At 61.0% G+C, this 224880-nt stretch carries 217 protein-coding genes, 5 tRNA genes, 1 other RNA gene and 2 riboswitches (1 of these 225 cut by a window edge); of the genes, 90 read left to right on the top strand and 133 right to left on the bottom strand.

Features of this window, described 5'->3' with window-relative positions; genetic code table 11:
- Nucleotides 1-43: 43 nt before the first annotated feature.
- Complete coding sequence (locus QNI81_RS04295) at nt 44-535, top strand: GNAT family N-acetyltransferase (RefSeq protein WP_283967477.1); 492 nt, start codon at nt 44-46, stop codon at nt 533-535.
- Between the two features lie 159 nt (nt 536-694).
- On the opposite strand, the gene QNI81_RS04290 is transcribed toward QNI81_RS04295, so the two are convergent.
- The 7 genes from QNI81_RS04290 to gatC form a co-directional block, all read right to left on the bottom strand.
- A complete protein-coding gene (locus tag QNI81_RS04290) occupies nt 695-820 on the bottom strand; it encodes a hypothetical protein (RefSeq protein WP_283967476.1) in 126 nt (41 codons plus the stop codon).
- A 241-nt stretch (nt 821-1061) separates the two neighbouring features.
- The gene (gene rpmG, locus QNI81_RS04285; RefSeq protein WP_005630270.1) at nt 1062-1229 is read right to left on the bottom strand and encodes a 50S ribosomal protein L33; all 168 of its coding nucleotides are present in this window, start codon (nt 1227-1229) and stop codon (nt 1062-1064) included.
- Nucleotides 1230-1411: 182 nt separating this feature from the next.
- Nucleotides 1412-1839: RNase P RNA component class A (rnpB, locus tag QNI81_RS04280), an RNA gene on the bottom strand.
- A 117-nt stretch (nt 1840-1956) separates the two neighbouring features.
- Nucleotides 1957-2616, bottom strand: coding sequence for an N-acetylmuramoyl-L-alanine amidase (locus tag QNI81_RS04275; RefSeq protein WP_283967475.1), 660 nt, complete (start codon nt 2614-2616; stop codon nt 1957-1959).
- Between the two features lie 9 nt (nt 2617-2625).
- Entirely contained in the window at nt 2626-3390 is a 765-nt protein-coding gene (locus QNI81_RS04270; RefSeq protein ID WP_283967474.1) for a hypothetical protein, read from the bottom strand.
- Between the two features lie 52 nt (nt 3391-3442).
- Nucleotides 3443-4930 carry an Asp-tRNA(Asn)/Glu-tRNA(Gln) amidotransferase subunit GatA gene (gatA, locus tag QNI81_RS04265; protein WP_283967473.1) on the bottom strand — a complete coding sequence of 496 codons (1488 nt, stop codon included), beginning with the start codon at nt 4928-4930 and terminating at the stop codon, nt 3443-3445.
- 3 nt (nt 4931-4933) lie between these two features.
- Nucleotides 4934-5221 (bottom strand): Asp-tRNA(Asn)/Glu-tRNA(Gln) amidotransferase subunit GatC, encoded by a 288-nt coding sequence (gene gatC, locus QNI81_RS04260; protein WP_110364075.1) that lies wholly within the window; start codon nt 5219-5221, stop codon nt 4934-4936.
- A 344-nt stretch (nt 5222-5565) separates the two neighbouring features.
- Between gatC and QNI81_RS04255 the strand changes: the two genes are divergently transcribed.
- On the top strand, nt 5566-6258 hold the full coding sequence (locus QNI81_RS04255; RefSeq protein WP_283967472.1) for a metal-dependent hydrolase: 693 nt from the start codon (nt 5566-5568) through the stop codon (nt 6256-6258).
- On the top strand, nt 6258-7427 hold the full coding sequence (locus QNI81_RS04250) for a M24 family metallopeptidase (RefSeq protein ID WP_283967471.1): 1170 nt from the start codon (nt 6258-6260) through the stop codon (nt 7425-7427). The genes QNI81_RS04255 and QNI81_RS04250 overlap by 1 nt, the downstream gene beginning before the upstream one ends.
- Nucleotides 7428-7684: 257 nt before the next feature.
- Here QNI81_RS04250 and QNI81_RS04245 read toward each other — a convergent pair whose 3' ends face one another.
- The 5 genes from QNI81_RS04245 to QNI81_RS04225 all read right to left on the bottom strand — a co-directional run bounded on the left by QNI81_RS04245 (nt 7685) and on the right by QNI81_RS04225 (nt 10537).
- Complete coding sequence (locus QNI81_RS04245; RefSeq protein WP_283967470.1) at nt 7685-8287, bottom strand: DNA-3-methyladenine glycosylase I; 603 nt, start codon at nt 8285-8287, stop codon at nt 7685-7687.
- Nucleotides 8284-8571, bottom strand: coding sequence for a YciI family protein (locus tag QNI81_RS04240; RefSeq protein WP_283967860.1), 288 nt, complete (start codon nt 8569-8571; stop codon nt 8284-8286). The genes QNI81_RS04245 and QNI81_RS04240 overlap by 4 nt, the downstream gene beginning before the upstream one ends.
- Nucleotides 8568-9176 (bottom strand): TetR/AcrR family transcriptional regulator, encoded by a 609-nt coding sequence (locus tag QNI81_RS04235; protein WP_283967469.1) that lies wholly within the window; start codon nt 9174-9176, stop codon nt 8568-8570. The genes QNI81_RS04240 and QNI81_RS04235 overlap by 4 nt, the downstream gene beginning before the upstream one ends.
- 87 nt (nt 9177-9263) lie before the next feature.
- Nucleotides 9264-10088, bottom strand: a complete 825-nt coding sequence (locus QNI81_RS04230) for an aminoglycoside phosphotransferase family protein (RefSeq protein WP_283967468.1) — start codon at nt 10086-10088, stop codon at nt 9264-9266.
- Nucleotides 10085-10537 carry a nucleoside deaminase gene (locus QNI81_RS04225; protein ID WP_283967467.1) on the bottom strand — a complete coding sequence of 151 codons (453 nt, stop codon included), beginning with the start codon at nt 10535-10537 and terminating at the stop codon, nt 10085-10087. Before QNI81_RS04225 ends, QNI81_RS04230 begins: the two co-directional genes overlap by 4 nt.
- Before the next feature lie 101 nt (nt 10538-10638).
- Here QNI81_RS04225 and QNI81_RS04220 point away from each other — a divergent pair, with 101 nt between their 5' ends.
- From QNI81_RS04220 to QNI81_RS04205, 4 genes are all read left to right on the top strand, one after another.
- On the top strand, nt 10639-11847 hold the full coding sequence (locus tag QNI81_RS04220; protein ID WP_283967466.1) for a pseudouridine synthase: 1209 nt from the start codon (nt 10639-10641) through the stop codon (nt 11845-11847).
- A gap of 164 nt (nt 11848-12011) precedes the next feature.
- Nucleotides 12012-12920 (top strand): 5-bromo-4-chloroindolyl phosphate hydrolysis family protein, encoded by a 909-nt coding sequence (locus tag QNI81_RS04215; protein WP_065322633.1) that lies wholly within the window; start codon nt 12012-12014, stop codon nt 12918-12920.
- 22 nt (nt 12921-12942) lie between these two features.
- Entirely contained in the window at nt 12943-14133 is a 1191-nt protein-coding gene (locus QNI81_RS04210; protein WP_005652065.1) for a toxic anion resistance protein, read from the top strand.
- Nucleotides 14108-15097, top strand: a complete 990-nt coding sequence (locus QNI81_RS04205; RefSeq protein ID WP_283967465.1) for a DUF2927 domain-containing protein — start codon at nt 14108-14110, stop codon at nt 15095-15097. Before QNI81_RS04210 ends, QNI81_RS04205 begins: the two co-directional genes overlap by 26 nt.
- Nucleotides 15098-15125: 28 nt before the next feature.
- On the opposite strand, the gene QNI81_RS04200 is transcribed toward QNI81_RS04205, so the two are convergent.
- The 9 genes from QNI81_RS04200 to QNI81_RS04160 all read right to left on the bottom strand — a co-directional run bounded on the left by QNI81_RS04200 (nt 15126) and on the right by QNI81_RS04160 (nt 27554).
- On the bottom strand, nt 15126-15749 hold the full coding sequence (locus QNI81_RS04200; protein ID WP_283967464.1) for a glutathione S-transferase family protein: 624 nt from the start codon (nt 15747-15749) through the stop codon (nt 15126-15128).
- A gap of 110 nt (nt 15750-15859) precedes the next feature.
- Nucleotides 15860-17572 carry a thiamine pyrophosphate-binding protein gene (locus QNI81_RS04195; protein WP_283967463.1) on the bottom strand — a complete coding sequence of 571 codons (1713 nt, stop codon included), beginning with the start codon at nt 17570-17572 and terminating at the stop codon, nt 15860-15862.
- 526 nt (nt 17573-18098) lie between these two features.
- Nucleotides 18099-20339, bottom strand: coding sequence for a phosphoenolpyruvate--protein phosphotransferase (gene ptsP, locus QNI81_RS04190; RefSeq protein WP_065322636.1), 2241 nt, complete (start codon nt 20337-20339; stop codon nt 18099-18101).
- A 347-nt stretch (nt 20340-20686) separates the two neighbouring features.
- A complete protein-coding gene (locus tag QNI81_RS04185; RefSeq protein ID WP_046002465.1) occupies nt 20687-21925 on the bottom strand; it encodes an aspartate kinase in 1239 nt (412 codons plus the stop codon).
- Between the two features lie 135 nt (nt 21926-22060).
- On the bottom strand, nt 22061-23509 hold the full coding sequence (locus tag QNI81_RS04180; RefSeq protein WP_283967462.1) for a TrkH family potassium uptake protein: 1449 nt from the start codon (nt 23507-23509) through the stop codon (nt 22061-22063).
- Nucleotides 23510-23556: 47 nt separating this feature from the next.
- Nucleotides 23557-24183, bottom strand: coding sequence for a hypothetical protein (locus QNI81_RS04175; protein WP_283967461.1), 627 nt, complete (start codon nt 24181-24183; stop codon nt 23557-23559).
- 230 nt (nt 24184-24413) lie between these two features.
- The gene (gene folE2, locus QNI81_RS04170; protein WP_009177222.1) at nt 24414-25517 is read right to left on the bottom strand and encodes a GTP cyclohydrolase FolE2; all 1104 of its coding nucleotides are present in this window, start codon (nt 25515-25517) and stop codon (nt 24414-24416) included.
- A 193-nt stretch (nt 25518-25710) separates the two neighbouring features.
- The gene (gene metZ, locus QNI81_RS04165; RefSeq protein ID WP_283967460.1) at nt 25711-26898 is read right to left on the bottom strand and encodes an O-succinylhomoserine sulfhydrylase; all 1188 of its coding nucleotides are present in this window, start codon (nt 26896-26898) and stop codon (nt 25711-25713) included.
- Nucleotides 26899-26975: 77 nt separating this feature from the next.
- Nucleotides 26976-27053, bottom strand: a riboswitch (SAM riboswitch).
- 99 nt (nt 27054-27152) lie between these two features.
- Nucleotides 27153-27554, bottom strand: coding sequence for a hypothetical protein (locus tag QNI81_RS04160; RefSeq protein WP_283967459.1), 402 nt, complete (start codon nt 27552-27554; stop codon nt 27153-27155).
- A 286-nt stretch (nt 27555-27840) separates the two neighbouring features.
- Here QNI81_RS04160 and QNI81_RS04155 point away from each other — a divergent pair, with 286 nt between their 5' ends.
- Nucleotides 27841-28773, top strand: a complete 933-nt coding sequence (locus QNI81_RS04155) for an alpha/beta hydrolase (RefSeq protein WP_283967458.1) — start codon at nt 27841-27843, stop codon at nt 28771-28773.
- 206 nt (nt 28774-28979) lie between these two features.
- Here QNI81_RS04155 and QNI81_RS04150 read toward each other — a convergent pair whose 3' ends face one another.
- The gene (locus QNI81_RS04150; RefSeq protein WP_283967457.1) at nt 28980-29618 is read right to left on the bottom strand and encodes an inner membrane-spanning protein YciB; all 639 of its coding nucleotides are present in this window, start codon (nt 29616-29618) and stop codon (nt 28980-28982) included.
- 44 nt (nt 29619-29662) lie between these two features.
- Nucleotides 29663-30568: an EamA family transporter gene (locus QNI81_RS04145; protein WP_283967859.1), complete on the bottom strand. Its 906-nt coding sequence runs from the start codon at nt 30566-30568 to the stop codon at nt 29663-29665.
- Nucleotides 30569-30675: 107 nt separating this feature from the next.
- Between QNI81_RS04145 and QNI81_RS04140 the strand changes: the two genes are divergently transcribed.
- On the top strand, nt 30676-31167 hold the full coding sequence (locus QNI81_RS04140) for an MgtC/SapB family protein (RefSeq protein ID WP_239361638.1): 492 nt from the start codon (nt 30676-30678) through the stop codon (nt 31165-31167).
- Between the two features lie 36 nt (nt 31168-31203).
- On the opposite strand, the gene ftsY is transcribed toward QNI81_RS04140, so the two are convergent.
- Both ftsY and QNI81_RS04130 read right to left on the bottom strand, forming a co-directional pair.
- Complete coding sequence (ftsY, locus tag QNI81_RS04135; protein ID WP_283967456.1) at nt 31204-32370, bottom strand: signal recognition particle-docking protein FtsY; 1167 nt, start codon at nt 32368-32370, stop codon at nt 31204-31206.
- A 73-nt stretch (nt 32371-32443) separates the two neighbouring features.
- The gene (locus QNI81_RS04130) at nt 32444-33079 is read right to left on the bottom strand and encodes a lysoplasmalogenase family protein (RefSeq protein WP_283967455.1); all 636 of its coding nucleotides are present in this window, start codon (nt 33077-33079) and stop codon (nt 32444-32446) included.
- Between the two features lie 127 nt (nt 33080-33206).
- Between QNI81_RS04130 and QNI81_RS04125 the strand changes: the two genes are divergently transcribed.
- Nucleotides 33207-33620 (top strand): hypothetical protein, encoded by a 414-nt coding sequence (locus QNI81_RS04125; RefSeq protein ID WP_065322809.1) that lies wholly within the window; start codon nt 33207-33209, stop codon nt 33618-33620.
- A gap of 65 nt (nt 33621-33685) precedes the next feature.
- Here the strand turns inward: QNI81_RS04125 and xseA are convergent, their stop codons facing one another.
- Nucleotides 33686-35194, bottom strand: a complete 1509-nt coding sequence (xseA, locus tag QNI81_RS04120) for an exodeoxyribonuclease VII large subunit (protein WP_283967454.1) — start codon at nt 35192-35194, stop codon at nt 33686-33688.
- A gap of 153 nt (nt 35195-35347) precedes the next feature.
- On the opposite strand from xseA, the gene purD reads away from it, so the two are divergent.
- A complete protein-coding gene (purD, locus tag QNI81_RS04115; protein ID WP_283967453.1) occupies nt 35348-36610 on the top strand; it encodes a phosphoribosylamine--glycine ligase in 1263 nt (420 codons plus the stop codon).
- A gap of 6 nt (nt 36611-36616) precedes the next feature.
- The gene (locus QNI81_RS04110) at nt 36617-37087 is read left to right on the top strand and encodes a GNAT family N-acetyltransferase (RefSeq protein ID WP_283967452.1); all 471 of its coding nucleotides are present in this window, start codon (nt 36617-36619) and stop codon (nt 37085-37087) included.
- On the opposite strand, the gene QNI81_RS04105 is transcribed toward QNI81_RS04110, so the two are convergent.
- Complete coding sequence (locus QNI81_RS04105) at nt 37084-37905, bottom strand: FG-GAP repeat domain-containing protein (protein ID WP_283967451.1); 822 nt, start codon at nt 37903-37905, stop codon at nt 37084-37086. The two genes, QNI81_RS04110 and QNI81_RS04105, sit on opposite strands and share 4 nt — an antisense overlap.
- Entirely contained in the window at nt 37905-38228 is a 324-nt protein-coding gene (locus QNI81_RS04100) for a 2Fe-2S iron-sulfur cluster-binding protein (protein WP_005680878.1), read from the bottom strand. Before QNI81_RS04100 ends, QNI81_RS04105 begins: the two co-directional genes overlap by 1 nt.
- A 390-nt stretch (nt 38229-38618) precedes the next feature.
- On the opposite strand from QNI81_RS04100, the gene QNI81_RS04095 reads away from it, so the two are divergent.
- Both QNI81_RS04095 and QNI81_RS04090 read left to right on the top strand, forming a co-directional pair.
- Nucleotides 38619-39065, top strand: coding sequence for a peptidoglycan-binding domain-containing protein (locus QNI81_RS04095; RefSeq protein ID WP_065329926.1), 447 nt, complete (start codon nt 38619-38621; stop codon nt 39063-39065).
- 103 nt (nt 39066-39168) lie between these two features.
- The gene (locus QNI81_RS04090) at nt 39169-39837 is read left to right on the top strand and encodes a Crp/Fnr family transcriptional regulator (RefSeq protein WP_009176175.1); all 669 of its coding nucleotides are present in this window, start codon (nt 39169-39171) and stop codon (nt 39835-39837) included.
- A 129-nt stretch (nt 39838-39966) separates the two neighbouring features.
- On the opposite strand, the gene QNI81_RS04085 is transcribed toward QNI81_RS04090, so the two are convergent.
- The 7 genes from QNI81_RS04085 to QNI81_RS04055 all read right to left on the bottom strand — a co-directional run bounded on the left by QNI81_RS04085 (nt 39967) and on the right by QNI81_RS04055 (nt 47819).
- A complete protein-coding gene (locus QNI81_RS04085; RefSeq protein WP_283967449.1) occupies nt 39967-40365 on the bottom strand; it encodes an Imm10 family immunity protein in 399 nt (132 codons plus the stop codon).
- A gap of 376 nt (nt 40366-40741) precedes the next feature.
- Nucleotides 40742-42247: a Do family serine endopeptidase gene (locus QNI81_RS04080; protein ID WP_005619967.1), complete on the bottom strand. Its 1506-nt coding sequence runs from the start codon at nt 42245-42247 to the stop codon at nt 40742-40744.
- A gap of 478 nt (nt 42248-42725) precedes the next feature.
- A complete protein-coding gene (locus tag QNI81_RS04075) occupies nt 42726-43352 on the bottom strand; it encodes a 2-phosphosulfolactate phosphatase (protein ID WP_283967448.1) in 627 nt (208 codons plus the stop codon).
- 240 nt (nt 43353-43592) lie between these two features.
- Nucleotides 43593-44477, bottom strand: a complete 885-nt coding sequence (hflC, locus tag QNI81_RS04070; protein ID WP_065325717.1) for a protease modulator HflC — start codon at nt 44475-44477, stop codon at nt 43593-43595.
- A complete protein-coding gene (gene hflK, locus QNI81_RS04065; RefSeq protein ID WP_283967447.1) occupies nt 44477-45637 on the bottom strand; it encodes an FtsH protease activity modulator HflK in 1161 nt (386 codons plus the stop codon). The genes hflC and hflK overlap by 1 nt, the downstream gene beginning before the upstream one ends.
- A 108-nt stretch (nt 45638-45745) precedes the next feature.
- Complete coding sequence (gor, locus tag QNI81_RS04060) at nt 45746-47101, bottom strand: glutathione-disulfide reductase (protein ID WP_283967446.1); 1356 nt, start codon at nt 47099-47101, stop codon at nt 45746-45748.
- Nucleotides 47102-47249: 148 nt separating this feature from the next.
- Complete coding sequence (locus QNI81_RS04055) at nt 47250-47819, bottom strand: hypothetical protein (RefSeq protein WP_283967445.1); 570 nt, start codon at nt 47817-47819, stop codon at nt 47250-47252.
- A gap of 234 nt (nt 47820-48053) precedes the next feature.
- Here QNI81_RS04055 and QNI81_RS04050 point away from each other — a divergent pair, with 234 nt between their 5' ends.
- Nucleotides 48054-48491, top strand: coding sequence for a PACE efflux transporter (locus QNI81_RS04050; RefSeq protein WP_283967444.1), 438 nt, complete (start codon nt 48054-48056; stop codon nt 48489-48491).
- 147 nt (nt 48492-48638) lie between these two features.
- On the opposite strand, the gene QNI81_RS04045 is transcribed toward QNI81_RS04050, so the two are convergent.
- Both QNI81_RS04045 and rpiA read right to left on the bottom strand, forming a co-directional pair.
- Nucleotides 48639-49325 (bottom strand): class I SAM-dependent methyltransferase, encoded by a 687-nt coding sequence (locus QNI81_RS04045; RefSeq protein WP_283967443.1) that lies wholly within the window; start codon nt 49323-49325, stop codon nt 48639-48641.
- Between the two features lie 153 nt (nt 49326-49478).
- Nucleotides 49479-50267 carry a ribose-5-phosphate isomerase RpiA gene (rpiA, locus tag QNI81_RS04040; protein WP_005619953.1) on the bottom strand — a complete coding sequence of 263 codons (789 nt, stop codon included), beginning with the start codon at nt 50265-50267 and terminating at the stop codon, nt 49479-49481.
- A gap of 327 nt (nt 50268-50594) precedes the next feature.
- Between rpiA and QNI81_RS04035 the strand changes: the two genes are divergently transcribed.
- A complete protein-coding gene (locus QNI81_RS04035) occupies nt 50595-51302 on the top strand; it encodes a glutathione S-transferase family protein (RefSeq protein ID WP_283967442.1) in 708 nt (235 codons plus the stop codon).
- Complete coding sequence (locus QNI81_RS04030; protein ID WP_283967441.1) at nt 51303-52676, top strand: L-serine ammonia-lyase; 1374 nt, start codon at nt 51303-51305, stop codon at nt 52674-52676.
- 60 nt (nt 52677-52736) lie between these two features.
- Here QNI81_RS04030 and QNI81_RS04025 read toward each other — a convergent pair whose 3' ends face one another.
- Entirely contained in the window at nt 52737-53291 is a 555-nt protein-coding gene (locus QNI81_RS04025; RefSeq protein WP_168594109.1) for a TetR/AcrR family transcriptional regulator, read from the bottom strand.
- A 99-nt stretch (nt 53292-53390) separates the two neighbouring features.
- Between QNI81_RS04025 and QNI81_RS04020 the strand changes: the two genes are divergently transcribed.
- Both QNI81_RS04020 and QNI81_RS04015 read left to right on the top strand, forming a co-directional pair.
- Nucleotides 53391-54302: an alpha/beta hydrolase family protein gene (locus QNI81_RS04020; RefSeq protein WP_283967440.1), complete on the top strand. Its 912-nt coding sequence runs from the start codon at nt 53391-53393 to the stop codon at nt 54300-54302.
- 71 nt (nt 54303-54373) lie between these two features.
- On the top strand, nt 54374-55351 hold the full coding sequence (locus QNI81_RS04015; protein WP_283967439.1) for a DMT family transporter: 978 nt from the start codon (nt 54374-54376) through the stop codon (nt 55349-55351).
- Here QNI81_RS04015 and QNI81_RS04010 read toward each other — a convergent pair.
- The gene (locus QNI81_RS04010; RefSeq protein ID WP_009176773.1) at nt 55317-55988 is read right to left on the bottom strand and encodes a thiamine diphosphokinase; all 672 of its coding nucleotides are present in this window, start codon (nt 55986-55988) and stop codon (nt 55317-55319) included. The genes QNI81_RS04015 and QNI81_RS04010 overlap by 35 nt on opposite strands.
- 137 nt (nt 55989-56125) lie before the next feature.
- On the opposite strand from QNI81_RS04010, the gene QNI81_RS04005 reads away from it, so the two are divergent.
- Nucleotides 56126-58453 carry a chemotaxis protein CheA gene (locus QNI81_RS04005; protein ID WP_283967438.1) on the top strand — a complete coding sequence of 776 codons (2328 nt, stop codon included), beginning with the start codon at nt 56126-56128 and terminating at the stop codon, nt 58451-58453.
- A 268-nt stretch (nt 58454-58721) separates the two neighbouring features.
- Here the strand turns inward: QNI81_RS04005 and QNI81_RS04000 are convergent, their stop codons facing one another.
- The 5 genes from QNI81_RS04000 to nthA form a co-directional block, all read right to left on the bottom strand.
- Nucleotides 58722-58967: a DUF2842 domain-containing protein gene (locus QNI81_RS04000; protein WP_283967437.1), complete on the bottom strand. Its 246-nt coding sequence runs from the start codon at nt 58965-58967 to the stop codon at nt 58722-58724.
- Nucleotides 58967-60280, bottom strand: coding sequence for an adenylosuccinate synthase (locus tag QNI81_RS03995; RefSeq protein ID WP_009176440.1), 1314 nt, complete (start codon nt 60278-60280; stop codon nt 58967-58969). The genes QNI81_RS04000 and QNI81_RS03995 overlap by 1 nt, the downstream gene beginning before the upstream one ends.
- A gap of 175 nt (nt 60281-60455) precedes the next feature.
- Nucleotides 60456-60791 carry a nitrile hydratase accessory protein gene (locus QNI81_RS03990; protein ID WP_283967436.1) on the bottom strand — a complete coding sequence of 112 codons (336 nt, stop codon included), beginning with the start codon at nt 60789-60791 and terminating at the stop codon, nt 60456-60458.
- Complete coding sequence (nthB, locus tag QNI81_RS03985) at nt 60788-61474, bottom strand: nitrile hydratase subunit beta (protein ID WP_283967435.1); 687 nt, start codon at nt 61472-61474, stop codon at nt 60788-60790. Before nthB ends, QNI81_RS03990 begins: the two co-directional genes overlap by 4 nt.
- Nucleotides 61471-62097: a nitrile hydratase subunit alpha gene (gene nthA / locus QNI81_RS03980; RefSeq protein ID WP_283967858.1), complete on the bottom strand. Its 627-nt coding sequence runs from the start codon at nt 62095-62097 to the stop codon at nt 61471-61473. Before nthA ends, nthB begins: the two co-directional genes overlap by 4 nt.
- Nucleotides 62098-62279: 182 nt before the next feature.
- Here nthA and secG point away from each other — a divergent pair, with 182 nt between their 5' ends.
- The 5 genes from secG to QNI81_RS03955 all read left to right on the top strand — a co-directional run bounded on the left by secG (nt 62280) and on the right by QNI81_RS03955 (nt 66627).
- Complete coding sequence (gene secG, locus QNI81_RS03975) at nt 62280-62645, top strand: preprotein translocase subunit SecG (RefSeq protein WP_009176593.1); 366 nt, start codon at nt 62280-62282, stop codon at nt 62643-62645.
- A 224-nt stretch (nt 62646-62869) separates the two neighbouring features.
- On the top strand, nt 62870-64513 hold the full coding sequence (gene pyrG, locus QNI81_RS03970; RefSeq protein ID WP_009177176.1) for a CTP synthase: 1644 nt from the start codon (nt 62870-62872) through the stop codon (nt 64511-64513).
- A 136-nt stretch (nt 64514-64649) separates the two neighbouring features.
- Entirely contained in the window at nt 64650-65018 is a 369-nt protein-coding gene (locus QNI81_RS03965; protein WP_283967434.1) for a VOC family protein, read from the top strand.
- 143 nt (nt 65019-65161) lie between these two features.
- Entirely contained in the window at nt 65162-65542 is a 381-nt protein-coding gene (locus QNI81_RS03960; RefSeq protein WP_283967433.1) for a hypothetical protein, read from the top strand.
- Nucleotides 65543-65724: 182 nt separating this feature from the next.
- Nucleotides 65725-66627, top strand: a complete 903-nt coding sequence (locus QNI81_RS03955; protein ID WP_283967432.1) for a fructose bisphosphate aldolase — start codon at nt 65725-65727, stop codon at nt 66625-66627.
- Nucleotides 66628-66712: 85 nt separating this feature from the next.
- Here QNI81_RS03955 and QNI81_RS03950 read toward each other — a convergent pair whose 3' ends face one another.
- The 3 genes from QNI81_RS03950 to QNI81_RS03940 all read right to left on the bottom strand — a co-directional run bounded on the left by QNI81_RS03950 (nt 66713) and on the right by QNI81_RS03940 (nt 70186).
- Nucleotides 66713-68179: a globin-coupled sensor protein gene (locus QNI81_RS03950; RefSeq protein WP_065325704.1), complete on the bottom strand. Its 1467-nt coding sequence runs from the start codon at nt 68177-68179 to the stop codon at nt 66713-66715.
- Between the two features lie 437 nt (nt 68180-68616).
- A complete protein-coding gene (locus tag QNI81_RS03945; RefSeq protein WP_283967431.1) occupies nt 68617-69342 on the bottom strand; it encodes a sterol desaturase family protein in 726 nt (241 codons plus the stop codon).
- A 46-nt stretch (nt 69343-69388) separates the two neighbouring features.
- Nucleotides 69389-70186 carry a crotonase/enoyl-CoA hydratase family protein gene (locus QNI81_RS03940; RefSeq protein ID WP_283967430.1) on the bottom strand — a complete coding sequence of 266 codons (798 nt, stop codon included), beginning with the start codon at nt 70184-70186 and terminating at the stop codon, nt 69389-69391.
- 162 nt (nt 70187-70348) lie between these two features.
- Between QNI81_RS03940 and QNI81_RS03935 the strand changes: the two genes are divergently transcribed.
- Complete coding sequence (locus QNI81_RS03935) at nt 70349-71464, top strand: pyridoxal phosphate-dependent aminotransferase (RefSeq protein ID WP_283967429.1); 1116 nt, start codon at nt 70349-70351, stop codon at nt 71462-71464.
- A 126-nt stretch (nt 71465-71590) separates the two neighbouring features.
- The gene (locus tag QNI81_RS03930) at nt 71591-71827 is read left to right on the top strand and encodes a hypothetical protein (RefSeq protein WP_065332597.1); all 237 of its coding nucleotides are present in this window, start codon (nt 71591-71593) and stop codon (nt 71825-71827) included.
- A 44-nt stretch (nt 71828-71871) separates the two neighbouring features.
- Here QNI81_RS03930 and QNI81_RS03925 read toward each other — a convergent pair whose 3' ends face one another.
- The gene (locus tag QNI81_RS03925; protein ID WP_283967428.1) at nt 71872-73089 is read right to left on the bottom strand and encodes a pyridoxal-phosphate-dependent aminotransferase family protein; all 1218 of its coding nucleotides are present in this window, start codon (nt 73087-73089) and stop codon (nt 71872-71874) included.
- Between the two features lie 232 nt (nt 73090-73321).
- Between QNI81_RS03925 and QNI81_RS03920 the strand changes: the two genes are divergently transcribed.
- From QNI81_RS03920 to QNI81_RS03910, 3 genes are all read left to right on the top strand, one after another.
- Nucleotides 73322-75181: an ABC transporter ATP-binding protein gene (locus QNI81_RS03920; RefSeq protein WP_283967427.1), complete on the top strand. Its 1860-nt coding sequence runs from the start codon at nt 73322-73324 to the stop codon at nt 75179-75181.
- 88 nt (nt 75182-75269) lie between these two features.
- A complete protein-coding gene (gene ygfZ, locus QNI81_RS03915) occupies nt 75270-76016 on the top strand; it encodes a CAF17-like 4Fe-4S cluster assembly/insertion protein YgfZ (RefSeq protein ID WP_283967426.1) in 747 nt (248 codons plus the stop codon).
- Between the two features lie 81 nt (nt 76017-76097).
- The gene (locus QNI81_RS03910) at nt 76098-76664 is read left to right on the top strand and encodes an invasion associated locus B family protein (RefSeq protein ID WP_283967425.1); all 567 of its coding nucleotides are present in this window, start codon (nt 76098-76100) and stop codon (nt 76662-76664) included.
- 166 nt (nt 76665-76830) lie between these two features.
- On the opposite strand, the gene efp is transcribed toward QNI81_RS03910, so the two are convergent.
- Nucleotides 76831-77394 carry an elongation factor P gene (efp, locus tag QNI81_RS03905; RefSeq protein WP_039982969.1) on the bottom strand — a complete coding sequence of 188 codons (564 nt, stop codon included), beginning with the start codon at nt 77392-77394 and terminating at the stop codon, nt 76831-76833.
- Between the two features lie 226 nt (nt 77395-77620).
- On the opposite strand from efp, the gene QNI81_RS03900 reads away from it, so the two are divergent.
- A complete protein-coding gene (locus QNI81_RS03900) occupies nt 77621-77938 on the top strand; it encodes a DUF6280 family protein (RefSeq protein ID WP_005613937.1) in 318 nt (105 codons plus the stop codon).
- Between the two features lie 190 nt (nt 77939-78128).
- Nucleotides 78129-79595: a cobyric acid synthase gene (locus tag QNI81_RS03895; RefSeq protein WP_283967424.1), complete on the top strand. Its 1467-nt coding sequence runs from the start codon at nt 78129-78131 to the stop codon at nt 79593-79595.
- Nucleotides 79596-79791: 196 nt separating this feature from the next.
- Here QNI81_RS03895 and QNI81_RS03890 read toward each other — a convergent pair whose 3' ends face one another.
- The 4 genes from QNI81_RS03890 to QNI81_RS03875 form a co-directional block, all read right to left on the bottom strand.
- The gene (locus tag QNI81_RS03890) at nt 79792-81144 is read right to left on the bottom strand and encodes a hypothetical protein (protein WP_283967423.1); all 1353 of its coding nucleotides are present in this window, start codon (nt 81142-81144) and stop codon (nt 79792-79794) included.
- Between the two features lie 75 nt (nt 81145-81219).
- Nucleotides 81220-82641, bottom strand: coding sequence for a TolC family outer membrane protein (locus tag QNI81_RS03885; RefSeq protein WP_283967422.1), 1422 nt, complete (start codon nt 82639-82641; stop codon nt 81220-81222).
- Nucleotides 82642-82785: 144 nt separating this feature from the next.
- Nucleotides 82786-83439 carry a protein-L-isoaspartate O-methyltransferase family protein gene (locus QNI81_RS03880; RefSeq protein ID WP_065322674.1) on the bottom strand — a complete coding sequence of 218 codons (654 nt, stop codon included), beginning with the start codon at nt 83437-83439 and terminating at the stop codon, nt 82786-82788.
- A 308-nt stretch (nt 83440-83747) separates the two neighbouring features.
- Nucleotides 83748-84041, bottom strand: coding sequence for a TraR/DksA family transcriptional regulator (locus QNI81_RS03875; protein ID WP_009176533.1), 294 nt, complete (start codon nt 84039-84041; stop codon nt 83748-83750).
- Between the two features lie 316 nt (nt 84042-84357).
- Between QNI81_RS03875 and QNI81_RS03870 the strand changes: the two genes are divergently transcribed.
- Nucleotides 84358-84495, top strand: a complete 138-nt coding sequence (locus tag QNI81_RS03870) for an entericidin A/B family lipoprotein (protein ID WP_009176605.1) — start codon at nt 84358-84360, stop codon at nt 84493-84495.
- A gap of 34 nt (nt 84496-84529) precedes the next feature.
- Here the strand turns inward: QNI81_RS03870 and QNI81_RS03865 are convergent, their stop codons facing one another.
- Nucleotides 84530-84712: a hypothetical protein gene (locus tag QNI81_RS03865; protein ID WP_005650801.1), complete on the bottom strand. Its 183-nt coding sequence runs from the start codon at nt 84710-84712 to the stop codon at nt 84530-84532.
- Nucleotides 84713-84910: 198 nt separating this feature from the next.
- Between QNI81_RS03865 and QNI81_RS03860 the strand changes: the two genes are divergently transcribed.
- Both QNI81_RS03860 and QNI81_RS03855 read left to right on the top strand, forming a co-directional pair.
- On the top strand, nt 84911-85189 hold the full coding sequence (locus QNI81_RS03860; protein WP_283967421.1) for a hypothetical protein: 279 nt from the start codon (nt 84911-84913) through the stop codon (nt 85187-85189).
- Between the two features lie 9 nt (nt 85190-85198).
- Entirely contained in the window at nt 85199-85741 is a 543-nt protein-coding gene (locus tag QNI81_RS03855) for a GNAT family N-acetyltransferase (protein WP_283967420.1), read from the top strand.
- 138 nt (nt 85742-85879) lie between these two features.
- On the opposite strand, the gene QNI81_RS03850 is transcribed toward QNI81_RS03855, so the two are convergent.
- The gene (locus QNI81_RS03850) at nt 85880-86368 is read right to left on the bottom strand and encodes a hypothetical protein (protein ID WP_283967419.1); all 489 of its coding nucleotides are present in this window, start codon (nt 86366-86368) and stop codon (nt 85880-85882) included.
- 924 nt (nt 86369-87292) lie between these two features.
- Between QNI81_RS03850 and mraZ the strand changes: the two genes are divergently transcribed.
- The 7 genes from mraZ to mraY are packed head-to-tail and all read left to right on the top strand — an operon-like array spanning nt 87293 to nt 94925.
- The gene (mraZ, locus tag QNI81_RS03845) at nt 87293-87796 is read left to right on the top strand and encodes a division/cell wall cluster transcriptional repressor MraZ (RefSeq protein WP_074712538.1); all 504 of its coding nucleotides are present in this window, start codon (nt 87293-87295) and stop codon (nt 87794-87796) included.
- 3 nt (nt 87797-87799) lie between these two features.
- On the top strand, nt 87800-88789 hold the full coding sequence (rsmH, locus tag QNI81_RS03840; protein WP_283967418.1) for a 16S rRNA (cytosine(1402)-N(4))-methyltransferase RsmH: 990 nt from the start codon (nt 87800-87802) through the stop codon (nt 88787-88789).
- The gene (ftsL, locus tag QNI81_RS03835) at nt 88789-89136 is read left to right on the top strand and encodes a cell division protein FtsL (protein ID WP_046002861.1); all 348 of its coding nucleotides are present in this window, start codon (nt 88789-88791) and stop codon (nt 89134-89136) included. Before rsmH ends, ftsL begins: the two co-directional genes overlap by 1 nt.
- Nucleotides 89133-90914: a peptidoglycan D,D-transpeptidase FtsI family protein gene (locus QNI81_RS03830; RefSeq protein ID WP_065322715.1), complete on the top strand. Its 1782-nt coding sequence runs from the start codon at nt 89133-89135 to the stop codon at nt 90912-90914. The genes ftsL and QNI81_RS03830 overlap by 4 nt, the downstream gene beginning before the upstream one ends.
- Before the next feature lie 14 nt (nt 90915-90928).
- The gene (locus tag QNI81_RS03825) at nt 90929-92413 is read left to right on the top strand and encodes a UDP-N-acetylmuramoyl-L-alanyl-D-glutamate--2,6-diaminopimelate ligase (RefSeq protein WP_283967417.1); all 1485 of its coding nucleotides are present in this window, start codon (nt 90929-90931) and stop codon (nt 92411-92413) included.
- Nucleotides 92410-93801 (top strand): UDP-N-acetylmuramoyl-tripeptide--D-alanyl-D-alanine ligase, encoded by a 1392-nt coding sequence (locus tag QNI81_RS03820; RefSeq protein WP_283967416.1) that lies wholly within the window; start codon nt 92410-92412, stop codon nt 93799-93801. Before QNI81_RS03825 ends, QNI81_RS03820 begins: the two co-directional genes overlap by 4 nt.
- A 41-nt stretch (nt 93802-93842) precedes the next feature.
- The gene (mraY, locus tag QNI81_RS03815) at nt 93843-94925 is read left to right on the top strand and encodes a phospho-N-acetylmuramoyl-pentapeptide-transferase (RefSeq protein ID WP_005639991.1); all 1083 of its coding nucleotides are present in this window, start codon (nt 93843-93845) and stop codon (nt 94923-94925) included.
- Between the two features lie 313 nt (nt 94926-95238).
- On the opposite strand, the gene QNI81_RS03810 is transcribed toward mraY, so the two are convergent.
- Both QNI81_RS03810 and QNI81_RS03805 read right to left on the bottom strand, forming a co-directional pair.
- Complete coding sequence (locus QNI81_RS03810) at nt 95239-96129, bottom strand: hypothetical protein (protein ID WP_283967415.1); 891 nt, start codon at nt 96127-96129, stop codon at nt 95239-95241.
- Nucleotides 96130-96332: 203 nt separating this feature from the next.
- Nucleotides 96333-97403 (bottom strand): Mrp/NBP35 family ATP-binding protein, encoded by a 1071-nt coding sequence (locus QNI81_RS03805; protein ID WP_126136577.1) that lies wholly within the window; start codon nt 97401-97403, stop codon nt 96333-96335.
- A gap of 320 nt (nt 97404-97723) precedes the next feature.
- On the opposite strand from QNI81_RS03805, the gene QNI81_RS03800 reads away from it, so the two are divergent.
- The gene (locus QNI81_RS03800; protein WP_005653679.1) at nt 97724-97945 is read left to right on the top strand and encodes a DUF1127 domain-containing protein; all 222 of its coding nucleotides are present in this window, start codon (nt 97724-97726) and stop codon (nt 97943-97945) included.
- 518 nt (nt 97946-98463) lie between these two features.
- Here QNI81_RS03800 and QNI81_RS03795 read toward each other — a convergent pair.
- On the bottom strand, nt 98464-98931 hold the full coding sequence (locus QNI81_RS03795; RefSeq protein WP_219231167.1) for a VOC family protein: 468 nt from the start codon (nt 98929-98931) through the stop codon (nt 98464-98466).
- Between the two features lie 48 nt (nt 98932-98979).
- On the opposite strand from QNI81_RS03795, the gene QNI81_RS14765 reads away from it, so the two are divergent.
- Nucleotides 98980-99348: a winged helix-turn-helix transcriptional regulator gene (locus QNI81_RS14765; protein WP_503010641.1), complete on the top strand. Its 369-nt coding sequence runs from the start codon at nt 98980-98982 to the stop codon at nt 99346-99348.
- A gap of 272 nt (nt 99349-99620) precedes the next feature.
- On the opposite strand, the gene QNI81_RS03790 is transcribed toward QNI81_RS14765, so the two are convergent.
- On the bottom strand, nt 99621-102056 hold the full coding sequence (locus QNI81_RS03790; protein WP_283967414.1) for an ATP-dependent helicase: 2436 nt from the start codon (nt 102054-102056) through the stop codon (nt 99621-99623).
- A 338-nt stretch (nt 102057-102394) separates the two neighbouring features.
- Between QNI81_RS03790 and QNI81_RS03785 the strand changes: the two genes are divergently transcribed.
- Both QNI81_RS03785 and QNI81_RS03780 read left to right on the top strand, forming a co-directional pair.
- Nucleotides 102395-102751 (top strand): BLUF domain-containing protein, encoded by a 357-nt coding sequence (locus QNI81_RS03785; RefSeq protein WP_283967413.1) that lies wholly within the window; start codon nt 102395-102397, stop codon nt 102749-102751.
- A 126-nt stretch (nt 102752-102877) separates the two neighbouring features.
- Nucleotides 102878-104038 (top strand): alpha-hydroxy acid oxidase, encoded by a 1161-nt coding sequence (locus QNI81_RS03780; protein ID WP_283967412.1) that lies wholly within the window; start codon nt 102878-102880, stop codon nt 104036-104038.
- 106 nt (nt 104039-104144) lie between these two features.
- On the opposite strand, the gene QNI81_RS03775 is transcribed toward QNI81_RS03780, so the two are convergent.
- Nucleotides 104145-104579 carry a BLUF domain-containing protein gene (locus QNI81_RS03775; RefSeq protein WP_005652383.1) on the bottom strand — a complete coding sequence of 145 codons (435 nt, stop codon included), beginning with the start codon at nt 104577-104579 and terminating at the stop codon, nt 104145-104147.
- Between the two features lie 428 nt (nt 104580-105007).
- Here QNI81_RS03775 and QNI81_RS03770 point away from each other — a divergent pair, with 428 nt between their 5' ends.
- Complete coding sequence (locus tag QNI81_RS03770) at nt 105008-108448, top strand: pyruvate carboxylase (protein ID WP_283967411.1); 3441 nt, start codon at nt 105008-105010, stop codon at nt 108446-108448.
- A 94-nt stretch (nt 108449-108542) separates the two neighbouring features.
- Here the strand turns inward: QNI81_RS03770 and QNI81_RS03765 are convergent, their stop codons facing one another.
- Nucleotides 108543-109139, bottom strand: coding sequence for an outer membrane protein (locus QNI81_RS03765; protein WP_009176361.1), 597 nt, complete (start codon nt 109137-109139; stop codon nt 108543-108545).
- 319 nt (nt 109140-109458) lie between these two features.
- Between QNI81_RS03765 and QNI81_RS03760 the strand changes: the two genes are divergently transcribed.
- From QNI81_RS03760 to QNI81_RS03745, 4 genes are all read left to right on the top strand, one after another.
- Nucleotides 109459-109533: transfer RNA gene (locus tag QNI81_RS03760), tRNA-Gly, on the top strand.
- A gap of 169 nt (nt 109534-109702) precedes the next feature.
- A tRNA-Gly gene (locus QNI81_RS03755) sits at nt 109703-109777 on the top strand.
- A 168-nt stretch (nt 109778-109945) separates the two neighbouring features.
- Nucleotides 109946-110020 (top strand) — tRNA-Gly (locus QNI81_RS03750).
- A gap of 144 nt (nt 110021-110164) precedes the next feature.
- Nucleotides 110165-111517 (top strand): aminotransferase, encoded by a 1353-nt coding sequence (locus QNI81_RS03745; RefSeq protein ID WP_283967410.1) that lies wholly within the window; start codon nt 110165-110167, stop codon nt 111515-111517.
- Nucleotides 111518-111665: 148 nt separating this feature from the next.
- Here the strand turns inward: QNI81_RS03745 and QNI81_RS03740 are convergent, their stop codons facing one another.
- A complete protein-coding gene (locus QNI81_RS03740; protein WP_005652398.1) occupies nt 111666-111905 on the bottom strand; it encodes an Lrp/AsnC family transcriptional regulator in 240 nt (79 codons plus the stop codon).
- A 191-nt stretch (nt 111906-112096) separates the two neighbouring features.
- Between QNI81_RS03740 and hisB the strand changes: the two genes are divergently transcribed.
- Both hisB and hisH read left to right on the top strand, forming a co-directional pair.
- Nucleotides 112097-112684, top strand: a complete 588-nt coding sequence (gene hisB / locus QNI81_RS03735; RefSeq protein WP_283967409.1) for an imidazoleglycerol-phosphate dehydratase HisB — start codon at nt 112097-112099, stop codon at nt 112682-112684.
- Nucleotides 112685-112787: 103 nt separating this feature from the next.
- Complete coding sequence (gene hisH, locus QNI81_RS03730) at nt 112788-113426, top strand: imidazole glycerol phosphate synthase subunit HisH (protein WP_283967408.1); 639 nt, start codon at nt 112788-112790, stop codon at nt 113424-113426.
- A 209-nt stretch (nt 113427-113635) separates the two neighbouring features.
- Here hisH and QNI81_RS03725 read toward each other — a convergent pair whose 3' ends face one another.
- On the bottom strand, nt 113636-114370 hold the full coding sequence (locus tag QNI81_RS03725) for a helix-turn-helix transcriptional regulator (protein WP_283967407.1): 735 nt from the start codon (nt 114368-114370) through the stop codon (nt 113636-113638).
- A gap of 141 nt (nt 114371-114511) precedes the next feature.
- On the opposite strand from QNI81_RS03725, the gene QNI81_RS03720 reads away from it, so the two are divergent.
- Both QNI81_RS03720 and QNI81_RS03715 read left to right on the top strand, forming a co-directional pair.
- Nucleotides 114512-115048: a peroxiredoxin-like family protein gene (locus QNI81_RS03720; protein ID WP_065322731.1), complete on the top strand. Its 537-nt coding sequence runs from the start codon at nt 114512-114514 to the stop codon at nt 115046-115048.
- A 116-nt stretch (nt 115049-115164) separates the two neighbouring features.
- On the top strand, nt 115165-115416 hold the full coding sequence (locus QNI81_RS03715) for a WGR domain-containing protein (RefSeq protein ID WP_005675380.1): 252 nt from the start codon (nt 115165-115167) through the stop codon (nt 115414-115416).
- 28 nt (nt 115417-115444) lie between these two features.
- Here the strand turns inward: QNI81_RS03715 and QNI81_RS03710 are convergent, their stop codons facing one another.
- Nucleotides 115445-115834, bottom strand: coding sequence for a DUF2147 domain-containing protein (locus tag QNI81_RS03710; protein ID WP_283967857.1), 390 nt, complete (start codon nt 115832-115834; stop codon nt 115445-115447).
- Between the two features lie 185 nt (nt 115835-116019).
- On the opposite strand from QNI81_RS03710, the gene hisA reads away from it, so the two are divergent.
- Nucleotides 116020-116742, top strand: coding sequence for a 1-(5-phosphoribosyl)-5-[(5-phosphoribosylamino)methylideneamino]imidazole-4-carboxamide isomerase (gene hisA, locus QNI81_RS03705; protein WP_009176662.1), 723 nt, complete (start codon nt 116020-116022; stop codon nt 116740-116742).
- A gap of 280 nt (nt 116743-117022) precedes the next feature.
- A complete protein-coding gene (locus tag QNI81_RS03700) occupies nt 117023-117505 on the top strand; it encodes a DUF2867 domain-containing protein (RefSeq protein WP_283967406.1) in 483 nt (160 codons plus the stop codon).
- A gap of 41 nt (nt 117506-117546) precedes the next feature.
- Here QNI81_RS03700 and QNI81_RS03695 read toward each other — a convergent pair whose 3' ends face one another.
- Complete coding sequence (locus QNI81_RS03695; protein ID WP_009176477.1) at nt 117547-117990, bottom strand: DUF302 domain-containing protein; 444 nt, start codon at nt 117988-117990, stop codon at nt 117547-117549.
- A 208-nt stretch (nt 117991-118198) separates the two neighbouring features.
- Between QNI81_RS03695 and hisF the strand changes: the two genes are divergently transcribed.
- Nucleotides 118199-118960, top strand: coding sequence for an imidazole glycerol phosphate synthase subunit HisF (gene hisF / locus QNI81_RS03690; RefSeq protein ID WP_219231182.1), 762 nt, complete (start codon nt 118199-118201; stop codon nt 118958-118960).
- Complete coding sequence (locus tag QNI81_RS03685; RefSeq protein WP_065326127.1) at nt 118957-119274, top strand: phosphoribosyl-ATP diphosphatase; 318 nt, start codon at nt 118957-118959, stop codon at nt 119272-119274. Before hisF ends, QNI81_RS03685 begins: the two co-directional genes overlap by 4 nt.
- Nucleotides 119275-119603: 329 nt before the next feature.
- Here the strand turns inward: QNI81_RS03685 and QNI81_RS03680 are convergent.
- Nucleotides 119604-119687, bottom strand: a tRNA-Tyr gene (locus tag QNI81_RS03680).
- A gap of 119 nt (nt 119688-119806) precedes the next feature.
- On the opposite strand from QNI81_RS03680, the gene rlmB reads away from it, so the two are divergent.
- The 4 genes from rlmB to QNI81_RS03660 all read left to right on the top strand — a co-directional run bounded on the left by rlmB (nt 119807) and on the right by QNI81_RS03660 (nt 122382).
- A complete protein-coding gene (rlmB, locus tag QNI81_RS03675) occupies nt 119807-120595 on the top strand; it encodes a 23S rRNA (guanosine(2251)-2'-O)-methyltransferase RlmB (RefSeq protein ID WP_283967405.1) in 789 nt (262 codons plus the stop codon).
- 186 nt (nt 120596-120781) lie between these two features.
- Nucleotides 120782-120955 (top strand): hypothetical protein, encoded by a 174-nt coding sequence (locus QNI81_RS03670; protein WP_228711283.1) that lies wholly within the window; start codon nt 120782-120784, stop codon nt 120953-120955.
- Between the two features lie 172 nt (nt 120956-121127).
- The gene (locus tag QNI81_RS03665) at nt 121128-121610 is read left to right on the top strand and encodes a YHS domain-containing (seleno)protein (protein ID WP_283967404.1); all 483 of its coding nucleotides are present in this window, start codon (nt 121128-121130) and stop codon (nt 121608-121610) included.
- A gap of 307 nt (nt 121611-121917) precedes the next feature.
- Nucleotides 121918-122382 carry a CoA-binding protein gene (locus QNI81_RS03660; RefSeq protein ID WP_283967403.1) on the top strand — a complete coding sequence of 155 codons (465 nt, stop codon included), beginning with the start codon at nt 121918-121920 and terminating at the stop codon, nt 122380-122382.
- Between the two features lie 60 nt (nt 122383-122442).
- Here QNI81_RS03660 and QNI81_RS03655 read toward each other — a convergent pair whose 3' ends face one another.
- Both QNI81_RS03655 and bioB read right to left on the bottom strand, forming a co-directional pair.
- Nucleotides 122443-122961 carry a DUF2478 domain-containing protein gene (locus QNI81_RS03655; protein ID WP_283967402.1) on the bottom strand — a complete coding sequence of 173 codons (519 nt, stop codon included), beginning with the start codon at nt 122959-122961 and terminating at the stop codon, nt 122443-122445.
- A gap of 76 nt (nt 122962-123037) precedes the next feature.
- Nucleotides 123038-124015 (bottom strand): biotin synthase BioB, encoded by a 978-nt coding sequence (gene bioB / locus QNI81_RS03650; protein WP_283967401.1) that lies wholly within the window; start codon nt 124013-124015, stop codon nt 123038-123040.
- A 216-nt stretch (nt 124016-124231) separates the two neighbouring features.
- A riboswitch (TPP riboswitch) is annotated at nt 124232-124352 on the top strand.
- A gap of 120 nt (nt 124353-124472) precedes the next feature.
- Between bioB and thiC the strand changes: the two genes are divergently transcribed.
- A complete protein-coding gene (thiC, locus tag QNI81_RS03645; protein ID WP_283967400.1) occupies nt 124473-126287 on the top strand; it encodes a phosphomethylpyrimidine synthase ThiC in 1815 nt (604 codons plus the stop codon).
- Nucleotides 126288-126453: 166 nt separating this feature from the next.
- Here the strand turns inward: thiC and QNI81_RS03640 are convergent, their stop codons facing one another.
- The 3 genes from QNI81_RS03640 to QNI81_RS03630 are packed head-to-tail and all read right to left on the bottom strand — an operon-like array spanning nt 126454 to nt 129047.
- Nucleotides 126454-127227, bottom strand: a complete 774-nt coding sequence (locus QNI81_RS03640; protein ID WP_283967399.1) for a LamB/YcsF family protein — start codon at nt 127225-127227, stop codon at nt 126454-126456.
- 27 nt (nt 127228-127254) lie between these two features.
- The gene (locus QNI81_RS03635; RefSeq protein WP_283967398.1) at nt 127255-128280 is read right to left on the bottom strand and encodes a 5-oxoprolinase subunit C family protein; all 1026 of its coding nucleotides are present in this window, start codon (nt 128278-128280) and stop codon (nt 127255-127257) included.
- Nucleotides 128277-129047: a 5-oxoprolinase subunit B family protein gene (locus tag QNI81_RS03630; protein ID WP_283967397.1), complete on the bottom strand. Its 771-nt coding sequence runs from the start codon at nt 129045-129047 to the stop codon at nt 128277-128279. Before QNI81_RS03630 ends, QNI81_RS03635 begins: the two co-directional genes overlap by 4 nt.
- 136 nt (nt 129048-129183) lie before the next feature.
- Between QNI81_RS03630 and QNI81_RS03625 the strand changes: the two genes are divergently transcribed.
- The 6 genes from QNI81_RS03625 (at nt 129184) to QNI81_RS03600 (ending at nt 139004) form a co-directional block, all read left to right on the top strand.
- Nucleotides 129184-130098 (top strand): LysR substrate-binding domain-containing protein, encoded by a 915-nt coding sequence (locus tag QNI81_RS03625; RefSeq protein WP_283967396.1) that lies wholly within the window; start codon nt 129184-129186, stop codon nt 130096-130098.
- A gap of 93 nt (nt 130099-130191) precedes the next feature.
- Nucleotides 130192-131346: an aromatic ring-hydroxylating oxygenase subunit alpha gene (locus tag QNI81_RS03620; RefSeq protein WP_283967395.1), complete on the top strand. Its 1155-nt coding sequence runs from the start codon at nt 130192-130194 to the stop codon at nt 131344-131346.
- The gene (locus QNI81_RS03615; RefSeq protein WP_009176724.1) at nt 131343-131612 is read left to right on the top strand and encodes a hypothetical protein; all 270 of its coding nucleotides are present in this window, start codon (nt 131343-131345) and stop codon (nt 131610-131612) included. The genes QNI81_RS03620 and QNI81_RS03615 overlap by 4 nt, the downstream gene beginning before the upstream one ends.
- Nucleotides 131613-131710: 98 nt before the next feature.
- Nucleotides 131711-132946 (top strand): metallophosphoesterase family protein, encoded by a 1236-nt coding sequence (locus QNI81_RS03610; protein WP_283967394.1) that lies wholly within the window; start codon nt 131711-131713, stop codon nt 132944-132946.
- Complete coding sequence (locus QNI81_RS03605; RefSeq protein ID WP_283967393.1) at nt 132946-136383, top strand: ATP-binding protein; 3438 nt, start codon at nt 132946-132948, stop codon at nt 136381-136383. The genes QNI81_RS03610 and QNI81_RS03605 overlap by 1 nt, the downstream gene beginning before the upstream one ends.
- A 200-nt stretch (nt 136384-136583) precedes the next feature.
- Complete coding sequence (locus QNI81_RS03600) at nt 136584-139004, top strand: GcvT family protein (RefSeq protein ID WP_283967392.1); 2421 nt, start codon at nt 136584-136586, stop codon at nt 139002-139004.
- Between the two features lie 27 nt (nt 139005-139031).
- Here the strand turns inward: QNI81_RS03600 and QNI81_RS03595 are convergent, their stop codons facing one another.
- The 6 genes from QNI81_RS03595 to dctP all read right to left on the bottom strand — a co-directional run bounded on the left by QNI81_RS03595 (nt 139032) and on the right by dctP (nt 144740).
- Nucleotides 139032-140276, bottom strand: coding sequence for an NAD(P)/FAD-dependent oxidoreductase (locus QNI81_RS03595; RefSeq protein ID WP_283967391.1), 1245 nt, complete (start codon nt 140274-140276; stop codon nt 139032-139034).
- A 100-nt stretch (nt 140277-140376) separates the two neighbouring features.
- Complete coding sequence (locus QNI81_RS03590) at nt 140377-140727, bottom strand: RidA family protein (protein ID WP_283967390.1); 351 nt, start codon at nt 140725-140727, stop codon at nt 140377-140379.
- A 38-nt stretch (nt 140728-140765) separates the two neighbouring features.
- Entirely contained in the window at nt 140766-141794 is a 1029-nt protein-coding gene (locus QNI81_RS03585) for a histone deacetylase family protein (RefSeq protein WP_283967389.1), read from the bottom strand.
- 17 nt (nt 141795-141811) lie between these two features.
- Nucleotides 141812-143098 (bottom strand): TRAP transporter large permease, encoded by a 1287-nt coding sequence (locus tag QNI81_RS03580; protein ID WP_283967388.1) that lies wholly within the window; start codon nt 143096-143098, stop codon nt 141812-141814.
- A 4-nt stretch (nt 143099-143102) separates the two neighbouring features.
- A complete protein-coding gene (locus tag QNI81_RS03575; RefSeq protein WP_283967387.1) occupies nt 143103-143666 on the bottom strand; it encodes a TRAP transporter small permease in 564 nt (187 codons plus the stop codon).
- A 72-nt stretch (nt 143667-143738) separates the two neighbouring features.
- Nucleotides 143739-144740 carry a TRAP transporter substrate-binding protein DctP gene (gene dctP / locus QNI81_RS03570; protein ID WP_065322751.1) on the bottom strand — a complete coding sequence of 334 codons (1002 nt, stop codon included), beginning with the start codon at nt 144738-144740 and terminating at the stop codon, nt 143739-143741.
- A gap of 250 nt (nt 144741-144990) precedes the next feature.
- On the opposite strand from dctP, the gene QNI81_RS03565 reads away from it, so the two are divergent.
- The 3 genes from QNI81_RS03565 to QNI81_RS03555 all read left to right on the top strand — a co-directional run bounded on the left by QNI81_RS03565 (nt 144991) and on the right by QNI81_RS03555 (nt 147510).
- Nucleotides 144991-145968, top strand: coding sequence for a LysR family transcriptional regulator (locus tag QNI81_RS03565; protein WP_283967386.1), 978 nt, complete (start codon nt 144991-144993; stop codon nt 145966-145968).
- 128 nt (nt 145969-146096) lie between these two features.
- Nucleotides 146097-147029, top strand: a complete 933-nt coding sequence (locus tag QNI81_RS03560) for a bifunctional riboflavin kinase/FAD synthetase (protein WP_283967385.1) — start codon at nt 146097-146099, stop codon at nt 147027-147029.
- Nucleotides 147030-147039: 10 nt separating this feature from the next.
- Entirely contained in the window at nt 147040-147510 is a 471-nt protein-coding gene (locus QNI81_RS03555; RefSeq protein WP_065332545.1) for a YcgN family cysteine cluster protein, read from the top strand.
- 36 nt (nt 147511-147546) lie between these two features.
- On the opposite strand, the gene QNI81_RS03550 is transcribed toward QNI81_RS03555, so the two are convergent.
- A complete protein-coding gene (locus QNI81_RS03550) occupies nt 147547-148371 on the bottom strand; it encodes an alpha/beta fold hydrolase (RefSeq protein WP_283967384.1) in 825 nt (274 codons plus the stop codon).
- Nucleotides 148372-148379: 8 nt separating this feature from the next.
- The gene (locus tag QNI81_RS03545; RefSeq protein WP_114961496.1) at nt 148380-148994 is read right to left on the bottom strand and encodes a 2-hydroxychromene-2-carboxylate isomerase; all 615 of its coding nucleotides are present in this window, start codon (nt 148992-148994) and stop codon (nt 148380-148382) included.
- A 104-nt stretch (nt 148995-149098) separates the two neighbouring features.
- Here QNI81_RS03545 and QNI81_RS03540 point away from each other — a divergent pair, with 104 nt between their 5' ends.
- Nucleotides 149099-150121, top strand: a complete 1023-nt coding sequence (locus QNI81_RS03540) for a ribose-phosphate pyrophosphokinase (protein ID WP_110365708.1) — start codon at nt 149099-149101, stop codon at nt 150119-150121.
- 141 nt (nt 150122-150262) lie between these two features.
- Here the strand turns inward: QNI81_RS03540 and QNI81_RS03535 are convergent, their stop codons facing one another.
- A complete protein-coding gene (locus QNI81_RS03535) occupies nt 150263-150829 on the bottom strand; it encodes a hypothetical protein (RefSeq protein WP_283967383.1) in 567 nt (188 codons plus the stop codon).
- 343 nt (nt 150830-151172) lie between these two features.
- On the opposite strand from QNI81_RS03535, the gene QNI81_RS03530 reads away from it, so the two are divergent.
- On the top strand, nt 151173-152051 hold the full coding sequence (locus QNI81_RS03530; RefSeq protein WP_283967382.1) for a DMT family transporter: 879 nt from the start codon (nt 151173-151175) through the stop codon (nt 152049-152051).
- 88 nt (nt 152052-152139) lie between these two features.
- Here the strand turns inward: QNI81_RS03530 and QNI81_RS03525 are convergent, their stop codons facing one another.
- The gene (locus QNI81_RS03525; RefSeq protein ID WP_283967381.1) at nt 152140-153651 is read right to left on the bottom strand and encodes a hypothetical protein; all 1512 of its coding nucleotides are present in this window, start codon (nt 153649-153651) and stop codon (nt 152140-152142) included.
- A gap of 131 nt (nt 153652-153782) precedes the next feature.
- Entirely contained in the window at nt 153783-156227 is a 2445-nt protein-coding gene (locus QNI81_RS03520) for a heavy metal translocating P-type ATPase (protein ID WP_283967380.1), read from the bottom strand.
- Nucleotides 156228-156499: 272 nt separating this feature from the next.
- Here QNI81_RS03520 and QNI81_RS03515 point away from each other — a divergent pair, with 272 nt between their 5' ends.
- Nucleotides 156500-157204 carry a DUF2306 domain-containing protein gene (locus QNI81_RS03515; protein WP_283967379.1) on the top strand — a complete coding sequence of 235 codons (705 nt, stop codon included), beginning with the start codon at nt 156500-156502 and terminating at the stop codon, nt 157202-157204.
- A gap of 90 nt (nt 157205-157294) precedes the next feature.
- On the opposite strand, the gene QNI81_RS03510 is transcribed toward QNI81_RS03515, so the two are convergent.
- The 7 genes from QNI81_RS03510 to QNI81_RS03480 all read right to left on the bottom strand — a co-directional run bounded on the left by QNI81_RS03510 (nt 157295) and on the right by QNI81_RS03480 (nt 163782).
- Nucleotides 157295-157651: an H-type lectin domain-containing protein gene (locus QNI81_RS03510; RefSeq protein ID WP_283967378.1), complete on the bottom strand. Its 357-nt coding sequence runs from the start codon at nt 157649-157651 to the stop codon at nt 157295-157297.
- Between the two features lie 118 nt (nt 157652-157769).
- Complete coding sequence (locus QNI81_RS03505) at nt 157770-158183, bottom strand: F0F1 ATP synthase subunit epsilon (protein WP_005620550.1); 414 nt, start codon at nt 158181-158183, stop codon at nt 157770-157772.
- A gap of 11 nt (nt 158184-158194) precedes the next feature.
- Nucleotides 158195-159619 carry a F0F1 ATP synthase subunit beta gene (gene atpD, locus QNI81_RS03500; protein WP_005620552.1) on the bottom strand — a complete coding sequence of 475 codons (1425 nt, stop codon included), beginning with the start codon at nt 159617-159619 and terminating at the stop codon, nt 158195-158197.
- Nucleotides 159620-159639: 20 nt separating this feature from the next.
- A complete protein-coding gene (locus tag QNI81_RS03495) occupies nt 159640-160515 on the bottom strand; it encodes a F0F1 ATP synthase subunit gamma (RefSeq protein WP_009176844.1) in 876 nt (291 codons plus the stop codon).
- A gap of 15 nt (nt 160516-160530) precedes the next feature.
- On the bottom strand, nt 160531-162072 hold the full coding sequence (atpA, locus tag QNI81_RS03490) for a F0F1 ATP synthase subunit alpha (protein WP_009176178.1): 1542 nt from the start codon (nt 162070-162072) through the stop codon (nt 160531-160533).
- Entirely contained in the window at nt 162073-162633 is a 561-nt protein-coding gene (locus tag QNI81_RS03485; RefSeq protein ID WP_065322763.1) for a F0F1 ATP synthase subunit delta, read from the bottom strand.
- Between the two features lie 402 nt (nt 162634-163035).
- Entirely contained in the window at nt 163036-163782 is a 747-nt protein-coding gene (locus QNI81_RS03480) for a methyltransferase domain-containing protein (RefSeq protein WP_114961502.1), read from the bottom strand.
- 55 nt (nt 163783-163837) lie between these two features.
- Here QNI81_RS03480 and gloB point away from each other — a divergent pair, with 55 nt between their 5' ends.
- Nucleotides 163838-164653 (top strand): hydroxyacylglutathione hydrolase, encoded by an 816-nt coding sequence (gene gloB / locus QNI81_RS03475; protein ID WP_283967377.1) that lies wholly within the window; start codon nt 163838-163840, stop codon nt 164651-164653.
- 201 nt (nt 164654-164854) lie between these two features.
- Nucleotides 164855-167191, top strand: a complete 2337-nt coding sequence (clpA, locus tag QNI81_RS03470) for an ATP-dependent Clp protease ATP-binding subunit ClpA (protein ID WP_065329790.1) — start codon at nt 164855-164857, stop codon at nt 167189-167191.
- Nucleotides 167192-167381: 190 nt separating this feature from the next.
- Here clpA and QNI81_RS03465 read toward each other — a convergent pair whose 3' ends face one another.
- From QNI81_RS03465 to QNI81_RS03445, 5 genes are all read right to left on the bottom strand, one after another.
- Nucleotides 167382-167978 (bottom strand): hypothetical protein, encoded by a 597-nt coding sequence (locus QNI81_RS03465; protein WP_283967376.1) that lies wholly within the window; start codon nt 167976-167978, stop codon nt 167382-167384.
- Between the two features lie 113 nt (nt 167979-168091).
- Nucleotides 168092-168394: a hypothetical protein gene (locus QNI81_RS03460; protein ID WP_009176671.1), complete on the bottom strand. Its 303-nt coding sequence runs from the start codon at nt 168392-168394 to the stop codon at nt 168092-168094.
- A 269-nt stretch (nt 168395-168663) separates the two neighbouring features.
- A complete protein-coding gene (locus QNI81_RS03455; RefSeq protein WP_283967375.1) occupies nt 168664-171018 on the bottom strand; it encodes a peptidoglycan -binding protein in 2355 nt (784 codons plus the stop codon).
- Between the two features lie 3 nt (nt 171019-171021).
- On the bottom strand, nt 171022-172212 hold the full coding sequence (locus tag QNI81_RS03450) for a biopolymer transporter ExbB (protein WP_283967374.1): 1191 nt from the start codon (nt 172210-172212) through the stop codon (nt 171022-171024).
- Between the two features lie 78 nt (nt 172213-172290).
- Complete coding sequence (locus QNI81_RS03445) at nt 172291-172818, bottom strand: gamma-glutamylcyclotransferase (protein WP_009176251.1); 528 nt, start codon at nt 172816-172818, stop codon at nt 172291-172293.
- Between the two features lie 68 nt (nt 172819-172886).
- Between QNI81_RS03445 and QNI81_RS03440 the strand changes: the two genes are divergently transcribed.
- Nucleotides 172887-173900, top strand: coding sequence for a DUF2125 domain-containing protein (locus tag QNI81_RS03440; RefSeq protein WP_283967373.1), 1014 nt, complete (start codon nt 172887-172889; stop codon nt 173898-173900).
- Nucleotides 173901-174169: 269 nt separating this feature from the next.
- Here the strand turns inward: QNI81_RS03440 and QNI81_RS03435 are convergent, their stop codons facing one another.
- From QNI81_RS03435 to QNI81_RS03420, 4 genes are all read right to left on the bottom strand, one after another.
- Nucleotides 174170-174997 carry an extensin-like domain-containing protein gene (locus QNI81_RS03435; RefSeq protein WP_283967856.1) on the bottom strand — a complete coding sequence of 276 codons (828 nt, stop codon included), beginning with the start codon at nt 174995-174997 and terminating at the stop codon, nt 174170-174172.
- 35 nt (nt 174998-175032) lie between these two features.
- Entirely contained in the window at nt 175033-175965 is a 933-nt protein-coding gene (locus tag QNI81_RS03430; RefSeq protein ID WP_502999237.1) for a prephenate/arogenate dehydrogenase family protein, read from the bottom strand.
- Nucleotides 175962-177050 carry a histidinol-phosphate transaminase gene (gene hisC / locus QNI81_RS03425; protein ID WP_283967372.1) on the bottom strand — a complete coding sequence of 363 codons (1089 nt, stop codon included), beginning with the start codon at nt 177048-177050 and terminating at the stop codon, nt 175962-175964. Before hisC ends, QNI81_RS03430 begins: the two co-directional genes overlap by 4 nt.
- Before the next feature lie 363 nt (nt 177051-177413).
- Nucleotides 177414-178838, bottom strand: coding sequence for an aminotransferase class V-fold PLP-dependent enzyme (locus QNI81_RS03420; protein ID WP_283967371.1), 1425 nt, complete (start codon nt 178836-178838; stop codon nt 177414-177416).
- Nucleotides 178839-178944: 106 nt separating this feature from the next.
- Between QNI81_RS03420 and QNI81_RS03415 the strand changes: the two genes are divergently transcribed.
- Nucleotides 178945-179406, top strand: a complete 462-nt coding sequence (locus QNI81_RS03415; protein WP_005641088.1) for an Lrp/AsnC family transcriptional regulator — start codon at nt 178945-178947, stop codon at nt 179404-179406.
- 59 nt (nt 179407-179465) lie between these two features.
- Here QNI81_RS03415 and QNI81_RS03410 read toward each other — a convergent pair whose 3' ends face one another.
- From QNI81_RS03410 to QNI81_RS03385, 6 genes are all read right to left on the bottom strand, one after another.
- Nucleotides 179466-179933, bottom strand: a complete 468-nt coding sequence (locus tag QNI81_RS03410) for a GNAT family N-acetyltransferase (protein ID WP_283967370.1) — start codon at nt 179931-179933, stop codon at nt 179466-179468.
- 72 nt (nt 179934-180005) lie between these two features.
- Nucleotides 180006-180593: a PA14 domain-containing protein gene (locus tag QNI81_RS03405; protein ID WP_283967369.1), complete on the bottom strand. Its 588-nt coding sequence runs from the start codon at nt 180591-180593 to the stop codon at nt 180006-180008.
- A 201-nt stretch (nt 180594-180794) separates the two neighbouring features.
- Nucleotides 180795-181415, bottom strand: a complete 621-nt coding sequence (rpsD, locus tag QNI81_RS03400) for a 30S ribosomal protein S4 (protein ID WP_005641099.1) — start codon at nt 181413-181415, stop codon at nt 180795-180797.
- Between the two features lie 434 nt (nt 181416-181849).
- Nucleotides 181850-182911, bottom strand: a complete 1062-nt coding sequence (locus QNI81_RS03395) for a Hint domain-containing protein (RefSeq protein WP_283967368.1) — start codon at nt 182909-182911, stop codon at nt 181850-181852.
- A gap of 132 nt (nt 182912-183043) precedes the next feature.
- Nucleotides 183044-183985 (bottom strand): lipid A-modifier LpxR family protein, encoded by a 942-nt coding sequence (locus QNI81_RS03390; RefSeq protein WP_283967367.1) that lies wholly within the window; start codon nt 183983-183985, stop codon nt 183044-183046.
- A 176-nt stretch (nt 183986-184161) separates the two neighbouring features.
- Nucleotides 184162-184563 carry a rhodanese-like domain-containing protein gene (locus QNI81_RS03385; RefSeq protein ID WP_283967366.1) on the bottom strand — a complete coding sequence of 134 codons (402 nt, stop codon included), beginning with the start codon at nt 184561-184563 and terminating at the stop codon, nt 184162-184164.
- Nucleotides 184564-184756: 193 nt separating this feature from the next.
- Here QNI81_RS03385 and QNI81_RS03380 point away from each other — a divergent pair, with 193 nt between their 5' ends.
- Nucleotides 184757-186067: an NAD(P)/FAD-dependent oxidoreductase gene (locus QNI81_RS03380; RefSeq protein ID WP_283967365.1), complete on the top strand. Its 1311-nt coding sequence runs from the start codon at nt 184757-184759 to the stop codon at nt 186065-186067.
- Between the two features lie 17 nt (nt 186068-186084).
- Here QNI81_RS03380 and QNI81_RS03375 read toward each other — a convergent pair whose 3' ends face one another.
- A complete protein-coding gene (locus QNI81_RS03375; protein WP_065332526.1) occupies nt 186085-186891 on the bottom strand; it encodes an IclR family transcriptional regulator in 807 nt (268 codons plus the stop codon).
- A 98-nt stretch (nt 186892-186989) separates the two neighbouring features.
- On the opposite strand from QNI81_RS03375, the gene QNI81_RS03370 reads away from it, so the two are divergent.
- Complete coding sequence (locus tag QNI81_RS03370; RefSeq protein WP_283967364.1) at nt 186990-188618, top strand: sulfatase-like hydrolase/transferase; 1629 nt, start codon at nt 186990-186992, stop codon at nt 188616-188618.
- A 40-nt stretch (nt 188619-188658) separates the two neighbouring features.
- Here QNI81_RS03370 and QNI81_RS03365 read toward each other — a convergent pair whose 3' ends face one another.
- Nucleotides 188659-189384 (bottom strand): hypothetical protein, encoded by a 726-nt coding sequence (locus QNI81_RS03365; RefSeq protein WP_283967363.1) that lies wholly within the window; start codon nt 189382-189384, stop codon nt 188659-188661.
- 218 nt (nt 189385-189602) lie between these two features.
- On the bottom strand, nt 189603-190640 hold the full coding sequence (locus tag QNI81_RS03360; RefSeq protein ID WP_283967362.1) for an RluA family pseudouridine synthase: 1038 nt from the start codon (nt 190638-190640) through the stop codon (nt 189603-189605).
- On the opposite strand from QNI81_RS03360, the gene QNI81_RS03355 reads away from it, so the two are divergent.
- Nucleotides 190639-190947, top strand: coding sequence for a DUF6476 family protein (locus QNI81_RS03355; protein WP_283967361.1), 309 nt, complete (start codon nt 190639-190641; stop codon nt 190945-190947). The two genes, QNI81_RS03360 and QNI81_RS03355, sit on opposite strands and share 2 nt — an antisense overlap.
- A gap of 108 nt (nt 190948-191055) precedes the next feature.
- On the opposite strand, the gene QNI81_RS03350 is transcribed toward QNI81_RS03355, so the two are convergent.
- Nucleotides 191056-191132 (bottom strand) — tRNA-His (locus tag QNI81_RS03350).
- A gap of 291 nt (nt 191133-191423) precedes the next feature.
- Between QNI81_RS03350 and QNI81_RS03345 the strand changes: the two genes are divergently transcribed.
- Nucleotides 191424-191612, top strand: coding sequence for a DUF6324 family protein (locus tag QNI81_RS03345; RefSeq protein ID WP_005642687.1), 189 nt, complete (start codon nt 191424-191426; stop codon nt 191610-191612).
- Nucleotides 191613-191868: 256 nt separating this feature from the next.
- Nucleotides 191869-192948, top strand: coding sequence for a chemotaxis protein CheA (locus QNI81_RS03340; RefSeq protein ID WP_283967360.1), 1080 nt, complete (start codon nt 191869-191871; stop codon nt 192946-192948).
- Between the two features lie 39 nt (nt 192949-192987).
- Here QNI81_RS03340 and QNI81_RS03335 read toward each other — a convergent pair whose 3' ends face one another.
- The 9 genes from QNI81_RS03335 to QNI81_RS03295 form a co-directional block, all read right to left on the bottom strand.
- Complete coding sequence (locus tag QNI81_RS03335; protein WP_283967359.1) at nt 192988-193536, bottom strand: MmcB family DNA repair protein; 549 nt, start codon at nt 193534-193536, stop codon at nt 192988-192990.
- Nucleotides 193537-193874: 338 nt separating this feature from the next.
- Nucleotides 193875-194195: a hypothetical protein gene (locus QNI81_RS03330; RefSeq protein WP_009176897.1), complete on the bottom strand. Its 321-nt coding sequence runs from the start codon at nt 194193-194195 to the stop codon at nt 193875-193877.
- 186 nt (nt 194196-194381) lie between these two features.
- On the bottom strand, nt 194382-196031 hold the full coding sequence (locus tag QNI81_RS03325) for a BCCT family transporter (RefSeq protein WP_009177294.1): 1650 nt from the start codon (nt 196029-196031) through the stop codon (nt 194382-194384).
- A gap of 40 nt (nt 196032-196071) precedes the next feature.
- On the bottom strand, nt 196072-196488 hold the full coding sequence (locus QNI81_RS03320; protein WP_009176756.1) for a universal stress protein: 417 nt from the start codon (nt 196486-196488) through the stop codon (nt 196072-196074).
- A 277-nt stretch (nt 196489-196765) separates the two neighbouring features.
- Nucleotides 196766-197260, bottom strand: a complete 495-nt coding sequence (nusB, locus tag QNI81_RS03315) for a transcription antitermination factor NusB (protein WP_005649465.1) — start codon at nt 197258-197260, stop codon at nt 196766-196768.
- Nucleotides 197261-197283: 23 nt separating this feature from the next.
- On the bottom strand, nt 197284-197808 hold the full coding sequence (locus QNI81_RS03310; protein ID WP_168611271.1) for a 6,7-dimethyl-8-ribityllumazine synthase: 525 nt from the start codon (nt 197806-197808) through the stop codon (nt 197284-197286).
- Nucleotides 197809-197822: 14 nt separating this feature from the next.
- A complete protein-coding gene (ribB, locus tag QNI81_RS03305) occupies nt 197823-198947 on the bottom strand; it encodes a 3,4-dihydroxy-2-butanone-4-phosphate synthase (protein ID WP_168611272.1) in 1125 nt (374 codons plus the stop codon).
- Between the two features lie 552 nt (nt 198948-199499).
- Nucleotides 199500-200129 (bottom strand): hypothetical protein, encoded by a 630-nt coding sequence (locus QNI81_RS03300; RefSeq protein ID WP_283967358.1) that lies wholly within the window; start codon nt 200127-200129, stop codon nt 199500-199502.
- Nucleotides 200129-200734, bottom strand: a complete 606-nt coding sequence (locus QNI81_RS03295; RefSeq protein WP_283967357.1) for a riboflavin synthase — start codon at nt 200732-200734, stop codon at nt 200129-200131. Before QNI81_RS03295 ends, QNI81_RS03300 begins: the two co-directional genes overlap by 1 nt.
- A 296-nt stretch (nt 200735-201030) precedes the next feature.
- On the opposite strand from QNI81_RS03295, the gene QNI81_RS03290 reads away from it, so the two are divergent.
- The 3 genes from QNI81_RS03290 to QNI81_RS03280 all read left to right on the top strand — a co-directional run bounded on the left by QNI81_RS03290 (nt 201031) and on the right by QNI81_RS03280 (nt 205614).
- A complete protein-coding gene (locus QNI81_RS03290) occupies nt 201031-202335 on the top strand; it encodes a capsule polysaccharide biogenesis protein (RefSeq protein WP_283967356.1) in 1305 nt (434 codons plus the stop codon).
- A 105-nt stretch (nt 202336-202440) separates the two neighbouring features.
- Nucleotides 202441-203568 carry a polysaccharide biosynthesis/export family protein gene (locus tag QNI81_RS03285; RefSeq protein ID WP_283967355.1) on the top strand — a complete coding sequence of 376 codons (1128 nt, stop codon included), beginning with the start codon at nt 202441-202443 and terminating at the stop codon, nt 203566-203568.
- 6 nt (nt 203569-203574) lie between these two features.
- Nucleotides 203575-205614, top strand: a complete 2040-nt coding sequence (locus QNI81_RS03280) for a capsule polysaccharide biogenesis protein (protein WP_283967354.1) — start codon at nt 203575-203577, stop codon at nt 205612-205614.
- A 65-nt stretch (nt 205615-205679) separates the two neighbouring features.
- On the opposite strand, the gene ribD is transcribed toward QNI81_RS03280, so the two are convergent.
- From ribD to QNI81_RS03210, 14 genes are all read right to left on the bottom strand, one after another.
- Nucleotides 205680-206756: a bifunctional diaminohydroxyphosphoribosylaminopyrimidine deaminase/5-amino-6-(5-phosphoribosylamino)uracil reductase RibD gene (gene ribD, locus QNI81_RS03275; protein WP_283967854.1), complete on the bottom strand. Its 1077-nt coding sequence runs from the start codon at nt 206754-206756 to the stop codon at nt 205680-205682.
- A 71-nt stretch (nt 206757-206827) separates the two neighbouring features.
- Nucleotides 206828-207295, bottom strand: coding sequence for a transcriptional regulator NrdR (gene nrdR / locus QNI81_RS03270; RefSeq protein WP_005627306.1), 468 nt, complete (start codon nt 207293-207295; stop codon nt 206828-206830).
- Between the two features lie 143 nt (nt 207296-207438).
- Entirely contained in the window at nt 207439-207870 is a 432-nt protein-coding gene (locus QNI81_RS03265) for a secondary thiamine-phosphate synthase enzyme YjbQ (RefSeq protein WP_283967353.1), read from the bottom strand.
- Between the two features lie 4 nt (nt 207871-207874).
- Complete coding sequence (locus QNI81_RS03260) at nt 207875-208333, bottom strand: hypothetical protein (RefSeq protein ID WP_065322791.1); 459 nt, start codon at nt 208331-208333, stop codon at nt 207875-207877.
- Between the two features lie 121 nt (nt 208334-208454).
- Nucleotides 208455-208748, bottom strand: coding sequence for a hypothetical protein (locus tag QNI81_RS03255; RefSeq protein WP_225264604.1), 294 nt, complete (start codon nt 208746-208748; stop codon nt 208455-208457).
- 217 nt (nt 208749-208965) lie between these two features.
- Entirely contained in the window at nt 208966-209424 is a 459-nt protein-coding gene (locus QNI81_RS03250) for a hypothetical protein (RefSeq protein WP_283967352.1), read from the bottom strand.
- 279 nt (nt 209425-209703) lie between these two features.
- Nucleotides 209704-211698, bottom strand: a complete 1995-nt coding sequence (gene rpoD, locus QNI81_RS03245; protein ID WP_110365742.1) for an RNA polymerase sigma factor RpoD — start codon at nt 211696-211698, stop codon at nt 209704-209706.
- Between the two features lie 165 nt (nt 211699-211863).
- Nucleotides 211864-213873, bottom strand: coding sequence for a DNA primase (gene dnaG, locus QNI81_RS03240; RefSeq protein WP_283967351.1), 2010 nt, complete (start codon nt 213871-213873; stop codon nt 211864-211866).
- A 67-nt stretch (nt 213874-213940) separates the two neighbouring features.
- Complete coding sequence (locus tag QNI81_RS03235) at nt 213941-214300, bottom strand: hypothetical protein (protein ID WP_005654777.1); 360 nt, start codon at nt 214298-214300, stop codon at nt 213941-213943.
- A gap of 38 nt (nt 214301-214338) precedes the next feature.
- Nucleotides 214339-214881, bottom strand: a complete 543-nt coding sequence (locus tag QNI81_RS03230; protein ID WP_283967853.1) for a sarcosine oxidase subunit gamma — start codon at nt 214879-214881, stop codon at nt 214339-214341.
- Nucleotides 214882-214888: 7 nt separating this feature from the next.
- Entirely contained in the window at nt 214889-217834 is a 2946-nt protein-coding gene (locus QNI81_RS03225) for a sarcosine oxidase subunit alpha family protein (protein ID WP_283967350.1), read from the bottom strand.
- Complete coding sequence (locus QNI81_RS03220; RefSeq protein WP_283967349.1) at nt 217831-218109, bottom strand: sarcosine oxidase subunit delta; 279 nt, start codon at nt 218107-218109, stop codon at nt 217831-217833. The genes QNI81_RS03225 and QNI81_RS03220 overlap by 4 nt, the downstream gene beginning before the upstream one ends.
- Nucleotides 218110-218175: 66 nt before the next feature.
- A complete protein-coding gene (locus QNI81_RS03215) occupies nt 218176-219441 on the bottom strand; it encodes a sarcosine oxidase subunit beta family protein (RefSeq protein ID WP_065322798.1) in 1266 nt (421 codons plus the stop codon).
- Between the two features lie 526 nt (nt 219442-219967).
- Entirely contained in the window at nt 219968-221014 is a 1047-nt protein-coding gene (locus QNI81_RS03210) for an alcohol dehydrogenase family protein (protein WP_065322799.1), read from the bottom strand.
- A 74-nt stretch (nt 221015-221088) separates the two neighbouring features.
- Between QNI81_RS03210 and QNI81_RS03205 the strand changes: the two genes are divergently transcribed.
- Nucleotides 221089-221604, top strand: coding sequence for a TetR/AcrR family transcriptional regulator (locus QNI81_RS03205; RefSeq protein WP_283967348.1), 516 nt, complete (start codon nt 221089-221091; stop codon nt 221602-221604).
- Nucleotides 221605-221718: 114 nt separating this feature from the next.
- Here QNI81_RS03205 and QNI81_RS03200 read toward each other — a convergent pair whose 3' ends face one another.
- Together QNI81_RS03200 and QNI81_RS03195 are read right to left on the bottom strand one after the other, a co-directional pair.
- Nucleotides 221719-222030 (bottom strand): VOC family protein, encoded by a 312-nt coding sequence (locus QNI81_RS03200; RefSeq protein WP_283967347.1) that lies wholly within the window; start codon nt 222028-222030, stop codon nt 221719-221721.
- Nucleotides 222031-222107: 77 nt separating this feature from the next.
- Nucleotides 222108-223538, bottom strand: a complete 1431-nt coding sequence (locus QNI81_RS03195; RefSeq protein WP_114961533.1) for a Glu/Leu/Phe/Val family dehydrogenase — start codon at nt 223536-223538, stop codon at nt 222108-222110.
- A 378-nt stretch (nt 223539-223916) separates the two neighbouring features.
- Between QNI81_RS03195 and QNI81_RS03190 the strand changes: the two genes are divergently transcribed.
- Nucleotides 223917-224880: the 5' portion of a TadE/TadG family type IV pilus assembly protein gene (locus QNI81_RS03190; protein ID WP_283967346.1), read on the top strand. The gene runs 788 nt beyond the window's last position; only the first 964 of its 1752 coding nucleotides appear in the window; its start codon is at nt 223917-223919; its stop codon lies off the right edge, out of view.

Here is a 224880-nt window from a genome sequence, read left to right as displayed (position 1 = left end):
TCAGACCCCTGATTTGATTTCGACACGACCCAAGGATTGACCGATGAAGATTGAACCCATTGGCCCAGAGCGGGCCACGCTCTTGGTGCCACTGCTGCAGGACTTGCACGCGCTCCATGTCGAGCACCAGCCTGAACGCCACACACCTGACCCCGAGGACGCTGATCTGTGTGCGTGGTTGCAGGAGTGGCTGGAGAAACCAGAGATTTGCGCCCTCGCCGCCATCAGCCCTCAGGACGCCGTTATGGGGTATCTGATCTATGGGATAGAGGATCGCCCCGCCCTGCCCGTACGCCCGGCAGAGCGGCGCGCAATGGTGCACCACATAGCCGTCACCCCCGCACTGCGTCAGATCGGGGTGGGCAAGGCGCTGATGACGCGAATGAAACAGGACGCACTTGAGAAAGGGGCCGATGTTATCGGCGTGACCTACGCGCCCTTCAATGCGGCCTCAGTCGCGCTGATGCGTCATTTTGGGCTGGAGCCGGTTCTCACCATGGCAGAGTGGCGCAAGGACCGCGAAACCAAGTCCTGATGGCACGCCCCTGCCGGAGGCGCATTTGGCGCCCCGGTGCATCACCGGTGGGCCTGCTTCAATCCGGTTGAGCCTTGGCATGGTTCCCTTCAACGGCGCTCGTCAGGGGGGTAACTTCCGTTAAATCAATCGACGCGCGAGGCAATCCGTCTGCCCAGATCAGAGCGCTTTGACATCAACAACTGTCGGGGCTTTCAGCACTGCGACGGTTTCTTGCTGTTCGGTCAGTGCCACAACTGCAGGCAACAACAACATCAGCGCAGACAATCCAATCAGGCTTTTCATAAGATCACCCTCTCCACTCTCTAACTCTCACACCACGCCTAGAGGTCTGACCGCGAAATAGGGCAGGAATGTGCAGATCCCACGGCCAAGGCCCGGCACACATTCTGCATTTTAGATAAGCGCGACACCGTTTCCTGCGGGTAAACCCTGCGCTGCGCATATGGTCAGTGCTGCACAACAAAAAAGGCCGCGCCCGATGCGCGACCTTTTTTAGACTGAGATCCAGTGGACCCCGAAAGGCTTACTTGATTTTGCCTTCTTTGTACTCGACGTGCTTGCGCGCGACCGGGTCGTATTTACGAACGGTCATTTTCTCGGTCATGGTGCGCGCGTTTTTCTTGGTCACGTAGAAGTGGCCCGTGCCCGCGGTCGAGTTCAGGCGGATTTTGATGGTCGTCGGCTTCGCCATTGTGCTTCTCCTGCGTCCGAAAAGGCAGGGGGCCTCTCGGGTCTAATTCCTATATGAGCGTGCGCTTTTACCTTTGTGGTGGCGAGTGTCAATAGGATTCGCCCGGCTAAATTGCAGCTCTCACTAAAATCCCGCTTTAGGGGCGGATTACGATGCTGTCGCGCCTGGAAAGGCTACGTATTTTGCGCAGAGAGCCTATAAGCCGGATCTTGTTCCCCCTGCCCCGAAAGGCAGGGTTTGATGACCATTCTTCTGGGACGCCCGTTGCCGGACGCCTCTAGCTGCCAACCCGGCCTCTCTCGGGTGAAACATCCCTAGCGGCGGTCTCGGTTGCCCGACCCGGCCCGCGCGGAGGCCCTATTTGGCATTGCTCCCGGTGGGGCTTGCCGTGCCACCCCTGTTGCCAGCGGTGCGGTGGGCTCTTACCCCACCGTTTCATCCTTACCCCGTCGCATCCTTTGGCGAACCTCCAGAGCGGCGAGGCGGTCTCATTTCTGTGGCGCTTTCCGTCAGGTTGCCCTGCCCGGGCGTTACCCGGCACCGTTGTTTCAGGGAGTCCGGACTTTCCTCGCGGGGGCGTGTGCCCCAACGCGGCCATCCGGCTCTCTGCGCGCGGTCTGCCTACGCCTGCATCGGCGCTGCGTCAAGGTGGAGCGGGTGGGAGGGGCGTTGCCCCTCTGCGCGGACGCGCATTCACCCCAGGATATTTGACGTTAGAAGATGAAGGTCAGTCCATGAGGGGCGTAAGGTCTGCGTCACAGAGCGGTCCCTGCCCCCATGGACGGTAGCGCAGGCGCACTGCTTCGAGGAGCGTGGCGTCATCTGCTTTGGCCGTAAAGCCGCAAGCCATGGCGGCGTCGCGAAAGCCCTGCGGTGTCGCGGCGGTTGCGGCATGTGACCGGCTGGCAGGCCGCGCATATCCAAGGGTCGCTAGCCGCTGCCAGTCGAAGCGCGGCCCCGGATCCCATTTGCGCCCGGGCGCAAGGTCTGAATGGCCAATCACCCCCTCGGGCGCAATGTTCCAGCGAGTCATGATGTGTGGCAGAAGGGTTTCCAGCCTGCGCATTTGCGGCTCCGAGAACGGATGATCGCCGCGATTGTCCAATTCAATCCCGATAGAGCGTGAATTGATGTCCTGCTGCCCCGCCCATTCGCCTGCGCCTGCGTGCCAGGCGCGCTGGTCCTCTTCGACCAGTTGCCAAAGTCTGCCATCACCGCCGATCAGATAATGAGCCGAGACCTCATATGCGGGATCACATAGCCGCGTGAGTGCTGCATCGGCGCTCTGCATTGCGGTGTAATGCAGCACGATCAGATGGGGGCGCAGGCCCTCACGCCGTGGCCCGTAGTTGGGACTCGGATGCCAGATCGGGGAGACATCAGACATGTGTTCGGCTTAGTCGCCCTGCGCGCGCACAGCGGCGCGGAACGGGGCAGGATCCCAGCCGCAGGCGTAGCCATCCCCATCCGGGTCCAGCGCCTTGCGGTCCCGTTTTGGCCCGCCCATCTCAAGAAATGCGGTCTGCGCGAGATCGGCAGAGGCATATTCTGCGCAGTGGCGCTGCGAACGGGCCTGCAGGTTGATCCCGGTGCGGCTATAGATCCGCTGACCGCGTGGATTGGAGGTCGACAGCGCGTAGCGCACGATATTGGGCGCCAGATCCTGCGGGCGGTCTGGCACAGCCGTGGGGGTGATCACCTGATATTGCGCACGCTGACGTGCGATGCGCTCAGCGTCACTCTCGATGGTTTGACGGGCAGCGACGGCCTCGAAATTATTCTCGTCCGACAGGTTGGGATTGCCGACCAGCGCGGGTGCCGGGTTCGAGGGGCTTGCCTCCAGCGGGGCCTGACCTGAGTTCTGACCAGCGGCTGAAATCGCTGCTGCGGCCTCTCTGGCGATGTCGTCATTTGCAGTTGCGGCAGCCCCGGCGGAGGGGCGGGGCTGCTGCCAGTTGGCGTTTGTTCCAGACGTTTCAGTCGACAGGCGCGACGCGGGCACCAGAGGTGCGCCGTTCAGGGTGCGGCCTGCTTCGACCTCAGGCGGAGCGTTAAAGGGACTTGTTGCGTCCCCTACCCCTGCCGCGCTGTCGGGGACCTGCGGGCTGCAGGCCACCAGTGCCATCGCGCTGACCGCGATCATAAATCCCGAAACTCGCATCTGTGTCACCTGTCTGCTCAGCCTAGCTTTTCACTCTTCTTAGCGATGTGTTTTACCACCACTGCGCAGGCTTGGCTACAAATCCGGCGGATTGCTCCAGCGCATAGGCGGTATTCAGAAGGTCTCCTTCTTCCCACGGCCGCCCGATCAGCTGCAGCCCCAGCGGCAGACCTTGGGTGTCGACACCGGTTGGCACCGAAATACCGGGCAAACCTGCAAGGTTCACGGTGACGGTAAAGACATCGTTCAGGTACATCTTGACCGGATCTTCGTCATTCATCTCGCCAAGGCCAAAGGCCGCAGAGGGCGTCGCCGGGGTCAGGATCGCGTCCACACCGGCGGCAAAGGCATCCTCGAAGTCCTTTTTGATCAGGGTGCGAACCTTGCGGGCGCGGTTGTAATAGGCGTCGTAGAACCCCGCCGACAGCACATAGGTGCCGACCATCACGCGGCGCTGCACCTCGTGGCCAAACCCTTCGGCGCGGGTTTTCTCGTACATCTCGGTGATGCCGTCACCCTGCGCGAGCGTCGCGCGGTGGCCGTAGCGCACACCGTCGTAACGCGCGAGGTTCGAAGAGGCCTCAGCCGGGGCAATCACGTAATAGGCGGGCAGTGCGTATTTTGTGTGCGGCAGCGAGATCTCGACGATCTCGGCCCCCGCTGCCTTGAGCATCGCTGCGCCCTCATCCCAGAGCTTGGCAATCTCGGCAGGCATGCCGTCCATGCGATATTCGCGCGGGATGCCGATTTTCTTACCTTTGATGTCGCCGGTCAGCATTGCCTCGAAGTTCGGCACTGCGAGGTCCGCAGAGGTCGAATCCTTGTCGTCATGGCCGCACATGGCCTCCAGCATGATGGCCGCGTCGCGCACGTTCTTGGTCATCGGCCCGGCCTGATCGAGCGAGGACGCAAAGGCCACGATGCCCCAGCGCGAGCAGCGCCCATAGGTGGGCTTGATGCCAACGGTGCCGGTAAAGGCCGCAGGCTGGCGGATCGAGCCGCCCGTATCGGTGCCGGTTGCCGCAAGGCACAAGTCTGCCGCCACAGCCGCCGCCGAGCCACCCGAAGACCCACCGGGGGTCAGCGGGGTCACTTCGGCGCCGCGCCGCCATGGGCTGATGGCATTGCCATAGGCGGAGGTCTCGTTCGAGGAGCCCATGGCAAATTCGTCCATGTTCAGCTTGCCGAGCATGACCGCGCCTGCGTCCTGCAGTTTCTGCGAGACGGTGGATTCATATTCAGGCTTGAACCCCTTGAGGATGTTCGACGCCGCCTGACTGTCGACACCTTTGGTGCAAAACAGATCCTTGATCCCGATGGGCAGGCCGCACATAGCGGGCGCGTCGCCTTCAGCAATACGCACATCCGCCGCCTTGGCACGCTCCAGCGCGATCTCGGGGGTTTTATGCACAAACGCATTGAGCGCATCTGCCCCGTCGATGGCCTTGAGGCAGGCCTCGGTGAGTTCCACAGAGGTGGTGTCACCCTTGCGCAGCAGATCGCGGGCCTCTGCAAGGCCCAGTTTGTTCAGGTCAGACATATCTTACTCCACAACCTTAGGCACAGCAAAGAAGCCTTCGCGGGCATCCGGGGCATTGGCCAGCACTTTCTCCTGCTGGTTGCCGTCGGTGACCACGTCCTCGCGGCGCTTAAGGCGCTGCGGGGTGACGGAGGTCATCGGCTCGACGCCCTCGACATCCACTTCGTTCAGTTGCTCGATGAACCCGAGGATCGTGTTGAACTCCTCTGCCAGCGCAGGCAGAGCGTCCTCTTCGACCTTGATCCGGGCCAGTTTGGCCACTTTCGCGGCTGTGCTTTGGTCAATCGACATCAATAACCCTCATCTCGTCTTGCCCACGCGTTTACCGCTCGTGCCTGCGCGCCGCAAGCCTGCCTTGGGAATTCTCCGCCCGCCAGATCCAAATCTCACCGCCAACTGAGGTGTTTCGCATCGGGCAAAGCCCGATGCGACCCGCGCGCGGACAGCACAGCTGTCCGCGCGCGCTCGGCCCAACGGATCGCAAGGCCCCAACGGGGCATGAGAGCGGGCGGGAGCGCTGCCCCTGCTCTATCGTCTTTCATGACTTCATCACAGCCATGGATTTTTCCCAAACCCCTGATAGGGTCACGTAAAAGACATTCCACACACGTCTTGGACAACGCGGAGAACGGCGCATGAAACTGATCTGGCTAGGTCACGGCGGCTTTCGTCTGGAAACGGGCGAGACCACCCTCCTCATCGACCCTTGGCTTACCGGCAACCCGATGCTGGACGACAGCCAGCATGATGCCGCCACCAAGGGGGCCACGCATATCCTGTTGACCCACGCGCATTTTGATCACGTGGCAGATGTGCTTGGTCTTGCCAAACACCTCTCGATCCCGATCATCGGCCAATATGATCTGATGGGCTATTGGGGTGAAACCGAAGGCGTGGAAACCCTGGGCTTTAACAAAGGGGGCACGGTCGATGTGGGCGAGACCCGCGTGTCGATGGTGCCCGCCTCCCATTCAAATACGTTTTCCACCCGCGACGGGCTGCGCACCGCCGGCAGCGAAGTGGGCTATATGATCCGCGCCGAGGGACAGGTGATCTATGTCTCTGGGGACACCGACATCATGGCCGACATGGACTGGATGGGCGACTACTACAGGCCCGACATCGGCATCCTGTCGGCAGGGGGCCATTTCACCATGGACATGAAGGCCGCCGCCTATGCCGCCAAGCGCTATTTTGCCTTCAAAACGGTCATTCCCTGCCACTATCGCACATTTCCATTGCTGGAACAGAGCGCACAGGACTTGATTGACGGGCTTCCCGGCGTCAACGTCATCGAGCCACAGGTAATGAAAGAAATCGAGTTCTAATGCCCGCCAACGATTTTACCACCACCGAATACGCCCGCAGATTGGAAAAGACCCGCCGCGCCATGGCAGCACAGGGCCTTAAAACACTGGTGATCTGCGATCCTTCCAACATGGCATGGCTTACCGGCTACGACGGCTGGAGCTTTTATGTCCCGCAGGCGGTGATTCTGCATGAAAACGGCATGCCGATGTGGTGGGGCCGCACTCAGGACAAGCCCGGCGCCGCGCTGACCACCTGGCTGGAGGCCGACCATCTCTTTGACTGGCCCGAAGAACACGTCCAGCACCCGGACCACCATCCGTTCGACTCACTGGTGGAGCTGCTGCGCGACTTCGGCTGGACAGAGGCCATCGGGGTGGAAATGGACAACTATTATTACTCCGCCCGCAGCCATGAGATTCTGGAGACCGCCTTTGGTCGCGATGCTTTTGCGGATGCCACGGGCCTTGTGAACTGGCAACGCGCGGTCAAAAGCGAACAGGAACTGCAGTTGATGCAGGCGGCAGGCAAGCTCTCGGCGCATATGCACGGGGTATTGCGCGCGGAATTCAATGAAGGCATTCCCAAAAACGCGCTGGTGGCACGGGTGCAGGCCGCAGGCATCGAGGGTCTACCGCTTCTGGCCGGGGATTATCCGGCAATCTCACCCATCGCACCCTCGGGCATTGAGGCCTCCGCGTCGCATATCACCTGGAATGACCGCCCACTGGCCCCCGGTGAGGCGACCTATTTCGAGATCTCGGGCTGCGTGCGCCGCTATCATTGCCCGATCAGCCGCACGCTGTTCCTCGGCAGCCCGCCCGAGGACATCCGCCGCGGGGAAAAGGCAATCCTGCAAGCGATCGAAGACACATTCGCCGTCGCCAAGCCCGGTGTCACCTGCGAAGAGGTCGCCGCCTGCGTCTATGAGAGCTTTGGCCGCGCGGGCTACATCAAGGGCAACCGCACCGGCTATCCGGTCGGCCTCAGCTACCCGCCGGATTGGGGCGAGCGCACGATGTCGCTGCGTCCAGGTGATACCACCAAGCTGGAAGAAAACATGACGTTCCACCTGATGCCGGGTCTGTGGACCCCGGACTGGGGGATGGCGATCACAGAGACATTTGTGGTGACCCCAAACGGCGGCGAAGCTCTGGTCGATGTGCCGCGCGAAATTGTGGTGAAGTAACTCGGCCTCTCGACCGGTCGGCTTCACTGGCAGGCGGTTGGCCTCCCGCCCGTCAGCGCGGTTTATAAAAAAACCACGCTTCCCGTTGGGCCAAGCGCCGCGCGCCCGAAGGGCGCGCGGCGCGGGTCGCTTTGGGCAAAGCCCAAAGCGAAATCTCTCAAACCCGACAGTCGCATGGTAATCCCCCGTTTTTGCGGGGGCTGTCGTAAATTTACGCGGCCACCTGCAGTTTCAGGCAAATGATCACAGGCCAATCGTCAGAGAGGAGCCGAAAACGCCCGGCGCGCCTCAGCCGCCAGCGGGCGACAATAGCAGCCCTCTGCGTGATCGTTGACCAGCCCCATCGCCTGCATAAAGGCAAAACAGGTGGTTGGCCCGACAAATTTCCAGCCCCGTTTTTTCAAGTCCTTCGACAGCGCGACTGACTCTGGGCAGGTGGAAACGGTCTGCGGCTCTGGGGGTGTCTTGACCTCGTAGCGCCAGAAGAATGCGGCCAGAGATCCCTCGCTGGCCTCCATCTCGACCGCGCGCGCGGCATTATTGATGACCGCCTCGATCTTGCCGCGATGACGGATGATGCCCGCGTCCTGCAACAATGCGGCGACTTTCTCCGGGCCATACCCCGCCATCCTGTGATAGTCGAAGCCGTCGAAGGCCGCGCGAAAGTTCTCGCGTTTCGACAGGATGGTGCGCCAACTGAGGCCGGACTGGAAACTCTCCAGACAGATCTTCTCAAACAGCCGCCGGTCGTCCCCCACCGGGAAGCCCCACTCCGCATCGTGGTAGGCATCAAACTCCGGTGCCGTGGCCGACCATGCACAGCGCTGCCGGCCATCCGTGCTCGTGACAACACGGCTCATCCGGCCACCTTCAGGAACCCGAGCCGCGCATCGGTGCGCGCGGGCGTAAATCCGGTGATCTCAGCCGTGACAATGCCCTCCCGCACAAAAGGGTCTGCCGCCACCCGCGCCTCTAGGGCGTCGCGATCTTCGTCGTAAGCAAGGATCGCGCCCCCTGCGCCATCGTCCAAAGAGCCCGCCGCAAGGAAAACCCCATCGGAAAACCCCTGTGCCAGCCATGCTTTATGCGCCTCCATGGCCTCTCCGGCGCGGGTCTTCTCTTTGGTGAATTTTAAAAAGATCACAAACAAAGCGACCCTCCCTCTTGTTCTGAATAATCTGTGGGTTGCGCCGCGATTTGCTGTGCCACCCAATCCGTCATCTGCGCAACCTCCGCCTCGATCAGCGCCTCGTCGCCAAAGGCCTGCGCCAGCGCCGCGACGCCCTGACTGCGGCCCATCAGATGCGTGGCGAGCGCCTTGGCGTCGCGCTCTACACCGGCGCTGCGAAATTGCACCGCGAGCCAATCTATGAAGAGCGTGAACAGCTCCGCCGCGCGTGCTTGTGCGATGTGTTCAAGCTTTGAAAGCTCGCTTACCAAGGTGCCCACCGGGCAGCCCCATGACATGATCTTGGCGCGGTTGCGGATCAGGATGCGGATGAAACAGGTGATGCGCGCCAGCGGCGTGTCGCCCTCGGCCTCCCACGCGGCCAGCATCGCGGCTGTACGCGACAGGCGCAGGTCGATCACCGCATTCAGGATCTCGTCCTTGGTCTTGAAATGATAGTAGAAATTGCCGCGCGACAGCCCGAGGGGCGCGGCAATATCGGCCAGCGAGGTGGCCTCATACCCACGCTCATAAAACAGCACATCGGCCTGTTCGACGATCCGCTCTCTCGTACTGGCCATCGCCACTTCAACCTCGACTGAGACATAACACAGGAGCGAATATGACGATTAGGTCATCTGTCCTAATGCCTAGTTAGGACAATCGACCTAATCCGGCAAGCCCTTTTCAGCCACCCTCAGCATTTGACGTAACAAGGCACGCTCTTTTGGGGCCTCCTGCCCGGACCAGAGCATTGAGAGCAACAGCTTGGCGATGGCCCATCTTAGCTGCTCCTGCGCGCCACATCCCGCCACACGCCCCCAAGTGATCGCGCGGTGCCGGATCACCTGCGCATCCGCTGCAAACGCGCGACACCCGCGCGGATGGCGAAACGCATTGGCCAGTTCATACGCCCGCGGCCCCGCCAATCCCTTGGCATCAAAAGCCCGCAGCCCCTGCGCAGTGTGAATGATGTTATCGTGATGCAGATCACCGTGCAGGGCGACACTCTCAACCGCGCCGCGCTGCATCTTATCCAGACAGGCCCACGCGATGCTTTGCGCCTCACGCGCCTCAGGGGCGGTAAAACAGGCATCCCGCAACGGCGCCATGATTTCGGCCACCGACAGCAGCCCGTCTGCGCAAACCTCTGCTGCAAACAAATGTGCTGCCACGTCGGTCAACCCGCGATCTGCGGTCTCCGGGGCCTGTCTGCGCGCCAGTTCCCCAAGCGATGGCCCCTGAAGCCACTCCATCACCACTGCATCTGTTGACCGCGCAAACACCCGCACGGCCCCGGCGCGCTCGACACGCTCCAGATAGGCTAGGCCGCTGGTTTCATTTCCCATATGCCCGGCGGGATAGTATTTCAGCGCCGCTTGCGTGTCAGTTTTCTGCCTCACCCGCCAGACCTTGGCGCGCGTGGTTTCAGTGACCAGTTCCGGTGCACTCAGTCCAAAGCGGCGCAACAGGTCTGTGGGGGGCAGGCTCATCCGCGCCGTTTCGCAAAGAAATCCCTCAATAGCGCCTCTGACTGTAATGCGGAAAACCCGTCATAAACCTCAGGCACATGGTGCGCTTGCGGATGGTCGAACACGCAGGCCCCGTGGGCCACGCCGCCGGATTTCGGATCAGACGCGCCGTAGTACACCCGCGCGACACGGGCGGCGGCAATGGCAGCGGCACACATGGCGCAGGGCTCCAGCGACACATAGAGATCATGCCCCGTCAGCCGCTCACTGCCCAGTGCCGCGCAGCCCGCGCGGATCACCAGCACCTCGGCATGGGCGGTGGGATCGTTGAGTTCACGCGTTCGATTGCCTGCCCGCGCCACCACCTCGCCTGAGGGGTTGACCAGCACCGCACCCACCGGCACCTCACCGCGCCCAGCGGCGGCCTGCGCCTCTTCCAGCGCCTCTGCCATGAAGGATCGAAACTCCATGTGTGCATGCCCCTTTCCGTCGTCGTACCGTCCGCACTAACAGCCGCGCACCCCGGCAATGGATGCTTTCGCCGCCCTCGCGAATAGGCTATGGCAGCGCCATGAGCAAGAAAACCCCATCCTCCCCCTCCGCGCATCGCGCAGCCAAAGGCGCCCGGCCACAGGCGAAACCCTCAGCGAAGCCGCGCGGTTCCAAAGCCCCGCAGGCAAGCGCAACAGGGGACGCGCGGCCCTCTGCGGAGGGCGACCGCATTGCCAAGGTGCTCTCGCGCGCCGGTGTGGCCTCGCGCCGTGAGGCGGAGCGGATGATTGCCGAGGGCCGCGTTGCGGTCAACGGCGCAGTGATCGACAGCCCGGCGCTAAATGTGACCGGCAGTGATCGCATCGTGGTGGATGGCAATCCCCTGCCCGAGGCCGAGGCCCCGCGCCTGTGGCTCTATTACAAACCCACCGGTCTGGTGACGACCAATTCGGACGAAAAAGGCCGCAGGACGATCTTTGACGAATTGCCCGAGGATCTGCCGCGGGTGATGACGGTCGGGCGGCTCGACCTCAATTCCGAAGGTCTGCTGCTGTTGACCAACGATGGCGGCGTCAAACGCCAGTTGGAGCTGCCCTCCACCGGCTGGCTGCGCCGCTACCGGGTGCGCATCAATGGCCGACCGCAGGACCATGAATTCGACGTGCTGCGCAAAGGCGTGGTGATCGACGGCGAACGCTTCCAGCCGATGACCGTGAACCTTGATCGTCAGCAGGGTGCCAATGCATGGCTCACCATCGGGCTGCGCGAAGGCAAGAACCGCGAAATTCGCCGCGCCATGGAAGAGGTCGGCTACCCGGTGAACCGCTTGCTGCGGATCTCTTACGGGCCTTTCCAGCTTGGCACGCTGAAGGAAGGCGAGGTCGAAGAGCTGCGCCCCCGCGTGGTGCGCGACCAGCTGGGTCTGGCCGCGCCCGAAGGCGACGGCGAAGCCAAGAAAAAGCCCACCCGCCCCGGACGTGGGCCGCGCAATCCCGGTGGAGCCCCCGGCGCAAAACCGGCTGGCAAAGGCGGCAGCGCGCCAAAGGGCCGCCCCATCGGCAAAGGAGCTGGCAAGGGATCGGGAAAGCCGTTTGAGGGCAAAACCTTCTCTGGCAAAGCTTCTGCGGGTAAATCCAGCGCTGGCAAACCGTCTGGTGGCAAACCCTCCGGCACCAAGAGCTTTGGCTCAAAACCCGCAAGCGGCGCGGGCGCGCGCAAAACCGGTGGGCCTTCTGGCGGCAAATCAGCCCCCGGAGCACGGCGTTTTGGCAAAAAACCGCAAGACTGAGCCCCCCGGAGCGGACTTCCCCCTAGCAGGAGCGCCTGCAATCCCCTAGGTTTCAATATGTTGGGGAAATGTTGGGGGCCAAAACGGTGCAAACCATCGCCTATGTTGCGTTGCTGATCCTGATGCTGGGCATCGGGACCGGTTGGATCGTCGGGGTCTGACGTATGGCACAACGGTTTGGCGGCAAGTTCAGCCCTTCAGCTCAGCAATCCACCCGCCCCGATGGGCGCCCCACAGGCAATTCCCGCATGATGGCCAGCGCACGGGTCAATCCCGTCGGCCTACGTGCGAACCTGATGTTCGTGCCTGCGGCGATACTCATGCTGTTTTCACTGGGTGCTGGCGCCTCTGGTCTGGTCCTCGGACTGATTGGCGCAGGCCTATGGGCCGCAGCCGCTGTGATGCTGCGCGAAGGGCTTAAGGCGCAAGCTGCCTATGAGGCGCGTAAAGTCGCGCGCCGCCCCGCCTTGCCCCGCAAGATCCTTGCCGGTCTATTGTGCGGCCTCGGCGGCGCGGTGGGCGCATGGTCCAGCGAGCCGGGCGTGATTACCGCCGCGCTTTATGGTGTGGCTTGCCTTGGGCTGCATCTGGCCGCCTTCGGCATCGATCCCCTCAGCGACAAGGGTGTCGAAGGCATTGACGAATTTCAAAGCTCCCGCGTGGCGCGTGTGGTGGATGAGGCCGAAACCCATCTGGCGGCGATGAAAGACGCGGTGTTGCGCGCCAAGGATCGTCAGGTGGAGCTGCGCGTGGACCAGTTTCAGGCGGTGGCGCGCGATCTTTGCCGCACCGTCGAAGAAGACCCGCGCGATCTGACCGCCGCGCGCAAATATCTGACCGTCTATCTGCTTGGTGCGCGGGACGCGACGGTCAAGTTTGCCGATATCTTTGCCCGCAGTGGCAATGTTGAGGCGCGCGCGGACTACCTCGCGCTGCTCGACGATCTGGAACAGAATTTCGCCGCCCGGAATGAAAAACTCCTGCTGGAGGACCGGGGCGATCTGAATATTGAAATTGATGTGTTGCGCGCCCGATTGGAGCGCGAAGGCGTCCAACTGGACCGCCCCTCTTAACCTGACAGGAAAGGCCTGGCCCATGTCTGAGACCATTCAGAAAAAAGCAGTGGAAGCTGAAACTCTGGTGAAGGAAGTGACGGATGTCACCCTGCCCGAGCCCAAAGGCGAGCTTGCCACGCTTGAGGCTGCAGACCCCGAGACCTCTACCGCGATCCGTCGCCGCATCGACGAGATCGACATGGGCGACACCAATTCGATCATCTCCTTCGGCTCTGCCGCGCAGGGCGAATTGCAACAGATCTCTCAGGCAATGCTCACGGATGTGCGCAACAAGGATGTGGGCCCTGCCGGTGATTCCTTGCGCGATATCGTCACCACCATCCGCGGCTTTTCGGTGTCGGAACTGGACGTGCGCCGCAAGCCGACCTTCTGGGAGCGCCTCTTGGGTCGCGCCGCGCCCTTTGCAAAGTTCACCGCCAAATATGAGACCGTGCAGGGCCAGATCGACAAGATCACCGACAGCCTCCTGGCGCATGAGCACACGCTGCTGAAAGACATCAAATCGCTTGATGTTCTCTATGAGAAGACGCTGGATTTCTACGACGAGCTTGCCCTCTATATCGCGGCCGGTGAAGCCAAGCTTGCCGAGTTGGACGCCACCGAGATCCCCGCGCTGGAGGCCGCAGTTCAGGCTGCACCAGAGGATGATCAGGTCATCAAAGCGCAAGAGCTGCGCGATCTGCGCGCAGCCCGTGACGATCTGGAACGCCGCGTACATGACCTGAAACTCACCCGTCAGGTGACCATGCAGTCCCTGCCCTCCATTCGTCTGGTGCAGGAAAACGACAAATCGCTGGTCACCAAGATCAACTCCACACTCGTCAACACCGTGCCGCTCTGGGAAACCCAGCTGGCGCAGGCGGTGACCATCCAACGCTCTGCCGAAGCCGCAAATGCGGTACGCGATGCCAACAACCTCACCAATGAGTTGCTGACCGCCAATGCCGCCAACCTGCGCGAGAGCAACAAGGTCATCCGCGAGGAAATGGAGCGCGGCGTCTTTGATATCGAGGCGGTCAAAAAGGCCAATGCCGACCTGATCGGCACCATCGAGGAAAGCCTGCAAATCGCCGACGAGGGCAAACGCAAGCGCGCCGAAGCAGAAACCGAGCTGAAAAAGATGGAAACCGAGCTGCGCGACACATTGGCGGCAGCCAAGGCCCGCAAGGACGGGGTCGGCGACAATGCTGGCACCGCCGTGCCCAAGTGAGCCTGACCGCGTGAACTCTCGCGACAATAACCGAAACGGAGCGCGGCCACTGGGCGCGCTCCTTGCCTTGAGCGCCGCTCTGGCGCTTGGCGGCTGTCTTGCGCTTGCGCCCGGTCCCAAGGATACGCCACGCCCGACCCCGCGCCCGGTCAAGCCGGTCTATACCCCATCGGTGGAGGCGCAGACGCTCACCAAATACTATGCCGATCTGGAACAGGACCTGCTCACGCGCGGGCTCTTGCGTACGGATGGCGGCGGGCCTGAAACGCCCTATGATGCCGAAGATCTGGCGGAACGCTTTGAAACCCTTGCCTTTTACGATGAATACGCCAGCGCCACCGATGGCGGTGCCGGGGGCATGGGACGCTGGGAACAGCCCGTACGGCTGGTGCCGATCTTTGGGCCCTCGGTGACCAAAGCGCAGGCCGAGAAGGACCGCGCCACCCTCACCGCCTATGCCGCACGACTGGCCCGGATCACCGGGCATCCGGTCACGGTCGGCACCAGCGGCAACTTCACCGTGCTCTTTGCCGGGGTGGATGATGCGGATTTTGTCGAGGATAAAGTCCGCCGCCTGCTGCCCAATCTCTCAGATAGCGATGTGGCGCTTTTTGCGACACCACCACGCAAGTTCTATTGCCTCGTTTTTGCAGGCGGGCCTCAGCGCGATCCGCTCAACTACAGTCGCGGCGTGGCCCTGATCCGCGCGGAACAGCCGGATCTGATGCGCGAGAGCTGTATCCATGAGGAAATCGCCCAAGGCCTTGGCCTGCGCAACGACAGCCCCAAGGCGCGGCCTTCGATCTTTAACGACGATGATGAATTTGCCCGCCTCACCAGCCATGATGAGAAGCTCTTGCAGATCCTCTATGATCGCCGTCTGCGCGTTGGTATGAGCGCGCCCGAAGCAAAACCCATCGTTGAACGTATCGCCCAAGAGGTGATGGGAGATCTGTCCCTCTGACTGCCAATCCGCGTTCGAGCGCGCGGCCTCATCCTTGTGGTATCTCGTTCACATGATCAGGCACGTGATAGCCGCGTTGGACAGCGGGCCGCGCCGCAATGCGCTGGTACCATTTACGCACATGCGGGTAGTCGCGCAGATCAATCTCTTGCCACTCATATCGTGACACCCACGGCCAACAGGCAATGTCGGCGATAGTGTATTCGCCGATGATATAGTCGCGCCCCTCTAGGCGACGATCCAGCACCCCGTAAAGGCGGCGCGCCTCTTCGCCATATCGCTCTTCGGCGTAGGCGGAGACACCGCGATTGTATTTCAGAAAATGATGCGCCTGCCCCAGCATCGGGCCAAACCCCGCCATCTGCCACATCAACCATTCATAAATCTCGATGCGGTTTTCGCGCGGCAGAAACTGGCCGTATTTTTCCGCCAGATAAATCAGGATCGCCCCGGATTCCATCAAGGTCACGCCCGTTTCATTGTCGCGAATTGCCGGGACCTTGTTGTTGGGGCTGATGGTGAGAAACTCCGCCTCCAGCTGCTCCCCCTTGGTAATATCCACCGCGTGCACATTATAAGGAACATTGAGCTCCTCCAGCAGGATCGAAACCTTGCGCCCATTGGGCGTATTCCAAGTGTAGAGGTCGATCATCGGATTCTCCGCTCTGGTCCTTCTGCGACGCAGAATGACGCGGGACAACGGCCCGCGTCAATCAAGTCTTTGGAAAATATTGGAATATTCAACTTTGAAGCGCGTAGGCTTCAGCTTTTTCCCTTGCTCTCACCCTCGGCCCGCACCGCCGAGAGCGACTGGTTCGGGGTCAATGCTTCGGGGTCGACCACGATTTCGATCATATAGCCGCCCTTGGCGCTGCGCGCACGTTCCAGTGCGGCCGGGAAGTCATCGGTTTTCAACACCCGCTCGCCCGTGATCCCAAATGAGGCCGCGTAGGCCACAAAATCCGGGTTCACCAGTTTGGTGGCCATGACCTTGCCGGGATGGTGGCGTTCCTGATGCATACGGATGGTGCCATACATGCCGTTGTTCACCACCACATAGATGACCTCCGCCCCGTGCTGAACAGCCGTCGCCAGCTCTTGCGAGGTCATCATGAAACAGCCATCCCCGGCCATCGCCACCACGGTGCAGTCCGGGTGCTCCAGCTTGGCCGCGACCGCCGCAGGAACCCCGTAACCCATCGAGCCGCTGGTGGGCGCAAGCTGGGTGCGATAGGCGCGGTGCTGGTGGAAACGGTGCAGCCAGACCGTGTAGTTCCCGGCCCCATTGGTGTAGATCGTATCCTCCGGCAGGGTCTCGCTCATGTGGCGCACCACATGGCCCATGTTCACGTCTCCCGGCACCTCGGTCGGGGTCTGGAATGCAAGGTAGTCGGCGCGCTGTGCCTGCACCCAATCGGACCAGACATATGGTCCATCCGGCACGGTGATTGCATCGGCGGCATCAAAGAACAGCTCTGGGTCGGACTGGATCGCCAGATCGGGCTGATAGACCTGCCCCAGCTCTTCTGCTCCGGGATGAACATGCACGAATGTCATCTGTGGATGCGGGATGTCGATCAGCTCATACCCTTGGGTTGTCATCTCGCCAAGGCGCGGGCCAACCGTGATCAACAGATCAACCTCTTCGCGCAACCGCTTGCGAAGATTGGGAATTGGCGCAATGCCTACGGGGCCGACGTAGTTGTCATGCCCATTGTTCACATAGTCCTGACTGCGAAAAGACGTGGTCACCGGCAGACCCAGCCGTTCTGCAAAAGCCAGTGCTTTTTGCGCACAGCTCTCACTCCAGCTGGGACCGCCCACCATCAGCATCGGGCGTTCGGCGCGGGCAATCATCGCCTGCAGCGTCTCGATATCCTGTGCCGCCGGTGCAGGGCGTGCAGGCGGTGTCACCCTGAGGTCAGCCACCGCGACCTCATCGGTCAGCATGTCCTCAGGCAGCGCCAAGACCACCGGACCGGGGCGACCTGACAGCGCCGCTTTCCACGCGCGCGCCATATATTCGGGGATACGGGCAGCATCGTCGATCTGCGCCACCCATTTGGCCATCTGGCCAAACATGCGGCGATAATCAATCTCCTGAAAGGCCTCGCGATCCACCATCTCGCGCCCGACCTGCCCGATTAGAAGGATCATCGGGGTAGAATCCTGAAATGCGGTATGCACGCCGTTCGATGCATTGGTGGCCCCCGGTCCGCGCGTCACGGCGCAAATCCCGGGCTTGCCGGTCATCTTACCGTAGGCATCGGCCATGTTCGAGGCACCGGATTCGTGGCGGCACGTCACCACTTTGATGGTCTCTTGGTGGGCATGGAGCCCGTCCAGCAACTCCAGATAACTCTCTCCGGGGACGCAATAAATCGTATCAGCCCCGAGGATCTGCAGCTGGTCTGCAAGAATTCTGCCACCGCTGCGAAGCGGGGCTGCGTTGGGCTGTGCTTTGTCGCTGGACATCTGTTCGTTTTCCTCTCCTGAACGCCGCGATCATAACTATTTAATAAGTTAATCCCAGACCTCTCGCCGGTGATTTCGCCACATTTACGGCGTCCCTGTCATTTTGACGAAATCTCTAATTTATGATCGTCAAAGCTGGGTTTTTGTTCTGTGGAAAACGGACTGATGTGTTGTGGATAACCTCGCATTTTCGCTATTTTGGCAGAGCGTTATGCCGATCACCCTCTGTGGAGAACAGCTTTCGTCACTTCGCCATCGCGACCGTCTCTTGTTTGGATGGGGGTGCACGGAGCCAACAGGTGACCTGACGCAGAAAACACGCCAGATCCGAGAAACGTTTCGGTTCTGGCTAAAAGATCAAATTTATCTAAAATTTGAAACTAATTTAATGATGATAGGGCGCGCAGCCTAAATAATGTCCGAATAGGAAAACCAGTTATTACGCTTCAGCGACCGAATTCGCAGCATAAAATGCAGAGCGACCGCCCTCAATGAAGGCGACCGCACGATCAGACGTCATGAAAGCTCAGAGTTCGCGCAGGTACTGCATGACCGCTGGCCGCACCGTCTGATCACCGCGATGGCGCGCATCAGAGATGATCTTGCGCAGCTCGCCCAGATCCACCCGCATCAGCAGCGATTTAACCGGACCGATGGATGCCGGGCGCATCGACAGGGTACGGATGCCCATGGCTGCAAGACACACCGCTTCAATCGGACGCCCCGCATCCTCGCCGCAGAAACTGAGCGGGGTGCCAGAGATATCGCAGCGCTCCACGATGCGCTCGATAAAGCTCAGGAAGCTCACATTCAGCGTATCGTAGCGTTTGCGCACGCGCTCGTTTTCACGATCCGCCGCAAAGAAGAATTGCTTAAGATCGTTGCCCCCGATTGACAGAAAATCCACCTCTTCAAAGAACTTGAGCGGCGCAAAGCCAAGCGAGGGTGTTTCCAGCATCGCGCCAATTTCCAGCGACGAGGGCAGAACATGGCCCAACCGACGTTCTCGTTCGATGGTCTTGGCAACCTCTTCGCGCGCAAGGCGGTATTCCTCGAATTGCGCCACAAATGGGAACATGACCGTCAAAGGCCCGCCATTCGCCGCCCGGATCAACGCCTGCAACTGCATGCGCATCACACCAGGCTTATCCAGACCCACCCGGATCGCGCGCCAGCCGAGTGCCGGGTTCGGCTCATCGGTGGGCTTCATGTAGGGCAGAACTTTATCAGAGCCGATATCAAGCGTGCGGAAGATCACCCGCTTACCGCCTGCGGCCTCGAGAACGCGCTGATAGAGGCTCACCAGTTCTGAGCGTTTCGGCATCTGGTTGCGCACGAGGAATTGCAGCTCGGTGCGAAACAGGCCCACGCCTTCAGCGCCAGAGTTATTCAGCGATGGCAAATCGGCCATCAGACCTGCGTTCATCAGCAGGTTAATTCTTTGTCCGTCGGTGGTTATGGCAGGCTTCTCACGTATGGAGGTATAGCGCTCCTGCGCTTGTGCCTGCATGGCGATCTTGTCGCGAAAGGCGCTGACGACGGGATCATCGGGGCGCAAATGCACCACGCCATTGTCCCCATCGACCAGCACATGATCGCCGTTCAGACCCTCTGTCGTGATGCGCGCCGCGCGCACCACCAGCGGAATCGCCAGCGCCCGTGCCACAATCGCCGCATGAGAGCCTACAGAGCCTTCCTCAAGGACGATCCCCTTGAGCTTGCGGCCATATTCCAGCAATTCCGCCGGGCCGATATTGCGGGCCACCAGAATGGGGTTTTCCGGCAACTCGGCGCCAGTGTCCTTGCCCTGCCCTGTCAGAATGCGCAGCAAGCGGTTCGAGAGATCATCCAGATCGCTCAGGCGTTCGCGCAAATAGGCGTCCTGTACCTGCGCCATACGGCCACGGGCGAGGGATTGCTCTTTTTCCACCGCAGCCTCAGCGCTGAGGCCACGCGCAATGTCTTCTTCCATGCGCCGCATCCAGCCCTTGGAATTGGCAAACATCCGATAGGTTTCAAGAACCTGCGCCTGCTCCTTATCTCCGCTGGAGGACACCTGTAGCATCTTGTCGACGCCGACACGCAGCTCATCCACCGCCTCTTGCAGGCGCTCCAGCTCGCGGTGGGGATCATCGGCAATCGGGTTGGTGACCACCACGCGGGGTTCATGCAGCCAGATGTTGCCCTCAGCCGCCCCTTCCTGCGCGGTAATCCCCTTCAATAGTACGGACTGCTGGTGCAGCGGCGACATCGCCGAGCCCTCACCCACAAACGCACCAAGTTCGGTCATCTCGGCAATGACCATGGCCACCACCTCAAGCGCGTAGACCGCATCTGCAGAATATTCCCGGCTCTCCTTGGACTGCACCACCAGAACGCCCATCATCTCGCCCAGACGCTGGACCGGGATACCAAGGAAGGAGGAGAACCGCTCCTCTCCGGTCTCGGGCATATAGCGAAAGCCGCGCGCGCTGGGGGCGTCGGGGGTGTTGATGACCTTGCCGGTGCGCGCCACGCGCCCCACCAGCCCCTCGCCCACACGCATACGGGTCTGGTGAACGGATTCGCGGTTCAGACCTTCAGTGGCGCAGAGTTCCAGTGTTTCTTCGTCGCGAAACAGATAGATGGAGCACACTTCAGTGCCCATGCTGTCGGCAATCAGCTGAGTGATCTTATCAAGGCGGGCCTGCCCTGCATCATCTCCTGCCATGGCCTCGCGCAGACGACCCAGAAGCTTTCTGCTTTCGGATTCCGTGTTCTCAACCATGTTGGCCCTTTCTCGGGTTATTCATTTGACGCCACGGATGCCCTGTTACCCACCCGTCCGAGTCCGGCGTTCTGAATAGCAGATGACGCTTATGCGCATCAACTCTCTTCACACCAAACACGGCGTCACAGGCAATGTGTCGGCTGGCCGGGGCGCTGGCAAGAGGTTTTCCAGCAAATACCGCTGCGTGCAGAGCCGGTGCCCGTCGTATTTGCATCTCTCAAACGCTGCGGCCTCTCTAGCTGCAGTGCAGCAAATAGAGACAATGAACTCAATGAATTAGACTGTTTAAACAAAAACGCGCCGGAGGAGCCCCCGGCGCGCAAAAAGATCAGCTGCAACGCATATCAGCTTGCCTTGTCGAGCTCGAATGCGTCGTGCAGCGCCTGCACCGCGAGCTCCATATATTTGCGATCCACCAGCACCGAGATCTTGATCTCAGAGGTGGTGATGACCTTGATGTTGATGCCCTCATCCGACAGCACCTTGAACATCTTGGCGGCAACGCCGGACTGCGACCGCATGCCGATCCCAACGACGGAAATCTTGGCCACGCCGGTATCCGCCACCAGCTCACCGTAGTTCAGCTCGCCCTTCTCTTTGTAGGCGCTGAGCGCAACCTCGGCGCGCTGCACCTGATCTGTGGGGCAAGAGAAGGTCATATCGGTGCGGCCATCTTCAGAGATGTTCTGCACGATCATATCGACGTTCACGCCCGCATCAGAGAGGCAGCCAAAGATGGTCGCCGCAATGCCGGGACGATCCGCAACCGAAAGACAGGTCAGCTTGGCCTCATCACGAGAGTAGGCAACGCCGTTTACAACATTGGATTCCATGATTTCCTCCTCGTCGCAGACCAGCGTGCCGGCCTCGTCGGATTGTTCTTCAAAGCTGGAGAGCACGCGCAATTTGACCTTGTAGCGCATGGCCAGTTCCACAGAGCGGGTTTGCAGCACTTTTGCACCCAAGGATGCCAGTTCCAGCATTTCCTCAAAGGCGATCTTGTCGAGCTTGCGCGCCTTTTCACAGATGCGCGGATCGGTGGTGTAGACGCCGTCCACGTCGGTATAGATGTCGCAGCGCTCAGCCCCAAAGGCCGCCGCAAAGGCCACCGCCGTGGTATCAGACCCGCCACGCCCCAATGTGGTGATGCGGCCCTCGGGCGAAATCCCCTGAAAACCTGCAACCACGGCCACCTTCATACCCTCGCCGAACTTGGCGTTGATATTGTCGGTGCCGATGTCCTCAATCCGGGCCTGACTATGGGCGGAGTTGGTCTTGAGCGGCACTTGCCAGCCCTGCCAGCTGCGCGCGGGCACGTCCATTTCCTGAAGCGTCAGCGCCATCAGCCCGGCGGTCACGTTCTCACCAGAGGACACGACCGCATCATATTCACGCGCATCATAAAGCGGCGAGGTCTCGCCCACCCAGCCGACCAACTCGTTGGTCTTGCCGGACATGGCGGAGACGATGACGATCACGTCATAGCCCTTGGCAACTTCGACGCCAACACGTTTGGCGGCGCGGCGAATGCGATCCAGATTGGCGACGGATGTGCCGCCGAATTTCATCACAAGTAGGGGCATGAGGTGTGGTTTCCCTCCGCTTGCGGGGTTAAAGGTTCGCGCGTTCTTAGGCGAGCGACCGGCCAAGAGCAAGATGGCCCAGCCCTTTATTTCAAGGCCAAGGGCGTTTTGCGCAACCTTCAGCCCCAGATAGGCTTAGCTGCGCCAGAAACGAACCGTCAGGATGGCATAGACCGCCATCAGTTCCAGCCGCCCGATCAGCATGGCAATCGCCAGAATCCACTTGGCGGTATCATTCAGCGGCGCAAAGTTGCCCGCAGGCCCAATGATATCGCCCAGACCCGGGCCGATATTGGCCACTGCGGTTGCGGCACCCGAAATCGCGGTGATGAAATCCAGCCCCGTCAGCGCCAATGCCCAAGCCACAATGCCCAGCGTGATGACAAAGAACATAAAGAAGGAGATCACCGAGCTCAGCACATCCGGCGTCACAGGACGTCCCTGATAGCGCGGCACAAACACCCCATTGGGCGAGCGGATCCGCTGTACCTGCACCCGAATGGAGGCAAAGAGCAGCTGATAGCGGAAGATCTTCACCGAACAGGCCGTCGAGCCCGCACACCCCCCGATCAGCCCGACAAAGAAGAAGATCATGATCAAAAACGGTCCCCAGCCCATATAGTCGACACTGGCAAAACCGGTGCCCGACATGATGGAGACGATATTGAACAGCGCTTCTCGGATTGCCTGTTCGGGGTGATGCGGAAACACCGTTATCAACACGCCCGCCGTCACCCCGACGAGCACAAAGATGGTCCAGAGAAACGCGCGGATCTGGCTGTCATGCAGCAGCGGTGTCATCTGCCCGTTCACCAATTGCACGTAGCGCACATAGGGCAGCGCCGAAGCAATCATAAAGAGCGACGCCGCATATTCCGCCGGGCCAGAGAAGGTCCCGAAAGAGGCATCATAGTTTGAAAACCCGCCCGTCGACATGGTGGTCATTGCATGCACCAGCGCATCAAAAGGCCCCATGCCCAAGACGGTGTAAACCAGCGCGCACACCATGGTGAGAACCAGATAGATCACCGAGATCTGCTTGGCGATCTCCTGCGCGCGTGGCAGGATTTTCCCCATGGTATCAAAGGCTTCAGATTTAAAGATCTGCATGCCGCCCACCCGCAGTTCGGGCAGGAACACCATGGCCACCACAATAATGCCGATGCCCCCCAACCATTGCAGAATGCCCCGCCACAGCAACAGCCCACGCGGCAGATCATCCAAGCCCGAAATCACGGTTGAGCCCGTCGTGGTCAGCCCAGACATCGCCTCAAAAAACGCATCGGTAAAGCTCAGCTCGGTCGCGCCCAGCATCAGGGGCAACGCCCCGAATAGGGGCAGCACCACCCAAACAGATGTCGTCAGCAAAAAGGTCTGGCGGATCGACAGGCCGCGCCCCACGCCATTGGCGCAGGTCAGGGCCAGAATGCCCCCGACCAGCAGGCAAAACAGGGAGCTTTCCAAAAACACCGGCCACTCCCCCTTGCCATCATAGAGGTCAAGGAGAAGTGGAAAGACCATGGTGCCGCCCAAAATGGCGACAAGCAGGCCGATGACATATCCGACGGGGCGCAGATCCAACATGAGGCGCAGCGTTGGCAACCCCCACTCAGACTGTCAAGCCAAAGCGATCACGACTTGTCTTTTGTGCCCTCTTTGCCGGCTTCCTTGGCGGGCATTGCAGGCGGCGTCGCTGGGGCACGGGCGCGCCTGCGCGGGGCTGGCTGGCTGGCCTTGGACGCTGCGACTGGGCCTGCGGCGCCGGGCGCAGGTGCCGCAGGCTCTGGCTTGGCAATGGGCGCGCGCGCAACAGAATCTGTAGGGCGTGCAGTTTTTTCCGCAGCAGCTTTTGCATCCACAGCCTGCGCGGGTGGTGCCGCTTTGGGTGCCGGGGTCTTCTCAGACGTTGCTTTCTTCACCGGAGTCTTCTTGGCCGCAGCTTTAACCGGGGTCGCTTTTGTCGCCACCTTTCGGGCGGCGGGCTTACGCGCTGCAGGTTTGCGTGGCTGAGCGGGCTTTTTGGCAGGCGCGGCTGCCGCAGGGGTCACCGCCTCAGCAACAACAGAGCCACTGGGCAAACCGCTGATCCACTCCTGCTGTGCTTTCAGCAGCGCTTGCGCCAGATGCAACTGGCGCTGCGGGGCTTCTGCCACCAGCGCCGACACAGCGCGCATCATCTTCATTTGCTGACCCAAGGCATAACCTGCCCAAGCCTGCGGGGTTGTGGGGATGTCTTTGAAACCTTCAAACCGGATCATGTGATCTCCTCGGCGTCGATGATTGTCGCACATAAACGGGCAAGGCGCCCTGTCGACTGACGCAAGCGCCCCCTCACGACTCAGGCTAACATGAATTTCCTTCGCAACAGCAGAAAAATGCCGCGATGCGGCAAAAACCAGCACCCGACCTCCGATGAAGGGGCCTTGTCTTCATCTTCTTATAAATATCTCGGGGAGCGCGAGGGGCAGCGCCCCTCGCATCGATCGCCTCAACCGCGATGGATCAGAGTTGAGAACAGCTGCGGATCAAGGCTCGGGGCGGCGAACATCACCCCTTGTGTCAGCACCGAGACCGCATCATGGCTGTGCAGGCTTTCCTGATGGCTCGCCACAACCCGGAAATCGCCGACGCGCGCGTCGCTTTGCAGCGCCTCGCAGAACAGCCGCGCCGCATCCTCCACAAAGATCGGATTGGCCGCATTCAACTCCGCAAAGGCCTGCTCGTCCTCGCGTTTGACCATCACCTGCGTCTCGGTCGGCACTGCGCGGCGACAATGGTCGATCAGGTCCTCAAACCAGAGACAGCCGCTATCCTGCTCCATTTGCACGGAAATCCGCGCAACGGAGCGCTGCGAATGTGGCGTCGCCAACTGCCCGCGTGCCTGACGCGCATGCTCTGAGAGTTCGAGCGAACAGGGACAAGTGGAGGAGTAAACGTAATCCAGATGCACGATGCGATGACGTTGCCCGCCCATCTGCACCAGTTCCAGCGCTACGTCGTAATACTGATAGCCCGACAGGCCCGAACGCAGGCTCTCCACCTTCACCGGAAAGGAAAACCGCATCTGAAGCCGCGCATCGCCGCTCTCAAGATCACTGAGGTAGTCCTCAAGTGCCGCTTCCATCACATCAAAGGAGAACACTTTTTCCGCATGTTTGTAGAAGCTGCGCATGATGCGGGACATGTTGATGCCCTTTTTCTCGGCATCAAGGCTCACGGTGCCAGTCACGCTGGTTTCCAGCGTCAGATCGCCGTTGTCGCGGGTATGAAAGCGGATCGGCAGGCGGAAATTGGAAATACCGACATGCTGGATCTGCTCTTTTGCGCCCCGGATCAGGCTGGACGGGCCGTTTTGCAGATCCGGCAGCGTGGCGCGGTAGGTCTCGGATGCGTCAAATTCTTCCGGGTACTGGCGCTTCAGATCCGGATAGTTTTGCACTTCCCGGCCCGGCAACAGCCGCGCGATGGCAGGGTCCAGCTGCGCCACTTCCGTCTCGCTCGCCTCATCCGCCCAACGGCGCAACACAGCCAGCGCCTCTTCGGCGTCTGAGCGATCTGGCGTATCGTTCACATCACGAGAATGGATATTCATGAACCCGTACTCCTGTCCCAGCAGCAAAGCGTCTGCTCGCAATTATCTAGGGTAGTACGGCAGGAAACACAAAACAGATCACCTAAAAACGCCACTAAAGGTCTCTGATCTGACCTTTTGAACCACCTCACCTGACCCATGGGTGAGGCCGCAGCAGAGCCAATGGCCCCTGCTGCGGCAGCTTTTTGCTGCTTTAACGCACTGCCTGAAGGGCTTGTTTCACATCCGCAATCAGATCGTCGGTATCTTCAAGCCCGACGGAGAACCGCACCAGCCCGTCGGTGATCCCAAGTTCCGTGCGCTGTTCTTCGGACAGGCGCTGGTGGGTGGTGGTCGCCGGATGAGTGGCGATGGATTTCGCATCGCCCAGATTGTTGGAAATCACCGGGATCGTCAGCGCATTGAGGAAGGCAAAGGCCGCTTCCTTGCCGCCCTTGATATCCAGTGACAGCACCGTGCCGCCCTTGCCGCCCAATTGCCGCTGCACCAGATCATTCTGCGCATGGGTCTTCAGACCCGGATAGATGGTGCGCGCCAAGGCCGGATGACCGTCCAGCGCCTCTGCGATCTGCAGCGCGCTTGCGGCCTGTGCGTTGACGCGCAGATCAATGGTTTCCAGTCCTTTGACGAACATCCACGCATGAAACGGGCTGAGCGAGCCGCCAGTGTGTTTCATGTAAGGCTCCAGCGTGCCACGGATGTAATCCTTGCTGCCCAGCACAACGCCCCCCAGCGCACGCCCCTGCCCGTCGATATGTTTGGTGGCCGAATAAACCACCACATCCGCGCCCTGTTCGATGGCGTTGGAAAACACTGGCGTAGAGAACACATTGTCCACCACGACAGTTGCGCCGACCGCATGGGCGATCTCGGCGACGCCTTTGATGTCGATCACCTCAAGCGTCGGGTTCGACATGCTCTCAAAGAACACCGCCTTGGTATCCGCACGCACGGCCGCACGCCATGCGTCCAGATCAGTGCCATCAACAAAGGTCACCTCAACCCCATAGCGGGTCAGGATGCTCTCGAGAATATAAAGACAGGACCCAAAGAGCGCCTTGGCTGACACCACATGATCGCCGGCCTTCAGGATCGAGGTCAGCGCGCCATTGACCGCGGCCATGCCGGATGCGGTGGCAAAAGCGTCCTCCGCTCCTTCGAGCAGCGCGATACGTTCTTCAAACATCGCGACGGTGGGGTTGCCATAGCGGGCATAGATAAATTCATCCGGGCCGGTTTCGATAAACCGCGCCTCTGCCTGCTCTGCACTGTCGTAGACAAACCCCTGGGTCAGGAAAATCGCCTCGCTGACCTCGTTATACTGGCTGCGCCGGGTGCCGCCGTGAACCAGTTTGGTGCGTTTGTTCCAGGTCTCAGTCATCGTATCGCCTCCGCCGGTCACCGCCACTCTCTTGCGGGCCGCGCATAAAAAAACTCCCGTTCGGCCAAGCGAAAGGGAGTCCCGTCGTCCTGACCTCTTTAGCGGTTTTTTAACGTGGCCCGCAATCCGGTAAACAAATCGCCACGATGCAACATTACGCAGATCCAGCGCAGTGTTGCGGCATGTCGTACTCTCGCGCGTTCTTTGCGTCAAGAGGGGACGCAGCCGACTGCGCCCCGTCACGCCCTCTGGTGTCAATCCACAAACGGCGTGGAGCCATCCCAGGTGCCTGCTGTCTTTGCCGGGCGTGGCGTCGGACCTGGCGTTGCTGGCACAATAGTCGGAGTCACAACCTGTCCCTGCCCTGCGACAGGTGCCTGCCCGCTTGCACAGCGCCCGGAAAAGGTCAGATGGCCCGGCCCGGACGGCAGCACGCTGGTGCGGAAATCAACAATGGGACCGTCGCCGCAAATCATCGCGGAGGCGTTGTCTCTGATTTCCTGCTCGGTGAATGCAACACCGGCGATGCCGCTGAATCGGCCATCGCCATCACTGTCGATGTTCATCTGATTGCTTGCAGGCACGCCACCACCACATGCAGCCACAATGGCGCAAACCGAAATTGCGGCGAGAGGTTTGAAAATGGTTTTGAACATGGGAAGGGTCCTTTCCGATTGGGTCTTGGCAAACAGTCCCGGCAAAAAATCGCGGGGATGTCATCTCGTTACATCATGTAGGTAAAGACAAAATTTGCGAACATCGCCCGATCGCGTGCCAAAGCGGGGCACCCCATGCGCAACAAAGGCCGCGCGTGCGGCCCGCCTTTGATGTGACATCCCTGCCGCACACCGGGTCGCGTCACCTCTCCGTTACCCAGTCGTCACCTTCCCGTCACTGTAGGCCGCTACCGGATAGGAAAAATCATGGCTTTGGGGGCCTGTGATGGCAGTTATTCGTATCAATGCAGTGGGTGAGACGCCGGTGCTTCATGCGCGGCTCAGGTCGTTTGACGATGGTATCGCGCGACTGGCGCATGTGCCGGGGCCGGTGGTGATTATGGTGCATGGCTATAAATACCAGCCCGGCAATCCAAACCACTGCCCGCACCGCCACATCCTGTCGCTTGATCCACAGCATATGCCGTGGCGTGCGCCATCATGGCCGCGCCAACTCGGCTTTGGCCTTGGACGGAGGGACGAAGGGCTCGCAGTGGCATTTGGCTGGGACGCCCGAGGCACGCTGGCCTCGGCGCAGGCACGCGCCTTGGCGGCAGGACGGGCCTTGGCACAAGTGGTACGCAGCCTGCACGCACAGGCCCCCGCCCGCGACATCCATATCATCGGGCATTCTCTGGGGTCCGAGGTGGCACTTGAGGCCCTTCATTGGCTGCCTGCCGGTGCCGTGGGACGGGTGATCTCTTTGACCGGCGCCAGCTATCAGAGCCGAGCGGCAGCCGCGCTGGCGACACCCGCCGGACGCCGGGCAGAGTTTTTCAACGTCACCAGCCGTGAAAACGATGCGTTTGATTTTATGTTCGAGACCCTGACCCGGTCACCCGAACGTGGCGATCGCGCCATTGGTCAGGGGTTTGAGGCGACAAATGCGGTAACCCTGCAGCTTGATTGCCTCGATACGCTGGAGCATTTGGCGCAGATGGGCCATTCCATCGGCCTGCCCGAGCGGCGGGTGTGTCACTGGTCGTCCTACATGCGCCCGGGCGCGCTGCGTCTGTACAAGCGCCTCTTGCGTCAGCCGGAGCGCACCCCCCTGCCCTTGATGCAGAAACTCCTGCCAGAGGTGCCCGCGCGGCGCTGGTCACGTCTGCTGAGCCTGCGCCCGCAACCAAGCCCTATGCCGATCTGGCAGCGGATCTGACCCTCCCCGAGATGGCTCCTGTTCCTTCAAAGACGGGGGTCCTCCCGCCCCTTTCCGCGACAGCCAAAGGCTGCACCAAAAGCGTTGGGCCGGGCGTGAGCCGCGCCTGAAAGGCGCGGCTCACGCCCCCCCGGCGATGCGCGAAGCGCAGCGCAAACCCTCAAACCGGGTCGCTTTTCAGCTGAAACGAGGCCCGGTGTCCGCGCTCACTCAGCCTCACCCTCTTCTTCGATACCGTAGGTCTGAAACAGCTTCGCCTGCGTCATGAAGAACAGGAACATCGCAGCCGTGAGGCCAAAGGTCTTGAAATAAACCCAGGTTTCGGTGCTCATCATCCGCCAGATGACCTCATTGGCCACGGCCAGCCCAAAGAAGAACGCACAGAGGCGACGTGTGAGGATCATCCACCCCTCGTCCTGAAGCGGCATCATTTCTTCCATCACCACCCGAAGGTAGCTTTGCCCCCGCAATAGCCCGATGCCCAAGATGCCACCAAACAGCAGGTAGATCATCGTCGGCTTCATCTTGAAGAACCGCTCGTCGTTGAACCAGACCGACAGTCCCCCGAAGACCACAATCACCACCAGCGTCATCACCTGCATCTTCGACAGCTTGCCGGTCAGCTTCCACAGGATCAGCGTCGACAGCACCATCAGCGGCACAAAGCCAGCGGTGACGATGATGAACCCCTCATAAGAGGTGCCGCCGATCTCAAACATCTGATCCTTGAGCTTGAGATAGGCGATGAAGAACAACACAACCGGGCCGAACTCCAGCAGGTTCTTTACCAAGGGGCTGATCTTGCGCGCCTCACCAGTGGATGCATCGCTTGTCTGTTCGCTCATAGGTGACCTCTCATGTCCCAAATCGTCTCTCTCAGATGGCACCCTTAGCCCCCCATTTCAACAATGACTGCCCCAACGGCGATCAGCGCCATCAGGGCGATGCGGCGTGGGCCGACGGTTTCTTTCAGCACCAGCCAGCCGATGAGTGCTGCAAATACTGTTGATGTTTCGCGCAAGACTGCGGCCTCACCGACCTTATCGAGACGGGTGGCCAGCATGATCGACCCGAAAGAGGCAAAGGCCACCAGCCCGCCGAAAAATCCGCGCAGCATCAAAGGCCCCACTGTCGGCTGATCGGCCCCCATCCGCCGCCAACGCCAATAGGCATAAATCGGCATGGTGATCCCATCGATCATAAAGAACCACGCCAGAAAGGTGAAAGGATCGGCGGTGGCCCGAATACCATAGGCGTCATAGGTCGTATAAAGCGCCACAAACGACCCCGTCGCCACCGCAAGCAGCAGCGCAATCCCAAGGGTTTCGCGCGCGGTGACAAGGAAGATAAAGTTATAAACCGCAAGACCAAAGATCCCCGCCAGCAGCACGCCAACCCCCAGCCATTGCACCAGCGTGAAGGTCTCACCAAAGAGCCAGTAGGCCCCGATGACCGCAAACAATGGCCCCGTACCTCGCACAACCGGGTAGACGACGGTGTAGGCGCCCTTGGTATAGGCCATCGCCTGCAGCAGTTTATAGATCACATGGATCACCCAAACGCCGAGGAAAATCAGCCACATATGCGGCTCTGGCCATGGCACCACAAACAGTGCAAACGGCGCTGCCATCAAGGCATATGAGGCATCAATCGCACCGCGCGAGAGCCATGGATCATGCCGCCCTTTTTGCAGCGCGCCAAAGACCGCGTGCAAGAACGCGGCGGAAACTGCCAAGGTCAACGCCAGTTGGCGTCCTGCCTCGGTGCCCTCTAGGGAAATCAGCCAGTCGCTCAGCATGTGCTGTCCTCTTCAATGCGAAATCTCAAACGATGAAAACCAAAAACTCGGGAACCATGTCCCGTTGCGCAGGTTGAATACGCGACACGATACCTTGGGGCAGCATGTTCGACACCGCCATCCAGCAGATCACCAGTGAATTCACCAGCACCTTTTCCGTGGTGCCCGCGCCGGTTGCGCTGGCCCGGCTGCTCGCGGCCAGTGCATTGGCGGCGCTGGTGGGGTTGGAGCGGGAGATGCTCGACAAACCCGCAGGGCTCAGAACCCATATTCTGGTCGCCGTCGCGGCCTGCCTCTTTGTGGTGCTCGGGCGCGAGATTGCCGCGCTTGATTTTGGCGCGGAGGCCCAGCGCAACGACCCTCTGCGCATGATCGAGGCGGTCACGGCCGGTGTGGCTTTTCTTGCAGCGGGTCTGATCTTCACTGCCGGGGACCGGGTGCGCAATGTCACCACCGGGGCCTCGCTCTGGCTTGCAGGCGCGATCGGTTTGGGCTGCGGCGCGGGTCAGATGCCGCTGGCGGCGATGGCCACGGCCATTGTCCTCACGGTGCTGTTTGCGCTGCGCCATGTGGAGAGATGGATGACCCGGCATTGAGCTCCGATCCTCAGGTCCCGTTTTCAAGCCCCGTCTTCAAACCCCGTCTTCGAGCCCGGTGAGCGCGGCGGCGAACTCCTCGGGGTCAAAGGGCGCAAGGTCGTCAATTTGCTCGCCCACGCCAATGGCATGGATCGGCAGGCCGAATTTGTCCGCAAGCGCCACCAGAACGCCGCCCTTGGCGGTGCCGTCTAGCTTGGTCATCACCAGCCCCGAAACATCCGCAAGCTGGCGGAAGGTTTCCACCTGCGAGAGCGCGTTTTGCCCGGTGGTGGCATCCAGCACCAAAAGCGTGTTGTGCGGGGCTTCGGGATCTTTTTTGCGAATGACACGCACGATCTTTGCCAGCTCTTCCATCAGGTCGGCGCGGTTTTGCAGACGTCCGGCGGTGTCGATCATCAAGAGATCCGCACCATCGGCCTCAGCCTTGGTCATCGCATCAAAAGCAAGACTCGCGGGATCTGATCCTTCGGGCGCGGTCAGCACTGGCACACCGGCGCGGTCTCCCCAGACTTGCAGTTGCTCGACTGCGGCGGCGCGGAATGTATCGCCTGCGGCAATCACCACGGATTTCCCTGCCGCGCGGAACTGGCTGGCGAGCTTGCCGATGGTGGTGGTCTTGCCAGAACCATTGACGCCAACCACCAGCACCACCTGCGGTTTGGACGGATAAAGCGGCATCGGGCGTGCCACAGGCTCCATCACGCGGGCGATTTCCTGCGCCAGAAGCTCTCGGATCTCGCGACCCGACACCCGGCGCCCCATGCGACCTTCGGCAATATTGGCGGTCACCCGTAGCGCTGTATCGACCCCCATATCGGAGGCAATCAGCATCTCCTCAAGGCTTTCCAGCATATCGTCATCCAGCACCCGACGCGGCTCGGACGCTTTTCCGCGCCCCATGAGCCGACCCAATAGGCCCGGTCTGGATGCCTCCGCCTGCGGTGCAGGGGCGGGCGGAACAATGGGGTCAGGTGCAACGGTAGACGCCCCTGCCGCCGGTGTGTCGGCGGGGGCTGCATCGGCCGGAGCTGGTGTGGTCTCTGCCGGAGGCTGCGTCTCTTGAACAGGCGCGGGGTCCGGGGTGGTCTCCGGCACGGGGTCCGGGGTCACGGCCCCCTCTTCCACAATCGCATCCACCTCCTTGCCGAGGCGGGATGAGGATTTCAGCAACCGTTCCTTGAGCTTTGAAAAAAGCGCCATCTGGGTCTCCGCAGGGTCGTTTGGCCTTCACCTAATGCGCTTTGACGCGGGATGCAAAGCGCAATGAGATGTTTCACAAGAGAAGCACCGCGAAAAACAGCGCCTGCGCCCCCCAGTAGAGCACCCAGACCGTTGGTGCGGTCAGGCGGCGTGCGCGGTGCGCAGATGGCAGCACAAAGGTCTCCACCGCCAGAACCATATCAGACAGCATGAACATCACTGCCGCGCCCCAAATCAGCGGCTGGGGCAAGGTGAACCCCGCCAGCGCCATCGCGACAATCACCGGCACATACAAAAGCACCGCCACCCGCATCTCGCCCGCATGACGCGCCAGCATCCGCGCCATCCCGATGGCGATCAGAAACAGCAACAATACGGCCCAGAGCATAGGCGCAGTTGCCAGCTGCTCAGGGTCCGACCCCGGCAGCGACAAAAACAGCCAGACATAGGCCAGATGCCCAGCGGCGAAACTGGCAACACCTGCCAGAAACGCACGCTCTCCCGGGCGCGACAAGGCCAGATCGCCCAAGGCACAGAGCCCCAGCGCCACGGCGAGGGGCGGCATCTTGAGGGCAGCCATCAGCGCCAAAATCAAAACCGCACCGGTTTTTAATGCAGATCGCCCCCAGCTTTCTCGGGCATGTACCAGGCAGAGATACCCCAGTGCCAAGACCCCTGCCCCCCAAAGCCCAATCATGTCTGCCGTCATATACTGCCTCCCCTGCAACCTGACGGCAGGTTGCGCCGGGCGTTGTAGAAGGTCAAAACTGACCTTGCGCCACCTTGCCGCGCAGTGCCCTCTTGGCGCAGCCGCCAACATACGCCATGGTGCGTTTATGTTTGCATCACCTTCACAAATTGTACCGGCCTTGGCGCTGGGATTATCCCTTGGGTTTTCCGGAGCTGTAAAAGCCGCTGATACCGAGCGTTTTGACAGCTACACACAAGGCCGCACCATTCATTTTGACTGGGAAGGTCAACCCTATGGGGCGGAACGCTACCTGCCGGGGCAGCGCGTGATCTGGTCCTTTCTCGATGGGCGCTGCATCGAGGGCGAATGGTATATGCAGGCGGGCGATATCTGCTTTATCTATGAGGATCGCCCCGATGCGCAGTGCTGGAGCTATCAGATCGACGACACCGGCCTGAGCGTCACCATTGAACGCGACGCTGGTCCGGCGCTGACGCTGACCGAACAAAAACGCCCCCGTGACGAGATGGTCTGCCTCGGCCCGGAGGTCGGTGTCTGAGGCCCTGAGGGATGCGAGGCTCTGCCTCGCGCTCCGGGATATTTTGAGTTAGAAGAGATGGGGCGTCAGAAGAGCGAGCCTTGCTCTCCCGGTGTTTTGGGCGGCTTGGGCGCGGCTGGCTTGGACGCGGTTTTCTTTGGTGCAGCTGCGCTGGCGCCGATCTCCACCGTGCCATCCGCAAATTCGATCGAGAGCGCAGCAGCCGTGCGCGCGTCGGCCGTATTGGTGACCAGCGTATCCCCATCGCGCACCACCGCATAGCCACGGCTGAGGGTTGCCTTGTAGCTGAGGATTTCAAGCTGGCGCGCAGTTGCCGACAGGCGATCCGCGTGGCGCTCAATCCGGCTGGTTTGCGCGGCATTGAGGCGCTTGCTGATCCGGTCGAGCGCGTCGCGTTTGCGCGCCGTGTCCTGCTGGATCGGGCGAAGCGTGAGGCGTGACGACAGGTTCTTCAGACGGTCCTTGCGTGCCTCAACAAGGCTGCGCAGGGTGGCGGGCCGCAGAGAGGCTGCGCGCTCGCTAAGCGTAAGTTTGCGCCGCTGCACGCCCGAAATCAGCGCATTGGGCAGACGGTCGGACACCCGGTCCAGCCGCTGGCGCGGGGTTTCCAGCAGCGTATCCGGGCGCGGCAATGCGCGAGCCACATCGCCCAGCCGCTGGCGGCGCAGCTGCACCGCACGGCTGGTGGCATTGGCCATACGCGCGCCCTGGTTTTCGACCCATCCCAAGAGCTCAAGCCGCACCGGAACCGCATGTTCCGCCGCCGCCGTTGGCGTCGGCGCACGCAGGTCGGAGACATAGTCAATCAGCGTCGTGTCCGTCTCGTGCCCGACGGCAGAGATCAGCGCGATCTGACTGGCGGCAACCGCACGGGCGACGATTTCCTCGTTAAAGCCCCACAAATCCTCGATCGAGCCGCCCCCACGGGCCACGATAATCAAGTCAGGCCGGGGCAAGGCACCGCCGGGGCTGAGGCTGTTGAATCCTTCGATGGCGCGGGCCACCTCGGGCGCGCAATTGCTGCCCTGCACCGCCACGGGCCAAACCAGAACCTTGCGCGGAAACCGATCCCGCAGCCGATGCAGAATATCGCGGATCACCGCCCCCGAAGGCGAGGTCACCACCCCGATGATCTGCGGCAGATACGGCAGCGGTTTTTTGCGCTCCGGTGCAAACAGCCCCTCGGAGGCCAGCTGCGCCTTGCGTTTTTCCAAGAGCGCCATCAGCGCGCCCTGCCCCGCAACCGCGACCTCGTCGACGTTCATATTGTATTTGGATTGCCCGCCAAAGGCCGTCAGGCGCCCGGTGACAACCACCTCCAGCCCCTCTTCTGGCACCACGGAAAGGCCCGAAATCTGACCTTTCCACGTGGTGCAGGCCAGCACCGAGCGGTCGTCCTTGATGTCGTAATAAAGATGCCCGGAGCGTGCCTTGAACACCCGCCCGACCTCGCCGCGCACCCGGACGCGGCCAAAGCTGCCTTCGAGTGTTTTCTTAATCTCGCCGGAGATCTCGGAGACAGAAAACTCTGGCGCGTTCTGGCCCGGAGAGGGATCATCAAGGAGGTCGGACATGGGAATTTCAGGCTCCGGTTTGATCTGCGATTGGATCTGGCTGCTCTGACACCTGCCACCGGAGGGAAACCCCGGCAAGGGCGTTCTTGTTTATACGTCGCACACAGCATAGAACGCGCATCAACCAAGGCCAAGCAGATCGGAGAATGGCTCATGAATATCCTCATCCTCGGCAGCGGCGGGCGGGAACATGCACTTGCCTGGGCGGTGATGCAGAACCCGAAATGCGACCGGCTTATCGTGGCGCCGGGCAATGCGGGCATCGCCAAGATCGCGGAGTGTGCCAGCCTCAATGCCGAGGACGGCGGCGCGGTTGTGACCTTTGCCGAGGAAAACGCCATTGATTTTGTGATCGTCGGCCCTGAGGCCCCGCTGGCCGCTGGTGTGGCGGACCGCCTGCGCGATGCGGGTATTCTGGTCTTTGGCCCCTCTGAGGCCGCCGCCCGGCTGGAGGCTTCCAAGAGCTTTACCAAAGAGATTTGCGACGCAGCGAATGCTCCTACGGCGGGGTATGGCCATTTCACCGATGCCGAGGCCGCCAAGGCGCATGTCCGCGCAAATGGCGCGCCGATTGTGGTCAAGGCCGATGGTCTGGCCGCAGGCAAGGGCGTGATCGTGGCGATGGACGAGCAGACCGCGCTGGATGCCATCGACGATATGTTCGGCGGTGCCTTTGGCGGGGCGGGCGCAGAGGTCGTCATCGAGGAATTCATGGAAGGCGAAGAGGCGTCGCTCTTTGTGCTCTGTGATGGCGAGGAGATCCTATCCATCGGCACCGCACAGGACCACAAGCGCGTCGGCGAAGGCGACACCGGCCTCAATACCGGCGGCATGGGGGCCTATTCACCCGCCCCAATCCTGAGCGCCGAGGTTGAGGCCAAAGCCATGGACGAGATCGTCAAACCCACCATGCGGGTGATGGCCGAGCGCGGCATGCCCTACCAGGGCGTGCTGTATGCCGGTCTGATGATCAAGGACGGCCAGCCGCGTCTGGTGGAATATAACGTCCGCTTTGGTGATCCCGAATGTCAGGTGCTGATGATGCGCCTTGGCGCGCAGGCGCTGGACCTGATGCAGGCCGCCGCCGAGGGCCGCCTTGCGGACGCTCGCGTCAACTGGGCGGAGGACCACGCGATTACCGTGGTGATGGCCGCCAATGGCTATCCCGGCGACTACCAAAAGGGCAGCGAGATCAAAGGCCTCGCCGCTCTGCCCGAGGACAGCACGAACATGGTGTTTCACGCAGGCACCAAGGCCGAGGGCGACAAGATCCTCGCCAATGGTGGTCGGGTGCTCAATGTGACGGCACGCGGCGACAGCCTCACGGAGGCCCGCGACCGCGCCTATGCGATGGTGGACCAGATCGACTGGCCCGAAGGCTTTGTGCGGCGCGACATCGGCTGGCGCGCACTCTGATCCGGCATGACTGTCACGCCGGTTCAGATCCCGCCGGACAGCCCGCACTTGCAGGAGGTTCTGGACCTGATCCGGCGCAGCTTTGCCTATATGGACGGGCGGATTGATCCGCCCTCCTCCATGCATCACCTCACGTTGGACGCACTTGCCGCTCAAGCCGAGGCAGGCGAGGTCTGGGCAATGGGCGCGCCTGTGGTTGCCTCAGTGGTGCTGACACCGCACGCCGACGTGCTTTATCTGGGCAAGCTCGCCGTTTCCGAGGACCAGCGCGGAAAGGGGCTGGCACGCCATCTCATTGAGCATGCGGTCAGGCGCGCGCGGTCCTTGGGCCTCAATGCCGTGGAATTGCAGACGCGGGTCGAACTGGTGGAAAACCACGCTACATTCGCTCGGCTGGGATTCACCTGCAGTGGCACCACCGCCCATGCGGGGTATGAGCGACCCACCTCCGTGACCATGCGCCGGGAGGTCTGCTAATCCGCCTTGCAGGCCAGCGCAGAGGTCAGACCGGCGTTTTTGTCAAAGCGAGCAATGTCGCGGCGCGTCACAGTGCCATCTTTCAGACGCGAGGCGACAATACGTGACCAGTCGGCATCGACGGTAATGATTTCGGGCCCTTCACCGCAATCGCGAATTCCAGAGGTGATGAAATCCTGCCCGACCCAGTGATTGGTCAGCCCTTTGAGGGATGCGACCTCTACCAGTTTGCGCCCCTCATAGCGCCAGATCCGCAGGGTCTTGGCCAGATGTGGGCGGTCGACATAGGCAATCTCGATATTGCCGTCCCCATCCAGATCCGCCGCCCCAATAGGGGCAAGCCAGCGATTGCGCTGACCAATATGAGGGGTCTGAGCAAGTTTTTGACCCGCAGCATCGCAAATCGCCAGCTGCGCGCCTTTTTCCACATCGGTTTCAATGACCACCACCTCGGGCAAACCGTCACCCGTCACATCCCACAGGCGCGGCTCCAGATCCTCGAACACACGGGTCAGCGGCAGGCGCACTTCAAAACGGGCCTTCTGCTGGACAGCAGTAAAGAGCGACGCCCCAGACCCGCCATTATCTACGTGGATCAACAGGCTGCCGTATTCCACGTCATCGCCTAAGACTGCGTGGCTATATCGGGTGGTCGGCTCGGAAAATTCGGCGCTCAGAATGCGCCAGTTTTCGCGCGCGGAGCCGGCGGCCGCATTCGCCAGCACCGCCAGCGACACACACAACGTTTGCGCCGCGCGGCGTATGGATGGGGGCTGCGCACGTGCCAGAGGACGCCGCGCCTTGCCCCCACCAGTCATCAGATCTGCTTTTCGGGCATGTGAACCACCAGACCATCCAGCGCATCGGTGACCTTGATCTGGCAGGTCAGGCGCGAACGTGCGGCATCCGGCTCAAAAGCGAAATCCAGCATATCCTCTTCCATGTCGTCCTTTGCGGGCAGTTTTTCCACCCAGTCCGGCGCAATATAAACATGACAGGTGGAACAGGCACAGGCGCCGCCGCAATCGGCCTCAATCCCCGGAATATTGTTGTCACGTGCACCTTCCATCACGGTCAGCCCGTTGGCGACGTCGACCACATGTTCGGTCCCGTTGTGCTCGATGTAGGTGATTTTTGCCATGATCCGTCTTCCCTTTTTCGGTACTCGATAACGTGTGTAGCGATCAGGCTCGCACCGTTCCAGCCCCATCTGACACATCCCTCGCGTCGCATGTCATTTCCAACGGCCTGTTCTACATTTGCCCCGCGCGTGCAGCACCTGATACAACCTTTGCCTGCGTGTAAAATTCGTCTAGCATCGCCGCGAACCGGGACGCCGCCGAAGTGCCACCAGATTCCGGGCCCCAAGACCAAGGACCTGTCAGAGCAAATGCCCGCCCCGCAGCCTCAGCTTCCTGCCGCGTTATGGCGGCGGTCTGCCTTTCGCCTGATCCTCAACGTGTCCGTGGCAGGCCCATCCGTGCGGCGACTCACGCCCATCGCCATCAGTGTCGGCCTGCTTGCGGGGTGCATGGCGCCTGCCCCCTTTGAACGGGTCGGACGTTCCGCGCCCCCCGGCGCGCCGCCCGGCACATGCTGGGAGTCGGTGATCATCCCCGCCCGTATCGAAACCATCACGGAACAGGTCATGATCTCCGAGGCTGAGACCTCTGCAGATGGCAAGATCACCAAGCCTGCGGTTTTTGCCACAGAAACCCGGCAGGAAATCACCCGTCCGCGCGAGGAGTCCTATTTCCAGACCCTCTGCCCCGATGAGTTGACACCAGACTATATCTCATCGTTGCAGCGTGCCTTGGCGGCCCGAGGTCTTTATGATGGGCTGATCACGGCCACGCTGAATACCCAGACCCGCGCCGCCATTCGCCGCTATCAACAAGAGCTGGGGATCGACAGTCAAACGCTGTCGCTGCGCGCCGCCCGCAGTCTGGGCCTCAGCGCGGTGGAACTCGGTGACTGACACCGCAAACATTCGACAATCCATGTGCAAGCTTGCGTGAACGCCTATTGCCGCTTAAAACCCGCAAAGCCGACACCCAACATATACCCCTCGGAGATCCATTATGGCCGCCGCTCCCCTCCCTGCCTCCAGCTTCCTGTTCGGAGCCTCGGAGCGTCTCAGGGCCATGCTGGACAGTCAGGCCACTGATGTGCACCTCGATACAGGGGATGTTCTGTTTGAACGTGGTGATGAGGGCGACGCCCTTTATGCGATCATCTCGGGCGCACTGGAGATTTCCACGCTCTCGGCGGCGGGACGCAAACTCTCGCTGGATATGATGCGCCCCGGCGCGATCTTTGGCGAGATTGCGATGTTTGATCCCGGCGAGCGCACGGCCACAGCCACCGCCGCCGAACCCAGCCACCTGCGCCGCCTGCGGCACCGCGATGTGCTGGCGCAACTGACCAAGCACCCCGAGCTTGCGGGCGATATGCTGAAACTCGCCGGGCAACGGATGCGCTGGATGAACACCCAGCTCAATGAGCAGGTGTTTCTGCCGATGCCGGTGCGGCTCGCGCGCAAACTTCTTTATCTCACGCCCGCAGATGGCAATGGCCAGTTGAGCCTGTCGCAGTCGGAACTGGCGGAATTTGTCGGCGCCACCCGTGAAGCCGTCTCAAAAACCCTGTCGAACTGGCGCAAGGCCGGTCTGATCGACATCAGCCGTGGTGGTTTACAACTAAAAGACCGCGGCGGCCTCGCGGTTCTTGCCGATCCCGAAGGCATCTGAACCTCCCCTCACCCGCCATCTGTCGCAGACGTCTGTGTTTGTCTTCCATCGGCGAAACCTCACGTTCAGATGGAATCGAGCGGACAGGAATTACGGGGATGCAGGACGAAGCGCCGCCCTTGCGGTGCCTCAATACTCTGTAGGCTTGTTCTCAAAGTCTATTCCAGCACGGCGGGCCATCCCGGCCAGCATTTCACAAACATCAGAGCTCAGACAATCAACGTTTTCAAACGAAATGCCAAACGGGTTCAGATCGTCGGTTAGCTCTAACTGGTGAGGTGAGAAATGAACGATCACAGCGTTGAGAAAAAGGTCAATTCGATGGACAACCTTGTAAGCGCCATGTGCTTGATCATTGATTTCTAGATATATCCCATCCATGCCAGCCACGCGATCTTGATCGTCAAATTCGTATGCCAACTGCAAGAGCAAATAGTCTGTTGAACCGTCACTCGCCTCGCCGAAGGCTACCATTTCATAGTCGGCTTCTTTACAAGCGGACGCATGCTTGAACTTTTTCGGGTGCATGGCGTCTTCCCTGCATGATCTAAATTGGCACTAGGCTACATGATCGCGGCCAATAGGAGAACTCGTTGAGGTCGGTTGATTTTGCCCTCAAGTCACATCTATCTGCAGACCACGCAAACACCTCCCACCGACATCAAAAAAATCCCGCGAATGTGACCTGTTTCACAGTCCGCCTTCACAGCCTCTGCCATAAGGGCTTCAAGGCGGTCATTCTCCTATCCATCCCAATGATCGTCCGTCCCATCGTGAGCCATGTGTCCGCCCGACACATGGCTCTTTTGGTTTCAAAGACGCCCCCCTGAAAAACAAAACGGCCGACCCGATGGGGCCGGCCGCTGAGGTTGTGCTGACATGCCCCAGGCCGGGGCACGCCGTCTTATTCTTCGAGGTTCAGCGCGACAAAGCGCGGCTCGCCACCCCGGCGCACCATCAGGAAGATCGACTTGCGTCCCCCTTCTTCGGCAGCCGCGATCTGTGCTTCCAGATCCGCAATAGAGGACAGTTTGTTCTGACCGGCTTCGGTGATCACGTCACCGGCGCGCAGACCTTTTTCCCATGCGCCAGAGGTTTCATCCACCGACAGGATCACCAGTCCGGTGGTGCCCGCATCAAGGTTCAGATCCTCGCGCATGTCGTCGCGCACAACACCAACCGTCAGGCCAAGCAGTTCTTTTTCGCCCTCATCCGGGATCGCCTCGCCAGACTCAGCGCCTGCGTTGTTGCCAACCGCATCTTCGCGGCGGCCAAGCGTCACGCGCAGGGTCTCGGTCTTGCCGTCACGGAACACCACCACACGCACGGTCTTGCCGACCTCGGTGTCGCCCACACGGCGCACCAGATCACGGGTGTCCTTGACCTCAAAACCGTCAAAGCTGGTGATCACGTCACGCGCCAAAAGACCTGCTTCTTTGGCGGGGCCTTCGGGGACATCGGTGATCAGCACGCCTTCGTCATTGGCCAAGCCAATGGCCTCGGCCAGATCGTCGGTCACATCCTGAATGCGCACCCCGAGCCAGCCGCGACGGGTCTCGCCGAATTCCTTCAACTGGCCGACCACTTTGGTGACCACATTGGACGCCATGGAGAACCCGATCCCGATGGAGCCACCGTTCGGGGACAGGATCGCGGTGTTCACGCCGACCACTTCGCCATCCATGTTGAACAGCGGTCCCCCGGAGTTGCCCCGGTTGATCGCCGCATCGGTCTGGATGTAGTCGTCATAAGACCCCGACAGCGCCCGGTTGCGCGCCGAGACAATGCCAGCCGAGAGCGAGAAGCCCTGCCCCAGCGGGTTGCCCATCGCAACCACCCAGTCGCCGACGCGCGCAGTGTCGCTGTCGCCGAATTTGACAAACTTCAGCGGCATCGGTGCATCCACTTTCAACAGCGCGATGTCGGTGTTGGGGTCAGTGCCAACAACGGTCGCGGGCAGCAGATCTGCGGGCTGACCATCACCGGGGAAGAACTCGATCTCGATCTCGTCTGCGCCATCAATCACGTGGTTGTTGGTGACGATATAGCCATCCTCAGAGATCACAAAACCGGACCCCAGCGCAGAGGAGCGGCGCGGACGGTCGCCGCCGCCATTGCGATCTTGGAATTCGCGGAAGAAATCCTCAAACGGAGATCCTTCGGGCACGATACCTTGCGGTCCGGTGCGGCCCTCAACCACGGTCGAGGTGGTGATATTCACGACAGCCGGGCTGACTTTCTCTGCCAGCGGTGCGAGACTTTCGGGGCGGGCGGCCGCCGAGAGCGACTGCATGACCAGAAGCGCGGTCCCGAGGACCGCGATCCAGAACAGACGCCAGCCGCTCTGCGCGCCATTATGGGCGTGCTCACGGCTCAATGCCTTAGGTGATGTGATTGGATGCACGGACATACTCCTTGAATTGGCCTGTCAACTCTGTCTCCGCCCGCCCCCGCATATAAGGGGAAAGGGCGAACCCGTGCCTCAGGCGCGGCACCTGACATATAGCCAAGCGCGACGCGTTGGGGAGGGAAAACTATGCCCTTAATGTAGCCACTCCGCGCGCAGCCGCAATGGGGCTCGCGGTCACCTCAATTCGACGTGAAGGCCAGTGAAGGTTTCGCGACCGCGTCCAGAGCGCAACAGGTGGGCGATGAGTGATCTGTCATTACAGCATAGCACTGATTTTGCCGGAGTGTATGACGCCCAGAAAATCATCTGCCTCAGCACGGTGAAGTACGTCAGCCCCCTTTCGCCACACGCATGTTGGGTGTCGGGGGTGCGGACGAAGCGGACCTGCGAAACCAAATCATCCCGCAGCAGTATAAAAGTCCCGTCGCAGGATTGGAGCGCAAGTCGAAACGTTGTAAGCTGCAGCAATTTCAACGTCCTATGGAAAGCCGCGTTCGCACAGCTCGGTGCCGGATGTTGAGCGCATCAAACGGTCAACCAAGTCCACCTGCGAGGCATGAAAAACATCCCGCGCAAACATCGCTTCTGGAGAGAGCGATCCTGTTAGCGCAGATATGACGGCACCCGCGCCAATCAGATCTTCTACAGCCGGTCTCAATTTGCCGTCCTGCCAGCGCTCGCCAGCCGGAATAACTGCAAGCGTGCCCGCGCCAACTATGTTCATGACCTCTATCGCAACAGCAGCTGCGTTGCGCAGACATCCGGCGAGAACAGGTTTTCCCTTCGCCGCGAATGAGATGTGTGATCCGTTTGGGGACGGAAGCACGAGTCGGGTTCCCTCCTGGATGCTCTGCAGGGTTGGAGCAGACAGGCTGAAGCGCGCGGTCATGTCCGACCGGCTCCCCGCCAGTACCGCATTTCGATGGAGCGCTTCTTGTTGCGCCGCTTCGCGATCATGTATCGGGAACGGAAAAACCTGCGCCCCATTTGAACAGGCTACGTCCACGCATGTCGAAAATGAAAGAACGTCCACAACCACAAAAGCATCCGCGCTGTCGATCAGTGCTTTAACGCCTGACAGACCCCATTCAGAAATCACCTGCACTTGTACTACTCCCGTCGCATTTCGATTTCCGGGCCGAGAACTAGTGCGCTGTCAAACAAATGTCACTAATGGACTGAACCCCGCCTCTGAACACTGAACACAGGTTCTATGATCTTGTTCACATGAGAAAATGCCTCACGATCCTGATCCCAACCATAATGCCATGCACGAATACACGCCGTCACAATGAAAAAAGGCCACCCTCTCGGGTGGCCTTTTCGTTGTTATCCGTTGCCGGAGTTACTGCGTCGCGCGCCCGGCACCCTCAGAGGACTTCAGGTAGTTGAAGAACTCATTGTCCGGCGACAGCACCAGAGAGGAATTCCCGCCCTGCAGCGAACGCGCATAAGCGGTCAGGCTGCGGTAGAATTCAAAGAATTCCGGGTCCGCACCATAAGCCTCGGCAAAGATATTGTTGCGCTCCGCATCCGCTTCACCGCGGATGACCTCGGCTTCGCGCTCGGCTTCGGAGACCAGCTCCACCTCGGTACGATCCGCCTGCGCGCGGACACGCTGCGCGGCTTCTTCACCACGGGCGATCTCGTCTGCGGCTTCGCGTTCCCGCTCTGCCCGCATACGCGCAAAGGTCGCCTCAAGGTTGGCTTGCGGCAGGTCGGTGCGTTTCAGGCGCACGTCGATCACCTCAAGACCCAGAGCCTGCGCCTGAGCGATGGCCCCGTTGCGGATACGCAGCATCAGTGCGGCCCGGTCAGACGACAGAATGTCGTTGGAGCTCACAGTACCCAGAACCTCGCGGGTCTGGTCGCGCATAATGTTGTCGAGACGGCTTTCGGCCGCGCCGACATTGCCAACGCCCACCGCTTCGCGGAAGCGACGCACATCGGTGATGCGGTAGCGTGCGAAGGCGTCAACCACCAGACGGCGGTCATCCAGCGGGGTGACTTCGAGCGGACCCACCTCAAGGCTGAGGATACGGTCATCGTATTTCACGACCTCATCCACGAAGGGCAGTTTGAACGCCAGACCGGGCTCTTCCTGCACGTTGACGACACGACCAAAGCGCATCACCAGCGCCTTTTCACGCTCGTCCACGATAAAGATCGACGACAGCGCGCCCACGACAATAGCGCCCAGAAGGACGAGAAGAATAACAGAACGGTTCATCAGTTGCTTCCTCCCGAACGACGGATTTCATTGAGCGGCAGATAAGGCACAATGCCTTGTCCATTTTCGCCACCGGCATTGTCGTCAAGGATGATCTTATCCACGCGGCTCAGCACGTCTTCCATCGTCTCCAGATAGAGGCGCTTGCGCGTCACTTCCGGTGCTTTTTCATATTCCGACAAAACGGCCGTGAAGCGCGAGGCCTCACCCTGTGCTTGGTTCACAACCTGCGCGCGGTAAGCTTCTGCTTCTTCGAGCGTCTGTGCGGCCTGACCACGGGCAGAGGCCAGTTTGCGGTTGGCATAGGCGTCAGCCTGCTTTTCCAGACGGTCCCGTTCCTGACCAGCGGATTGCACATCGCGGAAGGCGTCTTTTACCGGTTCTGGCGGATCCGCCCCGTCAAAGTTGACCCGGACGATATTCACACCCGCATCATAGCTGTCCAGCGTCGACTGGATCAGCTCTTCGAGGCGCTGCGAAATGATACCACGGTCGCGGTTCAAGATCGGCGCAAGCTGTGACTGTGCAATAATCTCGCGCATCGCCGATTCAGAAACCGCCTGAATCGTCGCTTTCGGGTCGCGCAGATTGAACAAAAACTTATCTGGTTCGTTGATATTCCAGACCACTTGGAAATCGACGTCGATAATGTTCTCATCACCTGTCAGCATCAGCCCCGCATCGGAACCGCGCGCACCTGCACCAATGCTCTCGGTTTGTTCGACGCTGACCGGAACCACCTCATAGGTGACCACAGGCCATGGCGCAAAGTTCAGGCCCGGATTGCCCACGGAAGAAAACTCGCCGAGGAACAGCTCCACGGATTTCTCTTCTGTCTTCACGGTGTAAAAGCTGTTGTAGCCCCACAGGAAGACGGCCGCCGCAGCGCCCAACACCAAGCCGCCCTTGGTAAACAAGGGGTTACCGCCAGTGCCACCGCCCTGTGGTCCCTGGCCGTTGCCACCGCTGCCGCCACGTCCGCCCATCAGGACGCGCAGCTGCTCTTGGCCCTTTTTCACCAGCTCGTCGATCTCGGGGATCTGGCCATCATCGGGGCGACGGCCACCGCCGCCTCCGTTGCCACCGCCATTATTTCCCCGGTTGCCTCCGCCGCCGGAGGAACCGCCGCCCCCCCAGGGGCCACCACTGTTCCCAGCCATAAGTCTCCTATCCATCTCTCCCCGCCGCATCGGCGGATATTGCCCACTAACCTGTGGTCACGGCGCTGAAATTCAAGATCTGCGCCGCCACCAAACTTTGTTTATGTGTTATACCGTCCGCACCGGTGACTTCAGCGTCACCAATTCTTCCGACATGGTCGGATGAACCGCGACGGTGCGGTCGAAATCTTCCTTGGTCGCCCCCATTTTGACGGCAATCCCGGCAAGCTGGATCATCTCGCCCGCACCGGGTGCGACAATATGACAACCCAGTACCTTGCGGCTGGCCTGGCTGACAATCAGCTTCATCAGCACTTTTTGCGCCCGCCCGGCAAAGCTCTGCTGCATCGGTTTGAACGAGGTCGAATAGACCTCAATCGTTTCCTCTTTGGCGGCGTCTTCTTCGCTCAAACCAATGGTGCCCATTTCTGGCTGCGTAAAGATCGCGGTCGGGATCAATTCGTGATCGGGGCTGGTGGGGTTGCCGTTGAACACGGTTTCCACAAAGGCCATGCCCTCGCGGATCGCCACCGGCGTCAGGTTCACCCGGTCGGTCACATCGCCGATCGCATAGACCGAAGGCACAGCGGTCTGGCTGTATTGATCCACCTTGATCTCGCCGCCCTTGCCACGCGCGATACCCAGTTCTTCCAGTCCGAGGTTGTCGGCATTGGGCTTGCGACCGGTTGCAAACATCACCTGATCGAACAGGGTCACATCGCCATTGGTGGCGGTTACGCGGATCTTGTCACCCTCACGCTGCATCTCGGCCACGTTGTTGCCAAGCTGCAAATCGATGCCCGACTGGATCATCTCCTCAGCCACCAAACTGCGCGCCTCATTGTCAAAGCCGCGCAGGATCTGCTCACCGCGATAGTATTGCGTGGTCTTGACGCCAAGCCCGTTCATGATGCCCGCAAACTCGGAGGCGATATAACCGCCGCCCACGATCAGGATGCTCTCGGGGAGCTTGTCCAGATGGAACATCTCGTTCGAGGTGATCGCAAGCTCCGAGCCCGGGAACTCCGGCACCCAAGGGCGGCCACCGGTGGCAATCAGGATGTGCTTTGCGGTTTTTGTGGTGCCATCCGAGAGCTCAACCGTGTGGGCATCCACCAGTTTCGCACGCGCATCAAAGCTCTCAACGCCGGAGTTTTTCAACAGGTTGCGATAGATCCCCTCCAACCGGTCCAGCTCCGCATTGAGCTTGCCCTTGAAGTGGTCCCAGCTGAAGCCTTTGTTGTCCAGATCCCAGCCGTAAGCACGGCCATCCTCGACCATACCGGAATACTCGGAGGCAAAGACCATCAGCTTTTTGGGCACACAGCCCCGGATGACGCAGGTCCCGCCATAGCGGTCCTCTTCGGCGAGCGCTACCGACGCGCCACCTGCGGCGGCAACACGCGCCGCGCGCACACCACCGGAACCGCCCCCGATAACAAATAGATCGTAATCAAAGCTCATACTCGTCGCCCTTCTTATGACTTGCGCGAGGTATCCCACAGCGCGCGGTGAATTGCCAGTCTCGCAAGTGGGGGTGCGACATGGCATTTCAAACACATGCAGGCGTTCATGTCGCGAAACCGTGAAAGAGGCGTGAACGCCTCGCGCACTAGTTTCCCCCGCGCCACTCAGGCCAGTACCGATCCAGAGCCAACTGCACCCGTGCGACCTCAGGATCGGCTGGATTTGCACATTTCGGATCAAGGGACACAGTTTTAAAGGTCAGATCGTAGCGCGCCCCCAGCGGCACCTGTGCCCGCACGCGCAGCCGCGCATAACCTGTGAGCATACTCTTTGGAAAGTAGGTGACAGACACGACATCCGTCCAGCGCAGCGCGTTGACCGTTCCTTCCTTCCTCGCCCGATATATACGCCAGGCGCTCCCCCGCGAGTACGTTCTCCCGTAATGTATGCCCCAGGCGTTCACCCGCAAAAAGCGATCGTTCCACGAGCTTTCAGAGCTCAGCGCCATGATCGTCACAAAGCTCCCAACGCTCCAGATATCACGCAGGTATTCAGGTCCGGAGAACCGCGCGAGGATACTCTCGGGCAGAAGGAAGGTCAAAACCGGCGGAGTTGTGAGCGCCAGAAGAAGCATGCCCCAATTGGGGAGCCGGTCCCTCATCGGGACATCTGCGGTGGGTGACCCATCGTGCCCATCCGGGGTCTCGGAATACATCGGCGTCAAATCCAAAATGCAAAATGCTAAAACTATTCCCGCTTCGACTGCGCCAGACATCGGCATCCTGTCAAGACACATAGCCGCCCTGCAAAGCAAAACGGGGCCTTGAAACGGGCGTCTCCCTCCCCCAGATTACGATCCGTTGGGGACGACCCCGCCAGTGGCTCCACCACGATGGTACAGCCGTTGATTTTGCCTCGGGACGACCCGACCATGAAGATGAGGTCGCCCATGCGTTCCCCCCTTGATCGTATCCGCCACGCCCTGAGTTTTGAGATCATCGCCCTGTTGCTGATCATCCCCCTTGGGGCTGTGGTGTTTCAGTTTCCCATCCATGACATCGGTGCTGTTGGCATCGTCAGCGCCACCCTCGCCACCCTGTGGAATCTGCTCTACAATTACGGCTTTGACGCGCTCTTGCAGCATTGGCGCGGCAGTACGCTAAAGACGCCCAAACTCCGCGTTCTGCATGCGGTTCTATTTGAGGGCGGGCTGCTCATTGTGCTGATGCCGTTCATCGCGTGGTATCTGCAGATTTCACTCTGGCAGGCCTTTGTGATGGATGTGTCTTTTGCGCTGTTTTATATGGTCTACGCCTTTGGCTTTAACTGGGCCTATGATCGGCTGTTCCCATTGCCGGAATGGCAAAAAGCGGCACAAGGCCACTAACCCGCTGACGCCTCGTCTCATGCTTCCCTGCATCTGGGTCGGATAGGCTCAGAAATTCTCACATACAAAAGCCGCCCCAAACAGGGCGGCTTTTATGACATGACGGCTGATCTGCTCACCGAGATCGGCGTGGCAACTGTCACCGCCTCAATTCATGATCCGGCTGATGGCAAAACTGTTGCTCTCATTGTAATCGGCGGTCAGATACGAGAGTTTCCAGCCATTTTGGACGCAGAACTCTGCGACGGCTTCGACCACGCCGTATTTGTAGCCGGTGGCAAAATTACCCATCGTGTAATCATGGCCTGCGATAAAGCCATTCGCCTTCACTTTGGGTGCCCAGGCGCGCAGCTCGGCAATGGTCGTGGCATAGCTGTGGTCGGTATCGATGTAGATCCAGTCAAAGGTCTCATCCGCAAAAGCATCCACCGCATCCAGCGAAAGCGCGCGGGTGATCGCGACCTTCCCGGTTTCCAGCTCCTCGCTGAATTTCGCAAACACCCCTTGGGCCTTACCCTCGTGATACCGCGCGTCCCCCCAAATATCGACGAGATGCAATTGAGATGGCGCATTATGTTCCAGAATGGCGGCGCTAAAGCCCCCCTGATCCACGCCAAGTTCCGCAACGACGCCACCGCTTGGCAGGCGTTTTAACAGCTCTTCGCGGTCCAAAACCAACTGGCAACCCGCAATATTTTCCTTACCCAGCTTATAGTTGGGGATATTGTCGATTTGCGTCTGCACACGCGCTTGATGCAGCTTCACGGCCCCGCTCACCAGTTCGCTCACCAGCTTGTTGGCGGTGACATTCAGCTGTTCCTGTTCTTGTCGCACGGTTTACTTCCTTGTTTCACAAGACGGTCTTCTTTTCTTCGGCCCCATGCTTGCCCGCAAAAAGAGAACATTCTCCTAAGACTGTCGGAAAATCCTCACCACTCTTGACGCCCCAAACAGGGCGGCTGTCACCAAACTGCTATTAGTGAGAGGTTACTCCCCCAAATCCGCAAACAGATTGTCCGTCTCGACAAAATCAATCCGGTCGGTCTCGATGGTGCCTTCATTGATGTCGCGCACCTCGACCTTACCGTCACCATAGCCGATCACCACCGTGTCGCAGATGTCGATAAACAACCCGTTCTCAACAACACCCGGTATCTGGTTGAGAACCAGCGCCAATTGCCTTGGATTGCCAATGCGGTTGAGGTGCAGATCAAGGATATGGTTGCCCTCATCGGTTACATAGGGGCTGGCCCCATTCATCCGAAGCGTCGAGCTGCGCCCCATCACATCCATTGAGATCAGCGTCTCCTCGACCAGCGCCTGCGAGGTCTGCCAGCCAAAGGGGATCACCTCGATGGGCAACGGAAACGCCCCGAGCATTTCGACCTCCTTGGCCTTATCGGCAATCACCACCATCTGATCGGACGCAGTCGCAACGATCTTTTCCTGCAACAGCGCGCCGCCGCCGCCTTTGATGAGGTTCAGATCGCCGTCGAACTCATCCGCACCGTCGATGGTCAGATCCAGCCAACGCGCCTCGTCGAGGGTAATCACCTCAATCCCCACTTCGCGCGCCAGTTCCGCCGTGCGGGCAGAGGTGGGCACGCCGGTGATCTTCAACCCATCCTCGCGCACCATCTCACCCAGACAGCGCACCAGCCATGCGGCGGTTGACCCGGTGCCGAGCCCCACGCGCATGCCGTCCTCAACCAGCTCAGCCGCACGTTTGGCAGCCACAAATTTGGCTTTGTCGATGGGGGATAGCTCGCCGCTCATGGGATATAGACCTCCGCGCTTTTTGATGTGGCGGACCTTGGTGGCAAAAACCAATGGCCTGCGCGATCTTTATAGGCGGTTTGTGTGGCCCGCGCGAGGGGCGATCTGCGCGCGCCGCGCCTGCCGACAGGCAGGCGCGGCGCTGGTCGCTTCGGGGCACCCGAAGCGAAACACCTCTCCTCCGCCCCGAAAGGAACAGTGATGTGGTTGATCATAACTGATTGGTTGCAAAGCGGCGTCAAAATCATAGGTTACACCAGCGCGTTTCCTATCGGAAACGTCGGTTTCAATCGCTCACTTCGCCCCGCACGGACCTAAGATCTCTGCATGACCACACCGCTTCGCCTTCACTATGCGCCCGACAATGCCTCGCTCATCGTGCGACTGGCGCTGGAAGAGCTTGGCCTGCCCTATGAGACACTCCTGGTGGACCGCAGCCAACAGGCCCAGCGCGCACCGGAGTATCTACGCCTCAACCCCAATGGCACTATCCCGGTTCTGGAAACACCGGATGGAGCGCTGTTTGAAACCGCAGCCATACTGCTGTGGCTTTCGGATCAAGCCGCGCGTCTCGCCCCCGCACCCGGATCTGCCGAACGCGGGTGCTTTTTGACGTGGCTGTTTTGGTGCTCGAACACCTTGCACGTCGATTTACGCCAGTATTTCTACCCGGAGAAATATATCGGCCCCGATCCGTCACATCACGCGCAACTGCGTCAAATGCTCCGTCAGCGCTTGCAGGACCACCTGCGCATGGTTGACGCCGCGCTGGCAGTTACCCCGGCCCTCACCGGCAAAGACCAGCCGACGCTCCTTGACCTTTACCTGCCCTGTCTGTTGCGGTGGACCAAGCTCTACGCAGAGACCGCGCAAACCCCATGGTTTGAGCTCTCCGCCTACCCCGCACTCTCTGAGATGTGTCGCCGGGCCGAGGCGCGCAACAGCACAAAGGCCGCACAAATCGCCGAAGGGCTCGGACCGACGCCCTTCACCGCCCCAACATTCGCCATCCCTCCAGAAGGATCAGCCACCTAAATGTTCCTCTCCGTTTTTGACATGTTCAAGGTCGGCATCGGCCCGTCCTCCTCGCACACCATGGGCCCGATGGTGGCCGCCGCGCGCTTTCTTGACATGATGCGCGCCTCGCCGTTTGAGTTTCGCGGCCTACGCGCCTCGCTGCATGGCTCGCTTGCCTTCACCGGGGTGGGTCACGCCACCGACCGCGCCACCATTCTCGGGCTCGCGGGCTTTCTGCCCGACACCTATGATAACGACAAAGCCGAAGACACGCTCGCGGCCATCAATGCCACCAAGACCATTGTGCTTGATGATCTTGGCACCCTGCAGTTTGATCCCAAGGCGGACATGATCTTTGATTATGATCACGCGCTGCCCGGCCACGCCAACGGCATGGTGCTGATGGCAACCGACGCGCAGGGGGATGTCACGCTGCGGCAGGTATATTATTCGGTCGGCGGGGGCTTTGTGCTCACCGAAGAAGAACTGGCGCAGGGCAAGGCCACGGATGAGGGCGACCCGATCCCCTACCCGTTCAAATCCGCCGTCGAGATGCTGGAGATGGCGAAAACCTCCCGCCTCACGATTGCCCAAATGAAACGCGCCAACGAGGTCTCGCGCGGATGCGAGGAAAGCCTCGCCAAGGGCACCCAACGCCTATGGCAGGTGATGAACGATTGCATCAACCGTGGGCTGGAGCGCGACGGCATCCTGCCCGGCGGCCTGAGCGTGCGTCGCCGCGCCAAGGGCATCTATGATTCCCTGATGGCCGAGCGTGGCATGAACCTGACCGCGCCGCACACCATCAACGACTGGATGAGCGTCTACGCCATGGCCGTGAACGAGGAAAACGCCGCCGGGGGTCAGGTCGTGACCGCCCCCACCAATGGTGCGGCTGGCGTGCTGCCTGCGGTGCTGCGCTACTACCTCAATCATGTCCCCGGCGCGTCGGAAAAACATATCGAGGATTTCCTGCTGACCGCCGCCGCCATCGGCGGGCTGGTCAAATACAATGCCTCGATTTCCGGCGCTGAGGCGGGCTGTCAGGCCGAGGTCGGGTCGGCCTCTGCCATGGCGGCGGCGGGGCTCTGCGCAGTGATGGGCGGCACGCCGGAACAGGTGGAAAACGCGGCCGAAATTGCGCTCGAACACCACCTCGGCATGACCTGTGATCCGGTCAAGGGTCTGGTGCAGGTGCCCTGTATCGAGCGCAACGGCCTTGGCGCGATCAAGGCGGTTTCGGCGGCGTCCCTGGCGCTGCGCGGCGATGGTCAGCACTTTGTGCCGCTGGATGCGGTGATTGAGACCATGCGCCAGACCGGGGCCGACATGCATGAAAAGTACAAGGAAACCTCGCTCGGTGGCCTTGCGGTGAACGTGCCCAACTGCTGAACCCGCAAACAGGCGCGCCATCCGTCCGGCGGGTGGCGCAGCCCCTTTGGCGGCTTTCACTCAGCCAATGCCCGCGCCGATCTCATCCGCCAGTCGCAACAGCGGCTGCTGTGATTGCTGCGCATAGGCCATCACCCAGGCCCCTTGCAGGCGGATATGCAGCGCATAGGCCGCCGCATCCGGCTCTGCCCGATTGAGCCGCCGCGCCTCGCGCGCCAGACCCTCCGTCCAGCTGGCATAGACCTCCTGCACCGCCTCTTGCAGCAAAGGCGTGTCCGAGGCCGCCTGCAACACGCTCAGCACCGGGCAGGCCTCGATGTGGTCGACCTGCGCCAATGTGGCCGCCAGATCCCGGCAGGCCGCCTGCGCGCCCTCTTCGAACGTCTCTGCCCCTTCAAAGGACCGCTGCACCAAAGCCTCGATCCAGGCCCCTGCCCAGCGCGTGGCCGCCGCCGCCAATTCGGGTTTGCCGCCGGGAAAGTGATAATAAAGCGACCCTTTGGGCAGACCCGCCTCGGTTAGAATCTCGGTCAGCCCCACCCCTGAATAGCCCTTCCTGCGAAAGAGCCGTGAGGCGGTCTTGATCAGTGTGATGCGGGTGTCTGGCGCGGTCATAAAAAAGCAATAGCCTCATTGGACCGATTGGTCTACACATGCAATTAGACCGACTGGTCTACACACAGTCAGACTACACACAGTCAGAGGTGATCCCCCATGTCCCCCACGCCCGAAACCATCCCCTTTGGCCCCAGCAGCAGCCCGCTTGTGGGCAAATGGTATCCGGCGCAGGGGCACATGCAGGCGGCCATGGTTCTGCATGGGGCAACCGGTGTGCCGCAGCGGTTTTACCGTCATTTCGCGGCATGGGCCGCAGAGCGGGGCATTGGCACCCTGACCTATGACTACCGGGATTTTGGCGACTCGCTGCATGGCCCTATCCGCAACAGCCCCGCCTCCATGGCGGATTGGGCGGTTGCCGATCAGGACGCGGCACAACGCAAACTGGCCGAGCTTGCCCCCACCGGGCCGCTTTGGGTGCTTGGGCATTCATTGGGCGGGTTGGGCGTTGCGTTTCACACTTATCCCGCGCGGGTCTCACGCATCATCACGCTGGGGTCCGGGATGACACATCACTGGGATCACCCCTGGAGCTACCTGCCCAAGGTTCTAGCCTTCTGGTTCCTGCTTGGCCCGCTTGCAACGGCGGTGACAGGCTATCTGCCGGGACGGCGGCTCGGGCTTGGCGCAGATCTGCCTGCCGGGGTCTACTGGCAATGGCGGCGCTGGTGTACGCGGCGGGATTTCTTTGCCAGCGACATTGGCCGGTCTCTGCCACAGCCCGATTTCGACGCGCCCCATCCGCCACTGGAACTCTGCGTGGCGACGGATGATGTCGTCGTGCCCCCCGTCGCGGTTCAGCGGTATGCGGCGCATTTTGCGCCCAGCCGCACCCAATTGCGCATGTTTGATCCCGGCCCCTATGGGCTGAAGCACCTGGGCCATGTGAGCTTTCTCGGTGCAGGTCTCGGAGCGGGTCTCGGCGCAGGCAACGCGGCCGCCTGGGACGCCCTCCTGCTGCACCAGACCGCGCAGGTCGACGCAGCCCCTCTGCGGCAGGCGCGATAGCGTCAGTGGCCCGCAGCTCCTGAACATATTCACCACTTGCCAAGCCCCGCCGCCGCCCCTAGCGTCGCCGGATGAGCCAAACATCTGCCACCACCCCCGATACAACAGACCGCCCGCTTCTTGGTATTGCCTTGATGCTGGGCTTTTGCGCCCTCATTCCGCTTGGCGATGCGGTGGCAAAACTTCTGTCGACGCGCATTCCGGTGGGGCAGATCGTCTTTGTCCGCTTTGCAGCACAGGGGATAATCCTCGCACCGGTGGCGCTGATGCTGGGGATCTCTCTGCGCCTGCCTGCGCGCATTATGCCCATCGTGCTGCTGCGCACGGTGCTACAGATGGCGGGCATCACCGCGATGTTCATGGCGCTGCGGTTCCTGCCTTTGGCGGATGCAGTGGCCATTGCCTTTGTGATGCCCTTCATCATGCTGCTCTTGGGCAAATATGTCCTCAAGGAAGACGTCGGCCTGCGCCGCCTTCTGGCCTGTATCGTGGGGTTTGCCGGCACGCTTCTGGTGATCCAGCCGAGCTTTGCCGCGGTGGGCCTGAACGCGCTCTGGCCCTTGGCGGTGGCGGTGATTTTTGCGGTCTTTATGATGGTGACACGCACCATCGCCCGCGAAACCGATCCCATCGCGATACAGGCCGTGTCCGGCGGCATGGCCTGCGTGCTGATGGCGGGGCTCTTTGCGCTTGGCGCACAGTTCGAGCTCAAAGAACTGAACACCACACTGCCCGCCCGCCCCGAGGTGAACCTGCTGCTGCTAGCGGGGGTTTTGGGCACCATTGCGCATCTGCTGATGACATGGTCGCTGCGCTATGCGCCCACCAGCACGCTGGCTTCGATGCAGTATCTGGAGATCCCGATTGCGGTCTTTGTCGGTTGGCTGTTCTTTTCAGAGCTGCCCAACACAATCGCCACCTGCGGGATCGCATTGACCATGGCAGCAGGACTTTATGCGGTGATGCGCGAACGCAGCGTCAGCCGCGCGGCGCGCAAAGTGGACCCAACCCCGATCAGCAAGACCGGCCTGCCTGCATCGCCTGAATAAGCCCACTGAGGCAGTGCCGCGGCAGCATCGCCAGCAGTCCCGGCCCGTCCACCTCGATCCGGATTGGCCCGGTGGCGCGATTAGAGGTGCCAATGCGCGACATCGGCGACAGGTTCAGCCCCTCGATGGGCCACTCCAGCCCCTCTGAACGCCCCGTCACAGGACACAGCGGAAAGAGTGAGACCACATCACCCGCGTTCAGTGCCACCTCCAGCGGTGTGGTCAGATGCACCACCAGCTCATGCGCGCCGATCAGAATGCAACTGGCCGCATGCGGCTGCACCAATACATTGAGCGCGGCCAACTGGTGATCCAGACGCGCGCCCAGAACGCCGACAGCCAGCACCAGAGGCGCATTGACCGACCGCAGGGCCTTGTCGAAATCGGTCGTCTCCTGTTCTTCAACAAGATGCAGTATACTCTCAGAGAGGGCCGCACGGGTCGCATCAGACACCGAGTCGAAATCACCGATCACCGCCCGAGGCCGATGCCCAAGCGCCAGCGCCTGATCCGCGCCACTGTCGATGGCAACCAGACCCGGCGCATGCGCCAGAGCTTCGGCCAGATCAGATCTGGTGACATCCCCCCCGCCAATCAGCGTGACCGGGGCGGTTTCCTGAACAATTACCTCTGTCATGGAGGGTATCTGGCAGAAATGGAAACAAGCCACAATGTAAACACAAAATTATACGAACAATTGCTAGGAGTCGGGCCGAATTTGACCCGAAGATGAATAGTGTTGACCTTGCGACTTTGCTGAGGACGAGCCGACGAATGGTACAGAATAACAAAGTTTTAACCGTTTCTTATGGAACGTTTTCGTGCACCCTTGAGGGGTTCGAAGACTCCTTTGACACGATGAAAGCGATTGCCGAGTACTTTCGTGATCTGGCTGCGGATGACCGTTACTTTGGTGCGGAACCGCCTCAGCCAGATGCCGAGATGATGGCCCGGATCGCCCAGCGTGAAATTGCCCGTCAGGTTGAGGCCCGTAGCAGCGACAGCGGTATTCATCTGCGCGCTGCCGCCGCTGCACCTGCGGCGCCCGCTCAGGTGGCCACGCCAGGCGCCACGCCTGCTGCGGAGACCCGCGCAGAACCTCAGCTCGAAGAGACCGCAACCGAGGACGCCGATGCGGTGGAGCCGGTCACCGATTCGCCCGCAACGACTGCTGAAATCGCGGATCAGATCGCAGAAGATCGCGAAGCGGTGGCTGAAACCACTGCCGAGGATACGGATGCAGCGTCAGCCTCGATCCTCGCAGATGTGAGCAGCGCGCTTAGCGAAACACGCGCCGAGGATCTCGCCACTGACGTAGATGAGGCGGATGATATTCAAGACGACATTCAAGCGGACCTCGCAGATGACCTGATGGCCGAGGCCGAGGATGTCCTCGACCCGGCTCCGCGGTCCGAAGATACCGTTCCTGCCACCGACAGCATTGCAGCCAAGCTGCAGCGCATCCGCGCCGTCGTCGCCAAGACCCCCAACCGCAGCGAAGAATTCATCGAGGATGAGCACGCCGATGCGGTCAGCACCGGTGAAAACGACCTGCCCGAGGACGTAGCGACCGCCTTTGAAGACGATCTGCGTGACGATGAGTCGTTCGAGGACGAAGCAACGCATGAAGAATCCGTCAGCGACATTCTGGATCGGCTGGACCTGACCGGTGCGCGTGTGGATGCGCCCGCCTCGGATGACGCAACAGACGCAGAGGACGAGAGTGACGCCGACACGGTGTCTGAAACCATGGCTCAAGACACTCTCTCTGACGAGAGTGCGGACGAGCCGGAGGCGCAGGCACAGCCAGTGCGCCCTCAGCGCCCCCTTAAGGCGCGCACCATCCGCGTCACCCGGAACGTCCAGGCCACGCCCGAAGACTCTGATGCGGCAGAGCCGGAAGCGGACGAGCCAGAAGCACAAAACGCTTCAGACGCGACAGCAGCGGCTCCGTCCGCTGAGGCCGAAAGCGATGCAACCCCGGCCGAAGAGAAACCAGCAGCGGCTGAGGCCCCGGCAGAACCAATCCGCCCGCGCCGTCCGGTGCGTGGTCGGGTGATCCGTGTGAAACGAGCACAAGCGGATGGCTCTCTGATCGACGCCACCGCAGAGGATGTAACCCCGCGCCGCGAACCGGCCGCTGACGCCCCAAAAGCCATCGCTCCCGCCGCGCCCAAAGAAAGCAGCCTCTCGGAAGATGAAGAAGCTGACCTGATGGCCGAGCTGGCCGCCGTTGAGGCCGAATTGATGGCCTCAAGCGGATCACAGGCGGATGCGACCCCAGCAGAAGACGATGCGTTTGAGGAAGACCATGCCGAGATCGCGCCAGAGGCGCCTGCTGCGGCAGAACGCCCCGCACGCGAGATTCTGACCTCCTCGGATGCGTCGACCGACGGGGATGTCTCGCGTTTGATGGCGGCTGCCGATGACCGTCTGAGCGACGAGGATGCAGCCTCATCGCGCGAAACCTATAATCAACTGCGTGCGGCGGTGGCTGCGGCCCAGGCGGATACCGGCGAATCGGATGACACCCGCCGTGAGGCCCGCACCCGCGCCTTCCGCGAGGATCTCGCCCATGTGGTCCGCCCGTCCCGTGGGGGATCTGACGACGGTGCCGCTCGCGGCTCAGGTCAGGCGCGCCCCGCACCACTGAAACTGGTGGCCGAGCAGCGCATCGACCCGACCCCGGAAGAAAAACCTACCGCAGCCGCACAGGCACAGCCTTCGGATACGCCAGTGCGTCCCCGTCGGGTCTCCAGCGTGCTGATGGGGTCTGACGAGGACGACAGCACACCTGCGGCCCGGCAACAGGACGGCGCTTTTGCCACCTATGCGACGGAAAAAGGCGCGGTGGAGCTGCATGAACTGCTGGAAGCTGCTGCCTCTTACATGAGTTTTGTGGAAGGCCGCGAGAGTTTCTCCCGCCCGCAACTGATCAACAAGGTGCGCATGCTTGAGGGGCAGGATGATTTCAACCGCGAGGACAGCCTGCGCTCCTTTGGCATGTTGCTGCGCGAAGGCAAGCTGAAGAAGGCCTCCAACGGGCGCTTCTCAGTGTCTTCACAGATTGGCTTCCGCCCCGGCAACCGCGCGGCAGGCTAACCGCCACAGCCGCCATAGTATCGATGATCAAAAAACACCGCCCTGTTTTGGGCGGTGTTTTTGTTTGATATCAAACCCTTCATGTCGCGATAGGTTGACGACAATGTCTGAGGTGTTTCGCTTCGGGCTTTGCCCGAAGCGACCGGCGCCGCGCTCCCCTGCGGGGAGCGCGGCGCCGGGCCCAACTGGGCGATGGGTCCCGCAAGGGGCACGGAGCACGGGCGGGAGCCTCCCGCCCTCACATCATGTGCGCCGATACGGAGCGGTGTTACTTTGGATGTTCGTCGTGGAGCGCGTCGGGATCTTCCTTGCCGACACCTTTGAAAACGAACTTGAACGGCAGCACCCAAACCACGCCCAGCGCGACATAGACCAGCAGCTCCAACCAGATCGGCGGGCGATCCAGCAGGTTCATGATCGTCACCGCCAGCACAATATAGAGCGGCATCCCCACAAGCAGTATCACCAGCGCCCAGATCCTCCGGGCGCGGTAGCTGAGACCATCCTTTGCCATCAGTCAGCGAAGGGGTCGGTCACCAGAATGGTGTCGTCCCGCTCCGGGCTGGTGGACAAAAGCGCGACCGGGCATTGGATCAGCTCTTCAACCCGGCGCACATATTTGATCGCGTTGGCAGGCAGATCTGCCCAGCTGCGCGCGCCCTCAGTGGACTCACTCCAGCCTTCCATCTCCTCATAGATCGGCGTGCAGCGCGCTTGCTGATCGGCGGCGGTCGGCAGATAATCCAGGCGGGTGCCGTCCAGATCATATCCCACACAGATCTTCAGCGTCTCAAACCCGTCCAGAACGTCGAGTTTGGTGAGGGAAATCCCGTTGATGCCGGAGGTTGCGCAGGTCTGGCGCACGAGACAGGCATCAAACCAGCCACAACGGCGCTGACGGCCGGTGGTGGTGCCAAACTCATGACCCCGGGTGCCCAGACGCTCGCCATCCGCATCCGGTTTGCCGTCCGCGCCCAGCAGTTCCGTCGGGAACGGACCTTCGCCCACGCGGGTGGTATAGGCTTTGACGATACCCAGCACATAATCGATGGAGTTGGGGCCAATGCCAACACCGGTCGCCGCCTGACCGGCGATCACATTCGACGAGGTCACAAAGGGATAGGTGCCGAAATCAATGTCCAGAAGCGCGCCCTGAGCGCCTTCAAAGAGGATACGTTTGCCCGCTTTGCGCTTCTCGTTCATCACCTTCCAGACCGGCGCGGCGAAAGGCAGAATCTCACCCGCGATCTCTTTCAGCAAGTCGACCAGTGCGTCACGGTCGATCGGCTCCACGCCGAGGCCCTTGCGCAGCGGGTCATGGTGCTGAAGTGCCCGGTCCACGCGCGCCTCAAGCGTCGCATGATCGGCCAGATCGGCCACGCGAATGGCACGGCGGCCCACTTTGTCCTCATAGGCCGGGCCGATACCGCGACCGGTGGTGCCGATCTTGGTGCCTTTGGAGGCCGCCTCTTCGCGGGCGCGGTCCAATTCACCGTGGAATGGCATGATCAGCGGTGTGTTTTCCGCGATCATCAGCGTCTCGGGCGTGATCTCCACACCCTGGGCGCGCACGGTCTCAATCTCTTTCATCAGGTGCCACGGGTCGAGCACGACACCATTGCCGATGACGGAGAGCTTGCCACCACGCACCACGCCCGAGGGCAGCGCGTGCAGCTTGTAGACCTTCTTGTCGATGACCAGCGTATGGCCGGCGTTGTGGCCGCCCTGAAAGCGCGCGATCACATCGGCGCGTTCGCTGAGCCAGTCAACGATCTTGCCCTTACCTTCATCGCCCCATTGGGCGCCGACTACCACGACATTGGCCATCTCAGGTCCTTTGTATGCTGGGTTGAAACCGACGCCCCGTATAGCGAGGCGGCGCGGGCGAGGAAACCGGAATCTCGTCGCATCATGGTTACAATCTCAGGTCCGCACCTGCAGCGCACTGCAAAAACGGGCCCGGAGCCTGCCCGACCGAAGAGGATTATTAAAACGGGCTGCGCTAGATCACATCATCAGGCAGGTGGACCGGAGCCCCATGCGGCGTGGACAGATAGGCCTCTGCCCAGCCTTGCCGGATGCGTTCTACTTCGTCCGCATCGGTGTGTCCCTGATCCGCCATCAACCTTTGCAACGTGGCCAGCCACACCGTGAAATAGTCATCACCGCCATTGAGTTCGCGGCTCAGGCCCGCCTGCCGCAACCCGGCAGAGAAGCGCTCCACCCATTCGGGCCATGTAAACAGCCCGCTTTCATTCAGATGCACCGCCAGCGCAAAGGCCTGCGCGTGCCATGGGGCCTCAAAGGCTGGCTCAAGGCGCTGAAGGGTGTCAGTCATGTGGATACAGGCTCCAGATAGCTTTGCCACAGATCCAACACCACCTCGTCACCGGGGTTCTCCACCTGTGGCCACAGGGCTTTTGCCGCAAACACCACCGCATAAAGTGGCTCTGCGGCCTCCCCTTGGCCATGGGCATTGGAATCGGGAAAGACGTGGCTGCCGTGCAGGCGCAAGATCCGCCCCTCGGCGTGGCTGGCATAGGTGGGCAGCCGCGTGTGGCCGCCCGCGACAGATCTATTGCCGCTCAGCCGCGTGCGCACGATGTCGCCAGGCTGATAGCGTGCGGCCACAGTGCTGTCGCGATCCGCAGGTCCCCCCGCCGCAAGCACTGCCGCAACACGCGCCGCAGGCAGGTGCCGCGCCGCGAGCGGATGGATGGTGTCTGGCGCGTCCGACACCGCGCTCAGATCCGCACGGCTCAAGACCCCTTGCGCGACCAACAGATCCGCCAGCGCGGCCAGCCATTTCTCATAATAGCTGAAGTTCATATAGTCAGAGGGGCTGAGGCACTCGCGCGCATGGCGCGACATATCAATGTTCCACTGCCCCAACGCACCGCAGGCCAGAGTCACCGCGAGCGCGCGGGCATGCCAGTCCTGCGCAAAGATCGGCGCATCCTGAGGTTCGGGATGGATCGCCCCGTCCCCGTAGCGCCCGCCCATATCATGGATGCGGCTCATGCGGGGACCTCGCTGGCCGGCGTTGCCAATGCGGTTCCTATCATCGAATCGCGCCCCACAAGCGCCATCAAGGCGTCCTCACTCCACCCTTCGGTGCCCTCGGGGCGCATCGGCAGCACCAGATAACGCACCTCAGCGGTGGAATCCCACACCCGCACCGCGGTCTCGTCAGGCAGGGTGACGCCAAATTCCGCCAGAACTCTGCGAGGCTCGCGCACGGCACGCGCGCGATAGGCATCGGATTTATACCACCCCGGCGGTATCCCCAACAGCGGCCACGGGTAGCAACTGCATAGGGTGCAGACGACCATGTTATGCCGCTCTGGCGTGTTCTCGATCACCACCACATGCTCCCCTTGGCGCCCATTGAGGCCCATCTCATCCAAGATCGCATCCGCGTCTTGCAAAAGAGCTGCGCGAAACGCGGGATCATGCCAAGCCCGCGCCACCACGCGCGCGCCGTTCTGTGGGCCGATCTTGTTTTTATACGTATCAATGATGGCATCCAGCGCCGCCGGGTCGATCAACCCCTTGCGGGTCAGAATCGTCTCCAGCGCCTTGACGCGCAGGGCGGGCTCGGATGGCAGCAGGCTATGCGGGTGGTCGGGATCATCATGAGGCATGTCGAATGCTGGCGTCGCAGCCCCTGCTGTGTCCAGTTTCAAATCGTGATGCATACAATCAATTCCTGTTGCGCAGCCGGTTTTTGCGCCCCTCAGCAAAAGACAAAAGAACTCCGCCCTTGCCCCGACCGGCAATCTTCCCTATGAACCGCCCGATACTCAGCCAACAGCCGCAGGGTCCTATGGAAAACGTCGTTCTCATCATCCATCTTCTTCTGGCGCTCGGCCTCATTGCCGTTGTTCTTTTGCAACGCTCCGAGGGCGGTGGCCTTGGCATGGGTGGCGGTGGTGGCGGCGGTGCCATGACCGGACGCGCAGCTGCAACCGCGCTGAGCAAAGTAACCTGGGTTCTGGCCATCGCGTTCATCGCGACCTCCATCACCCTCACGGTGCTGGCCGCTCAGAAATCCGGGCGCTCGTCGATCACCGACAGCCTTGTGCCGTCGACGCAGGATAGCACGCCGGACGCACCGACCTCTCCGCTTGGCAACGATCTTCTGCCGCCAAGCTCGGGCGAGAACGCGCCGCTGGTACCCAGCGCCGACTGACATACAAAACCTAGACAGACTTGAGGGAACCGTAACAGCATCTTGCGGTTCCCTTGCGCATGCTTTGCGAATCTGATAACCGTTAAGTCCCGTGATGCTGCGGTTTTTGAGGCGTGAAAACACACGTTGAAATCACCGCCGGGCAGCAAGAGATGCGGGGTCTTCCCCGGATCACGACTGAACCGATTTGGACCTGACACGATCTCACGGGGGCAGCCGAAAACATGGCGCGTTTCATCTTTATTACTGGCGGTGTCGTCTCTTCTCTGGGCAAGGGACTGGCCTCTGCTGCGCTGGGTGCGCTGCTGCAAGCGCGGGGCTATTCCGTCCGCCTGCGCAAACTCGACCCCTATCTGAACGTCGATCCGGGCACCATGAGCCCGTTTGAACACGGCGAGGTCTTTGTGACCGACGACGGGGCCGAAACCGACCTTGATCTGGGCCACTACGAGCGCTTCACGGGCGTGCCAGCCCGCAAGACCGACTCGATCTCCTCCGGGCGGATCTACACCAACGTGCTCGAGAAAGAGCGCCGCGGCGACTACCTCGGCAAGACCATTCAGGTGATTCCGCATGTCACCAACGAGATCAAGGACTTCATCTCCATCGGAGAGGATGAGGTCGATTTCATGCTCTGCGAGATTGGCGGCACCGTAGGCGACATCGAAGGCCTGCCCTTCTTTGAGGCCATCCGCCAGTTCAGCCAGGATAAGCCGCGCGGTCAGTGTATCTTTATGCACCTGACGCTGCTGCCCTACATCAAAGCCTCTGGCGAGTTGAAAACAAAACCGACCCAGCACTCCGTGAAGGAGCTGCGCTCCATCGGTCTGGCCCCCGATATTCTGGTCTGCCGTTCTGAGGGTCCGATCCCCGTCAAAGAACGCGAAAAGCTGGCGCTCTTTTGCAACGTGCGCGCCGACAGCGTGATTGCGGCGCAGGATCTGAAATCCATCTACGAGGCGCCGCTGGCCTATCACCGCGAAGGGCTCGATCAGGCGGTTCTGGACGCCTTTGGCATCGCCCCTGCCCCGCGCCCGACGCTGGACACATGGGAAGACGTGGCCGACCGCATCTACAACCCCGAGGGTGAGGTCAAAGTCGCCATCGTCGGCAAATATACCCAGCTTGAGGACGCCTATAAATCCATCGCCGAGGCACTCACTCATGGGGGCATGGCGAACCGGGTGAAGGTGCGTATCGAGTGGGTCGACGCAGAGCTCTTCGACAAGGAAGACGCAACGCCATACCTTCAGGGCTTCCATGCGATCCTCGTGCCCGGCGGCTTTGGCGAGCGCGGCACCGAAGGCAAGATCAAGGCGGCGCAATATGCCCGCGAGCACAAGGTGCCCTACCTCGGCATCTGTCTCGGCATGCAGATGGCCGTGATTGAGGCCGCCCGCAACGTGGCCGGTATCGAGGAAGCAGGCTCCGAGGAATTCGACCATGAAGCGGGTAAAAAGCGTTTTGAACCCGTGGTTTACCACCTGAAGGAATGGGTGCAGGGCAACCACAAGGTGAGCCGCAGCGCCGATGACGACAAAGGCGGCACCATGCGTCTGGGTGCCTATGACGCGTCCCTCGCCGATGGGTCCAAAGTGGCCGAGGTCTATGGCTCCACCTCCATCGAGGAACGCCACCGTCACCGCTATGAGGTCGACATCAAATACCGCGAAAAACTCGAGGCCTGCGGTCTGAAGTTCACCGGCATGAGCCCGGATGGCCGCCTGCCCGAGATCGTTGAATGGAGCGACCATCCTTGGTTCATCGGCGTGCAGTTCCACCCGGAACTCAAATCGAAACCTTTCGATCCGCACCCGCTGTTCAAGGATTTCGTCCGCGCGGCCAAGGAAACCTCGCGTCTGGTCTGATACCTGCGCAACGTCACGATAACTGAACAAAGGGCATCTCTATCGGGGGTGCCCTTTTTGCATGCGCTCCTTTTTCATGCGCACTTGGCAGCGCGATGAGCTACTGCCACACTCCGAACCTACCGGAGGAGAAGACATGCAAACATGTTTGGGGCGCATCCTCATCTATACAAAACGCATCAATGACATGGTGGCGTTTTACACCGCCCTTTTTGGCTACACCCGCCACGACCTCCCCGGCGACCGGATCGTCGAATTGCGCCCCCCAGCCGCCGGTGCAGCCCTTCTGTTGCATCCTGCCGCCCGCAGACAGAAAATCGGGCAAGCCAGCGTTAAACTGGTCTTTGACGTTGAGGATGTGGCCGGGTTCTGTGCCGCTGCATCAAAGGCCGGCTTTGCCTTTGGCAACCTCCACGAGGCGGACGGCTACCAATTTGCCAATCGCAAGGACCCGGACGGCAATTCGGTCTCTGTCTCAAGCCGAATTTTTGCGCCCAACAGGTGAGTCTCGTTAGCAATTTAGAAGCCCCCATCTCTTATGGTCCTGAGTCGAAGTGACGACCCAAGCACGGCCGAGAATGGCCGTTGGAGACGACGATGCCAGAAACAGGCACCATAACGAGCAAAGAACCCCGAGAGGAGTTCCCGGTGATCGGAACCGAAGAGGTTCCCGCAGTCTTTTTCGACGGCGACAAGCTGCTCTTATGCTACGAGGTGGCGCCCATTGCGGGCGGCGGGCTCGCTATTTTGGAATTTGACGATGTGCTGGATTTTCGCGTCGATCCCATGAATGTGGATGAACTCTCAGAGTCGCCCTACCCGGTCTCGGCGTGGAATTTCACCGAAATCTGCGGCAGTGAAAAAGCCGCCCGCTGGGCCGCGATGGATGCCCGTTACTGGAGCCTATCCTTCACCGACATGACCCTCACGGTGCTGTTTGACACCGTGCGTCTGGCCGGGCGCAGCCGCGAAAAATGCCTGCCGCACAAGGCCCTGAAACATTTTATCGGCTCCTCGCTTGCGGCCTGATGGTGCTTGGCGCCTGCCCGCGCATCCGCTGGCTTCGCCTCATGATACCCGCATAGCGTTTTTTCGCTGAAACGGCGGGACGTTAGCGCAACCATCGCAAAGCATTTGTTGTCTCCCTCTTGGCCCGCGGTATAGAAGTGGCAGCAACAGTATCCGTGCATTTCCCAAGGAGGCCGCCCGTCATGGCGACAGACCCCGCAATCCATCAGCAACAGTTTGACCGCATTGCAACTGGCAAGGGCTTCATCGCCGCGCTGGACCAGTCCGGCGGCTCCACGCCCAAGGCGCTGGCGCTTTATGGCGTGATGGAAGACGCCTATTCCAATGACGCCGAAATGTTCGGAGAAATCCAGAAGATGCGCGCCCGCATCATTACCGCACCGGATTTCAACAGCGATAAGATCCTTGGCGCGATCCTGTTTGAAAAAACCATGGACAACGCTATCGACGGCACGCCCGTCCCCACCTACCTCTGGGAAAAATGCGGCGTTGTGCCCTTCCTGAAGGTCGACAAGGGCCTTGCGGATGCGGCAGACGGCGTCCAGCTGATGAAGCCGATGCCCGATCTCGACGCGCTGTTGGAACGCGCGGTTGCCGCTGGCATCTTTGGCACCAAGATGCGCTCCGTCGTCAAAGAAGCCAACGCCGCCGGCATCAAATCCGTTGTGGCGCAGCAGTTCGAGGTTGGCTTGCAAATCGCCCGCGCCGGTCTGGTTCCGATCATCGAACCCGAGGTGGACATCAACTCCACCACCAAATCCGAGGCAGAAGCCCTGCTCAAGGGCGAAATCAAAGCCCAACTTGACGCCCTGCCCGAGGGCACCAAGGTTTCGCTCAAACTGACCATTCCCAATGAGGCTGGCCTCTATGACAGCCTCGCGGATCACCCCGCCGTGGTGCGTGTGGTGGCGCTGTCTGGTGGCTACACCACCGATGATGCCTGCGCGCGCCTGTCGCAAAACAGCAAGATGATCGCGTCGTTCTCGCGCGCCCTCACCGAGGGGCTGAATGTGGCGATGTCGGATGCGGATTATAACGCAGCCCTCGGCTCCAACATCGACAAGATCTATAAAGCCTCGCTCTGAAGCACGTCGCAAACTAAGCGTTGCTTGAAACAACAAAGGCCGCAGCACCCGCTGCGGCCTTTGTCACATCTGATACATCGGACCGTTAGCCCACGTTGCGGAACGCCGCATCCTGTGCGCCCTCAAACCCGCCACTCTGACTGCCCGATCCAAGCTGGAACACAGACACCAGCCCCGAGAGGGTCGATGCCTCATTGCGCATTTCCATCAGGGCAGCGGTGCTTTGTTCGACCATGGCCGCGTTTTGCTGGGTCACACTATCAAGCTGCGACACGCCGATGTTGATCTCGCCAAAGGCCGTGGATTGCTGCTCGGCAGAGCTGGCCACCTGTTGCGTGAGGTCAGCGGCTTCGTTGATGTGATTGACGATACTTTCGAGCATCTCGCCCGCGTTGCCCACAAGCTCCACGCCGCTTTCCACATGTTTCGTGCTGATGTCGATCAACTCCTTGATCTCACCGGCAGAGTCAGCCGTGCGCTGCGCCAGATTGCGCACTTCGGACGCCACCACCGCAAAGCCACGGCCACTTTCGCCCGCCCGCGCGGCCTCAACCCCGGCATTGAGCGCCAGCAGATTGGTCTGAAAGGAGATATCGTCGATCACCGAGATGATTTTGGAAATCTGGGCCGAGGAGTCCGCAATCTCATTCATTTTCTCAACCGCATTTCGCACCACCACGCTGCCCTCTTCGGCGCGCTGGCGGGTGGTATCGACCGCGCCACTGGTCTGCTGCGTCGCCTCCGCAGAAGAGCGCATGCTGACGGTGATTTCCTCCACGGCGGCTGCGGTCTGCTCCAGCGTCGCGGCCTGAGATTCCGTGCGTTGGGATAGATCTTGCGAGGCCTGTGAAACCTCCAGCGCCCCGCTGTCCAATTGCTGTGCAGAGGTGCGAATCCCGGAAATGACCTGCCGCAAGGCACCGATTGCAGCGTTGAAACTCTCGCGAATACCATTGAACTGTTCCGGAAAGTCGCTGTTTTCGGGCGAAGGAATATCATGGCTCAGGTCTTGTGCGGCCAGCGCCTCGATCGCATCGGTCATATAGCGAAAGCCGCGGTTTTGCTCTTCTTGTACGGCCTCTGCATGGGCGTCAAAGATCAGTTGAATATCGAGCGCCATGGCCCGTGACAAAATCCCGAGCAAAATATGCGTCTCAGACGCGCGCCGAAACAGCCCACCTGTCTGGCGCTTCAGAATAAGTGCTTGAATTTGCGCATTTGCATGCGCGTAGCCGGCATTAAAAAATGCAAACGGCAGGCCGATGCGGGTGTGCACCTGACCGATATTGCGCGCCGAGGATTGATAATCCTCGCAATACTCCCCGGAAAACAGTCGCGACCAATGTTTGAGCTGCTCTCCCTTCGCGCGCTCCAGCATCTTGTCGCTTTTAAAAAAGGCAGCCATTTCCGGCTCGCGCCCCACCCGATCATAAAAGTGATCCAAAACCTCAGGCAGCAGCGCCATCACCATCTTGGAGGCCTTTTGCAAGCGGGCCTGATTTGCTCCGTCCAGATCGTAAGTCGCGAGCAGTGCGTTCATCTCAACCGTCACAGGAGTACTCCTCTGCATTCGTTAAAGCAGCGGTCGCCGTGAGTTTATCGCAAAATAAAGCGCCGCAGGACTTCGAGAATTATGATCGATTTGCGAACGAAAGCTAAATAAATACAATTTTATGGTTTACGCCCGTCAAAAACACAGCGTCACACATTCCCCTTTCGGAATTGTGGACAATAGATGACGCATTATTGCACAACACCCTGAACAGGTGAATTATTTTGAATTTCAAAATCTAAAGCCGCGCAAAGATCGATTCGCCCCAAGGCGTGATCCGCCTTATAAATAATGGGAATTTACTTCACCAAACAAGCTTCTCGCCAAATTCAACGCGCAGCCCCACGTAATGAAACTGAAAACTTCAAAATCACTTTTTGACAGAATGCCATCTTTTGCAGTTCTCCCGACACCGCCACGGACCTCCCTCAGCCTGTTTACGCGCGACAAGCGCGGGCGATGTCGTCGGCACTCAACTGGTAACGATTTGCAAACCGTTTCCGCGCGGCCACCAGCCTCGGGTCGTCCGGTGTCATGCCAAGGGTGCGGATAAACTCGACCCGCTGTTGCTTCTTCAGCGCCTCGCGGTCGATGGCCGTGCCCATCGCGCGGTCGATCACCTCACCGCCGGGCGAGACATGGAACCATTTGGAGAAATCGCGGAAATGGTGCTGGTTGTGAAGCTGGGTCACATGCCGCTCCACCCGTGTTTTGGTCACTGTCAGATGCGCTGTCATGTGAAACCACTCATACCCCAGAAAGGTCGCAACCCCGCCCACCAGCACGATCGCCGCCGCAAGCGTCAGCGCATGCAGCGGCAGGACCAGCCACACCAGCTCGTAGATCAGCGCAAAATTCACCGCCAGCATCGGCAGCGCCACCCAGATCGGCGCAAAGAACAGCCGATGATTGGTCGGAAAATCATGGTGGCCGTAATGCGCCTGATAGAGCAGATCAAAGGCCCACTGCCGGCGCGGCGGCTTCAGGTGGAAGATATAACGGTGCAGCCCGTATTCATTGAGCATCTGCAGGCCGACTCCCAGCACCACAAAGCCCCATTGCCATGTCGCCCCCTGCATCAGCAGGATCGCCACACCCAGCGCCACCGCCGCCAGCATCACTGGCACCGACGGGTGCGTCAGCAAGAGTTTCAACCGCATCATGTCCGCTCCTCCCCGAATGGACCTGCCCAACCTGCGCGCCCCGGCGCTACTTAAAGACCGGCGGGCGTTTTTGCATGTTCGCCATCACCACTTCCATCTGTTCGGGCTTGCCGATCAGTGCTGCCTGCTCTTCACTTTCGCGCAACAGCACCTCTGCGGCATTGGCACCGCTTTCGGCATAGGCGATCAGGCGCTTGGCGGCGCGGATGGCATTGGGGCCCTTGCCTGCGATCTCTGCCGCAAGCGCCTGCGCGCGGGCCAACGGATCATCCGCGACCTCGGTGACCAGCCCCCAGCGCTCGGCCTGCTCGGCCTCCACAGGCGTTGCCGTATAGGTCAGCATGCGCAGCACGTCCGAACGCACCAGCTGCGGCAGGAGCGCCATGCCCCCCATATCCGGGATCAGGCCCCACTTCATTTCCATCACCGCGAGCTTTGCATCCGGGGCCGCAATACGCATATCCGCCCCCAGCGCAATCTGAAGCCCGGCGCCAAAGGTTGCGCCCTGCAAAGCCGCAATCACCGGAATATCCAAGGCGCGCCACATCATGGCGACGGCCTGAAAATCATTGGAGTCCCCCTCGGTGCGATCCATGATCCAGCCGGTGTCCTGCATCTGCCCCATCGCGGCAAAGCTCATCACATCAAGCCCCGCGCAGAAACTCTTGCCCTCGCCCGACAAAACCACCGCTCGCGCGTCCGAGGCCGCAACCTCCTTGGCCGCTTGGATGACCGCCGCCAGCATGTGTTTGTCGACCGCGTTCATCTTGTCGGCGCGGGTCAGCGTGACATGAGCCACGTGGTCGCGGATCTCGACGGATACACGCGCGTTTTCCTCAGCCATCACAGGCTCCTCCTCTGGTCGTCTCGCGTGCCGTCGCTGTGGCACCCTCGTTGGTTGCACCCAGCTTGCCGCGCTTCGCCCGCGCTTTCCAGCCTGACGCTGGGGCACCGGATCACGCATGGCCCCTTGCCCGTCTGCGCCCGCCCGGCTAGGTCTTGGCGCATGACAGACAGCCGCCAAACCCCGCTCGCCCAGTCCCTGCCCGCTTCGGTCCCTTTTGTGGGGCCCGAAACCCATGAACGCCAACGCGGCGCGCCTTTTGTGGCGCGGCTCGGCGCGAATGAGAATCTCTTTGGTGTCTCGCCCAAGGCGGTCGCCGCCATGCAGGCCTCGGCGGCAGAGATCTGGAAATACGGCGACGCCGAGAGCTATGAACTGCGTCAGGCCCTTTCTGATCTCCACGGCGTTGCGCCCGATCACATCATGGTTGGTGAGGGGATCGACGGACTCTTGGGCAATCTGGTGCGGCTTTATGTGGGTGCCGGGGATGCGGTGGTCACCTCGCTTGGGGCCTATCCCACGTTCAACTACCATGTGGCAGGGTTTGGCGGCGTCCTGCACACCGTGCCCTACAAGGACGACCACGAGGACATCGCCGCATTGATGGTCAAGGCCCATGAGGTCTGCGCCAAGATCGTCTACCTCGCCAACCCCGACAACCCGATGGGCAGCTGGCATCGCGGCGCGGATATCGTCGCCGCTTTGGATGATCTGCCCGAGGGCAGCCTCTTGCTGCTGGATGAGGCTTACGTGGAATGCGCCCCCGCAGGTACCGCTGCACCGGTGGATGTGACCGACCCGCGCGTGATCCGTATGCGCACCCTCTCGAAGGCCTATGGCATGGCAGGCGCGCGCGTCGGCTATGCAATGGGCGCGGTTGAGGTGATTTCCGCCTTTCACAAGGTGCGCAATCATTTTGGTATGAACCGCTGTGCCCAAATTGGCGCAACCGAGGCAATCAAGGATCAGGACTGGCTGGCCCATGTGCAGGCAGAGATTGCCACCGCCCGTGATGAGATTTCCCGCATTGCGCGCGACAATGGCCTGACGCCGCTGCCCTCTGCCACCAATTTCGTCGCCATCGACTGTGGCCACGACGGGGACTTTGCCAAGGCGGTCCTGGAGGCGCTGGTGGCGCGCGACATCTTTGTGCGCATGCCCTTTGCAGCACCGCAAAACCGCTGCATCCGCGTCAGCTGCGGCCCCGAGGCCGAGCGCGCCGCCTTTGCCGCCGCGCTGCCTCTCGCGCTGGAAGAGGCGCGCGGCAAACGCGGCTGACCCGGCGGCGCGGTCGTACATAGCGCAAGCGAACCGGTAAAACGTCCTGAGGGCGCGAGTGCTTTACCCGGAATTTACCCCTTTAGGGCTAGGCTGTGCGGACATTGCCTGCCTGGAGGGGTAATCATGAAACGCCGGAACACGCACCATGACAACACAGAATTCCTGTCGGCCACGCTCAGTTTTCTGGCCGTGAACCTCTTATGGATCTTCTTTGCACTCTGGCTTCTTTATGGAATGGTGCCGGTGCTGTTGCTGGCGGTTGCGATGAACCACATGATCAACCGGCTTGAGGTGCGTATGATCCGCGCCGAGCAACGCGCCGATACACGCGGCGCGCATCCCCTCAACCGGCGCATCTGACCCTGCAAGAGGCGAACCACAGCGGCCCGCCTCGCCATCTGACCTCAGCCCGCCTGTGATCCGGCGAGCACCTGAGCCGCCGCCTGCAGCGCGCCAGAGCCATGCGGGATATCCAGCGCACTCAGACCCGTTTCAATTCCGCCCAACAGCCCCATAATCATATGGCCGTTGACGTGCCCCATATGGCCGAGACGGAAAAACCCATGCCACTCCGCGCTATCGGGCGGCGCCATGCCAAGTCCGATGCCCAGCGTCAGGCCAAGGTTCTCCTCCAGCCACATCCGCAGATCCGTGGCCCGTGGTGAGGGCAGCCTGAGCGCCGTCACCGCATGCGAGCGCAACGCAGGATCTGCCACATTCATCGCCAGCGCGCCGCCTTCGCTCCAGCGATCACAGGCCGCCCATATCGCCCGCGCCAAGGTCTCATGACGATCCCAGATCTGCGAGATCCCCTCTGCGTGGATCAAATCCAATGCCGCGCGCAGACCATATAGATGATGCGTCGGCGCGGTGCCGCCAAAGAACTGATAGAAATATTCCGGGTTGGCGCGCGGCGTCCAATCCCAATAGCGGCTGACCCGAGGCACGCGCGCGCGCGCCTCTGCGGCCTTATCGTTAAAGAACACAAACGACAGCCCCGCAGGCACCATCAGCCCTTTCTGGCTGCCGGTGACCATCACATCGACGCCCCAGGCGTCCATCTCGAACCGGTCGCACCCGAGTGAGGCAATGCAATCCGCCATCAACAACGCCGGGTGGTTCGCCGCGTCCAATGCACCTCGCAAGCCCTTGATATCATTTCGGATCGACGTGGAGGTGTCGGTATGAACACCCAGCACCGCCTTGATCTCATGCGCCGTATCTGCCGCCAGCCGCTCTGCCACGCGCGCCAGATCAAAGGCGGCTTGCAGGCCGAAATCCATCACCTCGATCCGCAAGCCAATCGCTTCGGCCATCTCGCTCCAGCCATAGGCAAACCGCCCGGAGGCCGGCACCAGAACCTTGTCGCCCTCCTGCAAGGTGTTTGACAGCGCCGCCTCCCACGCGCCGTGACCATTGGCGATATAGATCGCCACATGATGTTCGGTGCGGGCCACTTTGCGCAGATCGGGGGGCAGCGTATCGGTCATCTCGACCAATTCACCGGCGTAGATATTGGGAGAGGCGCGATGCATCGCCTGCAACACCTGATCCGGCATCACCGAAGGCCCCGGGATCGCCAGATAGGACCGACCGGAAGAGAGTTTCACAGAATCGCGCATATTAAGTTGCCCTGCTGAGTGCCCGGGATGTCCTGTTGCGTCGGATAATCGCCCGAGACGTATTTCAATTGGCCGCAGCCTAGCGCAGCCCCCGGCAAGGTCAATTGCCTAAGGTCACCCCAAGCCCCCACGGCCCGCACCGCTTGCGCGCTGCCTCTAAGCTGCTTAAATGTCGGGACTTGTCGCAAGTCTTGCCGGCATCAGACCATAAACGACAGTCAGGAAGTGCAGAATGAGTACGCAATACATGTCCTCGCGCGAATTGTTGCGCTGGCTTTGGCGCGGCTACCTGCGGCATCACATTGGCTTGCTGGCCATCGCCGTCGTTTTTATGCTGATCGAAGGCGCCTCCGTTGGTGGCCTCAGCTACATGATGCAGCCGATGTTTGATCTGGTCTTTGTCAACGGCAACGAGAATGCCTTGGTTTGGGTCAGCGTCGCTTTCTTTGCCATCTTTGTGCTGCGCGGGTTCAGTTCGGTGACCCAGCGGGTGATCCTTGCAACGATCAACCAGCGGTCTGAGGCGCATATGCGCACCGACATGCTGGACCGGCTGATCCATCAGGACGCCAGTTTTCACCAGCATCACCCCCCCGGCTTTTTGATCCAGCGGGTGCAATCTGATGTGGCGGCGATCAATCAGGTCTGGCAAGCGATCATCACCGGATCCGGCCGGGACGTAGCGCAATTGATTGCCGTGCTCGGGGTCGCCATCAGCGTCGATTGGCGCTGGACGCTCATTATGTTGATCGGCGTGCCGCTTTTGGTGCTGCCGCTGTCGATCGTGCAGCGCTATGTGCGCAAAAAAGCCAGCCTTGCCCGCGACCTTGGTGCGGTGCAGGCCACCCGCCTAGACGAGGTGTTCCACGGCATCGTCCCAATCAAGCTGAACCGGCTCGAGGACTATCAAAGCGGACGCTACCGCACCGCGACCGCCTCCTTTGTGCGCGCTCAGATCAAGGCGGCCCTTGGGGCCTCCTCCACCACTGGCATGGTCGATATGATGGCCGGGCTTGGGGTGATGTGTGTGATCCTGTTTGGCGGGCGCGAGATCATTGATGGCGACAAGACCGTCGGCGAATTCATGAGCTTTTTCACTGCCATCGGCCTCGCCTTTGACCCGATGCGCCGCCTCGCCGCCATCATGGGCATCTGGCAGGGGGCCGCCGCCGCGATGGAGCGCATCAAAGAGCTGATGGATGCCCCGATCACGCTGGTATCGCCGGAAGTGCCCAAACCTGCGCCCAAGGGTCTGCCTGAAATCCGCCTCGACAATGTGAACCTCTATTATGGTGAGGCGCATATTCTCCGCGATCTATCCTTGGTGGCAGAAGCTGGCAAAACCACCGCATTGGTGGGCGCATCGGGGGCGGGTAAATCCACGATTTTCAACATCCTGACACGTCTGGTTGATCCGCAGAGCGGTTCTGTCACCCTAGATGGAACCGAGGTGCGCGACCTCGACCTTGGCGATCTCCGGGATCTGTTCTCCGTGGTGACACAGGACGCGCTGCTGTTTGATGAAACGCTCAAGGAAAACATCCTGCTGGGCCGCACCGATGTCAGCGACGAACGCCTCTCGGAGGTGCTGGACGCCGCCCATGTTTCGGATTTCCTGCACAAGCTGCCGGATGGGCTGGAAACCCGGGTCGGGCCGCGCGGCTCTGCGCTGTCGGGCGGGCAGCGTCAGCGTGTGGTGATTGCGCGCGCATTGCTGCGCGACACGCCGCTGCTGCTTTTGGATGAGGCGACATCGGCGCTCGATGCCCAGTCCGAAAAAGTGGTGCAAAAGGCGCTGGAGAAGCTCTCTGGCGGGCGCACCACGATCGTGATCGCGCACCGACTTTCGACTATTCGCGCGGCCGACAAGATCGTGGTGATGGAACGTGGTCGCGTTATGGATCAGGGCCGCCACGAGGAGCTGCTGGAGCGCGGCGGTATCTATGCCGATCTCTATCGTCTGCAATTTCAGGACGGTAAAACGGTGATCGATACCGATGGCGTCAACGCCCAGATCACCCGCAATGATCGCCGGGACGAACGAGAGGACACAGGCCTGTTGCGCCGCTTTGCCCGTCGCCTGTTTGGCTGATCCACGGCAGGCCAGACCCGCTTGAACTCCGGCGCGTTCGGGGTCACATCTTTTACAGACCGCGCAAACACCCCAATGGGAGACGTACATGGCCGACCGCCGCATCTTTCGCCTGCATGGACCGGACACCCACAGCTTTCTTCAGGGGTTGGTCACAAATGATATCAATCGGTTAGAAGACGGTCTGGTCTATACGGCGATCCTGACCCCGCAGGGCAAATACCTCGCGGATTTCTTTCTCGCACCCGAGGGCGAGGCGGTGCTGCTGGATGTGGCGGGTGATCTGGCAGATGATCTTCTGAAGCGGCTCAAGATGTATAAGCTGCGCGCCAATGTCACCCTCGACGAGACCGACCTGAAGGTGAGCCGCGGCACCGGGGAGGCCCCCGCAGGCGCCCTGACGGACCCGCGCCACCCGGCACTTGGCTGGCGTCTTTATGGCGATGTGGCGGGCGATGACGGCAGCGACTGGGATGCAATCCGGGTGGCGCATGTGATCCCTGAAACCGGCATTGAGCTCACGCCCGACAGCTATATCCTTGAAGTGGGCTTGGAGCGTCTCAACGGCGTTGATTTCCGCAAGGGCTGCTATGTCGGTCAGGAGGTCACCGCTCGTATGAAACACAAAACCGAGCTGCGCAAAGGTCTGACACAGGTTGAGATCGACAGCGCTGTGCCGGTGGGCGCGCAGATCACCGCAGCGGGCAAACCGGTGGGTCAGGTTCTGACCCAATCCGGCGGCAAGGCGATTGCTTATCTGCGCTTTGATCGTGCCAAGGGCGCGCTGGAGGCCGAGGGCACCGCGCTGCGCTGGCCAGAGGCCCCCACAGACTGAGGCAATTGTTTAACCCTTGGTCGTTAGTCTTGCGCACACAGGGCCAAAAAACAGGGCCGGGCAGGCAATATGGGACACGGGATGACACGATTTTTTCTGACGGCACCGCTGATCGCTGCATCTGCTTTGATCACACCAGCCGCGCACGCACAGGATTATTGGGAATACGGCGACTGGCGTGTCATCATCACCGAAGAGGACACTGGCGAAGACCTTCGCCGTATCTGCCGCGCTTTGACCGGAGGAGACGGAATGCCGACGCTGCGTCTGGAAATCAGCAATGGCGACGCAGGGCCGCCACATGGTTTTCCAACACCAACCTATTTCTCCAGCGCACCGCGCGGCCACCGCACCCAGATCGGCAATGCGCAGGGTGTGGCCTTTGTGTTCGACCAGCAAGGGGTGTTCTTTGGCGTTGCCGAGGGCGGCTTTGACGACGACGGCATCGCATGGGTGTCTGCCTCGCCACGCTGGCAGGATGTGAAAAACGCGCTCCTGTGGATGAAAGCGGCCTCTCATATGGAGGTGCGCGCCTTGGACGCCTATCGCGCCAGCACCCAGACCTATGTAGCCTCGCTGAACGGGTTCACCGCCGCCTATGGCAAGATGATGGACAGCTGCGGCCATTCCATAGAGATCCCGCGCTGATCCAGATCCGGGGGTGCTCCCGCCCGTCTCGGGTCCATTAAAATGCCCCCTCCCCCGTTGGGCCCGGCGCCGCTGCGCGGCGTGCGCTGTCCTTTACAGTGCGCAGAAAAAAGCCCCGGCCCCGCAGAATGCAGGACCGAGGCTTTGCAATAGCACTCTGCGCGATTTAGGCGCGTTCGGAATATTCCATGGTCTCGGTGTTGACGACGATCATCTCGTCCTGGCCCACGAAGGGCGGCACCATGACCTTGACGCCGTTATCAAGGATCGCCGGTTTAAAGGAGTTCGCAGCCGTCTGGCCTTTGACCACTGGCTCGGTCTCGACAATCTTGCAGGTCACTTTCTGCGGCACGGTCGCGTTCAGCGCCTCAGCCTCGTAGAATTCCACCACAATGGTCATACCGTCCTGCAGGAACGGACGACGATCGCCCAAAAGATCGGCAGGCAATTCGATCTGCTCGTAGGTTTCGGTGTCCATGAACACCAGCATCCCGTCTGTCTCATAGAGGAACTGCTGGTCTTTTTGCTCCAGACGTACGCGCTCGACCTTGTCGGCAGACCGGAACCGCTCGTTCAGTTTGGAGCCGTTGCGCAGGTTGCGCAGCTCGACCTGAGCAAACGCGCCCCCCTTGCCCGGCTTCACATGATCGACCTTGACCGCAGCCCAGAGGCCGCCGTTGTGCTCCAGAACATTGCCGGGGCGGATTTCATTGCCGTTGATCTTGGGCATGGAAAACTCTTTCAGGTGGTTGATGACAGCTTGAACACCCCTATATCCGGCAGGTGTAAGGCTGGCAAGATGACGATATATCGTGTCTGACGGATAGATGACCGCGAAATAGGCATGCACAAGATGCATAAAAGATATGCATCTTTGGGGTACCCGAATCGTCACAATTCCGCCATAAGGAGCGTCACGCCGAAAATGCAATAGCAAGAACAACAAAGGAAACGAGATGCGAGATTTCGTTGACGGCACCGCATACAATAACGAACAGGGCAACCGGGCACGCAAGCTGTTTGCGGCGGTTGTACTGGCTGCACTGGATGATGCCATTGCCGACGACAAAAAATACGGCAACGGCCCCGAGCAGATCGCCCGCTGGGCACGTTCGCGCGATGGGCGCGAAGTATTGACCTGCGCAGGCATCGACCCCAACGAACGTGTGGTCGAAGGCCTGATGGATTTCGTTGGTCGCGGTGTACGGACCTCTGTCGCGCTGTCGCGCGAAGAAAGTGAACGTCGTAACGCGGCGCAGGCCGAAGCGGCCTGAACGCAAAATAAGCTGCCAAGCTTGAACGAAAAGCGCGTCCCTGGGGGGCGCGTTTTTCTTTTTAGGGTGCTTTTGCAGACGCCCTGCGCCAACAGCACCGACAGATCCCCCCGCGCCAACCTGCGCGATTGACCTTTGGCCTCTGGCATTGCAACCCTCGCCAAAGACGGACAGCAAAAAAGACACCCAAATGATCCCCAAGGCCCTCATGATCCAAGGCACCGGCAGCAATGTCGGGAAATCCATGCTGGTGGCGGGGCTGGCACGCGCCTTGCGCCTGCGCGGGCTCTCGGTCGCGCCGTTCAAGCCGCAGAATATGTCCAACAACGCCGCCGTGACCGCTGACGGAGGCGAGATTGGCCGGGCGCAGGCGCTCCAAGCCCGCGCGGCGGGGCTCGCGCCACATACGGATATGAACCCGGTGCTCCTGAAGCCAGAAACCGACACGGGCGCCCAGGTGATCGTGCAGGGCAAACGGCGCGGCACCCGCGCGGCGGGGTCGTTTATGCGCGACAAGGCGGGGCTGTTGGAGGCCACACTGGAGAGTTTTCACCGCCTCGCCGCCCAGCATGACGTCATCCTCATTGAGGGCGCAGGCTCCCCGGCAGAAACCAATCTGCGCAAGGGTGACATCGCCAATATGGGCTTTGCCGAGGCCGCAGGTGTGCCGGTGGTCCTGGTGGGTGACATCCACCGGGGCGGCGTGATTGCGCAGATCGTCGGCACCCATACGGTGCTGGACGCAAACGATCGCGCGCGTATCAAAGCCTTCGCCGTCAATCGCTTTCGCGGCGACCTCAGCCTCTTTGACGGCGGACGCGATGACATTGCGCGCTGGACCGGCTGGCAATCGGTGGGCGTGGTGCCGTGGTTCTGGGATGCGTGGAAACTGCCGGCCGAGGATATGATGGATATCGCCTCACACGCGGGCGGAGCCTGCAAGGTGGTGGTACCGCAACTGGAACGGATGGCGAATTTCGACGACCTCGACCCGCTCGCCGCTGAGCCTTCCGTCACCGTTGAAATCATCCCCCCCGGCCGCGCCCTGCCCGGCGATGCGGATCTGGTGCTGATCCCCGGCTCCAAATCCACCATCGGGGATCTGGCTTACTTGCGCGCGCAGTGCTGGGACATCGACATCCTCGCCCACCACCGGCGCGGCGGTCATGTGCTGGGGCTGTGCGGCGGCTATCAGATGCTCGGCCAGACCATCGACGACCCCGACGGCGTCGATGGGCAACCGGGCAAGGTCGCGGGGCTGGGCCTTCTGGATGTGCATACGGTGATGGCGGGCGACAAACGCGTGACCCTGAGCGACGCGCGCACGCTTGCGGGCGATCTGCCCGTGTCGGGCTATGAAATCCACATGGGCCGCACCACCGGTCCGGATTGCACCCGCGCGTGGCTGACGCTGGAGGGGCGCGCGGAGGGGGCGACCTCCGCCGATGGCCGCGTGCGCGGCTCCTACCTGCACGGGCTGTTTACCTCGGATGCGTTTCGCGCCCGCTTCCTTGCCGACCTCGGCCACCAGTCCGACATTGGCTATGACGCAGGTGTGGAGGCCACGCTGGATGCGCTTGCCGCCCATCTGGAACGCTACATGGATATCGACCGCTTGCTGGAACTCGCGGAACCCATCCCCGCCCGCGCAGGCTAAACACCCTGCCTGCGTTTACCACTGCGTCTGCACCAAGACGCGCCCGCAGCGGGCACCAGCCCGCTGTCCGGCCCAACCAGACGGCGGGTTTTCGCAGAAAACATGCGGTCTGGGCGGGAGCGCCCCCGCCGTTACTCAGCAGGGTGCAGCATCACGCTCAACACTTTGAATTAACGGTGAAGTCTCGCGCCCTACGTCAGAGCAGCTCTTGCGTCGCCAAGGCGCGCTGGATCTCGCGGCGCACCAGTTTGCGCACGTTGCGGGTGATCCGCTCGCCAAGCGCACCCTGCAACTCTTCGCGCACGATGTCAGAGACCAGCTCGCGCAGACCTTCCTCATCAAGGAAATCCTCATGCGCCGCCAGCCGGTCCATCGCAGCCTCCGTCAGCGCATCGCCCGCCATCTCACGCGCGTTTTCCGCCACTGAATCGCGGGCCGATGCAAAGGAGGCACCACCGGACGCCTCTTCATGATGATCTTCCCACTGGATGGTCTCAACCGTGGGGCCACTATGGGGCACCGCCTCGATCTCATCCTCATTGATGTCCGGAACGCGGCGGCTGCTTTGGTCTGCGGCCTCCGGCTCGGCACGCCCAGCGGTCTCAAGCTCGGCAATCCGGCGCACCACGGCAGCCACGCGAGAGCTTTGTTCTCGCTGCATATTCTGCGGCTGTTCAGAAGCGGGCTGTTCGGCTTGTGCGGCACCAGGCTCCAAACTGTCATAGAGCCGCGCCTCCGGGTCGCGCCAAGGTGCATCATCCCCTGCCGCATCAACCGCTGCCGTATCATCAGCCGCGACCTCATTCAGCGCCCTATCCGCGACGGCTGCAGGGGCCTCAGGCCTTTCTGTTTCAGGGACGCGTGGCGCGCTTTTGGTGTTCAGCAGGATGGGCGCGCTGCGCTCGGGTTCCTCAAACGTCTGAGCCTCGGCGTCGTCCACATTGACAAATGGGGCCTCAGCGACGGGCTCATTCTGTTGGGAACTGTCGACCACGGCCGCTTCCGACGGGGCGGATCTGACCAATTCCGGCTTGCGCGGCGCATCAACCGGCGCACTGGCCCGAAACAGCACACGGCTGGGTTCCTGCGCAGATGTCTCACTCGCGCGCTCTGGGGCAGCCCGCTCAGGGACCTCGCCCTGATGATCCAGCGGCCCGGACGTCGCAGCTTCATCGCGTGGCTCGTCTTGCAGATCCGCAGCGTCAGTTTGTGTGGTGAGTTTGCCTGTCGCCGTCCCATTGCGCGCGGTCCCATTGACCTGCGGCATAACCGGCTCTTGGGGGTGTTCTGGTGAAGCATCGAACACGGCATCACGCGGCGTGACTGCATCAGAGTGAGCCGCCCCGCCATGTTGCACCGCATCATGTTTCGCCGCATCAGAACGCGCGACCTCGGCCTCGGGCACCCGCAGCGCCGGTGTCAGCACCAGACGCGTTGCGGGTTTGGCTGCGGGACGCGCAGGTTCCTCCGCCCGCCCGGTCTCACTGACCAAGCGACGGATGGAGGATAGGACGTCTTCGATTTCTGCGTGCGTAACGGGTTCAGACATTTTTATTGGCCAAGCTCACCTCTTACGGCAAGTGTAGCCAGCTTGCCCGCATCACACAACAGCAACGTCAGATTTTCAGTTCTTTCTCAGAGCCTTGAGAACACGGTCCAAATCCTGCCCGCGCTTGGTCACGAAGGCCGGGGCGGACCGGACCTGATTGTGATAAATCTCAGGGTCATAGCGTTCCACAGCAAGGTTCAGGTTCTCTGCGGTCAACAGCCCCTGCGCCTGCAGCAACTGATAGGCCGCAAGGGCCTGATTGGCGCGCGCCGACAAACGGGCGGTCTGCGCATCCAAAAGCTCCTGCTCGGCTTGCAACACGTCCAGCGTGGTGCGCGATCCCAGCGTGGCTTCCTCGCGGATCCCGTCAAAAGCCACCTGCGCCGCACGCACCCGCTCATTAGAGGAGACAAGGCTCGCCGCAGCCGTGTCAAAAGCGGTATAGGCGCTTGCGGCATTGCTGGAAATGCTGCGCTGGACCGAAAGGAGTGAGCCGCGCTCTGCATCCACACGCGCCAGATCGGCGCGCCGCGCGGCGGCCAGCCCGCCGCCCGCATAAAGGGTCTGGTTCAGCGAAAGGCCCAGATCAAAGTTGTCGGAGGTTCCGTCACTGCCGCGCACCTCACCATGAGACGCGCTCGCGGTGAATTTCACGTTCGGCCCCATGTCGCGCAGGGAACTGTCAGCCGTCAGTTGCGCCGCTTTCACCGCATGCTGCTGTGCCCGGAGGCTCGGGTGACTGCGCAGCGCCCGTGCTTGCGCATCAGACAGGCTGGCGGCACGACGCGGCAATGGCGGATAAGAGGCCACTGCCCCCGGCGCGCGTCCCACGACTTCTTCATAGGTGGCACGGGCGGTCAGCAATGCGCCGCGCGCATCCGTCAGATTGGCGCGCGCCTCAGCCACCTGGCTTTCAGCAAGGGCCACGTCGGTGCGGGTCACTTCCCCCACCTCAAAACGGTCATTGGCGGCGCGCAGTTCTTCTTGCAGCAGACGCAGGTTGTTCTGGCGTAGCGCCACAATATCTTGTTGGGTCAAGACGTTGACATAAGACTGCACCGCCGCAAACAGCACTTGCTGCTCCACATCCAGCAGGGTCTGACGGGTGGCCAGCACGGTTTCCTGCGCCGCCGCCCGATCAAGCTGGGTGGCCCCGTTATCAAACAGCAGCCACTCCATACCCACCCGAAGCGTCGCGCCGGTGTTGTGGTTGGAGCTTGCGCCCAATGCGCCAAGCCCGGTGCGGTTATAGTCCCGCGCAATCCCGAGCGTCGCGGTCACCACGGGGCGCAACTTTGCGACCGTGGCCGCGACCCCTTCGTCGGCAACCCGCAAAAGCGCGCGGTTTTGTTCCAAAAGGCCACTGCTGGTATAGGCGCCGATCATTGCATCGGTCACATTGTCTGCCCGTGCCTGCGGTGCGCTCACCACGGCGGTGGCAAGGACGCCGATAGCAGCAAAAGCCCTGATCCGCTTTGTTTTCAGTATTCGTTGCATCCTGTCGCCTCGATGTCTTGTGGGGTTTTTTGCCCCGTTATCAATCTCGTTTGCGCCAAACATATGTGAACGTCACATCTATTTGAAAAGAGCCTATCTTGCTTATCTGACCGAAAAGACAGGAGCGCGACAGGATGGCCTGCGTCAGAGCGAAAAGACTTCCGGCTTGGCAAAGCCGGGCAACACGGGTGCCCCCGCATTAAATTCAAAGCGCCAAGACACGCGACCGGCACTCTTATATCCTATCTTAACTTCGCCCAACGCGCCACTCATGAACAATGCAGCGATACGTCCGCCGTCTTTGAGTTGCGCCAAAAGCGCATCTGGCACCTCTTCGACGCCGCCTTCAATGAGGATCACATCATAGGGACCATGCTCGGCGGCCCCCTCAGTCAGCGCTCCTTGATGCACGATGGCATTGTCGGCGCTGCTGTTGCTGAGGGTCTCTTGCGCCTCAGCGGCGAGGCTTTCGTCTTCCTCGACCCCGATCACCATCTGCGCCAGACGCGCCACCACAGCGGTGGAGTATCCAAGCCCGCAGGCCACATCCAGCACCAGCTCATCCTGACGCACGTCCAGCGCATCCAGCATTTTGGCCAAGGTGCGCGGCTCAGGCACCACGCGCCCATCGCTCAGGGGCACCGATTGGTCTGCATAGGCAACCTCGCTTTGCGAATCCGGCACGAAGTTTTCGCGCGGAATGGCAAGCAGGGCTTCGATGATTGGGTATTTGGTCACATCCGCCGGGCGGATCTGAGTGTCTACCATCATGCGGCGGCGGTCGGAGAAATCAGTCATCTGCTAAACTCATATGGTCAGGCATTCGCATGGGTTTTGCCACATCACCACCTGCGCGGCAACGGCCCCGATGCACAATGGCTAAGGTTTAACGAACCTGTTGCCTGCACTCTGCTGTTACCGCGGTGAAATCGCGCGCCCATCGCCATATGCGCGCGCTTTCAATTCGTGGCCCTGCCCGGCCCTGATGCTCCCTAAAAATATTGAGACATGATGTGTTGTGAAATGCACCCTATGAACACATAACCCGGCATGATGCCTTCGCCTCACGCCGGGTTCTGCCTCAATTTTGGTGCTCCCCTGCCGCCTCAGGCGGAGCAGGATTCGCAAAAGGGTATTTCGGGATGCGCCCGCAGCTGCTCCGGCGCGATATCGGCGCCGCAAATCCGACAATAGCCGTATTCCCCGGCTTTCAGACGGTCCAATGCGGTCAAAATTGCCCGCATTTCCCGCCCCGCCAACGTCGAAGCTTTGCTCCCCCGCCCGGCAATCTGCGCCTCACTCGCACGCGCAAGGGCCGATAACCCCTGCCCCGCGAGCATTCCGGCCGAGAGTGCGCTCAGCCGGGTTTCGAGACATTTCTTCTGAACATTGAAATCCATCGTCTCTCCTCGCAAACAGTTGTCTTTTGATTTGGGGCTGGCCTTCACGCAAACAAGTGCAACGCCCCTCCCCAAGGGCAGCCAAGCGAAAACTCGCCATCTTGCAATGCAACGAATCCCCCGTTCACCACCGGTATAATACCGCGTCCACGCAACCTAGGGGCGATAAAGAAGCGACAAATTTATGCTGCAATTGCACAGAATGCAGCGCGCGCCGCCTTGTCTTGGCTCTTGCCATTTTCGAAAACATCGGGAATTTTCATCAGATCAGACGCCGCCCTCTCGCGCGGCACCGCACCGCGATGGAGACCCGCCCATGATCCGCCCTCTGCTCCTGACCCTTGTGATCTTCGGCCTTGCCGCCTGTGAGACCACCAAAGGCGCAGGCCGTGACCTGCAAAAAGCCGGAGAGGCGATTTCAGGCACCGCCCAAAACGTGCAAAACGCGCTCTGACGTCACGACCATCACAGCGCGCCGCCGCCCCGGCTCACCCGCCATAAAGCTTGCGCGCTACGATTGCACTGACTGGCACCGCCAGCACAAAGCCCACCACAGCCGCGATCAGGATCGTCCAGATCGTGGAATACCCCATCACCAGCGCGGCAATGACGGCGCTGCCACCCAGCGTGGAGCCGATAAAGATGTGCAAGATCAGGGCCAAGCGAAGCATTTCGAAACCTCATATATAATGTGACGCGCGTTTGCATGTGCTCATGCACAGCAAGGCCCTGTTTCGTCTTTGATCTAGGTCAGATGAGCAGCGCAGAGACCTCAGCGCAAAATCTGCCTCCTCAAAGCCCGCCCTCTGCCATCAGGGAGAGCGCCACATCTATCAAGACTGATTTCACGCCCCTCAAGCGGGGCCATCGTGGACGAGATCACGCCGGGCGGGTCGTTTGATGCGGTGACCGCTGCCCTCTCGGCTGTGGGCCTTGGCTCTGTGCCCTCATTGCTGCGGCCCTATGCGGCGCTCTCCACTGGCGAGAAATTCCGCGCCGATCTTGCGCGCGTCCTGTGCGAGCGCCCCGGCCTCTTTGTGATGGATGAGTTCACCTCGGCCATTGACCGCCGCGTGGCGACCATCGCCGCCGGGGCCTTTGGCAAAGCGTGGCGGCGCGGACCGGGCCAGTTTGTCGCCGTGGCCTGACATGATGACGTGGAAGACTGGCTGCAGCCGGATTGGGTGATCGATACCGGACGCGGCGGCGAATTTGCATGGAGGCGTCTTCGACGATGCCCCAGCCTTGAGGTCGAAATCCACCACACCGACGGCTCCCATTGGCCCGCCTTTGAGCCGCATCACTACCTGAAAACCAATAATGTGATCGCTGGGAGCTTCTATCTCGCCCGCGCCGAGGGGGTGGATGTGGCCCATCTGGCGGTGACGCCCCGCCCCGGCCTGCGCGAGGCACGCGCCTGCCGCTTTGTTGTTTTGCCAGAGTGGCAGGGCTTGGGAATTGGGCTACGGTTTCTCACTGAGGTTGCCGCCCTCTGGCGGCGCGGCGTCAACCGGTTTGAGCGCCCGATGCCCACCCTGATCAACACATCGCATCCGGGCCTGTGCCGCCGGTTGCGCGCGCATGATCAATGGATGCAGACCTCATGCTTTTTGTACGGCGGGGCAAGAAAGCAGGTCGGGCTGAAGGGTGGTATGGCGGGGCACTTGCGCGCCGTGCAGGGGTTTCGCTACATCGAATGAAACCGCGCTTAAACGCCCCTTCAATCCCACCTCAGCCCAAAATCAGGCCTACAGCATCACTCAGACAGGGTGACAATGCGGATACCCAACCCGTGCGCGGCGAAAGGCTTGAACGAGCCTAAACCAACCAAAAGCCAGCTATTCGTTTTGGTCGACACACGCCGTAGCCAACCACGTATTGGTTGAGACACCAACGTCACCGTCAATACTGCTTAGTTGAACTATAGTTTCGGTGCCATTATCCGCTTCAAATCGCGCATCGACATTCGAAATGCGCCTGACGCCGGATCGAAAAGTTATTACGTTTGTATCCGGGAGGCCTTTTTCGATTTGGACTTGCTGAACCAGTTGCGCAAATTCATCGACGCCCCCCTCAAACTCCCGCCTGACAGCCAAGACCCTGTTTTCGCAAACGTAAAGATCGGCATCGACCCCAACGATCAGCCAAATCCTTTTCAAGTCGTCGTGTATTGGGCGAAGGGTCCACCCATTTGAACTCGCGTGGGCATGAGCCTGCTCCAGAGTGCCACCAAGCTCAAACCCCAAAAGCAAGTCTTCCGCATTCAACATCGTAGTAGAAGAGAACAAAGCTATAAGCGCCGAGAGAGCTGATGATTTATTCGGCATGAACGGGCTTCCTCTTCACCTACAAGTAAGCAACTTTTTAGGCTGGGAACTGAATGGCGGCAATGTAGCTTTGTCCCCCTTGCTGACTTCGGAACGTCGAACGGTAGCCGTCTGCTTAGTCTGCGACTTCGCAAGCTAGGCTCCTTGAGTGGCGACAGGTCCCGGTGTGCCCCCTGATCCCAGCTCAGCCCAAAAACTGGTTGCTGTAAAAAAGTCCGTAAATCACTGCAAAAAAGTCCGTCACGCTACAGTCACGCTACAATGGGAAACCACGCCCTCCCCTGCTGATGGGAAATCATGGGCGGTATGGGAAACCATGGTCCAAGCATAGCTCCCAGCGAAAACGAATCACATCAAACCATGGGATTCAGGGCTTTCTACACTCAAGCTTGCCAAAAATAGAGAACATAAGAGAAACAAAATCCACCTGCCCGCTTTTGACAGAAGGAAATGCGGGAAAACAGAGGAAGTTTTTCGCGGCAACAATGAGGCATATATATGGTGTGGATGCGCGACCATGACCCCACATCCTGCAAAAATCCTCTTTTGAGCTCTTGAACAGCTTCGCAAGATGCGACTCAAAACACCGATTCCCACAAGAACTCCTCAAAAATCCCTTGCAGGGCCATGCATTCCCATAGTATCCCTAATTCATCGGATGAAGACGGAGAGCACGGGGCACAAAACGACCCCAACGTCAAAATACGGCAGGTTTCATACAGGCCTTCGCTTTCATCACAAAGAGAGATCCGGCGCGCGGGCGAGCAGACATCCCCCCAGGTGGCGCGCGCAGTCGGACACCCCGCACAGCGGGTCAAGGTGGCGGGTTGATCAGTGGCAGCGGATCAACCCGCCCCTTTTAGTTTCAGGCCCCGCGTTCAGGAGGAACCGGGGAAAGCGCGGGACGCGAGAAAGGGCGGCACATTGGGTCGCAGGTTCAGAGGCGAGAGCCACCATAAGGTGGACAGCAAGGGGCGGGTGTCTATCCCGGCCTCTTTTCGCCGTGTGCTTGAGGCCTCTGATCCGAACTGGCAGCCCGGTGACGCCCCCGAGCTGGTGATCGTCTACGGCGATCAGCGCCGCCAATACCTTGAATGCTACACCATGGAAGCCATTGAAGAGGTCGACGCCAAGATCGCCGCCCTGCCCCGTGGCTCCAAGGGCCGCAAGATCCTTGAGCGCATGTTCAACGGCCAGTCGCTGCCGACCACCGTGGACGAGACGGGCCGCCTTGTGCTGCCCGCAAAACTGCGCCAAAAGATCGACCTCGATGGCGAGGCCTTCTTTATCGCCTCTGGTGACACCTTCCAGATCTGGAAGCCCGAGACCTACGAAGAGGTCGAGATGGCCGAAGCCGAGAAGATGATGGAAGACCTGCCCGAAGACTTCGACCCCCTTGAATTCCTAGACGGCGCCGGAGGCGCATAACCCATGACGGACCGCACCGCTGCTCCCTCCGGTCCCCATGTTCCTGTCCTGCTGAAACCGCTTCTGGAGGCGGTGGCGCCGGTCACGGGCCGCTGGCTTGATGGCACATTCGGCGCCGGAGGCTACACCAAGGGCCTTTTGGCGGCAGGTGCCGAGCAGGTCATTGGCGTCGACCGTGACCCGCTGGCCTTCGAGATGGCGCAGGATTGGGCCGAGGAGTATGGCGCGCGCCTGGTTCTGCAACAGGGCGTGTTCTCGCGCATGGATGAATACGCCTCTGATCTGGATGGCGTGGTGCTGGATCTTGGGGTCTCCTCGATGCAGCTGGATCTGGCAGAGCGCGGTTTTTCCTTTATGAAGGACGGCCCGCTGGACATGCGTATGTCGCAGGATGGGCCGTCGGCCGCGGATCTGGTGGCAGAGCTGGCCGAGGTGCAACTCGCTGATATCCTTTACAGTTTTGGCGAAGAGCGCGCCTCGCGCCGGATTGCCAAGGCGATCGTGCGGGAACGTGCGCTGGAGCCGATCACCACCACCCTGCGTCTGGCCGAAATCATCGAGGGCTGCCTGCCGCGCCCCAAACCCGGTCAGTCGCACCCGGCGACCCGCAGCTTTCAGGCGCTGCGCATCGCGGTGAATGGCGAATATGAGGAACTGATGGGCGGGCTCTTGGCCGCAGAACGGGCGCTCAAACCCGGCGGGCTGCTGGCGGTTGTGACCTTCCATTCGGTCGAGGACCGCATGGTTAAACGCTTCTTCCAGCACCGTGCCAATAAGACCGGCAATGCCAACCGTTTTGCGCCCGCAATGGAAGAACAGCCCAGCCAGTTTGAGCTGGTGACCCGCAAGGCCGTTGGCCCCGACAAGGACGAGCTGGCGCAGAACCCGCGCTCGCGCTCGGCTCTGTTGCGCGTGGGCCGTCGCACCGATGCCGCTCCAGTGGAGATCACCGCCAAAGAGCTGAGCATGCCGCAGTTGAAAGAGACGCGCTGATGAGAACCCTTGCCTACATGATGACGATCCTCGCGGTCTTTGGTCTGGCGTTCTGGGCCTACCGTGAGAATTACGCCACCCAGCAGGTGCTGAAGGAAACGCGCGTTTTGCGGGGCGATATTGCCTCTGCTCAGGTGCGTCTGAGCGTGCTGCGTGCGGAATGGGCTTATCTCAACCGTCCCGACCGCCTGCGTGATCTGGCGGAACTGAATTTTGAAAGCCTCGGCCTTCTGCCCCTGCGCCCGGAACAATTTGGCCGTGTGGATGAGGTCTCCTTCCCACCCTCCGGTCTGGTCATCGAAGAGGGCGTCGAAGTGTCGGCCTATGGACAGGAAGCAGACGAATGATCCGCACGCCACTGCGCCCCCTCGCCCGTATTCTGCCCGCACGTGCCCGTGGCGAAAACCCCGACCTGATCGAGCGTGAAAACATCGCCCAGCGTCACAGCGACATGGAAGCCCGCGCCCGGACCCGCGCGGAAGGCCGCCTGCTGGTGCTCGCGGCGTTCTTTGTCTGCGCCTATGTGGCGATTGGCGGGCGTATGGCGGTGATGGCCACATCGGAACCTGCGGAGCCCGTCTCGGTCGGGGGTAGCGCCATTGCCAACCAGCGCGCCGATATCGTGGACCGTGAGGGCCGCATCCTTGCCACCAACTTTGAGACCTTCTCGCTTTACGCGCAGCCACCGCAAATGGTCGATCCGCTGGATGCCGCCGATAAGCTGGTGTCGATCTTCCCGGATCTGGACCGCGAACGCCTCGTTAAGGACTTCACAGGAAGCCGTAAGTTCCTGTGGATAAAAAAGAAAATCAGCCCTGAGCAGATGCAGGCGGTACATGATATTGGCGACCCCGGCCTGATGTTCGGCCCGCGTGAGATGCGCCTTTATCCCAATGGCAAGCTGGCCTCCCATGTGCTCGGTGGGGCCTCCTTTGGCAAAGAAGGCGTGAATGCCGCCGAGGTGATCGGCGTTGCGGGTGTGGAAAAGCAATTCGACGACTACCTGCGCGACCCTGCCAATGGCGGCAAGCCGCTGGCCCTGAGCCTTGATCTGTCCATTCAGGACGCCACCGAAGAAGTGCTCTATGGTGGCATGAAGCTGATGAACGCCAAGGGTGCGACTTCGATCCTGATGGATGTCTACACAGGCGAGGTGATCTCGGTTGCGTCGCTGCCCGATTTTGATCCCAACGAGCGCCCGCGCCCGCCCACCTCTGGCTTTGATCCGTCGGAAAGCCCGCTTTTCAACCGCGCGGTTCAGGGGGTCTATGAGCTGGGCTCCACCTTTAAGATCTTTACCGCGGCGCAAGCGATGGAGCTGGGGCTGGTCAATCCGGACACCATCATCGACATTCGCGGTCCGCTGCGCTGGGGCAAGTTCTCCATCCGTGATTTCAGCAACTACGGCAAAGAGTTGTCGGTGACGCGCATTATCGAGAAATCCTCGAACATCGGCACCGCGCGCCTTGCCCAACAGATCGGCACCGAACGCCAGCGCGCTTTCCTTGACCGTCTCGGTATGCTCAAGGCGACGCCGTTTGAGATCGTCGAAGCCTCTGGCGGCCAGCCTTTGCTGCCCAAGAACTGGTCGGAGCTTTCGACCATGACCATCTCTTATGGCCACGGTATTTCCACCACGCCGATGCATCTGGCGGCGGGCTATGCGGCGCTTGCCAATGGCGGGCGTCTCGTGCAGCCCACGATCCTGAAACAGAACGGCCCTCAGATGGGCGAGCGCATCGTCAGCGAAGACGTCGCGCGCGCCTCGCTCGATATGCTGCGCGGCGTTGTCAGCAGCGGCACGGCCTCGATGGCGGATGTGTCTGGCTATAGCGTCGGCGGCAAGACCGGGTCTGCCGACAAGCCCAAGCCGATGGGCGGCTATTACAAAGACAAGGTGATCGCCACCTTTGCCGCCGTCTTCCCCACCGATGAGCCCAAATATGTGCTGATCGTGACGCTGGACGAGCCGGAGATCATTGCCCTCGACAAGGACCGCCGCACTGCGGGTTGGACGGCTGCCCCGGTGGCCGGCGAGATGATTGCGCGCCTCGCGCCGCTCCTTGGCCTCAGACCGCAGATTGAACCTGCCCCTGTCACTGGTGTAACCCTCACCTCAAATTAACAGGTGGGGACGCCATGACCGAAAGACCAGCGCTAAAGCTCAGCCAGTTGGGACTGACCGCAAGGGCGGGGATGGACCCGCAGATCACAGGGCTTGCGGTGGACAGCCGCGAGGTGCAGCAGGGCTTTGTTTTTGCGGCCCTTCCCGGCTCTCGTGTGCATGGTGCAAAATTCGTCGATCAGGTGCTCGATCAGGGCGCGGTTGCGATTCTCACTGACACAGCAGGGGCCGAGATCGCAGGCGAGGCAATCGCCCGCGCAGGCGCGGCGCTTGTGGTCGCAGAAGACCCGCGTCAGGCGCTTTCGGGGGCAGCGGCCCTGTGGTTCGGCGGGCAACCGCCGGTGATGGCGGCGGTGACGGGCACCAATGGCAAGACCTCCGTGTCGACCTTCCTGCGGATGATCTGGACCGAGTTGGGCCATCAGGCGGTGAACCTTGGCACCACCGGCATTGAGGGCGCATGGTCGCACCCGCTCGCCCATACCACGCCCGAGCCGATCACGCTGCATCGTGCGCTTGCAGCGGCAGCCGAGGCCGGTGTAACCCATGCGGCGATGGAAGCCTCCTCGCATGGGCTGGACCAGCGACGTCTGGACGGCGTGCAACTGTCGGCGGCGGGGTTTACCAACTTCACCCAAGACCATCTGGACTACCATGAGACCTTCGAGGCCTATTTCGCCGCCAAGGCAGGTCTGTTCCGCCGGGTTCTGTCCGAAGATGGCGTGGCCGTTATCAATATGACCGATCCCAAAGGTGCGGAGATGCGCGCCATTGCCGCCGCGCGCGGTCAGGAGATTATCACCGTGGGCCGGGGACTTGGCGATATTGCTCTGATGGGGATGCGGGTTGATGCCACCGGGCAGGACATCCGGTTCACATGGCATGACCGCCCCTTTGCCAAACGGCTGAACCTCATTGGCGGCTTTCAGGCGGAGAACGTGCTGGTGGCGGCAGGGCTTGCGATTGCCAGCGGCGAAGACCCCGTGCAGGTCTTTGACACCCTCCCCCACCTCAGCACGGTTCGTGGCCGTATGGAACTGGCGGCAACGCGCGAAAACGGTGCCACGGTGTTTGTGGACTATGCCCACACCCCCGATGCGATTGCGACAGCGATCAAGGCATTGCGCCCGCATGTTCTGGGACGTCTGGTGGCCATCGTCGGCGCAGGTGGAGATCGCGATGCGACCAAGCGCCCGTTGATGGGACAGGCCGCGCATGAAAACGCCGATGCGGTCATCGTCACCGATGACAACCCCCGTTCAGAAGATCCCGCCGCGATCCGCGCGGCCGTCATGGGCGGTGCGCCGGATGCGCTCAATGTCGGTGATCGCGCCGAAGCAATCCTGCGCGGTGTCGACATGCTGGAGCCGGGTGATGCGCTCCTGATCTGCGGCAAGGGTCATGAGAGCGGCCAGACCATTGGCACCGATGTGCTGCCCTTTGACGATGTCGAACAAGCCAGCATGGCCGTCGCCGCACTGGACGGGAGAATGGTATGAGCCTCTGGACCTCTGCAGATGCCGCTGCCGCCACCGGGGGGCGTGCGACCTCCGACTGGGCAGTGGACGGCATCTCGATTGACACCCGCACCCTTGCGCCCGGGGATCTCTTTGTCGCGCTCAAGGCCGCGCGCGATGGGCATGACTTTGTCGCGCAGGCACTGGCCAAGGGCGCAGGCGCTGCACTGGTCTCACATATCCCCGAGGGCGTCGCGGAAGGTTCACCCCTCTTGGTGGTCGATGACGTACAGGCCGCACTTGAGGCCTTGGGTCGTGCGGGGCGTGCCCGCACCAAGGCGCGTGTGGTGGCGGTGACCGGGTCGGTCGGCAAGACCTCCACCAAGGAAATGCTCGCCGCGATGCTCGCGCCGCAAGGGCGCACCCATGCGGCGGTGGCCAGCTATAACAACCACTGGGGCGTGCCTTTGACACTGGCGCGGATGCCTGCGGACACGGAATTCGCGGTGATCGAGATCGGCATGAACCACCCCGGCGAGATCGCACCGCTGTCGCGTCAGGCCCGCCCGCATGTGGCGCTGGTGACGACCGTGGCCGCCGTGCATCTTGAGGCCTTTGAGAATGTGGCCGGGATCGCCCGTGAAAAGGCCGCCATCATTGAAGGGCTGGAGCCGGGCGGCATCGCGGTGCTGAACGCCGATCTGGACGAAACCCCGGTGCTGCGCGCGGTGGCAGAGGCCGCAGGCATCGAGACCCGCTGGTTTGGCCAGAACGCCGACGCCTATCGCCTCAAGGACGCAGAGCTCGACGGGGATATCACCCGCGCGCATCTGTCGCTGGCCGGGCGCGACGTCACCGCCGACATTCAATCGCTTGGCACGCATTTTGCCATGAACGCCACCGGTGCGCTGGCATCGGTGCTGGCGCTTGGCGGCGATCTTGATCTGGCGCTGGCCGGGCTGGCGGGATGGTCGCCGGTCAAAGGGCGCGGCGCGCGGTTCAGTGTGGATCTGCCCTCGGGGCCGGTGACGGTGCTGGATGATGCCTATAACGCCAACCCGACCTCGATGGCCGCAGCACTGACGGTGCTGGCTGCCACCCCCGCCACGGGCCGCAGGATCGCCTATCTGGCCGATATGAAAGAGCTTGGCCCGCAAGAGGCCGCGTTGCACGCCGCCCTCGCCGCGCATCCTGCACTGGACAGCATCGATCAGGTCCATTGCATCGGCCCCCTGATGAAACACCTCTTTGACGCGCTGCCCGCGACCAAGCGTGGCACATGGGTCGAGACCTCCGCCGAGGCCGCCGCCGCCCTGCCCGCCCATATCAGCGGCGGCGATGCGGTGCTGGCAAAAGGGTCGCTGTCGATGGCGGTGGCGCGCGTGGTTGACGCGATCCGGGAAATCGGTCAAGGCAACCCACCTTCGTGAATCGTAAAGATAGACCACATTAAAACAGGAACCGCACTGGAATGCTCTATTGGTTGACCGCACTGTCGGACGGGGGGGATTTCTTTAACCTCTTCCGCTACATCACCTTCCGCGCAGGCGGAGCCTTCCTGACCGCGCTGATCTTTGGCTTTGTCTTTGGCAAGCCCCTGATCAATGTGCTGCGCAAGCGGCAAGGTAAGGGCCAGCCGATCCGCAATGACGGCCCGGAGGCGCATCTTGCCAAGGTCGGCACCCCCACCATGGGCGGGCTGCTGATTGTAGGGGCCTTGCTGTTTTCGACCCTTGTCTGGGCGCGCTGGGACAACCCGTTTGTGTGGCTGGTGCTGTTTGTGACGCTGTCGTTTGGCCTCATCGGGTTTGCCGATGATTATGCCAAGGTTTCAAAACAAAACACCAAAGGCGTGCCCGGCAAGGTGCGGCTGCTGCTCGGTTTCCTGATTGCAATCGTCGCCGCGCTCTGGGCGAGCTGGAACCACCCGGCGGAGCTGCAAAACCAATTGGCGATGCCGATTTTCAAGGACGTTTTGCTGAACCTTGGCTATCTCTATGTGCCGTTCTGCATATGCGTGATCGTGGGCGCGGCCAATGCGGTGAACCTGACCGATGGTCTGGACGGGCTGGCCATTATGCCGGTGATGATCGCGGCCGGAACGCTTGGCATCATCGCCTATGCGGTTGGTCGTGTTGACTTTTCCGAATATCTCGACGTGCATTACGTGCCGGGCACCGGTGAGATCCTGATCTTCACCTCTGCGCTCTTTGGCGGGGGTCTTGGGTTCCTGTGGTACAACGCCCCGCCTGCGGCGGTGTTCATGGGCGACACCGGATCGCTGGCCTTGGGTGGCGCGCTGGGGGCGATTGCGATCTCGACCAAACACGAGCTGGTGCTGGCCATTGTCGGCGGTCTTTTTGTGGTCGAAGCGCTGTCGGTGATCATTCAGGTGCTCTACTTCAAACGTACTGGCAAACGGGTGTTTTTGATGGCGCCGATCCATCACCACTATGAGAAAAAAGGCTGGGCGGAGCCGACGATCGTGATCCGCTTCTGGATCATCTCGCTGATCCTCGCAATGATCGGTCTGGCGACGCTGAAGGTGCGCTGAGCCACGCCAAAGGGACGCTTGTGGCCTGAGCCGCAGCGTCTGATTAACATCTGAGCTATGAAAGCCGCGCGGGGGAAACCTTGGCGCGGCTTCTCTTATAAAGGATGACGGCGCCGCCATAGGGACGGAGCATCGGCTGACCCCGAAAGGTCAGATCCTGTGAGCCTCAATCGGACCCGCCCTGCACCCAATGAGGGGGTGGTCTCTGGGGGCCGGTCTCCTGTGATATGTCGCGACACCCGCCAGCATAGGGCAACGGGGTGAAAACACCCTGAGCAGAGCGCGCGGTGGGGGCGCAACGGCGGAGGACCTGTTACGGGTTTTCTTCTCGCCGCTTGCGCTGAAAAAACGCCACACGGGACCGGACGCCGCTGTTGGGATCGTCTTCAAGCCCCGCGACCAGCGCGTCCAATGTGTGCGCCATCTTGCGATCATGGCGCAAAGCGATCATCCCATCGAGCGCATGTTTGCGCACGATACTCGCGCGATCGGTCACAGCTCTTTGCAACAGCCCGAGGACGTCGGCATCGACCGTGATGTCCCGGCTCTGGAATTGCAGTTCCATACGAGAGCGCCCCGAAGGTTTGTCGATCCAGACCTTTCGGCGCTGAGGCAAAGGCCATCTGGCCTTGCCCGACAATAAGGTCTGAAGCGCCATCGCCCGGATATGCGGTTGGTGGGCTGTGCGAAAGATCCGCTCAAGCTGGGGGTCGATCTTGGGGGTTTTGCACAGTTCCCGAAACACGACCGTGAGGGCCGCACTCTCGGACTGAATCACATCGTCAACTAGGGCGCTGGCCACGTCGTCTCTTTGGGCGAGTGCCGTGATCATCTCTGGCCCCGCCTGCGACCAGCGCCCCCAACTGGCGATCCGTGGGAGGGCCGCCTTTAGGGCCGGGACGATGACGTCTGCAGAGGTCTGAGGCAGTACGCGTGCCCGGGCCTCGTGGGCCGCCTCACGCACCTCAGGCACCCAATCATTTGTGCGCCAGAACAGGGCGTAGATGCATCCCGAAGCGCCGACTGAACCGTCAAGCTGTTTGAGTGCCGCTTCGCGCACATATCCATCGTGATGCAAGATGAAGATCTGCGCCAAATCTGGAATCTGTTGCAGCGCCTCAATGTCCCTGTCGCGCAGACGCGCCAATCGCGCGTCATTCGTTTCGCCTCGATGTAAAAATGTATCGAAGCTAAAAACGGACATCTGCAAAAGCTGCACAGAGAGTGAATTCTCCAGTTGCGAGATTTGGTCATACGATGACCAATTCAGGAGAGCTTGCATCCCTCTTTCTTTGATACGTTCATACCTGCGGGCGTTCACAGAACCTATTGCGGGCGTACCCTTGGCTTTCTGCCTCCACCATGACCAGACCATTCGGACCACCATCCGCGCCTCTCCCTGACTATTTACGCCATGCCGCCTTCGACCAGTCCCTTGGCGATGCGCGCGTAGGCCTCGGCCATGACGCCCTCTCCGGCGGCGATGGGCGTGCCGTTGTCGCCTGCCAGCCGGGTCTCCAGATCAATCGGCAAGGCCCCAAGGAGCGGCAGGCCCAGGTCCTTGGCTTCTGCCGCGACGCCGCCGTTGCCAAAAATATTATGGGTGCCGCCGCAATCGGGGCAGGTAAAGAACGACATATTCTCAATGAGCCCCAGCACCGGGGTTTTGAGCGTGTTGAACATATCGAGCGCCTTGCGGGCATCCAGAAGGGCGACATCCTGCGGGGTGGAGACCACGATGGCGCCTGACAGTTCAGCCTTGGTGCAGAGCGTAAGTTGCACGTCCCCCGTGCCCGGCGGCAGGTCGACGATCAACACATCCAACTCGCCCCAGTTCACCTGCCCCAGCATCTGCTGGAGCGCGCCCATCAGCATCGGCCCGCGCCAGACTACGGCCTTGCGCTCCTCGACCATAAAGCCAATCGACATCACCGTGACCCCATGGGCATGGAGCGGCTCGATGGTGGTGCCGTCGGGGCTGGCCGGACGGCCAGAGACCCCCATCATGCGCGGCTGGGACGGCCCGTAGATATCAGCGTCCAAGAGCCCGACCTTGCGCCCCTGCCGGGCCAACGCCACCGCGAGATTGGCGCTGACGGTGGATTTGCCAACGCCGCCTTTGCCCGAGGCCACCGCGAGGATGCGCCCGACCCCCGAAGGTTTCATCGGCGCGGCCTGCGGTTTGGGGTGACCGCCGAGTTTAAGGCTGGGGGCGGCTTTTTGCGGCGCGGGGCCGTGGGCTGTCAGCACCACCGAGACCTCCTCGACGCCGGGCAGCTCTTTCACGCAGGCCTCCGCGGCGCGGCGCAGGGTTTCCATCTGGGCGGCCATCTCTGGCGAGGGGGCCTCAATCACGAATCTCACCGTGCCACCCTCGATACTGAGGGCGCGCAGCATGTCGCGCGACACCAATGTGCCCCCGCCCGGAAGCGCAAGACGGTCCAATGCGGTGCGAATCTCTTCCTTGGTGACGGACATGGGGGAAACTCCTGTTTTGTGCCAAATTCGGGGCCGTGACAGATATAGGCATGCGATGTCCGCCTGCCCAAGCGTCAAATTGCCCGCATGGGCACGCAGGCGACCATTTGTTGCCCGTGTATACATCAATCTGAAAGATTGTCGCTCAGCCATTGGGCAAAAGTAGAAAAATATCGTATCTACCCATGCACTTGCTGCATAGCAGAATTGTCCATTCCCCGGATTGTGCATTTGCAGCATTTCATTATCTTAAGGATCAACAGAGACACAGACAGTCAGTCGGGCACACGGTCCGGACGACACATAAGCGAGACGAGACGATGGCAATTCTGAACACGATCCATGCACCCAAATCCTTCACCACCGGCGGTGTGACCGGGATGATTGAGGCTGCTCGTGCCCGCTTTGCGCAATATCGCGTCTATCGCAAGACGCTGAGCGAGCTGGGCGAGCTGAGCAACCGAGAACTGGCGGATCTGGGTCTCAACCGCTCCATGCTGAAGCGCATTGCTCTTGAAGCTGCGTACGGCGAGGTTAAGTAAAGAACAAACGAGATCAGGTCCTTTCTCCTCCTCCCTTAAGGGCCTGTCCTACGCGGTGGCATCCTCCTCCTCCCTGATGCCACCGCACCTAATACCGGCGAGAGCCGGAACCAGATGCACCGGGTTTCCTCCTCCCTTTTAACCCGGTGTTTGACAGAACGGCGGTGCCCTCTCCTCCTCCCTGGGCGCCGCCGTTTCCTGTTGTGGGGAGGCAAGTTTCCTAGTGTGCTCTTGTGATGCTGCGCGGGGTCTGACGGGCCTCCCCTTCCAACCCACATTGCACGCGCGCGCCATCTGCCCAGAGTTTATTCAGACATCATTCTGCGCCGCACCGGCAGCGCTGTGACGGCAGATTGTGTTACGCTGCTGGTGGTCATGCAAGCCGACCACCTTGGGCATCCAATGGGCATCGAATTCCATCAAGGCTGAACAGTTTAGCTGACACCTTCCGAATTGCCGCAAGCGGACACATGTGCTTAGACGGTTGGGGGGTAAGCGGACGAAGCCGACCTTCGCATTCACACTGACCCCGGCAGATCACTCGGAAACCGAACATGCTGCAGTAGTTCAATCACTTCCCCAGCGGGGCCTTCAAAGATCGCATTTTGTACGCTCACCTCAGGTTGGCCAAGTCCAAGATTTTCAGGGCCATGCAGATGCGTAGCGCCAACTTCGACGATTCGCGCGCATGCTTTCTCCAAGTCATTTACCGTCAGGCAAATATGCGCGAGTGCGCCCGTCGCGATAGCTTGGCCAACTTTCGCGCCCCTGCCCTGCATCGGGATACCTGCCTTAAGGTCGAAAATCTCGATCCAGCTTTTAGTGTCGGCCGCTTGCATCATAACGGCACGATCAATCCCATAATCCGGCAGTGTCCACTCATGCACCTGCCGGAAACCCAGTGCTTCGTAGAACGTGATCGAACGCTGCAAATCTGGGGTACGCATGGCAAAATGGTGAAATCCGACAAACAGTTGTTCAGTCATACTCTCGTCTCCATATTACGGGAGATCGGTATCCAGCCCTAAGGTCCCATGAACAAGCCTGACAATTTTGACAGAGGGTCTCGTACACCCGCTACGACACAAGAGCGAAATCGCGCGAACCTGCACCAATGGTGTGATCTTGCGGTTGGTATGCAAACCATTCGAGGACAGTGGAAAGCATCTATTCTTATGGCGCTCTCGGAAGCTGAGAGTGATATACCAGCTCTGCAAGGTCGTCTCGCCGTGGCGGACCGAAGGGTGGTTGTCCGAGCGTTGCGCGAACTTGAGGAAGATCGTCTTATTGAACGTTTGGCTGGTGGCACCCGGTACTCCCTGACATCTGACGGAAGCCAGATAATTGAAATTCTGGGGGATATTGCCCGATGGCAGAGGGCTCGCAGCAAAACTGGTACCTGAGTTGACCGGCATTAAGAGCTCTCTACCGACCTTCGCCGCACGCGCCCCAACGTCAGCATTGGCGGTGATTGCTCAGGAATGTCGGTCCTCACTGAACATACCTGTCGATTTCCGCTGCGCATGGACGATCAGATTGCTGTCGGACAGCAGTCACGCCACGCGTCATAATGCAGCTGATAGGCGCTTTGATTTCATCCGAAAGGTTGCATCTCGGGGATGGCCGGATCGGATCGCCTTAGGCGATCCGACCGCCTCATGTTGCAGTGATGCGTTCAGAACGGGATGTCATCGCTGGCGGAGACAAACCGGGCGACCACTTTTTTGGTGCCCGCTTTTTCGAAATCCACCTCCAGCTTGTCGCCTTCCATACCGATGATGGCGCCGTAGCCGAATTTCTGATGAAACACCCGTTCGCCAATGGTGAAGCTTGAGGTGGCGGTCAGATCAATAATCTGTGCATCGCTCTTGCGGGGCTTGGAGTAGCCGCGCTCTGCCGTGCGCGCCTGCATGCGTTTCCAGCCGGGCGAATTATACCCATCCGCATTGCTCATCCGTTCTTCGATGGTGGAGCGCACCGGGGGCTCTGCCGCAGAGGGCGCCGCCGCGCCATAGCCGCCACCATAAAGGCCCGGAGGTGTCAGCACCTCCACATGCTCTTCGGGCAGCTCGTCAATGAAACGCGAGGGCAATTGCGACTGCCACTGGCCAAACACCCGCCGGTTGCCCGCAAAGGAGATCGTGCAAACCTCCTCGGCGCGGGTGATGCCCACATAGGCCAGGCGGCGTTCCTCTTCGAGGCCCTTGAGGCCGCTTTCATCCATCGAGCGTTGCGACGGAAACAACCCATCCTCCCAGCCCGGCAGGAACACTGCGGGAAACTCCAGCCCCTTGGCGGCATGCAGCGTCATGATCGACACTTTTTGCTCGGCGTCTTGCTTGTCATTGTCCATCACAAGGCTGACGTGTTCGAGGAACCCTTGCAGATTGTCGAAGTTTTCCAGCGCCTTGACCAGTTCCTTGAGGTTTTCAAGCCGTCCGGGGCTATCCGGGTTCTTGTCCGCCTGCCACATGGCGGTATAGCCGCTCTCATCAAGGATGATCTCGGCCAGCTCAACATGCGAGACCTCCGTGCGAGCCTGAAATTCCTCAAAGCTCTGCACGCCCTCAAGAACCGCATCCTCGTCACCGTCGTTCGGGATCACGGCGCGGGTCATCTGCCCCCAGCGGGCGATGTTTTCAACGAGGCGGCGCAGGGCGGCCCCGCCCTTGCCCTTGATGAGACCTTCCTCGACCGCGAGACGCGCGCCTTCAATAAGGGAGACGCCGTTTTCGCGCGCCACCATTTGAATGGTCTGCTGTGCCTTGTCGCCAAGGCCGCGTTTGGGCGTGTTGACGATACGCTCAAAGGCCAGATCATCCTCGGGCGAGATCACCACGCGGAAATAGGCCATGGCATCGCGGATTTCCAACCGCTCGTAAAAGCGCGGACCGCCGATGACGCGGTAGGGCAGACCGATGGTCAGGAACCGGTCCTCAAAGGCGCGCATCTGATGCGAGGCGCGCACGAGGATCGCCATTTCATTGAGGCCATACTGGCGCATACCACGGGTGCCGCGCTGCATCGCCTCGATTTCTTCACCGATCCAGCGGGCCTCTTCCTCGCCGTCCCAATGGCCGATCAGGCGGACCTTTTCGCCGCCCGTCGCTTCGGTCCAGAGTTCCTTGCCCAAGCGGCCCTCATTGCCGCGAATGACGCCGGAGGCGGCGGAAAGGATATGTTTGGTGGAGCGGTAGTTCTGCTCCAGCCGGATCACCTTAGCGCCGGAGAAATCCTTTTCAAACCGCAGGATATTGCCCACTTCGGCGCCGCGCCAGCCGTAGATCGACTGGTCGTCATCGCCGACGCAGCAGATGTTTTTATGCCCCGAGGCCAAGAGCCGCAGCCAGAGGTATTGGGCGACGTTGGTATCCTGATATTCGTCCACGAGGATGTAGCGGAACCAGCGGTGGTATTGCGCCAGCAGGTCCGGGTTATTCTGGAAAATCTCAACGCAGTGCAGCAGCAGGTCGCCAAAATCGACCGCGTTCAGCTCTTTGAGGCGGGTCTGATACTGATCGTAAAACTCGGTGCCGCGATGATTATAGGCCGCCGCATCCCCTGCGGGCACCTTGGCAGGCGTCAGCGCGCGGTTTTTCCAGTCGTCGATGATGTTGGCCAGCATCCGCGCGGGCCAGCGCTTGTCGTCGATGCCTGCCGCAGAGATGAGCTGTTTCAGCAGGCGGATCTGGTCGTCCGTGTCCAGAATGGTGAAGTTGGATTTCAACCCCACCAGCTCCGCGTGACGGCGCAGGAGCTTAACGCAGATCGAGTGGAAGGTGCCGAGCCATGGCATGCCCTCGGCGGGTTGGCCAAGCATGCGGCCCACGCGTTCCTTCATTTCGCGGGCGGCCTTGTTGGTGAAGGTCACCGCGAGGATCTCGTTGGTGCGCGCCCTGTTGGTGGTCAACAGATGCACGATACGGGTGGTCAGCGCCTTGGTCTTGCCAGTGCCCGCGCCCGCCAGCATCAGCACCGGGCCGTCCAGCGTTTCCACCGCCTCGCGTTGGGCGTCGTTGAGGCCCTCCATATAGGGTGTGGGGCGCGCAGCCATGGCGCGGGCGGACAGCGATGCGCCCTCAAAGGCGTCCATTTCGTCAAATGTGCTCATGCGGCGATCCTAACCTGTTTCACAGTGGACGGGAAGAGGTCTGTTCATGCTCCGTTCCGCGCAAACTCCGATACGGCCTGATGGTGCTGCGCCCCCACTCCGTAAGGCGCATAGCAGCACGGGGGTGCGAAATAAAGCGGGGCCATGTCCCGCCATCGCAGCATGCAGATGGTCCAAAGGATAGGCGCTCTGAGCCAAAGCAGCGCGCGCTGTTCCCATGCCAGAGGCAAGTGACGGCAAACACCGCCTATACTGAACGCAGCACCACAATGGTGTAAAACAGGCGGAGAACGCACGCCATGCGCAGAATAATGTACCTAAGTCGCGCCAGCAGCACCATGACAGCAGAGAAAGCCGCTGCCATTGCTGAAAAGTCGCGCCGCAAGAACGAGAGCCTCGGCATCACCGGGGTTTTGGCGCTTGAGGATGGGGTGTTTCTGCAAATCCTCGAAGGGCCGGATATGGCGGTGGCCCAGCGCTTTGACGCGATCCGCGGAGATTTCCGCCATCAGGCGTTTATTACGCTGTCGGACGGGCCAGTCCAGTCGCGCTGTTATCCGGACCAGCCGATGCAAATTGTGGTACCGGAAGAGTTGCCACAAGATGCGCGGGAGGCGCTGCTGTCGCTTTATGATCTGGCACCGAAAGCGCCGCCTAAAACCCTGAGGCACCTTCTGCCCTCGTTCACTCAGTGAGCTTTGCCAGTCACCTTATCCAGTGATCGGAGCGCCGCGCGGCCAGGTCTTTTTTGCCAGCCCCCGAAATCCTGTGCCAGATGCGCAACCGCTGGACATGCGCAGCATTCTGGGAACAATGGCCGCATGAATTTGGATCAACGTTTCCCCGGCCTCGATGATCTGCGCGCCAAGGCCCGCGCGCGCCTGCCCCGCTTTGTCTGGGAGTATCTCGACAGCGCCACCGGGCGAGAAGCCACGCAGGCACGCAATCGCCGCTGTCTTGACCGGATCGGGCTGATGCCTGCGATCTTGGGTGGGCCGCAGGAGGTGGACCTGAGCACCACGCTCTTTGGCACCAGACTGCCGCGCCCCTTTGGCATTGCGCCGGTGGGGATGTCGGGGTTGATCTGGCCCGACGCCGAGGGTCATCTGGCCCGTCATGCGGCGGCGACCCAGATCCCCTATGGGCTCTCGACAGTGGCGAGCCAAAGCCCCGAGGATCTAGCCCCGCATCTGGGCGAACAGGGCTGGTTTCAGATGTATCCGCCCAAAGATGAGGGCATCCGCAAGGACATGTTGGCACGCGCCCGCGCGGCCGGGTTCAAGGTCTTAGTGCTGACAGTTGATGTGCCGGTGGCCTCGCGCCGGGAACGGCAAGTGCGGTCGGGGCTGACACAACCACCCCGGCTGACCCCGCGCCTGCTGGCACAGGTGGCGATGCGCCCCACATGGGCGCTGGGGATGGCGCGGCAGCATCGCGGTGATGGCGGCATGCCGCATATGCGCACGCTGGACAAATACATCGAGGGCGCGGCCTCGGCGCTGTCGTCGACCGCGCATATTGGCTATTTGCTGCGCACCGCGCCCGATTGGGATTACCTGCAGTGGCTGCGCGATCATTGGGAGGGGCCGCTGGTGGTCAAGGGCGTGCTGGATGCGCGCGACGCGCCCCGGCTGGAGGCGGCAGGGGTTGATGCGATCTGGATCTCCAACCACGCGGGCCGTCAGTTTGATGCGGCCCCTGCCCCGATTGAGGTGCTGGAAGAGATGCGCGCCGCCACCCACCTGCCGCTGATCCTCGATAGCGGCATTGAGGGCGGGCTGGATATCCTGCGCGCCATGGCGCTGGGGGCGGATTTTGTGATGCTGGGACGGGCGTGGCACTATGCGCTTGCAGCATTGGGAGCCGCGGGACCGGCGCATCTGCATGACATCCTGAGCAAGGATCTAATCGCCAATATGGGACAGCTGGGCATCAGCACGCTGGCTGAGCTGCGCGACCTCAGGCGGCTGCATCTGGACTAAGCGCGAAAAAGTTGAGGCGCGATCCTCGCCCAAGGACCGCGCCTCCCCCGCCTATCCCCCCCGGGTCAGACTGGTTGTTATGGGTGTCGCGCTGACGCGCCCGACCTTATGCCGCCAGCAATTGTTTAAAGCTGGCCAGGAAGTCGCGCACCACTTGGCGCACCGTCAGATCGCGACCGCGCAGGGCGCTGTTGATCGGCAGCAAGGCACGCAGCGGGGCGATATTCTCGCCGCCCAGTAGCGGCAGTGCTTCGGGTGTCTCATGCACAAAAACCCAGTCTTTGAAGGCGCGCATCTGAATGTCGCGGGCCTGCAGCACCTCGAAATCGCGGTGGCGCGGATCGTCCTGAATTTTCTGGGCGCGGCGGCGGATTGCGGTCTCGTCGCCTTCGAGAATGTGCAGGAACCGGCCCTGATGCGCCACCAGCATGCCGGTCAACCCGGCCTTGCGGTTGTTGCGATGACACGCCCCCGCGATATCCGCGATCTGCTGCGCGGAGAGATCCTGAGAAGCGGTGCTGACAAAAACGAAGCGGTACATCTTTTGGGTTCCTTGGTGTGGTAGAACGAAGACCCTGCTTTGCGGTGGTCGTTGAGGATCGCGTTTTGCTGATCCGGTGCTGTTGATTAAAATTTATCCGAAATTCGCAAGAACAGAAGCACTATCCTAAAGAGTGGTTAACGCGCCAAAAGCTCAGGTTGAAAATGCTGCACTGCAAAAAAATGCGTGCGCTGGAGCCGTGGGGTGGCTACAACATCGCCAGCCCGCCTTCCCAAACGGCTTTCCGTGGCGGCAAAAACCGGGAGGTCCCGGCCAATGTTTCGCATTTCGGCAGCCTCATGCGCCGAAATTCAAGAATAAGGGACGCAAGTGAGCGCAATCATGCCGCAGATACCCAGAACCACGGATGGTCTGCGTGTCATACAGCCGTTACCACTTGCCCAACCTAGCAAGACCTCGGGGGAGAGATGACTGAGTTCAACAAAATCCTGATTGCCAACCGTGGTGAGATCGCCATCCGTGTGATGCGCGCCGCCAACGAGATGGGCAAACGTACCGTTGCTGTCTATGCGGAGGAGGACAAACTGGGCCTGCACCGCTTTAAGGCGGATGAAGCCTACCGCATTGGCGAGGGCCTCGGCCCGGTTGCCGCTTACCTGTCGATCGATGAGATCATTAGCGTCGCCAAGGAATGCGGCGCGGATGCGATCCATCCCGGCTATGGCCTGTTGTCGGAAAACCCCGATTTTGTGGATGCCTGCGCGCGCAATGGCATCACCTTTATCGGCCCGAAGGCGGAAACTATGCGCGCCCTTGGCGACAAGGCATCAGCCCGTCGCGTGGCGGTAGAGGCTGGCGTTCCGGTCATTCCCGCCACCGAGGTGCTGGGTGATGACATGGACGCGATCCGCAAGGAAGCGGCAGAGGTCGGCTATCCCCTGATGCTCAAGGCGAGTTGGGGCGGCGGCGGACGCGGCATGCGCCCGATCCACTCGGAAGACGAGCTGGAAGAGAAGGTTCTGGAAGGTCGCCGCGAGGCCGAAGCCGCCTTTGGCAATGGCGAAGGGTATCTCGAAAAGATGATCACCCGCGCCCGTCACGTCGAGGTGCAGATCCTTGGCGACAAGCACGGCGAGATCTATCACCTGTTTGAGCGCGACTGCTCCGTGCAGCGCCGCAACCAAAAGGTCGTGGAACGCGCGCCTGCGCCCTATCTGACGGATGCGCAACGGGAAGAGATCTGCGATCTGGGCCGCAAGATCTGCCAACATGTGAACTATGAATGTGCGGGCACCGTCGAATTCCTGATGGATATGGAGACGGGCAACTTCTACTTCATCGAGGTGAACCCGCGGGTGCAGGTGGAACACACCGTCACCGAAGAAGTCACCGGCATCGACATCGTGCAGGCGCAGATCCTGATTGCCGAGGGCAAGACCCTCGCAGAGGCCACCGGCAAGGCCAGCCAGGGCGATATCACCCTCAACGGCCACGCGCTGCAAACCCGGGTGACCACCGAAGATCCGCTCAACAACTTCATTCCAGACTATGGCCGCATCACCGCCTATCGCTCGGCCACCGGCATGGGCATCCGTCTGGATGGCGGCACCGCCTATGCGGGCGGGGTGATCACGCGCTATTACGACAGCCTGCTGACCAAGGTGACGGCCAAAGCGCCGACACCGGAGAAAGCCATCGCCCGTATGGACCGCGCGCTGCGTGAATTCCGGGTGCGCGGTGTCAGCACCAACATCGCCTTTGTCGAGAACCTGCTGAAGCATCCGACCTTCCTGTCGAATGAATACACCACCAAGTTCATCGACGAGACGCCGGAGCTGTTCCAGTTCGCCAAGCGCCGTGACCGGGGCACCAAGGTGCTGACCTATATCGCGGATATCTCCGTCAACGGTCACCCGGAAACCGAGGGCCGCGCCGCGCCGCATCCCGACCTGAAGGAGCCACGCGCGCCCAAGGTCGACAAGGGCAACCTGCCCTATGGCACCCGTAACCTGTTGGAACAAAAGGGTGCCAAGGCGGTCGCGGACTGGATGAAGGCGCAGCGGCAACTGCTGCTCACCGACACCACCATGCGCGATGGGCACCAGTCCCTGCTGGCCACCCGCATGCGCAGCCATGACATGATCAAGGTCGCGCCGGCCTATGCGCAGAACCTCAGCCAGCTGTTCTCGGTCGAGTGCTGGGGCGGGGCGACGTTCGATGTGGCCTATCGCTTCTTGCAGGAATGCCCGTGGCAACGTCTGCGCGACCTGCGCGAGGCAATGCCGAACCTGATGACGCAGATGCTGCTGCGCGCCTCCAACGGGGTGGGTTACACCAACTATCCCGACAACGTGGTGCAGTTCTTCGTCAAGGAAGCCGCCAAAGGCATCGACGTTTTCCGTGTGTTTGACAGCCTCAATTGGGTCGAGAACATGCGCGTCGCCATGGACGCGGTGGTCGAGAGCGGCAAGATCTGCGAAGGCACCATCTGCTACACTGGCGACATCCTTGATCCCGAACGGGCCAAGTATGACGTGAAATACTACGTCGGCATGGCCAAGGAGCTGGAAGCCGCAGGCGCGCATGTGCTGGGCCTCAAGGACATGGCGGGTCTGTTGAAACCGGCCTCTGCCAAGCTGCTGATCAAGGCGCTGAAGGAAGAGGTCGGCCTGCCGATCCACTTCCACACCCATGACACCTCTGGCATTGCGGGCGCGACCATTCTGGCGGCGGCGGATGCGGGCGTTGATGCGGTGGATGCGGCAATGGATGCCTTCTCTGGCGGCACCTCGCAGCCCTGTCTGGGGTCCATCGTGGAGGCGCTGAAGAACACCGACCGCGACACCGGTCTGGACATCGGCAACATCCGCGAAATCTCGGAATACTGGGAAAACGTGCGCGCGCAATATGCAGCGTTCGAGAGCGGCCTGATGGCCCCGGCCTCCGAGGTCTATCTGCACGAGATGCCCGGTGGCCAGTTCACCAACCTCAAGGCACAGGCGCGCAGCCTTGGTCTGGAGGAGCGCTGGCACGAGGTCGCCCAGACCTATGCCGATGTGAACCAGATGTTTGGTGACATCGTCAAAGTGACGCCTTCGTCCAAGGTGGTGGGCGACATGGCGCTGATGATGGTCTCTCAGGGCCTGACCCGCGCGCAGGTCGAGGACCCGAAGTCCGACGTCTCCTTCCCCGACTCGGTGGTGGACATGATGCGCGGCAACCTCGGCCAGCCTCCGGGCGGGTTCCCCGAAGGCATCGTCAAGAAGGTGCTGAAGGGCGAGGCCCCCAATCTGGAACGCCCCGGCGCGCATCTGGAGCCTGTCGACATTGAAAGCACCCGCGCGGAGCTGTCCAAAGAGCTCGAAGGCTTCAAGGTCGATGATGAGGATCTGAACGGCTATCTGATGTATCCCAAGGTGTTCCTGGATTACATGGGGCGCCACCGCCAGTACGGCCCGGTGCGGTCCCTGCCGACACGGACGTTCTTTTACGGCATGGAGCCGGGCGACGAGATCACCGCCGAGATTGACCCCGGCAAGACGCTGGAGATCCGCCTGCAAGCCATTGGTGAGACCGATGAACAGGGCGAGGTGAAGGTGTTCTTTGAACTGAACGGCCAGCCGCGTGTCATCCGGGTGCCCAACCGTCTGGTGAAATCCTCCACCGCGCAGCGCCCCAAGGCCGAGGTCGGCAATGCCAACCACGTCGGTGCGCCGATGCCCGGTGTCGTGGCCTCCATTGGGGTGCAGGTGGGCCAGCCGGTGCATGAGGGCGACCTTCTGCTGACCATCGAGGCGATGAAGATGGAAACCGGCCTGCATGCTGAGCGCGACGCGGTGGTGAAAGCCGTGCACGTCCAACCCGGCGGTCAGATCGACGCCAAGGATCTGCTGGTCGAGCTGGAGTAAACCAGCGCGTCCACATCCAGACGCAGACCACTGATACAGAATGCAAAGAGGGGCGGCCAAAGACCGCCCCTCTTCTTTTAAGCGCGTGTACCGATCAGAACCGGTAGGAGGCGCGCAATTGTACTTTGTCCGTATCAAGATCTGCGCCCGCGACGCCGCCAGCATCGCTAAAGTCGCTCTTGGTGTATTCAAGACCCACGCTGAACCGCTCGCTGACGAGGTATTCCGCGCCCACACCATAGGTGAACCCGTTCTCAGAGATATCTGCGCCACCCGAGGCAAGCGACAGATGCGACACACCTGCGGTCACGTAGGGCATGAACCGTCCCAGATCCATACCGGCACGGGCGCGCAGCGAGGTCAGATCGCCATCACCGCCATTGTCGCCGCTGATGTCGTTATACATCAACTCACCGCCAAGCACGTAGCGGCCGAAGTCGTGGTTATACCCGCCGTGCACACCAAAGGCGTCGAAATCCTCAGATGCAGAGGCACCGCCCAGCGACAGATCCGCTTCGCCCTGACCGTATTGCAGACCGCCGTAAAAGCCGGTCCAGTCAGTGTCCGGTGCAGCCGTTACCACAGGTGCGGGCGGGGTCGGCACGGGTTCGACGACCGGTTCTTCCAGATTGCCCGCCACAGCAGCGGAGGCCGAGATCGACAGGGTAGATGCTAGAATGATGCGCTTCATGATGTTGTCTCCATTTTATTGCAGCCTTTCGCTGTGTGCAGAACATGGTCTGTTGCCGGACGGGGACAACCACTGCGCCCGTACTTCCCAACCCCAAGCGCAAAGCCGGTATAAAATTGCCATTTTCCCAGATCTGCCTGTGCATATTCCTGCCGTTCACGCAGCTGTGTGCGCATCCCTATGGAACCTTTTGGCCCACCGCTTATCGCCTGCCGCATTATGGCAAACCGCCGTGGGATGCGCTGAAATTGCCCCACCCCGCATTTTCCGCTTGCAGCCTGCGACGAGATTTCCTAAATCCCGCTCACTGAATGGCAGCGCGGGCGTAGCTCAGGGGTAGAGCATAACCTTGCCAAGGTTAGGGTCGGGCGTTCGAATCGCCTCGCCCGCTCCATTCGGAACCGAAAAGGCCGCATCTTCGGATGCGGCCTTTCGCTTTTCCCTCTGGCCGCCTGCGCTCCGCACCAAGACCCAGAGGCGTGCCAACAAATTCACCCAATTCTCAATTTTTCTCTTGCAGCCTGTGACGGGATTGCCTAAATCACGCCTCACCGAATGGCAGCGCGGGCGTAGCTCAGGGGTAGAGCATAACCTTGCCAAGGTTAGGGTCGGGCGTTCGAATCGCCTCGCCCGCTCCATTCGAAATCGAAAAGGCCGCATCTTCGGATGTGGCCTTTCGCTTTTCTGGCGCCTCATCCCGCATCCCCCGCCCCTGACGAAACACAGAAGTTTTTGCAGCAATGCGCAAATTTTCCGCTTGCAGCCTCTGGCGGGATTGCCTAAACCCCGGCTCACCAAATGGCAGCGCGGGCGTAGCTCAGGGGTAGAGCATAACCTTGCCAAGGTTAGGGTCGGGCGTTCGAATCGCCTCGCCCGCTCCATTTGGAACCGAAAAAGCCGCATCACCCGATGCGGCTTTTCGCTTTTCAGAACAGGCGCTTGTGATTTTTGATCAAAATCCTTTGACTGGCTCTCAAATGCGCGCCAATCCTTGTTCCAACCTGTGACAGCAAAGGATTGGCCAGATGGCGAGCGTGATCTACCCGACGACGAATTTCACCGCGACGGAGCAGCTCTGCATCACCCATGGTGAGGGGATCTACGTCTATGACGACAGCGGCAAGGAATACATCGAAGGGCTCGCGGGCCTGTGGTGTACCTCGCTGGGCTATTCCAACACCGAGGTGGTGGAGGCGATCACCGAACAGCTGAACCGCCTGCCCTTCCAGCACACATTCGGCGGCAAGACCCATGAACCTGTGATGCAGCTGGCCGAGAAACTCAAGGCGATGGTGCCGGTGGAGGATGCCTATTTCTTCTTTGGCAATTCCGGCTCCGATGCCAATGACAGCCACTACAAGATGCTGCGCTATTACTTCAATGCCATCGGCAAGCCGCAAAAGCGCAAGATCATCACCCGCGAGCGCGGCTACCATGGCGTGACGGTGGCGGCGGGCTCGCTGACCTCCCTGCCCGCCAACCTCGCCCATTTCGACGCGCCCTTGGAGGCACTGTCGATCCTGCGCGCCGATGCGCCGCATTACTACACCGGCCGTCAGGGCAATGAGACCGAGGCGCAGTTTGTCGAACGCATCCTGCAAAATCTCGAAGACCAGATCCTCGCCGAGGACCCGGAGACCATCGCCGCGATGATCGTAGAGCCGATCACCGGCGCCTCCGGCGTGATCGTCCCCCCCGAAGGCTACTACGAGGGGCTGCAGGCGCTTTTGCGCAAACATGACATCCTGATCTGGGCGGATGAGGTCATCTGTGGCTTTGGTCGCACAGGCGCCGATTTCGGCTGCACCACCATGGGGATCAAACCCGATCTGATGACCTTCGCCAAACAGCTGTCCTCGGCCTATTTCCCGATCTCCGCCTCGGTCATTCCCGGCTGGATGTATAAGGCGATGGTGGATCAGACCAATGAGGTCGGCGTCTTTGGCCACGGCTATACCTACTCCGGCCACCCCGCCGCTTGCGCCGCGGCCCTGAAAACGCTGGAAATCTACGAGCGCGACAAGATCTTTGACCATGCCGCCGAAGTGGGCGCCTATATGCAAGAGCAGCTGCGCGAGATCTTCACCGATCACCCGCTGGTGGGTGAGGTGCGCGGCAAAGGCCTGATCGCGGCGCTCGAACTGGTCTCCAACAAGACCACCGGTGCCACCATCACCGGAGGCAAAGGCGGCGCTGCGGCAGTCAAAGCCTGCCAGGACGCGGGCCTGATCCTGCGCGCCGTCGCCGGAAACGCGCTCGCCTTCTGCCCGCCGCTGATCATCACAAAGGCTGAGGTGGACGAGATGCTCAAACGCACCAAAACCGGCGTCGACACCGCCTATGAGGCCTTAAAATCCGAAGGCCTCTTGAACAGCTGACCTAAAACAAAAGGCGCCCCGACCAAAACGGGCGCCTTTCCTCTTCTAACTCCAAATATCCCGGAGCGCGAGGCAGCGCCTCGCAACAGGCTTTTCCCACAAGGAAAAGCGCACCCTGCGCGCCGCAAGGCGCTCTTTTTGGCAATCCTCAGAAGACCTTGAACGTCATCGTCGTCAGCGACCGCTCGATATTGGGGATCTGCAACAGGTGGTCATTGATATATTTGCCCACATCCTCGCCCGAGGGGATGTAGAGCTTCATCAGCAGATCATATTCCCCGCTGGTGGAATAAAGCTCCGAATGGATCTCATGCAGCGCAATATCCTCGGCCACCTTGTAGGTGGTGCCGGGTTTGCAGCGGATCTGGATAAAGACGCAGGTGGACATATCTCGCCTCAGCTTCTGTCAGGTCTGGTTGCCCGGCAACCTCGCACGCAGCGCAAAAAAGGGCAATCCCACCCCTAAGCGCCCCTGATGCGCCACAAAGGCACTGCAGAGGCACAGCAATCCTGCGATCCCCCTTGAGCCTGCGCCACCCCGCACCCTATAAGCCTAGGCGACAGATTGAGGATTTCACCATGCGCACAGCCCAGGTTTCCCGCTCCACCGCCGAGACGGAGATCTCCGTTTCCGTCAACCTCGACGGCAGCGGCACATATGACAATCACACCGGCGTTGGCTTTTTTGACCACATGCTGGACCAGCTGTCGCGCCACTCGCTGATCGACATGACCATCCGCGCCAACGGGGATTATCACATCGACGACCACCACACCGTCGAGGACACCGGTATCGCGCTGGGTCAGGCGCTGGTGCAAGCGCTTGGCGACAAAAAAGGTATCAACCGCTACGGCGAGTGCCACTTGCCGATGGATGACGCACAGGTGCGTGCCGCGCTGGACCTTTCGGCCCGGCCCTTCCTTGTGTGGAATGTGGAGCTGCCGACCCAGAAGATCGGCACTTTTGACACCGAACTCGTCCGCGAGTTCTTTCAGGCGCTTGCGACCCATGGCGGCATCACCCTGCACATCGACCAGATCCATGGGGTGAACAGCCACCACATCGCCGAGGCCGCATTCAAGGCCGTGGCTCGTGCGCTGCGCACCGCCGTCGAGGTCGACCCGCGCAAAGCAGATGCGGTGCCCTCCACCAAGGGTGCGCTCTGAGGCGCTTGCGCCGCACTGCTGCCCTGCCCCTTGATCCCGTGCCCCCTGACCCTGTGATGGCTCAAAGCCACCTCAGCGATCACACCATCCCGAGGACGATTCCATGCTGACCGCCATCATCGACTATGAATCCGGCAACCTGCACTCCGCCGAAAAAGCGTTTCAGCTCATGGCGGCCGAGGTCGGCGCCGGTGAGGTTGTGGTGACCTCCGACGCCGATGTGGTCGCCCGCGCCGACCGGCTGGTGCTGCCGGGCGACGGTGCCTTTCCCGCCTGCGCGGCAGAATTGCGCGGCCACAAAGGCATTTATGACGCGATGGTCGAGGCCGTAGAGGTTAAAGGCCGCCCCTTCCTTGGGATTTGTGTCGGCATGCAGCTGATGGCCACGACGGGTCACGAATATTCCGAGACGCCGGGCCTTGGCTGGGTGGGCGGAGACGTGGTGAAGATCACGCCTGCGGATCGGCACCTGAAGGTGCCTCATATGGGCTGGAACGATCTGGTAGTCGACCACCCCCACCCGGTGTTTGATGGCATCTCGACGGGCGATCACTGCTATTTCGTGCACAGCTATCACTTCCGTGTCGCCAATCCGGCTGAACGGCTGGCGCATGTGGATTACGCCGGGGATGTGACAGCAGTGATCGGGCGCGACACCATGCTCGGCATGCAGTTCCACCCGGAAAAAAGCCAGCATGTCGGGCTCAGGATGATCGGTAACTTTCTCACCTGGACCCCCTGACACCCCACTCTGATCTGGACGGCTGCCGCCCGAAAGGGCGGCGCGCGCAAGGGGCCCTTGGCCGCTTGCGCGCCACCGGCGGGCCCGCGCGCCCGCCCCATCGAGGGGCGGGCGCGCGGCGTTTGGCCATCACACTCAACAGATGTCAGAACACGCAACACCGGCCATGCCCATAGGGCACGCGCAGGTAGGCCAAACACAGCCCAGCCTCAGGCCGCGCTTTGCCTCAGGGACACCGGCGCCACGCCGTAGGCTTTGCGAAAGGCGCGGGTAAACCCTTCGGGTGACTCATACGCATAGCGGCGGGCAACGGCCTCGACCCGGTCACCCCGGAGCAGATCCTGCCGCGCCAGCGTCAACCGCCAGCGCCGCAGGTATCCCATCGGCGTCTCGTTCATTTGCGCTGAGAACAGCTCCGAGAACCGCGACAGCGACAGCCCCGCCTCCTGCGCCAGATCAGCGGTGGTCCAGACCCGTCCCGGCTCATCATGCATCGATACAATTGCGCGGGCCAACCGCTGATCGGCAAGCCCTGCCAGCAGGCCCGGCTCTGCGGTGCCTGCCTCGATCAGATGGCGCAGCAGCCGCACCATCAACGCCTGCCCGAGACTGGACAGAACCGATTCCGCCCCGCAGCGATGGGCCTCAAGCTCCTGCCGCATCAGGTCCAGAATCGCGGCCAATTGCGGGGTTTGGGACAACGCCACCTCGACCCGCTGCGGCAATGCCGCCACCAAAGGGTTATGCGCCCCGTCCCAGTCCACCCGCAGCGCAAGGCAGACCGCACCTGCGGCAGCCTCCGTGGCCTGCACTGTGCTGCCGGGAGTAAACAGCAGGGTCTGTGCGCCTGAGCGCCCTGTCAGAACACACAGATTTGCATGCGGACATGCCGCGATATCCACCCGCATCCGAAATCGGGAAATAAGACTGGTGAGACGGTCCATCACATCCTCCACATACGCAAACCCGGCGCACATTCGGTTTTTAGGTCAGTTTTTTCGGAATTACCAAGCACAAATGCGTGCGATAGAAATCCCATACAGCCTACCGACCCCATGTCGGCCCCAAGCATACCGGAGTTGCCCATGCTGATCCCTCGCCAGAAAACCCCTGCCCTGTCACTGCCTTTGCTAGGCGGCGGTCAGTTCGACCTTGCCTCTGAAGTGTCCGAGCGCGGCACTGTCATCTGTTTCTATCGCGGCCTGCACTGCCCGATCTGCGCCACCTATCTGAAAGAGTTCGAAAAGCGCGCCGCAGATTTTGCCGAACGCGGGGTCAACTGCATCGCCATCAGCTCTGACGACGAGGACCGCACCCGATTGATGGCCGAAAAGATCGAAGCCAAAAATCTGCGCTTTGCCTATGATCTGCCGCTGGATGTCGCCAAGGACTGGGGGCTTTATATCTCGACGTCGCGCGGCACCACCTCGATCGGCATTGAAGAGCCTGCGCTGTTTTCCGAGCCGGGCCTGTTCATGGTGACGCCGGAACAGACGCTCTATTATGGCTCCGTGCAGACCATGCCCTTTGTGCGCCCGCATTTTTCCGAACTGGTGGCGGCGCTGGATTTTGCCATCGCCAACAATTATCCGGCGCGCGGCGAATACACCGGCAGCGTCTGAGCCTGAACCTATATGTCCTGCATCACCGGTCCCCTTAAACCAATGTGAGCAATGGACATCGCCTTGCTAAAAAGGCATATGGGCCTGACCACTTTCACGGTCAGGCCCACTTAGACTTGTACTTGCGTTTCGAAAAATTCAGCCACCGGGACGGGCAGCATCGCTATCTGGTGCTGAGCCTGACGCCGACACTGTTCGGCGACTGGTGCGTGGTGCAATCCACCGGCCCTATCGGCCAGCCCGGCGGGCAGGAACGGCGCAACTACTGCCCCACCCTTGATGAAGCGCAATCACTGTTCGAGAGCACGCGGGAGCGGCAGGTCAAACGGGGCTTTGTGCCGATCCCGGTGCAGATGGGGCTGTTCTGACCCCTCCGCACTCAGGTTTGAACGCGCGTTACTTCACCCGCGTCCAAGTCTGCTTCGAACAGATCAGCCCGCCCGCCACACAGCCACGCAGGCGCAGGCTGTCGCCGCTCAGATCCATCTTGCCGATGTAGATCTTGTTGTTGGAGGGCCGCCAGACCTTGCCCTCATAGGCGCCGCCGCCCTGCGGGACCATATCGATCACCAGCGTTTTTCCGAGGTTCGGGGATTTATACTCGCCGCTGTCATTGAAGGTGCGCGCAATGGTGCCGCAAACGGCGCTGCCGCAGGGTTTCATCGCCACATGCGCGTAAGAGCCATCATCTGGCTGGGTCTTCCATGTGCCCTCGACCGGATCGGCGGCAAAGGCGGCTGTCGCCAGCCCAAGCGTCACAGCAAAGGTTGCAATCAATTGTTTCATGGTCATTCGTCCTCCCTATGGGTTTGAAGTCTGACCGAGGCGCGCGCATTCAGGCAAGATTGACCTCGGGTCGCCCTGCCCCTGCGCCTGCGACGCGCGGTGATGCCGCCCGCGTTGCAATTCGCCGCCACCTTGGGCAAAAGGGCAGCCAAAGCACTCTCACCATGACCAGAAGGGCACAGCCGATGATCCTCTACCCTGCCATTGACCTCAAGGACGGCCAGGCCGTGCGGCTTCTGCATGGTGACATGGACAAGACCACCGTGTTCAACGACAATCCGGCCGCGCAGGCGCTGGAGTTCGTGGCGGCGGGCTGTGAATGGCTGCATCTGGTGGATCTGAACGGTGCCTTCGCCGGGGAGCCGGTGAACGCCGCGCCGGTTGAGGAAATCCTGAAGCAGTGTCAGGTGCCCGCGCAGCTTGGCGGTGGCATCCGCGATATGGCCACCATCGAGCGCTGGCTCGACAAAGGGCTGGCTCGGGTGATCCTTGGCACCGTGGCGGTGGAGAACCCCGATCTGGTGCGCGAGGCGGCACGGGCGTTTCCGGGCAAGGTCGCGGTCGGGATCGACGCGCGTGGTGGCAAGGTTGCGACCAAAGGCTGGGCCGAGGAAACCGATGTCGACGTCACCGATCTGGCAAAATCCTTTGAGGACGCGGGTGTTGCAGCGATCATCTACACCGACATCATGCGCGACGGCGCGATGAAAGGTCCAAACATTGACGCCACCGCCGCGCTGGCAAATGCCGTGTCGATCCCGGTGATCGCCTCTGGCGGCGTCTCCTCGCTTGACGATCTGCGCGCGCTGAAATCCTGCGGCGCGCCGCTCAATGGCGCAATTTCGGGCCGCGCGCTCTATGATGGCGCGATTGATCTTTCTGAGGCGCTGGCGGTCCTCAAGGGCTGATCGCCCCCTCCTCACACGACCGCGCCTGCAGCTATCCAGTTGACCTATCGACGAGGTGTTTCGCTTCGGGCAAAGCCCGAAGCGACCGCGGAGGCGCGTGTCCTGCGGACACGCGCCTCCGCGCCCGGCCCAACGCCGAAAGATCCTCGCCAAAGGCGGGGATTGCATCGGGGGCGGGAGCCTTCCCCTCGCTGGAGAACGCAGCACTCCGATCTGCGGCACCTTGCCCACTGGCGCCACACGCCCGCGCCTGTCACGCTCCCTGAAAAGGAGCCTCGCCATGCCGAAGATCGAGACCAGCCCGCTGCCAAAAACTTCCACCCTGTGGAGGATGGTTCAACCGGGTGACTTCATCGATGGCTATGCGGTGGAGAGCCGCCTTGGCCCACGAGAGGCGGCGGATATCGGCCTCAGCATGCCCAAATGGGCCAGTGCCCTGCTGGCGTTGCGCAACCGCATCGTGCGCCCTTTGGGCCTCAAGACCGAAGTGAGCGATACCGGGGAAGGCGCGATTTTTCCGGTCACCTATGAAGATGCGCAGGAAATGATCCTGGGAACAGATGACACCCACCTGAATTTCCGCATCTGCGTGCGTCAGGAAGCGGGTCGCATTCACATGGCGACTTGGGTGCACCGTAACAATTGGCTGGGACGGATCTACCTGATGGTGGTGATGCCGTTTCACATCCTGATCGTGCGCGATTCCATGCGCCGGATCGCACGCGCAGACACGCCTGCTGCCTCAGCGCAAACGCCGCACTAACGCAGAGCCCTCACGCCGAGACAGGGTATTCCGCAAACCTGCTACTGCGTTGCGGCCTCAGAGAGGTTTTGCAGCGCAGCGGTCATGCCCGCGATGAATTCAGCGTTGGCTTTGATATCCAGCCCCTCGAACATCATCACCGGGTCCTCATAGGTGAGCCAGACCTTGCCCTCGCTGTCCTCATATGCCAGCGCCTTAAGCGGCAAAAACAGCCCCGCGCGCGCATCAGCCTGCATCGCCGGTGTGCCGATCTTGGGGTTGCCAAAGATCAGCAGCTGCGAGGCGGCAAGCTCCTCGCCAATCCCTTCGGCCCCTTTGGCATGATCGACGCGAGCGAACACGGTCGCGCCCGCCTTGTCCAGCGCCATTTCGAGCGCATCCAGTGTTGCGGGCACGGAATGGCGGCTCTCGACTTTGACCAGATCCGCAAGGGCGGGCACGGCGCTCATCAGGGCAATCGCGGCAGCGGTTACAAAGGTTTTCATAAGATCTCCTCAATCACAAATGGACGATTTGGCGCAAAATCTGGCGCGCGCCACCGGGCTTCGCCAGTCACAAACGCGACAAGCGCTGAAATCGGCAAAGACCGGCCACCCTCTGGCCCGCACCTGCCCCCTGACCACCTCGTGCAATTCGCAGGCCCGCGCGCGATGCCCTCTTTTCCCGCCGTCGGTTCCGGTCCATAAGGCAAATATGCTTAAGACCCGTCTCATTCCCTGTCTCGATGTCGCCGATGGCCGTGTGGTCAAGGGCGTGAATTTTGTCGGCCTGCGTGACGCAGGCGATCCGGTGGAGGCCGCGCGCGCCTATGACGCCGCCGGTGCCGATGAGATCTGTTTCCTCGACATCCACGCGACCCATGAAAACCGCGGCACGATGTTTGACATGGTGCGCCGCACCGCCGAGCAATGCTTTGTGCCGCTCACCGTGGGCGGCGGCGTACGCACCAAGGACGATGTGCGCGCGCTTCTGTTGGCGGGGGCCGATAAGGTCTCGTTCAATTCCGCCGCTGTGGCCAACCCGGATGTGATCCGCGAGGCCGCCGACCAGTTCGGCAGCCAGTGCATCGTCTGCGCCATCGACGCCAAATCCGTCGCCCCCGGCAAATGGGAGATCTTCACCCATGGCGGGCGCCGCGAGACCGGCATCGACGCGGTGGAATTCGCCCGTCTTGTAACCGCCAAAGGCGCGGGCGAGATCCTGCTGACCTCGATGGATCGCGACGGCACCAAATCGGGTTTCAACCTCGAGATGACCCGCGCGATTTCCGATGCGGTGGATGTGCCGGTGATTGCCTCTGGCGGTGTCGGCACTCTGGATCACCTCGTGGACGGTGTGACCAAAGGTGGCGCCAGCGCGGTCCTGGCCGCATCGATCTTCCACTTTGGCGAATACACGGTGCAAGAGGCCAAAGAGCACATGATCGCCAATGGCATCCCGATGAGGCTCCAATGACCCTGCTGCATGACCTCGAACAGACCATTCTGTCGCGCAAAGGCACCGATCCAGACACAAGCTGGACCGCGAAACTCTTGTCCAAAGGGCCGGAGAAATGTGCGGAGAAATTCGGCGAAGAAGCCATAGAGGCCATCATCGAGGCGGTGAAGGACGACAAGGCAGGGCTCGCGTCTGAGGGCGCGGATGTGCTCTATCATTTCCTGGTGATGCTGGCGGCGCGCGACGTGGCGCTGGATGATGTGCTCAAGGTTCTGGCCGAGCGTCAGGGCCTGAGCGGCATCGCCGAAAAAGCGGCCCGCCCCAAGGGATAGACCCTGCCGCTTTGCGTGCTCTCCCCTGCCAGCGAGGAGCGACACCCTGAAGGCGCAGCAAGACGCGCCACCAAGTCCACGGCGACTTGCGCGCGCCGCTATGCCAAACACACCTCAGCATAGAAAACGCAGGCTATGTGATTGCCCCTGCTCGGTGGCGTGCGAACATATTCTATGTCGAGGGAAAGAGGGAGTAAAACCACGCACAGCATCGCCGGCGCAGGAATGCGATGTTCGTGCGCAACTTCACAGAGCGCGCAAAAATCGGATAATTTTCAATCCGTTATACATGTATCACTGGGAGTTTAAATACCATCTCAGGAGTGAGATGGTGGGCGACCCTGGAATCGAACCAGGCGTGCGTCTCCGCGAGGGAGTTACAGTCCCCTGCCACACCTTGCGGCCTGTCGCCCACTGTCAGAAGCTTGTTGCACCTAACGTGGAGGCGTGATTACAAGCACCCCAATCGGGCGTCAACAGCAAAAGCACAACTTTTTTCGCCCACCTCGAATTTTGTTTTCCGGAGCGCGCCATGAACAAGAAACCCAGCAAGAAACCCTCCTGGGTGGTGGACAAAGAGAAGGCCAAGAAAGCTGCATCTGCCGAGACCGTCTGGCTTTTTGGTCTTCATGCTGTGCGCGACGCTCTGCTGAATCCAAAGCGTGAAAAACTGCGTCTTGTGGTGACATTGAATGCCCACAACAAACTTGAAGATGCGATCACCGACTCTGGGGTCACCCCCGAAGTGGTCGACCCGCGCAAATTCTCAGTGCCCATCGATCCCGGTTCGGTGCATCAGGGGGCGGCGCTGGAAGTAAAGCCTCTGAACTGGGGGGGGCTCGATGAAAACTGTATCGGGGCTGAGGTCCCGCGTGTGCTCCTGCTGGACCGGGTGACAGATCCCCATAACGTCGGTGCCATCCTGCGCTCTGCCGAGGTATTGGGAGCCTCTGCGGTGATTGGCACCCGGCACCATTCGGCGCCAGAGACAGGCGCGCTCGCCAAGACCGCATCGGGTGCGCTGGAACGTCAGCCCTATCTGCGGATGCGCAACCTCTCGGATACCATCGTTGCACTGCAACAAATGGGGTATCTGGTGCTGGGGCTGGACGGTGAGGCCGAAGAAACCATTGAAGAGGCCGTGGCAGGGCGCACCAAAGAGCCGATTGCGCTGGTGCTTGGCGCTGAGGGGCCGGGTTTGCGGCAGAAAACCAAGGAAACCGTGGATAAACTGGTCAAAATCGACGCAGCGCGGGGTTTTGGCTCGTTGAATGTTTCAAATGCGGCTGCACTCTCCCTATATGCATCTCTGAAGGGTTGAGGCACACAGGAGGTCCCCATCGCACATAAGAGCATTCCCGGAGGCAAGCTGATCATTTGCTGCTATTGCGGCGTGCAATCGGCCTTTGTCCCTGATGCAGCCCTGCATGCGCTGGTCTGTGGCACCTGTGGCGCGCCACTCTCGGCCCAAAAACAACGCCCCCTCAGCGAACACAAGGGGGCGAAGATGCCAAAGGCGACAAAACCCTCCAAGGCGAAAAAGCCCAAGAAGTCCAAATCGGGGGACTGGGGCGCGCTCGCTTACGAGTTGGCCAATGCCAAGCTGATGAAGAAGCATAAGAAGAAAAAGAAATCCTCCTGGAAGAAAGTCTTTGATGTGATCGAGGATATTTTCGACTGAAGGAGAGGCGCGCCGGTTCAGGGCAATCGCATCTGCGCAGTTGCTGTGTCCTCACGGCTGCAGTGGCGCGCCGCTTTGCGCACAGAGCATTCACTTTCCCGTTTAGTCCCTTTTCTGATGACGCGAGCTTGGGCATTCTCCGGCGCGATACGAACAAACGGAGATCTACCGGGTGCTGACCGACTGTCTGACATATATTCTGCGTGGCACTGGCCTTGCTCTTGCGCTCGGGGGGGCGGTGTCGTTTTTGCCCTCGTCCGAAGCCAAGGCACAAACGGTTTATGTGGCGGTGCAGGATGGGCTGGCGATTGGGGGGTATGATCCGGTGTCCTTCCATGTGGCGCATGAACCGATGAAGGGGCATGAAGACCACGCCTTGATGTGGAAAGGGGCGGTCTGGCTGTTTCATTCAGCGCAAAATCAATCCCGGTTCGAGGCCAATCCTCGCGCCTTTGCACCGCGATTTGGCGGGCATTGCGCCTACGGGTTGGCGCGTGGGAAAGTCTTTGAAGGCGATCCTGACACATGGGAAATTGTGGACGGGCAACTCTATCTTTTCCGCACGCCGCGTGGGCGCAGCCTGTGGCTGGAGGATCAAAACCAGATGATCGAGGCTGCTCATGCAGAATGGCCCGACGCGCTGCATCAGGACTGATCCGCTCAGCCTGTTTTCCGCGCTGACGTCGCAGCGCGCGGTGTGGCACTGGCGCTCTTGTCAAGTTTCAAAGCTCGCACCTTATTCACGAAAACGAGAGCGCCCCTTTTTTTGGAATATAAACGCCCCAGATTCTTAATCAGACTGTGGCACTGGAACCGCCATAGATCTTTTTCACTGTCCCTCGTTCCACACCTCGCGCCCGAAGCAATTTCGGGCGCTTTTTTCTTGCCCTGTTGGGGGGCCTGTTCGCCCACCCCGCGCGAGAGGGCTTGCACGCGCTAGCCGGGGCTTACACAGTGTCTTTATGTATTCTGATGCGCTCCTGACCGATATCTTGCGCCGAACACGCAGCATTGCCGTGGTCGGGGTCTCTGCCAATCCCGTGCGACCGAGTTTTTATGTCGCCCGATACCTGTCGCTGAAAGGCTACCGGGTGATTCCGGTAAACCCCGGTCACGCTGGCAAGGAGCTCTTTGGTGAGACCGTGCGCGCGACACTTGCCGACATTGAAGAGCCGGTGGATATGGTCGATATCTTTCGCCGATCAGAAGCGGTTCCAGAGATTGTCGACGAGGCGCTTATGGCTTTTGGGTCGTTGCAGACGATCTGGATGCAGATCGGGGTCGAGCACAAAGACGCGGCGGCACAGGCTGAAGCGCGTGGCGTTACGGTGATTCAGAACCGCTGCCCCAAGATCGAATATCAACGCTTGTTTGGCGAGTTGCGGCAAGGCGGCTTTGCCACTGGGATCATATCGTCAAAACTCTGATCCCGCCGGGGCGCTGCCCCGGACCCCGAGATATTTTTGAGAAGATGAAGGGGCTGGGCCTCAGACCGGTTGGGAAATTGCAGCCTCAACCCAAGCCACCAGCGCATCCAGATCCGGGGCGGCTTCTTGGGAGACGCCTTCGGCAAAGCTCTCGAAGGCGGCGACATTCATGCGATTGACGCCGCAGACCACGGGCAGCCCCATGGCCAGCGCCTCACCGATGAGGGGGCGCATGCCGCGCCCGTCGGCCTCGTGTTTGCCGAATTTGTTGACGATCAGGACTTGTGGGGCCGGTATTGCATCCAGCGCGCTGGTCACAAGGCCAACCGCGCGTTCGAGCGCCTCTGGGTTGAGGCGACAGCCGCGGGCCCCTTCGCCCAGCGATTGCGAGATGCGAATGGTTTCGCCATCGGGCAACACGCGCACGTCCATATCGCAGAGCTTGTTGTCATAGCATTCGGTATTGGTCTGCACGATGCCTGCGGTGCGGATACCCTGTGCGGCGAGCCGCTCTGCCAGAGCGGTCAGCAGGCGATCCGTGGCGCCGCGTTCGGTGGTCATCACATAGGCAAGCTGCATGGGGTCGTCCTTTGCATATCTTCCGCGCGAGCCTAGCGTGAAAGATATGCCGCCGCCAGAGCACTGTTGTCGCAGATTAGCGCGTACCGTGCGTTCCTGCGGCCATGGCGCTGAGGCCAAGCCGTTCGAACAGCGCCTCGTCCGCGTCCTCTTCAGGATTGTCCGCCGTCAGGAGCGTGTCGCCCATAAAGATGGAATTGGCCCCGGCAAAAATGCACATCGCCTGCAGTTCATCGCTCATTTCGGTGCGCCCGGCCGAGAGCCGCACATGCGCGCGCGGCATCAGGATGCGGGCCAGCGCGATGGTACGGACGAATTCGATCGGATCGAGCGGAGGCGTGTCGGCCAGTGGCGTATCTGCCATCGGAATCAGCATGTTGATCGGCACCGATTGCGGATGTTCCGGCAGCGTCGCGAGGCTCAGCAGCATGTCGATGCGGTCGCCGCGCTCTTCGCCCACGCCAAGGATGCCGCCAGAGCAGACGTTGATCCCGGCCTCGCGCACCCGCGCCAGGGTTTCTAACCGATCCGCAAAGCTGCGGGTGGTGATGACCTCCGGGTAGTAGCGCTCTGAGGTGTCGATGTTGTGATTGTAGTAATCCAGCCCCGCATCCCGCAGGCGCAGCACCTGATCCTGCTCCAGCATACCCAGCGTCATGCAGGTCTCCATCCCCAGCGCCTTGACGCCTTCGATCATCGCTTCCAGCTGGGCCATGTCGCGCGTCTTGGGGCTACGCCATGCCGCGCCCATGCAGTAGCGCGTGGCACCAGCGTCGCGGGCCTTCTTGGCCTCGGCGATGACACGCTGCACCTCGATCAGTTTGGACGCCGGGAGCTGCGCGCCATTACGTGCCGATTGCGAACAATAGGCGCAATCCTCGGCGCAGCCGCCGGTCTTGATCGACAGGAGGCGCGATTTTTGCACCGCGTTGGGATCAAACATCTGGCGGTGCAGGCTCTGGGCCTGAAACAGCAGATCCATGAAGGGTTGGGCATAGATCTCCTCTGCCTCCTGCCGGGTCCAGTCGGTGCGGATAAGGGGCGTATCGAGCATGGAAAAACCTCGCTGGGCAGATGGCAGGGGACACGCCAAAGGCGATCTCTCATTTTATAGATAATATATAAAATGAGTCGCAAGGGCTTAAATCCTTGATCTTTAGTCGCTTTGAAGGCGTCTCGCGCCCCTGAGCGCCCGGAAGACGCGAAAAGGGACCCATTGAAAGGGCGATGGAAAATCCGCTTGACGCACCACACCCCCCTCCCCTACCCCTAAGGCACGCAGGGGAGTCCCGCCGAGGGGACTGAGAGGCAGACAGGGAGAAATCCCGGTGACGCGACCCTTAGAACCTGACCCAGTTGATACTGGCGTAGGAAGCTAGGACAGCCGCGCACCGCCCCCGTTCAGGGTGCGTTCGCGCTGATCTGATACGGCAGGATCTGAACATCCTGCCCCGTTTTCCTGAGGCCCGGCTCAATTGGTGTTTTTGAGAATGGACTCGAGGAGCACCAAGATGAACGTCCCCAACCCAAAGATCACCACAGGCGCATTGCCCGCCTCTCGTAAGATCTATGTGGCAGGCGAGATGCATGAAGGCATCCGCGTGCCGATGCGCGAAATTGCCACCCACCCCACCGCGGGCGAAGCGCCGCTGCCGGTCTATGACAGCTCCGGGCCCTATACCGATCCCGATGTGTTGACCGACATTCGCGACGGATTGGCCCCGTTGCGCGCGGCGTGGATCAAGGCGCGCGGCGATGTTGAGGCCTACACTGGCCGGAATGTGACCGCTGCAGACAATGGCTTTGTCGCAGGTGACCGGCTGGTGCCGGAATTTCCTGTGAAACCGGCCCCTTTGCGCGGGACCGGGGATGCAGCACCGACCCAGCTGGCCTATGCGCGCGCTGGCATCATTACGCCCGAGATGGAGTTCGTGGCGATCCGCGAAAACCAGCTCAGGGAGCTGTCCCCCTGTCATGGCGCGCGCGATGGGGAGGATTTTGGCGCAAATATCCCCGACTATGTGACGCCGGAGTTCGTGCGCGCCGAAATCGCCGCAGGGCGCGCCATCATCCCCGCCAATATCAACCACCCGGAGCTGGAGCCGATGATCATCGGTCGCAATTTCAAGGTGAAGATCAACGCCAATATGGGCACCTCGGCGGTGACCTCCTCAATGGAGGAAGAGGTGGACAAACTGGTCTGGGCGATCCGCTGGGGCGCGGATACGGTGATGGATCTGTCCACTGGGCGCAACATCCATAACACCCGGGAATGGATCATCCGTAACAGCCCGGTGCCGATCGGCACCGTGCCGATCTATCAGGCGCTGGAGAAGGTGAACGGTATCGCCGAGGACCTGACTTGGGAGGTATTCCGCGACACGCTGATCGAGCAGGCGGAACAAGGCGTCGACTATTTCACCATCCATGCGGGCGTGCGGCTGCATATGGTGCCGATGACCGTGGAACGCGTCACCGGGATCGTGTCGCGCGGTGGGTCGATCATGGCGAAGTGGTGCCTGCATCATCACAAGGAGAGCTTCCTTTATGAGCACTTCGAGGAAATCTGCGACATTTGCCGCCGCTATGATGTGTCGTTTTCATTGGGCGATGGCTTGCGTCCGGGTTCGATTGCCGATGCCAATGACGCCGCGCAATTTGCCGAGCTGGAAACGCTGGGCGAGCTGACCAAGATCGCCTGGACCAAGGACTGTCAGGTGATGATCGAAGGGCCGGGCCATGTGGCCATGCACAAGATCAAGGAGAACATGGACAAGCAGCTGGAGTGCTGCCACGAGGCGCCGTTTTACACGCTGGGCCCGCTCACCACGGATATTGCGCCGGGGTACGATCATATCACCTCCGGCATTGGTGCGGCGATGATCGGCTGGTTTGGTTGCGCGATGCTCTGCTACGTGACGCCGAAGGAACATCTGGGCCTGCCGGACCGCGATGACGTCAAAACCGGGGTGATCACCTATAAAATCGCCGCCCATGCCGCTGATCTGGCCAAGGGTCTGCCCGGCGCGCAGCGGCGCGATGATGCGCTGAGCCGCGCGCGGTTTGAATTCCGCTGGGAAGATCAGTTCAACCTGTCTCTCGACCCGGAAACGGCACAGAGCTTCCACGATGAGACCCTGCCCAAAGAGGCCCATAAGGTGGCACATTTCTGCTCCATGTGCGGGCCGAAATTCTGCTCTATGCGGATCAGCCACGACATCCGCGCCGAGGCTCAGAAAGAGGGATTTGAGGCGATGGCGGCGAAATTCCGCGAAGGCGGTGAACTCTATGTGCCACTGAAAGAAACCACGCCAGAAGAGGCCTGAGCGCTGCCGTAGCCACCTGTTGCGCTGCCTGTGCGCCTCTTTAGGCGCGCGGGCAGCGCCCGGCCCAACGGGAGGTCGGGTCCCACCTTGAAAAGGTGGGGCATGACCGACGGGCGGGAGCCTCCCCGCCGCAGCCTGCCCAAATCAGGCCCAGATCAGCGCCTGATCAGAGCGGCTTGCCATCGAACTGCTGCAAGGTGACGCCCGCCGCCTCAAGCTGGCGACGCACCGCGCGCGCGATGTCCAGCGCTTCGGGCGTGTCGCCGTGCAGGCAAATGGTGTCGATGCGCGCCGGAATACGGCTTCCGTCCTCGGCCAGAATCGCACCCTCTTTCACCATCTGGGTGATCCGCTGCCCGGCGCGATCCGCATCGTGGATCACCGCCCCCGGCAGCGCGCGATCCACAAGGGTTGCATCGGCGTTATAGGCGCGGTCGGCAAAGATCTCGCAAGCGACATTGCAGCCCAAGGTCTCGGCTGCGGCCTGTTGCTGCGTGCCCGCCATCACCATGATGATGATCTCCGGTGCCACCCGCAGGGCAGCCTCATAACAGGCGCGCGCCATGTCATGATCGGCTGCAGCCATATTGGCCATGGCCCCGTGCAGTTTCAGGTGACGCACCTTGCCCCCGGCGGCCTCTGCCATCGCTTGCGCCGCCCCCACCTGATATTGCACCAGATTGGCCAGGCTCTCATGCGGCAGGTGCAGCTTGCGGCGGCCAAATCCCTGCAGATCGGGAAAGCCCGGATGCGCGCCAATGCCAACGCCGCGCGCCACCGCATCGGCCATGGTGCGCGCCATCACATCCCAATCGCCCGCATGCACACCGCAGGCCACATTGGCCGAGGTCACGACGTCCAACACCTCAGCATCGCGCCCCATCACCCAAGGGCCAAAGCTCTCGCCCATGTCGGCATTCAGATCAACGGTAGATGTCATGGGGCATGGCCCTCCTCGGTCTTTGGTTTACAGTCCCTCATCCAGCTCACGGCCAGCGGTGACACCGCCCACGAGTTGATAGGACAAAAGATCGCGCATGCTGGCCGGGTCGCGCAACAGCGGCGCAAGGCGTGACGGCAGTCGCTCCAGATCCGCCAAGGCGCGGCGCTCCAGCTCTATGGCCTCGTCCAGTGAAACCAGCGTGAACCGGAACTCAGCCCCCGCCTGCGCCTGCGCCACACGCGGCATATCGCAGGGCAGCACCGAGCCGATGCGGGGATAGCCGCCGGTGGTCTGGCATTCGCTCATCAAAACATAAGGCGTGCCATCGCCCGTGACCTGAATGTCGCCGGGCGCGATCACCTCAGACAGGACACTCAAGCCCCCCTCAAGCGCAAACCCCTGCCCCTCCGGCAAGAGCCGCACACCCATGCGATTGGCGCGGCTGTCGCGGCTGAACCGGACCTCCTGGAAGCGGGCCACCTCTGCATCGCCAAAAAGGCCGGTCTGAAGGCTTGGCACCATGCGCAAACGGCCGCCCTCCAGACGGGGTTCCGGCTCAAGCGTCATATTGACCGCACCACCTGCATCACGGCCCAAGGGCAGCTCGGTGCCATCTGTAAGTCGCGCGCCAAGGCCTGACGCGAGATGCGCACTACGCGCGCCAAGCTGCAATTCGCTTGCGATGCCACCGCCAAGGTGCAGATAGCCGTAAGAGCCCGCCCGCACCGCGCCGATGGTCAGGTGCACGCCCGCGGGCAGCAGGTGGCTGGCGTTCCAGCGCAGCACCGTACCATCCTGAAGTGTCGCCCCCATGGGCGCGCCGGTGAGGGCAATACGGGTGTCATGCGTGACCTCAAACGTGCCGCCAAGCCCGGCCATTTCAATCGCCGCCGTGCCGGGGTCGTGCCCCAAAAGTGCCGCCCCCTCGTAGAGGGCCAGCCGATCCGCTGCCCCGCCACGCGACAGACCAAACACCAGATAGCCGCTGCGGCCAAGGTCCTGCACGCTGAGGCCCGGCCCCGCGCGGTGAATAATCAGACGCGCGCTCATGCCAGCACCTCGGATGTGGCACCACCATCTGCGCCCGCATCGTCAAGGGCGGCGTAGCGCTCGGGCGAGATCGGCTCAAACAGCACCTCATCGCCGGGGCGCAGCACAAATGGCTCTGGCGCGTCGGGGCGGAACAGGCGAAAGCGAGTCTGGCCGATGTGACGCCAGCCAGTGGGGGTGGTGACAGAAAACAGGACGATCTGGCGGATCGCCACCACCACCGCACCCTCGGGCACCTGCGGCGTGAGCTCGGTCTGGCGCGGAATATCAAAGGCAGGTGGCAGCTCGCCCAGGTAGGGCTGACCGGGGGCAAAGCCGATGGTCTGCACCCGCAGCCGGGTCTGCGCAATCTGCTGGATTGCCTCATCTGCAGTCAGCCCCGCACGCGCGGCGGCCTCCTCAAGCTGGGGGGCGAGATCGGTGCCAAAGACCGTCGGCACCCGCCAAAGCCTGCGCCCCTGCGGCAATGTTGCGCCATACCAATCGCGCGTTTTCAGCAATGCCCGAACCTGCGCCATCATCGCGTCATGGGCACATCCCAGCGGGTCAAACCGCAGATAGGTCGAGACCAGCGAGGTGGAGGTTTCCTCGATTGCCGCCCAGCCAGCCGCCTCGACCGCGGCGCGAAACGCAAGGGCGGCGCGGTTGGCGGGTTCGCTCAGACTGTCGGCAAAGCGCACCACCACGCCGTCAAACCCGGCAGTTGCGACCTTGGGCCATTGCTTATCCCCTGTGGGGACCGGAGCAGATGAAGGGCTGTTTGTCATGGCATATGACTGCCAGCGGTTGCGGCGAAACACCAGACCCAAATGTCGGTAGTAACTGGCCTTTTGTCGGGAAGCCTCTCGCCAAGTGGCGGCTTGCGGCCCATAGTTGCAAGACCCTAGCCATGAGCACGCATGTATGTCTCGCCGCCATTATAACCTGCCGCCTCTGACAACGCTCACCGCTTTTGAAGCGGCGGCGCGGCATCTGAGCTTTAAACAGGCCGCCAAGGAGCTGTCGGTGACCCCCGGCGCGGTCAGCCATCAGGTGAAGGCGCTGGAGGGCGAATTGGGTGTGGCCCTGTTTCGACGCAAACATCGTGGGGTGGAGCTGACGCCGCCGGGGCAGACGCTCTATGACACGCTGGCCGCCTCGCTCACCAAAGTCTCCCAAAGCTTGCAGGCGATCCGCGACCAAGGCAGCGCGGGCGTGGTCACGGTGGGGTCGACCACGGCAATGGCCTCGATGTGGCTGTCGCCTGCGGTGATCCGGTTCTGGCGCGACCACCCGGAGATCAACATCAACCAAGTGGTGCGCGACCGCGCCTTTACCACCTCTGCCGAGATGGATCTTTATATCTGGTATGGGCGCGAAAAGGATCAGCGGCTCGATCAGTTTCCGCTTTATCGCGACCGGTTGCTGCCCGTCGCCGCACCGGAAAAAGCCGCAGAACTGGCGGGGGCGGACCTTGACCTGCTGGCCCGGCAACGGCTGATCCACTTGGAGGGCGACGACATCAGCTGGACCAAATGGCACGATTGGTTCCGCCAGCTTGGCTACAGCGGCCCGGTGGCCTCGGGCATTCGGGTCAATAACTACTCCATCGCGCTTCAGGCCGCGCGCGACGGGGCCGGGCTGACGCTTGGATGGGAGCGGCTGATTTCGCCCCTCACCGACCGGGGCGATTTGCATGTGATCCCGCCACATGTCCTATCCGCACCGGAGCGGTTCTTTCTGGTCAGCAAACCCGAAGAGGAACTGACGCCCAGCGCGCGGATGCTACGCGACTGGATCATCTCAGAGGCCAGCCAGATCACGGATGAACCAAGCTAACCTGTGAGTGAGATTTTCTGATATTGAGGGCATCCCCCCCGCGTCTCATCCTCGACGGAATATCCTTGCCACGTCAGTTCGCAGGAGAGCCTGATGAACAAGCCAAGCATGCTTCAGTCTGTCATGACTTCGGTCAACCGGGCGAATGGGCTGCCCAATGCCCATTATATTGACCCGGTGGTTTTTGCCGAGGAACGCGCCTCGGTGCTGTTTGCCAGTTGGTCCGGTGTGGGCTTTGGCAAGGACATTCCCGAACCGGGCGATGCCAAGCCCGTGGATTTCCTCGGCGTGCCGCTGTTGTTGGTGCGCGATCAGGACGGGGCCATTCATGTCTATCAGAACACCTGCCGCCACCGCGGGATGATCCTTGTGGAGGAGGCAAAAAACATCCGTGGCACCATTCGCTGTCCCTACCACAGCTGGTGTTACAGCCTCAAAGGCCAGCTGCGCGCCGCACCCCATGTGGGCGGTGTGGGGCAAAACACCCATGAGGACGTGAAGATGGCGGAGCTGGGCCTTGTCTCCTTTCGCGCACATGTCTGGCAGGATGTGATTTTTGTGAATATCGACGGCAAGGCGGCACCTTTTGAGGAGGTGCATGCAGAGCTCTTGGACCGCTGGCAGGAGTTTGACCGCCCCCTGCATCACGGCGGGCCGGAAAGCTCGTTGAAGCTTGAGGTCAACACCAATTGGAAGCTCGCCGTTGAGAACTATTGCGAGAGCTACCATCTGCCGTGGGTGCATCCGGGCCTTAACAGCTATTCCCGGCTGGAAGATCACTACAACATTGAATCACCCGGAAAATACTCGGGCCAAGGCACGCTGGTTTATCGCCAGTTGCGCGGCGCCGAAGGCGAGGTTTTCCCCGATTTCGACGCGCTCAGCGACAAATGGACGACCGGCGGTGAATATGTTGCCGTTTATCCCAACGTCCTCTTGGGCGTGCAGCGCGATCATACCTTTGCCATCGTGCTGGAACCTCGGCATTGCGAGCAAACGGTCGAGCATATTGAGCTTTATTACGCAAAATCCAGCGCCGAGACGCCGGAACTCGACCCGCTGCGCCACCAGAACGCGCAACTGTGGAAGACCGTCTTTGAAGAAGACATCTTCGTTGTTGAGGGCATGCAAAAGGGCCGCCATGGGCCGATGTTTGACGGCGGGCGGTTTTCGCCTGCGATGGACGGGCCGACGCATAACTTCCATCACTGGGTCGCCACCCAAATCGAGGCCGGGCGCGCGTCATGAACGCAGAGTGGACGCAGATCTCCCCGCAGGAGGCCGCAGCGCTCCATGCAGCGATCCTTGCGGCCCATGCCCATCACGACCTGGAACAACTGGTCGAGCTTTACGCGATTGCTGCTGACAGCAAAGAAAGAGAAGGCGATGTGGATGCCGCCTGTTTCTTTCTCACGCAGGCCTTTGTTTTTGCGTTGGAAACCGGAATTTCCCGCGCCCATGAGCTGAACCGACGCCTTGTGGCCTATGGCCGCGCATGGCCGCTGGAGCCTTAGGCGCGGGGCCAATCGCGGCGGGCACTGGCTGAGAACGGCTTTCGCTATTGTTTTGCAGTTGAAATCTTGGTTCATTCGGCCCCGATAAGGGGACCCACTTGATAAAAATCCTTCATACCGCCGACGTTCATCTAGATTCACCACTGCGATCACTTGCCCTGAGAAACACCGGCTTGCGTGACACCATCGCGGCGGCGTCGCGGTCTGCTTTCAGCCAGTTGATTGACCGCGCGATTTCCGAAGAGGTGGCGGCGTTGTTGATCGCCGGGGATCTCTTTGACGGAAAGGAACGCACCGCACGCACGGGCGCGTTCTTGTTGGCGGAACTGGATCGCCTCGGCGAGGCCGGGATCAAGGCCTTCTACATCAAGGGCAACCATGACGCGGAGAACCCGATCACCGGCACGCTCGACCTGCCCGGCCATGTTCATGTGTTTGATGCGCGGGGTGGCAAATATCAACTGACCGAAGATGTCTGGATACACGGGGTCAGCTTTGCGGATCGCCACGCACCCGACAGCCTATTGCCGCGCTTCAAATCTCCGGTGTCGGGGGCGGTGAACATCGCCATGCTGCACAGCTCTCTTGGTGGGGCGGCAGGTCACGATGAATACGCCCCCTGCAGCGTCACGGAGCTGGCGGGCATGGGGTTTGATTACTGGGCGCTTGGTCACATCCACAAGCGGCAGGTCCATTCCAGCGCGCCATGGGTGGTGATGCCCGGCATTCCCCAAGGACGCGACATTGGCGAGGCGGGTCCAAAATCCGCCACCCTGCTGACAATCGATGGTGGGCACATCGAGATCAGCGAAGTGCCCACATCCGTTGTCGAATTTGTCCAGACCGAACTGGACGTCACCGATGCCGATAGCGATGAGGCACTGCGGGCACTGCTGAAGGACCATCTGACCGCGACGCGAAACGCGCTCTCGGCACCTCAGGGTGTCCTGCGCCTGACGCTGACCGGTCACCCTGCCCGCCATTGGCAATTCCTCAGGGACCGCGATGTCTGGATCGAACAGCTGGAAGAGCTTGCCCAGAGCCAAGGCAGCCTCTGGATCGACAAGCTGCTGTTCGCCTTCTCGCCGCCAAACACGGACGAGCGCACCAGCAGCGCCGCAGATGAGCTGGCCGCGACAATGGCAACCATCCGCACCGAGCCGGGGTTTGCTGACCATGCCCGCGCTGAGGTGGAAACCGTCCTGCAGGATCTGCCTGCTGCCCTGCGCGACAAGCTGATGGCGGATGAAGCCGCCCGCGACGCCCTGATCGACCGGCTGACCCAAGCGGGCGCCGATCTTGTGCTGGCGCAGATGAAGGGAGTGGAAAACTGATGCGGATCCAACGGCTTTCTCTGGACCGTTTTGGCCATTTCACCAACCGGCAGTATGATTTTGGATCTGGGCGCGACGGGCATGATTTTCACATCATCTACGGCCCCAACGAGGCGGGTAAAACCACCACTATGGAAGCGGTCTTGCGGCTGTTTTACGGTTTTCCGATGCGCGAGAGTTATGCCTTCCGGCACCCGCGCAAGAACCTGCAAATTTCCGCCACATTAGAGATAGAGGGGGCGTTGCGCAATTTCACCCGCCTGCCCTCCCGCAGCGGGGCATTGGTGGATGAGACCGGGACCGCAGTGCCAGAAGCGGCCCTCTCTGCGCATCTGGCGGGCCTGTCGGAGTTGGACTATCGCCGCCTCCTTTGCCTTGATGACGAGACGATCGAACGCGGCGGCGAGGAGATCGCAAACGCCGAAGGTGACATCGGGCGTCTGCTCTTTTCCGCCGCCGCGGGCGTCGCGGACCTCAGCAGTGTGTTGGATGGCATCCGCGAACGGGCTGATGCGCTCTGGAAAAAGCGCGCAAGCACCACCCGTATGGCCGAGCTGAAACGCGCCTTGGCGGAGGTCGACAAGGACATAAAGGCGCGCGACGTTACAGCCAGCGCGTGGAAGGCCCTGAAACGCGACCTCGCAAAAGCGCAGGACGCTGAACTGAGCGCGCGTGAGACCCGCAATGCGTTGAACACCGCCAAGGCCCGGACCGAGGCACAGCGGCGTGCCTTGCCGCTGGTGGCGGAAATTACCGAGCTGGAACAGGCCATTGCGCCATGGGCGAGCTACCCCACACACCTTGATTTCAATCCTGAACGCCTGATCGAACTGCGCAGTGATCGCGGTGTCGCCACACAGAATATCGCGCGGCTGCGCGACGAGATTGCCACCCTTCAGGAAGAGCGCGCCCGCCTCTCGGTTGCGCCGGCAGGGCTTGAGCTTGCGGGTGCCTTGCAGGCGCTTGAGGATCTGGCCGCACGCGACCGCACCGCACGGCTTGACCTCGGCAGACGGCAGGACGAACAGCAAGCGGCTGAGGCGGCGATGCGGCAGGCGGCGCGGGATCTTGGCATCGTATCGCCAGACGCGGATTTGCAGGACCTTGTTCTATCCAGCGCCGATATTGCGGAGCTGGAAACGGTCAGAGAGACCCTGCGCGCCGCCAGTGCCACCGCAGAAGCCGAGGCGCGCGAAGTCGCTGACCTGCAAGACCGGGTGAATGCCGCAAACCAAGCCCTGCAGAACGGCCAGCCCGTGGCTGATCCGGCCCCTCTGGTCGGGGATATCCTGCTCCGCTTCGATGCAGAGAGCCTTGCCCCCGCCCATGCCACAGCGCTGCAAGCCATTGAGACCGCGAAGATCAAGGCAGGCCGGTCCCTCTCGGCACTGTCTTTTGCGGGTGTTTCATTTGACAGCTTGCCCGCTTGCCCCTGCTCACGTCCGCAGGCCGTACTCTGGTCCGAACGCCACCAAGAGGTGCTGCGTGAGCTGCGTGCGACACAGGAAAAGCGCGACGCACACCAAGAGGACGCAGAAGCGCGCGCGGCGCAGGCCCGTGTGCTGACAGAGGATGCAAAGGTCGTTTCTGACAGCGAGGCGGAAGAGTTGCGCCTGCAGCGGGATACCCGGTGGGCAGAGCATCTTGCGGCCTTGACTCCAAGCACCGCCAGCGGTTTTCACACAGCGATGCAACTGCACGATACCGCCGCCGACGCGCGATTGACCCAGTCCCGCGAATTGGCGCAATTGCGTGAGATCCGGCAGGCGGAGGCCGAGGCCCGTGCACGCGCAGCGCAAGCGCAGGTGCGCATCACCGGCCTGCAAGACGCGTGCAGCGATATTGAGCGGAACGTCCACGCGGCAGCGGCTCAGGTGGGGCTCGCCGCTCCTCTTTCACCTGCCGAGTGGCTGGAGTGGGTGCAGCTCCACGAGATTGCCAGCGAAGACGCGCGCACCCTTCGCGAGACACAGGAGGCTCATCAATCGGCACTGCGGCGGGCGGAGGCCCTGATGGCAGAGCTTGCCGCCGTCCTGCCCTTTGCTCCGGCTGATCTGAACACCGCCCTGACCACCGCACGCCGCCTGACTGAAGAAGAGCGCAAACAAGCTGAGGTTCGCACCAAGGCCCAGGACGCCCAGCAACAGGCACAACGGGATCTGGCCCAGCGCGAGGCGCGCCACACACAAGCACAACACGCAAAAGAGGATGCAGAGCAGGCGTGGCAGACGCTGGTTCAGAACCTTCTTGGCGCAGGGTTTGCGCCCGAACGCCTCATGGCCTCGTTAGAGCCACTGCGCGCATTGCGCGAACATGAGAAAACCCGCGCTGGCGCGGCCCGCCGGGTCGTGACCATGCAGACGGATCAATCGCAATTCGCCGAGGAAGTGGCCGCATTGGCCCGCGCCCACGACCTGCCCCCACAGGCGACAGCAGCCGAAACATATGCCGCGCTCAAGGCTCTGGCAGAACATGCGCGGGCGACCCAAGAGAAACGAGACAGCCTCGATCATGCGCTTGAGACCGCCAAGGCGGACAGAGCCGATCACAAGAGCAGGCAGGACGCCATTGATCAGGAGGTCGCGGCCATCGCGTCGGTCTTCCCGACCCCTGAGGCACTGCAGGATATCGACGCTCTGCGCGAGGTCGCAACCCGCGCGCAGCAGATCATCGAGAACCGCGCCAGATTGGACGCCCTCACCCGCCAAGTGCGCTCCGAACTGCACACCGATGATATCGACACCGCGAGAGCGCAACTTGCAGAGACCTCGGTTGCAGAACTGGACGCAACGCTGGACAGCAACGCCTCCGACCTCGCGCATGCCGAAGAACAGCTGACCCGTGCGATCCAAGAGCGCGTCACCGCCGAACATGCTCTTGCCGAGATCAAGGGAGACGATGCGATTGCCACTTTGGTCGAACAGAAGGCAACGCTGGAACTGCAACTCGAAGAGACCGCAGTAAAGCACCTTGAGCTTTCCTTGGGCCACCACCTCGCCTCGGATGCGATCCGACGCTACCGCGACAGCCACCGCAGCGGGATGCTCACGGCAACCGAGCAGTGTTTTGCCAGTCTGACACAAGGGGCTTATCCGTCCCTCAGCACCCAGATCGATAAGGATAGCGAGGTTTTGCTGGCCGTCGACAAACATGGCGTCAGCAAGAGAGCAGATGAGATGTCAAAGGGCACCCGGTTTCAGCTCTATCTGGCGCTACGCGCCGCAGCGCATGAACAGCTCGTGGCCCAAGGCACGACGCTGCCGTTTTTCTGCGATGATATTTTCGAAACCTTTGACGAGGCACGCACCAGTGCTGCCTGCCGTGTTATGGAAACCATTGGTGGGCGTGGCCAAGCAATCTACCTGACCCATCACCGCCATGTGGTCGACATCGCCAAATCCGTCTGCACGACACCGCCCATCGTTCATGAACTCTAGGGTCAGGACGTTGAAAACGGGGTCAGCCCGGTTAAGCGTTTTTGCGCAGCGCAGCGACCCCACCGGCGCGGGGGCCTTTGCGTTTCGGTTTACTTCACCTCATGCGAAGATGAGAATAATCTAGGTTGCCTGACGCCGGGCGGCGGTGGAACACTTTGCTCAAAGCCCGTTTTACAGCAGCAAAGCAAAGGCAGCCCATCATGCGTACAAAAGCCAAGGCCGTGGTGATCGGCGGCGGGGTCATTGGGTGTTCGATCCTCTACCACCTGACCAAACTCGGCTGGTCCGATGTGGTGCTGCTTGAGCGCGACGAGTTGACCTCCGGCTCCACATGGCATGCGGCGGCCAATATTCACGGCCTCCATGACAGCACCAATATCTCGCGCATCCAGCACTACACCATGACCCTCTATAAGGAACTGGAGAAGGAAACCGGTCAGGGCTGCGGGGTGTTTCAGCCCGGCTCGCTTTATCTGGCGCAGACCGAAGCGCGCGAACACCAGCTGCGCCTGCAGGCGGCCAAGGCCAAGCTCTATGGGATGAATTTCTATGAGATCTCCATCGCTGAAGCGCAGGCGCTCAATCCGCTGGTGAATTTTGAGGGCATCCGCTGCGTGATGTATGAACCTGATGGCGGCAATGTGGACCCCTCGGGCGTGACGCAGGCCTATGCCACCGGGGCGCGCCAACGCGGCGCGGAAATCCATCGTTTCACGCCTGTCACCGCCACCGAACAACAGCCAGACGGTACGTGGATTGTGAAGACGCCGAAAGGCGACATTCATACAGAATGGGTGGTGAATGCGGCGGGGCTCTGGGGGCGCGAGGTCGCCAAGCTGGCGGGCCTTGATCTGCCGTTGCAGCCCACCGAGCATCAGTATTTCGTCACGGAGACCATCGCGGAGGTGGCGGAGATGGACCGGCGCCTGCCCTCTGTGTCGGACCGCGACGGCGAGTATTACCTGCGTCAGGAAGGTCAGGGGCTACTGGTCGGCGCCTATGAAAAGGCGATGAAGTTCTGGGCCGAGGACGGCACGCCGCTCGATTTTGCCCATGACCTGTTCCCCGATGATCTGGAGCGCATCGAGGAAAACATGATGAACGCCATTGAGCGCGTGCCGGTGGTGGGCGAAGCAGGCATCAAACGGGTCATCAACGGGCCGATGATCTGGTCACCGGATGCGAATGTGCTGTTTGGTCCAGTGCCGGAACTGCAGGGCTATTTTTGCTGCAACGGCATCATCCCCGGTTTCTCGCAGTCGGGCGGCATGGGGCTGATGGCGGCGCAGTGGATGATCGAGGGAGAAACCCAATACGATATGTTCGGCTGGGACGTGGCGCGCTTTGACGACTGGGCCACCAAGGACTTCACCAAGGCGCGGGTGCAGGATCAATACGCACATCGTTTTGCGATTCATTTCCCCAATGAGGAACGCAGTGCGGGCCGCCCTGCCCGCACCCGCCCGATCTACGAGATGCAGCGCGAGATGGGCGCGGTTTTTGGTCTTAATGCGGGCTGGGAGCATCCCCTGTGGTTCGCGGATCAGCCCGGCACCGAGGACACCAATGGCTTCACCCGGCAGAACTGGTGGGAACCGGTGGGCGCGGAATGCAAGATGCTGCGCGAACGGGCGGGCATCATTGATATCTCAAACTTCGCCAAATACCACTGCAAGGGCCCCGGTGCCGAGGACTGGCTGAACGCGGTTTTTGCCAATCGCATGCCCAAGGCGGTCGGGCGGTCGTGCCTCACGCCCTTGATCTCAAAACGTGGCGGGATTGCCGGGGATTTCACGGTGACCCGGCTGGCGGAGGACGAATTCTGGATCATAGGCTCCGGCATGGCGGAGCGCTATCACAAGCGGTTTTTTGGCGCGGTGCCTTTGCCCGAGGGCACATCGTTTGAGAGCCTCACCCAAGAGGTCTGCGGCTTTAACGTGGCCGGTCCCAAATCGCGCGAGATGCTCCAGCGCATGACCAATGTTTCATTGGACACCGCGTCATTCCCCTTCATGCGCAGCAAACGCCTGATGCTGGCGGGGATCAATGTATTGGCGTTGCGTGTCTCTTTCACGGGCGACCTCGGCTGGGAGTTGCACTGCGCCACAGAAGACCAGCAAAAGCTTTATATCGCGTTGATCGACGAAGGCCGCCGCATCGGTGCAGGCCCCGTGGGAAGCCGCGCCCTGATGTCGCTGCGTGTCGAGAAGGGCTATGGCTCTTGGGGCCGGGAATACAGCCCCGAGTATTTCCCGCATGAGGTGGGATTTCAGCCCCTGTGCAAGATGGACAAGAAGTTCCTCAACAAATCTGCCGCCGAGGCCGCATTGGCCACCCCCGCGCGGGAGGAATTGGTTTTGTTGCAGCTGAACGAACAAGATGTGTCGGCCTCCAATGCCGATGCAACGGGGGGCGAGCCTATTTTCAAGGATGGGCACGGCATTGGCCGGGTGACCTCGGGCACCTATGGCTACACGGTCGGCATGTCGCTGGCGCTTGGCTATGTGAAGGGCGCGCAACCCGGCGATGACGTAGAGGTGATGGTGCTGGGCCGCCCCCACCGGGCGGTGATCCTTGCTGAGCCGCCCTTTGATCCCAAAGGCGAACGGCTACGCGCCTAGATCGGCTGCGCTGTCACGACCAAGCCGTCACATTAAAACACTGGGGCGGTGTTCCGGCAGGAACGCGGCCACCGGCCCCTTGTCACCGCCGTCGATCAGATTGGCGAGATGACGTGCGGTTGTGGGGCCGAGGGTAAACCCTTGGTGGCCATGGCCAAAATGAAACCAGAGGCGGTCATGTCGCGGGGCGGCACCGATCATGGGCAGCATATCTGGCAAGAAGGGCCGTGTGCCGCGCCAGATCGGCCCCGGCTCTGTCGCGCCGAGATCCATATAGGCCGGTATCCCCTTGGCCGCGCGATCAAGCTGGCGCACATCCGGCACCCGGCCCGAGGCCTCCAGCGCCACACCGCAGGTCATCCGCAAGCCGCCCCGCATACTGCAGAGCACAACCCCGTGGCGGGCATCAAAGATCGGGCGGCGCAGCGTTGGGGCCTTTGGGTACATCCGGTGCGCGCCGTGTTTCATGATCATCCGCACCCGGTAGCCCAGTTGCGCCAGCAGTGGCGGCGTCCACGGCCCAAGTGCGATGACCGCATGTTCGCCGCTCACCTGCTCCGTGTCGGTCTGCACCTCCCAAGCGTGGCCCGCACGGCGCAGCGTGCTGGCATCGCCAATGCGGATGGCACCGCCTTGTCTCTGGAACAGCTCCGCGTATCGCGTAACCAATTCGCCGGGGGCCGCACAGCTCCAGACTTCGCGCCAATGGATCGCGCCTGCGGGCGGGGTTTGATACAAAGGCTCCGCTTTACAGAGGTCCGCACCGCTCAGGGTGGCGGTGTCGATCCCGTAACTTTGCCGCAGCCGGTCAAGATCATTCGCCATAGCGTCAAACTCTGCCGCGTCCTGAAACACCGACAGATACCCGTCTTGCGCCATCAGATCCTCAGCCCCCGCAAGCGTGATCCAGCGGTCGTGATCGGCGCAGGCGCTGCGAATGAGCTCTGCATTGGGCTGCGACAGCACTTGATGGCGACGGGGGTGCGAATAGCGGTAGTATTGCCAGAGCGCGGGCAATTGGCTGAAGACCCCGCGCGGCGACCACACCACATCGTTGCTGCGCCCCAATATGATATCCAAAATCTCTGGCAGTGCGCGGGGCATCGCATAGGGCTCGGCGGCCTCGGCCTGAATGAGGCCCGCGTTGCCATAGCTCGTCTCTTGTCCGGGTGGTTTGCGGTCAACAACCGTGACCGCATGCCCCCGCGCCTGCAACTCCAGCGCGGTTGCGATACCCACCATGCCGCCCCCCAGAACCAGAATTTCGGACATGAGAGAGGGCTCCTCTAGGCAAAGGTTTCGGCGCATGCCCACCAATCCTCGCGGGCATGCGTGTTGATTTCAAAATGCGGGCGCATATTGCCCGAAAGGATCAGCCCTTGGCGGCGGTGATCAAGATCTCAACGGTGTATTCAGGGGTTGCCAGCTTGGATTCACCGCAGGCGCGGGCGGGGGCGCGGCCTTCGGCAACCCATGCATCCCACACGGTGTTCATCTCGGCAAAATCAGCCATATCCGCGAGCCAGATGGTCGCTTGCAGGATGCGCTCTTTGGAAGAGCCAGCCTCGGCCAGCAGCGCGTCGATCTTATCAAGGCAGTCCTGCGTTTGCTGGGTCACGCTGGCCCCGGCGGTGCCGACCTGACCGGCAAGGTAGATGGTGTCGCCATGGGTGACGATCTGGCTCATGCGTTGGGTGGTGTGGGCGTAGGTGATATCGCTCATGGAAGATCTCTATAGTTTGAGGATTGAAAGGAAATGCATCAGCGCGCAGCGGAGGTAAATCCGCCAAGCACACGGGTGAGGTTATGGCCGAGACTGTCGGAAATGTAACCGCCCTCTTGCACAAAAAGCGTCGGAAGTCCTGCACGGGCAATCGCCTCACCGACGCGCGAAAACCCGTCGCCAGTGACCTGAAAGCCCTGAAACGGATCATCCTTTGAGGCATCAAGGCCCAGTGCAATGACCAACACATCCGCGCCAAAGGCATGCACCCGGTCAAGGCAGGTTTGAAGTGCTGCCAGGAACGGCGCATCATCGGTGCCACGCGGCAGCGGCAGGTTGAGGTTATAGCCCCGCCCCCGGCCCTCGCCGCGCTCAGAACTGTGACCCCAGAAGAACGGGTAAAAATCCGCAGGGTCAGCGTGGATCGAGAGCGTCAGCACGTCGTCGCGATCATAAAACAGCCCCTGCGTGCCATTGCCGTGATGCACGTCCACATCCAGAATTGCCGGCCTGAGGCCCCGATCCCGCAACAGCTGCGCGGCGATGCCAGAGTTATTTAGAAAACAAAAGCCCCCCGCCATATCGCCAAAAGCGTGATGCCCCGGCGGGCGACAGAGCGCATAGGCGGCGCGCTCACCCCCCGCCACCAACTCGGCGGCGCTGATCGCGGTTTGCGCCGACCAATAGGCAGAGCCCCAAGTGTCGGCATTGATCGGACAGGAGGTATCTGCCTGATGATAGCCCGCCTGCCCCAGCGCAGAACGCGGGTAGCTGTCGCGGCGATCCCCCGGCTTGATATGAGAAATCACCTCTGGACCTGCGCCTTCGATCTCGGACCAGCGGGCATGGATCGTTTGCAGGAAGGTCAGGTATTCCGGCGAATGCAGCGCCGCGATGGGGCCAAGGCCTGCGTCCTCGGGCGCGGTAAACGTACAGCCTGCCGCCTCCGCGCCGCTGCGCAGGATCTCGGTGCGTTCGGGTTGTTCGGGGTTGGGCCTCATCACGCCCAAAGCCATGAACTGGCTGGGATTATGGGCGCGTTGGCGGGGATCATAGATCGCTTTCATAGGGGCTCCTCGTGGCCTCAACCAAAGACAAAATTGGGCAGCCACAGCGCCACGTCTGGCACAAAGGTGGTGATCAGCAGCGTCGGCAACCACGCAAATGCGATCATGATGAAGGTGGGCTTCAGCATCTCGCTCACGGGCGTGTCGGTGACCTTTGCGCCGAGATACAACAGCGGCGCGGTGGGCGGCGTGATATTGGCCATGCCGAGATTGACGCCGAGGACGGCGGCAAAATGCACCGGGTCCATGCCGACGCTTTGCACGATGGGCAACAAGAGCGGCGCCGACAGCAACAGCCCCGAAATATCATCCATCAGCATGCCGATAAGGATCATCACCAGATTGACCATCAGCAGGATCACGATCGGGTTGTCCGAGATCGAAAAGATCAGATCCTTGGCCATGCCGGGGATGTCTTCGAACACCAGAAAGCGGCTGACGATCACCACCACAAAGACCATCAGCATCACCACGCCAATGGTGGTGCCCGCATAGCGCAGGGTCGGCCAGATGTTCTGGGGCGTGAGGCCGCGATAGATGAACAGGCCCACCGGAATGGCATAGATCACTGCCACGCCTGCGGCCTCGGTCGGGGTCATGATGCCGCCGTAGATGCCACCCAGAATGATGATCGGCATCAACAGCGCCGGAAAGGCCCGCCCGCCGCGCCGCACAAATTCCTGCGGGTAGCTTGCGGGGCGTTCCAGCAGTTTCAGATCCGCCTTGCGCATCAGCACATAGTTCACGATGCACAAAAGCGTAATCAGGATCAGCCCCGGCACCACGGTCGACAGGAAACACTTGAGCACCGATTGCTGCGCAACCCAGGCAAAAAGGATCTGCGATGAGGACGGCGGGATCAGAAGCCCCAGTGGACAGGCCGCCACAATCAGCGCCGCCGCCGGGCCGCGCGGGTAATTCGCGGCCTTCAGATGCGGCATCATGATCGAGCCGATGCAGGTGAGCGTCGCCGCCGCAGAGCCGGAGATCGAGCCGAAGATACCGCTGGCGAACACCGCCGCTGCGCTGAGGCCCCCGTGGATGCGCCCCACCAGAAGCTCCGCCACGGAAACCAGCGGGGCCGCGATCCGCCCCCGCTCCATGATGGCACCGGCGAGGATGAACAGCGGGATGGCAAGCAGCACGATGGAGTTCATCTTCCAATGCCCGGTCGGCATGAACCCGGTCACGTCATGACCACCAAAGACACCGATAAAGACCAGAACGCCCCCAAAGGCCAGAGGTACGCTCACACCAATGAGGAGCAGCACACACAGGATCAAAAGACTGCCGAGGATAATCATGGGGTCAGGCTCCTGCAGCAGGGTCGCGATCAGCGGGCACGGCAAAGCGCGCCGCCGGAAGTTTCAGGAAAATATAGAGCCGCAGCGCGCTGTAGAACCCCATCAGGCCAAAGCCGACAAAGATCGCCGCACGCGGCACAAAGAACGGAATTTGCAGGGCAATCGTGGTCTGATAGCGGGGATAATCGCCGATTTCCTCGATCATCATCACCGTGGACCAGTAAAACAGCACCAAGGTCACCAAAAGCTCGATCCCGGTGATCAGGATCGCCCGCGCACGCCGTTTGACGGGATCAAGGATCACAAAATCCAAGAGATCGGCGTTCACATGCGCCCCCTCCCAGGTACCAATGGCGGCGGCGATGAAATAGAGCCAGAAACAGATGATCAGCAGCCATTCCTCATAGGCGAACAGATCGGCGTTAAAGCCATATCGGAACACCACCACGAGGAAGAAGGTCAGCGCCATGGCGATACAGCCAAAGCACACGTAGATCGTTTGTAGCCGCAACAGGATGCGGACCAGCTTGGCCAGCCCGGGCGGCAAATCCCGGCTCAGGTCTTTCATGATGCAGTCACCGTCTGGAGATCAAGGACAGGCCCCGGATGCCGGGGCCTGCGCGCTGTCAGATCATTGGGATCAGTTGCTGGGGGCCATCAGGCGGTCGATCACATCCTGACCAACAATCTCGGCAATCCCCGGCCAGACGTCCTTGCGCACGGTCTCGGCAATGGCGCTACGCTCGGCGTCAGAGACCTCGACCACCTCGTAGCCGGTTTCCTTGAGCTTATCGATGTAGCCCGCTTCATTGGCCTTCGCCTCGGCAAAGTAGCTCTGCGCGGCCTTGTCAAACGCGGCCTGCACGGCGGCGCGCTGTTCGTCGTTCATCTCTTCCCATGTCTCCATGGAGGCGTAGTAGGTGGTGTTCTCGACCACCGCGCCATAGGGGATGAAATACTTGCCCACATCAGAGGTCGCAAAGGCGCTATAGGCCAGCTGCGCGGTGCAGCAGATCGCGCCATCCACCACGCCGGACTGGATCGCCGGGAAGACCTCGCCCCAGTTCATTGTGGTCGCGTTAAAGCCCATGGCCTCCACGGTGTTCTTGATCACCTGACTGGACCAGACACGGATGTTGACGCCCTTGTCGCCCACGGTGGTTGCGTTTTCGGGCAGGGTTTCGGCCACCACGCCGATAAACCCTTCGGGCGCATTGGCGAGAAGTTTCAGCCCCAGCCCCTCAAGCCGTTCGGCAAAGATTGCGTTAAAGGCGCTGTCTTTGTTGAGGTAGATATTCTCCATCTCGTCAAAGCTCGACACCAGATAGGGCAAGGAGTTGATCTCCAGCACCGGGTCGCGGTGGGCATAGATCACGGAATGCACCAGATCGACGTTGCCCCGCGCGGCGTCTTCGAACAGTTCTTCGCCAGAACCAAGCTGCCCGGCCTCAAACAGCGTCACCGAGAGGCCCACATCAGCGCCTTCGATATCGGCTTCGATCTGCTTCAGGATGTCATTGCCGAAATGTTCGACCGGGACAACACCCGCGAGTTTGAGTCGCATGTCGGCCGCCTCCGCCGCGCCCAGCGACAGGGTGAAAGCAGCCGCCGTGGCTGCGGTGGTCCATAGTGACTTACGCATGAGAAAAACTCCGTTCCCTGTTGTCGTTGCAGCGCGTTGGCCAAATGCCCCCTCTGTCGGCTCTTGCCGCTTCTGCCGAGGGTGGGTGCGCTGCGTTGTGTTTCAGCGAAATCTGCGGAGGGATCTGAAATAGATCAAATAGATAATTGATTATCTCAACATAGATTTTAATAATGAAGGCACGCGGCACGGCGATTTGGCGCAATAACCCGACCCACAAAAATCGCCATAAGGATCTGTTTTTAAAAGAATGTCACAAACCCAACCGGCCCCGCACCACATGGACCCCGAACGCCTCACCCGTGAGATGAACTGGAACCTATTGCGCACCTTTGTGGTGCTCGCTGAGAGCGGCTCTGTCACCGAGGCGGCAGAGCAATTGCGGCTAAAACAGCCCACGGTTTCGGTCGCCCTGAAAAAACTGGAAGACCAGCTGGGCCAGCGCCTGATCGACCGTTCGCCGGGACATTTCGCACTCACCGAAGCGGGCGAGCTCCTCTATCGCGAGGCGGTGACCATCAACGGCTCCATCCTGCGGCTCGCCACCCTAATGCGCACCGTCGCCCCCGAAATCAGCGGCCATGTGCGCATTGCCGTGGCCAGTCATGTGCTCTGTCCGCTGTTTGATTCGGTCATTGGCGATTTCTACGCCGAGCACCCAAAGGCAAGCCTCGCCATTGATGTGATCACCAGCGGCGATGCCATCGCTGCGGTAGCGGCAAAGCGGGTGAGCTTTGCCCTCGCTCTGGTGCGCGAACAAGATCCGAACCTGCGCTACATCCCCGTCTACCGCGAAACATTCGCGCTGTTTTGCGGCCCGCGCCATCCGCTGTTTGGTCGCAGCGACCTGACGCTGGATGATCTCAAAGGCCACGCTGCGGTGGTGTTTGACAATGACCGCCTGCAAGACGCGTTGCAGGACGTGACCCTCCTGCGCGCCCGCGCCGCACTTGCAACGCAGGTAACAGGCGTATCGGAAAATCTGGAAGAGGTGCGGCGCATGATCATGGCAGGCCTTGGTATCGGTCCCTTGCCCAAACATGTGGTGGCCCGCGACCTGCGCGACGGGCTGCTGTGGCAGGTGCCCCCGTTCGAGGATCTGCCAGAGGTCGATGTCTATCTGGTCTGGAACCCCGACACCGTGCGCAACCGCGCCGAGGAAAAGCTGCTGAATAATCTGATCGCCCGACTGGAAACTGTTCCCTACAAAGACCGCTCTTATGCATGATCACAGACCCATCTGCCGCGGAGCTTCATCTTTTTACAAATACCTAAATTCCACATCATCCCCTTCACTGAACGTCACTCGGGCACAGCACCCTTGCGCCATCCCCCACTCAGAGCTAGGGAAACGCCATGCGCATCATCCGTGATTATCAATTTGTTGACGACCAGGATCGCGGGGCCACCGTCGCGATCGGCAATTTCGATGGCGTTCACCGCGGCCATCGCTCGGTCATTGATCTGGCGCGGCAGGCCGCACCGGACGCCCCCCTGGGTGTCATGACCTTTGAGCCGCACCCGCGCGCGTTCTTTGCCCCCAATGCCCCGCCCTTTCGCCTGATGTCGGCAGAGGCGCGCGCGCATCGTCTGGAAAAGATCGGCGTTGAAAAGCTCTATCAGCTGAATTTCAACCACGCGCTGTCGTCGCTGACGCCTGAGGAGTTTGCCCGCAAGGTGATCTTTGAAGGTCTGGGGCTGGCGCATGTGGTGGTGGGTGCCGATTTCTGCTTTGGCAAGGGCCGCGCGGGCAGCGTCGAGGATCTCCAGCGCTTCGGACAGGAGATGGGCTTTGGCGTCACCATCGCGCCTTTGATGGAATATTCCGAACACACGGTGTCCTCCACCGCGATCCGCACCGCCCTGAGCGAAGGCCGCCCGCGCGACGCCGCCGCCATGCTCGGCCATTGGCACCGCATCGAAGGCGAGGTGATCGGCGGCGAGCAACGCGGCCGCGAGCTTGGCTTTCCTACCGCGAACCAGTCCATCGACGGGCTGCACCCACCTGCTTTTGGCGTCTATGCGGTGCTGGTGGATGTGCTCGACGGCCCTCATAAGGGCAGCTACCACGGTGCGGCTTCGGTCGGGGTGCGGCCGATGTTTGACGGCGAACAACCCAACATCGAGACCTATCTCTTTGATTTCAAGGGCAACCTTTATGGCGCGCATCTGTCCGTCGGGCTGGTGGACTATCTGCGCCCGGAGATGACTTTTGACGGGCTGGAGCCCTTCATCGCCCAGATGCAGGCCGATTGCGATCAGGCCCGCGCCATCCTCAAAACGCTCTGAGAGGGCCGATATGACCAATCAGATCGACCGGGACGGGCTTGCACCGAAGTTCTGGGAAAAGAAACCGCTCAAGAAACTTTCGCCGCGCGAATGGGAAGCGCTGTGTGACGGCTGCGGCAAATGCTGCCTCAACAAGCTGGAAGACGAAGACACCGGCGAGGTGGCGCTGACGCGCGTGGCCTGTCGTCTGCTGGACGATCAGTCCTGCCAATGCGCCCATTACGAGACCCGGCACAGTTTCATCCCCGAATGCATCGTGCTGAAGCCCGAAAACCTTGATACCCACGCCTATTGGATGCCGCAGACCTGCGCCTATCGCCGCCTGTGGGAGGGCAAATCCCTGCCCGACTGGCACCCGCTGGTGACGGGCGATCCGGACAGCGTGCACCGCGCCGGGGTCTCGGTGCGCGGCATGACCGTGTCGGAATTCGACACGCCGCTGGAGGAATGGGAAGACTACATTATTGAGGAACCGGTCTAAGGGGCTGACCGGCCCCAGAAGCCGATCAGCAGCGGCTCATCCATCGGGCCAAAAGGTTCCGATCACCTCGGCCACCGCCTCGGGATGTGTCACTGGCACCATATGGCCGGCGCCCTCGATGACCGCAATCTGCGCCTTCGGCATCCGCGCCGACAGCGCCTCAGTCACCGCAGACATGATCGGCTGGGTCGCGCCCCCCTGCATCACCAGCACCGGCATCGGCAGCGCTTCCAGCGCGCCGGGTGCCAGCAGCCCCACCGCGTCATCATAGACCTGACTGTCACAGTCCATCACCGCCGGAAAAGATCGCACCATCGCCGCGCGGGCGCGCTCCGGCAGGTCCGGCCATTTGGGATAGCCCGTCCCCCATGCACGGTTAAAAAGCCGCGTGGCATATTCCACATCGCCCGCCTCATAAGGGGCGCGCACCGCCTGATGGTCGGCGCGCATCTGAACCAGTGCCTCGGGGTTTTGCGCTTGGGCCGCGGCAAACAGGACCGGCTCGATCATCACAAGGCTGCGCACCAGATCCGGGCGCATCTCCGCCATCGCCAGCGCCACCGTGGCACCAAAAGAGTGCCCGACCAAATCCACAGGGCCACCCGCGCGCGCGACCAAAGCCTCCAGAAGGAGCAACCCGGCCTCGGCATTGCGCTGTTGCAAAAGCCCCTGCCCGTCCCAATCCGGGCTCTTGCCATGCGAGAGCATGTCAAAGGCCTCGACCCTCACCAGTTCTTCGCCCAGCGCCGCCACCAGCCCCCGCCACGCACCCGAATGCGCCAGCGAGCAATGCACTGCCAGAACCGTGCGTGCGCCTGTGCCAAAGCTGCGATGGTATACCTCTTGCGGCAGGGAGGTCATATCCAGACTCACGCGCCCTGCCCTCCAAGGTGCCAGTCGAGATCCTCCAGCCGGTCCTGCCCCCAGAATTTCGCCCCATCTGCCGTCACGTAGAAAGGCGCGCCAAAGACGCCTGCGTTCACCGCATCCTCGAGGTTTTGCGCATAGATCTCCGCGCCGGTCAGCAAACCGCTATCCGCCAGCGCGGGGTCGAAACCGGCGCTCTGCAGCAGGGATTTCACCACATCATCCTGCGCGATATCGCGCTCCTCGGACCAGATCGCACGCAGCGTGGCATGCACCAATGCCCCAAGATCACCGCCACCGGCCTTTTGCGCGGCAATGATCGCATAGGAGGAGGGCGCCGCATTGGTGGGCCAATGCGCTGGCTTCAGATGAAGCGGCAGGCCGGTGCGTTTGGACTGACGCTCAATCTCGATCAGCCGGTAATCCTGTCGCGCCGGGTGACGGTCCTTGGGCGGTGTGCCCCCGGTGCGCGCAAACAGCGCCATAATGTCAAACGGCTTATAGGTCACCGTCGCGCCATGGCGGGCGGCAATTTCTTCCAGACGTTGCCCGGCAAGGTAGCTGAAAGGCGACAGTGTGGAAAAATAGTAGTCGATTGAGGGGGCGGAGGCGGTCATGGCGAGAATTCCTCGTGCTTAGAACTAGGCCCGAGACTATGTGCGTGTTAAGCGGGGTTCAATATCACGAATCTGTCACATTGCTGCCTGGGGATAATCAGCCAATGCCGACCTTGAACGAACCCAAGCTCATAGCTGGGAACGCCAATCTTCCGCTCGCCAAATCAATCTCGCGCCGCATGAGCATGCATCGCGGCGTCGACCAAGAACTCGTCAGCGCCCGTGTTGAGCGCTTTAACGACGGCGAGATCTTTGTCGAAGTCTACGAGAACGTGCGCGGCGAGGATATGTTCATCATCCAGCCGACGTCGAACCCGGCCAACGACAATCTGATGGAGCTGCTGATCATCGCTGATGCGTTGCGCCGCTCCTCGGCTCAGCGCATTACAGCGGTTATTCCATACTTCGGCTATGCCCGTCAGGATCGCCGCACCAAGGCCCGCACGCCGATCTCGGCAAAGCTGGTCGCCAATATGCTGACCGGTGCAGGCATTGAGCGGGTTCTGACCCTCGATCTGCACGCCGCGCAAATTCAGGGCTTTTTCGACATTCCGGTGGACAACCTCTATGCCAGCCCGATCTTCGCGCTGGACGTAAAGGCCCAGTTCAAGGACAGCATGGACGACCTGATGGTGGTGTCTCCCGATGTGGGCGGCGTGGCCCGCGCCCGCGAGCTGGCCAAACGCATCAATGCGCCGCTGTCCATCGTCGACAAACGCCGCGAAAAACCCGGTGAAGTTGCCGAGATGACCGTGATCGGCGATGTCACCGGCAAAATCTGCCTGATCGTCGACGACATGTGCGACACGGCTGGTACGCTTTGCAAGGCGGCTCAGGTGTTGCTGGATAACGGAGCCAAAGAGGTCCACGCCTACATCAGCCACGGCGTCATGTCCGGCCCTGCCGTAGAGCGCGTGACCAATTCGGTGATGAAATCGCTGGTCCTGACCGATTCCATTCAGCCTTCCGAGGCGGTTCTGAATGCACCCAACATCCGCATCCTGCCGACCGCACCGCTGTTCACCCAAGCGATCCTGAACATCTGGCACGGCACTTCTGTGTCCTCGCTGTTTGAGGACAAGACCCTGATCCCGATCTACGAGTCGCTCTACAACAGCCAGAGCTAAGATCCCTCAGATCTCATCAAAACACCCCGCGAGATGTCGTGGGGTGTTTTTTTTGTGAACGGCCCTCAAATGCAACCCGCCATTCGTGCGGGTGTTCGTTGGGTGTTCAAGGCGGGATTGAGGCCAATGAAGCCGTTGAAGTCAGTCTGATCTGATCACTAAGAAGCTTGAGGGGCCGATGTCCAATCCGTCTGTCACAAAGAAAACCTCAACTTCAATTTCTAGCGGTATTTGTTGCGAGGGGTGACCATCAAGCCATGCAAAGAACAGCTCTGATGAGCCTTCACTTTCGCCGCCTACAAGTGGAACATCAGGGAAGATTTCATCCTTCGATCTGAAATATATGCCAAATTCGTCTATAGAGTACGTAGACGTTGGAGGAAGAGATACCTTTAGGGTGATGGTTCCAGCATCGTTGCAGGATGCACCGGGTGCCTCAGTTCCCCTAGTGATTTCAACCAACTCAACCACGGGCGCCGGTACTTTTTCCCAGTAAGCACCTTCTAGCCCTTGTTGACCTGGGACGGGATGTTGTTCCCAGGCCTCAAGGCTTGGAACGAATAAGCTGGTCTCGGTCTCAAATGAACATGCGGGAGCATTTGACCCGCAAAATGCACACGCAACTGACATGACGACTGATGCACCCCTTATTATCATGCCGTTAACCTTTGCGATTGCGGTTCGAAACACTGCTTGATCAAAGAGCATTTTGGATGATGCATCAACAATCAACCGCAGCAAAGTCTGAACAGCTCACGGCCAGCTTAGTGCGAGCCTGCTGCCAACGCCTGTCTCCGCATTGAGGTATCTCTCCGCCGCGCACGCCTGACCGGTCTGGTATCCTCCCGGAAGACCCGATTGGCCTTCATGCGCAGGACACCTACCTGATCCGCTATCAAATCGCCTCATCTGGGTCTGAGAGTGTCTGCGCCTTTGGACCGGCCTCATCAACTCCGCACGCACACTCCACAACATTGCGCAGAGAGCGCTTTGAAGCGCCCGCAGCACCTGATAGGCCCTTCTCATCCGCCCCTGCATAAAGTTGCCCCTCATGAGAACCACCGACCTGCTGCGCCTTGCCGCTCTTGTATTCACTGCCGTTACTTGTGTGGTCATGGGCGACACCGCCGGAAAGCTGCTGACGGCGCGCGGAGTTGATCCGGTGGTGGTGGCATGGTCGCGCTTTGCGCTTGGGGCTTTGGTGCTGCTGCCGCTCAGCGGAATGCGTCTGAGCGAGCTCTACATCGCCCGTGACTGGCGGGTCTGGCTGCGCGCCGGGTTGGTCACCGGTGGCATCTCCTGCATTCTCACCGCGCTCAAGACAGAGCCGATCGCCAATGTGTTTGGCGCGTTTTTCGTCGGACCCATCGTGTCTTATGTCATTGCGGTGCTGTTTTTGGGCGAACGTCCTTCGCTCCAACGCAGCCTGCTGCTGGGGTTGGGGTTCATCGGTGTGATGCTGGTCGTAAAACCCGGTTTCGGCGCGAGCTTCGGTCTGCTTTATGCGCTGGCCGCCGGGTGCTGCTACGGGACCTATCTGGCCGTGACGCGCACCGTTGCAGGCAGCTATCGCCCGCGCCTGTTGCTGATGTCGCAACTGCTGATCGGGTCGCTTTTGCTGACGCCTATCGGGATCAGCGCAGATCTGCCTGCGCTCAGCTGGCCGATCATGGCGCTGCTCGCCATCAGCGCGCTTGGATCGGCGGTCGGGAACTACATTCTGGTGGTTGCCAGCAAAACCGCCGAGGCCTCGCTCATTGCGCCACTGGTCTACAGTCAGCTGATTTCGGCAACCGTGCTGGGCGTTGTGGTCTTTGGCGATTGGCCGGATGTCATCTCGCTCTGCGGATTGGCACTGATCGTATTGTCGGGCTTTGGCTCACTGGTGGTCCACCAACGCAGCCATGCTCCGGTGGTGGCGGCAAAATAGGGGCGGCGGAGGCATCGCCTCACCGCCCCGGCGATCGATGTGAACGCCCCGCAGACCAGTCTCCGCAGTCTCTTTCGGCAGAACCGCCCTACCCTTCGATTTCTGGTTCAGGATTGTCGAGCCCCTGTGTCGGCGCATAGGGGTCCTCACCAAATTTCAATGCAGCAAGCTCGGCCTCCATCTTTGCGATTTGTTTCTCGCGATCGGCGACCTGCTTGTCGAACCAGTCCTTCTTTGCGGGCAACAGATGGCTCGGATCTGCCTTGAACACTGCAAGATGTGCTTTGGCCGCGTCGATCTCCCGCTGTTTGATCGCAACAATCTCCGCCAGCGCATCGGCATCCGACTGCAGCCCCAAGGCCTTGATCGTCGCTTTCTCCAGCTTGTCCTGCAGCCCGTCATTATCTTCGACAAAGTCGTTCAGGAAGGCCACGATTTTTGACGGTTCCGTGCTTTCCTCAAAGGACACGGAGATGTTCATTGCCTTGTAGGTGAAGGGGGTGGTCTGCAAACGCTGCACGACATCTGCAAAATCACTCAACACCTCTCGTGGCTTATCCTCTGTTGTCAGACTCAAGTTCAGCAGCTTCTCAATATTCTCCGGCGGATCAGACATCGGCATGGTGAATTGCGACCACGCATGCCCCCCCAGCACCGCTGCGGCCGTCATGGGACCAAACCCCAAATAATCCTTGCTGTCCTGCACCGACACCCGCTGGACACCGCCGCTATCGGTGCGTTTCACATTCGTGGCGTGAAAGCTCGCCAGGGCGATATTCTCATCGCCTGATTGCGCGGGCGTCGACAGTTTCACGGTAAATGCGATGTCGCGGTCCTGGGTGCCGCTGGTCGCAAAGCGCCGGACATCGAAATACACAGGAACATATCGAAATGCGCTGCCATCCGCCGAAAGCTCCAATCGCAGTTCGAGGATGGATCCGATCTCCCCCCCGTCAAAAACAGATAAACCGGCTTTGGCAAGGCGGTAATTGACAGTTTCATCTTTCAGCCCGTTGATCTCTGCCTCGCGCGACCATGGATCAAGGCTGTTGCCGTCGTCCTTGATCGCCTTGATCAGATCGGCAGTGGAGACCAAGCCATTCTCGGTCAGAACCGGCGCAGATGCGGTCACTATGGTCAGGCAGTTCAGCGCTGGGTTCAAAAATACCGGCCTGACAGTCTTTGTCTCAAGGGGCTGCGTGTCCTCTTTGTCGGCGGTTTTTTTGGTCTTGGCAGGCACCGACACGGGCATATCATTCTCGACCCGAAACAGGTTGATCGGAAGTATATCCTGGGCTTTTTCCGGTTCAGGATTTGCCTTTTTACTCAGGTAATTGACGCCTGCATCAAAGGCGAATTCCACCAGTTTTGCTCCAATTGCGGCCCCAAGAGGGTCGATTTTGTTTTCGGGCTTTTGCGTCTCGCGCGTGATGTCGATGAACGCAACCGGCACCACAAAGCCAGCGCTCGGTTTGACATCGCGCCCGGCGGTCAGAATGCAGTCGTCGGAGGCTAAGACCCCCATTTCGGTCGCAACAGCCATTGAGGGCAGAAAGGACGCGGCAACAATTGCAGCAATGGAAGGTCCAAAGGGCTTCATGACAAACACTCCAACGTTTTAGAATCATCTCAATGTCGGAATGTTGCAGGCCGCAGGACACAATTGAAAGAAAGTTCGTCCTGCGGCCGTCTTCTGGCGATTGATTTTCATGTAGCCTTTGCGACTGCAGGTCAGGCCCGCCGCAGCCGCAGCGCATTGGTCAGCACCGACACCGACGACAGCGCCATCGCTCCGGCGGCGAAGACCGGCGAGAGCAATATGCCGAACGCGGGATAGAGCGCGCCCGCCGCCAGCGGGATCAGCGCCGCGTTGTAGACAAAGGCCCAGCCGAGGTTCTGGCGGATGTTCACCAGCGTCCTGTGCGAGATATTGATCGCCGTCACCACGCCGCCGAGATCACCCGACATCAGCACCACATCGCCGGCCTCGATCGCCACATCGGTGCCGGTGCCAATGGCGATCCCCACATCCGCCTGCGCCAAGGCCGGTGCGTCGTTGATGCCATCGCCGACAAAGCCCAGCTTGCGCCCGCGCGAGGCGAGATCCTTGAGCGCGGCCACTTTGCCCTCAGGCGCGACCCCGGCGACCACATGGGAGATGCCCAGATCGCGGGCGATGGCCTCTGCCGTGGCGGGGGCATCGCCAGAGATCATCGCCACATCCTTGCCCATCGCCCGCAGCGCTTTGATTGCTGCGGCACTGGTCGGTTTGATCGGGTCTGCCACCGCCAGCAGCGCTGCTAGCTGGCCGTCGATGGCGGTGTAGAGCACGCTTTCACCCCGGTTGGCGCGCTCAAGCGCCTCTGCCGCCAGCGCATCAACGCTGATGCCAGCTTCTGACATCAGCCGCGCGCTGCCGATATGGATCTCGCGCCCGGCAACCTTCGCGGTGACACCGCGGGCTGTGTGGCTCTGGAAATCACTGACCTCCGCGAGAGTCAGGCCCTCCTCGCGCGCGGCTGTCACCAGCGCGCGGGCGATGGGATGCTCTGAACGTGCCTCTACCGCAGCCACTGCGCCCAACACCTCGGCGCGCTCAAATCCTGCGGTCGGGTGCAGCGCCACCAGTGATGGGCGGCCCTCGGTCAGGGTACCGGTCTTGTCAAAGGCGATGATGTCGACCTCGTTGAGCGACTGCAGCGCATCGCCCTTGCGAAACAGCACGCCAAGCTCTGCCGCGCGCCCCGTCCCGACCATGATCGAGGTCGGCGTTGCCAGACCCATGGCGCAGGGACAGGCGATGATCAGTACCGACACTCCGGCCACCAAGGCGTTGGTCAATGTGGGCTCCGGCCCCACCATCAGCCATACGGCCACCGTCAGCAGCGCCAGCCCCATCACCACCGGCACAAAGCGCAGGGTGACCTTGTCCACGAGGCTCTGGATCGGCAGTTTGGCGCCCTGCGCATCCTCGACCATGCGGATGATCTGCGCCAGCGTGGTCTCGGCCCCGGTGCGGGTCACGCTGACGGTAAGACTGCCCTCGCCATTGACAGTCCCGCCGGTGACCGCAGCGCCTGCGGATTTCTCCACCGGGATCGGCTCACCCGAAATCATGCTCTCATCCACATGGGCGCTGCCCTCCAGCACCTCGCCATCGGTGGGGATGCGTTCGCCGGGACGCACAAGGATGCGATCACCGGGGGCAAGATCATCCACATCCACATCCTCGGGCTGGCCATCCTTGGTCAGTCGGCGGGCATGGCGGGCCTGCAAGCCCACCAACGCCTGAATGGCAGCCCCCGTGCGGCCCTTGGCGCGAGCCTCCAGCCAACGGCCGATCAGAATCAGGGTCACAATCATCGCCGCCGCCTCGAAATAAACCGCACGCACATCGGCAGGCAGCAGAGACGGGACAAAAGTCGCCACCAAAGAATAGACCCATGCGGCCCCTGCCCCCAGCGCCACAAGGCTGTTCATATCCGGCGCGCCCTTGCGCAAGGCGGGCAGCCCCAACGCGAAAAAGGCCCGACCGGGAAGGAACAGCACCGCCGTGGTCAGCACGGCTTGGATCACCCATGAGGTTTGCATGCCGATGGTCTGCGCGATCCAGTGATGCACCGCCGGGACCATGTGGCCGCCCATTTCCAACAGAAACACCGGCAGGGTCAGCATGGCGGCGATCCAGACCTGACGACGCAGATCGCGCGCCTCACGGTGCTTGCGGGCGCTGCGGTCCTCGCTGTCGCGCGCCTCTGCCGGGCGGGCGCGATAGCCCGCTTCGGTGCTGGCTGCCGCCACTTGCGAGGGCGTCACCACCCCTTGCAGGATCTCCACCTGCGCGCTCTCGGCGGCGAGGTTCACATTGGCCGAGACCACACCGGGCAGCGCCTTAATCGCACGCTCCACCCGGCCCACACAGCCGCCGCAGGTCATACCCGCGATCGACAGCTGCACAGTCTGGTGCCGCGCCGGTTTGCCCAGATCGCGCAGCGCAGCGTCAGCCTGCTCCAGCGCCTCGTGGTTGGCTGCGGTGATCTGCGCGGTCTCATTGGCGAGGTTCACCGAGACATCACTAAGCCCCGGCAGTGCCGCCAAGGTGCGGTCAACACGCCCCACGCATCCAGCGCAGGTCATACCCTCAATCGAGAGGCGAGCGGTGATCGGTTGGGTCATGGAACGACTCCGTTATTGCCTATTGTCTTCCATGTAGGGGTTCCTGTCACTGGAAGCTCAAGAGGCAATATGAGATTTTTTTACACACCGGATTTGGACGTCATAGGCTGGTCATCGCCAATCAAGAGCGCGACCCGCGCGACAGTGATCTTGCAATCATTTAATTGACCTCGGTCATTTATTTAAATATGACCATGGTCAATTACAAGCTTAGCAGGCGCAATTGCCCCTTCCCTAATGGAGAGGTGCAGGATGGCCGACCAAGGACCGTTATGTTGAAAATCGCAAGACACGCCTTTTTATATGTTGGTATCGCCCTCACGTTAATGATCGCGCTCTATTCGCTTCGGTATCTATTCGGTGGTGCCGCATCCGTTTTGGCACTCGCGGAAACAGATGCGATGCTGGAGTATCTCTCCGGGCAGCAGAGTAGCTTCTGGCATGAATTCTCTGTGCGACAGCAACCGCTTTATCAATCAAGCGAATTTGCCGTTGTCGGTCATATCACTGCGGCATCGGTGGCGCTGATAGCCGGGATCATCCAGTTCCTTCCTGTTGTTCGACAAAAAGCACCCCTGCTACACCGGGCAAGCGGGTATTTCTATGCGTTTACCGCGACGCTTGGTCTGGGGCTCGGGGCCTATATTTCCTTTTCGCTTCCGATGATTGGCGGCACGAACACGATCATTTCCAATATCCTTGGGGGCATTTTGGGTATCTCTTTTGTGGGGATTGCCTTTTACCACATCTGGAAGAAGCAATACGTGCAACACGGGCAGTGGATGCTGAGAAGCTACGCGGTATTACTGGCAATTCTCACTGTTTATCTGCTGGTCGCGTTTTTTGCGCTGCTCGGCGTTGAAGCCGAACGCGGCTACGCGCTGGCGCATATGCTCTGCTTCCCGATAAACTTGGCATTGGTGGAACTGTTCATCAGAAGAAGCGCCTCCGGCCAAATGGTGCTCGCCTACGAGTAGCACTGGAATATTCTCATCTGGAGGCGTTTGACCGAGCCCCCAACGCTGCCCTGATCCAAGTCGTGGCACATGCACGACGTGATGCCGCCCCTAGTCCACCACCCAGTCGTCCTCAAACGGCATATCGCCAATGGCCATCCAGGCGGCGCGGACGCGGGCGACGCGGCTGTCGGACCAGGTGCGAAAAACGATGTCGAACCCCTCGGCGGTGATCTCTTCGGCGACCAGTTCGGCACGATAGGCGGCGGTGTGGTCCATATCCATCAGCGAAGCTGTCACATGCACGGCAGGCGGTGCGGCAAAGGCCTCGTCAAAGCGCAGATGCAGGCGGCGTTCACGCTCCCCCTCGCCCGTCCACATGGTGCCCCCCGAGTCGAACTCTGAGAACACCTCCACATCACCCTGCGCGATGCCGGTGCGGGAATTCCCCAGGCGCACTGTAGGCATTTGGAACCTCAACCTTCAAACAATCAACAAATTGAAAGTATCGTCCAACCCTTACCAAAAAGAAACCGGCCTGCAGGGCGCAGGCCGGTTTCTTGTCTCTTGGGTTCTGACAGTGGTGTCAGAGGCTCATGTGGGTCCCGAGCGCTTCCATATCTGCAAGCAGCTTGGCCGCGTCTTCCACCAGACCGTGTGCGGACTCATCATCCTTGGCGGTCTTGTACATGGCGCGGGCTTCCTCGATGAGCTCGTCCAGATGGGCGCGGGTCATCTCATCCATGGGGATTGCCCGCTCTGCGAGAACCGACAGGCCCTCGGCAGTGATCTGGGCAAACCCGCCAGTGACGAGATACTCCGTGGTGCCTTCCGGTGCTTCCACCTTCAGGATGCCCGGACGCAGGGTGGTGAGTGTCGGCGCGTGCAAGGGCATCGCCGTCATGTCACCCTCGGAGCCGGGGATCTGGACCGCGCGGGCCTGAAGCGAAGCAAGGCTCCGCTCCGGGCTCACGAGATCGAATTGCATCGTATCAGCCATCAGGGCCCTCCTTAGGCCGCGTCAGCAGCCATTTTCTCGGCTTTTGCGATCACTTCGTCGATGCCGCCAACCATGTAGAAGGCGCCTTCGGGCAGGTGATCGTATTCGCCGGCCACAACGGCTTTGAACGACGCGATGGTGTCCTCAAGGGAAACCTGCACACCGTCGGAACCGGTGAAGACCTTTGCAACGTCGAACGGCTGCGACAGGAAACGCTGGATCTTACGCGCACGCGCAACGGTCAGCTTGTCCTCTTCGGAGAGTTCGTCCATGCCGAGGATCGCGATGATGTCCTGCAGCGACTTGTAGCGCTGGAGGATCTGCTGAACGTCGGAGGCCACTTTGTAGTGCTCTTCGCCAACGATCTGCGGGTCCATCAGGCGCGACGAGGAGTCGAGCGGGTCCACAGCGGGGTAGATGCCAAGCTCGGAGATCGCACGGTTGAGAACGGTGGTCGCGTCCAAGTGGGCAAAGGTTGTTGCAGGTGCCGGGTCGGTAAGGTCGTCCGCGGGAACATACACAGCCTGGATCGAGGTGATCGAGCCGTTCTTGGTGGAGGTAATACGCTCCTGCATCGCACCCATGTCGGTCGCCAGCGTCGGCTGGTAGCCCACAGCGGAGGGGATACGGCCCAGAAGTGCGGACACCTCGGAACCCGCTTGGGTAAAGCGGAAGATGTTGTCCACGAAGAACAGAACATCGGTACCGGACTGGTCACGGAACTGTTCCGCGAGGGTCAGACCGGTCAGAGCAACGCGGGCACGCGCACCCGGAGGCTCGTTCATCTGGCCGTAAACCAGAGCAACCTGCGACTCTTCGAGGTTGTCGGGCTTAATCACGTTGGATTCGATCATCTCGTGGTAAAGGTCGTTGCCCTCACGGGTACGCTCACCAACACCCGCGAACACGGAGTAACCCGAGTGCACTTTTGCGATGTTGTTGATCAGTTCCATGATGAGAACGGTTTTACCAACGCCGGCACCGCCGAACAGACCGATCTTACCACCCTTCGCATAAGGCGCGAGCAGGTCGATCACCTTGATGCCGGTTTCCAGCACTTCGGATTCGGTGGATTGTTCGTTGAACTCGGGCGCAGGCTGGTGGATCGCGCGGGTCTCTTTCGCGACGATCGGCTCGCCTTCGTCCACGGGCTCACCCACAACGTTCAGGATGCGGCCCAGAGTTGCGTTACCGACCGGGATGGTGATCGGCGCACCAGTGTCGGTGACTTCCTGACCACGAACGAGACCTTCGGTCGCGTCCATCGCGATGGTACGGACAGAGTTCTCGCCGAGGTGCTGAGCAACCTCAAGAACGAGCTTCTTGCCGTTGTTGTCGGTGGTGAGGGAGTTCAGAATCGCCGGCAGCTCGCCGTCGAACTGAACGTCCACAACGGCGCCGATGATCTGAGTCACCTTGCCTTTTGCATTTGCCATGTTTCGTCTCCGGTTGTCTCTTAGAGCGCCTCGGCGCCCGAAATGATTTCAATAAGCTCGTTGGTGATGACGGCCTGACGCGAGCGGTTGTACTCGATGGTCAGTTTGTCGATCATTTCGCCCGCGTTCCGCGTAGCGTTGTCCATCGCGCTCATCCGGGCACCCTGTTCGGACGCCCCGTTCTCCAGCAGACCCGCAAAGATCTGGGTGGCGACGCCGCGCGGCAGAAGATCCGCAAGGATCGCCTCTTCGCTGGGCTCGTAATCCACCACACCGGAGGTCGCCTCGGCGCCCTCGGCATCGAATTCTGCCGGGATGATCTGCTGAGCAGTCGGGATCTGGGTCACGACGTTCTGGAACTTCGAGTAGAAGATCGTAGCAACGTCGAACTCGCCCGCGTCAAAGCGTGCAAGGATGTCCTTGGCGATGCCCTGCGCGTCGACATAGCCTACGCGCTTGACTTCGGTCAGGTCCACGTGACCAACGAAGAGGTCTTTGAACTCACGCTTCAGGACATCACGGCCCTTCTTGCCCACGGTGAGGATCTTGACGGTCTTGCCAGCCGCCTGAAGGTCGAGGACCTTCTGACGCGCCAGCTTGGCGATATTGGCGTTAAAGCCACCGCACAGGCCGCGCTCGGCGGTCATGACCACCAAGAGCTGAACCTGATCCGAACCCGTACCCGCAAGGAGCTTGGGCGCGGTATCGCTTTGACCGACAGAAGCTGCCAGCCCCGCCATCACGGCATTGAACCGCTCGGCATAGGGGCGTGCATCCTCAGCCGCTTCTTGGGCGCGGCGAAGTTTCGCCGCCGCGACCATCTGCATGGCTTTGGTGATCTTACGAGTGTTTTTCACACTCGAGATCCGGTTTTTTAGGTCCTTGAGAGAAGGCATGTGCTGTCTCTCTCCTTACGCGAAGTCTGCGGCGAATTCGTCCAGCACAGCCTTCATCTTCTCGACCGGTTCACCCTTCTTGAACTTGGGATCCTCGTCGGTGATCCACTGCAGGAAGTCGGCCTTCTTGGAGCGCAGGAAGGTCAGAAGCTCGGCTTCAAAACGACCCACTTCCTTGACGTCGACCTTGTCGAGGTAGCCGTTGGTGCCCGCGAAGATGATGCAGACGATTTCAGAGTTGGTGAGCGGCGAGTACTGCGGCTGTTTCATCAGCTCGGTGAGACGCGCGCCACGGGCCAGCAGCTGCTGGGTTGCGGCGTCGAGGTCGGAACCGAACTGCGCAAAGGCTGCCATCTCGCGATACTGCGCGAGGGACAGTTTCACAGGGCCCGCAACGGAGGACATCGCATCGGTCTGTGCCGAGGAGCCCACACGGGAAACCGACAGACCGGTGTTCACGGCGGGGCGGATGCCCTGGTAGAACAGTTCGGTCTCAAGGAAGATCTGACCGTCGGTGATGGAGATCACGTTGGTCGGAATAAACGCGGACACGTCGCCGCCCTGGGTTTCGATGATCGGCAGCGCGGTCAGCGAGCCTGCACCGAAGTCTTCGTTCAGCTTTGCCGAACGCTCCAGCAGACGGGAGTGGAGGTAGAAAACGTCACCCGGATAGGCTTCACGGCCCGGCGGGCGGCGCAGCAGCAGGGACATCTGACGGTAAGCAACAGCTTGTTTGGAGAGGTCATCATAGATGATGAGCGCGTGCTTGCCGCTGTCGCGGAAGTATTCAGCCATCGCGGTTGCTGCATAGGGTGCGAGGAACTGCATCGGCGCCGGGTCGGACGCAGTCGCGGCCACAACGATGGAGTATGCCATCGCGCCGGACTCTTCCAGTTTCTTCACCAGCTGCGCCACGGTGGAGCGCTTCTGACCGACAGCAACATAGACGCAGTAGAGCTTCTTGCTCTCGTCGTCGCCTGCAGCGTCGTTGTAGGATTTCTGGTTCAGGATGGTGTCCAGAGCAATCGCGGTCTTACCGGTCTGACGGTCACCAATGATCAGCTCACGCTGGCCACGGCCAACGGGGATCATCGCGTCCACGGATTTGAGGCCGGTTGCCATCGGCTCGTGCACGGATTTACGCGGGATGATGCCCGGCGCTTTCACGTCTGCAACTTTACGCTCTTTGGCTTCGATCGGACCTTTGCCGTCCAGCGGGTTGCCGAGGCCATCGACAACGCGACCCAGAAGCTCGGGACCAGCAGGCACGTCCACAATGGAGTTGGTGCGCTTGACGGTGTCGCCTTCTTTAATGTCGCGGTCGGAGCCGAAGATAACCACACCGACGTTGTCGGATTCGAGGTTCAGCGCCATGCCCATGATGCCGCCGGGGAACTCGACCATTTCGCCCGCCTGGACGTTGTCGAGGCCGTAGACACGGGCGATACCGTCACCGACGGAGAGAACGCGGCCGATCTCGGCCACTTCGGCTTCTTGACCAAAATTCTTGATCTGGTCTTTAAGGATCGCGGAAATTTCCGCTGCTTGGATACCCATTTATCCGACCTCTTTCATTGCATTCTGTAGGGAGTTGAGCTTGGAGCGGATCGAGCTGTCGATCATCTTCGAGCCCACTTTAACGACGAGACCGCCGATGATGCTTGCATCGACGGTGGCATTGATGGTGACCTTTTTGCCCACGCGCTCTGCGAGGGTTTTGGCCAGTTTATCGCTCTGGGTCTTGGTCAGTGCCTTAGCGGAAACAACGTCGGCTGTGACCTCGCCGCGGGCTTCGGCAATGCGAGCACGCAAGGCGTCGATCAGGGCTGGAACCACAAACAGGCGGCGTTTGGCCGCCATCAGCGCGAGGGAGTTGCGCAGAACTTCAACAAGCCCCATCTTGTCTGCCACGGCAGAGATGGCGGCTGCTTGTTCGTCACGCGACACCAGCGGTGAAGTGATGAGAGTGCGCAGGTCTTCGCTGTCAGCCAAAGCGGCTGCCAGATCATTGATGCTTGTCTCGAGGTTATCGAGAGCATTGCTCTCGGCAGCGATATCAAAGATCGCTGTGGCATAGCGGTCGGCAATGCCTGCGGAAATCGAAGCTGGTTCGGACACGTCCACCCTTCCGATATTATTTTGGCCCCGGTTTATATGCGTCCTGGCAGGTAGCATCCGGGGGCGTGAGGTCGCCCGATTTTTGGCCGGGCATCGAAATCAGCGTGGATGTAGCAGAGCCTTTGCGACCTAGCAACTCCCTCTGTCCGAAGCCGCGAAATCCGATTCCACGCTTTTTCAATGACTTAACAAAACTACGGTGGTTTGACGCAGCTCTAATGGTAAAAAAATTACGCCCCCCAGCTGCGGGGATGCGATTCCAGAGGCGCAAATTGCGTCATATTGCGTCATTTCGGTACACAAGCGTACACAATGTCGAATCTCGCCCATGAAGCGTCGACAACGATCACCCGGCAATCGTGCCCATCAAACAGCCATGCACTTGCATCTCAAACTTGCGCTTTACGCGGGCTCCGCGATCGGGTTGGACAGCCCTTCCAGTACCCGGATCGGATTGGTGCGGCGCGCGCGGATCATATGGCCCTTTTGGGGATGGGTCTGCTTGGAAACCTCCACCAGAAACACACCCGCCGCCATCATCGCCGGAAGCCTGCGCCCCACCCGCTCGATCATCGCGCCCGACTTCAGCCAGAAGCGGCGCGGGCTGGGCAGGCGATAGAGGGCGGCCGCGTGCTGCTCGATGGTGAACTGATGCCCGCGCAGCTGGTTTTCCAGCTGTGTCAGCGTATAAGGCCGACCATAGCCAAACGGCGTCGCATCCGAGCGCACCCAAAGCCCGCCACGATTGGGCACGATAAAGATCGCCCTGCCCCGCGGCGCCATCACCCGCCAGCATTCATCCAGCAGGGCGGAGGGCTGTTCCGAGGTTTCAAGACCGTGCAACAGAACCAGTCGGTCCACGCGCCCCGTCTCCACCGGCCAAGAGGTCTCCTCGCACAACACCGACACATTGGGCTGCCCCGCCGGCCATTGCATCACCCCCTGTGGCCCCGGCATCAAGGCCATGACCCGGCGCGCCTCACTCAGGTAGGGCCGCAACAACGGGGCCGCAAAGCCAAATCCCGCAATCGTCTCACCAGTGGCATCGGGCCACATCCGCAGCAATTGCCCCCGGATCGAGGCCTGCGCCGCGCGCCCCAAGGTGCTGCGGTAGTAGAAATTCCTCAGATCCTGCACATCCAGATGCATTGCAGACGCCCATTGCTTCGGTCACTCTGGGGGTAGTCTAGCAATGTGAAAGCGAATGACCATGCCCGATCAGACCTCTTTCCCCACCACCGTGGCAAATGGCCTCGAAATCGTCACAGTACCGTGTCTTGCGGACAACTACGCCTATCTGGTCAACGGCCCCGACGGCGTCGCGGTGATCGACGCCCCCGAGGCCGCACCGATCATTGCCGCGCTTGAGGCACGCGGCTGGAACCTTGGCGTCATCATGATCACCCATCACCACCATGACCATGTGGGCGCGATCAACGCGTTGCGCGACAAGTATGGCTGCCCCGTGATGGGCCCCAAGGCCGAGGCCGATAAAATCGCAGCGCAGGGCGCGCCCCTTGATATGGAGCTGGAACCCGGCTTTGAGGGCGGCACCGGCGCGGGACGCTGTCAGGTGATCGCGGTGCCCGGCCATACCCTCGGCCATATCGCCTTTTATTATCCCGAAGGCCCTGCCCTGTTTAGTGCCGACAGCCTGATGGTGATGGGATGTGGCCGCCTCTTTGAGGGCACGCCTGCCATGATGTGGCACACCATGACCACCCTCGCCGCCCTGCCCGACGACACGTTGGTCTTCTCTGGCCATGAATATACAGAAAGTAACGCCCGCTTTGCGCTCAGCATCGACCCCGATAATGCCGCGCTGCAAAAAAGAGCCCGTGAAATTTCTCAGGCGCGAAAAAGTGACCTTCCCACCGTTCCCGCACGGCTGAAGCTGGAAAAAGTCACCAATCCGTTTTTGCGCGCAGGGGATACGGATCTAAAGAAATCTCTGGGATTGGAGGGGGTTGAAGATGCGGAGGTCTTTGCCCATATCAGGGCTGCGAAAGACAGATTTTGATGTCGTTTTCCGGCCTCCCCATCAATTTCGCACAAGATATGTGAGCACAATGTCGGGAATTGTGACCACAATCACGCAAAAAGCCCTTGAAGCTTACGTTCTATCAACCAAACTCTAACAGTATGAGGACATGGTTATGGGACAGGACCGGCCCGCCCGGTGGCGACCGATCCCCATGACCCAAGACAGAGGAGCACGCCCGTGCCTTCATTCTCGAGCACATTGGAACAAGCCATTCACGCGGCGCTGGCGCTGGCGAATGAACGGCGTCATGAATTCGCAACCCTGGAGCACCTGCTGCTGGCCCTGATCGAGGAGCCAGATGCGGCCCGCGTCATGCAGGCCTGCAGCGTGAACCTTGATGAGTTGCGATCAACCTTACTTGAATTCGTGGACGAGGATCTTGCGAACCTTGTCACCGATATCGACGGCTCTGAAGCGGTGCCAACCGCTGCATTCCAGCGCGTGATCCAGCGCGCTGCCATCCACGTACAGTCCTCAGGTCGCACTGAGGTCACCGGCGCCAATGTGCTGGTTGCGATCTTTGCCGAACGCGAAAGCGATGCCGCCTTCTTCCTGCAGGATCAGGATATGACGCGCTATGATGCGGTGAATTTCATCGCCCATGGCGTGGCCAAAGACCCTGCTTACGGCGAAAACCGCCCCGTGACCGGCGCGACGGACGCCGAGGATGAAATCGGTGGTGGCCCCACCGTCGGAGGCGCGGAAGGCGAACAGAAAGAATCGGCGCTTTCGAAATACTGCGTCGATCTCAACGCCAAATCCCGTGAGGGCGATATCGATCCCCTTATCGGTCGCGACAGCGAGGTGGAGCGCTGCATTCAGGTGCTGTGCCGCCGCCGCAAGAACAACCCGCTGCTGGTCGGCGATCCCGGTGTCGGTAAAACCGCCATCGCCGAGGGTCTGGCCCGCAAGGTTGTACAAAACGAAGTGCCTGAGGTGCTGTCGGAAACCACCATCTACTCGCTCGACATGGGCGCGCTTTTGGCGGGCACCCGCTATCGCGGTGATTTTGAGGAACGCCTCAAAGCGGTGGTTACCGAACTCGAAGAACACCCCGACGCGGTGCTGTTCATTGACGAGATCCACACCGTGATCGGTGCAGGCGCCACCTCTGGCGGCGCGATGGATGCGTCCAACCTGCTGAAACCTGCCTTGCAGGGCGGCAAGCTGCGCACCATGGGCTCCACCACCTATAAGGAGTTCCGTCAGCATTTCGAGAAAGACCGCGCGCTGTCGCGTCGGTTCCAGAAAATCGACGTCAGCGAGCCTTCGGTCGAGGATTCGATCGAGATTCTCAAAGGGCTGAAACCCTATTTCGAGGAGCATCACTCGATCAAGTTCACCTCGGATGCAATCAAATCCGCAGTCGAACTCTCGGCGCGCTACATCAATGACCGCAAACTACCCGACAAGGCCATCGACGTGATCGATGAGGCCGGGGCGGCGCAGCATCTGGTCGTCGAAAGCAAGCGGCGCAAGACCATCGGCGTCAAAGAGATCGAGGCCGTGGTGGCCAAGATCGCCCGTATCCCGCCGAAAAACGTCTCTAAAGACGACGCCGAGGTGCTGAAAGACCTGGAAGCCTCGCTGAAACGCGTGGTCTTTGGTCAGGATGCTGCCATTGATGCGCTGTCTTCGGCGATCAAACTGGCCCGTGCGGGCCTGCGCGAGCCGGAAAAACCCATCGGCAATTACCTCTTTGCAGGCCCCACCGGCGTCGGCAAAACCGAGGTGGCCAAACAGCTCGCCGATACGCTGGGCGTGGAACTGCTGCGCTTTGACATGTCGGAATACATGGAGAAACACGCGGTCTCTCGTCTGATCGGTGCGCCTCCGGGCTATGTGGGGTTTGATCAGGGTGGCCTGCTGACCGACGGTGTCGACCAGCATCCCCATTGTGTGCTGTTGCTCGACGAGATCGAGAAGGCGCATCCGGATGTGTTCAACATCCTGTTGCAGGTGATGGACAACGGCCAGCTCACCGACCACAATGGTCGCACGGTCAACTTCCGCAACGTGGTGTTGATCATGACCTCGAACGCGGGCGCGTCGGAGCTGGCAAAATCCGCCATCGGCTTTGGGCGTGACCGTCGCGAGGGTGAAGACACCGCCGCCATCGAGCGCACCTTCAGCCCGGAGTTCCGCAACCGTCTGGATGCCACCATTTCCTTTGGCCCGCTGCCCAAGGAGGTCATCCTGCAGGTGGTCGAGAAATTCGTCCTGCAGCTTGAGGCTCAACTGATGGACCGCAATGTCTCCATCGAACTGACCCGCAAGGCCGCTGAATGGCTCGCCGACAAAGGCTATGACGACAAAATGGGTGCCCGCCCCCTTGGCCGCGTGATCCAGGAACACATCAAGAAACCACTGGCGGAGGAGTTGCTGTTCGGCAAGCTTTCCAAAGGGGGTGTGGTTCAGGTCGGCATCAAGGATGGCAAGCTCGACCTGCGTATCGAAGGCCCCGGCAAGCCGCGCCTTAGCGGCAACAAGCCGCCCCTGCTCACCGCGGAATAAGCAGCGAGCCAAAGGCGCAAGCGCCTGATGTAAATAAAAAACGCCCGCCTCAGATAACTGAGGCGGGCGTTTTGGTATGTCTGGGTCCAGAACCTTAAACCCTGTTGCATGAAATTAACGGCCTGCGGATAACGGTTCTGATGTTCGCAGAGCCCAAAGCTCAACCGTATCTAGGCACTCAGCCCGAAGATCAGGCACTGGCCGTGGGGCTGCGCAGGGCGCGGAAAATCATCATCAGGCCAAACATCAACACGACCTGACCCAGCAGGTCACCGATTGCAAAAGAAGCAAGCTCCGTCAGCTTACCACTCGGCGCAAGTATCCCTGAGAAAATCAAAGTCTGACTGATGGAATTGAACACCGACGCCAACAGCCCGGCCAACAGAAGCTTGCGCCAATTGACCCTGCGCCCGCCCCCCGCATAGGCCGATATGCCAGAGGCACGCAGCAGCTCAAAAGCGAAATAGGCCGACAGCACACTCATCGCGAGCGACAGCCACATCATGTCGTGCATCAGGTCGAGGATATCCGCGCTGGTGAAAATCAGATTGGCAAATATCGCTCCGACAACCAGCGGCAGCAGCGCCCGCCAACCGACCAGCCAAATGCTGAGAACCCGAACCCCATGCGGCAGATACGCCAGACTGGCGAGGACAGAAACATCATCGAGAAAGAAACGCTGCGCAGGGGCAATCACCCAAATCGTGATGCCATGACATATGATATACGTCAGAGCGATCATCACAAAGCCACCCACGCCGGGTGAAAAACCATCAGCTGCTCTCATACGCAAGCTTTAGACGCGAAAGAGCGACAAGGCAATTCATCTCGCGCCAGACCTGCTGGAAACCGGTCTCAACGTGACGTTATGCAATAAATTGTCAGAAACCGGTGCGGGGTTTAGTCGTGCAGCAGGTCCTTACGCACCATGTAATGTTTGGCCCGCGCGCCCTCAGGCCGCTCCAGAAAGCCGAGTTCCAGCAGCGACCGCAACGCGCGGTGAAATGTGGCCTGCGCGATGCCGCTGGTCAGCGGGTGCTGACGGATCTGATCGGACAAGACCAACTGCCCCGGCGCATCCGTCAGACGGTGAGCGGCTTGAAAGACGTCTTTTTCGGCTGGGCTTAGATCCTCCAGACCGATGTCGCGCTCCATTTGACGCAACATGTCACGCAGTTCGAATATGGCGCGTAATCTGTCCAAAAATGCCCCTCCTGAAACGATGCTCACAGACATGGCGGCGGTAAATCGAATTTGTACTGAAGAGTATAGCACAAAAAACTCTCATGGGTGATAATTTATTGGAAAAACGGGCAAACTATGATAAAAAGAATCCGGACGAATCCAATAAGCCGTGAGTGGTGGTGCCGTCCTGTTTTCAAAAGTCCTATTTTAGAACGCAGGCTCTGGCGGTTGAAACACCGCCGGAGCCTTATTTCATTTTAGCTTTACCAAATACGCGCCACGCGCTGTCAGCGTTCCGTAAGCTTCAATTCGATTCGGCGGTTTTGCGCCCGCGCTTCGGGGGTATCGGCCGGATTGACCGGCTGAAATTCGCCAAATCCATTTGCGGCCAGCCGTCCGGGGGGAATGCCCAGCTCATCCATCATGTAGCGCACCACCGACAGCGCCCTGCCCTGACTGAGTTCCCAGTTATCGGCGTATTTGCCAGTGCCCGAGAAACGCTGATTGTCCGTGTGCCCATCGACGCGAATGATCCAGTTGATGTCATCGGGAATTGCGGCAGCCACGTTTTGCAAGATGCGCGCGACTTTGGCGATTTCGGTCTTTCCCGCCTCAGAGAGTTCGGCGCTTCCAAGTGCAAACAAAACCTCAGAGGCAAAGACAAACCGGTCTCCCTCGATCCGCACCCCTTCCTGATCGCCCAGAAGGCTGCGCAACTGGCCAAAAAACTCCGAACGGTACTGTTCCAGATCCTTGGCTTCATTGGCGAGCCGCTCCCGCTCTGCTTCCAGCCGCTTGCGTTCCTGCTCTTCCAGTATCCGGCGGCGGCGCTCTTCGGCAGCGGCGCGCGCCAGCGCAGTGTTCAGATCCTGACCGAGGCTTTGCAACTGGATGCCCTGCGCAGCGTCGCGTTCCTTGAAATCATCCAAGAGCGCCTGCAAGCCGCCAAGCTGTTCGCGCAACGCCGCCACCTGCTGATTCAAAAGCGCCGTCTCGCGGCGCGCCTCTTCCGAGACCTGCTTTTCCTCGGCCAAGGCACTGCGCGCCTGCGCCAGCAGGTCCGCGCGCTGTTCCGCAAGGGTTTTCTGCTCTGTGAGGTTTTGCGCAAAATCATCCTTCTCCGCGAGGGCGGCCAGAAGGCGGCTTTGCAAAACCTCCTGATCCGTGGCCGCCGCCTGCGCCCGTTCCAGCGCCTCCAGCGCGACCAACAAGCGCTGCTCAACCGAAGCCCGTTCTTCTGCGGTGGAGCTTGCCGCCGCGCGTGCTGCAGCCAGATCTGCCTCGGCGCGCACGAGACGGGTCTCCAGACCGCTGCGGGTTTCCTGGGCCTGACCACGCAGGGTCGCAAGCTGATCCTGCAGGTCGCGCCGTGTTGTTTCCGCCTCCGCTTGCAGGCTGGCAAGGCGATCCTCCAGAAGGCGGCGTTCCTTGTCAAAAGCACTCTGCACATCGCGCAACTGGGCCTGATACTGGCTCTCGGTCTCGACCGTGGCCGCCCGTTGCCGGGTCAGTTCAGCCTCAAGCTGCCCACGGGTGTCTGCGGCCTGTTGACGGGCGGTCTCCAACTCGCCGGTGAGTCGGGCGCGGGTCGCAGCACTCTCGGTCCGCACCCGGTCCAGCTCTGCCTCTAGGGCCGAAACGCGCGCCGATGCGGTACTCTCTGTGACTTCCATCTGGGCCAGCACCCGCGTCAGGCGCTCTGCCAGCTCATCGCGGTCGTTCGCCTGCGCCTTGGCCTGCTCAATGGCCGAGAGCGCCTCTTCCAGTTCGGAATTCAGCTTATTTCGGGCGCTTTCGGCAGCGGCCAGCAATGTCAGCGTATCTTCGGCTTTCTTGCGCTCCGCCTCCAGCGACAGCGTCATCGCCGTGAGCTCAGCATCGGCATTTTCCAGCCGCGCGCGCAAGGCTTCAGCCGCAGCAGCCTCAGTCAGGCGATTGGCCTCTTCTTCAGAGAGCGTCTCTTCCAATTCTGCTACGCGGGCGGATTGTGCCTCGCCCTCTTTGCGCAGATCCGCGACCAGCGCTTGCAGAGCTTCGGTGCGCGCCGCCGCCAGACGTGCGGCCTCGGCCTCAGCGTCGACCTCATCGCGCAATTGCGCCACTGCGAGGTTCAGCGCCTCTTGTTCCGACAAGAGTTCACCACGTGCGGCATCCAGCGCGTCGCGCTCTGCCGTAAGATCGGCGATCTGCGCCTCGGCACTGTCGCGCCCGGCAATCAATGCGGCCACCTGTGCCTCAAAATCCGAAATCTGCGTGCGCGCCGCCGCAAGGTCCGAGGTCGCCGCATCCCGTTCCTGCGTCAGCGCGCTGATGCGGGCTTGTTGGGCCGTGATCTGATCCTGCGCTGCATCCAGATCGGAACGGGCCGAATTCAGTGTCGCCCCAAGCGCCCCCAAACGGGCCTGCAACTGGCTGGCCTCGCGCTCTTTGACGCCAAGCGCCTGCGCCAACGCCCGCACCTCGGTCGAGAGTTCATCCAGTTCGGTTTCCTGACCGGAGATGGTCTCGCGCAGGACAAATTGCACCACCATAAAAATGGTCAGCACAAACATCAGAACCAGCAAAAGCCCGGTCATCGCATCCACAAAGCCGGGCCAGATGGACCCTTGGAAACGTTGACCGGTACGGCGCTTCAGGGCCATGGATCAGCTCTCTTTCCGCGCCGCCATTCGCGCTGCACGGTCCATGCCACGCGGGCCTGCGAAGGCTTTGACCAAGAGGTCGATGTCCTTGCGCAACTCCGCAAGGCTCTCCTGCCGCCCGGCGGAGATTTCTTCCAGAATGCGCAGCATCTGCACGTCAATCGAGCGCAGCCGCATGCGGCTTTCGGCATCAATGCCCACATCCCCATGCGCGCGCATCAGCTCGGCGATGGTCTCTTGGCCCACGGCCACGCGCTCCAATGCGCCGGAAATCGACGCCACATCATCCTGACGGCGGTTCATCTCTTCGATGGTGTCGATCAGACGCGAAAGCTTGCCCTCAACCTCAGCGCGCCCCTCGGCGGTTTGAACAAACATCGCCTGCAGCGCGTCCATCTGCTCTGCCATCGTATCGAGCACACCAGCCACAAGGTTGCTGTCGCCAGTGCCCCCCTCCTCGCCCGAGGAGAAACTGACACGGGTGAAGGATGACAGCCATTCTTCGAGTTCGCGGTAAAACCGGTTCTGACCATGGCCCGCAAACAGCTCCAGCAAGCCCACAATCAATGAGCCCGCAAGACCAAGAAGCGAGGAGGCAAAGGCCACGCCCATGCCGCCCAACTGCGATTCAAGGCCGGTCATCAGCCGGTTGAAGATCGCAACCCCCTCTTCGCCATCTTGCGGTGCAAGGCTGCGGATGGTGTCGACCACTGCCGGAACCGTGGTCGCCAACCCGTAAAACGTGCCAAGAAGGCCAAGGAAAATCAAAAGGTTGACGATATAGCGCGTGATCTCGCGCTCCTCGTCAATGCGTTCTGCCACGGAATCCAGAATGGAGCGTGTCGAGGCAGACCCAAGCTGCATCCGCGCGCCCCGAGAGCGCAACAGCGCCGCCAGTGGCGCCAGCATCGAGGGGGCACGATCATCCTCCGTGGTGATCCCGGCGGCAAAGCGTTCAATCCAGCGCACCGAATTGATCAGCTGCACCACCTGCCAGAAGGTCGCCAACACCCCGATGACAAACACAAAGGCGATAAACCCGTTGAGATAGGGGTTCGCCTCAAAGACCGGCATCACCCGAGGCAGCGCCATAAAGGCCCCCGCGCCTGCCAGTCCCAATGCAATCAGCATCATGACAACCTGGCGCACCGGCTGTGAAAATTGTGGCCGGCCTTCGCGTTCGTGATGCGCCATTTCCTTGCGGCTCCCGATAGGCTTTGTCTTGGTTCTGCGCCTGCAGCCTAGACTGAAAGTCCCATGGTCGCCAAGGATTTATGATAAAATCTGCCGGACCCGCTCTGTGAGCCAGCTGAGGTCAGGATCGCTCAGGCCGATTTCATCCAGATGCCCTGCGGTATTGAACAGATATTCGCTGTTCGGTCCCCGTCCACCCACCGCATGGGCAATGATCCGCGCCTGCTCTTCCAGCTCAAGATGGCAATATTGGACGTGATGCGGGTCGATTACATAGACCACCGCATTCACCACCTCACCGCTGGCCAGTTCCACGTCGAGAAAGCGCTCCACATAGGCCGAGGAGATCAACTCGCGCTCGCGCAGCGCGGCCAGCGTTGTCTCCTCGTGGCCGGGTTCGACCCGCAGGGCCAGACCCTTGCAATGGGCATCCTCTTGCGCATCCAGCGCCAGCACCAGTCCGGGGATCTCTTCGCTGCCGCGGTGGTGGATCGAGCGCATGCAGAACGAGCGGGCAAAACCATGCAGCGTTGCCACCTCGCTTTGCGCGATCGGGAACTCCGGGTTCCACAGAAGAGAGCCGTATCCAAATACCCACATCGTCATGTTACTGGTCCTTTATTGCGAGCGCCTGTAAACAGCAAAACGGGCGTAAACAAAAGGGGCAGTGCGGCATGAAACGCGGTCTGAAGATCCTTCTGGGGCTCTGTGTGATCTGGGCGCTCTACTGGGCCGTGGCCGCCTGGGGTCTGCGCCAGAGCGTTCAGGGCTGGTTTCAAATGCAGGCGACGCGCGGCTGGCAGGTGGAGGTGGGCGATATTGCCCCCGCTGGTACGCTGGGCGGTTTTCCATGGCGGCATGTGACCCGCATCGATCTGCCGACGCTGGCTGATCCCGGCACCGGGGCGGCCTGGCGCACCGATTGGCTGGAGCTGCAAAGCCCTGCGATTTGGCCCGGACGTCAAAGCCTGCGCTTTTCCGACGGTGATCAGCGGCTGTCCTATTATGATCAAACGGCGGTGATTTCGACCGAAGGGTTGCAGGCGGATCTGTTCCTCGCACCCGGCTTGGCGCTGGAGCTGGAGGAGTTGGGGCTGACCTCCGGCGCGTGGAGCATTGGCGACGGGCAAAACAGCGTCCTCAGCGCCGGCGATCTGAACCTGCGCGTGGTCCAGAGCGATCCGGCCGAAAACTACCAGATCACCGCAGAGGCACATGCCTTTCGCCCCGGCACGGACCTGCGCCGCCTGCTGCGTGCCGCGCCTGAGCTGCCACAGACCTTTGAGACACTCACTCTGGTGGCGGATGTAACCTTCGATACCGTATGGGATCGCAACGCACTGGAGCAACGCCGCCCGCAACCCCGCATGATCGACATCGACCTGCTGGAAGCACAGTGGGGGGATATGCGCATCAAAAGCGCAGGCACGCTGGAGGTCGATACCACAGGCATTCCCACCGGAGAACTGGCCTTGCAGGTTGAGGCCTGGGCGGAGTTTCTGGAAATGGCAGAAGACACCGGGCTGATGTCCGCCACCGCACGCGAACAGGCCAGCCGGGTGATCGCGGTGCTGGCGCGGGCCAGTGGCAACCCGGAGGATCTGGATATCACGCTGGGCTTTCGCAGCGGCTATATCACCATCGGCCCGATCCCGCTTGGTCCCGCACCGCGCCTGATCCTGCGTTAGCGCCCCGCGCCGGTGGCCCTCCCGCCCCTTGCCGCTGCGCCCTTGCAGGGCACATCGCCCCGCGTTGGGCATAGCGCCGGGCCGTTCGGCCCGGCGCTACAGCCAGTCCCGGTACGGGACTGGCTGCCCGGCCCAACCCCGCCAAGGGGCGCGCGCAACTGTGAAATGATATGCGACTTAGGCCCACGCGCTGATCGTGCTGATATGGGTGCCTTGCGCGGTCGCGCCCCTGCGGGGGCGGGAGAGCCACCGGACCACGAATGCGGCGTTTAACGGCAGTAACGCCCGCTGCGATGGCGGGCCACATCAAGGTGGAAGTGATCGCGGTGATAAATATCCGCATCTGGTCCCAACACGGTGCGAAACGGCCCGCAGGCTGTTTTCCACATGCGTTGCAGGGCTTTGCGCGTCGAGCGATCACGCCAGCCCTTCAACACGCTTACTGTAGTCCCGCTCTCAAGCGTAAAGCCGGAAATATCAATTGCCCTGCCCCGCCCATGTTCAGAGATTTTCGCCCCCGGACGGTTGTTGCGCGTCCGGCAGCTATACCCGGCTGCCACCCTGAGCTGCACCACTCGGTTAGAGCGACCAAACGCCGTCTCCACGTCGCGCGACACCCATTTATTCAGCGCCTTTGCCGTCTCGCAGGTCATCAGCGCAGGCCTGCTCAGCGTCACCCCCGACACCGACCGCACCCGCACCGCATCACGCGCACCGCACCCCCGGAGCTTGCCGGGAATATCCCCCGCCTCTTCACCCTGGATGTCGATATCGCCGCAAACAGAGCCGCGCCGCCGTTTGGCGCGCCCAAAGAGCACCTGCTGCTCGAACTCCGGCGTGCGCATCATCGGGCGCAGGGTTTCACCCGGTGCCACCGGGGCCAGATCCACCGGACGGGCGGCGGCTGCGATGATCTGTGCAGACACTGGCCGGATGTGTGGGCGCATCTGTGGCGCGGGCACCGTCCGTGTCGCCGCCACAGCAGAGACCTCAGTGACCTCCGTCAGCACCAGCTCTGCCCCGCGTTCCAGCGGCGGGCGCGGGGTGGTTTCAGGTGCGGCAGCAACCTGCCCGCAGCCAACATGGATCAGCACCATGGCAACGCCAACCCGCCGGACCACCCCGCGCACCCTCATTTTTTCGGCCCGCGACCAAAGTCCGGCGCGGCGGTGTCCTGACCAGCCTCGATAATGCCCCGCCGGATGGCGCGGGTGCGGGTGAAATAGTCGTGCAGATGCGCGCCATCCCCGGTGCGGATCGCCCGTTGCAGGGCAAAGAGCTCCTCGGTGAACCGGCCCAAGATTTCCAGCGTGGCGTCCTTGTTGGTCAGGAACACATCGCGCCACATGGTCGGGTCTGAGGCCGCAATCCGGGTAAAGTCGCGAAACCCCGCCGCAGAATATTTGATCACTTCGCTATCGGTCACGCGGCGCAGATCATCTGCCACACCCACCATTGTGTAGGCGATCAAATGCGGCGTGTGGCTGGTCACCGCCAGCACCAGATCATGGTGGTCGGCGTCCATCTCATCCACATGCGCGCCCATCCCTTCCCAGAGGGCGCGCAGCCGCGCAACCGCCTCCGGCGCGCTGCCCTCCACCGGCACCAACAGGCACCAGCGGTTGTCAAACAGCTCGGCGAAGCCCGACTCGGGACCGGAATGCTCGGTCCCCGCGAGCGGGTGTGAGGGCACAAAATGCACGTCATCTGGAATATGCGGCGCCACATCCTCGATCACATGGCGCTTGACCGATCCCACATCGGAGACCGTTGCGCCGGGCATCAACGCCGGTGCAATCTCGGCCGCAACCGCGCCCATCGCCCCGACCGGTACGCAGAGCACCACGAGATCTGCGCCCTCAACCGCCGCACGTGCGGTGTCGCAGACCCGATCACACAGACCAATCCGGCGCGCGGTGTCGCGGGTCTCGGCGCTGCGGGCATAGCCGGTGACTTCCCCCGCAAGCCCCGCGCGTTTGATGGCCCAGAACATCGAGGAGGCAATCAGCCCAAGACCGATCAGTGCCACACGGTTGTAGACGGGTTTGGCTGACATCTCGCTCATTGCGCCGCCCCGGCCTTGAAGTCCTGAACCGCGCTTGCAACCGCGCGGCAGGCGGTCTCGTCTCCGACGGTGATGCGCAAGGCCGTGGGCAGGTTATACCCCGCCACCCGGCGCACGATCAGGCCGCGTTGTTTCAGGAAATCGTCACAGGCTTCCGCCTCCGCTTGGGAGGCGAAGCGCGCCAGAATGAAGTTGGTACAGGATGTGTCCGACGGCACGCCCAGCCCGGCCAGTTGATCCGCCAGCCAGCCGCGCCATTTGGCGTTCTCGACGCGGCAGGTCTCGACATACGCACGGTCACGCACCGCGGCCTCGGCCCCGGCAAGTGCCGTCACCGAGACATTGAACGGCCCGCGCACGCGATTGAGCACGTCGATGATCGGCTTTGGCCCATAGCCCCAGCCCACACGCGCGCCCCCCAGTCCGTAGATCTTGGAGAACGTGCGGGTCATCACCACGTTTTCACGCGCCTCGATGAGGGATGCCCCGGCGTCAAAGCCCTCGACATACTCAGCGTAGGCCCCATCCAGCACGAGGATCGCATCCTCCGGGATACCATCGGCGAGGCGCGCCACCTCGGCCTCGGAAATCATGGTGCCGGTGGGGTTGTTGGGGTTGGCGATGAACACCAGCTTGGTCTGCGGCGTGCAGCCTGCCAGCAGCGCATCCACATCGGTGACGCGCTCGCGCTCCTTGACTTCGACCGGGGTGGCCCCGGCGGCAAGGGCGGAAATGCGATACATGGCAAATCCGTGCTCGGTATAAAGCACCTCATCCCCCGGCCCGGCATAGCACTGACACAGAAAAGCGATGATCTCATCGCTGCCCGCCCCGCAAATGATGCGCTCGGCATCCAGCCCGTGGGTTTCGGCAATCGCGGTGCGCAGGGCGGTATGGTCGGAGCTCGGATACCGATGCATGCTGGTGACAGCCTGCGCCATCGCCTCCACCGCCTTGGGGCTTGCACCCAGCGGGTTCTCATTGGAGGAGAGCTTGGTCACATTGCTCACCCCGTCCACATGGGCTGCGCCACCCTGATAGAGGGCGATGTCCATGATACCGGGTTGCGGTGTGATTTGGGTCATATCGTTGAGCTCCTTCGCGAACCTGTTCGTCATAGCGCCCTCGGCGCGATGGGAAAAGCCGCAACTGTCCTCAATGCTTCATCAACACACCTATGGGGCCGCCTGTCGCTGCCAGAGCACGCACACCTCGCGCGCGGGGAAGCTCCCGCCCGTCGTCCGTGCCCCTTTGGCCACGTCCGCGCCACACATGACCCCGTTTTTGCGCCTGCCCCGGATCTGGCAGATCCACCGCCGCAGGGCACATCCTCCCGTTGGGCCGGGCCGCGCCGCGTGCCCGAAGGGCGCGCGGCGCGGGTCGCCTCGGGCAAAGCCCGAGGCGAAACACCTCAATCACAACGTCTATTCATAGATAATACTGAGGGATCAGGCCGCACGCGGCTGGAAGCGTGCGGTGCTCGGGTCGGCATCATAAGCGGCAGCGATCTCTTCAGCCTCTGCCACAAGCTTTGCAACGCTCTCAATCACATAGTCCACGGTCGCCTCCTCCATCAGATACGAGAAGTTGAGCCGCACCCAACCGGGTTTTTGCAACTCCCGCCCGGCCAGAAGATCTCCGAGCAGGGCCTCGGACTGTGGCTGGTCGATCTCCAGCAGACGATGCGCATATGGCCCCGCGCAGGCACAGCCGCCGCGCGCCTGAATGCCGTAGACATCGCTCAACATGCGCGTAAACAACTGCTGATGCACCGGCGCGCCGGATGCCCCTGCCACGGTGAAGGAAAAGATCGGCAAGCGATGCGCGCTTTCATGCCCCAGAAGCGTCAGCCCCGGCACATCCGCCCAAGCCGCGCGCGCCTTGGCCGCATAGCGGGCTTCGCTCGCCTCGATGTGGTCCTGCCCCACGGCCTCCTTGACCAGGAACGCCAGCGCCGCGCGGATGTCACCCACCACATTCGGGGTGCCTGCCTCCTCGCGCGCAGCCAGACTGTCCGCATAGCGGTGCGACCACGGCGACACAAAACTCACCGTGCCGCCCCCCGGCCACGACGGATTACACGCGCGCACCGCATCCCGGCGCAGCACCAGCACGCCCGAGGCCCCCGGCCCGCCCGGAAACTTATGCGGCGAGACCACAACGGCGTCCTTTGGCTCCGCCCCATGCGCGCCCATGTCGATGGGCAGATAAGGCCCGCCACCGGCATAGTCCCAAACCGCAAGTGCGCCGTGCACGCGCAACAGCCGGGTCACCGGATCGGGATCGGTGATAATCCCCGTCACATTCGAGGCCGCCGAGAAACTGCCGATTTTCAGATCTGCATCCGCATGCGCAACCAAGGCCGCTTCAAGCGCCACCAGATCGACCCCGCCCTCGGAGCTTTCGGGAATTTCCACCACCTCGGCGCGGCTCTCGCGCCACGGCAGGATGTTGGAGTGATGCTCATAGGGGCCGATAAACACCACCGGGCGCGTGGCCTCATTGATCCCCAAAAGCTTCACCAACCGGTTCAAACCCGCCGTGGCACCGGAGCCTGCAAAGATCACCTCGCAGTCGTCCCCCGCACCCGTCAGCCGCGCAATCTCGGCCCGGGCGTCGCGGCGCAGACGGGTGACATACTGGCCGCAATAGGAGGCCTCGGTGTGGGAATTGGCATAAAACGGCAGCAGTTTTTCGGAAATGAACGCTTCGACCGGGCGCATCGCACGCCCCGAGGCCACGTAATCCGCATAGACCAGCGGCACATCGCCGTTGAGACCGGGGATCATCACCCCCTCGCCAATCAGCGTCTGAGCCAGCTCCCCCGCATCCGCTGTGTGTTTGATCGCCGTTTTGAACTGTTCAAGGATCATTGTCGCGCCCTCATTGCCATTTGAGCAACGATAGACCACCAGTGATTGGTCATTTTCACATATTTACACAGGTGACAGCCCAATATGCATATCATATGATCCACATATGTCGAAAAACATTGATCAAATTGACCGCGACCTTTTGCGAGCCCTGCAACGGGATGGCAGCCTGTCGCAACGCGACCTCGCCGAACGAGTCGGCCTGTCGCAAAACGCCTGCTGGCGGCGGCTCAAGGCCTTGCAGGACAAGGGCATCCTGCGCGGCACCCGCGCCGAAGTGGATCGCAGCCAGCTCGATCTCGGTCTGGTGGTCTTTGTGATGCTGCGCACCCGGCATCACTCGGCCGAGTGGTTGGCGCAGTTTCGCCGCCATGTGCTGACGATCCCTGAGGTGGTGGATTTTCACCGCATCGGTGGCGATTACGACTATCAGCTCAAGGTCGTGACCCGCGACATGGCGAGTTATGACAAGGTCTATCAACGCCTGATCGCTGGCGTCGAACTGGACAGCGTGACCTCCTATTTCGCCATGGAAGCCATTGCCGAAGGACGCCCGCTGCCGGTCTGATGCGCGCGCACCCCGTGATCATAAAGCGTCATCACAATGCGTGATCACAGCGCGTGACCTCAGCTGGTGAGAACCAGTTTCTTGCCCACCGCCGTGGGCGTCTCGCGATAGTCGACAAATCCCATGGCGCTGTAATAGCCCAAACCTTGCGCGTTATCAGCACCGATCAGGGCTTCGATCGCGGGCAAACGCGCATCCTCAGCCGCCGCGCGCGTCACCGCGAACAAGGCGCGCCCAATCCCCTGCCCGCTGGCATCGGGATGCAGATGCGTGCCGATCACGCCCCAGCCCACCGGCGCGCCATAGGGATTGCCCTCCGGCGCGATCTGCAAGGACTGAAACCCCAACAGCCGCCCCGCAGCGTCAACCGCGACCGAACAGGCGATGCGATTGTCATTCTCAATGTAAGTCTCGCGTACAAATGCCGCATCTCCTGCGGTTTTGCGCCTGCCCGCCTGACGCAGGGCCTCCAGCACGGCGGCAATTTCTTCGGCGTCCGCTGATACGGCCGGACGAATGTCTATCATATGTGTTCCAATGGTTTACGTAAAAGATGAGGGGCACAGGTCGCGGCAAACCCGCCCTGCTCCCTTTCGATATCAGTGCCCAAACGCCGCATCCGGCATCCATTTGGGACGTTTGCCCGCAGGCCCCGCCCGCATGTGCAGACAGGCGGTATTGGTGCGCTGGAACCACAGCGCCTTGAGCGGATACCACCCGGCCTCTGGCACCTCGACCTCAACCGCAAAGGTCTCCTCGCAGGGTTGGCGGCCATCAAACTCGCCCACCACCTGACCACCGACCACCGCATGCAGGCCATCATTGGTCAGAAAATCGATCGTGTAGATACCCGGCGCATCAAAACGCACGTAACCGCGAATATCGGCCACCACCCGCTCGGCACGTTTGGCGGTGAGCACATTCTGTCCCAGCTCCGTGTCGCGGTAATCCAGCCCCTTGAGCGGCGCCCCTTGTTCAACCTTGAATTTGAGCGCACTGCGCGCGGCAGCAAGGCTCTTCACATCAGAAGGATACGCATAGCGCACAGACAACCCCGGCTTCAGCCCTGATGGCTGCGGGTTGGCCGGGGTGAGCTTTACGGGTGCAGCCAGCGCCGCAACCGTCAAACCGACTGTCAGCGCAGCCCCGCAGGTCAACGCCCGACACAAGGCGGAAATCTTTGGCATGGTGGTCTCTCCAATTTATTCGGACCGCAGATTCAACCACAAAGATCCGGTTTTATCACCACCCTACTCGGCAATTCCTCTCAAACCCAAGCCCTTCCTCACATTGCACCTCTCCAAAAACGACGACATGAAAAAAAGCCGCCCCAAAAAGGAGCGGCTTTTCGAACTGGTAGCAAACGCGCCCCATTGGGCGCACCAGCATTAGTTTTTGGCGTAGAATTCGACCACGAGGTTCGGTTCCATCATCACCGGGTACGGCACATCGGCCAGACCAGGCGCGCGCACGAAGGTGGCGGTCAGCTTGGAGTGGTCAACTTCGATGTAGTCCGGAACGTCACGCTCTGCGAGTTGAACGGCCTCCAGAACAGCTACGTTCTGCTTGGACTTTTCACGCACCTCGATCACGTCGCCTTCTTTGACGCGGTAGGAGGGGATGTTGACGCGCTTGCCGTTCACCAGCACGTGGCCGTGGTTCACGAACTGACGGGCCGCAAAGACGGTCGGCACGAATTTGGCGCGGTAGACAACAGCGTCCAGACGACGCTCCAGCAGACCGATGAGGTTTTCACCGGTGTCGCCCTTCACACGCTCGGCTTCGCCGTAGATGCGACGGAATTGTTTCTCGGTCAGGTCACCGTAGTAGCCTTTCAGCTTCTGCTTTGCGCGCAGCTGAATACCGAAGTCGGACAGTTTGCCTTTACGGCGCTGACCGTGCTGGCCGGGGCCATATTCGCGACGGTTCACCGGGGATTTCGGACGGCCCCAGATGTTTTCGCCCATGCGGCGGTCAATTTTGTACTTGGCAGACGTGCGTTTTGTCACGGCTGATCTCCTTTATATTTGGCTCCGCAACTTGCTCCGAAAACCGGTTCCCACTTTTCGGGTTGCGGACGCGCGCGACACACAACCGTCAGAACCAGATCAGGCTCGCCACGGCGATAAAGGGCGTTGTCCTCTTGGATTTGGATCTGATGATCCTCGACCTTGACAGGCATCCCCTTGCGGGGGCCACCAACACCAATGAAGCCGCGCTTCTACAGGATCGCTTGGCCGTGTCAAGTAAGAAGCGGCAGCTTTACCCGAAACCACCCAAAGGGGCGTTGCCCCTCTTGGCCTGCGGCCAATTCACCCCAGGATATTTGGTGTTAGAAGAGCGGGGCCTGGCTTCTTCTTCTAACCCGAAATATCCCAAAGCGCGAGGCAGCGCCTCGCATCTGAACAAACCTGTGCGCCGCAGGCGCTCCGCTAGGCTACGCTCAGGCCGCGTTGTGCATCAAGATAGCGGCCTCAGACGCCGAAAGGTTGCGCCGCGCAAAGGCGCCATAGCTGGCGGGGTCATGCTCAATCCCCGGCAAACGGCGCAGCAGGCGCTTGCGGTCACTGTCATCCAGCGCAGAGAGGGCGGCGTGAGCGGGATGGAAGCTCTCGGTCTCTACCCCATTGGCCCAGATCACCTGATGATGTTCCAGCAGTAGATGAACATAAGTCACTTCGCGCACAGAGCTGTCGACCTCGATGGTGCGACCATTGATCAGGTCGCGTGCGGCCACCAGAACCTCCGGCTCATTAAAGAGTGCCCGCGCCGCGCGACCGCGCACCAGCATGCGATGCTCTGGTGACACCAAGAGTTCGCGTTCCGGGCGATCGATACCCAGCGCTCCGGCGCGAATCCGTACCGGTCGTAACCCCGGCATCACAAACAACCGCGCGCCACTCATCCGGCGGGCGCCAATCCATTGCACCACCTGTGCGCCGTTGTCGCGGGTTTGCACCCGATCGCCTTCACGCAGGGTTTCCACGGGTTTTGGCCCATCAGGCGTGGCAATACGTGTCCCCGGGGTAAAGCAAATCACGCCGGGGTCGCGTGGAGCCTGATCCGCACCGAGATACCCCAGCGCATGATGTACCACCCAGAGATCGGTGTTGCGCGGCGGGATTTCATCCACAAACATCAACAATGCAGGCCGCCCACGGCCCGCTTCGATCACGGTGACGGTATAGCTTTGTACGCCGTTGGTCACGATGAAGCTGCTGTCCGTCACCGGGTCATCGATATCAATCGCATGAATATCACTGCGGTTCTGCACGGCTGCGCCCACGAGGCGGCGCACCGTACGCGCCGCACGACGCCGAAGGTCCTGTTCCCCATCCGCCATATCCAGACGCAACAGTTCTGATGGCCCGTCCACGCGCACGGCGTCCCCATGCCATGACCACGCAGCGCCCACCTCAAGTGCTGCAACAGGTGCTGCCTCGAGACCATCAATTTCCGTTTGCGTCCAAGAGATGACAAACGTGCCGCGAAAGCCCGTCTTCATCCGCTCTAGCCTGCCTCAGTTGAGTTCATCTCAATTATTAATGAAGCGTTAACAAATCAGGCCCCTAGGTGGAAGACTTAATCCCCGGTGCCGGTTTGCTTTTGACCCGGAGACCGTGGCGTAAAAACCACGTCAAAATGTCCAGCGCAGCCGCAGGGAGCCCACGATCTGCCCGGTGTCCTGACCAGAGAACTCCCTGCCCAGATAGGTAATTCCATAAAAGAAATCGCGCCCGTCGCCTTGCCAGTGCAGCCCTGCACGCAGGCGGTCGCGACGTGAATTCAGCGCGTATCCGCGCCCCTGTGGCAGGTAGACTGACTGTGCCACATGCGCCACATCGCCCCCCAGCGTGAAACTCAGGCCGCGGGTGTCATACATCGTCCGGTAGCGCTGGCCCGTCACCGGATCGCGCACCAGGAGTTCGCCCTGCCCGGCAGTGCCCAGTGTCAGGTCCGCGCCGATTCGCACCAATGTCTCATCCCCGGCGCGCGCCTCGACAAAGGGGCGCAGACGGCTGCGCGGGCCCAGCGCGATGGTTTTGCCCAACTCGCCGACGAACGTGGGGCGTATCGTGTTTGGGATCTGTGCATCGCGCACCGCATCCGAGGGGCGCGTGGTGTTGGCCAGATCATGCAGCGCGTCCTGAAACCCGTCGAGCCCGGTTTGCGGGCCGATAAAAACCAGATCGCCGCCAAGCGAGATCTCCAGTGACCCGCGCTGCATATGCGTGTGCAGCCCCAGCGACAGGGCCCCCGCCCAAGGCCGATCACCGGCAGCCGGATTGCGCAGATTGTCCGGGGCGATGATCTGGCCCAGAAAGCGCAGCTCCAGCAGCTCTCCGAAGGTCGCAGGGGCCTGCCCGTCCCAGCTGTAGCCGTAAATCCGCGACGAGGCGACAGACCCGGTGCGCCAACGATCCTTGCCATCGCCGATCAGATCATTGTCGATCAGGTGGCCATAGCCGATCCGGTGACGTTTCTGCGCCTCTGACGGGGCCGCCTCCGCCGCCTGCACAGTGCTGGCCAAAGGAAGCGCAATCGCGGCGCAGAGCGCCAGCGCGAAGGATCGGATCATCTGAATACCTGCTGGTGGGTTATTGGTGTCTTTAGGCCCCAACTGGTTAACCAACACTTAATGGCGCCACTAGTGCAGCCGGGCCACAGCATCCCGCAAAGACCATCACGCACGCCCCGGAAATGTCGCGTTTTTGTCGCGATATGAACCCCTTGGCCTGCTGTCGGGACGGGGCATTAGCCCTCGTCGACCGGAGCCACCACCGGGCCGCCTGCCTTGAGCCAGCCGGAAAACCCGTCGCTTATGTGCGCGGCCTCAAACCCCATGTCCTGCAACATCGCCACCGACAGGGCCGACCGCCACCCCGAGGCGCAATGAAAGACAAAGCGTTTTTCCTCGGCAAAGATCGCTTTGAAATAGGGGCTGTCGGGATCGACCCAGAACTCCAGCATGCCGCGCGGACAATGAAAACTGCCGGGGATAAACCCCACGCGCTGGCGTTCCCGCACATCGCGCAGGTCGACAAACACCACCTCAGGCGTGCCATGCAGGGCAATCGCCTCTGCCGCAGTGATTTCTTCGATGCGGGCGCGGGCTGCGGCGACCATCTGCGCCGATGTTGTCTTGAGCTGTGCCATCCGGACCTCCTGCGGCGTGTGTTTCCAACACTCTAGGGGCAGCTTTGCGCCCACGCCAGCCCCGGCGATAGGGCGCGCGATCACAGCAATTGACAGCCGCCCTGCCCTGCCCCAGTGTCGCCCTCAGGCTGGTAAATTATGGCCCGGTACATTGATGCACCGACCCTGCCCCCGAACATGCGAGGAGATCAGCGTGACCACAGACACGTCCCTTTCCCAATCCGCCGGTCAGCCGCGTTCTGAACCGATCTCTCTGTGGGACCGCTCATCCGAGGAACCCACCTATGCCAATCCTCTGGCACAGGACGCCCGCGTCGATGTGGCCATCGTGGGCGGCGGCTACACGGGGCTGTCGACCGCGCTGCATGGCGCGCTCAAGGGGCTGTCGTGTCATGTGCTGGAGGCCGAGGAGATCGGCCATGGTGGCTCCGGGCGCAACGTGGGGCTGGTCAACGCCGGCCTGTGGCTGCCACCACAACAGGTGGAGCAGATGCTGGGCAAGGTGCATGGCGGCGCATTGGTGCGCGAGCTGGGCGATATGCCCGACTATGTGTTCTCGCTGATCGAGCAATATCAGATCCGCTGCGAGGCCACCCGTGCAGGCACCATCCACGCCGCACATGCTGCATCGGGGCTGCGCGATCTTGAGGCGCGCGCCGCAGGCTGGCAGGCGCTTGGTGCGCCGGTGCGCCTGCTGAGCGCGAGCGAGACCGCCGAAAAAACCGGCACTGCAAAATTTCACGGCGGGCTATTGGATGCACGCGCTGGCACTATTAACCCGATGGGCTATGTGCGCGGATTGGCCCGCGCCGCACGGGCTGCCGGGGCAGACATTTCCACCGGGACCAAGGTGCATGCGCTAAAGAAAGACGGCGCAGATTGGAAAGTGGAGACAGACCGCGGTGTGATCACTGCCGGGCGCGTTGTCATCGCCACCAACGCCTATAGCGATGACCTGTGGCCGGGGCTGGCGCAGAGCTTCACGCCGATCCATTTCTTCCAGATGGCCACCCAGCCCCTCGGTGCCGAGGCCGGTTCAATCCTGCCCGAGGGTCAGGGCCTGTGGGACACCGGCAAGATCATGTTCTCGCTGCGCCGCGATCAGGCGGGGCGCCTGATTATCGGCTCCATGGGGTCGGTGGTGGGCGGCACCGAGGGCCTCACCCGCCGCTGGGCCGAACGCAAGCTGCGCCGCCTGTTCCCGGACCTCGGCGCGCTGGAGTTCGCGGATGCATGGCACGGGCAGATCGCCTTCACCCCCGATCACCTGTTCCGCATTCACCGGCTGGACGACGGGCTCTATGCCCCGGTGGGCTATAACGGACGCGGCATCACCACCGGCACGATGTTTGGCCGGGCGCTGGCGGATCTGTTCTCCGGCGCGTCAGAGGACAGCCTGCCGCTGCCGATCACCGACCTTAGACCCGATCGGGGGCGCGCGGTGAAAACCCAGCTGTACCGCAGCGCCTTTCTCGCCAAACAGGCCGCCGAAAGCCTGCTCTGACATGCGTCGGGTGCGCCTCAGAGCGCCCCGCCCTCCCAGACCTCGTCAAGGGCCGCATTGATCCCGGCGGCCGCCTCTTGCAGCGCAGGCAGATGCAGCGCTGCAAACTCCTCCACCGGTTTATAGGTCCTGAGCCACAGAACCGAGAGCCCGCCCAGCACCTGCCCGCCCGCCTTGATCGGGACCGCAATGGCACGCAGGTCGGTATCCCAGTCATGATCGCTGATCTGCGCCGTCGATCGCTCCGCATATCCCAGCCGGCGCACCCGCTCGATCCGCTTCATCAATGTCGCAAGATCCATGCCAAATCGCACCGGTCCCCAATGCAAATCGGGCTTCAGCGCCTCATAGGTCTTGGCAATCTCTGCATCCGTCATCTCGGCCAGACAGGCCACCCCGGCCGCCGACCCAAACAGGCTCACCCGCTGATTGATCTGGCCCCGCTGAACGTGAAACGTGCTGGCCTGACGGGTATTGTCGATAATCCGCATCGCGCGCGCCTCGCGGATATGGATATCCGAAGGCCAGCCAATGGCCTTCGTCAGCGCCAGCGCCCGCGGGATCGCCGCATCGGCCATATGCAACATCCCCTTGGGCATCACTTCGCCCGAAATATCGGGAAACACCACCAATGTCCGGTACAGCTGGTCCGCCAGCGAGCGGCGCACGATCTTGCGCGCGATCAAAGTCTGCAACAGCCGCCGGATGGTGCTCTTGGGCAGCCCCGTGGCGCGGTGCAAATCCGCAAGCGACATCGCCCCTTCACGCGCAAGGGTCTCCAGAATTTCGATGCCACGATCAAGAGAGCGGTTTTCTTTCAACATGTCCCGTCATGCCACTGAGCGGCATGTTTTGACAAAGGGTTTTTGCGCATCTTTCACTGGCCTATCCTCCTTGGTGAAACACCAGTGGGGCCTGCGCTATGAATATCCTCTTTATCATGTTCGACCAACTGCGGTTCGACTACCTGAGCTGCGCCGGTCATCCGCATCTGAAAACGCCCCATATCGACCGGCTGGCAGAACTTGGCGTGCGGTTCACCAACGCCTATGTGCAATCGCCCATCTGTGGTGCCGCACGGATGAGCTGCTACACCGGGCGCTATGTGTCCAGCCACGGGGCGCAATGGAACAACTCGCCGCTGCGGGTGGGCGAATGGACCATGGGGGATCACCTTCGCAAGGCGGGAATGGGCTGCTGGCTCATTGGCAAGACGCATATGAATGCCGACAGCGAAGGCATGGCCCGCCTCGGCCTCAGCCCCGACAGCGTGATTGGCGCACGACAAGCCGAATGTGGCTTTGACGTCTGGATTCGTGACGATGGCCTCTGGGCCGAGGGGCCGGACGGGTTTTATGACCAAAAACGCAGCCCCTATAATGAATACCTCAAATCAAAAGGTTACGCGGGCCATAACCCCTGGCACGACTTTGCCAATGCGGGGCTTGAAGGCGACGAAATGGCCTCCGGCTGGTTCATGGCCAACGCGCAGAAGGCCGCGAATATTGCCGAGGAAGACAGCGAAACCCCGTGGCTCACCACCAAGACCATCGAGTTCATTGAACAGGCCGAGGGGCCATGGTGCGCGCATGTGAGCTATATCAAGCCGCATTGGCCCTATATCGTGCCCGCGCCCTATCACGACATGTACGGGCCCGAACATGTGCTGCCCGCCATCAAAGATCCCGCAGAGCGAGATGATCCGCACCCTGTTTACGGTGCCTTCATGGGCAATGCCATCGGTCAGGCCTTCTCGCGCGAAGAAGTCCGACAAGCCGCCATCCCCGCCTATATGGGCCTCATCAAGCAATGCGACGACCAGATGGGGCGGCTGTTTCAATACCTTGAGGACACGGGCCGGATGGATGACACGATGATCGTGATCACGTCTGACCACGGCGACTATCTGGGCGATCACTGGCTGGGCGAGAAGGATCTCTTTCACGAACCCTCCGTCAAAGTGCCGATGATCGTCTATGATCCCCGCCCCGACGCCGATGCCACCCGCGGCACCACCTGCGACGCGCTGGTGGAAAACATCGACCTGCTCCCGACCTTTGTGGAGGCTGCCGGCGGCGAGGTCGCAGATCACATCCTTGAGGGCCGCGCGCTTACACCATGGCTGCACGGTCAGACGCCCGAGGTGTGGCGGGACTACGCGATCAGCGAATACGACTACTCCGGCACACCGATGAGTGTGAAGCTCGGCATCGCCCCCCGCGATGCACGGCTCTTTATGGTGACGGACACGCGCTGGAAGTTCATGCACGCCGAGGGCGGCCTGCCGCCAATGCTGTTCGATCTGGAAAACGACCCGCAAGAGTTTAACGACCTTGGACGCAGCGCTGAACATCGCGAAGTGATCGACATGATGTATGCGCGCCTCGGCCAATGGGGTCGGCGCATGTCACAACGCATCACCCGCTCAGACGCGCAGATCATTGCAGGGCGCGGCGCCTCCCGCGGCAAGGGCATTTTGCTTGGGGTCTATGACCCCGAAGACGTCCCCGCCGAGCTAACCGTAAAATACCGCGGCAAGCCACCGGGGTGAAGCGGTCCGGGCTAAGTAGCTAAGCGCAATGTTCAGGTTTTCAGTCCGTCAACATTCCGCAGCGCGAGATCTCCATGAGCACTTTATCAAGGTATCGCAAATTCCGACCTGATCGATCGCCAAATTTTTCGTGACACAAAAGCCCGACCCGCCGGTTGATCTCAAGAAGTTGCTTGAAATCAGGCTTAACTGATACGTGACAATTTTCTAAGAGGCCTATTGCTCGGGCTGACCTCACAAGGTGGATGTCGGGTTTCACGGCAAGCCCCAAATCGGTGAGGGCATGCAAAACACTGATCGGCCCCCACCCTCCGCCATACGCTCGTTGAATGTTACTAATTGCCAAATCAAGTGGTTGTGCCGCGAGTCGCTCAAAGGGTGCATCGTACGGCATCGCACGCATTGCTACGGCCGCGCCTTGAATTCCGAACAATCGATGGCGAGCGACCTGCGTTCTGGATAAAAGCTCGTTCGATGCTCTTCCCGAGATTCGAAAGCTATCCCTCTTAGTACCCGGACCTATTTTTTCGATGTATAATTCACCGTCTCGCTCTCCCCAGCTCAAGAGTGCTTCGTCTCTAAAAGGTTCAATTTCTTTAATCCAACGATGGGCAGTAGTAACTTTAGTGTTTGCGTAAAGCGGCTTGTCCCATACCGATTTCCAGATTTCACTCCGCGTCGCCGTATTTGGATCTAATATACTAGCTGCGAGATTCCGCGCTTCTGCTAGAACTTCCGGAGAAAGCCTCTCTTCCAGGATGTTCACTCGACCCAGAGCTTGATTTACATTTATCAATTTATAAATCCATTTTCAAAATACGTTATTATCATTGCTCTAATGAGATGATTGAGAGATGACAAGATGCTCAGAACTCTCACAAGGCCAAACGCACTCATAAAAATTATCAAATGTCAGCAATTCGCAAATAGCACAATCCGATCAGGTATCTGTGAAGGTTTCCAAACGAACACTTCCCCCTCCCCCTAAATCGCAACCGGCATCCGAAGGGCTGAGATCAAGGCCTGCATGTCTTCGGGCAGCGGGGCCTCAAAGCGCATCATCTCGCCGCTCACCGGGTGCTCAAAGCCCAGAACGGCAGCGTGCAGGGCTTGCCGGTGAAAGTTGCTGATGGCCACAAGCCCCGCCGCGCTCAGCGCCTTGGGGGAGATCTTGCGCTTGCCGCCATAGGTGGGATCGCCCAGCAGCCCATGGCCCGCATGCGCCATATGCACCCGGATCTGATGGGTGCGCCCGGTTTCCAGCCAGCACTCCACCAAGGAGGCCGCCGCAGGGGCACCAAAAGCCTCGATGATGCGGGCGCGGGTCACCGCATGGCGGCCGCCTTCAAACAATACCGCTTGCCGTTGGCGGTCGGTCCTGTGGCGCGCAAGCTGGGTGGTGAGCTTGAGGATATTGCCCGGCTCAAAACTCGCACCGCGCACGCCGCGCAGGCGCGGGTCATTGGCGTCGGGTACACCGTAGCAGACCGCCTGATAATAGCGCTCAACGCTGTGACGTTCAAACTGCGCCGCCAGCCCCTGATGCGCGGCGTCCGATTTCGCCACCACCAACAGCCCCGAGGTTTCCTTATCGATCCGGTGCACAATGCCGGGGCGCTTCACCCCGCCCACACCGGAGAGATCCGCGCCGCAATGATGCAAAAGCGCATTGACCAGCGTGCCGGAGGGGCTGCCGGGGGCCGGATGCACTACCATGCCTGCCGGTTTGTTGATGACGATAAGGTCGGCGTCCTCATAGATCACATCCAGCGCAATATCCTCGGGGCCAATATGGCTCTCCTCAGCGTCCTCCACCGTGATGACGATTTGCGCGCCCTCAGGGACGCGGGCCTTGGCGTCACTGGCCACTGTCCCGTCCACCTCAACGCCACCGCTTTCGATCAGACGGGCCAGACGGGTGCGCGACAGGTTCGCTTCCTCTGGCACATCGCGCGCAATCGCTTTATCAAGCCGCTTGGGCGGGTTGTCCGCGATCACAAATTCAATGCGGCGGCTGGCCATGACTCATCCTTCCGAACCTGAAAACATTACCGAACCGGCGCAGCTGCGTTTCCTGCGCCGCCTCGTGACCACGCTCACGGTGATCATGGTGGGCGGGGTTCTAGTGGTAATTGCGCTGCTTGTCATCCGTTTGTCTGATGACACCTCTGCCCCCTTGCTTCCGGCAGACATTACCCTGCCCGATGGCGCGACAGCGCGGGCTGTGACCTTTGGCTCCGGCTGGCTGGCGGTGGTGACCACCGACGATCAAATCCTGATCCTCGACAGCGAAACCGGTGCGCTGCGCCAGAGCGTTCAGATCGACTAACCAAGTCGCAGCCCTATCCACAGGCTGCACGGCTACGCGTCGCTACGGATGGCCGTATCGGTCACCCACAGGCGCAAAACCGTTTCATGACATGATGTTAGGGAGGGATGGTACCACCTCCTGGTCTCGAACCAGGGACCTCTTGATCCACAATCAAGCGCTCTAACCAACTGAGCTAAGGCGGCACTGGGGGCGATTTACAACACAGAAAATCAGAGTGCAAGAGCTCATGTCACAAGTTTTTTGCACTTTTTTGCACAAGGGCAAATTCTTCTGTCCTCCCCCTGTCCGCATAGATCTGCGCCCGTTCAGATGTCCGGAAATGGCCCGTTTGAGGCCGCAGTGATTCCCTCTCACCCCCTGTTTTCCCAATCAAAGGGCGCGCGGTGCGTGGGCAAGAGGCGACATCTTGCTTTTTAAGGGCTTGCAGGCTAGCAGGAGTTCCTACCGCGATCCGCAACCCGAAGGAGCTGCACATGGGGATCAATACCGAACGCGACATTGAGGCGAACATGCAGATCGGCCCGACCGATGCCGGGATGGTGCGCATTTTCATCGAAGCCGATGGGCTTGAGATCCCGATGGACTTCGACCCCGAGGAAGCCGAGGAAATCGCTGATGAAATCCGTGCAGCGGCACAGGCCGCGCGTGCTGTCAGCTCCTGAATAGCGCGTCTTTTTTCGACAGGATCGCCGGGCTTTGCGCCCGGCTTTTTTGTGCCCAAAACACCGCTGTCGGCATCACAACAACCAACAATCGCCCATTAAGTTACCGCAAGTGCGTGCCCAGCTGCGCGCGACGGCCTGCCAGAGCGGCAAAATCCATCGAATTTGACGGGTTCCGTTTACGGAAGTTAGGGCCGTGTTAACCTCTACCTCCAAATGATTAATGAACGTCAAGTTTCTACTTGGAGCGTGTGTGATGTACCATTTTACAACCCCGCCGTTGGGACCAGCTGTGACCCTACCGAGCGCCATCGCCTCTGCGAATGGTCCGCGGGCCGCCGCGTTTTCCATTTCGAATTCAGACAAGCTGACCGCCAACCAATTGCAAAATCAGGTCTCTCAGGCCCGGCGCGCCCGCGAGAAAATGATTGATCAGGTGACCAAACCGCCCGAGCCGGGCTGGAAATCCGCGATGAACCAGATCTCGGATACGGTCGATCACATGGAGAAAGTGCTGAACTTTCTGCGCACTCAGGTTTCCCGCTTGCCTGCGACCCCGGTGACGGACAAGGACGCCCTTGCGGTGTATCCTTCCGGCGTCGCAATGCAGCAGTCCGGCAGGATGCCGGACGGTCTCCCGTCGGTGGCAGAAGCCCCGGCGGACCTTAACGCAACACCCGTCGCCACCCCCACGGATGCCACAGCCGAAACCATCACTGCTGCGCGTCCTCCACGGGTGATCTATGTGATGGATGACGGGGTCGTCATCATCGGCCTGCCCCCAGCCGATACCCCACAGCCCAACGCCGCCGCGGATCGCACCGCCGCCCCGGCCCCCAGCGAGGCCCCACAACCTTCGCAATCAGAGCCTTCGCAATCAGGAGAGAGCATGACCTCCAACACCGTGATCAGCCTCCCCCTGACCGAAGACCAAAGACGGGCCAGTGCGGATCTGATTGCCCTCGCCCAGAAGGCCTACGCCTATCAGACCCAATCGCGCACATCGCAATCTGCAGAGTTGATCTCGGATGAGAGTGTCGGCCTGACCGGGGCCTTGTCTGAGGCACCGGGCAGCGCCGCTGCGCTGGATCGCCCGGACCGCGCCCCTGTGCCACGGGTGTTGACAGCGGACGCTGCCCCCACTCAGGGCGCGGAGATGCGCACGCCGCCCAGCGATCCGCTGATCGCAGCCGCAGAACCTTATGAGCGCAATCCCCAGCGAGAGGCCGCCGAGGCGCAGGAACAACGGCAGATGCTCGCCCTGCAACTCGATGGGCACAATGACATCATCTACATCGTCCCCCCGGCCAAAGCCGCCATCGACCTCACGGCCTGATCTGCGGGCCGTATTCGGGTCTCTTGGGCCACCCTCAGGTCATTCTCCCTCGCTTGGAGACAACAGCAGCCCATCCCGTCCGGGTCTTGGATCTCTGAGCCGCTGCAGGCGGCGGGCGGCATCCATGGCGAATTTCTGGATCATCTTTTTGCGCCGCGCCGGGGGCAGTTTCTGCTCTGGCGCCATACGCGCCACTTCGCCATCATAGGCATCGGCAAGGATCAGCCCGGTGCCCTCGGGCAGCAAATCGGTGGGAAAATCCACGTCGACCGCCCAAAAGTACCGGTCGCACCACTCCAGATAGCCCTGCCATTTGCAATCGCTCTGAAAATCGGCGCGGCTGGATTTGCACTCGATCACCCATAACTCGCCCTTTGGCCCCAGCGCCATGACATCCACCCGCAGCCCGCGCGCGGGGACGAATTCCTCAACCGAGGCAAATCCCATCGAGCGCAGATAGCGGCTGACCCCACGCGCCAGACGCTGTCCCGGCTGCAGCAGGGCCAGTGTCGCCTCATCGCCCTCAGGCGGGATGGCCTCCCGCGTGGGGGTGTCGAACTCATCTTGATCGAGGTGCTGATTTGCCATACGCCAAAAGTGAACAATTCATGAACAAAAATCAAGCCCCAGATCCCCACGCGCCCCCTTGTGCAAGCGCGCGCGCCGCACTACCTATTGCGAAGGCGGGTTCTCCCCTTCTCGTGACAGGCAGCATTCCAGTGGCCTTAAGCAATTCCGAGGGAGCTGGCTCTGTCCGGATCCTGGTCCGTTTACCTGGCGCCCACCTGTACATACAGGTCCTCGGGAATCAACGCCGCACGGTTGACTGGTGGTTCCCGCCGCTTTTCCCACGCTAACGCCTGCAAACAAGAAGCCGCGCAAGACATGCGCGGCCTGTGTTCAGCCAATCCCAGAGGGGCCAGCCCTCAGCGTTTGGTGGGGCGACCGGCCTGTGCGGCTTTGGCCGGGACCGGCACCGCTTGCAACTCTGGCCCAACCCAAGTGCCACCGCGGGGGGGGTCCTCGCGTTCCGCCATGGCCATGATCTTAAAGCCGAACTGAACGCCGCCAAAGACCACCGCATTGGAAATCCACAGCGCCAGCACTGCGACGACGCCCGCGTCAGATCCAAAGACCAGCGCGCCAAGATTGGCGATGTTGAACCACAACAGGATGCCCACAAAAATCGCGGCCAGCACCAGTCCCCAAAGGGCGCTTCTGATGTAGAGCTTAATCAGTTCAGGCATGACACTCTCCTTGCGGCTACCCTTTAAATCTAGGGCGCAGCGGCCCCCCGGTCCAGCGCACAGAAGATGATGCGACGATTTGGCCGCGTCGGGTTTGGCTATTTCCCCAAACCGCACGACGCGACGCATAAAAAAACGGCGCCCCGCAAAGGGCGCCGTCTCTCCTGTCACTCAGTGCGAGGCCGCTCAGGTGTTTTTGCGCTCACTCATCAGGCCGCGCAGGATCGCGTAGCACATGATCAGCAGCACCACCGTAAACGGCAGACCGGTGGAGATCACCATCGACTGCAAGGATTGCAGACCGCCCGCACTCAGCAAGAGCACGATCGCAACCGCACCCTCAAAGATGCACCAGAAGGCACGCTGCGGCACCGGCGCGTCGACCTTGCCCCCGGCGGTGATGGTATCGATCACCAGCGACCCGGAGTCCGAGGAGGTCACGAAGAACACGATAACCAGCACGATGCCCACCAGCGAGGTGATTCCAGCAAGCGGCATCACGTCCAGCATCTTAAAGAGCTTCAGCTCCAGCGTTGCCTCTTGGGCGACGGTGTAGCCATCGGTGATCACCTGATAAATTGCGGTGCCGCCAAAGACGCTCATCCACAACACGCAGACCATCGACGGGATCAACAGCACGCAGATAATGAACTCGCGCACGGTGCGGCCCCGGCTCACGCGGGCGATGAACATGCCCACAAACGGCGACCAGGAAATCCACCACGCCCAGTAGAACGAAGTCCAGCCCTGCATGAAGTTGACGTCCTCACGCCCCACCGGGTTCGACAGCGCGGGCAGGAACTGCACATAGGCCACCAGCGAATCCCAAAACAGCGACAGCAGGAACACGGTCGGCCCCACCAGCAGCACAAAGATCAGCAGCAGGAACGCCAGACCCATGTTGATTTCGGACAGGATCTTCACCCCGCCATCAAGACCACGCATCACCGACACCAGCGCCACTGCGGTAATCGCCGAAATCAGGATCACCTCGGTGGTGGGACCAACAGCAATGCCGAACAGCTCATTGAGGCCCGCATTGGCCTGCGTCGCACCAAAGCCGAGCGAGGTCGCCAGACCAAAGAGCGTCGCAAATACCGCGAGAATGTCGATCACATGACCAACCCAGCCCCAGACTGCATCGCCAAAGATCGGATAGAAGGCAGAGCGGATCGTCAGCGGCAGACCCTTGTTGTAGCTGAACAAAGCCAGCGCCAGCGCCACCACCGCATAGATCGCCCAAGGGTGCAGACCCCAGTGAAAGATCGTCGCGGCCATGCCCAGACGCACGGCGTCCGCTTCATTTCCGGCGGCGCCTCCCAAGGGGGCCCAGTCGGTGCGCGCGCCATTCTCAGCGGCGGTGCCGCCCATAGAAGAGGCAAAGTGGCTCAGCGGTTCCGAGACGCCGTAGAACATCAGACCGATGCCCATACCGGCCGCGAAAAGCATCGCAAACCAGCCGATATAGCTATAGTCGGGCTCTGCTTCAGTGCCGCCCAGCCTGACGTTGCCAAATGGCGTGACGATCAGGAACAGACAGAAGATCACGAAAATATTCGCGGCACCGAGGAAGAACCAGTCAAAGCCCTTGGTGACTGTGCTGAACAGCCAGGAGAACAGCGACCCCGCCTGTTCGGGCAGGGCGAGCGTGTAGAACACAAAGGCCACAATCGCGAGGCCAGAGATCGCAAACACCGGGTTGTGGATGTCAAACCCGAAAGGACCGACAGACCCCTCAAGGTTGTCTTGCCCGATTTCATATTCCGTATCGATGATATGTGCTGCGCCGTCCGGGCTTGGAATGCCGTCGGACGTTTCCGTCGTTTGGTCGGTCATAGGTACCGCCTTTCGTTTCGGAGTTTCAATTCTATGGCAGTCAATCGCGCACCAAGAGCACCGATGCGGTGCTGTGCGCTGCAACATGGGCGCCGTGACCGGCCCAGATGTAATCCGAGATATTCGGCACATGGGTCGCCATCACCACCAGATCCGCCTGCAGATCCGCAATGGCAGCCTCCAGCGCCTTATTGAGATCGGTTGCCGGGTCGTGGCTCATGATGGCATGGGCGCTGGCCTTGATCGCATATTGCGCTGCTTGGCTCTGGGCAAAACTCTCCAGCTTTGCCTTGTATTCCGCAGGGCTGCGGGCAAGTGCACTGGGACTGGCCGAGGCCACCCCCACATAACACACCTCTGCGGCATGGGTTTTTGCCATTGTTGCAGCCACTTGCAGAGCTTTCTGCAATGCGGCTTCATGCGCCAGGTCCACTGGCACGACTACTTTGTGAAACATGTCCCCTCCTGTTTCTGGCAGCCCTTTTGGGGCGTTTTCGTTTCCGGGCAGGACCGCCTCAGCCCAGTGACGGGCAGAGGTGTCCAGTACTTGCAAGCTGGCAGCTTTTTGCTGCCAACGCAAATTGCTGATTAAAAAGCATGCAATCCGCGCCAATCGGACTATGAACTGGTGCTAAGCTCTCAGGTTTCAATGAAAAAAGGCGCAGGACCCATCGTCATGCGCCTCATTAGAACTGTTTTGCGTCGTTTCTTCGCCCTGTCTGACAGGCTGACTGTCAGAACGCCTCGGGCTTTGCTTCGCGTGCCATATGGTCCAGCACCGCGTTGACAAAGCTCGCCTCGCGCCCTTCCGGGAAGAAGGCGCGCGCAATATCGACGTATTCGTTGATCACCACTTTGACCGGCGTATCGCTCTCGACAAACTCCGCGCCTGCTGCACGAAACAGCGCCCGCAGGGTTGGGTCGATACGGGCAATCGGCCATTTCGCCACCAGCGCGCGGTCGGTCATCTGGTCGATCTTTGCCTGATAATTCACCGCATCATTCACCAGCTTGCGAAACAGCTTGGTGTCGCCCTCGGCATATTCGTCGCCCTCATAGGTCGCACCAAAGCGATGATCCTCAAACTCCACGATCACCTTATTGGTGCTCTGGTCGCTCTGCTCCATCTGAAACAGCGCCTGCACCGCATAAAGACGGGCAGCAGAGCGCGCCTGCGTCTTGTTTTTTCCCGGTTTCTGGCCCGGTTTCGGGGCGTCTTTGGAGGTCATGAGCGAGGGATCCGTTGTTAAAATCAGGCGAGCCGGTAAGAGTCGGAGGCAGGTTTGAATCCTACACCCTTGGTCTGGGCGCCCCACTTACGCGCGAGCGCGATCAGATGCAAGGCCGCAGCCGCCGCGCCGCCGCCCTTGTTTTGATCCTTTGGATCGGCGCGCACCTCGGCCTGCTTTCGGTTCTCTACCGTCAGGATGCCATTACCGATGCACAGCCCCTGAAGGCCCAAGAGCTGCAAGGCGCGCGAGCTGTCATTACAGACCGTGTCGTAATGCGTGGTCTCGCCACGGATCACGCAGCCCAGCGCCACATAGCCGTCAAAGTTCGACGCCCGGTCGGAAATGCCGATGGCGGTGGGGATCTCCAGCGCGCCGGGGACCTCGACCACCTCATAAGAGCCGCCCACGGCCTCGATCTCGGCCACCGCACCAGCAACCATATTGTCGGCGATGTCCTTGTAATAGGGCGACACCACGATCAGCAGCTTCACCGGCTTGTCGAATTCCGGGCGCGGCAGGATGTAGTGGCTTTCTTGTCCGGCCATGACGCAGGCCTCCTTTAGCTGTCACTGGACAGGATGGGACGGGTGCCGACGATCGACAGCCCATAGGCATCCAGCCCAACATATTTGGTTTCCGGCGAGTCGGTGAGCAGGATCAGCTCCTCAATGCCGAGTTTATTGAGAATTTGCGCGCCAAGACCGGTTTGCTTGATCGTGCGCACCCCGTCCTCGTCCGAAGCATAGAGCGCATTGCGCGGCTGGCGGAACAGGCAGACCACCCCGCGCCCTTCTTCTGCAATCAATTCCATTGCACGCGGCAGCTCGCCTGCGGGTTTTGGCCCCAGCCCCAAGAGGTCAGAGGCCTCATGCAGCGCATGGGTCCGCGTAAGCACAGGCTCGGGCGTCGAGATGTCGCCCTTGATCAGCACGACGTGTTCCACATCATGGGTCTGGTCGGTAAAGATCCGCATCTCCCAGTCGCCGCCATATTCCGAGGTCACGGTCTTGCGCGCGGTCTCATCCACCAGATTGTCATTCTTGGCACGATAGGCGATCAGATCGGAAATCGTGCCGATCTTCATGTCGTGGGTTTTGGCAAACTCCACCAGATCCGGCAGCCGCGCCATGGTGCCATCGTCTTTCATGATCTCGCAGATCACCGCCGAGGGATGCAGCCCCGCAATGCGCGAAATATCGACCGAGGCTTCGGTATGGCCGGCGCGGACCAGCACGCCGCCCCGCTTGGCCCGCAATGGAAACACATGGCCCGGCGTGGCAATCGCGGCCATGGTGTTTTGCTCATTGATGGCGGTGGCCACGGTCAGCGCCCGATCCGCGGCCGAAATCCCGGTATCCACCCCCTCACGCGCCTCGATCGACACGGTGAATGCGGTCTCATGGCGCGAGGAATTATTCACCGCCATCATCGGCAGACCCAGCCGGTCGATCCGCTCGGCGGTCATCGGCAGACAAATAAGCCCGCGCCCGTATGTGGCCATGAAATTGATCGCATCCGCATCGGCAAATTCAGCCGCGATGATCAGATCGCCCTCGTTTTCGCGGTCCTCATGATCCACTAGGATATACATCTTCCCCGCACGGGCAGCGGCGATGATCTCCTCGATGGGGCTGATGGCGTCGCGCAACTCAGACTCGACAGGGCCGGGCGTCTCATAGCTCATCTGCAACAGGCCTTTCACTGATGGGGCGCAGGGTCGGATGACCTGTCCGCGCCGCGATTGTCCCCGTCGGGATAGCTCACACGCGGCGCAAATACCAGCCCTGCAAGCGGCACATGCGGGTGCGCAACCGGCACGTCTCACAGGGGCTTTGCCCCTCTTGGCCTTTGGCCAATTCACCCCAGGATATTTGTGGTTAGAAGAATATGAGGGCCGGATCTTTCTTCTAACTCCAAATATCCCGGAGCGCGAGGCAGCGCCTCGCATCCCCGTTGCGCCCCAAGCGCACGCAGTGGTTATCAGCCTTAAGGGAAACAACAGTATATTGGCGGGGATCGCGATCATCCGCCGGACTTAAAACCTTCGGCATCACCAGGAGCTGGCTTCCCTTTTGGGGGAGCAGTGCAGAGATAACGTTGAGCACGCGGGGGGATACCCCCGGCCATTTCCGCCTTTGTGGCGGCGCCGTCCCTTTTACTTTGAACGCCTGCCGAACAGGTCGCACATTATGAAATGACCCGCCAAACGGAGCGCCAAGACTAGGCCGCCCCGGTGTTAGCTATGTGCGCCGTTCTTAAAATACTCCGCCGCGCTCAGGTAGGCGGCGGCGCGGCCTGCTGTGGTCCATTCTCGTTCCAGCGGCGCATCCCCGATCACCACGACCGATGCCCCGGACAAGCCACGCTGACGCATCACACTCTGTACCTTGTCGCGCATCGCGCCCCAGCCTTCGGTAAAGACAGGAGCCGGCCCTGCGATATCAATTTCCGGATTGACGGCCTCCACCACCTCCGGAGCGAGCGGGCGATAGATCAGCGCTAGGCGCCCTGCGTGCTCGACGCGCGCCAGTGCGGCGCGCTCAAGGTCCGGCAGGTGCGGGTCGCGCAACAGACGCAGCGCATTGGCAGAAAATAACAGCCCCAGCACATCCTGACCGGAGGTCTGGCGCACCTTGGCATAGGTCTTATAGTCCATGCCCAGCTCGGCGGCCCGTTTCAGGCGCATTTGCAGCACCAGCTTGGGGATGGTGTTTGGCATCAGTTTTTTCTGTGCCGAGCGCCACGCATGGGTGCGCCACAGCACTCCCGGCTCCATGCTGGGGCCACCGTTGTGCCCCAGCCCCGGCACCGACCCTGTGCCCTGTTCTGCGCCCTGTTCTGAGCCCCGTCCTGTGCCCGGCGACATCACAGGCTCTCCTGCAGGCGCGCCACATAACGGGCCAGCGTGTCGATCTCGAGGTTGATCAAATCCCCGACGCTGACATCCCCCCAAGTGGTGACCTCTTTGGTATGCGGGATGAAATTGATACCAAAATCACAACCCTCCACTTCATTCACCGTCAGTGAGGTGCCATTGAGCGCAACCGAGCCTTTGGGCGCAATAAAGCGCGCCAGATCCTTGGGCGCGCGCAGCGTGACGCGGGTGCTGTCTCCCTCATTGCGCATCTCGACCACTTCGGCCACGCCATCCACATGGCCCGACACGATATGGCCGCCCAGTTCATCGCCGACCTTCAGCGCGCGTTCCAGATTGACCCGCTTGCCGACAAACCAGCCCTTGTGATTGCCACGTCCATCAATGTTGGTTTTTGAAATAGTCTCGGCCGAGATCTGCACGTCATACCAATCCGGCCCCAGCGCCACCACGGTCAGGCACACCCCATCCGAGGCGATTGAAGCCCCCATGTCGATGCTGCCGGTGTCATAGGCCGTCTGGATGCGGGCGCGCAGGTCGCCGGTCTGTTCCAGCTCGGTGATGGTTCCCACATCGGTGATGATCCCGGTAAACATGGGCGAACTCCTTGATAGTGCCGCTTGAGAGTGCCGCGCCCCTGTCTTGCGGACGCCTTCCCACCAGAGCTAGCCCCTGCCCGCCTCCGGCTCAAGAGGCTCTCTGTGCCCCATAAGGCAATTGGTCATACTTTTGCTCTAGTTTAGGTTTAACAGACTTTACCAAGATTAGGTTTTCAGCAAAGACACCGTAAAACAAACCAGAACGCGTGAACACGGGCGAGATCAAACACCCTCTCGACAGGCCGCAACAGAATGGCCACGCCCGACCCATGTGACTATCGGATCGAGCACAGATGCCAAAGAGATCGACACACGGATCGACTGAATCCCGTAGCTTCTTGTTTTTGCAAGGCCCGCATGGGCCGTTCTTCGGCGCTTTGGCGCGTATGCTCCGGGCTGCTGGATGCGAGGTACGCCGGGTTGGCTTTAACGCAGGCGACCGGATGTTTTGGCCGGACAAGTCAAACTACATCGCCTTTCGCGACACATTAGAGGCATGGCCTGCGCGCTTTGCTGCCTTGCTTGAAGACCACGCCGTTACCGATATTGTGCTTTATGGCGACACCCGCCCCATTCACGCCCATGCGGTTGAAATTGCACGCACACGGGGCGTCACGGCTCACACCTTCGAAGAGGGCTACCTGCGCCCCTATTGGGTCACTTATGAACGTGATGGCACCAATGGCAACTCTCGGCTGATGCAGATGCCCGTTGCCGAGATGGAGCAGGCACTGGCGCAGAGTGATTTGGAAATGCCGATGCCACCTGCGCATTGGGGCGACACCCGCCAGCATGTGATTTACGGCGCGCTCTATCACTGGTTCGTCATGTTCTGGAATCAGCGTTACCGCAATTTCCGCCCCCACCGCGCGTTGCCGGTGACCAAGGAATTCCAGCTCTATCTCAACCGCCTGCTGATGATGCCGCTGCATGCGCTGCACCGCCGCTTTGCCACCGCCCGCATTCAGCGCGGCGGCTTTCCCTATCATCTGGCGCTGTTGCAGCTGGAGCATGACAGCGCCTTTCAGGCCCATTCGCCCTTTTCGACCATCACCGAATTCCTTGAGGTGGTCGTGGCCGGATTTGCCGAGGGCGCGCCGCGCCACCATCATCTGGTGTTCAAGGCGCATCCGCTTGAGGATGGCCGCGCCCCGATCCGTCGCGCGCTCAAACGGCTTGCGGCCGAACATGGCGTCGAGGGGCGTGTTCACTACGTGCGCGGAGGCAAGCTCGCAGGCCTTCTAAACGAGGCCCGCACCGCCGTCACCGTGAACTCCACCGCCGGTCAACAGGTCCTGTGGCGCGGCTTGCCGCTCAAGGTCTTTGGCCGCGCGGTCTACGACAAACCTGAATTTTCCTCGACCCAAAGCCTGGCGGAATTCTTTGCCACCCCTGCCCGCCCCGATGGCCGCGCCTATAAGCAATATCGCCGCTATCTGTTGGAAACCTCACAGTTTCCCGGCGGGTTCTATTCCCGCTCCGGGCGGCGGCAATTGCTGCGGCAGGTGGTGGATATGATGCTCTCTGCCGATGATCCCTATGATGCGCTCCTGCGCGGGACAGCAGCACCAAGGCAACACTTGCGGGTTGTGAGCTGACTCCAAATACAAGCGCGACTGGATTTTTACGTGACAGTCCGCTAATTTGGACGCAAAACTTGAGGCAAAATAAACATAGGTCGAGGAGACCGAGCAGTGAAACCCATGACTTTACGATGGGCGCGCCCCGTGGCCTTGCTGGCTGCGGTCGCCCTCGCAGCATCATGCGGGCTGCCCAAGGTGGGCCCGAATAAACGTCAGATCTTTGCAGGGTCCGTCCAGAAACAGGGCGACGCCTTTGTGGTATCCGTGAATGACCGCGTTGCGCGCGCCACCGCTGTGGTGCCCGCGCTTGGCTTTTCCGACCAATTCACCAAAGCCTCGGTTCTGACATCCGACATCATCCGCCCCGGCGATATCCTCGGCCTGACCATCTGGGAAAACGTCGATGACGGGCTGCTGGCCAGCGCAGGGGCCAATGCCACCCTGCTGGAAGAAGTGCAGGTCGACGGTGCGGGCTATATCTTTGTGCCCTACGCGGGCCGCGTGCGCGCCTCCGGCAATACGCCCGAGCAACTGCGTGAAGCCATCACCAAAAAGCTCGAAGATCAGACCCCCGATCCGCAAGTACAAGTGCGCCGCATGGCAGGCGATGGGGCCACTGTGAGCCTCACCGGTGCGGTCGGCGCGCAAGGCGTCTACCCGATTGAACGCCCCACCCGGACGCTGGCCACAATGCTGGCACAGGCGGGTGGTGTTGCGATCGAACCTGAGATTGCGCAGGTTTCCGTCACACGTCAGGGTAAGACCGGCACGATCTGGTTCGAGGATCTCTACGATCATCCCCAGCTCGATATTCCGCTGCGCAACGGCGACAAGATCCTCGTTGAGGGCGACACCCGTTCGTTCACCGCATTGGGCGCGACCGCCGCGCAGGCCCGCGTGCCTTTCGAGAGCCAGAACCTCTCCGCGCTGGAGGCCATCGCGCAGGTGGGTGGCCTGATTGCCACCGCCTCCGATCCGACCGGCGTCTTTGTGTTCCGCAATGAACCGGAGGCGATCTCCAATCAGGTACTGGGCCGGGACGATCTGGTCGGCGCACAGCGGATGATCTACGTGCTGAACCTCACCCAGCCTAACGGTCTGTTCATCGCCCGCGACTTCGTGATCCGCGACGGCGACACCATCTATGTGACCGAAGCACCCTATGCCCAGTGGACCAAAACGCTGTCGCTTCTGACCAGCCCGCTGTCCACGGCCGCAAGTGTCGAGACCCTGTTCGGCGGCAGCTAAGCGCAGATGATGCAAGGGCCTTTGCCGCATCCAGACGAGACAAAAACCGGGAGCCAGCGCTCCCGGTTGTTTGTGTATAATGGCGGCTTTCTGACCCAGTCCCGCGTGCGCCGTATCCTTGATCTGGCCGGGTATGACATCCGTCTTGGCCTGCCCAAGGAGGGCGATCTGGTCGGCATCTGGGGCGACAGCCCCACCGCCCATCGCGGCAAGAAAATCGCCGAGGAGCATGGCGCGCCCTTGGTGCGGATTGAGGATGCGTTCTTGCGCTCGGTGCATCCGGGTCGCAGCGGAGAGCCGCCGCTGGGCCTGCTGATCGACCGCACCGGCGTGCATTTTGACCCCTCCCTGTCGAGCGATCTGGTCACCCTGCTGAAAGACCATCCCCTCGATGACAGCGCCCTGATGAAACGAGCGCGCGATGCGATGGCGCGTTTGCAGGACGCCCATCTGAGCAAATACAACGCCTTCCACCCCGATGTGCCACCGCCGGAGCCCGGCTATGTGCTGGTGGTGGATCAGCTGCGCGAGGATGCCTCTGTTAAGGCATCCATCCCCTTTCCCGGTGCCGATCAGGGGCGGTTTCAGGAAATGCTCGCCTTTGCGCAGGAGGAAAACCCCGGCGCGCGCGTTCTTATTAAAACTCACCCCGAAACCACCAAGGGCCACCGGGCGGGCTATTTCGACGCACGCGATACCAGTGACCGGGTGGAGCTGTTTGACGCGCCGGTCTCGCCGCACCTGCTGCTGGAGGGCGCAGTCGGCGTCTATACGGTGTCGTCACAACTGGGGTTCGAGGCCATTCTGGCCGGTCACAAACCGCGCATCTTTGGCCAGCCGTTTTATGCAGGCTGGGGGCTGACTCAGGACGAGTTTCCCCCACCCGGCCGCCACCGTCGCCTGACCCGCGCGCAGCTTTTTGCGGCGGCGATGATCCTCTATCCCACATGGTATGATCCCCATCACGATCGGCTGTGCCAGCTCGAACAGGTGATCGATTCGCTGGAGGCTCAGGTGCGGGCGTGGCGCGAGGACCGCGCGGGCTGGGCCGCATCGGAAATCCGCCTGTGGAAGCGCGCGCCCTTGCAGCGGTTCTTTGGTCAGCACAAGCGCATGACCTTTACGGAAAAGACCAAGACCGCCAAAAAGAGCGGCAAGAACTGGATGGTCTGGGCCAGTAAGGCCACCAAGGACCACGCTGGCGCGCATCATCTTGAGGATGGCTTTTTGCGCTCGCGCGGGCTGGGGGCGGAACTGGTGCCGCCCTTGTCTCTGGTGCTGGACCGTCAGGGCATCTACTACGACCCCACCCGCCACAGTGATCTGGACGATCTGATCCGCGAGCGGGTGTCGCTGACGCCGCAGCAGGAACGCCGGATCGAGGCGTTGGTGATGCGGCTGATCAAGCATGAGGTCACGAAATATAACCTCGACGGCACGCTGCCGGATCTGCCCAAAGGCCACCGGGTGCTGGTGCCCGGTCAGGTCGAGGATGACGCCTCAGTCGAGATGGGTGCGGGCAAGATCAACAGCAATATGAAGCTGTTGCAGGCGGTGCGCGCGGCACGCCCCAATGCGGTGGTGATCTATAAACCGCACCCCGATGTGGAGGCTGGCCTGCGCAAGGGGCGCATCAAGCATGCCGAGACCTGGGCCGATGTGGTGGCCGAACACGCCAACCCGGCGGCGCTGATTGACAGCGTTGATGAGGTCTGGACCATGACCTCGCTTCTGGGGTTTGAAGCCCTGCTGCGCCGGGTGCCGGTGACCTGCGTGGGGCTGCCGTTTTATGCAGGCTGGGGGCTGACGCGGGATCGGCTGGAAGCGCCCCATTGGCGCGATGCACGCCCCGGCATCCTCGGCCTGGCCCATGCGGCATTGATTGATTATCCGCGCTATTTCGACCCGGTTTCCAACCTGCCCTGTTCGCCAGAGGTAGCGGTGGATCGGCTGATTGCAGGCGATCTGCCCTCGCCCGGTCCGATGAACCGCAGCCTGTCGAAACTGCAGGGTTTGTTTGCCTCATTTGCACCGCTTTGGCGCTGAGGCAGGATGCGAGGCGCTGCCTCGCGCTCCGGGATATTTTTAAGAAGATGAAAAGGGGTGCGGTCTCAACTTTGGGGGCGGCGCCAGCGGTGCAGGATGTCGGCGCCGACGGGGCGAGTTTCGATCAGCTCAAAGCGTGGGGCCTCTTGGAGGTGGCCAATGCCAAGCGCGCCAATGGACGGCAGACCTTCGGCCCCGATGGCCAGCCCGGCGCTAAAGCCGATTAGTTCATCCACCAGATCATGCGCGAGAAGGGTGGCGGCAAGTGCGCCACCGCCCTCGCAGAACACCCGTGTCAGCCCGGCGCTGCCCAATTGTTCCAGCACGTCATGCGGGTCAAGCTGGGTGCCCAGAGCGTTGCAAGGCAGAAGCTGCGCACCCAGCCCCTCCCATGCGCGCAGGCGTTCGGTGTCGGCACCCGTTCCGTGGCATAGATAAAGCGGGATGTCCTTGGCGCTGCGGGCCAGTTGGCTCATCAAGGGCAGGTCAAGATGGCGGGAGACCACCACGCGGGCGGGCTGGTGATCAATGCCAAGATCGCGCACGGTGAGCGAGGGATCATCGGCGCGCGCGGTGCCTGCGCCGACCATGACCGCGTCATGGCGCGCGCGCATCGCATGGACCATGCGGCGGGCCTCGGGGCCGGTGATCCACTGACTCTGCCCCGATCCGGTGGCGATGCGCCCGTCAAAACTGGAGGCGAGTTTCAGCGTCACAAAAGGGCGGCCCTGTTCGGTTCTGAGAAAGAAGCCCTCGTGGTCAAAGCCTGCTTCCTCGGTGCGGATACCAGTGGTGACTTTGATGCCCGCGGCGCGCAGCATTTCAAAGCCTTGTCCGCTGACGCGAGGGTCGCTGTCCTCAATCGCGGCGACCACACGGGCGATGCCTGCATCAATCAGCGCCTGCGCGCAGGGTGGGGTCTTGCCGTGATGCGAGCAGGGTTCAAGGCTCACATATGCGGTGGCCCCGCGGGCGGCTGCACCGGCCTGCGCCAGCGCGATCGGTTCGGCATGCGGGCGGCCACCGGGCTGGGTCCAGCCCCGCCCCACCACGCGACCCTGTTTTACGATGACGCAGCCCACAGCCGGGTTTGGCCATGTGCGCCCCTGCCCCCGTCGCCCGAGCGACAGGGCAAGCCCCATAAACCGATGGTCGCTTTTGCTCACTGGATCAGACCTTTCGCCGGGCTATGCGCAGGCAGCAGGGCCGGGATTTACGTCTCGGGCGGCGCCGGGGGGCGCAACTCGTGCACGAAGTCCTCAAAATCATCCGCCGCCTGGAAATTCTTGTAGACGCTTGCAAAGCGAACATAGGCGACAGTGTCGATGCGGGCCAGAGCCTCCATCACGATTTCGCCGATCTTCTTGGAGGCGATATCCGTCTCGCCCATGCTCTCCAGTCGGCGCACGATGCCGGAAATCATCTGATCGATACGCTCCGGGTCGACCGGGCGTTTCTGCATTGAGATGCGAATGGAGCGTTCCAGCTTGTCGCGGTCGAAATCTTCACGTTTGCCGTTGGTCTTGATCACCACGAGGTCGCGCAGCTGCACCCGCTCATAGGTGGTGAAACGGCCGCCACAGGCCGGGCAGAAGCGGCGTCGGCGGATCGAGACGTGATCCTCCGCCGGACGCGAGTCCTTAACTTGCGTATCGACATTTCCGCAAAATGGGCACCGCATCCTCGGGCTCCTCCCCTCGAGACAGATCGTTCTAGTGCGCAGGTTCGCGCATTTATCCACAACTATAGGGGAGCTGCTAGGATTTGGGTAGAGGGGAAATTCAACCCCAAGACCTTGGTAGGTTTCGCGCCTGTTTTATCGCCTTATCCGGTGAGATGCGCAAAGATACGGCGCTGATGCGGGGCGTCGCGGTGTTCAAAGAGGTAGATCCCCTGCCAGGTGCCGAGCACCATTTCGCTGCCCGAGACAGGGATCGACAGGCTCACCGGCATCATCGCGGCCTTGATATGGGCGGGCATATCATCTGGTCCCTCATAGGTGTGACGCAGATAGGACATGTCGGGATGCGTGGTCGGCGGCACGAGGCGCGCAAAAAAGGCGCTGAGATCGCTTTGCACATCGGGGTCGGCGTTCTCTTGTATCAGCAAAGAGCAGGAGGTGTGGCGCACAAAGAGTGTCAGCAGCCCCTGCGGGTGCGCCCAATCTGCCACAAAGGCGCGGATCTCTTGGGTGATCTCATAGAGTCCCTGCCCGCGTGTCGGCTGGATGAATTCGCGCTGCTGCACGGCGGGCAACGGGTCAGAAGAAGAACAGCGGTTCGAGATCGCGGCAGAAACTATCGCCGCTGGAGACGCTGAAATTATCGCCGGGCTTAAAGCCAAAGGTGTTGATAAACGGACGCTTTCCTTCGGCACTGGGCACGTGTGACAGGGTAAAGGTGACGCTGTCGATGCGCCCGCTCACGGTGCTGGGCGCGCGCCCTTTGGCGACATAGATGTCCTGCGACCAGTCCGCGCCAAGGCGGCGACGGGCGTATTCAGAGGCCGCGCACCAATAGGCCGCCCCTTGCGCACCGATTTCCGGCACCACCTCGAAGCTTCCGTCGTCGAGCGCGTAAATGCGGGCAAGCGCGCGGGACGAGAAATAATCCGCTTGTGGTCCAGTGCTTTGCAGATCGACACAGCCTGCCAGAGCAGCTGTCGCCGCAAGCGTTGAGAGCGTCAGGGCACGTGTGGCAGAGCGAGAGCGTGTGGGCATTGAAGGCATCCTTCTGGAGGGTTGCCCAGAATGTAGTGTAGCCCCGTGCCGGGGACAAGCCATGCCCGCCCGCACACCCGACCTTATGGCCGCCCTTGCACACTCTCCGGCTGGAATGGGTTTAGCGACGCGTGGGAAACTGGATGATTTCCGCCGTGTGGCCGTTGCCCAGTGTTTTTTCCAGAAGATCCAGCGCCTTTGGATTGGGCCGCTCGCCGCCATCCACGCGATAATAGGCGCGCGCTTTTTGGCGCAGCATTTCGCGGGTCTCTTGCGGGCTCATGCGAATGAGCTCCTGTTCGTGCTCGCGCAGGGCCGACACCAGAAAGGAATTAACCTCTGTCATCGTATCCAAAGCATCGAGCTTTTCGTCAAGCGCACCCAATGCGCTTTGCATTTCGTTGTTTCCACTCATGTTCACCCCCCGGTGTATGGCTTGAATGTATCACAAGCGCACGGGGTAGAAATAAATTATCGATTTCTTTAATCAATATTCTGACAGTGGTAATGGTTAACGAATTTGCCGAAATTGGTTAATAATATGTATACCCAACACCGGCCACGGCCCAATTGGGCTACCCCGGCTGGGATGCAGTTCAACCGCGTCTCTCAGACCAACATGCGTTACCGGCTTAACGATCGGCCTCTTTGGCATCCCACAATGGCAACGGATAGCCTGCATCGACGCTGCCCGCATCACACTCAAGCTGCGCCAGAGGCTCCTGCCCTTTTAGAACCGTAACACCCCCGCTGAGCCCATCCCCCTGTTCGGAGAAGCGGTCGATACTGTAGTGGACGCGGTAAGAGGTCTCGCCATTATGAAAGGTGAAATCCTCCCAGATTTCGCGCCCGACACCGGGCCATGGGGTCATCTCCACCTCATCCACATGGCGCGCAAGCGCCAGATCCGGGCGTCGCTCTGCAGTGCCAAAGGCATAGGTCGCGTGATCGCCCATCAAACAGGTCTCAAGGTATTTCGTACCCTCCTTGAGCGTACAGGACACCAGCGTGATAGACCCATCAGGGCAGGACAGCGCCGGGGTTGCAAAGAGGGTCGCAAGGATCGCGGCGCATTTGGTCACGGGTTTCATGGTCTTAAATACCTGTGTTGAGACGTCTTATATTAAATCACACGCAGCACATCCACGCGCGCATCTAAATTGCACAGAGATGAAACAACAGGGCCGAGATCATTTCAACTGTGCAAAAGGGACAAAGCAGATGGCCCAGCTCAAACCAGCCCGCCTATATAAGTCCGGCATTACGCCGCGATGAATGAACACCCACACGACGCATATAATATGCATTGCAACTATAGGTAGCCCTATAAAAAACGCCCCCTTGCGGGGGCGCTTTTATCATCATGGGTCTTACTGATCGAGGAAGCTGCGCAGTTTGCGGCTGCGGCTTGGGTGCTTCAGCTTCCTGAGCGCCTTGGCCTCGATCTGACGAATCCGTTCGCGGGTCACGCTGAACTGCTGGCCAACCTCTTCGAGCGTGTGGTCGGTGTTCATGCCGATGCCAAAACGCATCCGCAGAACCCGTTCCTCGCGCGGCGTCAGGGACGCCAGAACCCGTGTGGTGGTTTCCTTGAGGTTTTCCTGAATGGCGCTGTCCAAGGGCAGCACGGCATTCTTGTCCTCGATGAAATCGCCCAGCTGGCTGTCTTCCTCGTCGCCGATGGGGGTCTCAAGAGAGATCGGCTCCTTGGCGATTTTCATCACCTTGCGGACCTTCTCGAGCGGCATTTGCAGCTTTTCGGCCAGTTCTTCCGGCGTCGGCTCGCGGCCGATTTCATGCAGCATCTGACGGCCGGTGCGGACCAGCTTGTTGATGGTCTCGATCATATGCACCGGAATACGGATGGTGCGCGCCTGATCGGCGATCGAGCGGGTGATCGCCTGACGAATCCACCACGTCGCATAGGTCGAGAACTTGTAGCCGCGACGGTATTCGAACTTGTCCACCGCCTTCATCAGGCCGATGTTGCCTTCCTGAATGAGGTCGAGGAACTGCAGGCCGCGGTTGGTGTACTTCTTGGCGATGGAGATCACGAGGCGCAAGTTGGCCTCGACCATTTCCTTCTTGGCCTGACGGGCCTCTTTTTCACCTTTTTGCACCTGCTGCACGATGCGGCGGAATTCCGAGATGTCCAGACCGACGTACTGACCGACCTGCGCCATATCCGCGCGCAGTTCTTCAACCTTGTCGGTGGAGCGTTCGATGAACATCTGCCAGCCGCGACCGGGCTTTTCGCCCATTTCCGCCAGCCAGTTCGGATCGAGTTCACGACCACGGTAGGCTTCGACAAATTCCTTGCGGTTGATGCGGGCCTGATCCGCCAGCTTCACCATGGCACTGTCGATCTGCATGACGCGGCGGTTGATGCCATAGAGCTGGTCGATCAGCGCCTCGATGCGGTTGTTGTGCAGATGCAGACCGTTCACCAGTTCCACGATCTCAGACCGCAGCTGCTGGTATCTGGCCTCATCGTCCTTGGAAAAGGAGCCGTCCTCGTTAAGGGTCGCGGAGATCCGCAGATCCTGCATTTCCGACAGCGTCACAAAGTCGTTGGAGATGCGCTCCAGCGTCTCCAGCACACGATCCTTCAGCGCCGCTTCCATGGCCGCAAGGGACATGTTGGCCTGATCATCGTCGTCGTCGTCATCGTCGTCGTTGTTGAGGATCGGGTTGCCGTCGGCGTCGAGCTCCGGGCCGGAGTCCTTTTCAGGCTTGGCCGCACCGGACACCGCCGAAGGGTCCACCACCGGCTCTGCCACATCGCCCTCTTCATCCATCTGGTTGCCAAAGGTGGCCTCCAGATCAATGACGTCGCGCAGCAGAATGTCCTCGGAGAGGAGTTCGTCGTGCCAGATGGTAATCGCCTGGAAGGTCAGCGGGCTTTCGCAGAGCCCAAGGATCATGGTGTTGCGACCGGCCTCGATGCGCTTGGCGATGGCAATCTCGCCCTCGCGCGACAGAAGCTCCACGCTCCCCATCTCGCGCAGGTACATGCGCACCGGATCGTCCGTGCGATCCAGCTTCTCGGTCCCGGTTCCGGCGACGGCAACCTCGCGGTTGGATTCCGTCGTCACCAGTTCCGTGGTGCCTTTGTTCTCTTCTTCCTCGGCGTCTTCATCTTCAATGATGTTGATGCCCATTTCCGACAGCATGGACATGACGTCCTCGATCTGTTCGGAGGAGACCTGATCCGGCGGCAAAACCTGATTGAGCTGATCGTAGGTAATGTAGCCCTTCTCACGGGCTTCGGCGATCATCTTCTTGACTTGCGCCTGGCTCATGTCGAGCGAGATTTCGGCGTCCTGATCGTCAGGCTTGCGGTCGTCAGTATCTTTGGCGGCCATTCAATGCTCCTCTAAGGGGCTGCGGGCGATTCGGGTGGAGCGAATCTTTAGAGCGCTCTCGTGATTCGTCACCCCGTTTACCCAATTTTTCTGTAGGCTTCTTTAGCAAAACGTCACATCGCGGCGTCGCGGCCACAGTTGGCGGTGCGATTCGCGGCTGATTCGTCACTTGCTGTTGAAACCGATTCGCTTGAGCAGGTCCCCGAAGGCATCGCGCTCATCCCGATTGAGCCGCGCCCCGTTTTCACCCACATCATAAGTTGCCTTATCCTCATTTTCACTGCGCACAGCCCGGTTGCGGGCCTCTGCCGCCTGACGCAAACGCCAGGTCAGGGCCTCGTCCGCCAGACCGTCCAGATCCTCCTCGGCTTCCGCCAGTTCGGCATTGAGCCCCGCGATGCTCTCGAGTTTTGCGAATTCCTCGGCCAGAGTCAGGCTGGCCATGTCTAGGTCGCCGGGTTTTCGCACGCAGGGGCTAATAGCCACATGGCGCAGCGACAGGAGGTTTTCAAGGGCATCCGGCCCAAGAGCATAGGCAATTTCATCGCGCAGTCGCTCTGGTGCATCGATTCCATAGCGCAAAACCAGATCGCGCAGGTGGGCGTGATCCATGTCCTGACACTGCATGCGCTCCAGATTGATCTCAAACTCCGGGATCACCGTTGGCGTGGTGATTGCGGTGGCGAGGATCACCGCCTCGCGCACACGGGCAAAATCCTGTTCTTCAGAGGAGGCCACCATCGACGCTCGTGTGGTGCTGCGCGGGGGCGGTGGTGCGCCCCATGGCATACGGCTGCCATCGCGAAATCCGCCCTGAACGCGGGAGCCCGATTTGTAACCGCCATACCGCTGGCCATAGCCGGTGCCCCCCTGCCCGCCACCGCCACGCTGACCGCGAAAGAGCTGAAAGCGCAGCTCCTTGATGTCTTCGGCGTAGTGCAGCCTGATGGAGGGATCGCGGATCAGTTTGATCTTTTCGCGCAGGGATTTGTCCAATGCCGCCTTGCGTTCGGGGCTGTCAAAGACGCGGCCTTCGGTCTCGCGACGCCACAGCAGCTGCACCATCGGGATCGCCTGATCCAGCACCGTCTGCACCGCCTCTGGCCCCTCAGCGCGGATCAGGTCATCCGGGTCCTTGCCCTCGGGCATGATGGCAAACCGCAAGCTTTTGCCAGCCTCCAGCAAGGGCAGTGCCATGTCGATCAACCGCATCGCCGCGCGCAGACCGGCGGTGTCCCCATCCAGCGCAATCACCGGCTCGTCCGACATCCGCCACAGCAAATGCAGCTGATTATCCGTCACCGCCGTGCCCAGAGGCGCCACGGCAGAGGCAAACCCGGCCTCAGACAGCGCGATCACATCCATGTAGCCTTCGGCCACGATCAGCGTGCTGCCCCGCCCCGAGGCCGCCCGCGCGGGCCCGTGGTTGTAAAGGTTGCGCCCCTTGTCAAACAGCTCGGTTTCCGGCGAATTCAGGTATTTGGCGTTATCATTGGGGTCCATGGCGCGGCCCCCGAATGCAATGGCGCGGCCCCGTGCATCGCGGATCGGGAACATGATCCGGTTTCGAAACACATCATAGGGTTTGCCGCCCTTGTTCGAGGGCTTGGCCAGCCCTGCACCGAGGATCAGATCATCCGCGACATCCTTACCCTTGAGCGCGTCCCAGAGGTTCTGCCAGCCATCGGGAGCAAAGCCGATCTCCCAGCGATCCAGCGCCGCCGGATCGAGCCCACGACGCGCCAGATAGGCGCGCGCCTCACTCGCGGCTTGGGTTTTGAGTTGCAGGCGGAAGTAGTGCACCGCCTGTTCCATCACCTCAGCCAGCTGCGTGCGGCGGTCCTGTTTCTCGGCCGCCTTGGGGTCGCGCTTGGGCATCTCAAGGCCCGCCTCGCCCGCAAGGATTTCCACCGCCTCCATGAAGGAGACATTCTCCGTCTCCTGCACGAATTTCAGCGCATCGCCCTTGGCGTGGCAGCCAAAGCAGTAATAAAATCCCTTGCGGTCATCCACATGAAAAGACGCGGTTTTTTCATGGTGAAAGGGGCACGGAGACCACATGTCACCCTTGCCCGGCTGGCTTTTGCGCTGATCCCACATGACCTTACGCCCGACCACGTCGGACAGGCTCACACGGGTGCGCAATTCATCAAGGAATCCGGGCGGCAGCGACATTCACAAAGGGTCCAGTTGTGTGCAAGGGAGCGGCCCGCACAGGGGGCCGCTCAAACGCAGGTTCAGATCAGTTTCCAGAGAGGTTTTTCTTCATTTCCTGGATCTGGTCCCAGTTTTGCACGCATTGGGTCTCGAACACATCGCCAAGGTCGACGTTTTTCAGATCGCGGCGCTTCATCTGATAGACATGCTGGGTGAGCTGCGGGATCGCGTTGGAGAAATTCTCCGGCCACTCAGGGTTGCTGGCGCGGATGGTCTCTTCGACCTTGCCCTCGGGCACCCGGTCCAGACGTGCAGCTTGCACGGCGGCCATCACCTGCCCCTGATATTTGCAGCTTTCCTCCTTGCCGAGGTCTGCAGCAGCGACTGCGGGGGTGGCGAAGAGGGGCGCGGCCACAAGTGCGGCTGCGAAGATGTTGCGGATCATGGATCAGCTCCGGAATCAGTTTCGTGATCCCCGTTAATCTAGCCCCGTGCCGCCACGGCTTCCATGGCTCTTTTCAGATCGTGAACAAGCGTGTCTGCAAATGAGCGGAACACCATGATTTGCAAGGATTTTGGCCCGATCCGTGTGATCGACGCCATCATGTGTTTCAGCTCCGTGCGTGCGGTGTGGCCGCGTTTGAACACCTGTGGCCGCAGATCAATGGGCACCAGACGGGCCATCACCTCTTCGGCCTGCGCGCCCTCCAGCCGCACCACCGCCCAGCCATCGCTGAGGTCGGTGAGCGCTGCATGCGCCGCCAGTTTGGGATCGGCCACGGGGCCGACCAGCAGCGCCTGCGCCCGGCCAAACCAGATCGCGCGGGCCTCCGCCTTGCCGGTGGCGCGGTTGGGCGCGGGAAACCCCATGCCGTGCGCGGCGTTCAACGCATCGCTCAGCGGTTTTTCCTGCCCCTTGTAGGGCGCGATCAGGGTCATGGCGGCGGGTGTGTCCTCTGTGAGGGTCACATCACCAATGGTCAGCGGCAACAGCCCCGCGCAGGGGGATTTTGCGGCAAGTTGCATCTCAGTTTCAGCCACGAACGCGCCCTCCCTCAGGGTCAAAGAACACAGGGTTCACCACTTCGCACAGGGTGTCGATGCCCCGCGTGTGATCCACCAGCCGGATGGTATCGCCCATCCGGCCCGGCCCGCCCGACAGCATCGCCAGCCCGATCATATGCCCCAGCGTCGGCGAGAACCCCACCGAGGTCACATAGCCAAGGTCATTGACCCGCTCCACCGTGGCGTCCGGGTCAAACAGATGCGCCCCGGCGCTGAGCGCCTGCATCGCGCCCACGGGTTTGAGGCCCACAAGCCGCATCCGGTCGTCATCCATCAGCCCGTCCCGCTCCGACAAAGCCTTGCCCCAGCAGGATTTCTTTTTCGAGACCAGCCCCTGCATGCCAAGGTCAAAGGCGGTGACGGTGCCGTTGATCTCAGAATGGGTGATAAAGCCCTTCTCAATCCGAAGCACATTCAGCGCCTCCATCCCGTAAGGACCACCGCCTAAGGGGTCCGCCCGCTCCAGCAGCAGGCGATAAAGTGCCTCGCCATAGCGCGCGGGCACCGCGATCTCATAGGCGTGCTCGCCGGAAAACGAGATCCGGAACAGCCGCCCAGCCACGCCCTGCACAGTGATTGCCCCGCAGGCCATGAAGGGGAAGGTCTCACCGTTGACGTCCTCATCCACCAGCGCGTCGATCAGATCGCGCGCCTTGGGACCGGCCACCGAGAACTGCGCCCATTGATCGGTGACAGATGTGAACCGCACATCAAGATCCGGGCGCACCACCTGCGTGAGGTATTCCAGATGCGCCATCACCTGCCCCGCCGCCGCGGTGGTGGTGGTCATCACATAGTGGTTTTCTCCCAGCCGCGCGGTGGTGCCATCGTCCATGACAAAGCCGTCCTCGCGCAGCATCAGACCATAGCGCACGCGCCCTACCTTCAGGGTGGAGAACAGATTGGTATAGACCAGATCCAGCAGCTGTGCCGCGTCCGGTCCCTGAATGTCGATCTTGCCCAGCGTCGAGACATCGCAGACACCCACCGCATTGCGCACCATGGTGACCTCGCGATCGCAGGATTGCCGCCAGGTGCTCTCTCCGTCCTTGGCAAAATAGCTGGCGCGATACCACAGGCCAACCTCGATATTGGCCGCTCCGCGTGCCAGCGATGCCTTATGCGAGGTCAGATAGCGCTGCGGCATAAACCCCTGATCCTCGGCCCCTGCCCCCATCGCGGCGATGGACGTGGGCACGAAGGGCGGGCGGAAGGTCGTAACACCGGTTTCCGCAATACTGCGCCCGGTGGCATCGGCCAGCACCGCCAATGCAGCCACGTTGGAGTTCTTGCCCTGATCGGTGGCCATGCCTTGGGTGGTGTAGCGCTTCATATGCTCGACCGAGCGGAAGTTCTCCCGCGCCGCCTGCGCCACATCCTTGACGGTGACGTCGTTCTGGAAATCCAGCCACGCCCGCCCCTTGCCCGGCACCGCCCACAAGGGGCTGATCCGGTAGGGCGCATCGCTGGCCTCTGGCAATGGCAGAGCGTCAACCGATGTGCCAATGCTGGCCAGTGCGGTGATCGCCGCCTGCGCGCCGTCCTGCAAGGCACCATGGGTGGAAAACACCCCATTGGCGGCCCCTGCGACCACCATGCCCGGCACCGCATCCGGTTTTGGCAGGAAGGCCGCCAGCTCCCGATTCCACTCCGGCCGCGCGCCCATGTGGCAGGTCAGATGCACCGAGGGGTTCCAGCCGCCAGATACGGCCAGACAATCGGTTTGCAGCTTTTCCTCGCCATTGACGCTGCGGATGGTGACGCTCTCCAGCCGCTGCCGCCCGGCGCTGTCGCAAATCATCGCGCCCTTGATGACGGGGAATTCGCCACTGTCGGGCGCGTCATGGCGGCTGTCGATCACGGCGGTGACATGCACGCCCTCCGCCACCAGATCCCGCGCGGTGCGGTGGGCGTCATCGTTGTTGGCAAAGACGGTGATCCGCGCGCCGGGGGCCACCCCCCAGCGATTGAGGTAGGCCCGCACCGCCCCCGCCATCATGATGCCGGGGCGGTCGTTGTTGCGAAAGGCGATGGGACGCTCAATGGCCCCCGCCGCCAGCACCGAGGCTTTGGCGGCGATGCGCCAGAAACACTCGCGCGGGCGATGCGCGGTCTTCAGGGACTGGCTCGGCGGCAGGTGGTGCGAGACGCGCTCCAGCGCCGAATAGGTGCCCTGGTCATAGACGCCGGTGACCGCGGTGCGGGGCATCAGGCGGACGTTGTCCATGGACTCCAGCTCCGCCAGCACCTCTGCCACCCAGACATGCGCAGGCTTGCCATCGATCTCCTCAACCTCTGCCAGAAGACGCCCGCCCATGCGGCTGTCATCCTCGGCGAGGATCACATCCGCCCCCGCACGCCCCGCCGTCAGTGCCGCCATCAGCCCGGCCGGGCCAGACCCGATCACCAGCAGGTCACAAAAGGCGAAGGCCTTCTCGTAAGGGTCCTTGTTGGCCGCCCCGGACAAGGCCCCAAGCCCCGCCGCGCGCCGGATGATCGGCTCATAAAGCTTCTCCCACAGCGGCGCGGGCCACATGAAGGTCTTGTAATAAAACCCGGCCCCCAAAAAGGGCGCGGCCAGATCGTTCACCGCCATCACATCGCGCTCGACCGAGGGCCAGCAGTTCTGGCTCTGCGCTGCCAGCCCCTCAAACAGCTCCTGCTGGGTGGCGCGGATATTGGGATCTCGCGCCGCCCCTTTGCCGGTGCTGACCAGCGCGTTGGGCTCCTCAGACCCTGCGGTCAGGATGCCACGCGGACGGTGATATTTAAACGACCGCCCCACCAGATGCACATCATTGGCCAACAGGGCCGAGGCCAGCGTATCGCCTTCCAGCCCCATGTAATCCTTGCCATTAAACGAAAAATTGACGGTCCGATTGTGTGAGACCAGCCCCTTGCCCGCGATCCTCATGACCTCTCCTCCATGATCGCAAGGCCCGCGTCCTGCGCAAGCTCAACAGCCAAAATCTCATGAGACACGGTGTTGCGGCGGACCTTCAACCACGCCCCGCAGCCCATCGAGTGCTGCCAAAGCTCCTCATGCGGGCCAGCGGGGTTTTCACGCAGATGCACATGCGTGTCCCATGCCACCGTCCCAGCCTCCAAAGCAGGCACAGGCAGGGCCGCGCCCTTATAGGTGAACTCGCGATGATCGCGCGCGCCGCACAGCGGACAGGTGATCCTCATGACAACCGCCCCTTCATCTTCTTAAAAATATCCCCGCCGGAGGCTCCCCAGCTGCGCGACAGGCGCTTAGTGCAGATTATGTTGCGCACCGGTGCCCTCCTCATCCATCAGACCATAGCCGCTGCGGAACCGGTCCAGCTTGAACCGGGTGGCCGCCTCATGCGGGCGACCAGTGGCGATCAGATGCGCAAAACAATCCCCCGAGGCGGGCGTCGCCTTAAAGCCGCCATAGCACCAGCCCGCATTGAGATAGAGACCGTCAATCGGTGTCGTATCAATAATCGGCGAGCCATCCGGCGTCATATCCATAATGCCGCCCCAGCTGCGCAGCAGCCGCGCCTTGGTCACCGCAGGCACCATGGCGGTGATCGCCTCCATCACATGTTCCTGCGTTGGCAGATTGCCGCGCGCCGCATAAGAGCTGTAGAAATCCAGATTGCCACCAAACACCAACCCGCCCTTGTCGGATTGGCTGATATAGAGATGCCCGGCGGCAAAGGTGATGACGTGATCAATCACCGGCTTCAGCCCCTCAGAAACAAAGGCCTGCAACACATGGCTCTCGATGGGCAAGGTCAACCCGGCCATCGCCGCCACCTGCCCCGAGCGCCCCGCCGCCGCCAGCGCCACTTTCTTGGCTTTGATCGGGCCGCGCGCCGTCTGCACACCGGTCACCTTGCCCCCTTCGACATCAATGCCGGTGACTTCGCAGTTCTGGATCAGATCGACACCATATTGATCCGCACCGCGCGCAAAGCCCCAGGCCACCGCGTCATGGCGTGCCGTCCCCGCACGGCGCTGCAGCAATGCGCCCATGATGGGAAAGCGGTTGTTGTCATAGTTCAGGAACGGCACCAGTTTCTTAAGCTGGTCACGATAGAGGATCTCTGCATCGTCGCCCTGATTGATGATGGAATTGGCGCGGCGCACGGCGGCGTCGCGCTGGCCATCGTTGTGAAACACATTCAGGATGCCGCGCTGGGACATCATGGCGTTATAATTCAGATCCTGCTCCATCCCCTCCCAGAGCTTCAGGGAATGGGAATAAAACTCAGAGTTGCCGGGCAGGTAGTAATTGGCGCGCACAATGGTGGTGTTGCGCCCGACATTGCCGCCGCCGAGGTAGCCTTTTTCAAGGACCGCAATATTCCTGAGGCCATGTTCCTTGGCGAGGTAGTAGGCCGTGGCCAGCCCGTGGCCGCCACCGCCCACGATGACCACATCATATTCGCGCTTCGGCTCCGGGTCGCGCCAATGGGCGGTCCAGCCCTTATTGCCGGTCAGCCCTTCTTTTAATACGCGCCAGCCGGAAAATTTTCCCGAAAACCCCATGGCCCACTCCCCAAACGGTGTCTCGACGTTGCGCTGCAGGAATACACAACGCACCCTCTGTGCCAAGTGCTAGCGGGTTTGAACCATGAGTCCTAGTCCGTACGCGACAAAGCAGCAGCCGATTGCCGCAGATGGGCACGAACTGGGCAGTTATGTCCAGTGCTAATTGCGTGCAGGATGTATCGACTCTAACGCTTTGATCGAATGCGACCCCCAAGTCAGATTGCTATCAAATCAGGTGGCGATGTTTGATCGGCTGCGGTTGAGGAAGCTGCTGCTCGATTGGCAGGTGGCGTAGGTTCGGCTTGGGTCCAAGCCTGAATGATGCGGCGCTGCGCACCGGCCGCTAGCGAAGCGCCGATAGTGTCCTTTGCAAAGTCTCGGGATCTGCCTCTTGGGCGGTCCCATGCTGCTCAAACTATAGAAGGAGCAGACCTTTGCGGCAGGTGCAGCCACCAACCATTACCGACCGTAAGCGATGCAGACCTAGCTGCCATTGAAGTAGCTGTTTTGACTGTCCGCCTTTTCACGAGACTTTCAGGACGATCTTACCTGTATGATCCTTGGCTTCAAAGCACGCTTGAGCGTCATTGATATCTTGCAGGTCAAATTCTTCGGCGACCAAAGGTGTGATCTCTGACCGCTCAATCCGCCCGATAAGATTGGCAAAAACCTGAGGCTCCAAAACAGTGCACCCGAAAAAACTGAGGTCCTTTAGGTACAATGTGCGTACATCCAATTCTACCATCGCGCCGCCGATGGCTCCCGCGACTGCGTAGCGGCCCCCTGATCTCAGAACGTCCAAAAGGCTCGGCCAAGTCGGACCTGCGACCAAGTCCACGACAACATCGACACTGCCGGTTCCGAGTTCATCCACCAAATCAGCATTGCGTGGCAGTGTGCGTTCGGCACCAAGCGAGCGTAGCGCATCTGCTTTGGCTGGGCTTGTGATTGCGATGATACGCGCGCCGCGCGCACGGGCAAGCTGAACGGTTGCAGATCCCACGCCACCAGAGGCCCCGGTCACCAACACTGTTTCACCAGCTTGCAGATTGGCGCGGGTCAGCATGTTTTCCGCAGTGGAATATGAACATGGAAAAGAGGCCAGTTCAGTATCACTGAGGGCGCTGGTGATTGCATAGGCGTGGCGGGCATCCACACGCGTGTATTGCGCGAACCCGCCATCACATTCCGACCCGAAATACCACGGCGGCATTTGCTCTGCACCATCGGCAAAGCGGATACACGGTTCAACCAAAACGCGCTGACCGATGCGGCCTGCATCAATATCAGACCCAACCGCTACGATTTCGCCGCAGACATCTGCGCCTTGAATACGAGGAAATTCCAGAGGCTTACCGGACCACGTGGCATCCTCTCCCTCCGCATCGCCTTTGGAATACCATGCTGTGCGGGTGTTGATATCGGTGTTATTCACCCCCGCTGCCCCCACGCGAATGATCACGTCGCCCGGCTCGGGCGAAGGCACCGGCAAATCTGTGCGAACTTCCAACTTGTCCGGCCCACCATGCCCCGTCAGGACAACACCGGTCATTTGTTGCGGAAGGATCATGTGTTTCTCCGGTAGAATGATTGCTCTACTTGCGTAAGTAGAGGGATCTCTCTACCACGTCAAGCATGACAAACATGACCACAAAGATCGCAGTTGGTTTGGAACGCGCTTTTGCGGCTCGGGGATTTTCTGAGCCAAGTGTCGAAGACCTGCGCGAAGCTGCAAGCGTCAGTCTACGCACGCTCTACAAATACGCCCCGTCTCGTGACGCTATGGTTCACATGGCCCTTGAGCATCGACATCGGCGCTACATCAACCATGTCTTCGGCGATCCCAAATATCAGGCGGCGCAGCCTATCGAGACGACACTGGACCGTATTGCAAACTGGATGAAAACAGAGGCAAGCCACGGTTGCTTGTTCCATGCAGCAGTAGCCTCCGCGCCCGACGATCAGGAATTGCGTCGCCTGTTGGAGCGGCACAAATCTGAAGTTTGTAGTCTTGCGGTGGCTATCTCAGACGAAACGGTCATCGAAACCGACCTGATGATCATCATCGAGGGCCTGACACAAGCATGGCCCCTCTGCAAAGACGCAGCACTCGCGAGCGCCAAGAGACTTGCACGCCTCGCCGCAAGTTCGCGGATCTAGACACGCCACAAACACAGAGCGGACATTGATGCGCTGTGCAGCACCCGTCACTCTGGGCTCGAAACGGACCTCGCCACACGGGCTTGGGTTGCTCGTGTCTGCGCTCAGAACAGGTCAGGTCAGCTCGCAGATCCCGGCTGGGGTCTCGATCATGGCGCGGTAGCGCCGCCCGGCGTCCCAGTCGGCTTGCACGCTGTCCTGATCGTCCAGCCCGAACCATCGTGCGCACGGGGGTGGCACTCCGTCAGGATCACGGGCCACGATCTCCAGATAGACGCGCCTGCCAAGCTGCAGACGGTGATTGTGGGTGCCCATGTAGATGTGCCGGGTGCCAAATGGCACCTTAAGCCCCAGGCACTCCTCTACATGCGCGCAGCCCTCCGCGAGTGAGGGCGCGATGACGGTCATGTGGTCGAGAAGCAGCATCACCTTCCCCCATCTGCTCCAAAACAAAAACGGCGGGATGATACCCGCCGTTTCCATTGATTGCGATAGGGTTCGCCTCAGAGGCCCTTGGCGCGGTAGCTTGCGGCCACTTTGCCGATGGAGACCAGATAGGCGGCGGTGCGCAGGTCAGAGACATCGTCACGCTCGTGCCAGACTTCGCGCATGGACTGATAGGCGATGCGCATGGTGTCATCGAGACCCGAACGCACCAGTTCCAGCTCGCCCGCACCGCGGAGGTATTTCTCCTTGAACTTGGGATCGAGCGTCCAGGCTTTGCCCATGCTCTCCGAGAGCATTTCAAGCTGGTCGACCACAAGCTGGTGGCGCGCCTCTTCCTGACGGCGCTGCATGCGGCCAAAACGGATGTGCGACAGGTTTTTGACCCACTCAAAGTAAGAGACCGTCACACCACCGGCGTTGGCATACATGTCAGGGATGATCACCGTGCCTTTTTTGCGCAGGATCTCATCCGCACCTGCGGTCACAGGACCGTTTGCAGCCTCGATGATCAGCTTGGCCTTCACGTTTTCGGCGTTGGAGAGGTTGATCACCCCCTCAAGCGCCGCCGGGATCAGGATGTCGCATTCTTCTTCGAGGTATTTGGCACCGTCCTTGATGTAGCGCCCGGAGGGGTAGCCATCGACGCCGTCGTGCTTTTCAATCCACGCGCGCAGATCCTCGATGTCAAAGCCGTTTTCGTCAAACAGCCCGCCATCGCGCTCAATCACGCCGACGATTTTACAGCCGTCTTCCTCAGAGAGGAATTTGGCCGCGTGATAGCCCACGTTGCCAAGACCCTGCACGATGACGCGTTTGCCATCCAGCGTGCCGGAGAGGCCGGCCTTGGCCTTGTCTTCCTCGTAGCGGAAGAATTCCTGCAACGCATATTGCACGCCGCGACCGGTGGCCTCGACCCGGCCAGCGATGCCGCCCGCATTGAGCGGCTTGCCGGTGACACAGGCGCGGGAGTTGATGTCCGTGGTGTTCATGCGGGCGTATTGGTCCGCAATCCACGCCATCTCACGCTCACCAGTGCCCATGTCGGGGGCGGGCACGTTCTGCGACGGGTTGATCAGGTCGCGCTTGGCCAGCTCATAGGCAAAGCGGCGGGTGATCAGTTCCAGTTCGTGTTCTTCATACTGGCGCGGGTCGATGCGCAGACCGCCCTTGGAGCCACCAAAGGGTGCCTCGACCAGCGCGCATTTGTAGGTCATCAGCGCCGCCAGCGCCTCGACCTCGTCCTGGTTCACGCCCATGGCATAGCGGATACCGCCCTTCACGGGTTCCATATGTTCGGAGTGGACCGAGCGATAACCGGTGAACGTATGCATCTGACCGCGCAGGCGCACGCCGAAACGCACCGTGTACGTGGCGTTACAAACGCGGATCTTCTCCTCAAGTCCAGGCGGCAGGTCCATCAGCGCCACCGCGCGGTTGAACATGAGATCCACACTTTCGCGGAAGCTGGGTTCTTTGAGATTGCTCATGGGATGATCCCCGTCCTTCTGAAACGACTCAAGCAGTTACTATGCGCCCCATCTATGCAGAGAACGTTACCAACTGCGACCGGTATTCCCCGATTTTGCACAAATTTTTGGCAGTTTGTGAACTTTTTCGAAAACGAATCGTTAATGGCCCTGCTCACGCTCAGGCGGGCCACGGCGGGATTGTTTCTATGTTGCAAACAACTCCTCAGACGCCCGGCGGATTAAGCTCAAACTTTCACTAGAAACGCCAATTTAGGCGGGATTTCGCCCCAGTTCAGCCACCTTCGTCAACGAATAATAAAGAGTATTTTCATGTCCGCGTGCCTGCGCCTGCCTGTTGTGCGCCCCGCGCCCGCTGACCGAAGGAAAGAATGAACTATGAAGGTAAGCTTCTGGACTTCATCTGCCTTGACCGGACCGCAGCCGCGCCTGGGCTTTGTTGACGAATTGCGCGCGTTTCGCAGTGACGAAAGTGGTGTTCTCGCCAAGCCGATGATCATGATCCTCGTCTTGATGTTCGCGTTAGGCGGGCTGGGGATGGACCTTGTGCGCATGGAGCGCGACCGGACCAATCTGCAATATACGCTGGACCGTGCGGTGCTGGCGGCGGCCGATCTCGACCAGCCGCTGGACCCGGAAGCGGTGGTGATCGACTACATGTCGAAATCGGGTCTGGGTGAATATACAACCGTGGTTGTGCCCGAGGTCTCGCCCACCGCCAAACGCGTCAAGGCAAGCGTGGACACCGAATTCACCGCCGGGTGGATGAACAGCATCTTCTACGAAGACTACATGCGTAATCCAGACACCTATGAGCTGGAGCCGATTACACTGCCGCTGCTGGCGTCCTCGACTGCGGTGGAGAGCATCGGCAATGTGGAGATCTCTCTGGTGCTCGACGTCTCGGGTTCCATGCGCAGCAACAATCGTCTGGTGAACCTGAAGCGTGCCGCCAAGGAGTTCGTTCAGACCATGGACGACAACACCGAGGACGGCAAAATGTCGATCTCGATCGTACCCTATTCGACGCAAGTGTCGATGCCTGCGGCCTTTCTTGATGAGATGCGCGTCAGCGATGAGCACAGCTATTCGAATTGCATCAACTTCGACGGCTCCGATTTCAACACGACGGGCCTCAACCTGTCGCGCGAATATGAACGCACGATGCACTTCAGCGTCTGGAATTACAATGACTACCGCGACGACGATGAGCATGTGCGCCAGCCGACCTGTGCCTCTGACGCGGATAATCCAGAGCGCACGGCGCTGTTGATGTCAGATAACGTGGCACAGCTGCAAAGCTATATCGATGCCTTTGAGCATTCCGAGAACACATCCATCG

The sequence above is a fragment of the Tritonibacter sp. AK171 genome (genome assembly GCF_030127025.1).
Taxonomy (GTDB): Bacteria; Pseudomonadota; Alphaproteobacteria; order Rhodobacterales; family Rhodobacteraceae; genus Epibacterium; species Epibacterium mobile.
The sequence above is the reverse complement of the archived record's forward strand: the minus strand, read 5'-3'. Positions and strand labels throughout refer to the sequence as shown.

What these genes read in the sequence shown, in the direction of transcription:
- QNI81_RS04295 (WP_283967477.1), top strand. Translation starts at nt 44, where the DNA reads ATGAAGATTGAACCCATTGGCCCAGAGCGGGCCACGCTCTTGGTGCCA.
- QNI81_RS04290 (WP_283967476.1), bottom strand. Translation starts at nt 820, where the DNA reads ATGAAAAGCCTGATTGGATTGTCTGCGCTGATGTTGTTGTTGCCTGCA.
- rpmG (WP_005630270.1), bottom strand. Translation starts at nt 1,229, where the DNA reads ATGGCGAAGCCGACGACCATCAAAATCCGCCTGAACTCGACCGCGGGC.
- QNI81_RS04275 (WP_283967475.1), bottom strand. Translation starts at nt 2,616, where the DNA reads ATGTCTGATGTCTCCCCGATCTGGCATCCGAGTCCCAACTACGGGCCA.
- QNI81_RS04270 (WP_283967474.1), bottom strand. Translation starts at nt 3,390, where the DNA reads ATGCGAGTTTCGGGATTTATGATCGCGGTCAGCGCGATGGCACTGGTG.
- gatA (WP_283967473.1), bottom strand. Translation starts at nt 4,930, where the DNA reads ATGTCTGACCTGAACAAACTGGGCCTTGCAGAGGCCCGCGATCTGCTG.
- gatC (WP_110364075.1), bottom strand. Translation starts at nt 5,221, where the DNA reads ATGTCGATTGACCAAAGCACAGCCGCGAAAGTGGCCAAACTGGCCCGG.
- QNI81_RS04255 (WP_283967472.1), top strand. Translation starts at nt 5,566, where the DNA reads ATGAAACTGATCTGGCTAGGTCACGGCGGCTTTCGTCTGGAAACGGGC.
- QNI81_RS04250 (WP_283967471.1), top strand. Translation starts at nt 6,258, where the DNA reads ATGCCCGCCAACGATTTTACCACCACCGAATACGCCCGCAGATTGGAA.
- QNI81_RS04245 (WP_283967470.1), bottom strand. Translation starts at nt 8,287, where the DNA reads ATGAGCCGTGTTGTCACGAGCACGGATGGCCGGCAGCGCTGTGCATGG.
- QNI81_RS04235 (WP_283967469.1), bottom strand. Translation starts at nt 9,176, where the DNA reads ATGGCCAGTACGAGAGAGCGGATCGTCGAACAGGCCGATGTGCTGTTT.
- QNI81_RS04230 (WP_283967468.1), bottom strand. Translation starts at nt 10,088, where the DNA reads ATGAGCCTGCCCCCCACAGACCTGTTGCGCCGCTTTGGACTGAGTGCA.
- QNI81_RS04225 (WP_283967467.1), bottom strand. Translation starts at nt 10,537, where the DNA reads ATGGAGTTTCGATCCTTCATGGCAGAGGCGCTGGAAGAGGCGCAGGCC.
- QNI81_RS04220 (WP_283967466.1), top strand. Translation starts at nt 10,639, where the DNA reads ATGAGCAAGAAAACCCCATCCTCCCCCTCCGCGCATCGCGCAGCCAAA.
- QNI81_RS04215 (WP_065322633.1), top strand. Translation starts at nt 12,012, where the DNA reads ATGGCACAACGGTTTGGCGGCAAGTTCAGCCCTTCAGCTCAGCAATCC.
- QNI81_RS04210 (WP_005652065.1), top strand. Translation starts at nt 12,943, where the DNA reads ATGTCTGAGACCATTCAGAAAAAAGCAGTGGAAGCTGAAACTCTGGTG.
- QNI81_RS04205 (WP_283967465.1), top strand. Translation starts at nt 14,108, where the DNA reads ATGCTGGCACCGCCGTGCCCAAGTGAGCCTGACCGCGTGAACTCTCGC.
- QNI81_RS04200 (WP_283967464.1), bottom strand. Translation starts at nt 15,749, where the DNA reads ATGATCGACCTCTACACTTGGAATACGCCCAATGGGCGCAAGGTTTCG.
- QNI81_RS04195 (WP_283967463.1), bottom strand. Translation starts at nt 17,572, where the DNA reads ATGTCCAGCGACAAAGCACAGCCCAACGCAGCCCCGCTTCGCAGCGGT.
- ptsP (WP_065322636.1), bottom strand. Translation starts at nt 20,339, where the DNA reads ATGGTTGAGAACACGGAATCCGAAAGCAGAAAGCTTCTGGGTCGTCTG.
- QNI81_RS04185 (WP_046002465.1), bottom strand. Translation starts at nt 21,925, where the DNA reads ATGCCCCTACTTGTGATGAAATTCGGCGGCACATCCGTCGCCAATCTG.
- QNI81_RS04180 (WP_283967462.1), bottom strand. Translation starts at nt 23,509, where the DNA reads ATGTTGGATCTGCGCCCCGTCGGATATGTCATCGGCCTGCTTGTCGCC.
- QNI81_RS04175 (WP_283967461.1), bottom strand. Translation starts at nt 24,183, where the DNA reads ATGATCCGGTTTGAAGGTTTCAAAGACATCCCCACAACCCCGCAGGCT.
- folE2 (WP_009177222.1), bottom strand. Translation starts at nt 25,517, where the DNA reads ATGAATATCCATTCTCGTGATGTGAACGATACGCCAGATCGCTCAGAC.
- metZ (WP_283967460.1), bottom strand. Translation starts at nt 26,898, where the DNA reads ATGACTGAGACCTGGAACAAACGCACCAAACTGGTTCACGGCGGCACC.
- QNI81_RS04160 (WP_283967459.1), bottom strand. Translation starts at nt 27,554, where the DNA reads ATGTTCAAAACCATTTTCAAACCTCTCGCCGCAATTTCGGTTTGCGCC.
- QNI81_RS04155 (WP_283967458.1), top strand. Translation starts at nt 27,841, where the DNA reads ATGGCAGTTATTCGTATCAATGCAGTGGGTGAGACGCCGGTGCTTCAT.
- QNI81_RS04150 (WP_283967457.1), bottom strand. Translation starts at nt 29,618, where the DNA reads ATGAGCGAACAGACAAGCGATGCATCCACTGGTGAGGCGCGCAAGATC.
- QNI81_RS04140 (WP_239361638.1), top strand. Translation starts at nt 30,676, where the DNA reads ATGTTCGACACCGCCATCCAGCAGATCACCAGTGAATTCACCAGCACC.
- ftsY (WP_283967456.1), bottom strand. Translation starts at nt 32,370, where the DNA reads ATGGCGCTTTTTTCAAAGCTCAAGGAACGGTTGCTGAAATCCTCATCC.
- QNI81_RS04130 (WP_283967455.1), bottom strand. Translation starts at nt 33,079, where the DNA reads ATGACGGCAGACATGATTGGGCTTTGGGGGGCAGGGGTCTTGGCACTG.
- QNI81_RS04125 (WP_065322809.1), top strand. Translation starts at nt 33,207, where the DNA reads ATGTTTGCATCACCTTCACAAATTGTACCGGCCTTGGCGCTGGGATTA.
- xseA (WP_283967454.1), bottom strand. Translation starts at nt 35,194, where the DNA reads ATGTCCGACCTCCTTGATGATCCCTCTCCGGGCCAGAACGCGCCAGAG.
- purD (WP_283967453.1), top strand. Translation starts at nt 35,348, where the DNA reads ATGAATATCCTCATCCTCGGCAGCGGCGGGCGGGAACATGCACTTGCC.
- QNI81_RS04110 (WP_283967452.1), top strand. Translation starts at nt 36,617, where the DNA reads ATGACTGTCACGCCGGTTCAGATCCCGCCGGACAGCCCGCACTTGCAG.
- QNI81_RS04105 (WP_283967451.1), bottom strand. Translation starts at nt 37,905, where the DNA reads ATGACTGGTGGGGGCAAGGCGCGGCGTCCTCTGGCACGTGCGCAGCCC.
- QNI81_RS04100 (WP_005680878.1), bottom strand. Translation starts at nt 38,228, where the DNA reads ATGGCAAAAATCACCTACATCGAGCACAACGGGACCGAACATGTGGTC.
- QNI81_RS04095 (WP_065329926.1), top strand. Translation starts at nt 38,619, where the DNA reads ATGGCGCCTGCCCCCTTTGAACGGGTCGGACGTTCCGCGCCCCCCGGC.
- QNI81_RS04090 (WP_009176175.1), top strand. Translation starts at nt 39,169, where the DNA reads ATGGCCGCCGCTCCCCTCCCTGCCTCCAGCTTCCTGTTCGGAGCCTCG.
- QNI81_RS04085 (WP_283967449.1), bottom strand. Translation starts at nt 40,365, where the DNA reads ATGCACCCGAAAAAGTTCAAGCATGCGTCCGCTTGTAAAGAAGCCGAC.
- QNI81_RS04080 (WP_005619967.1), bottom strand. Translation starts at nt 42,247, where the DNA reads ATGTCCGTGCATCCAATCACATCACCTAAGGCATTGAGCCGTGAGCAC.
- hflC (WP_065325717.1), bottom strand. Translation starts at nt 44,477, where the DNA reads ATGAACCGTTCTGTTATTCTTCTCGTCCTTCTGGGCGCTATTGTCGTG.
- hflK (WP_283967447.1), bottom strand. Translation starts at nt 45,637, where the DNA reads ATGGCTGGGAACAGTGGTGGCCCCTGGGGGGGCGGCGGTTCCTCCGGC.
- gor (WP_283967446.1), bottom strand. Translation starts at nt 47,101, where the DNA reads ATGAGCTTTGATTACGATCTATTTGTTATCGGGGGCGGTTCCGGTGGT.
- QNI81_RS04055 (WP_283967445.1), bottom strand. Translation starts at nt 47,819, where the DNA reads ATGTATTCCGAGACCCCGGATGGGCACGATGGGTCACCCACCGCAGAT.
- QNI81_RS04050 (WP_283967444.1), top strand. Translation starts at nt 48,054, where the DNA reads ATGCGTTCCCCCCTTGATCGTATCCGCCACGCCCTGAGTTTTGAGATC.
- rpiA (WP_005619953.1), bottom strand. Translation starts at nt 50,267, where the DNA reads ATGAGCGGCGAGCTATCCCCCATCGACAAAGCCAAATTTGTGGCTGCC.
- QNI81_RS04035 (WP_283967442.1), top strand. Translation starts at nt 50,595, where the DNA reads ATGACCACACCGCTTCGCCTTCACTATGCGCCCGACAATGCCTCGCTC.
- QNI81_RS04030 (WP_283967441.1), top strand. Translation starts at nt 51,303, where the DNA reads ATGTTCCTCTCCGTTTTTGACATGTTCAAGGTCGGCATCGGCCCGTCC.
- QNI81_RS04025 (WP_168594109.1), bottom strand. Translation starts at nt 53,291, where the DNA reads ATGACCGCGCCAGACACCCGCATCACACTGATCAAGACCGCCTCACGG.
- QNI81_RS04020 (WP_283967440.1), top strand. Translation starts at nt 53,391, where the DNA reads ATGTCCCCCACGCCCGAAACCATCCCCTTTGGCCCCAGCAGCAGCCCG.
- QNI81_RS04015 (WP_283967439.1), top strand. Translation starts at nt 54,374, where the DNA reads ATGAGCCAAACATCTGCCACCACCCCCGATACAACAGACCGCCCGCTT.
- QNI81_RS04010 (WP_009176773.1), bottom strand. Translation starts at nt 55,988, where the DNA reads ATGACAGAGGTAATTGTTCAGGAAACCGCCCCGGTCACGCTGATTGGC.
- QNI81_RS04005 (WP_283967438.1), top strand. Translation starts at nt 56,126, where the DNA reads ATGGTACAGAATAACAAAGTTTTAACCGTTTCTTATGGAACGTTTTCG.
- QNI81_RS04000 (WP_283967437.1), bottom strand. Translation starts at nt 58,967, where the DNA reads ATGGCAAAGGATGGTCTCAGCTACCGCGCCCGGAGGATCTGGGCGCTG.
- QNI81_RS03995 (WP_009176440.1), bottom strand. Translation starts at nt 60,280, where the DNA reads ATGGCCAATGTCGTGGTAGTCGGCGCCCAATGGGGCGATGAAGGTAAG.
- QNI81_RS03990 (WP_283967436.1), bottom strand. Translation starts at nt 60,791, where the DNA reads ATGACTGACACCCTTCAGCGCCTTGAGCCAGCCTTTGAGGCCCCATGG.
- nthB (WP_283967435.1), bottom strand. Translation starts at nt 61,474, where the DNA reads ATGAGCCGCATCCATGATATGGGCGGGCGCTACGGGGACGGGGCGATC.
- nthA (WP_283967858.1), bottom strand. Translation starts at nt 62,097, where the DNA reads ATGCCTCATGATGATCCCGACCACCCGCATAGCCTGCTGCCATCCGAG.
- secG (WP_009176593.1), top strand. Translation starts at nt 62,280, where the DNA reads ATGGAAAACGTCGTTCTCATCATCCATCTTCTTCTGGCGCTCGGCCTC.
- pyrG (WP_009177176.1), top strand. Translation starts at nt 62,870, where the DNA reads ATGGCGCGTTTCATCTTTATTACTGGCGGTGTCGTCTCTTCTCTGGGC.
- QNI81_RS03965 (WP_283967434.1), top strand. Translation starts at nt 64,650, where the DNA reads ATGCAAACATGTTTGGGGCGCATCCTCATCTATACAAAACGCATCAAT.
- QNI81_RS03955 (WP_283967432.1), top strand. Translation starts at nt 65,725, where the DNA reads ATGGCGACAGACCCCGCAATCCATCAGCAACAGTTTGACCGCATTGCA.
- QNI81_RS03945 (WP_283967431.1), bottom strand. Translation starts at nt 69,342, where the DNA reads ATGATGCGGTTGAAACTCTTGCTGACGCACCCGTCGGTGCCAGTGATG.
- QNI81_RS03940 (WP_283967430.1), bottom strand. Translation starts at nt 70,186, where the DNA reads ATGGCTGAGGAAAACGCGCGTGTATCCGTCGAGATCCGCGACCACGTG.
- QNI81_RS03935 (WP_283967429.1), top strand. Translation starts at nt 70,349, where the DNA reads ATGACAGACAGCCGCCAAACCCCGCTCGCCCAGTCCCTGCCCGCTTCG.
- QNI81_RS03930 (WP_065332597.1), top strand. Translation starts at nt 71,591, where the DNA reads ATGAAACGCCGGAACACGCACCATGACAACACAGAATTCCTGTCGGCC.
- QNI81_RS03925 (WP_283967428.1), bottom strand. Translation starts at nt 73,089, where the DNA reads ATGCGCGATTCTGTGAAACTCTCTTCCGGTCGGTCCTATCTGGCGATC.
- QNI81_RS03920 (WP_283967427.1), top strand. Translation starts at nt 73,322, where the DNA reads ATGAGTACGCAATACATGTCCTCGCGCGAATTGTTGCGCTGGCTTTGG.
- ygfZ (WP_283967426.1), top strand. Translation starts at nt 75,270, where the DNA reads ATGGCCGACCGCCGCATCTTTCGCCTGCATGGACCGGACACCCACAGC.
- QNI81_RS03910 (WP_283967425.1), top strand. Translation starts at nt 76,098, where the DNA reads ATGACACGATTTTTTCTGACGGCACCGCTGATCGCTGCATCTGCTTTG.
- efp (WP_039982969.1), bottom strand. Translation starts at nt 77,394, where the DNA reads ATGCCCAAGATCAACGGCAATGAAATCCGCCCCGGCAATGTTCTGGAG.
- QNI81_RS03900 (WP_005613937.1), top strand. Translation starts at nt 77,621, where the DNA reads ATGCGAGATTTCGTTGACGGCACCGCATACAATAACGAACAGGGCAAC.
- QNI81_RS03895 (WP_283967424.1), top strand. Translation starts at nt 78,129, where the DNA reads ATGATCCCCAAGGCCCTCATGATCCAAGGCACCGGCAGCAATGTCGGG.
- QNI81_RS03890 (WP_283967423.1), bottom strand. Translation starts at nt 81,144, where the DNA reads ATGTCTGAACCCGTTACGCACGCAGAAATCGAAGACGTCCTATCCTCC.
- QNI81_RS03885 (WP_283967422.1), bottom strand. Translation starts at nt 82,641, where the DNA reads ATGCAACGAATACTGAAAACAAAGCGGATCAGGGCTTTTGCTGCTATC.
- QNI81_RS03880 (WP_065322674.1), bottom strand. Translation starts at nt 83,439, where the DNA reads ATGACTGATTTCTCCGACCGCCGCCGCATGATGGTAGACACTCAGATC.
- QNI81_RS03875 (WP_009176533.1), bottom strand. Translation starts at nt 84,041, where the DNA reads ATGGATTTCAATGTTCAGAAGAAATGTCTCGAAACCCGGCTGAGCGCA.
- QNI81_RS03870 (WP_009176605.1), top strand. Translation starts at nt 84,358, where the DNA reads ATGATCCGCCCTCTGCTCCTGACCCTTGTGATCTTCGGCCTTGCCGCC.
- QNI81_RS03865 (WP_005650801.1), bottom strand. Translation starts at nt 84,712, where the DNA reads ATGCTTCGCTTGGCCCTGATCTTGCACATCTTTATCGGCTCCACGCTG.
- QNI81_RS03850 (WP_283967419.1), bottom strand. Translation starts at nt 86,368, where the DNA reads ATGCCGAATAAATCATCAGCTCTCTCGGCGCTTATAGCTTTGTTCTCT.
- rsmH (WP_283967418.1), top strand. Translation starts at nt 87,800, where the DNA reads ATGACGGACCGCACCGCTGCTCCCTCCGGTCCCCATGTTCCTGTCCTG.
- ftsL (WP_046002861.1), top strand. Translation starts at nt 88,789, where the DNA reads ATGAGAACCCTTGCCTACATGATGACGATCCTCGCGGTCTTTGGTCTG.
- QNI81_RS03830 (WP_065322715.1), top strand. Translation starts at nt 89,133, where the DNA reads ATGATCCGCACGCCACTGCGCCCCCTCGCCCGTATTCTGCCCGCACGT.
- QNI81_RS03825 (WP_283967417.1), top strand. Translation starts at nt 90,929, where the DNA reads ATGACCGAAAGACCAGCGCTAAAGCTCAGCCAGTTGGGACTGACCGCA.
- QNI81_RS03820 (WP_283967416.1), top strand. Translation starts at nt 92,410, where the DNA reads ATGAGCCTCTGGACCTCTGCAGATGCCGCTGCCGCCACCGGGGGGCGT.
- mraY (WP_005639991.1), top strand. Translation starts at nt 93,843, where the DNA reads ATGCTCTATTGGTTGACCGCACTGTCGGACGGGGGGGATTTCTTTAAC.
- QNI81_RS03810 (WP_283967415.1), bottom strand. Translation starts at nt 96,129, where the DNA reads ATGTCCGTTTTTAGCTTCGATACATTTTTACATCGAGGCGAAACGAAT.
- QNI81_RS03805 (WP_126136577.1), bottom strand. Translation starts at nt 97,403, where the DNA reads ATGTCCGTCACCAAGGAAGAGATTCGCACCGCATTGGACCGTCTTGCG.
- QNI81_RS03800 (WP_005653679.1), top strand. Translation starts at nt 97,724, where the DNA reads ATGGCAATTCTGAACACGATCCATGCACCCAAATCCTTCACCACCGGC.
- QNI81_RS03795 (WP_219231167.1), bottom strand. Translation starts at nt 98,931, where the DNA reads ATGACTGAACAACTGTTTGTCGGATTTCACCATTTTGCCATGCGTACC.
- QNI81_RS14765 (WP_503010641.1), top strand. Translation starts at nt 98,980, where the DNA reads ATGAACAAGCCTGACAATTTTGACAGAGGGTCTCGTACACCCGCTACG.
- QNI81_RS03790 (WP_283967414.1), bottom strand. Translation starts at nt 102,056, where the DNA reads ATGAGCACATTTGACGAAATGGACGCCTTTGAGGGCGCATCGCTGTCC.
- QNI81_RS03785 (WP_283967413.1), top strand. Translation starts at nt 102,395, where the DNA reads ATGACAGCAGAGAAAGCCGCTGCCATTGCTGAAAAGTCGCGCCGCAAG.
- QNI81_RS03780 (WP_283967412.1), top strand. Translation starts at nt 102,878, where the DNA reads ATGAATTTGGATCAACGTTTCCCCGGCCTCGATGATCTGCGCGCCAAG.
- QNI81_RS03775 (WP_005652383.1), bottom strand. Translation starts at nt 104,579, where the DNA reads ATGTACCGCTTCGTTTTTGTCAGCACCGCTTCTCAGGATCTCTCCGCG.
- QNI81_RS03770 (WP_283967411.1), top strand. Translation starts at nt 105,008, where the DNA reads ATGACTGAGTTCAACAAAATCCTGATTGCCAACCGTGGTGAGATCGCC.
- QNI81_RS03765 (WP_009176361.1), bottom strand. Translation starts at nt 109,139, where the DNA reads ATGAAGCGCATCATTCTAGCATCTACCCTGTCGATCTCGGCCTCCGCT.
- QNI81_RS03745 (WP_283967410.1), top strand. Translation starts at nt 110,165, where the DNA reads ATGGCGAGCGTGATCTACCCGACGACGAATTTCACCGCGACGGAGCAG.
- QNI81_RS03740 (WP_005652398.1), bottom strand. Translation starts at nt 111,905, where the DNA reads ATGTCCACCTGCGTCTTTATCCAGATCCGCTGCAAACCCGGCACCACC.
- hisB (WP_283967409.1), top strand. Translation starts at nt 112,097, where the DNA reads ATGCGCACAGCCCAGGTTTCCCGCTCCACCGCCGAGACGGAGATCTCC.
- hisH (WP_283967408.1), top strand. Translation starts at nt 112,788, where the DNA reads ATGCTGACCGCCATCATCGACTATGAATCCGGCAACCTGCACTCCGCC.
- QNI81_RS03725 (WP_283967407.1), bottom strand. Translation starts at nt 114,370, where the DNA reads ATGGACCGTCTCACCAGTCTTATTTCCCGATTTCGGATGCGGGTGGAT.
- QNI81_RS03720 (WP_065322731.1), top strand. Translation starts at nt 114,512, where the DNA reads ATGCTGATCCCTCGCCAGAAAACCCCTGCCCTGTCACTGCCTTTGCTA.
- QNI81_RS03710 (WP_283967857.1), bottom strand. Translation starts at nt 115,834, where the DNA reads ATGAAACAATTGATTGCAACCTTTGCTGTGACGCTTGGGCTGGCGACA.
- hisA (WP_009176662.1), top strand. Translation starts at nt 116,020, where the DNA reads ATGATCCTCTACCCTGCCATTGACCTCAAGGACGGCCAGGCCGTGCGG.
- QNI81_RS03700 (WP_283967406.1), top strand. Translation starts at nt 117,023, where the DNA reads ATGCCGAAGATCGAGACCAGCCCGCTGCCAAAAACTTCCACCCTGTGG.
- QNI81_RS03695 (WP_009176477.1), bottom strand. Translation starts at nt 117,990, where the DNA reads ATGAAAACCTTTGTAACCGCTGCCGCGATTGCCCTGATGAGCGCCGTG.
- hisF (WP_219231182.1), top strand. Translation starts at nt 118,199, where the DNA reads ATGCTTAAGACCCGTCTCATTCCCTGTCTCGATGTCGCCGATGGCCGT.
- QNI81_RS03685 (WP_065326127.1), top strand. Translation starts at nt 118,957, where the DNA reads ATGACCCTGCTGCATGACCTCGAACAGACCATTCTGTCGCGCAAAGGC.
- rlmB (WP_283967405.1), top strand. Translation starts at nt 119,807, where the DNA reads ATGAACAAGAAACCCAGCAAGAAACCCTCCTGGGTGGTGGACAAAGAG.
- QNI81_RS03670 (WP_228711283.1), top strand. Translation starts at nt 120,782, where the DNA reads ATGCCAAAGGCGACAAAACCCTCCAAGGCGAAAAAGCCCAAGAAGTCC.
- QNI81_RS03660 (WP_283967403.1), top strand. Translation starts at nt 121,918, where the DNA reads ATGTATTCTGATGCGCTCCTGACCGATATCTTGCGCCGAACACGCAGC.
- QNI81_RS03655 (WP_283967402.1), bottom strand. Translation starts at nt 122,961, where the DNA reads ATGCAGCTTGCCTATGTGATGACCACCGAACGCGGCGCCACGGATCGC.
- bioB (WP_283967401.1), bottom strand. Translation starts at nt 124,015, where the DNA reads ATGCTCGATACGCCCCTTATCCGCACCGACTGGACCCGGCAGGAGGCA.
- thiC (WP_283967400.1), top strand. Translation starts at nt 124,473, where the DNA reads ATGAACGTCCCCAACCCAAAGATCACCACAGGCGCATTGCCCGCCTCT.
- QNI81_RS03640 (WP_283967399.1), bottom strand. Translation starts at nt 127,227, where the DNA reads ATGACATCTACCGTTGATCTGAATGCCGACATGGGCGAGAGCTTTGGC.
- QNI81_RS03635 (WP_283967398.1), bottom strand. Translation starts at nt 128,280, where the DNA reads ATGAGCGCGCGTCTGATTATTCACCGCGCGGGGCCGGGCCTCAGCGTG.
- QNI81_RS03630 (WP_283967397.1), bottom strand. Translation starts at nt 129,047, where the DNA reads ATGACAAACAGCCCTTCATCTGCTCCGGTCCCCACAGGGGATAAGCAA.
- QNI81_RS03625 (WP_283967396.1), top strand. Translation starts at nt 129,184, where the DNA reads ATGTCTCGCCGCCATTATAACCTGCCGCCTCTGACAACGCTCACCGCT.
- QNI81_RS03620 (WP_283967395.1), top strand. Translation starts at nt 130,192, where the DNA reads ATGAACAAGCCAAGCATGCTTCAGTCTGTCATGACTTCGGTCAACCGG.
- QNI81_RS03615 (WP_009176724.1), top strand. Translation starts at nt 131,343, where the DNA reads ATGAACGCAGAGTGGACGCAGATCTCCCCGCAGGAGGCCGCAGCGCTC.
- QNI81_RS03605 (WP_283967393.1), top strand. Translation starts at nt 132,946, where the DNA reads ATGCGGATCCAACGGCTTTCTCTGGACCGTTTTGGCCATTTCACCAAC.
- QNI81_RS03600 (WP_283967392.1), top strand. Translation starts at nt 136,584, where the DNA reads ATGCGTACAAAAGCCAAGGCCGTGGTGATCGGCGGCGGGGTCATTGGG.
- QNI81_RS03595 (WP_283967391.1), bottom strand. Translation starts at nt 140,276, where the DNA reads ATGTCCGAAATTCTGGTTCTGGGGGGCGGCATGGTGGGTATCGCAACC.
- QNI81_RS03590 (WP_283967390.1), bottom strand. Translation starts at nt 140,727, where the DNA reads ATGAGCGATATCACCTACGCCCACACCACCCAACGCATGAGCCAGATC.
- QNI81_RS03585 (WP_283967389.1), bottom strand. Translation starts at nt 141,794, where the DNA reads ATGAAAGCGATCTATGATCCCCGCCAACGCGCCCATAATCCCAGCCAG.
- QNI81_RS03580 (WP_283967388.1), bottom strand. Translation starts at nt 143,098, where the DNA reads ATGATTATCCTCGGCAGTCTTTTGATCCTGTGTGTGCTGCTCCTCATT.
- QNI81_RS03575 (WP_283967387.1), bottom strand. Translation starts at nt 143,666, where the DNA reads ATGAAAGACCTGAGCCGGGATTTGCCGCCCGGGCTGGCCAAGCTGGTC.
- dctP (WP_065322751.1), bottom strand. Translation starts at nt 144,740, where the DNA reads ATGCGTAAGTCACTATGGACCACCGCAGCCACGGCGGCTGCTTTCACC.
- QNI81_RS03565 (WP_283967386.1), top strand. Translation starts at nt 144,991, where the DNA reads ATGTCACAAACCCAACCGGCCCCGCACCACATGGACCCCGAACGCCTC.
- QNI81_RS03560 (WP_283967385.1), top strand. Translation starts at nt 146,097, where the DNA reads ATGCGCATCATCCGTGATTATCAATTTGTTGACGACCAGGATCGCGGG.
- QNI81_RS03555 (WP_065332545.1), top strand. Translation starts at nt 147,040, where the DNA reads ATGACCAATCAGATCGACCGGGACGGGCTTGCACCGAAGTTCTGGGAA.
- QNI81_RS03550 (WP_283967384.1), bottom strand. Translation starts at nt 148,371, where the DNA reads ATGACCTCCCTGCCGCAAGAGGTATACCATCGCAGCTTTGGCACAGGC.
- QNI81_RS03545 (WP_114961496.1), bottom strand. Translation starts at nt 148,994, where the DNA reads ATGACCGCCTCCGCCCCCTCAATCGACTACTATTTTTCCACACTGTCG.
- QNI81_RS03540 (WP_110365708.1), top strand. Translation starts at nt 149,099, where the DNA reads ATGCCGACCTTGAACGAACCCAAGCTCATAGCTGGGAACGCCAATCTT.
- QNI81_RS03535 (WP_283967383.1), bottom strand. Translation starts at nt 150,829, where the DNA reads ATGCTCTTTGATCAAGCAGTGTTTCGAACCGCAATCGCAAAGGTTAAC.
- QNI81_RS03530 (WP_283967382.1), top strand. Translation starts at nt 151,173, where the DNA reads ATGAGAACCACCGACCTGCTGCGCCTTGCCGCTCTTGTATTCACTGCC.
- QNI81_RS03525 (WP_283967381.1), bottom strand. Translation starts at nt 153,651, where the DNA reads ATGAAGCCCTTTGGACCTTCCATTGCTGCAATTGTTGCCGCGTCCTTT.
- QNI81_RS03520 (WP_283967380.1), bottom strand. Translation starts at nt 156,227, where the DNA reads ATGACCCAACCGATCACCGCTCGCCTCTCGATTGAGGGTATGACCTGC.
- QNI81_RS03515 (WP_283967379.1), top strand. Translation starts at nt 156,500, where the DNA reads ATGTTGAAAATCGCAAGACACGCCTTTTTATATGTTGGTATCGCCCTC.
- QNI81_RS03510 (WP_283967378.1), bottom strand. Translation starts at nt 157,651, where the DNA reads ATGCCTACAGTGCGCCTGGGGAATTCCCGCACCGGCATCGCGCAGGGT.
- QNI81_RS03505 (WP_005620550.1), bottom strand. Translation starts at nt 158,183, where the DNA reads ATGGCTGATACGATGCAATTCGATCTCGTGAGCCCGGAGCGGAGCCTT.
- atpD (WP_005620552.1), bottom strand. Translation starts at nt 159,619, where the DNA reads ATGGCAAATGCAAAAGGCAAGGTGACTCAGATCATCGGCGCCGTTGTG.
- QNI81_RS03495 (WP_009176844.1), bottom strand. Translation starts at nt 160,515, where the DNA reads ATGCCTTCTCTCAAGGACCTAAAAAACCGGATCTCGAGTGTGAAAAAC.
- atpA (WP_009176178.1), bottom strand. Translation starts at nt 162,072, where the DNA reads ATGGGTATCCAAGCAGCGGAAATTTCCGCGATCCTTAAAGACCAGATC.
- QNI81_RS03480 (WP_114961502.1), bottom strand. Translation starts at nt 163,782, where the DNA reads ATGCATCTGGATGTGCAGGATCTGAGGAATTTCTACTACCGCAGCACC.
- gloB (WP_283967377.1), top strand. Translation starts at nt 163,838, where the DNA reads ATGACCATGCCCGATCAGACCTCTTTCCCCACCACCGTGGCAAATGGC.
- QNI81_RS03465 (WP_283967376.1), bottom strand. Translation starts at nt 167,978, where the DNA reads ATGAGAGCAGCTGATGGTTTTTCACCCGGCGTGGGTGGCTTTGTGATG.
- QNI81_RS03455 (WP_283967375.1), bottom strand. Translation starts at nt 171,018, where the DNA reads ATGGCCCTGAAGCGCCGTACCGGTCAACGTTTCCAAGGGTCCATCTGG.
- QNI81_RS03450 (WP_283967374.1), bottom strand. Translation starts at nt 172,212, where the DNA reads ATGGCGCATCACGAACGCGAAGGCCGGCCACAATTTTCACAGCCGGTG.
- QNI81_RS03445 (WP_009176251.1), bottom strand. Translation starts at nt 172,818, where the DNA reads ATGACGATGTGGGTATTTGGATACGGCTCTCTTCTGTGGAACCCGGAG.
- QNI81_RS03440 (WP_283967373.1), top strand. Translation starts at nt 172,887, where the DNA reads ATGAAACGCGGTCTGAAGATCCTTCTGGGGCTCTGTGTGATCTGGGCG.
- QNI81_RS03435 (WP_283967856.1), bottom strand. Translation starts at nt 174,997, where the DNA reads ATGGTGCTGATCCATGTTGGCTGCGGGCAGGTTGCTGCCGCACCTGAA.
- QNI81_RS03430 (WP_502999237.1), bottom strand. Translation starts at nt 175,965, where the DNA reads ATGAGCGAGATGTCAGCCAAACCCGTCTACAACCGTGTGGCACTGATC.
- hisC (WP_283967372.1), bottom strand. Translation starts at nt 177,050, where the DNA reads ATGACCCAAATCACACCGCAACCCGGTATCATGGACATCGCCCTCTAT.
- QNI81_RS03420 (WP_283967371.1), bottom strand. Translation starts at nt 178,838, where the DNA reads ATGATCCTTGAACAGTTCAAAACGGCGATCAAACACACAGCGGATGCG.
- QNI81_RS03415 (WP_005641088.1), top strand. Translation starts at nt 178,945, where the DNA reads ATGTCGAAAAACATTGATCAAATTGACCGCGACCTTTTGCGAGCCCTG.
- QNI81_RS03410 (WP_283967370.1), bottom strand. Translation starts at nt 179,933, where the DNA reads ATGATAGACATTCGTCCGGCCGTATCAGCGGACGCCGAAGAAATTGCC.
- QNI81_RS03405 (WP_283967369.1), bottom strand. Translation starts at nt 180,593, where the DNA reads ATGCCAAAGATTTCCGCCTTGTGTCGGGCGTTGACCTGCGGGGCTGCG.
- QNI81_RS03395 (WP_283967368.1), bottom strand. Translation starts at nt 182,911, where the DNA reads ATGAAGACGGGCTTTCGCGGCACGTTTGTCATCTCTTGGACGCAAACG.
- QNI81_RS03390 (WP_283967367.1), bottom strand. Translation starts at nt 183,985, where the DNA reads ATGATCCGATCCTTCGCGCTGGCGCTCTGCGCCGCGATTGCGCTTCCT.
- QNI81_RS03385 (WP_283967366.1), bottom strand. Translation starts at nt 184,563, where the DNA reads ATGGCACAGCTCAAGACAACATCGGCGCAGATGGTCGCCGCAGCCCGC.
- QNI81_RS03375 (WP_065332526.1), bottom strand. Translation starts at nt 186,891, where the DNA reads ATGTTGAAAGAAAACCGCTCTCTTGATCGTGGCATCGAAATTCTGGAG.
- QNI81_RS03370 (WP_283967364.1), top strand. Translation starts at nt 186,990, where the DNA reads ATGAATATCCTCTTTATCATGTTCGACCAACTGCGGTTCGACTACCTG.
- QNI81_RS03355 (WP_283967361.1), top strand. Translation starts at nt 190,639, where the DNA reads ATGACTCATCCTTCCGAACCTGAAAACATTACCGAACCGGCGCAGCTG.
- QNI81_RS03360 (WP_283967362.1), bottom strand. Translation starts at nt 190,640, where the DNA reads ATGGCCAGCCGCCGCATTGAATTTGTGATCGCGGACAACCCGCCCAAG.
- QNI81_RS03345 (WP_005642687.1), top strand. Translation starts at nt 191,424, where the DNA reads ATGGGGATCAATACCGAACGCGACATTGAGGCGAACATGCAGATCGGC.
- QNI81_RS03340 (WP_283967360.1), top strand. Translation starts at nt 191,869, where the DNA reads ATGTACCATTTTACAACCCCGCCGTTGGGACCAGCTGTGACCCTACCG.
- QNI81_RS03335 (WP_283967359.1), bottom strand. Translation starts at nt 193,536, where the DNA reads ATGGCAAATCAGCACCTCGATCAAGATGAGTTCGACACCCCCACGCGG.
- QNI81_RS03330 (WP_009176897.1), bottom strand. Translation starts at nt 194,195, where the DNA reads ATGCCTGAACTGATTAAGCTCTACATCAGAAGCGCCCTTTGGGGACTG.
- QNI81_RS03325 (WP_009177294.1), bottom strand. Translation starts at nt 196,031, where the DNA reads ATGACCGACCAAACGACGGAAACGTCCGACGGCATTCCAAGCCCGGAC.
- QNI81_RS03320 (WP_009176756.1), bottom strand. Translation starts at nt 196,488, where the DNA reads ATGTTTCACAAAGTAGTCGTGCCAGTGGACCTGGCGCATGAAGCCGCA.
- nusB (WP_005649465.1), bottom strand. Translation starts at nt 197,260, where the DNA reads ATGACCTCCAAAGACGCCCCGAAACCGGGCCAGAAACCGGGAAAAAAC.
- QNI81_RS03310 (WP_168611271.1), bottom strand. Translation starts at nt 197,808, where the DNA reads ATGGCCGGACAAGAAAGCCACTACATCCTGCCGCGCCCGGAATTCGAC.
- ribB (WP_168611272.1), bottom strand. Translation starts at nt 198,947, where the DNA reads ATGAGCTATGAGACGCCCGGCCCTGTCGAGTCTGAGTTGCGCGACGCC.
- QNI81_RS03300 (WP_283967358.1), bottom strand. Translation starts at nt 200,129, where the DNA reads ATGTCGCCGGGCACAGGACGGGGCTCAGAACAGGGCGCAGAACAGGGC.
- QNI81_RS03295 (WP_283967357.1), bottom strand. Translation starts at nt 200,734, where the DNA reads ATGTTTACCGGGATCATCACCGATGTGGGAACCATCACCGAGCTGGAA.
- QNI81_RS03290 (WP_283967356.1), top strand. Translation starts at nt 201,031, where the DNA reads ATGCCAAAGAGATCGACACACGGATCGACTGAATCCCGTAGCTTCTTG.
- QNI81_RS03285 (WP_283967355.1), top strand. Translation starts at nt 202,441, where the DNA reads ATGACTTTACGATGGGCGCGCCCCGTGGCCTTGCTGGCTGCGGTCGCC.
- QNI81_RS03280 (WP_283967354.1), top strand. Translation starts at nt 203,575, where the DNA reads ATGATGCAAGGGCCTTTGCCGCATCCAGACGAGACAAAAACCGGGAGC.
- ribD (WP_283967854.1), bottom strand. Translation starts at nt 206,756, where the DNA reads ATGGGGCTTGCCCTGTCGCTCGGGCGACGGGGGCAGGGGCGCACATGG.
- nrdR (WP_005627306.1), bottom strand. Translation starts at nt 207,295, where the DNA reads ATGCGGTGCCCATTTTGCGGAAATGTCGATACGCAAGTTAAGGACTCG.
- QNI81_RS03260 (WP_065322791.1), bottom strand. Translation starts at nt 208,333, where the DNA reads ATGCCCACACGCTCTCGCTCTGCCACACGTGCCCTGACGCTCTCAACG.
- QNI81_RS03255 (WP_225264604.1), bottom strand. Translation starts at nt 208,748, where the DNA reads ATGAGTGGAAACAACGAAATGCAAAGCGCATTGGGTGCGCTTGACGAA.
- QNI81_RS03250 (WP_283967352.1), bottom strand. Translation starts at nt 209,424, where the DNA reads ATGAAACCCGTGACCAAATGCGCCGCGATCCTTGCGACCCTCTTTGCA.
- rpoD (WP_110365742.1), bottom strand. Translation starts at nt 211,698, where the DNA reads ATGGCCGCCAAAGATACTGACGACCGCAAGCCTGACGATCAGGACGCC.
- dnaG (WP_283967351.1), bottom strand. Translation starts at nt 213,873, where the DNA reads ATGTCGCTGCCGCCCGGATTCCTTGATGAATTGCGCACCCGTGTGAGC.
- QNI81_RS03235 (WP_005654777.1), bottom strand. Translation starts at nt 214,300, where the DNA reads ATGATCCGCAACATCTTCGCAGCCGCACTTGTGGCCGCGCCCCTCTTC.
- QNI81_RS03230 (WP_283967853.1), bottom strand. Translation starts at nt 214,881, where the DNA reads ATGCAACTTGCCGCAAAATCCCCCTGCGCGGGGCTGTTGCCGCTGACC.
- QNI81_RS03225 (WP_283967350.1), bottom strand. Translation starts at nt 217,834, where the DNA reads ATGAGGATCGCGGGCAAGGGGCTGGTCTCACACAATCGGACCGTCAAT.
- QNI81_RS03220 (WP_283967349.1), bottom strand. Translation starts at nt 218,109, where the DNA reads ATGAGGATCACCTGTCCGCTGTGCGGCGCGCGCGATCATCGCGAGTTC.
- QNI81_RS03215 (WP_065322798.1), bottom strand. Translation starts at nt 219,441, where the DNA reads ATGGGGTTTTCGGGAAAATTTTCCGGCTGGCGCGTATTAAAAGAAGGG.
- QNI81_RS03210 (WP_065322799.1), bottom strand. Translation starts at nt 221,014, where the DNA reads ATGATCCTTCCGCAACAAATGACCGGTGTTGTCCTGACGGGGCATGGT.
- QNI81_RS03205 (WP_283967348.1), top strand. Translation starts at nt 221,089, where the DNA reads ATGACCACAAAGATCGCAGTTGGTTTGGAACGCGCTTTTGCGGCTCGG.
- QNI81_RS03200 (WP_283967347.1), bottom strand. Translation starts at nt 222,030, where the DNA reads ATGCTGCTTCTCGACCACATGACCGTCATCGCGCCCTCACTCGCGGAG.
- QNI81_RS03195 (WP_114961533.1), bottom strand. Translation starts at nt 223,538, where the DNA reads ATGAGCAATCTCAAAGAACCCAGCTTCCGCGAAAGTGTGGATCTCATG.